Source organism: Streptomyces sp. NPDC048192, from assembly GCF_043202415.1.
GTDB lineage: Bacteria > Actinomycetota > Actinomycetes > Streptomycetales > Streptomycetaceae > Streptomyces.
This window is the reverse complement of the sequence record NZ_JBIDAL010000006.1, coordinates 254,677-478,651: the sequence shown is the minus strand read 5'-3', so window position 1 is coordinate 478,651 and position 223,975 is coordinate 254,677. Positions and strand designations below refer to the sequence as shown.

The 223,975-nt window shown below is 71.7% G+C and carries 213 protein-coding genes and 3 pseudogenes (1 of these 216 cut by a window edge); 129 read left to right on the top strand and 87 right to left on the bottom strand.

All coding sequences use genetic code 11. The features are described from left to right. A protein-coding gene (locus tag ACGFZN_RS15585; protein WP_393858948.1) for a LysR substrate-binding domain-containing protein crosses the window boundary here: on the top strand, positions 1-731 show its 3' portion. It extends 232 nt beyond the left edge of the window; 731 of the gene's 963 nt are visible here — the last part of the coding sequence; its start codon lies off the left edge, out of view; its stop codon occupies positions 729-731. A gap of 9 nt (positions 732-740) precedes the next feature. Here ACGFZN_RS15585 and ACGFZN_RS15580 read toward each other — a convergent pair whose 3' ends face one another. Together ACGFZN_RS15580 and ACGFZN_RS15575 are read right to left on the bottom strand one after the other, a co-directional pair. Continuing rightward, positions 741-1,511 carry an alpha/beta hydrolase gene (locus ACGFZN_RS15580; RefSeq protein ID WP_393858947.1) on the bottom strand — a complete coding sequence of 257 codons (771 nt, stop codon included), beginning with the start codon at positions 1,509-1,511 and terminating at the stop codon, positions 741-743. Between the two features lie 172 nt (positions 1,512-1,683). Next, on the bottom strand, positions 1,684-1,869 hold the full coding sequence (locus ACGFZN_RS15575) for a transposase (RefSeq protein WP_393858946.1): 186 nt from the start codon (positions 1,867-1,869) through the stop codon (positions 1,684-1,686). On the opposite strand from ACGFZN_RS15575, the pseudogene ACGFZN_RS15570 reads away from it, so the two are divergent. From ACGFZN_RS15570 to ACGFZN_RS15560, 3 genes and pseudogenes are all read left to right on the top strand, one after another. Next, positions 1,813-2,296, top strand: a pseudogene (locus tag ACGFZN_RS15570) (RNA-guided endonuclease TnpB family protein); the annotation flags it as partial. The gene ACGFZN_RS15575 and the pseudogene ACGFZN_RS15570 sit on opposite strands and share 57 nt — an antisense overlap. 26 nt (positions 2,297-2,322) lie before the next feature. Beyond that, positions 2,323-3,486, top strand: a complete 1,164-nt coding sequence (locus ACGFZN_RS15565) for an adenosine deaminase (RefSeq protein ID WP_393858945.1) — start codon at positions 2,323-2,325, stop codon at positions 3,484-3,486. A gap of 156 nt (positions 3,487-3,642) precedes the next feature. Continuing rightward, positions 3,643-4,011 carry an ATP-binding protein gene (locus ACGFZN_RS15560; protein WP_393858944.1) on the top strand — a complete coding sequence of 123 codons (369 nt, stop codon included), beginning with the start codon at positions 3,643-3,645 and terminating at the stop codon, positions 4,009-4,011. A 93-nt stretch (positions 4,012-4,104) separates the two neighbouring features. Here the strand turns inward: ACGFZN_RS15560 and ACGFZN_RS15555 are convergent, their stop codons facing one another. The 5 genes from ACGFZN_RS15555 to afsQ1 form a co-directional block, all read right to left on the bottom strand. Continuing rightward, entirely contained in the window at positions 4,105-4,305 is a 201-nt protein-coding gene (locus tag ACGFZN_RS15555) for a PspC domain-containing protein (protein ID WP_393858943.1), read from the bottom strand. Between the two features lie 122 nt (positions 4,306-4,427). Further along, positions 4,428-4,994 (bottom strand): VanZ family protein, encoded by a 567-nt coding sequence (locus ACGFZN_RS15550; protein ID WP_393858942.1) that lies wholly within the window; start codon positions 4,992-4,994, stop codon positions 4,428-4,430. A 76-nt stretch (positions 4,995-5,070) separates the two neighbouring features. Further along, positions 5,071-5,688 carry a hypothetical protein gene (locus ACGFZN_RS15545; RefSeq protein ID WP_393858941.1) on the bottom strand — a complete coding sequence of 206 codons (618 nt, stop codon included), beginning with the start codon at positions 5,686-5,688 and terminating at the stop codon, positions 5,071-5,073. After that, positions 5,685-7,277 (bottom strand): ATP-binding protein, encoded by a 1,593-nt coding sequence (locus ACGFZN_RS15540; protein WP_393858940.1) that lies wholly within the window; start codon positions 7,275-7,277, stop codon positions 5,685-5,687. The genes ACGFZN_RS15545 and ACGFZN_RS15540 overlap by 4 nt, the downstream gene beginning before the upstream one ends. Further along, positions 7,274-7,951 carry a two-component system response regulator AfsQ1 gene (afsQ1, locus tag ACGFZN_RS15535; protein ID WP_106980762.1) on the bottom strand — a complete coding sequence of 226 codons (678 nt, stop codon included), beginning with the start codon at positions 7,949-7,951 and terminating at the stop codon, positions 7,274-7,276. Before afsQ1 ends, ACGFZN_RS15540 begins: the two co-directional genes overlap by 4 nt. Positions 7,952-8,192: 241 nt before the next feature. Here afsQ1 and ACGFZN_RS15530 point away from each other — a divergent pair, with 241 nt between their 5' ends. Continuing rightward, positions 8,193-8,981: a SigE family RNA polymerase sigma factor gene (locus tag ACGFZN_RS15530; RefSeq protein WP_393858939.1), complete on the top strand. Its 789-nt coding sequence runs from the start codon at positions 8,193-8,195 to the stop codon at positions 8,979-8,981. Between the two features lie 144 nt (positions 8,982-9,125). Here the strand turns inward: ACGFZN_RS15530 and ACGFZN_RS15525 are convergent, their stop codons facing one another. Then, entirely contained in the window at positions 9,126-9,761 is a 636-nt protein-coding gene (locus ACGFZN_RS15525) for a uridine kinase (RefSeq protein WP_393858938.1), read from the bottom strand. Positions 9,762-9,889: 128 nt separating this feature from the next. Here ACGFZN_RS15525 and ACGFZN_RS15520 point away from each other — a divergent pair, with 128 nt between their 5' ends. Continuing rightward, entirely contained in the window at positions 9,890-10,291 is a 402-nt protein-coding gene (locus ACGFZN_RS15520; RefSeq protein ID WP_393858937.1) for a hypothetical protein, read from the top strand. Positions 10,292-10,390: 99 nt separating this feature from the next. On the opposite strand, the gene ACGFZN_RS15515 is transcribed toward ACGFZN_RS15520, so the two are convergent. The 3 genes from ACGFZN_RS15515 to deoC are packed head-to-tail and all read right to left on the bottom strand — an operon-like array spanning position 10,391 to position 13,669. Beyond that, the gene (locus tag ACGFZN_RS15515) at positions 10,391-11,275 is read right to left on the bottom strand and encodes an aldehyde dehydrogenase family protein (protein ID WP_393858936.1); all 885 of its coding nucleotides are present in this window, start codon (positions 11,273-11,275) and stop codon (positions 10,391-10,393) included. Then, on the bottom strand, positions 11,268-12,704 hold the full coding sequence (locus tag ACGFZN_RS15510) for an aldehyde dehydrogenase family protein (RefSeq protein ID WP_393858935.1): 1,437 nt from the start codon (positions 12,702-12,704) through the stop codon (positions 11,268-11,270). Before ACGFZN_RS15510 ends, ACGFZN_RS15515 begins: the two co-directional genes overlap by 8 nt. 5 nt (positions 12,705-12,709) lie before the next feature. Continuing rightward, on the bottom strand, positions 12,710-13,669 hold the full coding sequence (deoC, locus tag ACGFZN_RS15505) for a deoxyribose-phosphate aldolase (protein ID WP_393859009.1): 960 nt from the start codon (positions 13,667-13,669) through the stop codon (positions 12,710-12,712). A gap of 202 nt (positions 13,670-13,871) precedes the next feature. On the opposite strand from deoC, the gene ACGFZN_RS15500 reads away from it, so the two are divergent. Further along, positions 13,872-14,585 carry a PH domain-containing protein gene (locus tag ACGFZN_RS15500; RefSeq protein WP_393858934.1) on the top strand — a complete coding sequence of 238 codons (714 nt, stop codon included), beginning with the start codon at positions 13,872-13,874 and terminating at the stop codon, positions 14,583-14,585. Between the two features lie 184 nt (positions 14,586-14,769). Here the strand turns inward: ACGFZN_RS15500 and ACGFZN_RS15495 are convergent, their stop codons facing one another. From ACGFZN_RS15495 to ACGFZN_RS15485, 3 genes are all read right to left on the bottom strand, one after another. Then, complete coding sequence (locus tag ACGFZN_RS15495) at positions 14,770-16,401, bottom strand: phospho-sugar mutase (RefSeq protein WP_393858933.1); 1,632 nt, start codon at positions 16,399-16,401, stop codon at positions 14,770-14,772. Positions 16,402-17,273: 872 nt separating this feature from the next. After that, a complete protein-coding gene (locus tag ACGFZN_RS15490; protein WP_393858932.1) occupies positions 17,274-18,098 on the bottom strand; it encodes a purine-nucleoside phosphorylase in 825 nt (274 codons plus the stop codon). A gap of 100 nt (positions 18,099-18,198) precedes the next feature. Continuing rightward, entirely contained in the window at positions 18,199-18,636 is a 438-nt protein-coding gene (locus tag ACGFZN_RS15485; RefSeq protein ID WP_393858931.1) for a gamma-glutamylcyclotransferase, read from the bottom strand. A 96-nt stretch (positions 18,637-18,732) separates the two neighbouring features. Between ACGFZN_RS15485 and ACGFZN_RS15480 the strand changes: the two genes are divergently transcribed. Both ACGFZN_RS15480 and ACGFZN_RS15475 read left to right on the top strand, forming a co-directional pair. Beyond that, a complete protein-coding gene (locus ACGFZN_RS15480; RefSeq protein WP_393858930.1) occupies positions 18,733-20,181 on the top strand; it encodes an NAD(P)H-quinone dehydrogenase in 1,449 nt (482 codons plus the stop codon). A 166-nt stretch (positions 20,182-20,347) separates the two neighbouring features. After that, positions 20,348-21,274, top strand: coding sequence for a DeoR/GlpR family DNA-binding transcription regulator (locus tag ACGFZN_RS15475; protein ID WP_393858929.1), 927 nt, complete (start codon positions 20,348-20,350; stop codon positions 21,272-21,274). 101 nt (positions 21,275-21,375) lie between these two features. Here ACGFZN_RS15475 and ACGFZN_RS15470 read toward each other — a convergent pair whose 3' ends face one another. Then, a complete protein-coding gene (locus ACGFZN_RS15470) occupies positions 21,376-23,148 on the bottom strand; it encodes an acetyl/propionyl/methylcrotonyl-CoA carboxylase subunit alpha (protein WP_393858928.1) in 1,773 nt (590 codons plus the stop codon). Between the two features lie 392 nt (positions 23,149-23,540). Between ACGFZN_RS15470 and ACGFZN_RS15465 the strand changes: the two genes are divergently transcribed. After that, positions 23,541-24,101 carry a hypothetical protein gene (locus ACGFZN_RS15465; protein WP_393858927.1) on the top strand — a complete coding sequence of 187 codons (561 nt, stop codon included), beginning with the start codon at positions 23,541-23,543 and terminating at the stop codon, positions 24,099-24,101. Here the strand turns inward: ACGFZN_RS15465 and ACGFZN_RS15460 are convergent. From ACGFZN_RS15460 to ACGFZN_RS15445, 4 genes are all read right to left on the bottom strand, one after another. Continuing rightward, positions 24,073-24,690, bottom strand: a complete 618-nt coding sequence (locus ACGFZN_RS15460) for a Maf family protein (RefSeq protein ID WP_393858926.1) — start codon at positions 24,688-24,690, stop codon at positions 24,073-24,075. The genes ACGFZN_RS15465 and ACGFZN_RS15460 overlap by 29 nt on opposite strands. Before the next feature lie 92 nt (positions 24,691-24,782). Further along, on the bottom strand, positions 24,783-24,911 hold the full coding sequence (gene mmpB, locus ACGFZN_RS15455; RefSeq protein ID WP_393858925.1) for a morphogenic membrane protein MmpB: 129 nt from the start codon (positions 24,909-24,911) through the stop codon (positions 24,783-24,785). A gap of 80 nt (positions 24,912-24,991) precedes the next feature. After that, the gene (locus ACGFZN_RS15450; protein ID WP_393858924.1) at positions 24,992-25,201 is read right to left on the bottom strand and encodes an acyl-CoA carboxylase epsilon subunit; all 210 of its coding nucleotides are present in this window, start codon (positions 25,199-25,201) and stop codon (positions 24,992-24,994) included. A 9-nt stretch (positions 25,202-25,210) separates the two neighbouring features. Further along, positions 25,211-26,794 carry an acyl-CoA carboxylase subunit beta gene (locus ACGFZN_RS15445; protein WP_330338145.1) on the bottom strand — a complete coding sequence of 528 codons (1,584 nt, stop codon included), beginning with the start codon at positions 26,792-26,794 and terminating at the stop codon, positions 25,211-25,213. A gap of 111 nt (positions 26,795-26,905) precedes the next feature. Between ACGFZN_RS15445 and ACGFZN_RS15440 the strand changes: the two genes are divergently transcribed. Both ACGFZN_RS15440 and ACGFZN_RS15435 read left to right on the top strand, forming a co-directional pair. Then, the gene (locus ACGFZN_RS15440; RefSeq protein ID WP_393858923.1) at positions 26,906-27,766 is read left to right on the top strand and encodes a biotin--[acetyl-CoA-carboxylase] ligase; all 861 of its coding nucleotides are present in this window, start codon (positions 26,906-26,908) and stop codon (positions 27,764-27,766) included. Between the two features lie 784 nt (positions 27,767-28,550). Next, complete coding sequence (locus ACGFZN_RS15435; protein ID WP_393858922.1) at positions 28,551-29,657, top strand: adenylate/guanylate cyclase domain-containing protein; 1,107 nt, start codon at positions 28,551-28,553, stop codon at positions 29,655-29,657. Here the strand turns inward: ACGFZN_RS15435 and ACGFZN_RS15430 are convergent. Next, positions 29,654-30,211 (bottom strand): hypothetical protein, encoded by a 558-nt coding sequence (locus ACGFZN_RS15430; protein ID WP_393858921.1) that lies wholly within the window; start codon positions 30,209-30,211, stop codon positions 29,654-29,656. The genes ACGFZN_RS15435 and ACGFZN_RS15430 overlap by 4 nt on opposite strands. Positions 30,212-30,391: 180 nt before the next feature. Between ACGFZN_RS15430 and ACGFZN_RS15425 the strand changes: the two genes are divergently transcribed. The 3 genes from ACGFZN_RS15425 (at position 30,392) to hutH (ending at position 34,046) form a co-directional block, all read left to right on the top strand. After that, complete coding sequence (locus ACGFZN_RS15425) at positions 30,392-31,186, top strand: enoyl-CoA hydratase/isomerase family protein (RefSeq protein WP_393858920.1); 795 nt, start codon at positions 30,392-30,394, stop codon at positions 31,184-31,186. A gap of 87 nt (positions 31,187-31,273) precedes the next feature. Next, positions 31,274-32,419, top strand: coding sequence for a diguanylate cyclase domain-containing protein (locus ACGFZN_RS15420; protein WP_393858919.1), 1,146 nt, complete (start codon positions 31,274-31,276; stop codon positions 32,417-32,419). 88 nt (positions 32,420-32,507) lie between these two features. Next, positions 32,508-34,046 carry a histidine ammonia-lyase gene (hutH, locus tag ACGFZN_RS15415; protein ID WP_393859008.1) on the top strand — a complete coding sequence of 513 codons (1,539 nt, stop codon included), beginning with the start codon at positions 32,508-32,510 and terminating at the stop codon, positions 34,044-34,046. Between the two features lie 57 nt (positions 34,047-34,103). On the opposite strand, the gene ACGFZN_RS15410 is transcribed toward hutH, so the two are convergent. Then, positions 34,104-34,880, bottom strand: a complete 777-nt coding sequence (locus tag ACGFZN_RS15410) for a hypothetical protein (RefSeq protein WP_393858918.1) — start codon at positions 34,878-34,880, stop codon at positions 34,104-34,106. Between the two features lie 42 nt (positions 34,881-34,922). Further along, the gene (locus ACGFZN_RS15405) at positions 34,923-35,228 is read right to left on the bottom strand and encodes a hypothetical protein (protein ID WP_393858917.1); all 306 of its coding nucleotides are present in this window, start codon (positions 35,226-35,228) and stop codon (positions 34,923-34,925) included. Positions 35,229-35,337: 109 nt separating this feature from the next. On the opposite strand from ACGFZN_RS15405, the gene ACGFZN_RS15400 reads away from it, so the two are divergent. From ACGFZN_RS15400 to ACGFZN_RS15380, 5 genes are all read left to right on the top strand, one after another. Further along, the gene (locus ACGFZN_RS15400) at positions 35,338-35,682 is read left to right on the top strand and encodes a hypothetical protein (RefSeq protein ID WP_393858916.1); all 345 of its coding nucleotides are present in this window, start codon (positions 35,338-35,340) and stop codon (positions 35,680-35,682) included. A 220-nt stretch (positions 35,683-35,902) separates the two neighbouring features. After that, a complete protein-coding gene (locus ACGFZN_RS15395) occupies positions 35,903-37,150 on the top strand; it encodes an Ig-like domain-containing protein (protein WP_393858915.1) in 1,248 nt (415 codons plus the stop codon). A 157-nt stretch (positions 37,151-37,307) separates the two neighbouring features. Then, positions 37,308-38,759 carry an ABC transporter permease gene (locus ACGFZN_RS15390; protein WP_393858914.1) on the top strand — a complete coding sequence of 484 codons (1,452 nt, stop codon included), beginning with the start codon at positions 37,308-37,310 and terminating at the stop codon, positions 38,757-38,759. Positions 38,760-38,805: 46 nt separating this feature from the next. Next, entirely contained in the window at positions 38,806-39,489 is a 684-nt protein-coding gene (locus ACGFZN_RS15385) for an ABC transporter ATP-binding protein (protein ID WP_393858913.1), read from the top strand. Positions 39,490-39,732: 243 nt separating this feature from the next. Continuing rightward, a complete protein-coding gene (locus tag ACGFZN_RS15380) occupies positions 39,733-43,023 on the top strand; it encodes a S8 family serine peptidase (RefSeq protein WP_393859007.1) in 3,291 nt (1,096 codons plus the stop codon). A 64-nt stretch (positions 43,024-43,087) separates the two neighbouring features. On the opposite strand, the gene ACGFZN_RS15375 is transcribed toward ACGFZN_RS15380, so the two are convergent. Beyond that, a complete protein-coding gene (locus ACGFZN_RS15375) occupies positions 43,088-43,999 on the bottom strand; it encodes a helix-turn-helix domain-containing protein (RefSeq protein WP_393858912.1) in 912 nt (303 codons plus the stop codon). Positions 44,000-44,170: 171 nt separating this feature from the next. Between ACGFZN_RS15375 and ACGFZN_RS15370 the strand changes: the two genes are divergently transcribed. Beyond that, positions 44,171-45,211, top strand: a complete 1,041-nt coding sequence (locus ACGFZN_RS15370) for an NAD(P)-dependent alcohol dehydrogenase (RefSeq protein WP_393858911.1) — start codon at positions 44,171-44,173, stop codon at positions 45,209-45,211. A gap of 69 nt (positions 45,212-45,280) precedes the next feature. Here ACGFZN_RS15370 and ACGFZN_RS15365 read toward each other — a convergent pair whose 3' ends face one another. Beyond that, a complete protein-coding gene (locus ACGFZN_RS15365) occupies positions 45,281-45,997 on the bottom strand; it encodes a Type 1 glutamine amidotransferase-like domain-containing protein (RefSeq protein ID WP_393858910.1) in 717 nt (238 codons plus the stop codon). A 109-nt stretch (positions 45,998-46,106) separates the two neighbouring features. Next, positions 46,107-47,225, bottom strand: a complete 1,119-nt coding sequence (locus ACGFZN_RS15360) for a hypothetical protein (RefSeq protein WP_393858909.1) — start codon at positions 47,223-47,225, stop codon at positions 46,107-46,109. Between the two features lie 143 nt (positions 47,226-47,368). On the opposite strand from ACGFZN_RS15360, the gene ACGFZN_RS15355 reads away from it, so the two are divergent. Then, entirely contained in the window at positions 47,369-48,523 is a 1,155-nt protein-coding gene (locus ACGFZN_RS15355; protein ID WP_393858908.1) for a cystathionine gamma-synthase, read from the top strand. A 65-nt stretch (positions 48,524-48,588) separates the two neighbouring features. Here the strand turns inward: ACGFZN_RS15355 and ACGFZN_RS15350 are convergent, their stop codons facing one another. The 3 genes from ACGFZN_RS15350 to ACGFZN_RS15340 all read right to left on the bottom strand — a co-directional run bounded on the left by ACGFZN_RS15350 (position 48,589) and on the right by ACGFZN_RS15340 (position 50,089). Beyond that, positions 48,589-48,837 carry a hypothetical protein gene (locus tag ACGFZN_RS15350; RefSeq protein ID WP_393858907.1) on the bottom strand — a complete coding sequence of 83 codons (249 nt, stop codon included), beginning with the start codon at positions 48,835-48,837 and terminating at the stop codon, positions 48,589-48,591. Positions 48,838-48,880: 43 nt separating this feature from the next. Further along, positions 48,881-49,384: a sigma factor-like helix-turn-helix DNA-binding protein gene (locus tag ACGFZN_RS15345; RefSeq protein ID WP_393858906.1), complete on the bottom strand. Its 504-nt coding sequence runs from the start codon at positions 49,382-49,384 to the stop codon at positions 48,881-48,883. A gap of 180 nt (positions 49,385-49,564) precedes the next feature. Beyond that, positions 49,565-50,089 (bottom strand): MarR family winged helix-turn-helix transcriptional regulator, encoded by a 525-nt coding sequence (locus tag ACGFZN_RS15340; RefSeq protein ID WP_393858905.1) that lies wholly within the window; start codon positions 50,087-50,089, stop codon positions 49,565-49,567. 144 nt (positions 50,090-50,233) lie between these two features. On the opposite strand from ACGFZN_RS15340, the gene ilvA reads away from it, so the two are divergent. Next, positions 50,234-51,463 carry a threonine ammonia-lyase gene (gene ilvA, locus ACGFZN_RS15335; RefSeq protein ID WP_393858904.1) on the top strand — a complete coding sequence of 410 codons (1,230 nt, stop codon included), beginning with the start codon at positions 50,234-50,236 and terminating at the stop codon, positions 51,461-51,463. Between the two features lie 115 nt (positions 51,464-51,578). Here the strand turns inward: ilvA and greA are convergent, their stop codons facing one another. Together greA and ACGFZN_RS15325 are read right to left on the bottom strand one after the other, a co-directional pair. Continuing rightward, positions 51,579-52,079 (bottom strand): transcription elongation factor GreA, encoded by a 501-nt coding sequence (gene greA, locus ACGFZN_RS15330; protein ID WP_393858903.1) that lies wholly within the window; start codon positions 52,077-52,079, stop codon positions 51,579-51,581. A 191-nt stretch (positions 52,080-52,270) separates the two neighbouring features. After that, the gene (locus tag ACGFZN_RS15325) at positions 52,271-52,669 is read right to left on the bottom strand and encodes a DUF4307 domain-containing protein (RefSeq protein ID WP_393858902.1); all 399 of its coding nucleotides are present in this window, start codon (positions 52,667-52,669) and stop codon (positions 52,271-52,273) included. A gap of 136 nt (positions 52,670-52,805) precedes the next feature. Here ACGFZN_RS15325 and mca point away from each other — a divergent pair, with 136 nt between their 5' ends. From mca to ACGFZN_RS15285, 8 genes are all read left to right on the top strand, one after another. Further along, positions 52,806-53,666 (top strand): mycothiol conjugate amidase Mca, encoded by an 861-nt coding sequence (mca, locus tag ACGFZN_RS15320; protein ID WP_393859006.1) that lies wholly within the window; start codon positions 52,806-52,808, stop codon positions 53,664-53,666. After that, positions 53,659-53,910 (top strand): hypothetical protein, encoded by a 252-nt coding sequence (locus ACGFZN_RS15315; protein ID WP_393858901.1) that lies wholly within the window; start codon positions 53,659-53,661, stop codon positions 53,908-53,910. Before mca ends, ACGFZN_RS15315 begins: the two co-directional genes overlap by 8 nt. A 746-nt stretch (positions 53,911-54,656) precedes the next feature. Then, on the top strand, positions 54,657-55,109 hold the full coding sequence (locus ACGFZN_RS15310) for a nucleoside deaminase (protein ID WP_393859005.1): 453 nt from the start codon (positions 54,657-54,659) through the stop codon (positions 55,107-55,109). A gap of 155 nt (positions 55,110-55,264) precedes the next feature. After that, positions 55,265-57,301: a thioredoxin domain-containing protein gene (locus ACGFZN_RS15305; RefSeq protein WP_393858900.1), complete on the top strand. Its 2,037-nt coding sequence runs from the start codon at positions 55,265-55,267 to the stop codon at positions 57,299-57,301. Between the two features lie 217 nt (positions 57,302-57,518). Further along, the gene (locus tag ACGFZN_RS15300; RefSeq protein WP_393858899.1) at positions 57,519-58,787 is read left to right on the top strand and encodes a glycosyltransferase; all 1,269 of its coding nucleotides are present in this window, start codon (positions 57,519-57,521) and stop codon (positions 58,785-58,787) included. Then, the gene (locus tag ACGFZN_RS15295; protein WP_393858898.1) at positions 58,784-60,430 is read left to right on the top strand and encodes an ArnT family glycosyltransferase; all 1,647 of its coding nucleotides are present in this window, start codon (positions 58,784-58,786) and stop codon (positions 60,428-60,430) included. Before ACGFZN_RS15300 ends, ACGFZN_RS15295 begins: the two co-directional genes overlap by 4 nt. Continuing rightward, positions 60,427-61,632 carry a glycosyltransferase gene (locus tag ACGFZN_RS15290; RefSeq protein WP_393858897.1) on the top strand — a complete coding sequence of 402 codons (1,206 nt, stop codon included), beginning with the start codon at positions 60,427-60,429 and terminating at the stop codon, positions 61,630-61,632. Before ACGFZN_RS15295 ends, ACGFZN_RS15290 begins: the two co-directional genes overlap by 4 nt. Then, positions 61,629-64,028, top strand: coding sequence for a galactose oxidase-like domain-containing protein (locus ACGFZN_RS15285; RefSeq protein ID WP_393858896.1), 2,400 nt, complete (start codon positions 61,629-61,631; stop codon positions 64,026-64,028). The genes ACGFZN_RS15290 and ACGFZN_RS15285 overlap by 4 nt, the downstream gene beginning before the upstream one ends. Here the strand turns inward: ACGFZN_RS15285 and ACGFZN_RS15280 are convergent. From ACGFZN_RS15280 to ACGFZN_RS15270, 3 genes are all read right to left on the bottom strand, one after another. Next, a complete protein-coding gene (locus tag ACGFZN_RS15280) occupies positions 64,025-64,747 on the bottom strand; it encodes a Mut7-C RNAse domain-containing protein (protein WP_393858895.1) in 723 nt (240 codons plus the stop codon). The genes ACGFZN_RS15285 and ACGFZN_RS15280 overlap by 4 nt on opposite strands. Positions 64,748-64,793: 46 nt before the next feature. Then, on the bottom strand, positions 64,794-65,435 hold the full coding sequence (locus tag ACGFZN_RS15275; RefSeq protein ID WP_393858894.1) for a TetR/AcrR family transcriptional regulator: 642 nt from the start codon (positions 65,433-65,435) through the stop codon (positions 64,794-64,796). 229 nt (positions 65,436-65,664) lie between these two features. Beyond that, positions 65,665-66,378: a hemolysin III family protein gene (locus ACGFZN_RS15270; RefSeq protein WP_393858893.1), complete on the bottom strand. Its 714-nt coding sequence runs from the start codon at positions 66,376-66,378 to the stop codon at positions 65,665-65,667. Positions 66,379-66,686: 308 nt separating this feature from the next. On the opposite strand from ACGFZN_RS15270, the gene ACGFZN_RS15265 reads away from it, so the two are divergent. Both ACGFZN_RS15265 and ACGFZN_RS15260 read left to right on the top strand, forming a co-directional pair. Continuing rightward, positions 66,687-68,507 (top strand): phosphoenolpyruvate carboxykinase (GTP), encoded by a 1,821-nt coding sequence (locus ACGFZN_RS15265; protein ID WP_393858892.1) that lies wholly within the window; start codon positions 66,687-66,689, stop codon positions 68,505-68,507. 357 nt (positions 68,508-68,864) lie between these two features. Beyond that, positions 68,865-69,041 carry a hypothetical protein gene (locus ACGFZN_RS15260; RefSeq protein WP_393858891.1) on the top strand — a complete coding sequence of 59 codons (177 nt, stop codon included), beginning with the start codon at positions 68,865-68,867 and terminating at the stop codon, positions 69,039-69,041. 109 nt (positions 69,042-69,150) lie between these two features. On the opposite strand, the gene ACGFZN_RS15255 is transcribed toward ACGFZN_RS15260, so the two are convergent. Further along, positions 69,151-69,594 (bottom strand): hypothetical protein, encoded by a 444-nt coding sequence (locus tag ACGFZN_RS15255; protein WP_393858890.1) that lies wholly within the window; start codon positions 69,592-69,594, stop codon positions 69,151-69,153. Between the two features lie 99 nt (positions 69,595-69,693). After that, positions 69,694-70,905 carry a pyridoxal phosphate-dependent aminotransferase gene (locus ACGFZN_RS15250; RefSeq protein WP_393858889.1) on the bottom strand — a complete coding sequence of 404 codons (1,212 nt, stop codon included), beginning with the start codon at positions 70,903-70,905 and terminating at the stop codon, positions 69,694-69,696. A 236-nt stretch (positions 70,906-71,141) separates the two neighbouring features. On the opposite strand from ACGFZN_RS15250, the gene ACGFZN_RS15245 reads away from it, so the two are divergent. Both ACGFZN_RS15245 and ACGFZN_RS15240 read left to right on the top strand, forming a co-directional pair. Further along, on the top strand, positions 71,142-71,912 hold the full coding sequence (locus tag ACGFZN_RS15245) for a hypothetical protein (protein ID WP_393858888.1): 771 nt from the start codon (positions 71,142-71,144) through the stop codon (positions 71,910-71,912). A 459-nt stretch (positions 71,913-72,371) separates the two neighbouring features. Then, positions 72,372-73,205, top strand: a complete 834-nt coding sequence (locus ACGFZN_RS15240; protein WP_393858887.1) for a trypsin-like serine peptidase — start codon at positions 72,372-72,374, stop codon at positions 73,203-73,205. Here the strand turns inward: ACGFZN_RS15240 and ACGFZN_RS15235 are convergent. Together ACGFZN_RS15235 and ACGFZN_RS15230 are read right to left on the bottom strand one after the other, a co-directional pair. Beyond that, the gene (locus ACGFZN_RS15235) at positions 73,202-74,815 is read right to left on the bottom strand and encodes an amidohydrolase family protein (protein ID WP_393858886.1); all 1,614 of its coding nucleotides are present in this window, start codon (positions 74,813-74,815) and stop codon (positions 73,202-73,204) included. The two genes, ACGFZN_RS15240 and ACGFZN_RS15235, sit on opposite strands and share 4 nt — an antisense overlap. 18 nt (positions 74,816-74,833) lie before the next feature. Beyond that, positions 74,834-76,102, bottom strand: coding sequence for an amino acid deaminase (locus tag ACGFZN_RS15230; protein ID WP_393858885.1), 1,269 nt, complete (start codon positions 76,100-76,102; stop codon positions 74,834-74,836). 123 nt (positions 76,103-76,225) lie between these two features. On the opposite strand from ACGFZN_RS15230, the gene ACGFZN_RS15225 reads away from it, so the two are divergent. From ACGFZN_RS15225 to ACGFZN_RS15210, 4 genes are read left to right on the top strand one after another with little or no spacing between them, the layout of a single operon-like run. Beyond that, entirely contained in the window at positions 76,226-77,302 is a 1,077-nt protein-coding gene (locus ACGFZN_RS15225) for a sugar kinase (protein ID WP_393859004.1), read from the top strand. Continuing rightward, a complete protein-coding gene (locus ACGFZN_RS15220) occupies positions 77,299-78,060 on the top strand; it encodes an IclR family transcriptional regulator (RefSeq protein WP_393858884.1) in 762 nt (253 codons plus the stop codon). The genes ACGFZN_RS15225 and ACGFZN_RS15220 overlap by 4 nt, the downstream gene beginning before the upstream one ends. Further along, positions 78,057-78,473: a RidA family protein gene (locus ACGFZN_RS15215; protein WP_393858883.1), complete on the top strand. Its 417-nt coding sequence runs from the start codon at positions 78,057-78,059 to the stop codon at positions 78,471-78,473. The genes ACGFZN_RS15220 and ACGFZN_RS15215 overlap by 4 nt, the downstream gene beginning before the upstream one ends. A gap of 50 nt (positions 78,474-78,523) precedes the next feature. Further along, positions 78,524-79,123 carry a hypothetical protein gene (locus ACGFZN_RS15210; RefSeq protein ID WP_393858882.1) on the top strand — a complete coding sequence of 200 codons (600 nt, stop codon included), beginning with the start codon at positions 78,524-78,526 and terminating at the stop codon, positions 79,121-79,123. Positions 79,124-79,183: 60 nt separating this feature from the next. Here ACGFZN_RS15210 and ACGFZN_RS15205 read toward each other — a convergent pair whose 3' ends face one another. Further along, a complete protein-coding gene (locus ACGFZN_RS15205) occupies positions 79,184-80,902 on the bottom strand; it encodes a chitinase (protein ID WP_393858881.1) in 1,719 nt (572 codons plus the stop codon). A gap of 360 nt (positions 80,903-81,262) precedes the next feature. On the opposite strand from ACGFZN_RS15205, the gene ACGFZN_RS15200 reads away from it, so the two are divergent. From ACGFZN_RS15200 to mycP, 19 genes are all read left to right on the top strand, one after another. Further along, positions 81,263-82,093, top strand: a complete 831-nt coding sequence (locus tag ACGFZN_RS15200; protein ID WP_393859003.1) for a hypothetical protein — start codon at positions 81,263-81,265, stop codon at positions 82,091-82,093. A 57-nt stretch (positions 82,094-82,150) separates the two neighbouring features. Continuing rightward, on the top strand, positions 82,151-82,858 hold the full coding sequence (gene cpaB, locus ACGFZN_RS15195) for a Flp pilus assembly protein CpaB (RefSeq protein ID WP_330338085.1): 708 nt from the start codon (positions 82,151-82,153) through the stop codon (positions 82,856-82,858). Positions 82,859-82,870: 12 nt separating this feature from the next. Further along, the gene (locus ACGFZN_RS15190; RefSeq protein ID WP_393858880.1) at positions 82,871-84,103 is read left to right on the top strand and encodes a CpaE family protein; all 1,233 of its coding nucleotides are present in this window, start codon (positions 82,871-82,873) and stop codon (positions 84,101-84,103) included. Between the two features lie 7 nt (positions 84,104-84,110). Then, positions 84,111-84,488, top strand: a complete 378-nt coding sequence (locus tag ACGFZN_RS15185) for a TadE/TadG family type IV pilus assembly protein (protein ID WP_393858879.1) — start codon at positions 84,111-84,113, stop codon at positions 84,486-84,488. A 1-nt stretch (position 84,489) separates the two neighbouring features. Then, a complete protein-coding gene (locus ACGFZN_RS15180) occupies positions 84,490-84,831 on the top strand; it encodes a TadE/TadG family type IV pilus assembly protein (protein ID WP_393858878.1) in 342 nt (113 codons plus the stop codon). Positions 84,832-84,847: 16 nt separating this feature from the next. Then, a complete protein-coding gene (locus tag ACGFZN_RS15175; protein ID WP_393858877.1) occupies positions 84,848-86,185 on the top strand; it encodes a CpaF family protein in 1,338 nt (445 codons plus the stop codon). 5 nt (positions 86,186-86,190) lie between these two features. Further along, the gene (locus ACGFZN_RS15170) at positions 86,191-87,135 is read left to right on the top strand and encodes a type II secretion system F family protein (RefSeq protein ID WP_393858876.1); all 945 of its coding nucleotides are present in this window, start codon (positions 86,191-86,193) and stop codon (positions 87,133-87,135) included. Positions 87,136-87,151: 16 nt separating this feature from the next. Continuing rightward, a complete protein-coding gene (locus ACGFZN_RS15165) occupies positions 87,152-88,039 on the top strand; it encodes a DUF5936 domain-containing protein (protein ID WP_393859002.1) in 888 nt (295 codons plus the stop codon). A gap of 370 nt (positions 88,040-88,409) precedes the next feature. Continuing rightward, positions 88,410-89,714 carry a sensor histidine kinase gene (locus ACGFZN_RS15160; RefSeq protein WP_393858875.1) on the top strand — a complete coding sequence of 435 codons (1,305 nt, stop codon included), beginning with the start codon at positions 88,410-88,412 and terminating at the stop codon, positions 89,712-89,714. A gap of 14 nt (positions 89,715-89,728) precedes the next feature. After that, complete coding sequence (locus ACGFZN_RS15155) at positions 89,729-90,481, top strand: response regulator (RefSeq protein ID WP_393858874.1); 753 nt, start codon at positions 89,729-89,731, stop codon at positions 90,479-90,481. A gap of 125 nt (positions 90,482-90,606) precedes the next feature. Beyond that, on the top strand, positions 90,607-90,798 hold the full coding sequence (locus ACGFZN_RS15150; protein WP_393859001.1) for a Flp family type IVb pilin: 192 nt from the start codon (positions 90,607-90,609) through the stop codon (positions 90,796-90,798). Continuing rightward, complete coding sequence (locus tag ACGFZN_RS15145) at positions 90,795-91,379, top strand: pilus assembly protein TadG-related protein (protein ID WP_393859000.1); 585 nt, start codon at positions 90,795-90,797, stop codon at positions 91,377-91,379. The genes ACGFZN_RS15150 and ACGFZN_RS15145 overlap by 4 nt, the downstream gene beginning before the upstream one ends. 34 nt (positions 91,380-91,413) lie before the next feature. Next, a complete protein-coding gene (locus ACGFZN_RS15140) occupies positions 91,414-91,995 on the top strand; it encodes a hypothetical protein (protein ID WP_393858873.1) in 582 nt (193 codons plus the stop codon). Positions 91,996-92,002: 7 nt separating this feature from the next. After that, a complete protein-coding gene (locus ACGFZN_RS15135) occupies positions 92,003-92,617 on the top strand; it encodes an OmpA family protein (RefSeq protein ID WP_393858872.1) in 615 nt (204 codons plus the stop codon). Positions 92,618-93,527: 910 nt separating this feature from the next. Then, the gene (locus tag ACGFZN_RS15130; protein WP_393858871.1) at positions 93,528-93,866 is read left to right on the top strand and encodes a hypothetical protein; all 339 of its coding nucleotides are present in this window, start codon (positions 93,528-93,530) and stop codon (positions 93,864-93,866) included. 5 nt (positions 93,867-93,871) lie between these two features. Further along, complete coding sequence (locus ACGFZN_RS15125) at positions 93,872-95,758, top strand: alpha/beta hydrolase (RefSeq protein WP_393858870.1); 1,887 nt, start codon at positions 93,872-93,874, stop codon at positions 95,756-95,758. After that, positions 95,755-96,342 (top strand): hypothetical protein, encoded by a 588-nt coding sequence (locus ACGFZN_RS15120; RefSeq protein WP_393858869.1) that lies wholly within the window; start codon positions 95,755-95,757, stop codon positions 96,340-96,342. The genes ACGFZN_RS15125 and ACGFZN_RS15120 overlap by 4 nt, the downstream gene beginning before the upstream one ends. 239 nt (positions 96,343-96,581) lie before the next feature. Then, positions 96,582-97,136, top strand: a complete 555-nt coding sequence (locus ACGFZN_RS15115; RefSeq protein WP_393858868.1) for a hypothetical protein — start codon at positions 96,582-96,584, stop codon at positions 97,134-97,136. A 1,787-nt stretch (positions 97,137-98,923) separates the two neighbouring features. Continuing rightward, positions 98,924-100,120: a type VII secretion-associated serine protease mycosin gene (gene mycP, locus ACGFZN_RS15110; protein WP_393858867.1), complete on the top strand. Its 1,197-nt coding sequence runs from the start codon at positions 98,924-98,926 to the stop codon at positions 100,118-100,120. Positions 100,121-100,196: 76 nt separating this feature from the next. Here mycP and ACGFZN_RS15105 read toward each other — a convergent pair whose 3' ends face one another. Beyond that, positions 100,197-100,562, bottom strand: a complete 366-nt coding sequence (locus ACGFZN_RS15105; protein ID WP_393858866.1) for a DUF192 domain-containing protein — start codon at positions 100,560-100,562, stop codon at positions 100,197-100,199. 128 nt (positions 100,563-100,690) lie between these two features. Here ACGFZN_RS15105 and ACGFZN_RS15100 point away from each other — a divergent pair, with 128 nt between their 5' ends. Together ACGFZN_RS15100 and ACGFZN_RS15095 are read left to right on the top strand one after the other, a co-directional pair. Beyond that, on the top strand, positions 100,691-101,563 hold the full coding sequence (locus ACGFZN_RS15100; protein ID WP_393858865.1) for an LLM class flavin-dependent oxidoreductase: 873 nt from the start codon (positions 100,691-100,693) through the stop codon (positions 101,561-101,563). Between the two features lie 65 nt (positions 101,564-101,628). After that, the gene (locus tag ACGFZN_RS15095; RefSeq protein ID WP_393858999.1) at positions 101,629-102,144 is read left to right on the top strand and encodes a GNAT family N-acetyltransferase; all 516 of its coding nucleotides are present in this window, start codon (positions 101,629-101,631) and stop codon (positions 102,142-102,144) included. A gap of 148 nt (positions 102,145-102,292) precedes the next feature. Here the strand turns inward: ACGFZN_RS15095 and ACGFZN_RS15090 are convergent, their stop codons facing one another. Continuing rightward, positions 102,293-102,802, bottom strand: coding sequence for a DinB family protein (locus ACGFZN_RS15090; protein ID WP_393858864.1), 510 nt, complete (start codon positions 102,800-102,802; stop codon positions 102,293-102,295). 52 nt (positions 102,803-102,854) lie between these two features. Here ACGFZN_RS15090 and ACGFZN_RS15085 point away from each other — a divergent pair, with 52 nt between their 5' ends. The 5 genes from ACGFZN_RS15085 (at position 102,855) to ACGFZN_RS15065 (ending at position 109,723) form a co-directional block, all read left to right on the top strand. Next, positions 102,855-103,640: a class I SAM-dependent methyltransferase gene (locus tag ACGFZN_RS15085; RefSeq protein ID WP_393858863.1), complete on the top strand. Its 786-nt coding sequence runs from the start codon at positions 102,855-102,857 to the stop codon at positions 103,638-103,640. 1,030 nt (positions 103,641-104,670) lie between these two features. Further along, positions 104,671-105,444 carry an isoprenyl transferase gene (locus tag ACGFZN_RS15080; RefSeq protein ID WP_393858862.1) on the top strand — a complete coding sequence of 258 codons (774 nt, stop codon included), beginning with the start codon at positions 104,671-104,673 and terminating at the stop codon, positions 105,442-105,444. Between the two features lie 355 nt (positions 105,445-105,799). Further along, positions 105,800-107,125, top strand: coding sequence for a PhoH family protein (locus tag ACGFZN_RS15075; RefSeq protein ID WP_351799110.1), 1,326 nt, complete (start codon positions 105,800-105,802; stop codon positions 107,123-107,125). Positions 107,126-107,523: 398 nt separating this feature from the next. After that, positions 107,524-108,219, top strand: coding sequence for a transglycosylase SLT domain-containing protein (locus ACGFZN_RS15070; RefSeq protein WP_393858861.1), 696 nt, complete (start codon positions 107,524-107,526; stop codon positions 108,217-108,219). A gap of 166 nt (positions 108,220-108,385) precedes the next feature. Next, positions 108,386-109,723 carry an AI-2E family transporter gene (locus ACGFZN_RS15065; RefSeq protein ID WP_393858860.1) on the top strand — a complete coding sequence of 446 codons (1,338 nt, stop codon included), beginning with the start codon at positions 108,386-108,388 and terminating at the stop codon, positions 109,721-109,723. Positions 109,724-110,093: 370 nt separating this feature from the next. Here ACGFZN_RS15065 and ACGFZN_RS15060 read toward each other — a convergent pair whose 3' ends face one another. After that, complete coding sequence (locus ACGFZN_RS15060; RefSeq protein ID WP_393858859.1) at positions 110,094-110,636, bottom strand: alkyl hydroperoxide reductase; 543 nt, start codon at positions 110,634-110,636, stop codon at positions 110,094-110,096. A gap of 3 nt (positions 110,637-110,639) precedes the next feature. Beyond that, entirely contained in the window at positions 110,640-111,194 is a 555-nt protein-coding gene (locus ACGFZN_RS15055) for a peroxiredoxin (RefSeq protein ID WP_393858858.1), read from the bottom strand. Positions 111,195-111,333: 139 nt separating this feature from the next. Here ACGFZN_RS15055 and ACGFZN_RS15050 point away from each other — a divergent pair, with 139 nt between their 5' ends. Continuing rightward, positions 111,334-112,278 carry a LysR substrate-binding domain-containing protein gene (locus ACGFZN_RS15050; protein WP_393858998.1) on the top strand — a complete coding sequence of 315 codons (945 nt, stop codon included), beginning with the start codon at positions 111,334-111,336 and terminating at the stop codon, positions 112,276-112,278. 9 nt (positions 112,279-112,287) lie between these two features. Here ACGFZN_RS15050 and ACGFZN_RS15045 read toward each other — a convergent pair whose 3' ends face one another. Genes ACGFZN_RS15045 through ACGFZN_RS15035 form a run of 3 tightly spaced genes read right to left on the bottom strand, consistent with a single transcriptional unit; the run spans position 112,288 to position 115,837 of the window. Then, the gene (locus ACGFZN_RS15045; RefSeq protein ID WP_393858857.1) at positions 112,288-114,630 is read right to left on the bottom strand and encodes an FtsX-like permease family protein; all 2,343 of its coding nucleotides are present in this window, start codon (positions 114,628-114,630) and stop codon (positions 112,288-112,290) included. Continuing rightward, positions 114,627-115,316, bottom strand: coding sequence for an ABC transporter ATP-binding protein (locus ACGFZN_RS15040; RefSeq protein WP_330338046.1), 690 nt, complete (start codon positions 115,314-115,316; stop codon positions 114,627-114,629). Before ACGFZN_RS15040 ends, ACGFZN_RS15045 begins: the two co-directional genes overlap by 4 nt. After that, positions 115,313-115,837 (bottom strand): PadR family transcriptional regulator, encoded by a 525-nt coding sequence (locus tag ACGFZN_RS15035; protein WP_393858856.1) that lies wholly within the window; start codon positions 115,835-115,837, stop codon positions 115,313-115,315. Before ACGFZN_RS15035 ends, ACGFZN_RS15040 begins: the two co-directional genes overlap by 4 nt. A 302-nt stretch (positions 115,838-116,139) precedes the next feature. On the opposite strand from ACGFZN_RS15035, the gene ACGFZN_RS15030 reads away from it, so the two are divergent. After that, entirely contained in the window at positions 116,140-118,443 is a 2,304-nt protein-coding gene (locus tag ACGFZN_RS15030) for a transglycosylase domain-containing protein (RefSeq protein WP_393858855.1), read from the top strand. A gap of 107 nt (positions 118,444-118,550) precedes the next feature. On the opposite strand, the gene ACGFZN_RS15025 is transcribed toward ACGFZN_RS15030, so the two are convergent. From ACGFZN_RS15025 to ACGFZN_RS15015, 3 genes are all read right to left on the bottom strand, one after another. Next, positions 118,551-120,641 carry a SpoIIE family protein phosphatase gene (locus ACGFZN_RS15025; RefSeq protein ID WP_393858854.1) on the bottom strand — a complete coding sequence of 697 codons (2,091 nt, stop codon included), beginning with the start codon at positions 120,639-120,641 and terminating at the stop codon, positions 118,551-118,553. Between the two features lie 344 nt (positions 120,642-120,985). Beyond that, complete coding sequence (locus ACGFZN_RS15020) at positions 120,986-121,693, bottom strand: DUF402 domain-containing protein (RefSeq protein ID WP_393858853.1); 708 nt, start codon at positions 121,691-121,693, stop codon at positions 120,986-120,988. Positions 121,694-121,777: 84 nt separating this feature from the next. Continuing rightward, a complete protein-coding gene (locus tag ACGFZN_RS15015) occupies positions 121,778-123,163 on the bottom strand; it encodes a class II fumarate hydratase (RefSeq protein WP_393858852.1) in 1,386 nt (461 codons plus the stop codon). Positions 123,164-123,241: 78 nt separating this feature from the next. Between ACGFZN_RS15015 and ACGFZN_RS15010 the strand changes: the two genes are divergently transcribed. Together ACGFZN_RS15010 and ACGFZN_RS15005 are read left to right on the top strand one after the other, a co-directional pair. Continuing rightward, positions 123,242-124,042 carry a Scr1 family TA system antitoxin-like transcriptional regulator gene (locus ACGFZN_RS15010; RefSeq protein WP_393858997.1) on the top strand — a complete coding sequence of 267 codons (801 nt, stop codon included), beginning with the start codon at positions 123,242-123,244 and terminating at the stop codon, positions 124,040-124,042. Continuing rightward, positions 124,035-124,274 (top strand): DUF397 domain-containing protein, encoded by a 240-nt coding sequence (locus tag ACGFZN_RS15005; protein ID WP_393858851.1) that lies wholly within the window; start codon positions 124,035-124,037, stop codon positions 124,272-124,274. Before ACGFZN_RS15010 ends, ACGFZN_RS15005 begins: the two co-directional genes overlap by 8 nt. Here the strand turns inward: ACGFZN_RS15005 and ACGFZN_RS15000 are convergent. Then, positions 124,237-125,904, bottom strand: a complete 1,668-nt coding sequence (locus tag ACGFZN_RS15000; protein ID WP_393858850.1) for a fumarate hydratase — start codon at positions 125,902-125,904, stop codon at positions 124,237-124,239. The genes ACGFZN_RS15005 and ACGFZN_RS15000 overlap by 38 nt on opposite strands. 180 nt (positions 125,905-126,084) lie before the next feature. Between ACGFZN_RS15000 and ACGFZN_RS14995 the strand changes: the two genes are divergently transcribed. Both ACGFZN_RS14995 and ACGFZN_RS14990 read left to right on the top strand, forming a co-directional pair. After that, a complete protein-coding gene (locus ACGFZN_RS14995; RefSeq protein WP_393858849.1) occupies positions 126,085-126,801 on the top strand; it encodes a DUF1707 domain-containing protein in 717 nt (238 codons plus the stop codon). A 173-nt stretch (positions 126,802-126,974) separates the two neighbouring features. After that, positions 126,975-127,352, top strand: coding sequence for a WhiB family transcriptional regulator (locus tag ACGFZN_RS14990; protein ID WP_330338032.1), 378 nt, complete (start codon positions 126,975-126,977; stop codon positions 127,350-127,352). Positions 127,353-127,422: 70 nt separating this feature from the next. On the opposite strand, the gene glpX is transcribed toward ACGFZN_RS14990, so the two are convergent. Continuing rightward, positions 127,423-128,457 carry a class II fructose-bisphosphatase gene (glpX, locus tag ACGFZN_RS14985; protein WP_393858848.1) on the bottom strand — a complete coding sequence of 345 codons (1,035 nt, stop codon included), beginning with the start codon at positions 128,455-128,457 and terminating at the stop codon, positions 127,423-127,425. Between the two features lie 127 nt (positions 128,458-128,584). Between glpX and ACGFZN_RS14980 the strand changes: the two genes are divergently transcribed. Next, positions 128,585-129,112 carry a DUF4245 domain-containing protein gene (locus tag ACGFZN_RS14980; protein ID WP_393858847.1) on the top strand — a complete coding sequence of 176 codons (528 nt, stop codon included), beginning with the start codon at positions 128,585-128,587 and terminating at the stop codon, positions 129,110-129,112. A 65-nt stretch (positions 129,113-129,177) separates the two neighbouring features. Here the strand turns inward: ACGFZN_RS14980 and ACGFZN_RS14975 are convergent, their stop codons facing one another. The 3 genes from ACGFZN_RS14975 to xseA form a co-directional block, all read right to left on the bottom strand. Next, complete coding sequence (locus tag ACGFZN_RS14975) at positions 129,178-129,768, bottom strand: malonic semialdehyde reductase (protein ID WP_393858846.1); 591 nt, start codon at positions 129,766-129,768, stop codon at positions 129,178-129,180. A 173-nt stretch (positions 129,769-129,941) separates the two neighbouring features. Beyond that, the gene (locus ACGFZN_RS14970) at positions 129,942-130,172 is read right to left on the bottom strand and encodes an exodeoxyribonuclease VII small subunit (protein WP_393858845.1); all 231 of its coding nucleotides are present in this window, start codon (positions 130,170-130,172) and stop codon (positions 129,942-129,944) included. Next, a complete protein-coding gene (xseA, locus tag ACGFZN_RS14965; RefSeq protein ID WP_393858844.1) occupies positions 130,169-131,377 on the bottom strand; it encodes an exodeoxyribonuclease VII large subunit in 1,209 nt (402 codons plus the stop codon). Before xseA ends, ACGFZN_RS14970 begins: the two co-directional genes overlap by 4 nt. Before the next feature lie 94 nt (positions 131,378-131,471). On the opposite strand from xseA, the gene ACGFZN_RS14960 reads away from it, so the two are divergent. Together ACGFZN_RS14960 and ppgK are read left to right on the top strand one after the other, a co-directional pair. Next, positions 131,472-132,488: a 4-hydroxy-3-methylbut-2-enyl diphosphate reductase gene (locus tag ACGFZN_RS14960; RefSeq protein ID WP_393858843.1), complete on the top strand. Its 1,017-nt coding sequence runs from the start codon at positions 131,472-131,474 to the stop codon at positions 132,486-132,488. Positions 132,489-132,517: 29 nt separating this feature from the next. Beyond that, positions 132,518-133,264 carry a polyphosphate--glucose phosphotransferase gene (gene ppgK, locus ACGFZN_RS14955; RefSeq protein ID WP_393858842.1) on the top strand — a complete coding sequence of 249 codons (747 nt, stop codon included), beginning with the start codon at positions 132,518-132,520 and terminating at the stop codon, positions 133,262-133,264. A 38-nt stretch (positions 133,265-133,302) separates the two neighbouring features. Here the strand turns inward: ppgK and ACGFZN_RS14950 are convergent, their stop codons facing one another. Then, positions 133,303-133,848, bottom strand: a complete 546-nt coding sequence (locus ACGFZN_RS14950) for a DUF6542 domain-containing protein (protein ID WP_393858841.1) — start codon at positions 133,846-133,848, stop codon at positions 133,303-133,305. Between the two features lie 188 nt (positions 133,849-134,036). On the opposite strand from ACGFZN_RS14950, the gene ychF reads away from it, so the two are divergent. Further along, complete coding sequence (gene ychF / locus ACGFZN_RS14945; protein WP_393858840.1) at positions 134,037-135,125, top strand: redox-regulated ATPase YchF; 1,089 nt, start codon at positions 134,037-134,039, stop codon at positions 135,123-135,125. A 265-nt stretch (positions 135,126-135,390) separates the two neighbouring features. Here the strand turns inward: ychF and ACGFZN_RS14940 are convergent, their stop codons facing one another. Beyond that, a complete protein-coding gene (locus ACGFZN_RS14940; RefSeq protein ID WP_393858839.1) occupies positions 135,391-135,783 on the bottom strand; it encodes a twitching motility protein PilT in 393 nt (130 codons plus the stop codon). Beyond that, the gene (locus tag ACGFZN_RS14935; RefSeq protein WP_385117384.1) at positions 135,780-136,046 is read right to left on the bottom strand and encodes a hypothetical protein; all 267 of its coding nucleotides are present in this window, start codon (positions 136,044-136,046) and stop codon (positions 135,780-135,782) included. The genes ACGFZN_RS14940 and ACGFZN_RS14935 overlap by 4 nt, the downstream gene beginning before the upstream one ends. Positions 136,047-136,640: 594 nt before the next feature. On the opposite strand from ACGFZN_RS14935, the gene ACGFZN_RS14930 reads away from it, so the two are divergent. Continuing rightward, positions 136,641-137,390, top strand: a complete 750-nt coding sequence (locus ACGFZN_RS14930; protein WP_393858838.1) for a site-specific integrase — start codon at positions 136,641-136,643, stop codon at positions 137,388-137,390. Continuing rightward, on the top strand, positions 137,365-137,544 hold the full coding sequence (locus tag ACGFZN_RS14925) for a hypothetical protein (protein ID WP_393858837.1): 180 nt from the start codon (positions 137,365-137,367) through the stop codon (positions 137,542-137,544). The genes ACGFZN_RS14930 and ACGFZN_RS14925 overlap by 26 nt, the downstream gene beginning before the upstream one ends. Positions 137,545-137,738: 194 nt before the next feature. On the opposite strand, the pseudogene ACGFZN_RS14920 reads toward ACGFZN_RS14925, so the two are convergent. After that, positions 137,739-138,316, bottom strand: a pseudogene (locus tag ACGFZN_RS14920) (Uma2 family endonuclease). A gap of 115 nt (positions 138,317-138,431) precedes the next feature. On the opposite strand from ACGFZN_RS14920, the gene ACGFZN_RS14915 reads away from it, so the two are divergent. The 4 genes from ACGFZN_RS14915 (at position 138,432) to ACGFZN_RS14900 (ending at position 140,819) form a co-directional block, all read left to right on the top strand. Continuing rightward, positions 138,432-139,481, top strand: a complete 1,050-nt coding sequence (locus ACGFZN_RS14915) for a YihY/virulence factor BrkB family protein (RefSeq protein ID WP_393858836.1) — start codon at positions 138,432-138,434, stop codon at positions 139,479-139,481. Between the two features lie 167 nt (positions 139,482-139,648). Beyond that, complete coding sequence (locus tag ACGFZN_RS14910; protein WP_393858996.1) at positions 139,649-140,077, top strand: phage holin family protein; 429 nt, start codon at positions 139,649-139,651, stop codon at positions 140,075-140,077. Then, positions 140,074-140,547: a DUF3618 domain-containing protein gene (locus tag ACGFZN_RS14905; RefSeq protein WP_393858835.1), complete on the top strand. Its 474-nt coding sequence runs from the start codon at positions 140,074-140,076 to the stop codon at positions 140,545-140,547. The genes ACGFZN_RS14910 and ACGFZN_RS14905 overlap by 4 nt, the downstream gene beginning before the upstream one ends. A gap of 5 nt (positions 140,548-140,552) precedes the next feature. Further along, positions 140,553-140,819 (top strand): DUF4235 domain-containing protein, encoded by a 267-nt coding sequence (locus ACGFZN_RS14900; RefSeq protein WP_393858834.1) that lies wholly within the window; start codon positions 140,553-140,555, stop codon positions 140,817-140,819. A gap of 42 nt (positions 140,820-140,861) precedes the next feature. On the opposite strand, the gene ACGFZN_RS14895 is transcribed toward ACGFZN_RS14900, so the two are convergent. Beyond that, the gene (locus ACGFZN_RS14895) at positions 140,862-141,842 is read right to left on the bottom strand and encodes an SMP-30/gluconolactonase/LRE family protein (RefSeq protein WP_393858833.1); all 981 of its coding nucleotides are present in this window, start codon (positions 141,840-141,842) and stop codon (positions 140,862-140,864) included. A gap of 143 nt (positions 141,843-141,985) precedes the next feature. Here ACGFZN_RS14895 and ACGFZN_RS14890 point away from each other — a divergent pair, with 143 nt between their 5' ends. After that, a complete protein-coding gene (locus ACGFZN_RS14890) occupies positions 141,986-142,426 on the top strand; it encodes a MarR family winged helix-turn-helix transcriptional regulator (RefSeq protein ID WP_393858995.1) in 441 nt (146 codons plus the stop codon). Here the strand turns inward: ACGFZN_RS14890 and ACGFZN_RS14885 are convergent. Continuing rightward, positions 142,389-143,618: a serpin family protein gene (locus tag ACGFZN_RS14885; protein WP_393858832.1), complete on the bottom strand. Its 1,230-nt coding sequence runs from the start codon at positions 143,616-143,618 to the stop codon at positions 142,389-142,391. The genes ACGFZN_RS14890 and ACGFZN_RS14885 overlap by 38 nt on opposite strands. Before the next feature lie 119 nt (positions 143,619-143,737). Between ACGFZN_RS14885 and ACGFZN_RS14880 the strand changes: the two genes are divergently transcribed. The 6 genes from ACGFZN_RS14880 (at position 143,738) to ACGFZN_RS14855 (ending at position 150,380) form a co-directional block, all read left to right on the top strand. Beyond that, on the top strand, positions 143,738-144,958 hold the full coding sequence (locus ACGFZN_RS14880) for a DUF4190 domain-containing protein (RefSeq protein WP_393858831.1): 1,221 nt from the start codon (positions 143,738-143,740) through the stop codon (positions 144,956-144,958). 207 nt (positions 144,959-145,165) lie between these two features. Then, entirely contained in the window at positions 145,166-145,918 is a 753-nt protein-coding gene (locus ACGFZN_RS14875) for a GntR family transcriptional regulator (RefSeq protein ID WP_393858830.1), read from the top strand. A gap of 374 nt (positions 145,919-146,292) precedes the next feature. Beyond that, on the top strand, positions 146,293-146,484 hold the full coding sequence (locus ACGFZN_RS14870; protein ID WP_393858829.1) for an SPOR domain-containing protein: 192 nt from the start codon (positions 146,293-146,295) through the stop codon (positions 146,482-146,484). 30 nt (positions 146,485-146,514) lie between these two features. Continuing rightward, entirely contained in the window at positions 146,515-146,946 is a 432-nt protein-coding gene (locus ACGFZN_RS14865; RefSeq protein WP_393858828.1) for a (deoxy)nucleoside triphosphate pyrophosphohydrolase, read from the top strand. 141 nt (positions 146,947-147,087) lie between these two features. After that, the gene (locus ACGFZN_RS14860) at positions 147,088-147,522 is read left to right on the top strand and encodes an ATP-binding protein (RefSeq protein WP_393858827.1); all 435 of its coding nucleotides are present in this window, start codon (positions 147,088-147,090) and stop codon (positions 147,520-147,522) included. 272 nt (positions 147,523-147,794) lie between these two features. Next, positions 147,795-150,380 (top strand): SpoIIE family protein phosphatase, encoded by a 2,586-nt coding sequence (locus ACGFZN_RS14855; protein ID WP_393858826.1) that lies wholly within the window; start codon positions 147,795-147,797, stop codon positions 150,378-150,380. A gap of 10 nt (positions 150,381-150,390) precedes the next feature. Here ACGFZN_RS14855 and ACGFZN_RS14850 read toward each other — a convergent pair whose 3' ends face one another. Further along, entirely contained in the window at positions 150,391-151,965 is a 1,575-nt protein-coding gene (locus ACGFZN_RS14850; protein ID WP_393858825.1) for a hypothetical protein, read from the bottom strand. A 63-nt stretch (positions 151,966-152,028) separates the two neighbouring features. Between ACGFZN_RS14850 and ACGFZN_RS14845 the strand changes: the two genes are divergently transcribed. Beyond that, the gene (locus tag ACGFZN_RS14845; protein WP_393858824.1) at positions 152,029-153,084 is read left to right on the top strand and encodes a hypothetical protein; all 1,056 of its coding nucleotides are present in this window, start codon (positions 152,029-152,031) and stop codon (positions 153,082-153,084) included. Between the two features lie 21 nt (positions 153,085-153,105). After that, positions 153,106-153,414, top strand: a complete 309-nt coding sequence (locus tag ACGFZN_RS14840; RefSeq protein ID WP_393858823.1) for a hypothetical protein — start codon at positions 153,106-153,108, stop codon at positions 153,412-153,414. Here the strand turns inward: ACGFZN_RS14840 and ACGFZN_RS14835 are convergent. Genes ACGFZN_RS14835 through ACGFZN_RS14820 form a run of 4 tightly spaced genes read right to left on the bottom strand, consistent with a single transcriptional unit; the run spans position 153,395 to position 157,284 of the window. Further along, entirely contained in the window at positions 153,395-154,165 is a 771-nt protein-coding gene (locus tag ACGFZN_RS14835) for a succinate dehydrogenase/fumarate reductase iron-sulfur subunit (RefSeq protein ID WP_393858822.1), read from the bottom strand. The two genes, ACGFZN_RS14840 and ACGFZN_RS14835, sit on opposite strands and share 20 nt — an antisense overlap. Then, complete coding sequence (locus ACGFZN_RS14830) at positions 154,162-156,132, bottom strand: fumarate reductase/succinate dehydrogenase flavoprotein subunit (RefSeq protein ID WP_393858994.1); 1,971 nt, start codon at positions 156,130-156,132, stop codon at positions 154,162-154,164. Before ACGFZN_RS14830 ends, ACGFZN_RS14835 begins: the two co-directional genes overlap by 4 nt. 18 nt (positions 156,133-156,150) lie before the next feature. Further along, the gene (locus ACGFZN_RS14825; protein ID WP_393858821.1) at positions 156,151-156,972 is read right to left on the bottom strand and encodes a hypothetical protein; all 822 of its coding nucleotides are present in this window, start codon (positions 156,970-156,972) and stop codon (positions 156,151-156,153) included. A 21-nt stretch (positions 156,973-156,993) separates the two neighbouring features. Beyond that, positions 156,994-157,284 carry a hypothetical protein gene (locus ACGFZN_RS14820; RefSeq protein WP_393858820.1) on the bottom strand — a complete coding sequence of 97 codons (291 nt, stop codon included), beginning with the start codon at positions 157,282-157,284 and terminating at the stop codon, positions 156,994-156,996. 314 nt (positions 157,285-157,598) lie between these two features. On the opposite strand from ACGFZN_RS14820, the gene ACGFZN_RS14815 reads away from it, so the two are divergent. From ACGFZN_RS14815 to ACGFZN_RS14785, 7 genes are all read left to right on the top strand, one after another. Next, positions 157,599-159,728, top strand: coding sequence for an ABC transporter family substrate-binding protein (locus tag ACGFZN_RS14815; protein WP_393858819.1), 2,130 nt, complete (start codon positions 157,599-157,601; stop codon positions 159,726-159,728). A gap of 153 nt (positions 159,729-159,881) precedes the next feature. Then, positions 159,882-161,798, top strand: a complete 1,917-nt coding sequence (typA, locus tag ACGFZN_RS14810) for a translational GTPase TypA (protein WP_393858818.1) — start codon at positions 159,882-159,884, stop codon at positions 161,796-161,798. Positions 161,799-162,341: 543 nt separating this feature from the next. Then, positions 162,342-163,376 carry an ABC transporter permease gene (locus tag ACGFZN_RS14805; RefSeq protein WP_393858817.1) on the top strand — a complete coding sequence of 345 codons (1,035 nt, stop codon included), beginning with the start codon at positions 162,342-162,344 and terminating at the stop codon, positions 163,374-163,376. Positions 163,377-163,432: 56 nt separating this feature from the next. Continuing rightward, the gene (locus tag ACGFZN_RS14800) at positions 163,433-165,241 is read left to right on the top strand and encodes an ABC transporter substrate-binding protein (protein WP_393858816.1); all 1,809 of its coding nucleotides are present in this window, start codon (positions 163,433-163,435) and stop codon (positions 165,239-165,241) included. Between the two features lie 87 nt (positions 165,242-165,328). Further along, positions 165,329-166,309, top strand: coding sequence for an ABC transporter permease (locus ACGFZN_RS14795; protein WP_393858815.1), 981 nt, complete (start codon positions 165,329-165,331; stop codon positions 166,307-166,309). Between the two features lie 10 nt (positions 166,310-166,319). Next, entirely contained in the window at positions 166,320-167,384 is a 1,065-nt protein-coding gene (locus ACGFZN_RS14790; protein WP_393858814.1) for an ABC transporter ATP-binding protein, read from the top strand. 24 nt (positions 167,385-167,408) lie between these two features. Beyond that, positions 167,409-168,536 carry an ABC transporter ATP-binding protein gene (locus ACGFZN_RS14785; RefSeq protein ID WP_393858993.1) on the top strand — a complete coding sequence of 376 codons (1,128 nt, stop codon included), beginning with the start codon at positions 167,409-167,411 and terminating at the stop codon, positions 168,534-168,536. A gap of 283 nt (positions 168,537-168,819) precedes the next feature. Here the strand turns inward: ACGFZN_RS14785 and ACGFZN_RS14780 are convergent, their stop codons facing one another. The 6 genes from ACGFZN_RS14780 to ACGFZN_RS14755 form a co-directional block, all read right to left on the bottom strand. Beyond that, entirely contained in the window at positions 168,820-169,560 is a 741-nt protein-coding gene (locus ACGFZN_RS14780; protein ID WP_393858813.1) for a class I SAM-dependent methyltransferase, read from the bottom strand. 224 nt (positions 169,561-169,784) lie between these two features. Beyond that, a complete protein-coding gene (locus ACGFZN_RS14775) occupies positions 169,785-170,843 on the bottom strand; it encodes an ABC transporter ATP-binding protein (protein WP_393858812.1) in 1,059 nt (352 codons plus the stop codon). Between the two features lie 19 nt (positions 170,844-170,862). Beyond that, the gene (locus ACGFZN_RS14770) at positions 170,863-171,888 is read right to left on the bottom strand and encodes an ABC transporter ATP-binding protein (protein ID WP_393858811.1); all 1,026 of its coding nucleotides are present in this window, start codon (positions 171,886-171,888) and stop codon (positions 170,863-170,865) included. Positions 171,889-171,899: 11 nt separating this feature from the next. Then, entirely contained in the window at positions 171,900-172,883 is a 984-nt protein-coding gene (locus ACGFZN_RS14765; RefSeq protein ID WP_330337991.1) for an ABC transporter permease, read from the bottom strand. Between the two features lie 95 nt (positions 172,884-172,978). Next, entirely contained in the window at positions 172,979-174,766 is a 1,788-nt protein-coding gene (locus ACGFZN_RS14760) for an ABC transporter substrate-binding protein (protein WP_393858810.1), read from the bottom strand. 80 nt (positions 174,767-174,846) lie between these two features. Then, complete coding sequence (locus ACGFZN_RS14755) at positions 174,847-175,878, bottom strand: ABC transporter permease (RefSeq protein ID WP_393858809.1); 1,032 nt, start codon at positions 175,876-175,878, stop codon at positions 174,847-174,849. A gap of 466 nt (positions 175,879-176,344) precedes the next feature. On the opposite strand from ACGFZN_RS14755, the gene ACGFZN_RS14750 reads away from it, so the two are divergent. From ACGFZN_RS14750 to ACGFZN_RS14730, 5 genes are read left to right on the top strand one after another with little or no spacing between them, the layout of a single operon-like run. Further along, a complete protein-coding gene (locus ACGFZN_RS14750; protein WP_393858808.1) occupies positions 176,345-177,964 on the top strand; it encodes an ABC transporter substrate-binding protein in 1,620 nt (539 codons plus the stop codon). A gap of 6 nt (positions 177,965-177,970) precedes the next feature. Next, positions 177,971-178,891, top strand: coding sequence for an ABC transporter permease (locus tag ACGFZN_RS14745; RefSeq protein ID WP_393858807.1), 921 nt, complete (start codon positions 177,971-177,973; stop codon positions 178,889-178,891). Further along, entirely contained in the window at positions 178,884-179,864 is a 981-nt protein-coding gene (locus ACGFZN_RS14740) for an ABC transporter permease (protein WP_393858806.1), read from the top strand. The genes ACGFZN_RS14745 and ACGFZN_RS14740 overlap by 8 nt, the downstream gene beginning before the upstream one ends. A 35-nt stretch (positions 179,865-179,899) precedes the next feature. Next, positions 179,900-180,892 carry an ABC transporter ATP-binding protein gene (locus tag ACGFZN_RS14735; RefSeq protein WP_393858992.1) on the top strand — a complete coding sequence of 331 codons (993 nt, stop codon included), beginning with the start codon at positions 179,900-179,902 and terminating at the stop codon, positions 180,890-180,892. Continuing rightward, a complete protein-coding gene (locus ACGFZN_RS14730) occupies positions 180,867-181,937 on the top strand; it encodes an ABC transporter ATP-binding protein (protein ID WP_393858805.1) in 1,071 nt (356 codons plus the stop codon). The genes ACGFZN_RS14735 and ACGFZN_RS14730 overlap by 26 nt, the downstream gene beginning before the upstream one ends. 110 nt (positions 181,938-182,047) lie before the next feature. Here ACGFZN_RS14730 and ACGFZN_RS14725 read toward each other — a convergent pair whose 3' ends face one another. Continuing rightward, a complete protein-coding gene (locus ACGFZN_RS14725) occupies positions 182,048-184,192 on the bottom strand; it encodes a prolyl oligopeptidase family serine peptidase (RefSeq protein ID WP_393858804.1) in 2,145 nt (714 codons plus the stop codon). Between the two features lie 164 nt (positions 184,193-184,356). Here ACGFZN_RS14725 and ACGFZN_RS14720 point away from each other — a divergent pair, with 164 nt between their 5' ends. From ACGFZN_RS14720 to ACGFZN_RS14685, 8 genes are all read left to right on the top strand, one after another. After that, a complete protein-coding gene (locus tag ACGFZN_RS14720) occupies positions 184,357-184,551 on the top strand; it encodes a hypothetical protein (protein ID WP_116147688.1) in 195 nt (64 codons plus the stop codon). A gap of 80 nt (positions 184,552-184,631) precedes the next feature. Then, positions 184,632-185,489: an N-acetyl-1-D-myo-inositol-2-amino-2-deoxy-alpha-D-glucopyranoside deacetylase gene (mshB, locus tag ACGFZN_RS14715; protein WP_393858803.1), complete on the top strand. Its 858-nt coding sequence runs from the start codon at positions 184,632-184,634 to the stop codon at positions 185,487-185,489. Then, complete coding sequence (locus tag ACGFZN_RS14710) at positions 185,486-185,902, top strand: DUF6113 family protein (RefSeq protein ID WP_393858802.1); 417 nt, start codon at positions 185,486-185,488, stop codon at positions 185,900-185,902. Before mshB ends, ACGFZN_RS14710 begins: the two co-directional genes overlap by 4 nt. Positions 185,903-186,062: 160 nt before the next feature. Continuing rightward, entirely contained in the window at positions 186,063-188,453 is a 2,391-nt protein-coding gene (locus ACGFZN_RS14705; RefSeq protein ID WP_393858801.1) for a hypothetical protein, read from the top strand. A gap of 141 nt (positions 188,454-188,594) precedes the next feature. Next, on the top strand, positions 188,595-189,524 hold the full coding sequence (locus ACGFZN_RS14700) for an ABC transporter ATP-binding protein (protein WP_393858800.1): 930 nt from the start codon (positions 188,595-188,597) through the stop codon (positions 189,522-189,524). Next, a complete protein-coding gene (locus ACGFZN_RS14695; RefSeq protein ID WP_393858799.1) occupies positions 189,521-190,261 on the top strand; it encodes an ABC transporter permease in 741 nt (246 codons plus the stop codon). Before ACGFZN_RS14700 ends, ACGFZN_RS14695 begins: the two co-directional genes overlap by 4 nt. A 5-nt stretch (positions 190,262-190,266) precedes the next feature. Next, a complete protein-coding gene (locus ACGFZN_RS14690; protein WP_393858991.1) occupies positions 190,267-191,442 on the top strand; it encodes a sensor histidine kinase in 1,176 nt (391 codons plus the stop codon). Between the two features lie 10 nt (positions 191,443-191,452). Further along, on the top strand, positions 191,453-192,067 hold the full coding sequence (locus ACGFZN_RS14685) for a response regulator (protein ID WP_393858798.1): 615 nt from the start codon (positions 191,453-191,455) through the stop codon (positions 192,065-192,067). 4 nt (positions 192,068-192,071) lie between these two features. Here the strand turns inward: ACGFZN_RS14685 and ACGFZN_RS14680 are convergent, their stop codons facing one another. Both ACGFZN_RS14680 and ACGFZN_RS14675 read right to left on the bottom strand, forming a co-directional pair. After that, positions 192,072-192,938, bottom strand: a complete 867-nt coding sequence (locus tag ACGFZN_RS14680) for a tetratricopeptide repeat protein (RefSeq protein WP_393858797.1) — start codon at positions 192,936-192,938, stop codon at positions 192,072-192,074. 646 nt (positions 192,939-193,584) lie between these two features. After that, positions 193,585-194,670, bottom strand: coding sequence for a GNAT family N-acetyltransferase (locus ACGFZN_RS14675; protein ID WP_393858796.1), 1,086 nt, complete (start codon positions 194,668-194,670; stop codon positions 193,585-193,587). A gap of 140 nt (positions 194,671-194,810) precedes the next feature. On the opposite strand from ACGFZN_RS14675, the gene fdxA reads away from it, so the two are divergent. Both fdxA and ACGFZN_RS14665 read left to right on the top strand, forming a co-directional pair. Then, positions 194,811-195,131 carry a ferredoxin gene (gene fdxA, locus ACGFZN_RS14670; protein WP_014674796.1) on the top strand — a complete coding sequence of 107 codons (321 nt, stop codon included), beginning with the start codon at positions 194,811-194,813 and terminating at the stop codon, positions 195,129-195,131. Between the two features lie 132 nt (positions 195,132-195,263). Continuing rightward, positions 195,264-196,361 carry a bifunctional succinyldiaminopimelate transaminase/glutamate-prephenate aminotransferase gene (locus tag ACGFZN_RS14665; protein ID WP_393858795.1) on the top strand — a complete coding sequence of 366 codons (1,098 nt, stop codon included), beginning with the start codon at positions 195,264-195,266 and terminating at the stop codon, positions 196,359-196,361. Between the two features lie 70 nt (positions 196,362-196,431). Here ACGFZN_RS14665 and ACGFZN_RS14660 read toward each other — a convergent pair whose 3' ends face one another. Both ACGFZN_RS14660 and ACGFZN_RS14655 read right to left on the bottom strand, forming a co-directional pair. Further along, a complete protein-coding gene (locus ACGFZN_RS14660) occupies positions 196,432-196,848 on the bottom strand; it encodes an ATP-binding protein (protein ID WP_393858794.1) in 417 nt (138 codons plus the stop codon). Positions 196,849-197,135: 287 nt separating this feature from the next. Further along, positions 197,136-198,122, bottom strand: a complete 987-nt coding sequence (locus ACGFZN_RS14655) for a heavy metal transporter (RefSeq protein ID WP_393858793.1) — start codon at positions 198,120-198,122, stop codon at positions 197,136-197,138. A gap of 97 nt (positions 198,123-198,219) precedes the next feature. On the opposite strand from ACGFZN_RS14655, the gene dapE reads away from it, so the two are divergent. Together dapE and ACGFZN_RS14645 are read left to right on the top strand one after the other, a co-directional pair. Continuing rightward, positions 198,220-199,299 carry a succinyl-diaminopimelate desuccinylase gene (gene dapE, locus ACGFZN_RS14650; protein ID WP_393858792.1) on the top strand — a complete coding sequence of 360 codons (1,080 nt, stop codon included), beginning with the start codon at positions 198,220-198,222 and terminating at the stop codon, positions 199,297-199,299. Positions 199,300-199,404: 105 nt separating this feature from the next. Continuing rightward, positions 199,405-200,163, top strand: a complete 759-nt coding sequence (locus ACGFZN_RS14645; RefSeq protein WP_393858791.1) for a TIGR00730 family Rossman fold protein — start codon at positions 199,405-199,407, stop codon at positions 200,161-200,163. 59 nt (positions 200,164-200,222) lie between these two features. Here the strand turns inward: ACGFZN_RS14645 and folP are convergent, their stop codons facing one another. Then, positions 200,223-201,083: a dihydropteroate synthase gene (folP, locus tag ACGFZN_RS14640; RefSeq protein ID WP_393858790.1), complete on the bottom strand. Its 861-nt coding sequence runs from the start codon at positions 201,081-201,083 to the stop codon at positions 200,223-200,225. Between the two features lie 136 nt (positions 201,084-201,219). Between folP and ACGFZN_RS14635 the strand changes: the two genes are divergently transcribed. The 3 genes from ACGFZN_RS14635 to ACGFZN_RS14625 are packed head-to-tail and all read left to right on the top strand — an operon-like array spanning position 201,220 to position 202,824. After that, the gene (locus ACGFZN_RS14635; RefSeq protein WP_393858789.1) at positions 201,220-201,573 is read left to right on the top strand and encodes a DivIVA domain-containing protein; all 354 of its coding nucleotides are present in this window, start codon (positions 201,220-201,222) and stop codon (positions 201,571-201,573) included. Beyond that, entirely contained in the window at positions 201,570-202,160 is a 591-nt protein-coding gene (locus ACGFZN_RS14630) for a DNA-3-methyladenine glycosylase I (protein ID WP_393858788.1), read from the top strand. Before ACGFZN_RS14635 ends, ACGFZN_RS14630 begins: the two co-directional genes overlap by 4 nt. Next, complete coding sequence (locus ACGFZN_RS14625; protein ID WP_393858787.1) at positions 202,153-202,824, top strand: GNAT family N-acetyltransferase; 672 nt, start codon at positions 202,153-202,155, stop codon at positions 202,822-202,824. Before ACGFZN_RS14630 ends, ACGFZN_RS14625 begins: the two co-directional genes overlap by 8 nt. A gap of 238 nt (positions 202,825-203,062) precedes the next feature. On the opposite strand, the gene ACGFZN_RS14620 is transcribed toward ACGFZN_RS14625, so the two are convergent. Beyond that, a complete protein-coding gene (locus ACGFZN_RS14620; protein ID WP_393858786.1) occupies positions 203,063-203,866 on the bottom strand; it encodes an enoyl-CoA hydratase/isomerase family protein in 804 nt (267 codons plus the stop codon). A gap of 372 nt (positions 203,867-204,238) precedes the next feature. Between ACGFZN_RS14620 and ACGFZN_RS14615 the strand changes: the two genes are divergently transcribed. Beyond that, positions 204,239-204,406 (top strand): DUF3117 domain-containing protein, encoded by a 168-nt coding sequence (locus ACGFZN_RS14615; RefSeq protein WP_018544333.1) that lies wholly within the window; start codon positions 204,239-204,241, stop codon positions 204,404-204,406. 87 nt (positions 204,407-204,493) lie between these two features. Here the strand turns inward: ACGFZN_RS14615 and ACGFZN_RS14610 are convergent, their stop codons facing one another. Then, a complete protein-coding gene (locus ACGFZN_RS14610; RefSeq protein ID WP_393858990.1) occupies positions 204,494-205,189 on the bottom strand; it encodes an O-methyltransferase in 696 nt (231 codons plus the stop codon). A gap of 239 nt (positions 205,190-205,428) precedes the next feature. On the opposite strand from ACGFZN_RS14610, the gene sigE reads away from it, so the two are divergent. The 5 genes from sigE (at position 205,429) to ACGFZN_RS14585 (ending at position 210,547) form a co-directional block, all read left to right on the top strand. Next, the gene (gene sigE / locus ACGFZN_RS14605) at positions 205,429-206,139 is read left to right on the top strand and encodes an RNA polymerase sigma factor SigE (RefSeq protein ID WP_393858785.1); all 711 of its coding nucleotides are present in this window, start codon (positions 205,429-205,431) and stop codon (positions 206,137-206,139) included. Beyond that, positions 206,136-207,161, top strand: a complete 1,026-nt coding sequence (locus tag ACGFZN_RS14600) for a zf-HC2 domain-containing protein (RefSeq protein WP_393858784.1) — start codon at positions 206,136-206,138, stop codon at positions 207,159-207,161. Before sigE ends, ACGFZN_RS14600 begins: the two co-directional genes overlap by 4 nt. Positions 207,162-207,291: 130 nt before the next feature. After that, positions 207,292-209,100, top strand: a complete 1,809-nt coding sequence (locus ACGFZN_RS14595; RefSeq protein WP_393858783.1) for a S1C family serine protease — start codon at positions 207,292-207,294, stop codon at positions 209,098-209,100. An 84-nt stretch (positions 209,101-209,184) separates the two neighbouring features. Next, a complete protein-coding gene (locus tag ACGFZN_RS14590) occupies positions 209,185-209,634 on the top strand; it encodes a sec-independent translocase (RefSeq protein ID WP_393858782.1) in 450 nt (149 codons plus the stop codon). A 247-nt stretch (positions 209,635-209,881) separates the two neighbouring features. Continuing rightward, entirely contained in the window at positions 209,882-210,547 is a 666-nt protein-coding gene (locus ACGFZN_RS14585) for a hypothetical protein (protein ID WP_393858781.1), read from the top strand. A gap of 79 nt (positions 210,548-210,626) precedes the next feature. On the opposite strand, the gene ACGFZN_RS14580 is transcribed toward ACGFZN_RS14585, so the two are convergent. The 3 genes from ACGFZN_RS14580 to ACGFZN_RS14570 are packed head-to-tail and all read right to left on the bottom strand — an operon-like array spanning position 210,627 to position 213,703. Next, positions 210,627-211,760, bottom strand: coding sequence for an Mrp/NBP35 family ATP-binding protein (locus tag ACGFZN_RS14580; protein WP_330337958.1), 1,134 nt, complete (start codon positions 211,758-211,760; stop codon positions 210,627-210,629). A gap of 43 nt (positions 211,761-211,803) precedes the next feature. Continuing rightward, on the bottom strand, positions 211,804-212,418 hold the full coding sequence (locus ACGFZN_RS14575; RefSeq protein WP_393858780.1) for a DUF1003 domain-containing protein: 615 nt from the start codon (positions 212,416-212,418) through the stop codon (positions 211,804-211,806). Then, entirely contained in the window at positions 212,402-213,703 is a 1,302-nt protein-coding gene (locus ACGFZN_RS14570) for a magnesium transporter MgtE N-terminal domain-containing protein (protein WP_393858779.1), read from the bottom strand. The genes ACGFZN_RS14575 and ACGFZN_RS14570 overlap by 17 nt, the downstream gene beginning before the upstream one ends. 238 nt (positions 213,704-213,941) lie before the next feature. On the opposite strand from ACGFZN_RS14570, the gene ACGFZN_RS14565 reads away from it, so the two are divergent. Continuing rightward, positions 213,942-214,685, top strand: coding sequence for a hypothetical protein (locus tag ACGFZN_RS14565; RefSeq protein WP_393858778.1), 744 nt, complete (start codon positions 213,942-213,944; stop codon positions 214,683-214,685). A 32-nt stretch (positions 214,686-214,717) separates the two neighbouring features. Here ACGFZN_RS14565 and ACGFZN_RS14560 read toward each other — a convergent pair whose 3' ends face one another. Together ACGFZN_RS14560 and ACGFZN_RS14555 are read right to left on the bottom strand one after the other, a co-directional pair. Then, positions 214,718-215,233: a hypothetical protein gene (locus tag ACGFZN_RS14560; RefSeq protein ID WP_393858777.1), complete on the bottom strand. Its 516-nt coding sequence runs from the start codon at positions 215,231-215,233 to the stop codon at positions 214,718-214,720. 24 nt (positions 215,234-215,257) lie between these two features. Next, positions 215,258-216,382: a magnesium and cobalt transport protein CorA gene (locus ACGFZN_RS14555; protein ID WP_393858776.1), complete on the bottom strand. Its 1,125-nt coding sequence runs from the start codon at positions 216,380-216,382 to the stop codon at positions 215,258-215,260. A gap of 484 nt (positions 216,383-216,866) precedes the next feature. Between ACGFZN_RS14555 and ACGFZN_RS14550 the strand changes: the two genes are divergently transcribed. Continuing rightward, positions 216,867-217,451, top strand: coding sequence for a suppressor of fused domain protein (locus ACGFZN_RS14550; protein WP_393858775.1), 585 nt, complete (start codon positions 216,867-216,869; stop codon positions 217,449-217,451). 41 nt (positions 217,452-217,492) lie between these two features. On the opposite strand, the gene ACGFZN_RS14545 is transcribed toward ACGFZN_RS14550, so the two are convergent. Then, positions 217,493-218,692 (bottom strand): MFS transporter, encoded by a 1,200-nt coding sequence (locus ACGFZN_RS14545; protein ID WP_393858774.1) that lies wholly within the window; start codon positions 218,690-218,692, stop codon positions 217,493-217,495. A gap of 146 nt (positions 218,693-218,838) precedes the next feature. On the opposite strand from ACGFZN_RS14545, the gene ACGFZN_RS14540 reads away from it, so the two are divergent. From ACGFZN_RS14540 to ACGFZN_RS14530, 3 genes are all read left to right on the top strand, one after another. Continuing rightward, positions 218,839-219,480, top strand: coding sequence for a DUF6758 family protein (locus ACGFZN_RS14540; protein ID WP_361975900.1), 642 nt, complete (start codon positions 218,839-218,841; stop codon positions 219,478-219,480). 189 nt (positions 219,481-219,669) lie between these two features. Continuing rightward, positions 219,670-220,527: a PHP domain-containing protein gene (locus ACGFZN_RS14535; RefSeq protein ID WP_393858773.1), complete on the top strand. Its 858-nt coding sequence runs from the start codon at positions 219,670-219,672 to the stop codon at positions 220,525-220,527. A 62-nt stretch (positions 220,528-220,589) separates the two neighbouring features. Beyond that, positions 220,590-221,195 (top strand): MarC family protein, encoded by a 606-nt coding sequence (locus ACGFZN_RS14530; protein WP_393858772.1) that lies wholly within the window; start codon positions 220,590-220,592, stop codon positions 221,193-221,195. A gap of 46 nt (positions 221,196-221,241) precedes the next feature. On the opposite strand, the gene ACGFZN_RS14525 is transcribed toward ACGFZN_RS14530, so the two are convergent. Then, a complete protein-coding gene (locus ACGFZN_RS14525) occupies positions 221,242-221,394 on the bottom strand; it encodes a hypothetical protein (RefSeq protein ID WP_330337947.1) in 153 nt (50 codons plus the stop codon). Between the two features lie 234 nt (positions 221,395-221,628). Here ACGFZN_RS14525 and ACGFZN_RS14520 point away from each other — a divergent pair, with 234 nt between their 5' ends. Further along, positions 221,629-222,534, top strand: a complete 906-nt coding sequence (locus ACGFZN_RS14520; protein ID WP_393858989.1) for an NYN domain-containing protein — start codon at positions 221,629-221,631, stop codon at positions 222,532-222,534. 40 nt (positions 222,535-222,574) lie between these two features. On the opposite strand, the gene ACGFZN_RS14515 is transcribed toward ACGFZN_RS14520, so the two are convergent. Next, positions 222,575-223,489: an alpha/beta fold hydrolase gene (locus ACGFZN_RS14515; protein WP_393858771.1), complete on the bottom strand. Its 915-nt coding sequence runs from the start codon at positions 223,487-223,489 to the stop codon at positions 222,575-222,577. 163 nt (positions 223,490-223,652) lie between these two features. Then, a pseudogene (locus ACGFZN_RS14510) lies at positions 223,653-223,975 on the bottom strand (ATP-dependent helicase); the annotation flags it as partial.

Genomic DNA, 223,975 nt, shown 5'->3' with positions numbered 1-223,975 from the left:
GCACGGTCTCCCTGACGCCGGCCGGCCGCACCTTCCTCGCCTCCGCCGAACGAGCCCTCGCCGAGATCGAGCGGGCCGCCGAGGAGGTGCGCGCCGACGCCGACCCGGCCACCGGCAAGGTCGCCTTCGGCTTCCTGCACACCATGGGCGCCGAGACGGTCCCCGGCCTGCTGCACGCCTTCCGCGAGGACCACCCGCGCGTCCGCTTCAGCCTGGTCCAGAACTACGGCGAGGCGATGCTGGAGCGGCTGCGGGCGGGGGAGCTGGACCTCTGCCTGACCTCCCCGGTCCCGGACGCCCCGGACCTGGTCGCCCGCCGCCTGGACGAGCAGAAACTCCGCCTCGTCGTGCCCGCCGACCACCGCCTGGCCGCCCGTCGCCGCGTCCGCCTGGCCGAGGCGGCCGAGGAGACCTTCGTCACCCTGGAACCCGGCTACGGTCTGCGCCGCATCTTCGACTCCCTGTGCCGCGAGGCCGGCTTCCGCCCCCGGGTCGCCTTCGAGGGAGAGGAGGCGGAAACCCTGCGGGGCCTGGTCGCGGCCGGCCTGGGAGTCGCCCTCCTGCCCCCGCCGACGGTCCCGCGGCCGGGGGTCGTGGAACTCACCGTGACAGCCCCCAGGGCGGTCCGCGAGATCGGCGTCGCCTGGCTCGCCGACCGCCCGGACACCCCGCCGGTGGCGGCCTTCAAGAAGTTCCTGCTCTCGAGAAGGGGCAACCTGCTGCCGGCGTGAGACGGGCCGCTACGAGCCCTGCCGCTTCAACGACTTCCCGAACCCCGAGGCGAGCGGCATCCGCAGGCCGATCGGCGGCGGAGCCGCGAGCGCATCCTCGACAGGGCGGGAGAAGGAGTGACCGAACAACGCGCCCATCATGAAATCCACGGCCAGCCAGGCCACTTCGTCCCGGTACCCGTGCAACCGATGTCCGTCGGAATGCACTTCGAACCGGCACACCTCCCGGTTCACCTTCTTCGCCCGCGCCGCGAACCGGAACGACAGCTCGGGATCGGTCCGCTCGTCATTCGTGCCGTGCACGATCAGCACCCGACGCCCCACCAGCTGCTTCACCGGCTCGGCGGGCGCGGCCATGTCGTCCTCCGGCAGCCACGGAGCGAGCGCCACCACGGAGTTGACCGCCTCGTGCCCCCCGGCCCGCAGCGCGGCCCGCCCGCCCATGTCCACCCCGACCAGGCACACGGGCACGTCCCCGTAGCGCCGGACGACCTCGTCGGCGGCCCACTCGGCGTCGGCGGCCAGCTGCGCCTCGCTGCCGTTCCAGCCCCGGCACCGGTAGTGGACGGTGTGGACAGCCAGCCCCTCCTCCCGTCCGGCGCGGGCGAGTCGCCGGCCCAGCGAGCGCAACGCGATCGTCGCCCGGACGGGGGACGGTCTGCGGGCGGAGACCTCCTCCCCGCCGGGGAGCAGCAGCACCGCTCCGCTCACCGCCGTCGGCACCGGTCCGACCGCCTTTCCCAGCCCGGCCGTTCGGACCGGCGTCGCTTGCTGTCCCATGGCAGAACAGTGTCAGAAGCGGCGGTGTCCGAAACCCGTACGCGCGGTCACCGTTGCGTATCGACGGAAAACCGTCCCCGGAGCTGTCACGTTCACCCGTCTCTCTACGCGCGTAGGCGTTACCGGGTCCCGTGCAGAAAGCCCCGGCGTTCACGCCGGGAATGAATGCATCTCAAGACTGCTCTGACGTGCACTTTACGCTGTTGACCAGCTTGGGGGCAGCGACCTTCGGCGGGTGGTGCACCAGAGGGCGGACGTGGTTGCGTGCGCCGTTGAACGCCTTCAGCCCCGCTTCGAAGTCCTCGCAGACCTTGCGCGTGATCTCAAGGTGTCCACACAGATCATCCGCGACAACCAAGCGGTGTACGTGGAAGATCTTGCGGTGTCCGGTCTCGGCCGTACCCGGCTCGCCAAGTCGGTGCACGACGCGGGATGGTCCGCGTTCGTCGGCATGCTGGAGTACAGGGCGGCTCGGCACGGCCGCACCTTCGCCGAGGTGGACCGGGTCTTTCCGTCCTCCCAGGTCTGCTCGGCCTGCGGATTCCGGGACGGCCCCAAGCCCCTGCACGTCCGCGAGTGGACGTGCAGCGAGTGCGGCACCAGGCACGACCGCGACCACAACGCAGCCCGTAACGTCCTCTTCGGAGGACGCCGTATCGTCGCCGCCGGACGGGCGGAGACGCCAAACGCCTGTGGAGCGCCGGTAACACGTGCCCGCACAGCGCGGTGAAGCAGGAAGCCCGCGGAAGGGTCAGCCGACCCAGGCCGGAATCCCTGGACTTTAGGGCGGGGAGTACGTCAAAGTGCGGAAATGACGAGCCAGACTGCACCAAGTGGAGCCGTGCCGACGCCGGACCAGATCCGCCGGGCGCCCAAGGTTCTGCTGCACGATCACCTCGACGGCGGGCTCCGCCCGGGCACTGTCGTCGACCTCGCCCAGGAGACCGGCTACTCCGGCCTGCCGGAGACCGACCCCGGCAAGCTGGGCATCTGGTTCCGCGAGGCCGCCGACTCCGGCTCGCTGGAACGGTATCTGGAGACCTTCCGGCACACCGTCGGTGTGATGCAGACCCGGGACGCGCTCGTCCGGGTCGCCCGCGAGTGCGCCGAGGACCTCGCCGAGGACGGGGTCGTCTACGCCGAGGTGCGCTACGCCCCCGAGCAGCACCTCGAGGAGGGGCTCGGCCTCGAAGAGGTCGTCGAGGCCGTCAACGAGGGGTTCCGGCAGGGCGAGCGGCTGGCCCGCCGGAACGGGCACCGGATCCGCGTGGGCGCCCTGCTGACCGCGATGCGGCACGCGGCCCGCTCCCTGGAGATCGCCGAACTCGCCAACCGCTACCGTGACTCGGGCGTCGTCGGCTTCGACATCGCCGGCGCCGAGGCCGGCCATCCGCCCACCCGGCACCTGGACGCCTTCGAGTACCTCAAGCGGGAGAACAACCACTTCACCATCCACGCCGGCGAGGCCTTCGGGCTGCCGTCCATCTGGCAGGCGCTGCAGTGGTGCGGCGCCGACCGGCTGGGGCACGGGGTGCGGATCATCGACGACATCGAGGTCCACGAGGACGGTTCCGTCTCACTCGGGCGGCTCGCGTCGTACGTCCGCGACAAGCGGATCCCGCTGGAGCTGTGCCCCAGCTCCAACCTGCAGACGGGGGCGGCGCCCTCCTACGCCGAGCACCCCATCGGGCTGCTGCGCCGGCTGCACTTCCGGGCCACGGTGAACACCGACAACCGGCTGATGTCGCACACGACCATGAGCCAGGAATTCGAGCACCTCGTCGAAGCGTTCGGTTACACGCTCGACGACATGCAGTGGTTCTCCGTCAATGCGATGAAATCAGCGTTCATTCCTTTCGATGAACGACTCGCGATGATCAATGACGTCATCAAGCCCGGATATGCAGAACTGAAATCCGAATGGCTGTTCCAGCAGACGGCCTCGACCAGCGATTCTGCCGGTCCGAAAGACTAGCGACACCTCGGATCCCGGCACGGAATGCGGACGCGCTTTCACAAGGCGTCCGCATTTCGGTGTTTGCGGGGTGCGGGTCGGCGTGTTTACGGTCGTGGACCGCTCGGATCGTTTGTGATCTCCGTCTCCGCATTCAAGTTCAAGGACGCATTCACCATGAAGCAGTCTGCTGCCAAGACCCTCGGTGTCGCCGCGCTCGGTGCCGCCTTCGCCGCCGTCGGCGCGGGCGCGGCCAACGCGGCCCCGGCCGCCCCGGACGCCGGCCAGGCCTCACAGGCCCTGGGCTCCGTCGCCCGGACGCTGCCCGCCGAGAACGTCTCCCGGGCGGTGCCGGGCGCCACCCAGGCCCTCGCCCAGGGGCAGGGTGCCCTGGCCTCCGGGCTGGCCACCGCGCAGCCGGCCGTCGCGAACGTGCTCGCCCAGGGCCCGACCGCGCCGGTCGCCGGGCTGCTCGGCGGACTGCCGCTGCACCACACCGGCCTGCCCACCCACGGCGTGGGGGTGAATGGGCTCCCGCTCGGCTGACACCTGCGGCCGCGGCCGCATGGCCCAACGACGCGCCGCTGGGGCGCCCCGAGAGCAGTCCGGGGCGCCCCAGCGGCGTTCACGCGCGCACCCTCACCAGGCGGTGCGCGCCTTGTCCTCGGACGGCAGCAGGATCCACAGCGCTATGTAGACCAGGAACTGCGGGCCCGGCAGCAGGCAGGACAGCAGGAAGATCACCCGCATCGTCGTCGCGGAGGTGCCGAAGCGCAGTGCCAGCGCGGCACAGACGCCGCCGATCATGCGGCCGTGGGTGGGGCGGGCAAGGGCGGGCATGGCGACTCCTCCGTGGTGGCCGGCTCGCTCGGGAGCCGGGGCCGGGACGCCCCGGTGGCGCCCCTCGACTGTCTTCCGAACTGTCCTCCACGGTAGGCGGACGAAGCGGGCGAAGCGTCGCTCTAGGGGGCGATCCCGACCCTGGGAATCGTCGGGGTACGACCCTGAGGCAGCTCCTCCGGCACGGTGACGGACGCCTCCGCCACACCGCCCGGCCGCACCTCCCGGCGGCGCAGCCGGGCGCGGAGGGCCGGTACGACGGCCAGGTGGGCCAGGGCGACGCCCGCGGTGTTCAGCAGCAGCGAGTCGACGTCCACCACCCTGCCGGGCACACCGGTCTGGAGCAGGGCGATGCCGGTGGAGACCAGGGCGCCCGAAGCGGTCGTACGGACCAGGGAGCCGAGCGGGGAGACGTCGAGCCTGCCGTGGGTCATCGGCAGCAGCACACCCAGCGGGGCCAGCAGCGCCAGGCCCTCGCCGAGGGGTCTGACGGCCCCCGGCCAGCCCAGGGCCAGGTCGGCCCGGATGCCTGCGAGGGGGTGCACGTTGGGGGGCGCCACCCAGGGGACGTCCAGCGGCCGCAGCATCAGCCAGGCGACGAGGGCGAGATGGGCGACGAGGAGAACACCCCCCGTCACCCGGACACGGATCGCGGCGCTGCCGCCGCCGATGGAGCCTTGACGCTGCACGAACCCCTAGACGCACCACGGGACACCATCGGTTCCGCGCGGGGGCCGTCCGGCGTGCGCGGCCGTGCCCGGGCCGCTACCCGCCCTCGACCTCGCTGGACGGCGGGACCGTGTTGCCCGGACGGTCGCGGAGGTCGTCCGTGCAGGCGTAGCGGCGCAGGGCGCCGGTGCCGGGGCCGCCCAGGACGACCGAGCCGTCGCCCTCCGTGGCGGCCGAGTCGGACAGCGTGCACACCAGCTGGGCCAGGGCGTAGGAGGTGAGCCGGGACGGGGCCGTGCTCAGGTGCAGGGCGTCCTCGGGCTCCCCGGGGGCGGGGCCGCGCACCGTCACACCGCCCGGCACGTACGTCGTGTAGCCCGCCGAGCGCTCGGCGGCGGACGGGGACGCGGCGAGCTGGTCCAGCAGGCCCTGGGCCACGAGCACCTGGCGGCGCGCGTCCGGGGTGCCCTCCGGGACGCGGACCGTCCGGTCGACGGCCACCAGCGACGCCCCGCACAGCAGGAAGACCTGCACGGGCACGCCCTGCGCGGACTGGGTGGCCAGGTCGGGCCCGGCCAGCGAGCACGGCACCCGGGACGGCGCCGCTCCGAAGTCGGTGGGCACCTGGGTGGCGCGGATGCCGCAGCCGGTGAGCAGCAGGCCCAGGAGGGGCAGCGCCAGCAGGCGTCGTGCGGCCGGGCGTCGTACGGTCATGACCCCTCCTTTCCGGGACCGCGGTCGCTGCCGGACGTGTCGTTCTTCGCCGTCTCGTCGGCCTCTTCGGTCAGCCGGGAGGCGTCCCGTGGCAGCCGCAGGGTGAACACCGCGCCGCCGTCGGGCGAGTTGGCGGCGGTGATCTGGCCGCCGTGGATGTGGGCGTTCTCCATGGCGATGGACAGGCCCAGGCCGCTGCCCTCGGAGCGCGGCCGGGAGGCGCTCGCCTTGTAGAACCGGTCGAAGACGTGCGGCAGGACGTCCTCGGGGATGCCGGGCCCGTGGTCGCGGACCTGGATCACGATCTCCTCGTCGGCCACCCGCACCGACACCCGCACCGGCGACCCGCCGTGCTTGAGGGCGTTGCCGATCAGGTTGGCGAGGATGACGTCCAGGCGGCGCGGGTCGAGCCGGGCGTGGATGCCGCGCTCGGCGTCCAGTTCGACCGCGTCCAGCCAGGCCCGGGCGTCGATGCAGGCGGTGATCTGGTCGGCGATGTCGACGTCGTCCAGGACGAGCCGGGCGGTGCCCGCGTCGAAGCGGGTGACCTCCATCAGGTTCTCGACCAGGTCGTTCAGCCGCCGGGTCTCGCTGACCACCAGCCGCACCGCGGGCTCGATCATCGGGTCCATGCTCCCGGTCTCCGCCTCCAGCTCCTCCTCCAGCACCTCCGTCACGGCGGTGATGGCGGTCAGCGGAGTGCGCAGCTCATGGCTCATGTCGGCGACGAACCGGCGCGAGGCCTCGTCCCGGGCGGCCATCTCCGCCACCCGCTTCTCCAGCGCCTCGGCCGCGTTGTTGAACGTCCGGGACAGATCGGCCAGTTCGTCGGTCCCCGACACCCGCAGCCGCGTGTCCAGTCTGCCCTCGCCGAGCCGGCGCGCGGCCACTCCCAGCCGGTGCACCGGCTTCAGCACGGTCGTGGCGGCGGCCTGCGCGAGCAGCGCGGCGCCGATCAGCGCGAGTCCGGTGGCGATGCCCAGCGACCAGGCCAGCGAGTTGAGGTCCTTCGCCTCCGGCTCCAGCGACTTCGCCATGTAACCGGTCGGGCCGCCGCCGATCACGCGCGTGCCGGCCACCAGATACGGCGTGCCGTGCTGCACCACGCGCTGCCAGTACAGGTGGTACGGCTCCTTGTTGCCGTCGGTGACCTTCTGCTGCTTGTTCACGGCGGCGCGCAGCGACCTGGGCACGTCCTCCAGCGAGAAGCCGTTGATCCCGCCCGAGTTGCCGTACACCGGTCTGCCGTCGGCGTCCTGGCCGACGAGGAGCACGCTGAAGTGCTGGCTGCCGGCGGCCATCTGGCCCGCCGCACGCTGGAGTTCGTCCTGCGTGGGGTGCGCGGGCAGGGCGCCCGCGCGGTTCTGCATCTCCTGCCGGAAGTCGTGCAGCACCGCGTCCTGGGCGCGGGTGAGCACCGCCTCCCGGTTCAGCCAGTAGGCGATGCCGGACGCCGACACGGCGGCCGTGAGGGCCACCAGCGCGAAGACGACGACCAGCCGCAGCCGCAGACTGGTGAACCTCAGCCGCGAAAGACTTCCCCTGCGCCGCGCGGACCAGCCGCGCAGCCCCCCTTGCGTGTCGGTCACTGAGGCGCGTCCAGGCGGTAGCCGACACCACGGACGGTACGGATCAGGGTCGGGGACGACGGCACGTCCTCGACCTTGGCGCGCAGCCGCTGCACACAGGCGTCCACCAGGCGCGAGTCACCGAGGTAGTCGTGCTCCCACACCAGCCGCAGCAGCTGCTGCCGGGACAGCGCCTGACCGGGCCGCCGGCTCAGCTCCAGCAGCAGCCTGAGCTCGGTCGGGGTCAGCTGGAGATCCTCGCCGTTCTTCGTCACGGTCATCGCCGAGCGGTCGATGACGAGGTTGCCGAACGTCGCCGAGTCGCTGGACTCGCGCTCCCCGCGCCGCAGCACGGCCCGGATCCGGGCGTCCAGCACCCGGCCCTGCACCGGCTTGACCACGTAGTCGTCGGCGCCGGACTCCAGCCCGACCACCACGTCGATGTCGTCACTGCGCGCGGTCAGCAGGATGATCGGCAGCTGGTCGGTGCGCCGGATGCGCCGGCACACCTCGAAACCGTCGATGCCGGGCAGCATCACGTCCAGCACGATCAGGTCGGGCCGCTGCTCGCGCAGCAGCTTCAGACCGTCCTCTCCGCTGGCAGCGGTCGCCACCCGGTGTCCCTGGCGCGTCAGGGAGAGCTCCAGGGCCGTGCGGATGGCGTCGTCGTCCTCGATCAGCAACAGGGAAGGCACGGGCTCATTCTGGCCCATGGACGGGCCGTCGTACGACCCGCGGGCACCGGGCCCTGCCTGCCACCACCCTCTGTGCACCGCCTGTGACGAGGCCGGGCCGGAGCCCTGTGACAGGTCTGTGACAGTCGGCGGACACGGCGATGAAGTCGCCCCGGCAGTCTTTTGGGCACGGGCCGGACGGGGGAGCCACAGCCGGCCCGGCAGGACCGAATCACCGGAAGTACACGACGGGGAGCGCGAGATGAACACGCTGCACAGCATCAGCACCAGCGCAGTGGTCACGCGTCTGCACGACGTGAACGCGCACCGGGGATCCGTTTCGGAGAAGTCCGGTGCAGATGGGGGTACCTCCCGCGCGAGCGTGTTCGAGCGTGGGGGAGGACGGGGGTGCGCTCGCGGCACCGGGCGTCAGCACGCCGGGTTCATGACGGTGGTTGACGCGCACACGGGGGAGGCACACGGGGGAAGCGCGTACAGGGAGGACTCGGGGGAGCAGCGCCGTTCCCTGACGGAGGCGGAGTTCACCGCCTACGTCCAGGAGCGCCGCGCCTCCCTGTACGCCACCGCGTACCACCTGACCGGGGACCGCTTCGAGGCCGAGGACCTGCTGCAGAGCGCGCTGTTCTCGACGTACAAGGCGTGGGAGCGGATCAGCGACAAGGCGGCGGTCGGGGGCTATCTCCGCCGCACCATGACGAACCTGCACATCAGCGCGTGGCGCCGCCGCAAGCTGAACGAGTACCCGACCGAGGAACTGCCGGAGACGGCCTCCGACACGGACGCGATGCGCGGCACCGAGCTGCGCGCGGTCCTGTGGCAGGCGCTGGCCCGGCTGCCCGAGCTCCAGCGCACCATGCTGGTCCTGCGCTACTACGAGGGCCGTACGGACCCGGAGATCGCGGACATCCTCGGCATCAGCGTCGGCACGGTGAAGTCCAGCATCTGGCGGTCGCTCCGCCGGCTGCGCGAGGACGAGGTCCTCAGCTTCGGCCGTGACGAGGAGAACGCCTTCGGCGAACTGGTCGCCTGAAGGCCAGGGGTCACCGGGGGGTGACCCGAGGGGGGACGGGGGAATCGGGGGATACGGGGGGAACACGGGGGAGCAAGGAGCGGGACTGGAAGGTCGGGGGGGATCGTCCAGTCCCGTTTCTGTCTGTGCGCTGTGCGCTTCCCTTCACGCCGCCGTCTGCTGACGCGCCTGCCGTCCCGCCGCCGCTGCCGCGAGCCGTCCCAGTGCCTCGTCGCGGTCGCACGGATGGGCGCCCAGCGACACCTGACGGGCGACGATGGACCGCTCCGCGCGCATCAGGCGCCAGCCCCGGCGCAGCAGGAACGGCACCGACTTGCGGCCCTCCTTCAGATCCCGCAGGAACCGCCGGCGGAAGGTGACGACCGGCCCGCGGGTCAGGCACAGCGCGTCCGCCAGCACGCCCCGCTCCCGGCAGCGCTCGACGATCTCCGCGGCGAAGATGCCCTCCGCGATGAACACCGGGGTACGGCCGATGTGCAGCGTCTTCTCGCCGGTACGGGCGCTCAGCGCGATGTCGTACACCGGCACCGGCGTCGAGCCGGTCGCGCACAGCCGGGCGATGGCCTCCAGCGCGACGTCCGCGTCCCACGACTCCGGGTGGTCCCAGTCGATGTCCGGACTCCCCTGCACCAGGGGCAGAGTCGGGTCGCCGGCCTCCTTGTAGAAGTCGTCCAGGCGCAGGACGGGAAGCCCGGAACGGGCGGCGACGAGGGACTTGCCCGAGCCCGAGGGGCCGCACAGCAGCACGACACGGGCGGGAAACGGGGGATGAAGGCTCACGGAACACCAGTTTGTCGTATGGCGAGCCGCCTGCCGACCCCGCGGGTCGGCTTTTGAGCGTGACTCCCGCCTCAACTACCCTACGTGCCGACAGCATTACCCTGCGCACCAGAAGGCGGCACCCGTCGATGGCCCGACACACCTCTTCCCAGCACCCCGTCGCACAGCGCGCCCTGATCACCCTGGCGACCGCAGGAGCGGCCCTGGGGGCAGGCGCCGCGACGGCCCACGCGGACACCGCCCCGGCCCTGGACGTGCCGTCGCGTCCGACCTCGCTCGGCAGGATGGACCCCCAGGCGGGTCTGGCCGCCGCCACCGGCACCGTCCGCTATGTCACGGGCCCGGTGGCGGGCCTCAAGCCCAACCCGCTGGCGGGCACGGGCGTCGACCCGCTGAACAACGGGGTGGGCACCCAGCTGGCCGACTTCAAGCCGGTGGGCTCCCAGATGCTGACGGCTCCGGTGGCGGAGGCGGAGTCACTGGGGGCGGTGCCGGTGCTGGGGCAGGCGCTGGGTGCGGTGGGGCGCTGAGGCGCCCCGGAAGGGGCGAGGAAGCGGGCGCGGGGACTGCGCGATCGGCCACGGACGACCCGTGGCCGGCCAAGCGCCGCAGTTCCCCGCCCGACCCCGTCAGTAGGAAGAACCGCCGGCGCCCAGCGACCCCGTCGGGTGCCACACGGTCTTCGTCTCCAGGAACGCCGTCATGCGGTCGATGCCGGGCGTCTCGAAGTAATCCACAGCCTGTGGACGCAGCACGCGCTTGAGGTTGTCGGCCGCGGCGATCTCCAGCTCCTTGGCCAGCGCCTCGTCCGCGCCCGCGAGGTCGATCGCGTTGACGTCCTGGTGCGCGGCCAGCGGGGCCGCGATCTCCGCGGTGCGGCCGGACAGGACGTTGACCACGCCGCCGGGGACGTCGGAGGTGGCCAGCACCTCGGCCAGGGACAGGGCCGGCAGCGGCGCCTTCTCGCTCGCCACCACGACCGCGGTGTTGCCCGTGGCGATCACCGGGGCGACGACGGACACCAGCCCGAGCAACGACGACTCCTGCGGGGCCAGCACGGCGACCACACCCGTCGGCTCGGGGGAGGAGAGGTTGAAGAAGGGGCCCGCGACCGGGTTGGCGCCGCCGATCACCTGGGCGATCTTGTCGGTCCAGCCCGCGTACCAGACCCAGCGGTCGACGGCCGCGTCCACGACCCCGGCGGCCTTCGACTTCGACAGCCCCTCGGCGTCGGCCACCTCGCGGACGAACTGGTCCCTGCGGCCCTCCAGCATCTCCGCGACGCGGTACAGGACCTGGCCGCGGTTGTACGCCGTCGCCCCGGACCAGCCGCCGAACGCCTTGCGCGCCGCCACGACCGCGTCCCGCGCGTCCTTGCGGCTCGACTGCGGTGCGTTGGCCAGCCAGTTGCCCTTGGAGTCGGTCACCTCGTACACCCGGCCGCTCTCGGATCGCGGGAACTTCCCGCCGACGTACAGCTTGTAGGTCTTGAGGACAGAAAGCCGATCAGACATCGAGGTACGCCTCCAGGCCGTGGCGGCCGCCCTCGCGGCCGAAGCCCGACTCCTTGTAACCGCCGAACGGCGAGGTCGGGTCGAACTTGTTGAACGTGTTGGACCAGACGACACCCGCGCGCAGCTTGTTCGCGACGGCAAGGATCCGGGAGCCCTTCTCGGTCCAGATGCCCGCCGACAGGCCGTACTGGGTGTTGTTCGCCTTGGCGACCGCCTCCTCCGGAGTGCGGAAGGTGAGGACCGACAGCACCGGGCCGAAGATCTCGTCGCGGGCGATGGTGTGCGCCTGGGTGACGTTCGTGAAGAGTGTCGGGGCGAACCAGTAGCCGGACGTGGGCAGTTCGCACGCCGGGGACCAGCGCTCGGCGCCCTCCGCCTCGCCCTGCTCGCAGAGCGCGGTGATCCGGGCCAGCTGCTCGGCGGAGTTGATCGCGCCGATGTCGGTGTTCTTGTCCAGCGGGTCGCCGAGGCGGAGCGTGGACAGGCGGCGCTTCAGGGAGTCCAGCAGCTCGTCCTGGATCGACTCCTGGACGAGGAGGCGGGAGCCCGCGCAGCAGACCTGGCCCTGGTTGAAGAAGATGCCGGTGACGATGCCCTCGACGGCCTGGTCGATGGGGGCGTCGTCGAAGACGATGTTGGCGCCCTTGCCGCCCAGTTCCAGGGTGAGCTTCTTGCGGGTGCCCGCGACGGTCCGCGCGATCTCCTTGCCCACGGCGGTGGAGCCGGTGAAGGCCACCTTGTTCACATCCGGGTGCGCGACGAGCGCGGCGCCGGTGTCGCCGTAGCCGGGAAGGATGTTGACGACGCCCTTGGGGAGTCCGGCCTGACGGCAGATGTCCGCGAAGAACAGGGCCGACAGCGGGGTGGTCTCCGCGGGCTTCAGCACGACCGTGTTGCCGGTGGCGAGCGCCGGGGCGATCTTCCAGGCCAGCATCAGCAGGGGGAAGTTCCACGGGATGACCTGGCCGGCCACGCCCAGCGGCTGCGGATTCGCGCCGAAGCCCGCGTGGCCGAGCTTGTCGGCCCAGCCGGCGTAGTAGAAGAAGTGGGCGGCGACCAGCGGGAGGTCGGCGTCGCGGGTCTCCCGGATCGGCTTGCCGTTGTCCAGCGTCTCCAGGACGGCCAGTTCGCGGCTGCGCTCCTGGATGATCCGGGCGATGCGGAACAGGTACTTGGCGCGCTCGGAACCGGGCAGCGCCGACCACGTCTCGAAGGCCTTGCGGGCGGCCCTGACGGCGCGGTCGACGTCCTCGGCGCCGGCCTGGGCGACCTCGGAGAGGACCTCCTCCGTCGACGGGCTGACGGTCTTGAAGACCTTGCCGTCGGCCGCCTCGACGAACTCGCCGTCGATGAACAGGCCGTAGGAAGGGGCGATGTCGACGACCGAGCGGGACTCGGGCGCCGGTGCGTACTCGAACACGGAAGCCATGGTGATCAGTCCACCGTCACGTAGTCGGGGCCGGAGTAGCGGCCGGTGGCCAGCTTCTGGCGCTGCATCAGCAGGTCGTTCAGCAGCGAGGAGGCGCCGAAGCGGAACCAGTGGTTGTCCAGCCAGTCCTCGCCCGCGGTCTCGTTCACCAGGACCAGGAACTTGATGGCGTCCTTGCTGGTCCGGATGCCGCCGGCGGGCTTCACGCCCACCTGCACCCCGGTCTGGGCGCGGAAGTCGCGCACCGCCTCCAGCATCAGCAGCGTGTTGGCGGGGGTGGCGTTGACCGCGACCTTGCCGGTGGAGGTCTTGATGAAGTCGGCGCCCGCCAGCATGCCGAGCCAGGAGGCGCGGCGGATGTTGTCGTACGTCGACAGCTCGCCGGTCTCGAAGATGACCTTCAGCCGGGCGCTCGTGCCACAGGCCTCCTTCACGGCGACGATCTCGTCGTACACCTTCAGGTACCTGCCGGCGAGGAACGCGCCCCGGTCGATGACCATGTCGATCTCGTCGGCGCCGGCGGCGACGGCGTCGCGCACGTCGGCCAGCTTCACGTCGAGGGCGGCGCGGCCGGCCGGGAAGGCGGTGGCGACCGAGGCGACCTTCACGCCGGAGCCGGCGACGGCCTCCTTGGCGACGGCCACCATGTCGGGGTAGACGCACACCGCGGCCGTGGCGGGGGTGGTGCGGTCCGTCGGGTCGGGGTGGACGGCCTTGGCGCCGAGCGCCCGGACCTTGCCCGGGGTGTCCGCGCCTTCCAGCGTCGTCAGGTCGACCATCGAGATGGCGAGGTCGATGGCGTACGCCTTCGCGGTGGTCTTGATGGAACGGGTGCCGAGGGACGCGGCGCGCGCCTCCAGGCCGACCGCGTCGACGCCGGGCAGCCCGTGCAGGAAGCGGCGCAGCGTGCTGTCGGACGCGGTGACGTCCGAGAGTGCGTGAGCTGTGGGTGCGGTAGTGGGCATGGTCACCAGACGAGCATATCTACGCGCGTAGCGGATGTATAGCCCCCGAAGCCCCCGACCGGGGGATCCGGACGCATCTCACGTCCGTGCCACCGGAAGCGGAACGGGCCTCCGGCCTCCCGCCCGCGCGCGCAGATCACGGATGAGCGCCGGTTGCGGGGCAGGTGGCGGCGCGGCCGCCGGTGTCGTGCAGACTTGGCCCATGACCACCCCCGACCACCAGTCACCCGCGTCACAGCCGCCGGCGTCCGGAACCAAGGACCGGGTCTACCGCTCGCCCCTGGCGCTGATCGGCGGCGTACTGCTGCTGCTCGTCATCGGCTGGCTCGGCTTCGACGCGCTGTTCCAGGGACACGGCCGTACGCCGTGGCTGGCGCTGGCCGCGCTGATCCTGATCGTGCCGCTGGTGATCGCCTTCACGCTCCGCCCGGCGGTCTTCGCGGGCGAGGACCGCCTCAGGGTGCGCAACCCGTTCCGGGTGATCAGCCTGCCCTGGGGCGAGGTCGCCTCGCTGCGCTCCGGTTTCTCCAACGAGGTCCTGGCGAAGTCCGGCGCCAAGTACCAGCTGTGGTCGATTCCGGTGTCGCTGCGGGCCCGCAAGAAGGCGGAGATGCGCAAGGCCCGGGCGGCGGCGGAGGCGGCGCGGGGCGCGGACCCGGCGCGGCGCGGCTTCGGCGGCCTGCGGGGCGCGGGCGGGATCGGCGGCATGGGTTCCTTCGGCGGCGCGGCCACGGCGGCGTCCGGCCCGACCCGTGCCGAGGGCGACCAGGTCATGGACGAACTCCGCGAACTGCTGGAGCGCCGGGGCGACACGGAACCTGCCCAGGGCGAGGTCACCGTGCGCTGGGCCTACGAGGTGATCGCCCCCGCGGCGGCGGGCGCGGTCCTGCTGGCCGTCCTCCTCGCCCTCGGGTAAGCGCGGGCCGGGCCGGGGCTTCCGCCGCCGCGCGGGCCGCTCGGCTCGCGGAAGCAGGACACCACACCGGAGGCGGACGGCTCCGACGGCTGCTGTCCGGTGCACGGGGAGGCTGCCCTCCGGTGCACGGGAAAAGGGGCGCCCCCGAAGGAGCGCCCCCCAGCCGTGTCCGGATCCCCGGGTCTCAGATGCCGGCCGCCGCCGACAGGTCCCGCTTGAGCGCGCCGAGGAGTTCCGTGGCGTGGGCGCGGGCGGACGGCAGGGCGGAGTGGTCCGGGACCGGGACCACGACCTCCAGGTAGCACTTCAGCTTCGGCTCGGTGCCGCTCGGGCGGACGATCACCCGGGCGCCCTCGAGGGCGTACCGCAGCCCGTCCGTCGGCGGAAGCCGGTCCGTGCCCTGTGAGAGGTCCTCCGCGCGGACGACGGTCAGGCCCGCCAGCCGGGCCGGCGGCTGCTCGCGCAGGCGGCGCATCGCACCGGCGATGACCGAGAGGTCCTGGACGCGGACCGAGAGCTGGTCGGTGGCGTGCAGCCCGTGCTCCACGGCGAGGTCGTCCAGCAGGTCGAGAAGGGTACGGCCCTCCTCCTTCAGCTGCGACGCCAGCTCGGTGACGAGCAGGGCCGCGGTGATGCCGTCCTTGTCGCGCACGCCCTCGGGGTCCACGCAGTAGCCGAGGGCCTCCTCGTAGCCGTAGCGCAGGCCGTCCACGCGGGCGATCCACTTGAAGCCGGTCAGGGTCTCCTCGTAGGGCAGGCCGGCCTTCTCGGCGATACGGCCCAGCAGCGAGGAGGAGACGATCGACTCGGCGAACACCCCGGTCGCACCGCGCCGCACCAGGTGGGCGGCGAGCAGCGCGCCGACCTCGTCACCGCGCAGCATCCGCCAGTCCTCGCCGTCCCTGACGGCCACGGCGCAGCGGTCGGCGTCGGGGTCGTTGGCGATGACCAGGTCCGGGCCGGTGGCGCGGGCCCGGGCGAACGCCAGGTCCATCGCGCCCGGCTCCTCCGGGTTCGGGAAGGCGACCGTCGGGAAGTCCGGGTCCGGCTCGGCCTGCTCGGCGACCAGGACCGGCTCGGGGAAGCCGGCCCGGGCGAAGGCGGCGAGCAGGACGTCCTTGCCGACGCCGTGCATCGCCGTGTAGACCGTGCGGGCGGTACGGGGGGAGCCGGGGGCCAGGACCGCGTCCGTACGCGCCAGATACGCATCCAGCACCGAGTCGTCCAGGGTCTCCCAGCCGGCCTCGGGGCGGGGTACGTCGTGCAGGCTCGCGATCGCGTCGATCTCGGCGGCGATCTCCGCGTCGGCGGGCGGCACGATCTGGGAGCCGTCGCCGAGGTAGACCTTGTAGCCGTTGTCCCGGGGCGGGTTGTGGCTGGCGGTGACCTCCACGCCGGCGACCGCGCCGAGGTGCCGGATCGCGAAGGCCAGCACGGGGGTGGGCAGCGGGCGGGGGAGTACGGCGGCGCGCAGGCCGGCGCCGGTCATCACGGCGGCGGTGTCGCGGGCGAAGTCGGCGGACTTGTGGCGGGCGTCGTAGCCGATGACGACGAGGCCGCCCGCCTGGCCGTTCTTCTTCAGATAGGCGGCGAGGCCGGCGGCGGCCCTGATGACGACGCTGCGGTTCATGCGCATCGGACCGGCGCCCAGCTCCCCGCGGAGGCCCGCGGTGCCGAACTGGAGCGTGCCGGAGAACCGGGCCGACAGTTCCTCGACGTCGCCGGCGTCGATCAGCTCGGCCAGTTCGTCGCGCGTCTCCTGGTCGGGGTCCTCGGCGAGCCATGCCTTGGCCCGGGCGATGAGATCGTCGTGCACCTTGGGATCAACCTCTCCGTGTCTGCCTGGTCCGGCCGGGGGCTCCGCCCCCGACCCCCCGTTTTCCCTCTCCCCCACGCTCGACTTCGCTCACGCGGGGAACCCCCATCCCGACTCGTTCGGCTGGAAGCCCGGCGAAGGACTCTCGCCACCGTCGGCCCAGCACTCGCGCCCAGCCTTCCTGCCGGGCACCCGCGTCCGGCGTCTTGGCCGGCCTCCGCGTCGCGTCCGGCGTCCGGGCCCAGCAATCGCGCCCGGCAGCCCGGTCGGCCTTCGCGTCGCGTCCGGCCTTCGGGCCGGGCACCCGCGTCCGGCGTCTTGGCCGGCGCGTCGAGCCTGCCGTCCCGCCCTTCGCGCCGCTCCGGCGTCCGGCCCAGCCTCGCGCCCGGCATCCCGGTCCGCCTTCGCACCGCGTCCGCCCTCCCGGCCCAGCACCCGTTCCCGACATCGCGGTCGGTCCTAGCGCCGCGCCCGGCATCCCAGCCTTCGTGCCGCGCCGGGCGCCCGGCCCAGCACCCGCGTCCGGAATCCTGGTCGGCAGCCGCGGCCCGGCACCCCGGTCGGCTTTTGCACCGCGCCCGGCGTCCGGGCCCAGCACTCGCGTCCGGAATCCTGGTCGGCAGCCGCGGCCCGGCACCCCGGTCGGCTTTTGCACCGCGCCCGGCATCCGGGCCCAACCCCGCGTCCGGCATCCCGGTCGGTCCTAGCGCCGCGCCCGGCATCCCAGCCTTCGTGCCGCGCCCGGCATCCGGGCCCAACCCCGCGTCCGGCACCCCGGCCCGCCGCACCCGGCCCAGCACCCGGACCCGGCCTCCCGGCCGGCGCCCGCGCCCGGCACTCCGGCCCCCCCGGTGTCCCGGACGCCGCGTCGCCTACAGCTTCTCCAGCACCTGTGCCAGCAGCTGGCCCATTCGGGCTGCCGAGTCGCGGCCGGCCTGGAGGACCTCCTCGTGGTTGAGGGGCTCGCCGGTCATGCCCGCGGCCAGGTTGGTGACCAGGGAGATGCCGAGGACCTCGGCGCCCGCCTCGCGCGCGGCGATGGCCTCCAGGACCGTGGACATGCCGACCAGGTCCGCGCCGATGACGCGGGCCATGCGGATCTCGGCCGGGGTCTCGTAGTGCGGGCCGGGGAACTGTGCGTAGACGCCCTCCTCCAGGGTGGGGTCGATCTCCTTGCACAGGGTGCGCAGGCGCGGGGAGTACAGGTCGGTGAGGTCGACGAAGTTCGCGCCGACGATCGGCGAGGTGGCCGTCAGGTTGATGTGGTCGCTGATCAGCACCGGCTGGCCGGGGCGCATGCCCTCGCGCAGGCCGCCGCACCCGTTGGTGAGGACCACGGTCTTGCAGCCGGCGGCCACGGCGGTGCGCACGCCGTGGGCGACGGCGGCCACGCCGCGGCCCTCGTAGTAGTGCGTGCGGCCCAGGAAGACCAGTGCGCGCTTGTCACCGAAGGAGTACGAGCGGACCTTGCCGCCGTGTCCCTCCACGGCCGGCGGCGGGAAGCCCGGCAGCTCGGTGACCTGGAACTCGGCGTCGGGGGCGCCCAGGGCGTCGACGGCCGGCGCCCAGCCGGAGCCCATCACGAGGGCGACGTCGTGGGTCTCGGCGCCGGTGAGGGCGCGCAGGCGCGCGGCGGCGGCGTCGGCGGCGGCGTACGGGTCGCCCTGGATGTCGTCCGGAAGAAGAGATGCGTTCACGTGCACGAGGGTAGCCGCTCTTCGCCTACGCGCGTAGATGACAGACGTCACGGGATTGCATCCGTTGCCTTGTCGTTTCCGACGAACCGGCCCGCGCGCTTCAGCAGGGACGCTTCCGCAGCTCCATCACATAGTCGTGCGGCGCCCCCGCCGATTCCGCCGCGTCGGCGATCTCGCCGAGGTAGCGGGCCGACGGCAGGCCGCCCTCGTAGGCGTTGAGGACATAGGTCCAGGCCGCCTCCTCGCCGTCGAGGGTGTGCACGCGCACGCGTACGCGCCGGTAGAGGTCGAGGCCCACGCCCTCCCACCGGTCGAGGGACTCCTCGTCCAGGGGTGCGATGTCGTACAGGCCGACGAAGACCTGCGCGAGCGGGTCCTCCACGATCGTCGCCAGCGCGCCCTCCCAGCCCAGCTGCTCGCCGCCGAACGTCAGCCGCCAGCCGTTCAGCCAGCCCGTGGCGCGCAGCGGCGAGTGCGGTGCGCGCTGGGACATCAGGCGCGCGTCGAGGTTGCCGGCGTACGCGGCATAGAGCGACATGGGGAGAGGGTACGGCAGGGAAAGTCCCCGTCCCTCGCGCCCCGTACGACACTCGTGTGCGCCCCCGGGCAGTAGCACCTTGAAGGGTGCGGGACAATGGAGTACGTGACTCGGATCGTGATCATCGGTGGCGGACCCGGCGGATACGAAGCGGCCCTGGTGGCCGCCCAGCTCGGTGCGGAGGTGACCGTCGTCGACTGCGACGGTCTGGGCGGAGCGTCGGTGCTGACCGACTGCGTGCCGTCGAAGACCCTTATCGCTACGGCCGAGGTCATGACGACCTTCGACTCCTCGTACGAGGAGCTGGGGATCATCGTCGCCGACGACACCCCGCCGCTGGAGCAGGCGGCCCGGGTGGTCGGGGTGGACCTCGGGAAGGTCAACCGGCGCGTGAAGCGGCTCGCGCTCGCCCAGTCGCACGACATCACCGCCTCCGTCACCCGCGCCGGCGCCCGGGTCATGCGCGGCCGCGGCCGGCTCGAGGGCATGCAGGCCCTCGACGGGTCCCGGAAGGTCGTCGTCACCGCCGCCGACGGCACCGAGGAGACCCTCACCGCCGACGCCGTCCTCATCGCCACCGGCGGTCACCCGCGCGAACTGCCCGACGCCAGGCCCGACGGCGAGCGCATCCTGAACTGGACGCAGGTCTACGACCTCACCGAGCTGCCGGAAGAGCTGATCGTGGTCGGGTCGGGCGTCACCGGCGCCGAGTTCGCCGGCGCCTACCAGGCCCTCGGCTCCAAGGTCACGCTCGTGTCGTCCCGGGACCGCGTGCTGCCCGGTGAGGACCCGGACGCCGCCGCCGTGCTGGAGGACGTCTTCCGGCGCCGCGGCATGAACGTCATGGCCCGCTCCCGCGCGCAGTCCGCCAAGCGCGTCGGCGACCGGGTGGAGGTCACGCTGGCCGACGGCCGGGTCATCAGCGGCACCCACTGCCTGATGGCCGTCGGCGCCATCCCCAACAGCGCGGGCCTCGGCCTGGAGGAGGCCGGGGTCAAGGTGCGCGACTCCGGGCACATCTGGACCGACAAGGTGTCCCGTACGACCGCTCCCGGCGTGTACGCGGCCGGTGACGTGACCGGGGTCTTCGCGCTCGCGTCCGTCGCCGCCATGCAGGGACGTATCGCCATGTACCACTTCCTCGGCGACGCGGTGGCCCCGCTGAACCTGAAGACCGTCTCCTCGAACGTCTTCACCGACCCCGAGATCGCCACCGTCGGCTACACGCAGGCCGACGTGGACGCGGGCAAGATCGACGCCAGGGTCGTCAAGCTGCCCCTGCTGCGCAACCCGCGCGCGAAGATGCAGGGCATCCGGGACGGCTTCGTGAAGATCTTCTGCCGTCCGGGCACGGGCATCGTCGTCGGCGGCGTCGTCGTCGCGCCGCGCGCCTCGGAACTGATCCACCCCATCTCGATCGCCGTCGACAACAATCTGACGGTCGAACAGATCGCGAACGCCTTCACGGTGTACCCCTCCCTTTCGGGGTCGATCGCGGAGGTGGCCCGGCAGTTGCACACCCGGAAGGCCGGCGCGGAGGCCTGACGGCCGGATCCGGCTTCCCGCTGGTCACGGGGAGTCGCCGCGTGTGCGTGCGGCATAGTCGGGGAGGATAGGTCCTATACCACTTCCCGCCCTGCCATGCGAACAACTTCTGTTATTCGGCGCAAACTGCTGAAACCAGACGGTCGCTGGGGTTACTGTCAGTTTCGTGTTCGCTGCTGAACGTCGCCAACTGATCCTCGAAATGGTGCGAGCGAACGGTGCCGTGTCGCTCCGTGAACTCGCCCGCGTCGTCCAGACCTCCGAAGTGACCGTACGGCGGGACGTGCGGGCACTGGAGGCAGAAGGACTCCTCGACCGCCGGCACGGCGGTGCGGTACTGCCCGGTGGGTTCACGCGGGAGTCGGGCTTTCCGCAGAAGTCGCATCTCGCGACCGCCGAGAAGACGGCCATCGCCGACCTCGCGGCGGGCCTCGTCGAAGAGGGCGAGGCCATCGTGGTCGGCGCGGGTACCACCACGCAGGAGCTGGCCCGCCGGCTCGCGCGGGTGCCCGGCCTCACGGTCGTCACCAACTCGCTCCTCGTCGCCCAGGCGTTGGCCCATGCCAACCGGGTGGAGGTCGTGATGACCGGCGGCACCCTGCGCGGCTCCAACTACGCCCTGGTCGGCTCCGGCGCCGAGCAGTCCCTGCAAGGGCTGCGGGTGTCGAAGGCCTTCCTGTCCGGGAGCGGTCTGACCGCCGAGCGCGGGCTCTCCACGTCCAACATGCTCTCGGCGTCCGTCGACCGGGCCCTCGTCCAGGCCGCCGCGGAGGTCGTGGTCCTCGCCGACCACACCAAGCTCGGCACCGACACGATGTTCCAGACCGTGCCGACCGACCTCATCACCCGCCTGGTCACCGACGAGCCGCCCGGCCACGACGACCGCGCCGCCACCGAGTTGCAGGCGCTCGCCGACCAGGGCGTGCAGATCGCCGTGGCCGGGACGGGGAACTCTTCGGGGGGTGAGCAGGCCCCGGCGCGACGAGCTCCGCTGCCGGGGCCGCGGAGGGGGGTCGCGCTTCGCTCCGGTGCGGGGTTCTCCGAGCCCACGGGGGCCGAGCGGGGCCGGGTTGCCGATCTGCGGCGGCGCTGAGGGCGCCGAGCCCCCGAGCCGGCGCGTCCGCCGCTTCCAAAGCCGAACGCCCGGTGGACCGAAGTGCTTCGGTCCACCGGGCGTTTCCGTGAAAGCCGGCGTCAGTCCTTGATCTCGCAGATGGCGGCGCCGGAGGTGACGGATGCGCCGATCTCCGCGGTGAGGCCCTTGATGGTGCCGGCCTTGTGCGCGTTCAGCGGCTGTTCCATCTTCATGGCCTCCAGGACGACGACGAGGTCACCTTCCTTGACCTCCTGGCCCTCCTCGACCGCGACCTTGACGATCGTGCCCTGCATGGGCGAGGCGAGGGTGTCGCCGGAGGCTACGGGGCCGGACTTCTTGGCCGCGCGGCGCTTGGGCTTGGCGCCGGCGGCGAGGCCGGTGCGGGCCAGGGACATGCCGAGCGAGGCCGGCAGGGAGACCTCCAGGCGCTTGCCGCCGACCTCGACGACGACCGTCTCGCGGCTGGTGTCCTCCTCCGACTCGACGTCGGCCGGGGCGGCGAAGGGCTTGATCTCGTTGACGAACTCGGTCTCGATCCAGCGGGTGTGGACCGTGAACGCCTCGGTCGAGCCGGTCAGCTCGGGGGCGAACGCCGGATCCCTGACCACCGCGCGGTGGAAGGGGATCGCGGTGGCCATGCCCTCGACCTGGAACTCGTCCAGGGCGCGCGCGGCCCGCTGAAGCGCCTCCTTGCGGGTACGGCCGGTCACGATCAGCTTGGCCAGCAGGGAGTCCCAGGCCGGGCCGATCACGCTGCCGGCCTCCACACCCGCGTCCAGGCGGACACCGGGGCCCGAGGGTGCGTCGAAGCGGGTCACCGTGCCGGGCGCCGGGAGGAAGTTGCGGCCCGGGTCCTCGCCGTTGATGCGGAACTCGAAGGAGTGACCGCGCAGCGGCGGGTCGTCGTAGCCGAGCTCCTCGCCGTCGGCGATGCGGAACATCTCGCGCACCAGGTCGATGCCGGAGACCTCCTCGGTCACCGGGTGCTCGACCTGCAGCCGGGTGTTGACCTCCAGGAAGGAGATCGTGCCGTCCTGGCCGACCAGGAACTCACACGTGCCCGCGCCCTCGTAGTGGGCCTCCTTCAGGATGGCCTTGGAGGCCCGGTACAGCTCGGCGAGCTGCGCCTCGGACAGGAACGGCGCCGGGGCCTCCTCGACCAGCTTCTGGTGGCGGCGCTGCAGCGAGCAGTCACGGGTGGAGACGACGACCACGTTGCCGTGCTTGTCGGCCAGGCACTGGGTCTCCACGTGCCGGGGGCGGTCCAGGTAGCGCTCGACGAAGCATTCGCCCCGGCCGAAGGCGGCGACCGCCTCGCGGACGGCGGAGTCGTACAGCTCCGGGACCTCTTCCAGCGTCCGGGCGACCTTCAGGCCGCGGCCGCCGCCGCCGAAGGCGGCCTTGATGGCGATCGGCAGGCCGTGCTGCTTCGCGAAGGCCACGACCTCCTCGGCGCCGGAGACGGGGTCCGGGGTGCCGGCCACCAGCGGGGCGCCGGCGCGCTGCGCGATGTGCCGGGCGGCGACCTTGTCACCGAGGTCGCGGATGGCCTGCGGCGGCGGGCCGATCCAGATCAGTCCGGCGTCCAGCACCGCCTGGGCGAAGTCGGCGTTCTCCGACAGGAAGCCGTAGCCCGGATGGACCGCGTCCGCGCCGGACTCGCGCGCCGCGTTCAGGATCTTGTCGATGACGAGATAGCTGGTGGCCGGGGTGTCACCGCCCAGGGCGAACGCCTCATCCGCGGCGCGGACATGCAGAGCGTCCCGGTCCGGGTCGGCGTAGACGGCCACGCTCGCGATCCCGGCGTCCCGGCAGGCCCGGGCCACGCGGACAGCGATTTCGCCACGGTTGGCGATGAGCACCTTGCGCACGATTGAGGCTCCCTCCTTGAAACAAGCCGAGTTTAGGGACTGCCGACACGGCACTTCGACCCGTCCCCAATGGTGAGCTTGCCCACACGGAGCGTGATGCGAGGCTCGCTCGACCCGCGAAAACCCTTGTCGCACCGGTCGTACGCAGGGGTCCTCCGGGAAACCCTAGCCCGGTCATGTGGTCAAGGTCTCTGTGAGAGCGTGCTGCGGCCCACTCAGTTTCTTTGTCGAGTCCCTACGAATGGCCCAATGATTCTTTGCTGCCACGCGAACCCTTGTCCCGCGGTTTACCCGTTAGTAGCGTTCGCGATGACTTGAACGTACCTGGGGTAACACGCAACTGGCTCGAGAGTGGGTGGGGACCGGTGGTGCGCAGACCGGTGGCATGGGTCGTGGCGATCGTCCTTCTGGCGGAGGCGGTCTTCATCGCGGCGCTGAACTGGTTCCTCGGCATGGTCGTCGACCGCCAGGAGATGTCCCTGGCGGGCCTGGACTCGCACGTGATGGCGACGTCCTCGAAGATCGGCGGGATCGTCTTCGGCCTCTACTTCGCGCTGTGCGCGCTGGTGGCCGCCCTGGTCGCGATCCGCGACCGCGCCCCCGCGGGCTTCGGGCGCGTGCTGCTGATCAGCGTGGCGGTCGTGCACGGCCTCCTGGGCGCCTTCGCCTGGGGCCTGGTCGGCTGGACGGCGTTCCTGTTCATGGTGGTGGTGCTCGGCCTCGTCGTCCTGCTGCTGATGACGTACGACCGCGAGGCCGGGCCGCAGCAGACCGCGCCGGGCGGTGCGGCGGACCCGGGCGGCGACCCGGAGGCCGAGACCGAGCCGGCCCCGGCCCCGGCGGCCGTACCGGCGCCCCGTGCGGAGGAGCCGCAGGACGGGGACGGTGGGGACGACGAGCCGCAGGACTCCGTGCCCGCCCAGGTCACTCGGCCGGTGACCACAACTCCGTGATCCCGACGCCCAGTTCCGCCAGCAGCCTGCGCACCAGGGGCAGGCTGATGCCGATCACGTTGCCGTGGTCGCCCTCGATGCCCTCGATGAACGGCGCCGAACGGCCGTCCAGGGTGAAGGCGCCCGCGACGTAGAGGGGCTCGCCGGAGGCGACGTACGCGGCGATCTCCTCGTCGCTGGGGTCGCCGAAGCGGACCACGGTGGAGGCGGTCGCGGACACGTACCGCTTGGCCTGCGTGTCCCAGACGCAGTGCCCCGTCTGGAGGGTGCCGGCGCGCCCGCGCATCGCCTTCCAGCGGGCGGTCGCCTCCTCGGCGTCGGCGGGCTTGCCGAGGGCCTGTCCGTCCAGCTCCAGCACCGAGTCGCAGCCGATCACCAGGGCGCCCTGCACCTCGGGCCTGGCCGCCACGACCGAGGCCTTCGCCTCGGCCAGGGCGAGCGCCAGCTCCGCCGGGGTGGGGGCGCTGACGGCATCCTCGTCGACCCCGCTGACGATCACCTCGGGGTCGAGGCCGGCCTGTCTGAGCAGGCCCAGCCGGGCGGGGGACTGCGATGCGAGCACGAGTCGCCTGCGGCGCGTAGCGGTCATGCGGCCAGGTTAGCGGCGGAGCGCCGGCCGGCTCATCTCGCCTGCCGTGCCCTCGTCTCGCCTGCCGCGCCGTCACCTCGTGTGCCGCGTCGTCAGCGCAGGCCGATCACGAGCATCGCCAGGACCATCGCCAGGGCCACCAGGAAGCCGAGCCGCCGGAGCATGTGCTCCGTCTCGCGCAGTTCTTCCGGCGGCTCGTCCTCCGGGTCTGACCACAGCATTCGTCCAGCCTGCGGCCTGCTGCCGGGCGGGCGCCTGAGTACGGGTACTCAATTGGCGCCCGGCCGGCTCCCCGCACGCCTCAGCTCGGCCAGTAGGTGCGGGTCCAGGACGCCGGCCCCGGCCGGGGCACGCGGGCCGCCGCGATCCGCGACGGGTCCGACCAGGCGTCCCGCGGGCCGGTCGCGCCGGGCGGCTGGGCCGCTGCCGCCGCGGCGCGGGCGCGGACCACCGCCAGGGCGGCGGCCAGCTCCTCCGGGGTCGGGTTGCCCCGTACGACTTTGATCGTCACAGCGGCTCCTTACAGGGGGATGTTGCCGTGCTTCTTCGGAGGCAGGGATTCCCGCTTGGTGCGCAGCTGACGCAGGCCGCGGACGATGTGGGAGCGGGTGTCGGACGGCATGATCACCGCGTCGACGTAGCCGCGCTCGGCCGCGACGTAGGGGTTGAGGAGGGTGTCCTCGTACTCCTGGATCAGCCGGGCCCGGGTGCCCTCGACGTCCTCCGCCTCGGCGATGGTGCGGCGGTGCAGGATGTTGACGGCGCCCTGGGCGCCCATCACCGCGATCTGGGCGGTCGGCCAGGCGAGGTTGAGGTCGGCGCCCAGGTGCTTGGAGCCCATGACGTCGTACGCGCCGCCGAAGGCCTTGCGGGTGATGACCGTGATGAGCGGGACGGTGGCCTCCGCGTAGGCGTAGATCAGCTTGGCGCCGCGGCGGATGATGCCGGTGTGCTCCTGGTCGACGCCCGGCAGGAACCCGGGGACGTCGACGAAGGTCAGCACCGGCACGTTGAAGGCGTCGCACGTGCGCACGAACCGGGCCGCCTTCTCGGAGGCGTCGATGTCCAGGCAGCCGGCGAACTGCATCGGCTGGTTGGCGACGACGCCGACCGGGTGGCCCTCGACCCGGCCGAACCCGGTGAGGATGTTCGGCGCGAACAGGGCCTGCGTCTCGAAGAACTCGCCGTCGTCCAGGACGTGTTCGATCACCGTGTGCATGTCGTACGGCTGGTTCGCGCTGTCCGGCACGACGGTGTCCAGCTCGCGGTCCTCGTCGGTGACGGCGAGGTCCGCCTCCTCCGGGAAGACCGGGGGCTCGGAGAGGTTGTTGGACGGCAGGTACGACAGCAGCTGCTTGACGTACTCGATGGCGTCCTTCTCGTCGCCGGCCATGTGGTGGGCCACGCCGGAGGCGGTGTTGTGGGTGCGGGCGCCGCCCAGCTCCTCGAAGCCGACGTCCTCGCCGGTGACGGTCTTGATGACGTCGGGGCCGGTGATGAACATGTGGCTGGTCTGGTCGACCATGACGGTGAAGTCGGTGATGGCCGGGGAGTAGACCGCGCCGCCCGCGCACGGGCCGACGACCAGGCTGATCTGCGGGATCACGCCCGAGGCGTGCGTGTTGCGGCGGAAGATCTCGCCGTACGCGCCGAGGGACGCCACGCCCTCCTGGATGCGGGCGCCGCCGGAGTCGTTGATGCCGATGACCGGGCAGCCGGTCTTCAGCGCGAAGTCCATCACCTTGACGATCTTCTGGCCGTAGACCTCGCCGAGGGCGCCGCCGAAGACGGTGAAGTCCTGGGAGAACACGGCGACCGGGCGGCCGTCGACCGTGCCGTAGCCCGTGACCACGCCGTCGCCGTACGGGCGGTTCTTCTCCAGGCCGAAGTTGGTGGAGCGGTGCCGGGCGAACTCGTCCAGCTCGACGAAGGACCCCTCGTCGAGGAGGAGTTCGATGCGCTCACGGGCCGTCAGCTTGCCCTTGGCGTGCTGCTTCTCGACGGCGCGTTCCGAGCCGGCGTGCGTCGCTTCCTGGATACGGCGCTGGAGGTCCGCGAGCTTGCCCGCGGTGGTGTGGATGTCGATCTCTTCCGGCTCGGACATCGGGATCGCGGCTCCCTGCCTGCTCAAAAGGGGGGACGGTTACTCATCCGTAGAGTAGTGCTGGGGCGGTGGGTCGGCAGTGCGGCGTTTCCCACACCTAGGGTGACTTGCATGACGCCGCAGAATGCATCCGATGACAGCCGTTGGTCCGACCTGGACCGTCCGCCCCTGAACGCCGCGGCACTGCGGCGGGCGCTGGTGCGGGAGGGCAGCCTGTACACCGAGGTCGACGTGGTGCAGCGCACCGGCTCCACCAACTCCGACCTGGTCGCCCGGGCCGCCGCCGGGAAGGCCGGCGAGGGCGCCGTACTGGTGGCCGAGGAGCAGACGGCGGGGAAGGGGCGGCTGGACCGGCGGTGGACGGCGCCGCCGCGTTCGGGTCTGTTCTTCTCCGTGCTCCTGCGGCCCGTCGAGGTGCCGGTGGCGCGGTGGGGGTGGCTGCCGCTGCTCACCGGGGTCGCCGTGGCGACCGGGCTGTCGCGGGCCGCGGGTGTGGACACGGCCCTGAAGTGGCCCAACGACCTGCTGGTCACCGTCGGCGGAGAGGAGCGCAAGGCCGGGGGCATCCTCGCGGAGCGGGCCGGGGAGGGCGGTGTCGTCATGGGGGTCGGCATCAACGTCACGCTGCGCGCCGATGAGCTGCCGGTGCCGCAGGCCGGGTCGCTGGCGCTGGCCGGGGCGGTGGGCACGGACCGGGATCCGCTGCTGCGGGCGGTGCTGCGGTCGCTGGAGGACTGGTACGGGCGGTGGCGGTCGGCCGGCGGGGATCCGTCGGTCAGCGGGCTCCAGGAGACGTACGCGGCGGGGTGCGCGACGCTGGGGCGGACCGTGCGGGCCGAGCTGCCGGGGGAGCGGTCGGTGGTGGGGGAGGCGGTGGCGGTCGACGGGGACGGGCGGCTCGTCATCGCCACGCAGGCCGGTGTGCAGGAGCCGGTGGGGGCGGGGGACATCGTCCATCTGCGGCCGGCTTAGGGGTACGGCCGGGGGGCGACGGTGTGGTGCGGCCGAGTGGTCATGCCTGAGGTCGGGGTTGGGGGCGGGCGAGTGCGGGGCCTGCGGTCCGGGGCGGGTATGGGCGAGTGGGGCGGCCTGCGGTCCGGGGCGGGGGCGGTGAGTGGAGGCGTGCGGTCCGGGTCGGGTGCGGGCGAGTGGGGGCGTGCGGTCCGGGTCGGGTGCGGGCGAGTGGGGCGCGGCCTGCGGTCCGGGGCGGGGGCGGGTGAGTGGGGGGATGCCTGCGGTCGGGGGTTGGGGGCGGGGGAGTGCGGGGCCTGCGGTCCGGGGCGGGTGTGGGCGAGTGAGGCGGCCTGCGGTCCGGGGCGGGGGCGGTGAGTGGAGGCGTGCGGTCCGGGGCGGGGGCGGGTGAGTGGGGGGATGCCTGCGGTCGGGGGTTGGGTGCAGGTGAGTGGGGGGATGCCTGCGGCGCCTGTGCGGCTTCGGTGGGGGCGGGCGTAGCGCCCAGGGTCGGTTTTGGGTCGGGGCCGCGCCGGGGGGTGTCCGTCCTCGGTCGGGCGGTTGCGGGGGTCGGCGGGTGGGCGGTGTTTGACGCCCGCCGGTGCGGGCGGACCCCCCGTTCCGTCCCCTTCCCGCCGTGGGCGGCTGCCGCGCCCGGAGGGGCGCGGGGAACTGCCCCGCCGTGGCGGCTGCCGCGGGCCCGGAGTGATCATCGGCCCAACCCGACGGAGTGAGCTGGCGCACACCTGCCGTAGAGTTGAGGCCGGTCGGAACGTGACCGCGGCAGATCGGAAGGGCAGCAGGCGTGACCGTCGACGACACGGGCTCCGGCGAGGGCGCGGACGCCGCCGACTCCGGCGAGGACCCGCTGGCCCTGCGCCTCGAGCAGCTCATTCTGGGCGCCGAGCGCCGCTACACGCCGTTTCAGGCGGCCCGCAGCGCCGGTGTGTCCATGGAGCTGGCCTCGCGCTTCTGGCGGGCGATGGGGTTCGCGGACATCGGACAGGCCAAGGCGCTGACCGAGGCCGATGTGCTCGCCCTGCGCCGGCTCGCCGGTCTGGTCGAGGCGGGGCTGCTCAGCGAGGCCATGGCGGTGCAGGTCGCGCGGTCCACGGGGCAGACCACCGCCCGGTTGGCCGAGTGGCAGATGGATTCCTTCCTGGAGGGGCTGACCGAGCCGCCCGAGCCCGGGATGACCCGCACCGAGGTGACGTATCCGATCGTGGAGCTGCTCCTGCCCGAGCTGGAGGAGTTCCTCGTCTATGTGTGGCGGCGGCAGCTCGCCGCCTCGGCCGGGCGGGTCGTGCAGTCGGCCGACGACGACGAGATGGTGGACCGGCGGCTCGCCGTCGGCTTCGCCGACCTCGTGGGGTTCACCCGGTTGACGCGGCGCATGGAGGAGGAGGAGCTCGGGGAGCTGGTCGAGGCCTTCGAGACCACGGCCGCCGACCTGGTGGCCGCGCGTGGCGGCCGGCTGATCAAGACCCTCGGCGACGAGGTGCTGTACGCCGCCGATGACGCGGGTACCGCCGCGGACATCGCGCTGCGGCTCGTCGAGACGCTGGCGAACGACGAGACGATGCCGGAGCTGCGGGTCGGCATGGCCTTCGGCACGGTCACCACCCGGATGGGCGATGTGTTCGGTACGACGGTGAACCTGGCCTCCCGGCTGACCTCCATAGCGCCGCGCGACGCCGTGCTGGTGGACAGCGCCTTCGCCGAGGAGCTGATCCGCACCGGTGAGGCGCCCGCCTCGGAGGCGGAGGCGGCCGAGGCCGCGGCGGCCGCCGAGAAGGAGGGCGAGGAGCCGCCGACGTACCGGTTCGCGCTCCAGCCGATGTGGCAGCGGCCGGTGCGCGGGCTGGGCGTGGTCGAGCCCTGGCTGCTCGCCCGTCGCGACGGTCAGCCCTAGCCTCCCAGGTTCACGCAGAGGCCCAGGACCGGGACGCACACGCCGCCGGGGCCTTGTGGTGGCGCGCTATGGCTCGGTGCGGGGGTGGTCGGTGCCGGGTGTGTGGTGGGTGTGGGGGCCGGACGCGGGGCGGATGTCGTGGGCTGCGGTGTCGTTTCTCGCGGCGGGGTACGGCGTGTGGGCGCGCCGGTCGGTGCCGTACCGGCTCCGGGGGCTGTGGTGGGCGCGGTCGGGTGGGGGGTCGTGGCCGGCGATCCGGTGGCGAGTGGCGTGGGGCCGCTGCCGCCCATGACGGAGGTTGCCGAGGGCAGCGCGGTGGGGGCGGCGGAGAGCGTGGCGGTGGTGTTCGCCGCGTGGTCCGTGGCGCGGGGTTCCGCCTCCGCCGTGCCGGGGGCGCCGACGCCCGACTCCGGGGCGACCCGCACCAGGCTGAGCACCCCGGCCGCGAGGGCGAGACCGCCGGCGGCGAGGAGGATCTTGCGGGGGCGCGGCTTGCGGTGGCGTCCGTGGCGTGGGACGGGCTCGCCGGGCGCCTCGTCCGGTATCGGTGTCATGGTTTCCCTCCCCGCAGTGGCGGACGCACGCTATGCGGTGCTGTGGGTGATGTGGGGCGAGACGGCCGTGATGTCACTCGAACGGGTGTAGCCCCCTGGACTTTCCCGGGATCGGGTACGGCTGCGATGATCGGGCCGGAAGTGGGTTAACCCGCGTTAACACGTGAGCCGGAGGGTGCCATGAGCGAGGAGCGGTTCGGGGAGTTCGTGCTGGTGCGGCGGCACGGGTATGTCGCGGAGCTGATGATGGACCGGCCCAAGGCCATGAACGCGGTCTCGACGGAGATGGCCCGCTCCCTGGCGGGCGCGTGCGCGGCGCTGGCCGCCGACCGGGACGCGCGCGTGGTGGTGCTGACCTCGTCCCATGAGCGGGCGTTCTGCGTCGGGGCGGACCTGAAGGAGCGGAACTCCTTCACCGACGCGGACCTGCGGCGGCAGCGGCCGGTGACGCGCGGGGCGTACACCGGGGTGCTGGAGCTGCCGATGCCGACGATCGCGGCGGTGCACGGCTTCGCGCTGGGCGGGGGGTTCGAGCTGGCCCTGTCCTGCGACCTGATCGTGGCCGACCGCACGGCGGTGGTGGGCTTGCCGGAGGTGTCCGTGGGCGTGATCCCCGGCGGTGGCGGCACGCAGCTGCTGCCGCGCCGGGTCGGGGCGGCGCGCGCGGCCGAGCTGATCTTCTCCGCCCGGCGGGTGGAGGCGGCCGAGGCGGCCGAACTCGGGCTTGTGGACCGGCTGGTGGAACAGGGCCGGGACCGCGAGGAGGCGCTGGAGCTGGCCGCGCGCATCGCCGGCAACTCCCCGGTCGGCCTGCGTGCCGCCAAGCGGGCGCTGCGGCTGGGGCACGGGCTGGATCTGCGGGCCGGCCTGGAGGTCGAGGACGCGGCCTGGCGGACCGTGGCCTTCTCCGGTGACCGGGCGGAGGGCGTGGCGGCGTTCAACGAGAAGCGCACGCCGCAGTGGCCGGGGGAGTGACCGGCACCGGACCCGTGGCCGGACCGTCATCCACCTGATCGCCCCATCGATGTCCCGAATACCCCAAATCCTCCCTAACCTGGAGTAATGGCTGAGGACAAGCGGCTGGCCGCAGTCGTGGCGCTGGCCCAGGGGATGGCGGCGGCGCGCACCCCGCGCGACTCGTGGCAGGCCGCCGCGCGGGGCGCGTGCCGCGCGCTGGACGGCAGCTTCGCCGCGCTGTCGGTGTGGGAGCGGGAGCTGGGCCGGCTGCGGGTCCTCGTGAACGTGGGGGACCGGCGCCCGGACGAGGAGGAGTTCCCCGAGTCCGAGGCCTACCCGGTGCACCAGTTCCCGGAGATCACCGAGTTCCTGCACGAGCGGTGGGCCGGAGGGCGCGGGCCGAACGCGTGGGTGGAGACGGCCGAGGGCACCGCCGCCGGCACCCCGGGGTACTTCCACCAGCGGGTCGCCGCCCTGCGCCGCCGGGGCCGGGGATGCTGTGTGGTCGCGCCGGTCGTGCTGCACGGCCGGGCCTGGGGGGAGTTGTACGTCGCCCGTGCCGTCGAGGATCCCGTCTTCGACCGCGGCGACGCCGACTTCGCCACCGTGCTGGCCGCCGTCGTCGCCGCCGGGCTCGCGCAGACCGAGCGGCTGGAGGAGGCCCGCCGGCTGGCGTACACCGACGCGCTCACCGGACTCGCCAACCGCCGCGCCGTGGACGTCCGTCTGGGGGAGGCCGTGGAGCGGCACCGCAGGGAGGGCGTGGTCGTGAGCCTGGTGGTGTGCGATCTCAACGGGCTGAAGCGGGTCAACGACACGTTCGGGCACGCCGTCGGCGACCGGTTGCTGGAGCGCTTCGGCTCGGTGCTGTCGCTGTGCGGGGCGATGGTGCCGGGCGCGCTGGTGGCGCGGCTCGGCGGGGACGAGTTCTGTCTCCTGGCCGTCGGGCAGCCCGCCGACGACGTGGTCAAGGCGGCCGACGAACTGTGCCGCAGGGCCGGGGAGTTGGAGCTGGGGGAGGGCGTGGCGTGCGGGGTCGCCTCCACCGAGGATCCGATCGGGGAGGTGCAGGACGCCCGGCGGCTGTTCCGGCTCGCCGACGCCGCCCAGTACCGGGCCAAGGCGCTGGGCGCGGACCGGCCGGTGGTCGCGGGCCGGGAGGGGCCGGGGGATCCGGTCCTGCGGCTGGCCGACGAGCCGCCGCACCCGCCGGCCGCCGAGCGGCGCCGGTTCCGCGGGCGGCGGCCGTGAGGCGAAGGCCACATCCCGAGGTAAGGGTCAACCCCGCTCCCCACTAGTGACATCGCGGCATTCAATGCGTACGCTCCTGAATATGGATATGCACACTGTGGTGGTGGGGACGTCGGGTGTCACGGCGTCCGACGTGCTCGCCGTGGCGCGCGGCGGTGCCCGTGTCGAGCTGTCGGCGGAGGCGGTGGCGGCCCTCGCCGCCGCCCGCGAGATCGTGGACGCGCTGGCGGCCAAGCCGGACCCGGTCTACGGCGTCTCCACCGGCTTCGGCGCCCTGGCGACCCGGCACATCAGCCAGGAACTGCGCGCCCAGCTGCAGCGCAACATCGTCCGCTCGCACGCCGCCGGCATGGGACCGCGGGTGGAGCGGGAAGTCGTACGGGCCCTGATGTTCCTGCGCCTGAAGACCGTCTGCTCCGGGCACACCGGCGTCCGGCCCGAGGTCGCGCAGACCATGGCCGACGTGCTGAACGCCGGGATCACCCCGGTCGTCCACGAGTACGGCTCCCTCGGCTGCTCCGGCGACCTGGCCCCGCTGTCCCACTGCGCCCTGACCCTCATGGGGGAGGGCGACGCGGAGGGCCCCGACGGTGTCGTACGGCCCGCCGGCGAGCTGCTCGCCGAGCACGGGATACAGCCGGTCGAGCTGCGCGAGAAGGAGGGCCTGGCCCTCCTCAACGGCACCGACGGCATGCTCGGCATGCTGATCATGGCCCTCGCCGACCTCGACACCCTCTACAAGTCCGCCGACGTCACCGCCGCCCTCAGCCTGGAGGCGCTGCTCGGCACCGACAAGGTGCTCGCGCCCGAGCTGCACGCGATCCGGCCGCATCCGGGACAGGGCGCCTCGGCCGCCAACATGCTGGCCGTGCTGAAGGGTTCGGGCCTGACCGGGCATCACCAGGACGACGCCCCGCGCGTCCAGGACGCCTACTCCGTGCGCTGCGCCCCGCAGGTCGCCGGCGCCGGCCGCGACACCATGGCCCACGCCCGCCTGGTCGCCGAGCGCGAACTGGCCTCCGCCGTCGACAACCCGGTGGTGCTGCCCGACGGCCGCGTGGAGTCCAACGGCAACTTCCACGGCGCGCCCGTGGCCTACGTCCTCGACTTCCTCGCCGTCGCCGCCGCGGACCTCGGCTCCATCGCCGAGCGCCGCACCGACCGGCTGCTGGACAAGAACCGCAGCCACGGCCTGCCGCCGTTCCTCGCCGACGACGCCGGCGTCGACTCCGGGCTGATGATCGCCCAGTACACGCAGGCCGCGCTGGTCAGCGAGATGAAGCGGCTGGCCGTACCGGCGTCGGCGGACTCCATCCCGTCCTCCGCCATGCAGGAGGACCACGTGTCCATGGGCTGGTCGGCCGCGCGCAAGCTGCGCACGGCCGTGGACAACCTCACCCGGATCATCGCCATCGAGCTGTACGCGGCCACCCGCGCCATCGAGCTGCGCGAGGGCCTCACCCCGGCGCCCGCCTCCCGGGCCGTCATCGAGGCCGTGCGCGCCGCCGGTGTGCAGGGTCCCGGCCCCGACCGGTTCCTGGCGCCCGACCTCGCCGCCGCCGACGCGTTCGTGCGCGGCGGGCACCTCGTCGCCGCGGTGGAGGCGGTCACCGGCCCGCTGCGGTGACGTCCCGGCACGACGACAGGGGCCCCGCCGTGCGCGGGGCCCCTGTCCGCTGCCGTGTCACTTCAGCTTGGCCTGCTGCGCTTTGACGACCTCCGGCGAGACCGCGTACGCCTTCTTGGCCATCATCGCGCCCAGGTTCGAGGTGAAGTACACCGCCAGGGTGTTCCCGCGCCGGTCGACCTCGGCGTGGACGGGGGCCGCGCCGTCGTCGTCCGCGTCCATGGTCGCGGTGAACGCCACCGCGCCGTCCCCGGTGCCCGCCGGCTTCTCCTCGGCGACCTCGGTGAACCGCACCGTCGTCCCCGCCTGCTTGCCGGGGAAGCCGTCCGCGCAGGACTTCACGGCGGCGGAGAGGGACGCGAGGGCCTTCTCGGCGCCGTCGCCCTCGTACGAGGCCAGGGTGACCGTGGTCAGGTCCCGGTCCAGCGACTTGTGCATCGCCTCCTCGAACGCGTCCTCGTCGAGGTCGTCCAGAGAGGTCGGCTTGGCCGCCGGGGTCTTCTTCTTGTCCTGCGTCGCCAGCCGGTCGGTGCGGGCCGCCGCGTCGGCCGGCGGCAGGCCGCTCATCACGCGGGCCAGGGGCCGGCACGCGGCGCTGTCCGTCGCGATCGGCTTGGCGCGGGCGGCCGGCACCGGCCCCACCGCGTATCCGGGGACCTCTCCGTCGGCGATGATCAGCTTCTTCAACTCGGCGGCGCCGAGCGCCTTCGCGGCCGTACCGGAGCCTTTCGCGTCCCCGCCGGACTCCCCGCCCGAACAGCCCGTCACAAGGGCGAACGACAGCGCGCCCAGCACCGCGGCGGCGCACCGCCGTACGCCCGATGATCTCTTCATGAACGCACTATGTGCGGACCGTCAAAGGAACGTCAAGGGAAATTAAAAGCCCATGCGTTCGCGGCGCACCGAATAGACCACGAAACCGGCGCCCAGACCGAGGAAGAGGGTGCCGCCGACGACGTACGGCGTGGTGTCGGGGCCTCCGGTGTCGGCGAGTTCGGGACCGTCCTCGTCGGCTGCCGCCGTCACGGCCCTGGCCTGCTGCGTCAGATGCGTGGCGGAGCTTTCCGCGGTCGCTCTCGCCGAGGTGTCCTGTGACGCGTTCGCGGACGGGACGAACCACAGGGCGCACAGCAGGGTGCCCGCGGCGGTGGCGGTCAGCAGCGGACGGCGAGCGGATGACACGGAATATCGATCCCCTTGTGACGCTGGCGAATTGGCCGTGGGCAGCGATGTTAGTGAAAGACGCGGGTCACAGGAAAGTCACGGGAGGTTTCGGCCGTACGCTCCCGCCATGAACGCTGAAGAGACATCACGGTTTGTACGGCTTCGGGTGGAGCTGGTCCTCGAGGTGCAGGACGAGGACCAGCTGAGCAAGGCCGCGCTGCGCCGGCTCGCCGCCGATGCGCAGCTGCCGCCGGCCGAGCGGACCCAGGCCGAGGGAGCTGTGACGGAAGACACCGCGGAGGCCCTGGCGTATCTCGTCGATCCGTTCGACCTGGTCAGCGAGGTGCCTGGGGTGGAGCTGCAGCAGGCATCCTGGTCGAGCGAGCGGGTCGACTACGACCCGGACTCGCCCGAGTGGGAACTGGACGAGGATGATGAGGAGGACGGCGAGGAAGAGGACGGCATCGGCTGAGCGTTCCGGGGGCACCCAACACCCCGGACGGCAACCGCCGTCCGGGGTTTCGTCGTCTCAGGGGACGCACGGACCGGCTTCCGCACCACCCGCAGCCCTGGACGTGGTGTGCCCCACAGATCCAGTGCAGGGGGAACGGGGCGGCACGGACGTAGCGTTGAACGTTCTTACGGGGACACTCGGGGTTTTCGGCGAATCGGCAACGATGGAGAAGCGTGTGATGACGGACAGTAAGCGGCGCAGGGGCCTGATGGCCGCGTCCGCTCTGCTCGGCGGTGTTCTGGCCCTCACCGGCTGTTCCGGCGGCGGCGACGCCAAGGCGTCCGACAACGGAAAGGGCTCGCAGGCCGAGGCCGACGCGGCGGCGGCGAAGAAGTCCTCCGAGGCGCAGATCACGGTCTCGCCGAAGGACGGCTCGGACAACGCGTCGATCAACAACTCCGGCGTCGTCACGGTCAGCAAGGGCACCCTCACCGGCGTCACCCTCACCACCCAGGACGGCAAGGCCGTCGCCGGGCAGCTCTCCGCCGACAAGAAGAGCTGGAAGCCCAGCGTCCAGCTGGAGCGCTCGACCACCTACAAGGTCGCCGCCGAGGCGAAGGACTCGCAGGGCCGCATAGCCCACGAGAACGCGACCTTCACCACGGTCGCCCCGGCCCACAGCTTCATAGGCACCTTCACCCCGGACAACGGCGCCACGGTCGGCGTGGGCATGCCCGTCTCGATCAACTTCGACAAGGCGATCACCAACAAGGCTGCCGTCCAGAAGGGCGTCACGGTCACCTCCAGCAGCGGCCAGGAGGTCGCCTGCCACTGGTTCAACGCCAACCGCATGGACTGCCGCCCGGAGCAGTACTGGAAGGAAGGCTCCACCGTCACCCTCAAGCTGGCGCTCGACGGCGTCGAGGGCGCGCCCGGCATCCACGGCGTCCAGCAGAAGACGGTCACCTTCCACATCGGCCGCAACCAGGTCTCCTACGTCGACGCGAAGACCAAGCAGATGAAGGTCACGCAGGACGGCAAGGTCGTCAAGACCATCCCGATCTCCGCGGGCGCCCCCGACCACACCACGTACGAGGGCCAGATGGTGATCTCCGAGAAGTTCACCCAGACCCGGATGAACGGCGCGACGGTCGGCTTCAAGGACTCCGACGGCAAGGGCGAGTACGACATCAAGGACGTGCCGCACGCCATGCGCCTGACCACCTCCGGCACCTTCATCCACGGCAACTACTGGGGTGCGCCGTCCGTCTTCGGCAACGTCAACACCAGCCACGGCTGCGTCGGCCTGCAGGACGTCAAGGGCGCCGGCGACCCGAACACCCCGGCCGCCTGGTTCTACAACCACTCCCTGATCGGTGACGTGGTGGTCGTCCAGAACACCGGCGACAAGACGGTCGCCCCGGACAACGGCCTCAACGGCTGGAACATGAGCTGGGCCCAGTGGAAGGCCGGTTCGGCCGTCTGACAGCCCGTCCACAGCTTCGCCGGTGCCGCCCCCTCGTGGGCGGCACCGGTGTTTCCGGGGACCGCCGGGCCCTTCGCGGGCGCGCCCGTAAGCCTTCTCATGCATCTCTTATTCCGGCCTTAGGGTGTCGTCAGGGTCCGTCCCTAGCTTGCAGGCCATGTTCTTCACCTACCTGAGGCGCGAACTGCGCCGCCGCAGAAAGGCGGCCCTCGTCGTCGCCTCCGGCCTCGCGCTGGGCATCGCGCTGGTCATCGTGGTCAACTCCGTGTCCAGCGGCATGGGGAAGGCCCAGGACAAGGTCCTGCAGTCGCTGTACGGCCTGGGTACGGACATGACGGTCACCAAGGCGGCCACGCCGACCGCCGCCGGCTCCCAGCAGCCCCGCTTCCAGTTCGGGGCGCGCGACAGCGACGACAAGTCCACCCAGAGCAGCGACCGGGTGCGGGTGCAGGGCTTCACCACCCTCGCCTCCTCCACGGTCACCGAGGTCGCCGGGCAGAAGGGCGTGTCGTCGGCCGTCGGCGGGCTCAGCCTCAACGTGTTCCGGGTCAGCGGCCAGTTCACCCGCGGCCAGTTCCAGCAGAGCGGCGGCGCCGGAGGGTTCCAGCGGGGCGGCGCCACCGGCGCGCCGCAGGGCGAGGTCAAGGGCGGCGGCGCCGACTTCGGCCTCAACCAGTACACGGTGTTCGGCACCGACGTCACCCGCACCGGGATCGGCCCGCTGACCTCCTCGAAGATCACCAGCGGCCGCACCTTCAAGACCTCGGAGACGGACGCCAAGGTGGCCGTGGCCGACTCGGCGTACGCCAAGGAGAAGAAGTACAAGGTCGGCTCCACCGTCACCATCAAGGGCACCAAGTTCACGGTGATCGGCATCGCCACCGCCAGCAGCGGCGACTCGGCGGCCAACCTGTACATCCCGCTGAAGCAGGCGCAGACCCTCGCCGACGAGAAGAACAAGATCACCACGATCTACGTCAAGGCGACCGACTCGCAGCAGATCGACAGCGTCAAGAGCGCCATCCAGAAGAACGTCTCCGGTACGACGGTCACCACCTCCGCCGACCTCGCCAAGACGGTGTCCGGCTCGCTGTCCACCGCCTCCTCCCTCGCCACCAAGGTCGGCAAGTGGCTCTCCATCGCGGTGCTGGTCGCCGCGTTCCTCGTCGCCGGGCTGCTCACCTCCTCCGCGGTCTCCCGGCGTGTGCGCGAGTTCGGCACGCTGAAGGCGCTGGGCTGGAAGTCGGGCCGGGTGACCCGGCAGGTGGTCGGCGAGGCCGTGGTCAACGGCCTGGTCGGCGGCGTCCTGGGCATCGCCCTGGGTCTCGCGGGCGCGTACGCGGTGACGGCGGTCAGCCCCACGCTCCAGGCCCAACTGGGCAGCACCGGCGGGGGCTTCGGCGGCGGTCCCGGCGGAGGCGGGGGCTTCGGGGGGCCCGGCCGCGCGGCGGCGAAGTCCCTCGAGGTCGCTCTCACGGCTCCGGTCAGCGTGACGACGATCGTCCTTGCGGTGGGACTCGCGGTGGCCGGCGGCCTCGTCGCGGGCGCCTTCGGCGGCTGGCGCGCCTCACGCCTGCGCCCGGCGGACGCACTGCGCCGCGTCGAGTAGCCCGCGCCGGCGTACCCCCCCGAACCCCACCCACCCAGGAGCCACCATGTACGAACTCAGAAACGTCACCAAGCGCTACACCAGGGGCAAGGAGACCGTCCACGCCCTCGACGGCGTGGACCTGGCCATCGGCGACGGGGACCGGCTCGTCATCCAGGGTCCCACCGGCGGCGGGAAGTCCACCCTCCTGCAGATGCTCGGCGGTCTGGACCGGCCCACCTCCGGCGAGGTCGTGCTGGACGGCACCGACCTGGCCAAGCTCAGCGAGGCCCGGCTGACCAGGGTCCGCAGCGAGAACATCGGCTTCGTCTTCCAGTCCTTCAACCTCATCCCCACCCTCACCGCCCAGGAGAACGTGGAGACGGCCCTCGTCCCCCTCGGCATCAAGGCGAAGGAACGCCGCGACCTCGCCGCGGAGGCCCTGCACTCCGTCGGCCTCGGCGAACGCCTGCACCATCTGCCCGGCGAGATGTCCGGAGGCCAGCAGCAGCGCGTCGCCATCGCCCGGGCCGTCGTGAAGAAGCCCAAGGTGCTGCTCGCCGACGAACCGACCGGCAACCTCGACGAGGGCATGCGGGACGAGATCATGGACGTGCTCGAACGCCTGTGGAAGGAGCACGGGTTGACCTTCATCATGGTCACCCACGACTCCGCGATCGCGCGGAAGGCCCCGCGCCTGGCCACCATCCGCAAGGGGAAGATCACGGTGAAGGAGAACGCCGCGACCTGACGCCGCACAACACCGCTCGCGCACCGGGCACTTGGCGGTTGTGTAACGGTGGCCCGCAGGCGGCGTAACAGTTTCCCGTCACTCTTTCTTACCGTCCTCTCATCTGTTGAGGCGTCTGATCACCCCCCGGCATACTGCGTGATCCCGGGGGGTTGTCGTATATGCGTACGAGTCCACCCCCGGCCGGGTGAACGGGGAATTCACCCGGTACCTCATCTCCAGGGGGAGAACTTGCGCAGACAAGTGAAAAGGGCTGCCGCGGCCACCGTGGCCACGGCCGCAGCCGTCGCCCTCGCAGCGGGTATGACCAGCCCGGCGTCGGCGAAGCCCGCGGAGCGCACCGCCGCCTCCGCGCTCACCGTGAAGACCCACGTCACCCTCATCACCGGCGACCGCGTCGCGCTCGACGCCAAGGGCCGGGTCGTCGGCCTGCAGCGGGCCAAGGGCCGCGAGCACATACCCTTCCAGGTCCGCCGGGCCGAGGGTCACACGCTGGTCGTCCCGCTCGACGCGGCCCACCTGGTCGCCTCCGGCACGCTGGACCAGCGCCTGTTCGACGTCACCGAGCTGAACAAGGCCGCCACCCGCCGGGCCCAGAAGGACGGCCTGAAGGTCATCGTCGGCTACCGCGGCTCCGCCGCGTCCGCCAAGGCCGGCGTGCGCGATGCGAGCCGTCTGCGGCGCAGCCTGAGCGTCCTCGACGCCGACGCCGTGCAGACGCCGGTCAGCAACACCGCCGCGCTCTGGCACGCCGTCACCGACGGCGGCCGGGCCGCCTCCGGCATCGCGCACGTCTGGCTCGACGGCGTCCGCAAGGCCTCCCTCGACAAGTCCGTCCCGCAGATCGGCGCGCCGGTCGCGTGGAAGGCCGGCTACACCGGCAAGGGCGTGAAGGTCGCGGTCCTGGACACCGGCGTGGACACCAGCCACCCGGACCTCAAGGACCAGGTGGTCGCCTCCAGGAACTTCACCTCGGCCGCCGACGCCACCGACCACTTCGGGCACGGCACCCACGTCGCCTCCATCGTGGCGGGCACCGGCGCCAAGTCGGGCGGCAGGTACAAGGGTGTGGCCCCGGACGCCAGAATCATCAACGGCAAGGTGCTGGACGACACCGGCTCCGGCGACGACTCCGGCATCCTCGCCGGCATGGAGTGGGCCGCCTCCCAGGGCGCCTCCGTCGTCAACCTGAGCCTCGGCGGCTACGACAGCCCGGGCATCGACCCGCTCGAGGCCGAGGTCAACAAGCTCTCCACGACCAAGAACATCCTGTTCGCGATCGCCGCGGGCAACGACGGCCCCCAGTCGATCGGTTCACCGGGCAGCGCGGACGCCGCGCTCACCGTCGGCGCCGTCGACAAGAAGGACAAGCTCGCCGACTTCTCCTCCACCGGCCCGCGCATCGGCGACGGTGCCATCAAGCCCGACGTCACCGCGCCCGGGGTGGACATCACCGCCGCCGCGGCCAAGGGCAGCGTCATCGACCAGGAGGTCGGCGAGAAGCCCGAGGGCTACCTGACCATCTCCGGCACCTCGATGGCCACCCCGCACGTCGCCGGCGCCGCCGCGATCCTGAAGCAGGAGCACCCCGACTGGGGCTACGCCGAGCTGAAGGGCGCGCTCACCGGCTCCGCCAAGGGCGGCAACTACACGCCGTACCAGCAGGGTGCGGGCCGTATCGCGGTGGACAAGGCCTACCGGCAGACCGTGATCGCCGACCCGGTGTCGGTGAACTTCGGTGTGCAGCAGTGGCCGCACACCGACGACAAGCCGGTCACCAGGAAGGTGACGTACCGCAACCTCGGCGACAAGGACGTCACGCTCACCCTGAGCAGCACCGGCCTCGACCCCAAGGGACACGCGGCGCCGGCCGGCTTCTTCACGCTCGGCGCGACCGAACTGACCGTCCCGGCGCACGGCAAGGCCTCCGTCGCCCTCACCGCGGACACCAGGCTGGGCGGCACCCTCGACGGCGCCTACTCCGCGTACGTGACCGCCACCGGCGCCGGCCAGACGGTCCGCACGGGCGCCGCGGTGCAGCGCGAGGTGGAGTCGTACGACGTCACGCTGAAGGTCATCGGCCGGGGCGGCAAGCCCGCGAAGTACTACACCGCCGAACTCGCCGGCCTGTCCGGCCTCGGCAGCGGCACGGACGTGAGCCCGTACGACCCGTCCGGCACGGTGAAGGCACGCCTGCCCAAGGGCACCTACCTCCTCAACGCGGCCGTCTCCGTGGACAAGGAGGGCGTCAAGGGCACCGACTGGATCGCCCAGCCGTCGCTGACCGTCACCAAGAAGCAGACGGTCACGATCGACGCGCGCAAGGCGAAGCCGGTCGACATCACCGTCCCGGCCGCGGGCGCGACATCGAAGTTCGCCTGCCCCGGCTACCAGGTCACCAGCGGCGACAACACGTACACCTACAGCTGGTTCCTCGACTCGTACAAGAACTTCCGCACCGCCCACCTCGGTCCGAAGCTGCCCGCCGGCCGGCTGTTCCAGCAGTGGGACGCCCACTGGACCAAGGGCGCGGGCGAGGAGTACGACGTCACCTCCGGCGGCCCGGTCCGGCAGCTCGCCACCGGGTACACCAAGCACTACAAGGCGAGCGAGCTGGCCACCGTCAAGGCCCGCCTCGGCGCCTCCGCCGGCGGCAGGACCGGCTCCATCAGCGCCGTCGGCTGGCTTCCCGACAGCGTGGGCGCCTCCTCCATCGACATCGCGCAGAAGCTGCCCGGCACCCGCACCCTGCACCTGTCCACGGCCGGCGGGGTCCTGTGGGATCTGGACTTCACCCAGTACGGCGGCAAGGACCAGGACGGATTCCCCCTCGCCGACGCCGGATACACGCTCGGCGAGTCCTCCTTCAAGGCCGGCCACAGCTACACCAGAACGGTGAACACCGCCGTCTTCGGCCCGCACGTCGGCAAGGACCTCGGCCTGTTCCGCGACGGCAACGACATCTACGGCTCGCTGCCGCTGTTCGCCGACTCCGGCAGGCACCCCGGCTCCTCGGCGTTCACCTCGGTGCGCACGACCCTGTACCGCGACGGCACCAAGGTCGGCTCCAACGAGGACCCGCTGTTCGGCGAGGCGACCTTCAAGGTCCCGGCCGGGGACGCCGCCTACCGGCTGACCACCTCGGTCACCCGCTCGGCGAAGGTCGCCCGGGCGTCCTCGCGGATCGACGCCGCCTGGACCTTCCGCTCCAAGAAGGTCTCCGGCGCCGTCCAGCTCCCCGCCTCCGCCCTGCACTACGGCGCCACGACCGGCCTGGACAGCACCGTCCCGGCCGGGCGCACGGTCACCTTCCCGGTCACCGTCGAGGGCGCGGCGGCCGGCGGCAACCTCAAGTCCCTTGCGGTGTACGTCTCCTACGACGGCAAGACCTTCGAGAAGGTCGACGTCCGCGGCGGGAAGATCACGGTGAAGAACCCGGCGAAGGGCAAGTCCGTCTCCTTCCGCTCCGAGATCACCGACAAGAAGGGCAACACGTCGAAGATCACGATCTACGACGCGTACTTCGGCAAGTGAGCCGCAGCGCCCGCATGAAGTGAGGGGCGCCCGGAGCCTGTGCTCCGGGCGCCCCTCACGGCCTTCAGGACGACGGCACCGCGCGGACCGCGTCCGTGCCCCAGCTGGCCAGCAGCCGCAGGGAGTCGGCCGACGGCGAGCCCGGCTCGGCGTGATACGTGACCAGGGACTGCTCCGAGTCGTCCGTCAGCCGGAACGACTCGAAGTTCAGGGCGAGGTCGCCCACCAGCGGGTGGTGCAGGCGCTTGACGCCGTGGTTCTTCTCCTTGACGTCGTGCGTCGCCCACAGCCGGCGGAACTCCTCGCTCTTGACCGAGAGTTCACCCACCAGCGCCGACAGCTTCGGGTCGTCCGGATGGCAGCCCGCGTCCATGCGCAGGGCGCAGACGATGTCGATCGCCTTCTGCTCCCACTCGACGAACAGCTCGCGGTACTCCGGCCGCAGAAACGTCAGCCGCGCCCAGTTCCGCTCCGCCGCCGGCAGCTGAGCCCAGTCGCCGAAGAGCGCCGCCGCCATCCGGTTCCAGGCGAGGATCTCCGCCCGGCGCCCCACGACGTACGCCGGCACGCCGTCCATGGTGTCCAGCAGCTGCCGCAGTGCGACGCGGACCTGCTGCTGCCGTGCCGCGGGCTTCTTCTTGTGCGACTTCGGCTTGGCCAGATGCGTCAGATGCGCGTGCTCGGCGTCCGACAGCCTCAGCGCCCGCGCGATCGCGTCCAGCACCTCCGCCGAGACGTTCCGCCCGTTGCCCTGCTCCAGGCGCGTGTAGTAGGCCACCGACACGCCGGCCAGCTGCGCCAGCTCCTCGCGCCGCAGCCCCGGCACCCGGCGGCGCCGGCCGAACGCCGGCAGGCCCACGTCCTCCGGCTTCAGCCGGGCCCGCCGGCTGCGCAGGAACTCGCTCAGCTCGGCCCGCCGGTCCAGTGCGTGCCCTGCGGTGGCCGTGGCTTCCTGCGCCGAGTCCCTTCGTTCCATACGTCCAGTATTCCTGGTGGTACGCACACGAGCCTGACCCCGCCAGTGGTAGGCACGGCGGTCGTACGCAACAGCGTGGTCTGGGTGAGCCTCGCGGTCTGGGGCAGGCTGGACCGCGTACCCGGCCGGAAGGCGGCCGGGCACGGACCACCTGCTAGGAGAACCCTCGGCATGACCACTGTTGCTGCGTACGCCGCCCCCGCCGCGAAGGCTCCGCTGGAGCGGACGACCATCGAGCGACGCGCGGTCGGCGAGTTCGACGTCCTGATCGACATCAAGTTCGCCGGCATCTGCCACTCCGACATCCACCAGGCCCGCGAGGGCTGGGGTGAGGCGATCTTCCCGATGGTTCCGGGCCACGAGATCGCGGGTGTCGTCTCCGAGGTCGGCCCCGGTGTGACGAAGTTCGCCGTCGGCGACCGCGTCGGTGTCGGCTGCATGGTCGACTCCTGCCGCGAGTGCGAGAACTGCCGGCGCGGCCTGGAGCAGTTCTGCGTCAAGGGCATGGTCGGCACGTACAACGCCGTCGGCAGGGACGGCAAGCCCACCTACGGCGGCTACTCCGAGAAGATCGTCGTCGACGAGAACTACGTCGTGCGCATCCCGGACGGCCTGTCCCTGGACGTGGCGGCCCCGCTGCTGTGCGCCGGCATCACCACCTACTCGCCGCTCAGGCACTGGAACGCCGGCCCCGGCAAGAAGGTCGCCGTCGTCGGCCTCGGCGGCCTCGGCCACATGGCCGTCAAGATCGCCCACGCGATGGGCGCCGAGGTCACCGTCCTGTCGCAGTCCCTGCGCAAGAAGGACGACGGCCTGAAGCTGGGCGCCGACCACTACCACGCCACCAGCGACCCGAAGACCTTCGAGGAGCTGGCCGGCACCTTCGACCTGATCGTCTCCACCGTCTCGGCGCCGATGGACTTCGGCGCGCTGCTGTCGCTGCTGAAGGTGGACGGCGCGCTGGTGAACGTGGGCGCCCCCGAGGAGCCGATCTCCCTCAACCTGTTCTCGGTGATCGGCGGCCGCAAGACCCTCGCCGGCTCGATGATCGGCGGCATCGCCGAGACCCAGGAGATGCTCGACTTCTGCGCCGAGCACAACCTGGGCGCCGAGATCGAGCTGATCGGCGCCGACCAGATCAACGAGGCGTACGAGCGGGTGCTCGCGAGCGACGTCCGCTACCGCTTCGTGATCGACACGGCGACGATCTGACACAGGGCCGGTGCGGCGGCGGGCCGGAGCGCGGCGCGGCGGCCGGGCGGTGCGGTCCGCCACCGGGTCCTACTCGACGGGGAACGACTCCCCGGCGCGGCGGGAGCGCACCAGCACGGCTCCGCCGCCGCCCGGCCGCACCACGTGGGCGCGGCCCGGTCCCGTCACCCGGGCCCGGCCGTCCGCCACCTCCAGCAGGGTGTTCTCGTCCACGGCGACCCCGTACGGCGCCGCACCCCGCGCGACCACCGCGATCAGCCGGGGGAGCGTCCCCCACTGGGCGGCGTGGACGTCCACCGCGAACGGCACCAGACCGAGCCCCGCCCGCGCCTCGACCTCCGCCAGGTCCTCCCCGGTCTCCTCCGGGCACACCGGCACCCCGTCCACCAGCCAGCCGCCGACCACGGCGCGCCGCGCGGCCACCGCCGCACCGGCGGAGAAACCGGCGTACGGCATCCCGCGCTCGGCGAGCAGCTCCGGCAGCCGCCGCAGGCAGCCGACGAGCGCCTCCTGGTACGCGGGCGTCAGCCCGCCGCACACCAGCAGCCCGTCGATTCCGTCCAGCGCGGCCTCCGGCTCGAACCGGCCGCCGAGCGGCACGAGCAACGGCACCGGCGTGTCCGCCCCCGCCTTCCGCAGCGCCTCGGCATACCGCTCGAACTGCGCGGCGCCGTCCCCCTCGTCGACGATCAGGCACCCGATCCGCCGGTCCCCTCCGGCCGCGCGGACGAACGGCTCGTACACCTCCGCCGTGTCCCACCCGCCGCCGATCAGGAACGTGCTCATCCGGTTTCCTCCCCCTCGCCGTCCGGCTCTGTCGCCGCGAACGGCGAATGTACGGGACAGGGGCCGCCACCGTCGCCGGAATTACCCCGCGCCGCCTCCCGGCAGGCGATCAGCCCGGCAGGCCGGCCGGGCTGCCTCCGCCCGCCTCGTAACCGGCCACCGCGAGCGCGCGGTAGAGGGCGAACTCTGCGGCCGGGTCGGCGGACAGCGCCCAGGGCAGCGCGCCGACGTGGCCGTCGACGTGTATGAGCTGGTCCATGGCCTCGTGCCAGCGCTCGGCGCGGACCAGGAAGAAGATCAGCAGATGGCGGACGTGCGCGAGCATCGGGTCGTCGGGCCGGGCCGAGTGCACCGCGTGCAGGGCGCCGTGCATGGCCTTCGTGACGACCTCGCTCTGGTAGAAGCTCGCCACCAGATTCACCTCGGGGAGGTGCTCGAAGACGGCGAACAGCGGCAGCGCGGCGAGCAGCGAGCCCTCCGGGGCGCGGGCCGCGGCGGCCTCGGCGAAGGCGTACGCCTGCTCGCGCGAGCCGTGCCACTTCTCGCAGCAGTAGTGCAGGGCCGCCAGATGCGCGCCCATGTGCTGCGGGGCACGGTCGAGGATCTTCAGCCACAGCTGGTCGAACTCGGCCTGGGAGTAGGCCAGTCCGCGGGCGATGGACAGCTCGGCGATGTACGGCACCGGGTCGCCGGGGGCGAGCAGCGCGGCCTGCGCGCAGACGTCCCGGGCCTCCTCCATGATGATCCGGAACTCGTCCGTGCCCGGCGTCGCCGTCCGCCAGGCCTGCTGCACCAGGAACTCCGCGTAGACGGCGGCGCAGCCCGGGTCCTTGGGCTGCTCGGCCCGCCACACCCGCAGCCACTGGCCGCCCGGCGTCTCGTGCACCCCGCCGGGCCGCTGCTGCAGCTCCAGCGCGGCCGCGCCCGCGAAGGCCTGCACCCGCTGCCAGCGCAGCTCGCCCGCCGTCTCGGTGCCGGCCAGCAGCTGGGCGGCGGCACGGTAGTCCTGCGTGCGCTGCACCAGCTCCAGGACGTCCAGCAGGTCCGGATCCGGGCCGGGCACCCGCACGTCCAGCTCCTCCTGGCGCACGAAGCCGTACGCCGCCGGGTCGGCGGCGTCCGGGTGGCCCGGGGGAACCTGCTGGATCACCCCGCGCCTGCGCCGCACGACCGAGAGCAGCACGAAGCCCAGCATGAGCAGCGCCATCAGCAGCCAGAGAATCGCCATGCCCCCAAGCGAACCAGACGCCGCCGACACTTGGCCAACCCCGCCTCCGAGCTGTGGAAAACTCCGGACGCGATCATGACAGGGAGGGAACGGGCGGCGCCGCGGGCGTCAGCATCCGGCCAGGCGCACTACGCTCGGTGCACATGAGCGACAGGCACATCAGTCAGCACTTCGAGACCCTCGCGATCCACGCGGGCAACACCGCGGATCCCCTCACCGGCGCGGTCGTCCCGCCGATCTACCAGGTCTCGACCTACAAGCAGGACGGCGTCGGCGGGCTGCGCGGCGGCTACGAGTACAGCCGCAGCGCCAACCCCACCCGCACCGCCCTCGAGGAGAACCTCGCCGCGCTGGAGGGCGGCCGCCGCGGCCTCGCGTTCGCGTCCGGACTGGCGGCCGAGGACTGCCTGCTGCGCACGCTGCTCAGCCCCGGCGACCACGTCGTCATCCCCAACGACGCCTACGGCGGCACCTTCCGGCTCTTCGCCAAGGTCGTCTCCCGCTGGGGTGTGGAGTGGTCGGTCGCCGACAGCAGCGACCCGGCCGCCGTACGGGCCGCGATCACCCCGAAGACCAAGGCCGTCTGGGTGGAGACCCCCTCCAACCCGCTGCTCGGCATCACCGACATCGCCGCCGTCGCCTCCGTCGCGCACGACGCGGGCGCCCGGCTCGTCGTCGACAACACCTTCGCCACGCCCTACCTCCAGCAGCCGCTGTCGCTCGGCGCGGACGTCGTCGTCCACTCCCTGACCAAGTACATGGGCGGTCACTCCGACGTGGTCGGCGGCGCGCTGATCGTCTCCGACCAGGGCCTCGGCGAGGAACTCGCCTACCACCAGAACGCGATGGGCGCCGTCGCCGGCCCGTTCGACTCCTGGCTGGTGCTGCGCGGCACCAAGACCCTCGCGGTGCGCATGGACCGGCACAGCGAGAACGCCGCCAGGGTCGCCGAGATGCTCACCCGGCACCCGCGCGTGACCGGTGTCCTCTACCCGGGCCTGCCGGAGCACCCCGGCCACGAGGTCGCCGCGAAGCAGATGAAGGCGTTCGGCGGCATGGTCTCCTTCCGCGTCGAGGGCGGCGAGCAGGCAGCGGTCGAGGTGTGCAACCGCGCCCAGGTGTTCACCCTCGGCGAGTCGCTCGGCGGCGTCGAGTCCCTGATCGAGCACCCCGGCCGGATGACCCACGCCTCCGCGGCCGGCTCCGCCCTGGAGGTCCCCGGCGACCTGGTGCGCCTGTCCGTGGGCATCGAGAACGTCGACGACCTGCTCGCCGACCTCCAGCAGGCCCTGGCCTGACCATCCCGCGGGTCCGTCCTCCCGCCGGCCCCCGCCGGCCCGCCGGTCACCGGCACCTCGGTGCTTCACCAGCCGGTGATCGGCGGAGTCGTCTGGGAGGGCGGTGCCGTCCACGGGTGCACCCGGGCGGCCCACACGCTGAACGCGACGGCCGCGGCCCAGGCCAGCAGCCACAGCACCCGGCGGACGAGCTGCCTGCGCCGCAGCAGGCGCTCGCCGCGGCGCACGGCCTCCGTGTACAGGTCCGGCGGCACCGGCGCCGGGGCCTTCTCCATGATCTGCCGCGCGGCGGCCTCCCGTTGCGGCCGGTTCACCGTGGCCTCCCCGTGCGCTCGGCGCGCCGTCCGCTCACGACGGTCATGACGGCGCCACCTCCCGGCCCGCCGTGCGCGGCCTGTGCGGGCCCGGCGGGTGCAGCAGGACCGCCGTCGCGCGGTCGCAGATGGTGTGCACGCGCTCCGCGGGCAGGCCGAGCAGGGCCGCCGCCTGTTCCTCGGCGACGCCTTCGTACAGGCGCAGTACCAGGATCAGCCGTTCCTGCGGGGTGAGCCCGGCGAGCGGGCTGCCCGGGTCCGGGCGGCCGCGGCCGAACGCGCCGTACCGGTGCCAGGTCGTGCGCGCGAAGCGGGTGGCGAGGTACTGGCGGGCGCAGTCGTACGGATCCTCGCCGTGCAGCCGGTCCCAGCGGGCGTAGGTGTGGGCGAGCGCGAGCGCCAGCAGGCGCCGGGCACGCGGGTTGGCGTCCGGGGGCTCGGCGGTCATCAGCGTGGCGGCATGCAGCAGACGTCCGGCCGCGCCCGCGACGAACGCCTCGAACTCCCGGGCCCGGCGGGCAGCCCGGGACACCTGCCGATCATGCACCGCGCCTCCCCCTCGAGGGACCCCGTCCGCTACGGGAAAGGGTGAACCGCGTACGACACAGGGCCCGGTCTCATATGAGGCCAGCGGCGGCCCGGGGTCAAGACGTGCGACCCGTCCCGCGCCGACGACCCGTCCTGTCCCGACGAGCGGTGCCCCGGGCCCCGGGGCGGCCGCCGGGGCTCAGGACGCCGGGGGCTGTTCCGCCGGCGCGGCGCCCTGCACCGACATCCGCGCGGACAGCGCGCGGTTGAAGCGGGTCAGCAGCGTGCAGAAGTGCTCGCGCTCCTCCGGCGCCCAGTCCTGCGTCAGCTCGGCCATCAGCTGGCGCCGCGAGGAGCGCACCTCCTCCAGACGGGCCGCCCCGCGCGGGGAGAGCTGGAGGACCACCGCGCGCCCGTCCTCGGGGTGCGAGGTCCGCTTGACGAGACCGGTGTCGACCAGCGGAGCCACCTGCCGGGTGACCGTGGAGGAGTCGATGCCCATGCTCGCCGCGAGCGCCTTGACCCCCATCGGGCCTTCCCGGTCGAGGCGGTTGAGCAGCAGATACGCGGCGCGGTCCATGGAGTTGCGCACCTGCCCGACCCCGCCGAGCCGCGTCTGTTCGGCACGGCGGGCGAACACCGCCACCTCGTGCTGGAGGGTGTCGAGAAGACCGGTGTCACCGACGGTCGTCATGTCCATCGACATTTCAGGTGTTGTGGGCATGGCCGGAGGCTCGCTTCATGAAGGGCTGCTGGTTGGGGGACAGGGTACGCGGCTCTGCGGCGGGCCGTACCGGCGCTGCACAAAGCCGGTCTCGGAGCTTGGTCACACCAGCCGCCCGCGAGTCCGGACTGCGATGCTGGAGTCATGAGCTACCGCACGGCTGACTCCTTGCGTTCCGTCACCCTCGACGACGTGCGAGGGGCGCAGAAAATGCTCTCGGGCGTGGCCCGCACCACCGCCATGGAAGGCAGCCGGCACCTGTCCCAGCTGGTCGGCGCGCCGGTGCAGCTGAAGTGCGAGAACCTCCAGCGGACCGGCTCGTTCAAGCTGCGCGGCGCCTATGTGCGCATCGCCGGGCTGCTGCCGGAGCAGCGGGCGGCCGGGGTGGTGGCGGCCAGCGCCGGGAACCACGCGCAGGGCGTGGCGCTGGCCTCCTCGCTGCTCGGCGTGCACTCCACGGTGTTCATGCCGAAGGGCGCCCCCCTGCCCAAGATCAGCGCCACGCGCGACTACGGCGCCGAGGTGCGCCTGCACGGCCAGGTGGTCGACGAGACGCTGGCGGCCGCCGAGGAGTACGCGGCCGAGACCGGCGCGGTCTTCATCCACCCCTTCGACCACCCGGACATCATCGCCGGTCAGGGCACGGTCGGCCTGGAGATCCTGGAGCAGTGCCCGCAGGTGCGCACGATCGTCGTGGGCATCGGCGGCGGCGGGCTCGCGGCCGGGATCGCGGTGGCGGTGAAGGCGATCCGCCCGGACGTCACCGTCGTGGGCGTCCAGGCGGAGGGCGCGGCGGCCTACCCGCCCTCGCTGGCCGCCGGGCACCCGGTGTCGGTGCGGAACCCGGCGACGATGGCCGACGGCATCAAGGTGGGGCGGCCCGGCGCGGTGCCGTTCGGGATCATCAGGGACCTGGTCGACGAGGTGCGCACGGTCAGCGAGGACCAGTTGTCGGCGGCGCTGCTGCTGTGCCTGGAGCGGGCCAAGCTGGTCGTGGAGCCGGCCGGGGCGAGCCCGGTCGCGGCGCTGCTGGCCGCGCCTGGCGCCTTCGAGGGCCCGGTCGTCGCGGTGCTCTCCGGCGGGAACGTCGACCCGGTGCTGATGCAGCGGGTGCTGCGGCACGGCATGGCCGCGCAGGGCCGCTACCTGGCCGTCCGGCTGCGGCTGACGGACCGCCCGGGCGCGCTCGCCACGCTCCTCGGGGTGCTGTCGGCGGTGGACGCCAATGTCCTCGACGTCAGCCACGTACGCACCGATCCGCGGCTCGGGCTCACGGAGGCGGAGGTGGAGCTGCACCTGGAGACGAAGGGCCCGGTGCACTGCGCCGAGGTCGGCCAGGCCCTGCGGGACGCCGGTTACACGGTCATGGACTGAGAAGACCCCGGCCCGGCCGGCAGCACCCTCGCCGACGGCCCCGGACACGGCGAAGCCCCCGGTGTCCGGCACAGGCCGGGGGACACCGGGGGCCCGAGGTCATTACGGGCGGGGGTCAGCCCGAGTACGGCTCGGCCTTCAGGATCCTCACCGAGGCCTTCTTGCCGTTCGGCAGTTCGTACTCCGCGTCCTCGCCGACCTTGTGGCCGATGACGCCGGCGCCCAGCGGGGACTGCGGCGAGTACGTCTCGATGTCGGCGCTCGCGTACTCGCGGGAGGCGAGCAGGAACGTCAGCGTGTCGTCCTCGTCACCGTCGAAGGCGATCGTGACGACCATGCCGGGCGCGACGGTGCCGTCCGCGGAGGCGGGAGCCTCGCCCACCTTGGCGTTCTCGAGAAGCTGGGTCAGCTGCCGCACGCGCAGCTCCTGCTTGCCCTGCTCCTCCTTGGCCGCGTGGTACCCGCCGTTCTCGCGCAGGTCGCCCTCCTCGCGCGCGGCCGCGATCTTGGCGGCGATCTCCGTGCGCGCAGGACCAGTAAGGTACTCAAGCTCGTCCTTGAGCTTGTTGTACGCCTCCTGGGTCAGCCAGGTGACGTTCTCGCTGGTCTGGGTCACAGGGTGCTCCTCGTCGGTACTGGGAATACAAAGCATCGCCCTACCCAGAAGAATGTTCCCTCTCGGGTGGGCGAAACCACGAGCCTAACAATTCAAGGCCGGGAGGGGGAGGACATAAGCCATCACATTCGCATCAACGCAGGTCAGCGTCTATGTATTCCGGGTGAGGCCGGGGAGTGTCCGGTCCCGGGTCAGCCGGTGTGGCAGCCGAGCAGTTCGGCCGTGGTGCCCTTCGCCGTCGTACGCAGCGTGACGACCTTGTCGATGCGGGTGGCGGGCCCCGTGAACCGGAAGTCGGCCCGGCCCACCTCGGAGCCGTCCGCCGCCTGGGAGCGCAGGGTGCAGTAGCCCGAGGCGCCGGAGTCCTTGTGGACCTCCAGATGCACCTTGACCGCGTCGTTCGTGGCGTCGAAGGCGATCACCTGGGCGCTGATCTTGCTCTCCACGACGTAGTGGTAGGCGAAGTAGGCGACCAGTGCGAGCAGGGCGGCGGCGAACACGGCGCCGGCGATCCTGAGCTTGTGGTCGGCGCGCTCGTCCGACGAACGGCCGTAGCGGCCCTCGGGCAGCCGCGTGCTCGCCGTACTCATGATCGTCCTCTCCGCAGGGACCGGTCCCGGAATTATTCGCCCCCCGGTTCCGTCACTATAGAAGCCGCCGATCGCGCCGGGACCACGGGGCGCCGACATGACCGAGGATTGAGTCTTGACTGACCAGCTGCGACTGATGGCCGTTCACGCGCACCCCGACGACGAGTCGAGCAAGGGCGCGGCCACCATGGCGAAGTACGTGTCCGAGGGGGTGGACGTGCTGGTGGTGACGTGCACCGGCGGAGAGCGCGGATCCATCCTCAACCCCAAGCTGCAGGGCGACGCGTACATCGAGGAGCACATCCACGAGGTGCGCAAGAAGGAAATGGACGAGGCCCGGGAGATCCTCGGGGTCAAGCAGGAGTGGCTGGGCTTCGTCGACTCCGGCCTGCCGGAGGGCGACCCGCTGCCGCCGCTGCCCGAGGGCTGCTTCGCCCTGGAGGACGTCGACAAGGCGGCCGGCGAGCTGGTGCGCCGGATCCGCGCCTTCCGTCCGCAGGTGATCACCACCTATGACGAGAACGGCGGCTACCCGCACCCCGACCACATCATGACCCACAAGATCTCCATGGTGGCGTTCGAGGGCGCGGCGGACACCGAGAAGTACCCGGAGGCCGAGTACGGCCCCGCCTACCAGCCGCTGAAGCTGTACTACAACCAGGGCTTCAACCGCCCCCGCACCGAGGCCCTGCACCACGCGATGCTGGAGCGCGGCCTGGAGTCGCCGTACGGGGAGTGGCTCAAGCGCTGGAGCGAGATGGAGCGCACCGAGCGCACGCTGACCACGCACATCCCGTGCGCGGACTTCTTCGAGATCCGCGACAAGGCGCTGATCGCGCACGCCACGCAGATCGACCCCGACGGCGGCTGGTTCCGGGTGCCGATGGAGCTGCAGAAGGAGGTCTGGCCGACGGAGGAGTACGAGCTGGCGAAGTCGCTCGTCGACACTTCCCTCCCCGAGGACGACCTCTTCGCGGGCATCCGGGACAATGCCTGACATGAGCGCAAGCGTGAGCCTGGCAGTGACGCACCTCGTCCCCCTCGCCGACCTCGACCAGAACAAGGTCACCCCCGGTGTCCTCGGCTTCATCGTCTTCGCGGTGATGGCCCTGGCCGTGTGGGGCCTGATGAAGTCGATGAGCAAGCACATGAACAGGGTCGACTTCAAGGAGCCCCCGGAGTCCGGGGCCGAGCAGGACGACAAGTCCGGCACGGCCGACTCCGCAGCCCGGCGGGGCTGACCAGACTCAGCACGCCGCCGGCACCGCCACCCCCATCACCTCCCGGGCGCGGCGGTCCGGCGCCATGCGCGTACACCCGCCCGGCCGACCGCCTTCCAGGCTGGCCCCGCGCTCCAGCAGCAGCGCGCACGCGGGGACGCACCCGGCCGCCTTCGTCCCCGCAGGAGCGCCCGGCGAGGGCCGTCGCCGCCCCCACGCTCTGCGGGTACCCGGGCTCTCTGCGAGTGCCCGGACCGTGCGGCCGCCGGGCTCAGCCGTTGTCCGGGGGGCCCGCCTCCGCCGCTTCGTGCCCGTCGCCCCGCCCGCCGGCCACCCGCACGCCCCTGCCGGCGCGCCCTCCGCCGGCGCGCACAGCAGCGCCTCGGCCGGCGGGGCGCCCTGGCCCGCCGTCGTCATGTCGACCAGGCGTCCGGCACCGCCATCCCGCAGGGAGCCCGAGACGTCCGTGCATCGTCCCCTCATGGGCCGGGCATATCCTCCACACCCCCTCTTGTAGATGTCTACAAAGACCCGGTACCGGCCCGGCCGATGTCTCATGGCTTCCACCCCTGGCTGACTGCGCACCGGTGGCGGTGTACTCCTCCCACGGGCTGAATGAAGCAATCGGGAGAGCCGACCCGAACCCACGTTCCGGTGGCACCGGAGCACCTCTGCGGCCCCTCGGTACATCCCCGCCCTCTCCGAAAGAAGTGATCGTGACAGCGCAGACCCAAGAAGACAGCATCCAGGACCTCGAGCGTGTCTGGATGGACGAGGCGATCCGGCTGGCCACGACCAGCGTGGCGAACGGCGGCGGTCCGTTCGGCGCCCTGGTCGTCAAGGACGGCGAGATCGTCGCCCTCGGGAACAACCAGGTGACCGCGACCCTGGACCCGACGGCGCACGCCGAGGTGAGCGCGATGCGCGCCGCCTGCCGGAAGCTGGACGCCTTCTCGCTGGAGGGCTGCACGCTGTTCACCTCGTGCGAGCCGTGTCCGATGTGTCTCTCCTCCGCGCTGTGGGCGCGGGTCGACCGGATCGTCTACTGCGCCGACCGGCACGACGCCGCGGTCGCCGGTTTCGACGACCGCAAGTTCTACGACCTGTTCGAGAAGAAGCCCCAGTCGATGTGGCCGACCCGGGTCGAGCAGCTGGACCTGCCGCACCGGACGGCCCCGTTCGACGCGTGGCTGGCCAAGCCCGACCGCATCGACTACTGAGCCCGGCTCACCCGCGTGCCGTCGTCCGGCCCGGGTACGGCCGGCCACCCGCACCGGGGCGGCCGGCCGTACCCGGGCCGGAGGCGCGCCGCCCCCACCCGCCCCCATCGTGCGCCGGACCACCCCCGGCCTCCCGCATGCGGGAGGATGGAGGCATGCCGAATCGACTGGCCCGTGAGACGTCCCCCTATCTCCTCCAGCACGCGGACAACCCGGTGGACTGGTGGCCCTGGTCGGCCGGGGCCTTCGAGGAGGCGCGCAGGACGGGCCGGCCCGTCCTGCTGAGCGTCGGCTACTCCAGCTGTCACTGGTGCCACGTCATGGCCCACGAGTCCTTCGAGGACCGGGCCACCGCCGACTACCTCAACGAGCACTTCGTCAGCGTCAAGGTCGACCGCGAGGAACGCCCCGACGTGGACGCCGTCTACATGGAGGCCGTACAGGCCGCCACCGGGCACGGCGGCTGGCCCATGACCGTCTTCCTCACCCCCGACGCCGAGCCGTTCTACTTCGGCACCTACTTCCCGCCCGCGCCCCGCCACGGCATGCCCTCCTTCCGGCAGGTCCTGGAGGGCGTAAGGCAGGCCTGGGACACCCGCCGCGACGAGGTGGCCGAGGTCGCCGGGAAGATCGTGCGCGACCTCGCCCAGCGGGAGATCGTCCGGCACGGCGACCGCGCCCCCGGCGAGCAGGAGCTCGCCCAGGCGCTGCTGGGCCTGACCCGCGAGTACGACCCGCAGCGCGGCGGCTTCGGCGGCGCGCCCAAGTTCCCGCCGTCCATGGTGCTGGAGTTCCTGCTGCGGCACCACGCCCGCAACGGCTCCGAGGGCGCGCTGCAGATGGCCCAGGACACCTGCGAGCGCATGGCCCGCGGCGGCATCTACGACCAGCTCGGCGGCGGCTTCGCCCGCTACTCCGTGGACCGGGACTGGGTCGTGCCGCACTTCGAGAAGATGCTGTACGACAACGCCCTCCTGTGCCGCGTGTACGCCCACCTGTGGCGGGCCACCGGCTCCGGACTCGCCCGGCGCGTCGCCCTGGAGACCGCCGACTTCCTCGTGCGCGAACTGCGCACCCCCGAGGGCGGGTTCGCCTCCGCGCTCGACGCCGACAGCGACGACGGGAGCGGCCGGCACGTCGAGGGCGCCTACTACGTGTGGACGCCCGAGCGGCTGCGCGCCGTCCTCGGCGAGGCGGACGGCGACCTCGCCGCCCAGTACTTCGGCGTGACCGACGAGGGCACCTTCGAACACGGCCAGTCCGTCCTCCAGCTCCCGCAGAGCGAGGGCGTGTTCGACGCCGGCAGGATCGACTCCATCCGCGACCGGCTGCTCGCCGAGCGCGCCCGCCGCCCCGCGCCCGGCCGGGACGACAAGGTCGTCGCCGCCTGGAACGGCCTCGCGGTCGCCGCGCTCGCCGAGACCGGCGCCTACTTCGGCCGGCCCGACCTCGTCGAGGCCGCCGTCGCCGCCGCCGACCTGCTCGTGCGCGTGCACCTGGACGAGCACGGCCGGCTCGCCCGCACCAGCAAGGACGGCCGGGTCGGCCCCAACGCCGGGGTGCTGGAGGACTACGCGGACGTCGCGGAGGGCTTCCTCGCCCTCGCCTCCGTGACCGGGGAGGGCGTCTGGCTGGACTTCGCCGGGCTGCTCCTCGACCACGTCGTCACCCGCTTCGCCGACCCGGAGACCGGCGCCCTCTACGACACGGCCGCCGACGCCGAGCGGCTCATCCGCCGCCCGCAGGACCCCACCGACAACGCCACCCCGTCCGGCTGGACGGCGGCGGCGGGCGCCCTGCTGGGCTATGCCGCGCACACCGGTTCCGAGGCGCACCGCGGCGCCGCCGAGCGGGCGCTCGGCGTGGTGCGGACGCTCGGGCCGCGCGTGCCCCGGTTCATCGGCTGGGGCCTCGCCGTCGCCGAAGCACTCCTGGACGGGCCCAGGGAGATCGCCGTCGTCGGACCCGGCCTCGCCGACGAGCGGACGGCCGCCCTGCACCGTACGGCACTGCTGGGCACCGCCCCCGGCGCCGTCGTCGCCGCCGGCACCGCGGAGAGTGACGAGTTCCCGCTGCTCGCCGGCCGGCCGCTCGTGTCCGGTGAACCGGCGGCGTACGTCTGCCGCAACTTCACCTGTGACGCGCCGACCACCGACCCGGAACGGCTGCGCGCGGCGCTGAACGCGCACTGAGCAGCGCGGACGGCCGGCCGGCGGGACGTCCGAACTGTTCGAAACTGGGCAGGTGTTCGGATACATCCCGCTACCGGCGGCACCGTTCCGAAACACGCTATTTATCGGAACAGCTCCCGCGCTTCACAGATCCCCCCTAGTCTCTCCACAGCGAGTCGACGGGTGATCACTCACCGTCGCCCGTACAGGGGGTTATCGGGGATCTGGGGGGATCTTTTTGCTCACGTCTGTCTTCATCGCTGCCGTCTCACTGGCCCTGTTCTGGATGGCGGCGTTCACCCTGTGGTGGCAGATGCACGCCTGGCGCACGCCCGAGGTGCTGGCCTCCACGAGGTTCGGCAGGCCGGACGGCGGGGAACACCTGTCGTTCTCGCTGCTGCTGCCGGCCCGGCACGAGCAGGCGGTGCTGGACCACACCATCCAGCGGCTGCTGGAATCCACGCACACCGACTTCGAGATCATCGTGATCGTCGGGCACGACGATCCCGAGACCACGCAGGTGGCCGAGCGGGCCGCCGCACGGGACGCACGCGTACGCGTCGTCGTCGACACCCACGAGAAGAAGAACAAGCCCAAGGCCATGAACACGGCGCTGCCGCACTGCCGCGGCGACGTCGTCGGGGTCTTCGACGCCGAGGACCAGGTCCACCCCGAGCTGCTCGCCCACGTCGACCACGCCTTCCGGACCACCGGCGCGGACGTGGTGCAGGGCGGCGTGCAGCTCATCAACTTCCACTCCAGCTGGTACAGCCTGCGCAACTGCCTGGAGTACTTCTTCTGGTTCCGTTCCCGGCTGCACCTGCACGCGCAGAAGGGGTTCATCCCGCTCGGCGGCAACACCGTCTTCGTGCGGACCGGCGTCCTCAGGGAAGCGGGCGGCTGGGACCCGGACTGCCTCGCGGAGGACTGCGACCTGGGCGTCCGGCTCTCCAGCGCGGGCAAGAAGGTCGTCGTCGCCTACGACTCCGACATGGTCACCCGCGAGGAGACCCCCGGCACCCTGATGTCGCTGCTGAAGCAGCGCACCCGCTGGAACCAGGGCTTCCTCCAGGTGTACCGGAAGAAGGACTGGCGGCGGCTGCCGGGACTCGGGCAGCGGCTGCTGGCCCGGTACACCCTGATGACGCCGTTCATGCAGGCGTTCTCCGGTGTGATCATCCCGCTGAACGCGGCCGTCGCGCTCTTCCTCGACGTGCCGGTCGGCGTCGCCTTCCTCACCTTCCTGCCGCTGGTCACCGCCGCCGTCACCTTCGTCTTCGAGGTGGTCGGACTGCACGACTTCGGCAAGCAGTACGGCCTGAGGGTCCGCCTCGTCCACTACGTGAAGCTCGTCGTGGGCGGCCCCTTCTACCAGGTCCTCCTGGCCGGCGCCGCGATCCGGGCCGTGTGGCGCGAGCAACGCGGCCGCAACGACTGGGAGTTGACCACGCACGTCGGCGCGCACCTCACCGCGGCCGAGCCCATCCGAGAGGACGTCCCTGCGTGACCTCCACACTTCCCGCGGTGACCGGAGCGAAGGTCCCCGCGCAGCGCCCGCCTGCGCCCGAAACGGACCCGGCCGGCCGCACACAGCCGCCGGCACGACTGCGCTCCTCCCGCCCCGACCTGCTGCTCTGCGGCGCCCTGCTCTCGGTGATCCTCGTCGTCCAGGGCTGGAACATCGCCGCCTACCCGGCCCTCAGCGACGACGAGGGCACCTACCTCGCCCAGGCCTGGGCCGTCCAGCAGGGCCGGGGCCTCGCCCACTACACCTACTGGTACGACCACCCGCCGCTCGGCTGGATCCAGATAGCCCTGCTCGGCCGGCTGCCCGCGGCGGTCAACCCCGGCTTCATGACCGTCGGCACCATGCGGATCACGATGCTCCTGATCACGGGGGTCAGCGCGGTCCTCGTCTACGCCCTCGGCCGCCGCCTCGCGCTGCCCCGCTGGGCCGCCGCACTCGGCATGGCCCTCTTCGGGCTGTCCCCGCTCGCGGTCGTGCTCAGCCGGGAGATCTTCCTCGACAACATCGCCGTGATGTGGCTGCTGCTGGCGTTCTGCCTGGCCGCCTCGCCCAGCCGCCACCTCTGGCACCACTTCGGCGCCGGTGTCGCAGCCGCCACCGGCGTGCTCACCAAGGAGACGTTGCTCGTCGCCCTGCCCGCCCTGTTCGTCACCATGTGGCGGCACAGCCACCGCGACACCCGCAAGTTCGCGCTCACCGGAGCCGTCACCGCCTGCGCCCTGATCGGCCTCTCCTATCCACTGTTCGCCCTGCTCAAGGGCGAGTTGCTGCCCGGCCCCGGACACGTCTCCCTGTGGGACGGCATCACCTACCAGATGTCCCGGCCCGGCTCCGGATTCATCCTGCACCCGGGCTCCGGCTCCTACGGCGTCCTGCACGCGTGGCTGTACTACGACCGCGTCCTGCCCCTCGGCGGCCTCGCCGCGGCCCTGCTCCTGCTGCTCGCCCGGCGCTGGTCGGTCACCGCCCGCGCCCTCGCCGGGCCCGCGCTGACCGTCGCGCTCCTCACCGCCGTCGCCCTGCGCCCGAACGGCTATCTGCCCGCCATGTACGTCATCGGCGCGCTGCCCTTCCTCGCCCTGGTCCTGGCCGCCGCTGCCGCCTCCGTGGCGCACGCGGTGATGACCAGGCGGCGTACCGAGAACGAGAAGCGGTACCTCACCGGCGGCCGGTACGCGCTCGCCGCCGTCCTCGCCCTCGCCGCCGGCGCCTACGTCGTACCGCACTGGTACGACGGCGACCGCACCGCCGTCACCGCCGACGCAAACAGGCCCTACCGGCAGGCCGCCCACTGGCTCGGCACGAAGGTCACCGACCCGGGGGACACCCGTGTCCTCGTCGACGACGCCCTCTGGCTGGACCTCGTGCACGCCGGGTACCGGCCCGGACTCGGCGCCATCTGGTTCTACAAGGCCGACCTCGACCCGGCCGTCACCAAGACCCTGCCGCACGGCTGGAAGGACGTCGACTACGTCGTCGCCTCGCCGACCGTCCGCCGGGACGCCAAGGACCTGCCCACCGTCCGGGCCGCGATCGCGCACTCCGCGCCGGTCGCCACCTTCGGCGCCGGACCCGACCGCATCGAGATCCGGCGCATCCAGGCCGCGGGAGGCGCGCGATGAGCGAACACACCGCACCGGCACAGGGCCTCGACTCCGTCCAGGTCCCCGAACCCGGCGCCGTCACCCTCGTCGTACCGACCTTCAACGAGTCCGCGAACATCCGGCAGCTGCTGCACCGGATCACCGAGTCGGTGCCCGCGCGGCTGCCCTGCGAGGTCCTCTTCGTGGACGACTCCACCGACGACACCCCCGAGGTGATCCGCGCCGCCGCCCAGGACTGCCCGTTCCCGGTGGCCGTGCTGCACCGCGAGGAGCCCGCCGGCGGGCTCGGCGGGGCGGTCGTCGAGGGGCTGAAGGCGGCGGCCTCGGAGTGGATCGTCGTCATGGACGGCGACTGCCAGCATCCGCCCTCCCTGGTACCGGAGCTGGTGGCCACCGGCGAGCGGACGAACGCCGCACTGGTCGTCGCCTCCCGGTACATCGAGGGCGGCAGCCGGGCCGGACTCGCCGGCGGCTACCGGGTGGCCGTGTCCCGCGGCGCCACCTGGCTCGCCAAGGCCCTCTTCCCGCGCCGGCTGCGCGGCATCAGCGACCCGATGAGCGGCTTCTTCGCGATCCGGCGCAGCGCGGTCACCGCGGAGGTCCTGCGGCCCCTCGGCTACAAGATCCTGCTGGAGCTGGCCGTCCGCGGCCGCCCGCGCCGCGTCGCCGAGGTGCCGTTCGTCTTCGAGGACCGGTTCGCCGGCGAGTCCAAGTCCACCGCGCGCGAGGGCCTGCGCTTCCTGCGCCACCTGGCGGGCCTGCGCACCGCGTCCCCGGCCGCCCGCATGGCCGGCTTCGGGCTGATCGGCGCGAGCGGCTTCGTCCCGAACCTCGTCGGGCTGTGGGCGCTCACCGCCGTCGGCCTGCTCCCCCATGCTCGAATGAGCTCGCACGGGGGCACCCCCATCCTGGCCGCCGAGATCGTCGCCAACCAGCTCGGGGTCGCCTGGAACTTCCTGCTCATCGAGCACCTGCTGTTCCGCGACCGGCGCGCGCACCGCCGCTGGTGGGACCGGCTCGGCCGGTTCGCGCTGCTCGCCAACGCCGACCTCGTGCTGCGCATCCCGCTGATCGCCGTCCTCGTCGGCCGGTTCGGCATGGGCGCCCTGCCGGCCACCGCGCTCGCCCTGGTCCTGACGTTCGTCCTGCGCTTCGTGGGCACCGAGGCGCTGGTCTACCTCCCCCGCCGCCGGGGGAGCCGAGCAAGGAGAGCCGTGTGAGAGACAAGCACCGCAGACGGACCGCGCTGGCCGGGGTGGGCGCCCTGACCGCCGGACTGCTGCTGACCGCGCCCCAGCCCGCCGAGGCGGCCAACCTCATCAAGAACCCCGGCTTCGAGACCGCCGGCGGCGACGGCATGCCGTACTGCTGGGAGAAGTCGGGCTGGGGCGACAACGACTTCACCTTCCAGACCACCTCGGACGCGCACTCCGGGGCCGCGGCCATGAAGGTCACGCTGACCCGCCGCGTCGACGGCGACCGCAAGGCGATGATCACGGAGTCGGCGGACTGCGCGCCGGGGGTGAGTGCGGGCAAGCAGTACGACCTGGGGCTCTGGTACAAGACCACCACCCCGGACGCCAACATCACCCTGTTCCGGCACGACACCACCGCCGGCTGGCAGTACTGGACCGACCTCAAGACGCTCGACATGGCGCCGGCCTGGACGCAGGCCACCGTCCGCACGCCCGAGGTCCCGGCCGGCACCGACCGCATCACCTGGGGCGTCTCCGTCTACGGCACCGGCTCGGCGACCACCGACGACTACACCATGGACCAGGTCCCCGACCCGCTCCCGCCGGCCCGGTGCACCGGCACCGCCGACCAGTGCGCCAACGGCAGCTGGTCGGTCCTGCCCACCCAGAACCCCGTCCGCTCCATGCACTCCGTCGTCCTGAACAACGGCAAGGTGCTGCTGATCGCGGGTTCCGGCAACAGCGAGGAGAACTTCGCCGCGGGCACGTTCACCAGCGCCGTGTACGACCCGGCGAACGGCACCTACAAGGTCGTCCCGACGCCGAAGGACATGTTCTGCGCCGGCCACGTCCAGCTCCAGGACGGCCGGGTGCTGGTGCTGAGCGGCAACAAGGCGTACCCGGTCCCGGGCGGGCACGGCTACGAGGGGTTCAAGGACTCGTACATCTTCGACCCGAAGACCGAGACCTACAGCAGGACCAACGACCTCAACGACGGCCACTGGTACCCGTCGGCGACCGAACTGGGCAACGGCGACGTCATCACCTTCGGCGGGCTCCGGGAGGACTCCACGGGCTCGGTGACGGCCGAGCGGTTCAGCGACGCGCAACAGCAGTGGCTGCCGCTGTCGCAGGTCAACCAGACCTGGTCGTACTGGGGCCTGTACCCGGCGATGATCCTCATGCAGGACGGCCGCCTCTTCTACACGGGCAGCCACGTCTTCGGCAACAACATCCCCGGTGCCGGCTCGGCGGTCTACGACTACGACGCCAACACGATCACCCAGATCCCGGGACTGCAGAACAAGGACGAGCGTGACCAGTCGGCGAGCGTGCTGCTGCCTCCCGCGCAGGACCAGCGGGTCCTCACCATCGGCGGCGGCAACATCGACTCCAACCCGGACGCGAACCGCCTCACCGACCTGATCGACCTCAAGCAGCCCAACCCGTCGTACGTCGCCGGGCCGCCGCTGCCGCAGGGCACGGTCGACCTCGGGGGCGGGCCGCGGCCGGAGACCGGCAACCAGGGCAAGATGTACGTCTCCGCGGTGCTGCTGCCCGACGGCAAGGTGCTGGAGACCGGCGGCGCCCTGCACAACCGGGCCGACCCCGTGTACGAGTCCTCGCTCTACGACCCGGGCGCCGGCACCTTCGACCCGGTGGCCGCCGACCCCGAGTCCCGCGGCTACCACTCCTCGGCGTTCCTGCTGCCCGACGGCCGCGTGATGGCGACGGGCGACAACCCCGGCAACGGCAGCTGGAACCACAACGTGTCGATCTACACCCCGCCGTACCTCTACCAGGGCACCCGCCCGACGATCACCTCCGTGATCGACCAGGAGTGGAAGTACGGCGACACCCAGCGGATCACCGTCGACCGCCCGATCGCCAGGGCGGAGCTGATCCGCCCGGCCGCGGTCACCCACTCCTCCGACCCGAACCAGCGGTTCGTGGACCTGCCCCTGTCGGTGGACGGCAACAACGTCGACCTGAACGTCACCAACAACCCGAACCTCGCCCCGCCCGGCTGGTACATGCTCTTCGCGGTCGACGCGAACGGCGTGCCCTCGGTCGCCAAGTGGGTGCACCTGACCGGTCCGTCGGCCCTGGCCGCCGCCTCCCCGCACATCCACGCCTTCGCCGACTCCCTGTCCGGCAAGGTCTCGGGGCCCGGCAGGAAGCGCACCGCCCAGCAGGTCAGCCCCACCCTCTCCGGCTGCGACCGGCACTACGGCTCGGTCAACGTGTGCGTGCCGACGGCGTTCCCGCCCGAGGTGGGGAAGACGGCGGCCGCGCGGTGCTCCTGGCTCCGGAAGAACGACTACGGCCGCCTGAGGGTGAACGGCGCGGACGACCCGCTGGGGCTGGACCGGGACCGGAACCGGATCGCCTGTGACAAGGGGGATGTGACCGGGCGCTAACCCCGCGCCGCCAGGGCGCGCTCCACGATGGCCTCCAGCTGCTCGTGGTGCGCGCCCTTCCAGTACGCGCGGCCGCAGGCGGTGCACTGGGCGAAGACGTCGTAGGTGCGCCGGGTGCCGTGCTCGAGCTGGTCGGCGACCTCGTCCTTCGTGGCCTGTTTCAGCAGGCCGTTGCAGGCGGTGCAGCGGGTCCACGGGCGCAGCTCGGGCGCGAAGCGGTCGAGCACGTCGTGCAGTTGGTCCTCGGGGCGGGTGCTGTAGACGAAGGCGCCCGCGAAGAGTTCGCGGCGGCGCAGCAGGCCCCGGTCGCGGCTGAGCATCACCCGCTTCTCTGCTGCCGAGCGGGTGGCCAGCGCCGCGTCGCCGATGTCGGTCGACTCGTACGCCGTGTCCACGCCGAGCAGGCGCAGCCGGCGGGCGAGCGTGCCGAGGTGGACGTCGAGGAGGAAGCGGAGCGGGGCACCGGGGACCGGCTGCGGGCGCCGGACGGGCCGTACGCTCACCGTCTCGCCGGCCCGCGGGACGTGCGACACCGGCACCTCGCGTCCGTCCACCACCAGCGCGCCGACCTCGGTCAGCGGGACGCCGAGGGACTCGACGACATGGCCGAGCGTCGAGACGCCGTCCGTGGCCAGGGGCGTGGCGCCGGCGCGGCGGGCGGCCGGCACGAACAGGTGCAGCGCGGGCGCGACGTCGACGCGGATCTCGGGGCCGTTCATCCCGTCAGCATCGCACGCCGGACCACCATGGCCTCAGCGGTTTTCGCTAGCGGTTCTCCGTGGGCAGGCCGCGCTCCAGGACGTCCAGGGCCCGGTTCACATGGTCGCGCAGGTCGCCCTGGAAGCCGTTCTCCGCCCAGTACATGGAGGCCTCCATCAGACCGCCGATGAGGGCCATGGCGTAGACGCGCACCTCCAGGCTCCGCGGGTCCAGGCCGGTGCGCTCGCCGAGGACCTCGCGCAGCAGGGTGCCGGTCTGCGACATGCTCTCGAACATCCGGGAGCGGACGGCGGGGACCTGGACCCCGAGGTGCGTCCGCATCCGGATCACCTCGGGCTCCTCCGCGAGGCTCGCGTCGAGGGCGACGTGCATCACGTGCCGCAGCGAGTCGGTCAGCGGCTCGTCGGCGGGGCGGGCGCGCAGCTCCTCGACCATCAGCGGGTCGTACCCGTCCGTGAGGACGATGTCCTCCTTGGTGGGGAAGTAGCGGAAGACGGTCGACGGCGACACCTCGGCCCGCTCGGCGATCTGCTCGATGGTCGTGGCGTCGTAGCCCTGCTCCCGGATCAGGCCGTACGTCGCGGCGCGGATCGCCTCCCGCGTCTTGATCTTCTTGCGTTCCCGCAGCCCCAGCTGGGGCCGGCCGGCGGGGGAGAGGGGGGAGCGTGCTGCCGTCATGGTGGTCATTGTCGGGCATCCTCCGGCACCGGGACCACGTCGGTTCCGCTGCCCCGCGCGCTCCTGCCCGGTGTCCCTTTGGGGGGAAGGCCGCCGCGAGCAGCCCGCCGCCTCTCCTGGGACCAGCCCTGAGATGAGAGTAACTCTCGAAAGTTAGCGACTGTCAACGTGCTGGACCTCGGGCATACGAAAACGGCCACGGCTGGTGGGCCGTGGCCGGAAGGTGAGGGTTGCGGCTTTACGTGTGCTGGTACGCCACCAGCGAGATCCCGACGTAGTGCACCACGAAGGCGGCCAGGGTGAAGGAGTGGAAGACCTCGTGGAAGCCGAACCAGCGCGGTGACGGGTTCGGGCGCTTGATGCCGTAGACGACGCCGCCCGCGCTGTAGAGCAGGCCGCCGGTGACCACCAGGACCAGGACGGCGATGCCGCCGGTGCGCAGGAAGTCGGGCAGGAAGAAGACGGCCGCCCAGCCCATCGCGATGTAGCAGGGCGTGTACAGCCAGCGAGGGGCGCCGACCCAGAAGACGCGGAAGACGATGCCGGCGGCCGCAGCGGCCCAGATGCCCCACAGCAGCCACTGGCCCTTGGCGCCCGGCAGGAGCAGCAGGGTCAGCGGGGTGTAGGTGCCGGCGATGATCAGGAAGATGTTGGCGTGATCGAGGCGGCGCAGCACACCGTCCATCCGTGGGCTCCAGTTGCCCCGGTGGTACAGGGCGCTGACGCCGAACAGCAGGCAGGCCGTGAGGACGTAGATCCCGCAGGCTATGCGGCCTCTGGTGGAGTCGGCGAGCGCGGTGAGCACGAGGCCCGCGATGAGCACGGCCGGGAACATGCCGAGATGCAGCCAGCCGCGCAGCCTGGGCTTGACCGGGTGCGGCAGGGAGAGCGCCACGGGGCCGCGGCCGTCGGCCGGCGTCTCCGTGGGCGCGTCGGAGGCGGACGCAGTCATGCGGGGCATGGTACCTACGCCTCCGTAAGTCGGGTGTCAGTGCGGGACTTGGTCGATCGAACGCAAAAAGACCTTCAGGTGACACAAACCTGGACGTAAAGGGAACGCAAACGGCCCTGGAAACCGTGGCCTTCCTCACTTCGCTCACCTGTGACCTCCCCTGGACATATGGGCGCTCCGGGCGGATGATCAAATGAGTGCGGTCGGCACCGGATGAGCACCCCCGTGAAGCGTCCGGGTCGCAGCCCCCACGGGGCGCAAGGACAAAATCCCTCACAAGGGCATAAATCCCTCACTTAGGAGCAACCGTGGCGCGCGACAACTCGGCTTCCACCGTTCCCACCAACCACCAGGAACTGATCTCCTGGGTCGACGAGATCGCCGAACTGACGCAGCCGGACAGGGTCGTCTGGTGCGACGGGTCGGAGGCGGAGTACGACCGACTCTGCGAAGAGCTCGTCGCCAAGGGCACCTTCAAGAAGCTCGACCCGATCAAGCGCCCCAACTCCTACTACGCGGCCTCCGACCCGACGGACGTCGCCCGCGTCGAGGACCGCACCTTCATCTGCTCCGAGAAGGAGGAGGACGCCGGCCCGACGAACAACTGGAAGGCCCCCGCCGAGATGCGGGAGATCTTCACCGGCGAGAAAGGCCTGTTCCGGGGCTCCATGCGGGGCCGCACCATGTACGTCGTCCCGTTCTGCATGGGCCCGCTCGGCTCCCCGCTGTCCGCGATCGGCGTGGAGATCACCGACTCCGCGTACGTCGCCGTGTCCATGCGCACCATGACGCGCATGGGCCAGGCCGTCCTGGACGAACTCGGCGACGGCGGCTTCTTCGTCAAGGCCGTCCACTCCCTCGGCGCCCCGCTCCAGGAGGGCCAGGAGGACGTTCCGTGGCCGTGCAACTCCACCAAGTACATCTCGCACTTCCCCGAGGACCGCGAGATCTGGTCGTACGGCTCCGGCTACGGCGGCAACGCCCTGCTCGGCAAGAAGTGCTACGCGCTGCGTATCGCCTCCGTCATGGCGCGTGACGAGGGCTGGCTCGCCGAGCACATGCTGATCCTCAAGCTCACCCCGCCGCAGGGCGAGTCCAAGTACGTCGCCGCCGCCTTCCCTAGCGCCTGCGGCAAGACCAACCTCGCCATGCTGGAGCCCACGATCTCCGGCTGGACCGTGGAGACCATCGGCGACGACATCGCCTGGATGCGCTTCGGCGAGGACGGCCGCCTGTACGCCATCAACCCCGAGGCCGGCTTCTTCGGCGTCGCGCCCGGCACCGGCGAGCACACCAACGCCAACGCAATGAAGACCCTGTGGGGCAACGCGGTCTTCACCAACGTCGCGCTCACCGACGACGGCGACGTGTGGTGGGAGGGCATGACCGAGGAGCCCCCGGCCCACCTCACGGACTGGAAGGGCAACGACTGGACGCCCGCGTCCGGGACCCCGGCCGCCCACCCCAACGCCCGCTTCACCGTGCCGGCCTCGCAGTGCCCGATCATCGCGCCGGAGTGGGAGGACCCCAAGGGCGTGCCGATCTCCGCGATCCTCTTCGGCGGCCGCCGCGCCAGCGCCGTACCGCTCGTGACCGAGTCCTTCGACTGGAACCACGGCGTCTTCCTCGGCGCCAACGTGGCCTCCGAGAAGACCGCCGCCGCCGAGGGCAAGGTCGGCGAGCTGCGCCGCGACCCGTTCGCCATGCTGCCGTTCTGCGGCTACAACATGGGCGACTACATGGCCCACTGGGTCGACGTGGCCAAGGACAAGGACCAGTCCAAGCTGCCGAAGATCTACTACGTCAACTGGTTCCGGAAGAACGACGAGGGCGCGTTCGTCTGGCCCGGCTTCGGCGAGAACTCCCGTGTCCTGAAGTGGATCGTGGAGCGCCTGGAGGGCAGGGCCGAGGGCGTCGAGACCCCGATCGGCGTGCTGCCGGCCAAGGGCGCGCTGGACACCAAGGGCCTCGAACTCTCCGACTCCGACCTGGACTTCCTGCTCAGCGTCGACAAGGAGGTCTGGCGCGAGGAGGCCGCCCTGATCCCCGAGCACCTCAACACCTTCGGCGACCACACCCCGAAGGAGCTGTGGGACCAGTACCACGCGCTGGTGGAGCGCCTGGGCTAGTCCCGCCGAAGACCCCACGGCCGGCCGCCGTGCCCTGACCAGCGATCGTCACGGCCGGCCGTGGACACACCCACCGGGGCCCCGCACAACGGCGTGCGGGGCCCCGGTCGTCTGGCGTGTCCCACCCGCGCGGGTGGATTCCCGCGGCCGGTCGGCCGAAGCCCGGTGGTGGCGCCCGACCCGTGTGCGGGCGGCCGGGAGGCTGTGGCCCCTGAAGACCGGGCCCGGCGGAGCCTGACACTGCCGGCTCCGCCGGGCCCGCCCAAGCATGCGGCCGGCGCATTCGGTGACCGCCCGGCGGATCAGCCGGCACCGCGGGGGTACCCGGCCTTCACCAGGTGAAGGAGGGATGGCGGCATGGCAGGCGGCGATGACTTCTACTCCCAGGACCGTCCGGAGAATCCGCAGATGGCGGAGGACCGCCCGAGAGGCGGCGGCCCGGAGAGCCGGCCGGGGACCGGGCACCGGCACACATGGGTGTGGTGGCTGGTGCTGGCGGTGGTGATCCTGATCCTCTTCTTCATCTTCATCTGAGATCCGAGGACCGGGGTCGGGACCAGGCGGAGCAGGGGGTTTCGTGGCGCCCGGTCCGCGCGTCGCTGGGGTGCACGCGGACCGGGGCCGATCAGGGGACCCCGGGGGGTCAGGCGGTGCTGCTCAGTTCCTTGCGCTCCGCCGGTGCGTCGCGCTCCGGCCGGGCCAGTGCTCCGGCGTGCGCGTCCATCCGCTCGGCCGCGAGGATCGCCGCCGCCGTGTCCGCGCGCGAGGCGGCGACCACCAGTGCGCGGCCGGCGAGCGCGTGCGCGCGCCGGTGCAGTGCCGTGGGGTCGCCGGCGGCGGACGGCGCCGACCGCAGCGGGCCGTGTCCGCCGCGGAGCCGGCCGATCTGTTCGGCGAGCCGCTCGGCGGCGGCGTCCAGGTCGGACGACGGCGCCAGTGCGCGCAGCTCGTCGGTCACGGTCAGCAGCGCGGCCAAGTGCCCGGCGAGCTGGATGTCCAGCTCCTCCTCGCGCGACCGGTGGGGGAATTCGGAGGCGGAGCCGGCCCTCGTGCTGTGGACCGACTTGGTGCGGATCGGCTCGTACATGGGGGATGGCCTCCTGTGCTCTGACAGGAAGCCATCCTAGCTTGGATTTCGTCTAAAGTTGAGCCGGGTCACGGAAAGCAGTCCCCGGGACCCTCTCCGCTACGGCTGGCCGTAGCCGTCCAGGAAGTTGCCGATCCTGGTGATCGCGTCCCGGAGGTCGCCGACGGTCGGCAGGGTCACCACCCGGAAGTGGTCCGGCTCGGGCCAGTTGAAGCCCGTCCCCTGGACGACCATGATCTTCTCCCGGCGCAGCAGGTCCAGGACCATCTGCCGGTCGTCCTTGATCTTGAAGACCTGCGGGTCGAGGCGGGGGAAGAGGTACAGCGCGCCCCTGGGGCGGACGCAGCTCACGCCCGGGATCTGCGTCAGCAGCTCGTACGCGGTGTCCAGCTGCTCCTTCAGCCGTCCGCCCGGCAGCACCAGGTCCTTGATCGACTGGCGTCCGCTGAGCGCGGCGACCACTCCGTGCTGCCCCGGCATGTTGGCGCACAGGCGCATGTTCGCCAGGATCGTCAGGCCCTCGATGTAGGAGTCGGCGTGCGCGCGCGGGCCGGAGATCGACATCCAGCCGACCCGGTACCCGGCCACCCGGTACGCCTTCGACATGCCGTTGAAGGTGAGGGTCAGCAGATCGGGGGCGATCTTCGCGGTCGGGGTGTGCGTGGCGCCGTCGTAGAGGATCTTGTCGTAGATCTCGTCCGAGCAGACCAGCAGGTTGTGGCGGCGGGCGATGTCGGTCAGGCCCTTGAGCACCGCCTCGTCGTACACCGCGCCCGTGGGGTTGTTCGGGTTGATGATGACGATGGCCTTGGTGCGGTCGGTGACCTTGCGCTCGACGTCCGCCAGGTCCGGCATCCAGTCCGACTGTTCGTCGCAGCGGTAGTGCACGGCCGTGCCGCCGGAGAGGGAGACGGCGGCCGTCCACAGCGGGTAGTCCGGGGCCGGTACGAGGACCTCGTCGCCGTCGTCCAGCAGGCCCTGCATCGCCATCACGATCAGCTCGGAGACGCCGTTGCCGATGAAGACGTGCTCGACGTCCGTCTCGATGCCGAGGGTCTGGTTGTGCATGACGACCGCGCGGCGGGCCGCCAGCAGGCCCTTGGCGTCGCCGTAGCCGTGCGCGGACGACACGTTCCGGAGGATGTCCTCCAGGATCTCCGGGGGGCACTCGAAGCCGAAGGCGGCCGGGTTGCCGGTGTTGAGCTTGAGGATGCGGTGACCCGCCGCCTCAAGCCGCATGGCCTCCTCGAGAACCGGGCCCCGGATCTCGTAACAGACGTTGGCGAGCTTGGTCGACTGGATCACCTGCATGCCGCGAGCTTACGGCCCGGTAACGGCTCATGGCTCGTGTTTTCCGACACGTGAGACACGGCGAATTGCCCGGATATCGCCGACGGCTGTCTCAGGAGCCACTTGCGTCCCTAAAATGCGGTGCCGCTCCGCCGCGCCGGCCCTGGGCCGTACGGCGGGGTCGCCCGGGGGCCGGGCCTGGTGGCGGGGTGTGCACAGCGAGGCGGAGTGGGGCGGGGATGCACGAGGAGACGGGCATGGACGGCGGACACGCAGCGGGCTACGCGCCCCGCACTCCGCCGAACGGGTACCCCACGGACACACCGGGCCCGGTTCCGCCGAACGTGTACGACGCCGAGCCGACCCAGGTCCTGCCCGGTGCGGGGCACGCCTCGGTGGGCTCCGGTTCGCCGAACGTGTACCTACCTCAGGCCTCCGCCGCTCCGACGTACGACGAGTACGCCGACCCCGCCGCCGCCCACGGCTGGAGCAGCGCCTACGAGGAGACCAGCGAGCTGCCCCGGCTGACCGAGCCGGTTCCGCCGGGCGAGGGGCGGGCCGCGCGGCGGCGTGCCGAGCGGGGCACGGGCGGCCGGCGCCGGGTGGCGGCCGTGGCCGGGGCGCTGGGTGTGGCGGGCGCGGTCGCGGTGATCGCCGTCATGGCGGGCGGCTCGGACTCCCCGGCGCCGGACGGCTCCGGCCCGGCCCGGGGCGGACGCGTGACCGTCGGCGACTCCGGCACTCCGAGCGGCAGCACGGACGCCGGTTCACCGGCCGCCGCCGCCCCGACCTCGGCGGCCGGCGTCCCCGTGGGGCCGTCGTCCTCGGCGTCCGCGTCCTCCTCGTCGTCCCCGTCGTCCCCGTCCTCGTCCGCTCGCGGGTCCCAGTCGCCGGCGTCCGGCGGCCCGACCGTCACGACCTCGCCCCCGGATCCGGCGACGTCCAGCGCGCCCGCGCCCACCCCGACGGCCTCCTTGACCGCTTTCCCCGGCCGGGGTCACGGCCGCGGCGGCAAGCACGGGCAGTGACGACGGGCGGGGTGGCGGCGCGTCCGGGCCGACGAGGCCCGACTCGGCCGCCGGGTGAGAGGCCGACCCGCCGCGCAGGCCACCGGACGGAATGCCGCGCCCGGCCACCGGGCGGACCGCCGCGCCCGCACGCGAACTCCTCGTGTCCGTACGCGCCGTCCCCGTGCCGCGGGCGAACTCCTCGCGCCCGCACGTGAACCCGCCGTGCCCGCACGCGGCCGCCCGTCCATGCACGTGACCCCGAGCTGCCGGCCAGGACGGCCCGACGGCGGTCGAGAGCCCTCCCCGCCCCGCCAAAGCCGGTGCCGCGCACAGCAGTTGCCGCACAGAGGGAAACCCCTACGACCCGCCCCGCCTCCTTGTCCCGACCCCTCTCCCGTGCTGACAATGCGCATGACAAACGACGAGCGGGCGGCCGGAAGATCTCCGGTCGCCCACGTCGTCAGAGGGGACCCCCACATGAACAAGCCTCTCCTTGCCGCGCTGTCCTCGCTGGCCCTGGCCGGGCTGGGCGCCGCCCCCGCGGTCGCCGCCCCGCACGCGGCCAAGCCGGCGGCGGTGACCGTCTCCTACGCCGGTACCGTCGCGCTCAGCAACTGCTCCGGCTCGGTCATCCGCTTCCCCGCTTCCGCCGACACCGACCCGGCGCTGGTGCTCACCAACGGCCACTGCCTGGAGACCGGCTTCCCCGAGCCCGGCGAGGTCATCACCGGCCAGTCCTCCAGCCGTGGCTTCGGCCTGCTCAACGCCTCCGGCAGCAGGGTCGCCACCCTGCGCGCCAACCAGGTCGTCTACTCGACCATGACGGACACGGACGTCACCATCTACCGGCTGACCACGACCTACGCGCAGATCAAGAGCGCGTACGGGATCAGCCCGCTCACCGTGAACGACACCCACCCGGTCGCCGGCACCGCCATCAAGGTCGTGTCCGGGTACTGGAAGCGGACCTACAGCTGCAGCATCGACGGGTTCGTGTACCGGCTGGAGGAGGGCGACTGGACCTGGAAGGACTCCGTCCGCTACACCTCCGCCTGCAACACCATCGGCGGCACCTCGGGCTCGCCGGTCATCGACACCGGCACCGGCAAGGTCGTCGCCGTCAACAACACGGGCAACGAGGACGGCGAGCGCTGCACCGAGAACAACCCGTGCGAGGTGGACGAGAGCGGCAACGTCACCGTCCGCCAGGGCATCAACTACGCCGAGGAGACCTACCAGATCCCGGCCTGCTTCACCACCGGCAACAAGCTGAACCTCAGCGCCGCCGGCTGCACCCTGCCCAAGCCCTAACCGACGTCGGTACGGCGGACGGACCGGCCCGCGAGCACGTCCGTCCGCTTGCCGTCCTCGATGGTGAACCGGCCGTCGACGAGGACGTACGGGATCCCGGTGGGCAGCCGGCGCGGTTCGGCGAAGGTCGCGCCGGGCGCCACCGTCTCCGGGTCGAACAGCACCAGGTCGGCCCGGTACCCCTCGCGCACCAGGCCCCGGTCCGGCAGCCGCAGCCGGGCCGCGGGCCGGGAGGTGAGGTGGGCGACGCACTCCTCCAGGGACAGGAACCCCAACTCCCGTACGTAGTGGCCGAGATAGCGCGGGAAGGTGCCGTAGGCGCGCGGGTGCGGCTTGGCGCCCCGGAGGATGCCGTCGGAGCCGCCGGTGTGGGTGCGGTGCCGCATGATCGCGCGGACGTTGTCCTCGTGGCCGACGTGCTGGAGCACCGTCGTACCGAGCCGGTCCTCCACCAGCAGCCGGCGGGCGGTCTCCCAGGGCTCCTCGCCGCGCAGCCCGGCCGCCTCCCGGACGGTACGGCCCACCAGGCCGCCCAGCGCCGGATCGGTGACCCCGGAGATCTCGACCGTCTCCCATCGCACCGGCACGCCGTGGCAGCCGTCCGAGCCGGTGACCTCCAGCTCGTGCCGGATCCGCGCGGCCGTCACCGGATCGCCGAGCCGGGCCAGGATCTCCTCGGGGCCGCCCGCGCTCGCCCAGCTCGGCAGCAGCGCGGCCAGGGTGGTGCAGCCGGGGGTGTAGGGGTAGGTGTCCAGGGTGATGTCCGCGCCCGCGTCGAGGGCCTGGTCCAGCAGGGCCAGCAGTTCGGGCGCCCGGCCCTCGTTCACGCCGAAGTTCAGCGTCGCGTGGGTCAGGTGCAGCGGGCAGCCGGCCTCCCGGGCGACGGCGATCGTCTCGGCGTACGCATCGAGGGCGCCGGCGCCGTAGGAGCGGTGGTGCGGGCAGTAGTAGCCGCCGTACGCCGCCACCACCCGGCACAGCTCGGTCAGTTCGGCGTCCGGGGCGTACATGCCCGGCGGGTACGTCAGCCCCGCCGACAGCCCGACCGCGCCCTGCTCCATCCCCTCCGCGACCAGGCGCCGCATCCGGTCCAGCTCCCCGGCGGTGGCCGGGCGGTCCTCCCAGCCGACGACGAGCGCGCGGACCGTGCCGTGGGGGACCAGGTAGGCCGCGTTGACGGCGATCCCGCGGTCGAGCCGGTCCAGGTACCCGCCGACCGACCGCCAGTCGATCTCGACGTCGTCGCCGTAGCCGTTCCACCCGGTGATCACCCGGCGGACCTCCTCCAGCGTGCGGTCGTCCACCGGCGCGTACGACAGCCCGTCCTGGCCGACGACCTCCAGCGTGACGCCCTGCGCGGCCTTCGCGCTGTGGTCGGGGTCGCGCAGCAGGGCGAGGTCGGAGTGGGCGTGCATGTCGATGAAGCCGGGGGACAGGACCAGGCCCTCCGCGTCCAGCTCCCGCATGGCGCGCGGTCGCTGGCAGCCGGCCGCCGCGGCCTCCTTGACGATGGAGACGATCCGGCCGCCGTCGACCACCACATCGGCCCGGTACGACGGCTCGCCGCTGCCGTCGACGACGTCGGCGTCCCGGATGACGAGTTGCTCCACGGCCGGTACCCCCGGGCTCTAGAAGAAGGTGCGGATGTAGTCGGTGACCGTGCCGTCCGCCTCGGTCACCGGGATCAGCTGCCACTTGTCGAACGACGTGCACGGGTGCGACAGGCCGAGGCCCACCCAGTCGCCGACCTCGAGGTCCGCGCCGGGGTCCGTGCGCAGCCAGGCGTGCTGGTCGGACAGGCCGGTCACGGTGATGCCGTCCGCCGGGCGCTCCGCACCCGACCGGCGCACCACCCGGGCGGTGGGCAGGTCAAGGTCGTGGGCCGCGTCGCGCTTGCCCGCGTTGGCGAAGGCCTGCTCGGGGCTGGGCCGGGAGACGACCTGCGCCCACAGCCGGAACGCGGGCTCCAGCGCGCCCTCCTCCGGGACCCGGTTGAAGGGGGTGATCCGGCGGTAGTGCCCGTCGTCGTGCGAGACGTACGCCCCCGAGCGCAGCAGCTTCAGCACCGGGCGGGACAGGGCGGGGATCTGCGCGAACACCTCGGCCACCGCGTCGAACCAGGCGCTGCCGCCCGCGCTCACCACGATCTCCTCCGCGTCCTTCAGGTGTCCGGCCTCGTCGAGGGCGACGGCGAGCCCGACCAGCCGCCGCAGGTACGACCGCACCCGCTCCGGATCGGCCTTCGGGACCTCGCCCTCGTACCCCGCGACGCCGGTGAGCCGCAGCGTCCGCGTCCCGGCCACCGCGTCGGCGACGGCCAGCGCCTCCGCCTGCGTGCGCACACCGGTCCGCGCGCCCTCGCCGGCGCCCAGCTCCACGACGACGTCCACGGGCCGGGCGGCGCCGCGCAGCGCCGAGTCCATCAGCTCGACGCCGCGCACGGAGTCGACGTAGGCGACGAGCCGGAAGCCGGGATCGGCGGCCAGCTCGGCGGCGATCCAGCGGAGCGCGGCGGCGTCCACGAGTTCGTTGGCGAGGAACACCCGCCGGATGCCGAACGCCCGGGCGACCCGCACCTGGTGGGGCACCGCCAGGGTGATGCCCCAGGCGCCGTGCTCGATCTGGCGGTGGAAGAGCTGCGGGGCCATGGAGGTCTTGCCGTGCGGGGCGAAGGCGAGTCCGTGCCGGGCGATGTACGTCTCCATGAGCTTCAGGTTGTGCGCCAGGCGCTCGGCGGAGAGGGTCAGGACGGGGGTCGGGAAGCCGTCGGTGAAGAGGTTGCGGCGCTGGGCGGCCAGCTCGCCGACGGTCAGGCCCTCGGCGTCCGGCGGGAGGCCCTTGAAGCGGTGGTCGACGCGTTCCCCGGCCAGCCGGGCGAGCGCTTCGCTGCTGCTCATGGAGCCCCTCTCCTGCCGTTGCATCCTCTGCAACGGTCATTGCACACCGTGTGCCTGGTGTCTAGCATCTCGCCCGGACCGGGTCAACGGACGCCTGGCCCGGACAAGCGGACAGGAGCCATCATCAACGACACTGCCGGCCCCCGGAACAGCGCGGCCCCGGACGTCGTGGACGTGGTCGCGCTCGGCGAGTCCATGGTCGCCTTCCTGCCCGGCCGGCCGGGCCGCCTCGCGGACGTGCCCTCCTTCGAGCGCGCGATCGGCGGCGCGGAGTCCAACGTGGCCTGCGCGCTGGCCGCCGCCGGGCACACCACGCGCTGGGTGAGCCGCGTGGGCGCGGACGGGTTCGGCACCCACGTGGTCGAGCGGATCGCCGGGTACGGCGTCGACGTCACGTGCGTGACCCGGGACCCCGACCGCCCGACCGGCGTCTACTTCCGCACGGCCGGCGACCGCGGCACGGGCGCGCACGAGGTGGCGTACTACCGCGCGGGCTCGGCGGCCTCGGCGATGTCCCCGGGCACCGTGGACCTGGCGGCGGTGCGGGCGTGCCGGGTGCTGCACCTGTCGGGGATCACGGCGGCACTGTCGGAGGACTGCCTGCGGCTGCTGCGCGAACTGACGGCACCGGGGCCGTCCCGCCCGCTGGTCTCCTTCGACGTCAACTACCGGCCCGCGCTGTGGCCCGACGCCGACGGGCCGCGCGTCCTGCTGGAGCTGGCACGCCGCGCGGACATCGTCTTCGTCGGCGACGACGAGGCGCGGGCCGCCTGGGGACTGCACGGAGGTGCGGCCCTCCTCGAGGCGCTGCCCGAACCGGCGGTCGTCGTGGTCAAGTACGGCCCGGGCGGCGCGACGGCGTTCGACAGGACCACCGACGGCATGGAGGACGCCGACGGCACGGCGACGACCGTGCGGGCCCCGAAGGTGGACGTCGTCGCCCACGTCGGCGCCGGAGACGCCTTCGCCGCCGGGTTCCTCTCCGGCACCCTGCGCGGACTTCCCGTGCGGGACCGCCTGCGCCACGGCCATCTCTTCGCCGCCGCGGCCCTCGCCGCCCCCGGCGACCTGGCCGCACCCCCGGCACGGGACCACGCCGACCGCCTGGCCGCCCTGGACGACGCCGCATGGGGGAGACTTCGACTCGGCCCCGGCTGGACGCGGGCCGTACGGGCCGCACAGGAGGCGAGCACCCCATGAGCCAGACCGTCGACCGCGCCCTGAGCATCCTGCCGCTCCTCGCCGAGGGACCGGCCGACCTGGGCCGGGTCGCCGAACGCCTCGGCGTGCACAAGTCCACGGCCCTGCGCCTGCTGCGCACCCTGCACGAACACGGCCTGGTCTACCGCCAGTCCGACCAGCGCTACCGGCTCGGCGCCCGCCTGTTCGCCCTCGCGCAGGAGGCGCTGGAGAACCTCGACGTCCGCGAGATCGCGCACCCCCACCTCGTCCGGCTGGGCGAGGCCTGCGGGCACACCGTGCACCTCGCGGTGTACGAGGAGGGCGAGGTCCTCTACATCGACAAGGTGGACAGCCGCTACCCGGTCCGCATGTACTCGCGGATCGGCAGGCCCGTCGCCATCACGGTCGCCGCCGTCGCCAAGCTCCTCCTTGCCGACCTGCCCGAAGCCGAGCGCCGCGCCCTCGCGGAGAGGCTCGAGTACCCCCCGTACACGCCCCGTTCCACACCCGACGCCGCCGCGTTCCTGCGGGAGCTGGAGACGGTGCGCGAACAGGGCTGGGCCGCCGACCTCGGCGGCCACGAGGAGTCCATCAACTGCGTCGCCGCCCCCATCCGCGGCGCCGACGGCAGGGTGGTCGCCGCGATGTCGGTGTCCGCGCCGAACGTGGTCGTCACCGCCGAGGAACTCCTCACCCTGCTCCCGCAGGTCCGCCGTACCGCGGACGCGATCAGCGGCGAGTACTCCGGACGCACGCCAGTGAAGGACACCGCATGACCGACAAGATCGCGCTCACCCCGAAGACCCACACCACCCCGCCGGCGAAGTTCTCCCACGGGGTGCGCAAGGGCAACATCCTCCAGGTCGCGGGCCAGGTCGGCTTCCTGCCCGCCGAGGAGGGCAGGCCCCCGACGCCGGCCGGTCCCACCCTGCGTGAGCAGACCCTGCAGACCCTCGCCAACGTCAAGGCGATCCTGGAGGAGGGCGGCGCGAGCTGGGACGACGTGATGATGATCCGGGTCTACCTCACCGACGTGGACCACTTCGCCGAGATGAACGAGATCTACAACGCGTACTTCGAGCAGCAGGGCCTCACCCAGCCGCCCGCCGCCCGTACGACGGTGTACGTCGGCCTGCCCGCGGGCCTGCTGATCGAGATCGACGCACTCGCGGTGCTGGACGGACGGTAGTTGCCAGGGGTGACTGGTTCCGGCACAGGGAAGTCGTCCATACTGCCGCCGTGGACCAGCGCACAGGAGCGAGCAGCAAGCCGTCGGAAGCACAGCCGTTGAAGGCCGAGCCCGTGACGGGCGCCGGTTTCGACCCGGCGTTCATCCCCGGGATCACGGTTCCGGCGCAGGGCGGGCCGGGCGAGCCGGCGGACGCGGACGAGACGCCGGCCCGGGCGGAGGGCGCGGCGGCGCCCGAGGAGCCCGCGCCGTCCGGGGAGCCCGCGGACAGCGCCCAGGCCACGGACGCCGACGGGGCCACGGACGCCGACGGCCCGGACGAGGGGCCGGACGGCGGTCCGGTCTTCGAGGCCTCCGACCGGCGCGCGAAGATCGTGGCCGACCGCAGCGGCGTACGCCTGCGCCTGGACCAGGAGGCCTGCGAGTTCCGCTGGGACGAGATCGCCGCGGTCGAGACCGAGTCCCCGCGCTTCGGCAGGCGTTTCACGATCACCGTCCACACCCCGGACCGGCGCTGGTACCCGATCGAGATCGAGGCGGCGTCGCGGTCCCGTTTCAAGGAGTGGGACGAGCAGCTGGACGCGGTGCTCGACGCCTACTTCGAGGACGCACCCGCCGAGGACGACGCCCCCGGCGGCGACTCCGCCTGATGCCGCGGCGACGCCCGGGCCCCGTCCGGGCCCGGGCGTCGTCATCCGCGGTGCCTCACCTCACGGCAGGGCGTGCACATGGGCGCCGACGGCGTTGGACCACGCGTTGCCCGCCGACGCGTCCCAGTTCGTCGACCAGGTCATCGCGCCGCGCAGGTCCGGGTAGGTCCGGGACGGCTTGAAGGAGCCGCAGTTGGTGCCGGCCGTCAGGCAGTCCAGGGCGTTGTTCACCACGGTCGGCGAGACGTAGCCGCTGCCCGCCGCGCTCGTCGACGCGGGCAGGCCGAGGCCCACCTGCGAGGGGGCGAGGCCGCCCTGGAGCTGGATGCAGGCGAGGGCGGTGAGGAAGTCCACCGAGCCCTGGCTGTAGACCTTGCCGTCGCAGCCGAGCATCGAACCGCTGTTGTAGTACTGCATGTTGACGACCGTGAGGATGTCCTTGATGTTCAGGGCCGTCTGGAAGTAGGAGTTCGACGTCGACTGCATGTCGATCGTCTGCGGGGCCATCGTGATGATCAGGGACGAGCCCGCCTTCGACGACAGGGAGCGCAGGGCCTGTGTCATGTAGGTCGCGTTGAGGCCGTTCTCCAGGTCGATGTCGACACCGTCGAACCCGTACGTCTGCATCAGCGAGTACACCGAGTTCGCGAAGTTGGCCGCCGACGCCGAGTCGCTGACGGACACCGTGCCGTTCTGGCCGCCGATCGAGATGACGACCTTCTTGCCGGCCGCCTGCTTGGCCTTGACGTCCGCCTTGAACTGGTCGACGGTGTAGCCGCCCAGCCCGGCGGAGTCCAGGTTGAAGGTCACGGCGCCCGGCGTCGAGGTGGCGTCGGCGAAGGCCACGGCGATGATGTCGTACGCGGAGGGCACGTCGGACAGCTTCTGCACTTTCGCGCCGTTGTCGAAGTTCTGCCAGTAGCCGGTCACGGCGTGCCTGGGCAGGGCGCCGCCGCCCCCGCCGCTGCTGCCGCCGGATGCCGTCGTGGCCGTCACCGCCGCCGACTTCGCCGACTCGCCCGCCGCGTTGGTCGCGGTCACCTGGAAGGAGTACGACGTCGACGCGGACAGGCCCGTCACCGTGGCGGACGTTCCCGTCACCGCGGTCACCTTGGCGCCGTCACGGTAGACGTTGTAGCCCGTCGCCCCGGACACCCCGGTCCAGGACAGCGACACCGACGAGGACGTCGTGCCGGAGACGGACAGGCCGGCCGGCGCGGCCGGGACGGTCGGGGCCGGGTCGCCGCCTCCGCCGCCGTCGGGGCCGTAGACCGAGACGTCGTCGGCGTAGTAGGCGGCCTGGCCGTACCAGCCGTGCGTGTAGACGGTGACGGACGAGGTGGACGCGCCGGTGGTGAACGTCGTCGACAGCTGCTTCCAGGACGTCGTGTCCGGCGTCCAGGTCGACACGTCGGTGGTGCCCGTGCCCGTCACGCCCAGGTAGGAGTAGCCGCCCTGCACCCACGCGCTCAGCGTGTACGTCGAGTTGGGCTTGACCGCGACCGTCTGGGTGCACTGGGCGTTGTCCTGGCCGGCTGGGGTCGCCTTGAGCGCGGAGGAACCGGAGTGCACCGGGGAGGAGACGGTCGTGCCGCTGCCGGCCGTGCACGTCCAGCCGGTGAGGCCCGACTCGAAGCCCGCGTTCCGCACGTTGTTGACGTCCGCCGCGAAGGCCGGTGCCGCGGCGAGCCCGGCGACGGAGAGGGCCAGGGCCGTGGCGGCGGACCAGAGGGTGATTCGCCGTGCGCGGGGTCTGGGTATGCCTGGTGCAAGGTCCACTGGGGCCTCCGGTGGGGGAAGTGGGGTGGGGCGGGCGTGCCTTGGGAGGTGAGGGGGGAGATGCGGTGGCCACCGTCGGGCTCCAAGTTGGTCCAGACCAATCGGGGTGTCAAGAGGTCCAGACCAAAACCGTTTCCGTATCGCCGCTCAAGCTGTCCGGATTTGGCGGGAGTTGTGACCAGAGAGTTCCACGCGGGCTTCACAAACGCTGTTCTCCGGTCATACGGCCGTGGTTACAGTGCTCACGTAGTCACGCAGTGAAGTCGTCCCGGCGCACAGGAGTGACCTTCCGGTGGGCCGGCGGATGGGAAGAGCGGGGAGCTGCGCGTGCCCACTGCCATTGCCGTCACCAGTGCCGACATGGCGCTGCCGGCGCAGGACGAACGGACCGTGCCCGCCGTCGTGCTGGACGGCCTCGACCGGCGCCCGCTGGAGCACGCCCTCCTCGAACTGCACACCCTCACCGAGCAGTACGGCTACCTGATCGTCCTCTGCTCGGCCGCCACCCCCGAACCCGTCGTACGCCGGCTGCACACCCTGCGCTCACTGCTGGAGAGCGACCGCATCGCCGTCTTCCGGCCCGCACTGCCGCCGCTCGCCGTCGCCGTGCTCGCCCGGCAGCTGCGCCAGCTCGCCTCCTGCGACCTCAGCCCCGGCGTGCTCGCCTCCGCCGGCCGGCTCCTCACCCACTACCTGCACGCCGGGGCCGTCCTCGCCTCCGTCGCCAGACTGGACCGGGTCCCGGTCGGCCTCAAGGCGCACGCCAAGTCCTGGGTGCCCGGCAGCCAGTTCGCCGTGCTCGCCCACCCGGAGCCGCAACTCGTGCGCATCGCCCCCGGCGCCACCCTCAAGGGACCGGAGTTCGGCACCTGGATGCTCGTCGCCAAGGGCCAGCAGGCGCACGGCGACTGGGTCACCGGGCTCGCCGGGCAGTGGAGCGTGCACGCGCTGCGTGAGGTCCCGCTGCCCGCCGAGTCCCCGGCGTGGTGGGGCACCGGCCGCATGACCGAGTTCTGCAGCCACCTCGCCGATCTGTCGGTGCTCTACCAACTCGTCACGTCGGTACGGCAGACCGCCTGCCACTGGTGCGGCCTGGACGTCATCGGCGACCGCTGCGTCTTCTGCTCCGCCACCCCGCCCGGGTACGAACCCGCCCCGCCCCGCGCCCTGGAACAGCGCACGCCCGCCTGACCGCCCCGTACGTTCCCAGCCCGCTCGACCGATTCCCCCAATGAGGTTGCACGGTTCATGAACTCCCGTCAGCGCCGCGGCGTGATACTGCTGATCCTGTCGGTCCTGTGCGCTCTCGGCGCGTTCGCCGGCGTGCTCTCCGTCGTCCACGACGTCGACTCCAAGGTCGGGCCCGAGGTCGGCGCCTACCGGGTGAAGTCCGACGTGAAGCCGTACACCGCCCTGGACGCGGGCCAGTTCGAGAAGATCAGGATGCCCAGGCGGTGGCTGTCCGGCAACGCCGTCACCGACCTGCGCCAGATCCAGGGCAAGATCGCGGTCACCACCCTGCGCAAGGGTTCCCTGCTCCAGACCGACATGATCGTCGACCAGCCCGCCCTCCAGCCCGGCCAGCAGGAGGTCGCCATCATGATCGACGCGGCCACCGGAGTCGCCGGGAAGATCACCCCCGGCTCGCACGTCAACGTGTACGCCACCTTCGCCGGAAAGAAGGAGGGCGACCCGGACCAGTCGAAGATCATCGTCACCGACGCCCGGGTCCTCGACGTCGGCCAGATCACCGCCCTCGACCCCGACCAGAACAAGAACCAGCAGCAGCCCAGCGAGGCCGTCCCCATCACCTTCGCGCTGTCCACCCTCGACGCCCAGCGCATCACCTACGCCGAGTCCTTCGCCCAGCGCGTCCGGCTCGCCCTGGTCGCGCCCGGCAGCGAGACCAGCGTCCCCGACAAGGACCGCACCTACGAACTCGCGACGGACAAGTGAGAGGCGGCCCGCATGCCCACCAGGATCCTCCCGGCCGGCACGGACCCGGACGCCGTCCGCTCCCTGACCACCCTGCTCAGCCAGCTCCCCGACGCCGAACCCCAGCCACCGGTCACCGACTCCACCCAGCTCGTGGACACCCTCGCCCGGCTCGCCGCCGAGTCCGTCGACGAACTCCCGGAAGTCGTCGTCGTCCACGAGCGCATCGGCCCGGTCCCCGCCCTGGACCTGATCCGCGAGACCGCCCTGCGTTTCCCGGCCGTCGGCGTCATCCTCGTCACCACCGACACGAGCCCCGGCCTGTTCTCCGCCGCCATGGACTCCGGCGCCCGGGGCCTGGTCGCGCTCCCGCTGTCGTACGAGGAACTCGCCAGCCGCGTCCAGGCCGTCGCCCAGTGGTCGACCGGGGTACGGCGCCACCTCGGGCACGGCGCCGAGCTGTTCACCGGCGCGGGCGGCACGGTCGTCACGGTCAGCGGCGCCAAGGGCGGCGTCGGCGCCACCCTGGCCGCCGTCCAGCTGGCCCTCGCCGCCCAGGCCTCCGGCCGCCCGACGGCCCTCGCCGACCTCGACCTGCAGACCGGGGACGTCGCCTCCTACCTGGACATCCAGTTCCGGCGGTCCGTGGCCGACCTCGCCGCCATCACCGACATCTCGCCCCGCGTCCTCGCCGACGCCGTCTTCCGCCACGACACCGGGCTCGCCGTGCTCCTCGCCCCCGCCGAGGGCGAACGCGGGGAGGAGGTCACCGACCGCGCCGCCCGCCAGATCGTCAGCGCCCTGCGCTCCCGCTACGAGGTGGTCGTCGTGGACTGCGGCGCCCAGCTCGGCGGCGCCGGGGCCGCGGTGGTGGAGATGGCCGACACCGCGCTGCTGGTCACCACGCCGGACGTCATCTCCGTACGCGCCGCCAAGCGGACCGTGCGGATGTGGGACCGGCTGCAGATCCGCAAGGCCGAGGAGACCACCGTCGTCGTCAACCGGCACACCCGCACCACGGAGATCCAGCCGCCCCTGGTGCAGCGCATCACCGGCACCGCCCTGGCACGCACCGCGATTCCGGCCAACTTCAAGGAACTTCAAGCCGTCGTGGACGCAGGGCGGGTCCACGAACTGGACAGCAGGAGCACGGTCAAGCAGGCCCTGTGGGCGCTCGCCGGAGAACTGGGGCTGGTCAGGGCGGCCGAGGGGGCGCACCGGGGAAGCGGGCGCGGCCCGGGCGGATTCCGGCGGCGGAAGGAGTGAGCGCGCCATGAGGAGGCCGGACGGGGACCGGGGACAGGTCAGCGTCGAGTTCCTGGGGATGACACCGCTGATCATCCTGACGCTGGTGCTGCTGTGGCAGGCCGTGCTCGTGGGGTACACCTTCACGCTCGCCGGGAACGCCGCGGACGAGGCCGTGCGGGCGGGCACCGCGGTGCCGCCGGGCGCACGGCCGGCGGCCTGCTCGGCGGCCGGGCTCAAGCACCTGTCGGCGGCGTGGCGGGGGAGCGCGGCGGTGTCCTGCGGCGGCAGCGGGTACGTCACGGCCGACGTCAGGCTGCACGTCCCCGTCCTCTTCCCCGGGCTGATCGACTTCCCCGCCACCGTGACCGGCCACGCCGGTGCCGTCGAGGAGGCGAAGCACTGAGATGCCGTACCGCCGTGCCCGCGACCGGGGCCAGGTCGCCATCGAATACCTGGGATTCATCCCCGTGCTGCTGATCGTCGGCCTCGCCGGCATCCAGATCGGGGCCGTCGCCTACGCCGCCGAACAGGCCGGCACGGCGGCCCGGGCCGGGGCGCGGGCCGCCTCCCTGCGCCAGGACCCCCAGCAGGCCTGCGCCGAGGCCGTCAGCGGCGCCCTCACCGTGACCTGCTCCTCCGGCGCCGGAGGCGACACCGTCACCGTCATCGCACGGGTCCGCATCCCCAAGGTCCTCTGGGACTTCGGCGACGCCACCAAGACCGCGACCATGCCGCTCGACCACTGACCGAGGAGGTGCCGGCATGAGCCTGCGCGCACGCATCACCACCCCCGAGGAGCACGGCAGCCGGGGCGAGGACGGGCACCTCGTCGCCTCCTACCGGGCCAAGCTGCTCCAGGAGATCGACCTCGCCGAGATGAGCGCGCTCGCCGCCGCCGAGCGCAGGGCCCGGCTGGAGCGGGTGCTGGGCCACATCATCAGCCGCGAGGGCCCGGTGCTGTCCACCGTGGAGCGCGCGCAGCTGATCCGCCGCGTGGTGGACGAGGCACTCGGCCTCGGCATCCTGGAACCCCTCCTGGAAGACGCCTCGATCACCGAGATCATGGTCAACGGCCCTGACGCGATCTTCGTGGAACGCGGCGGCCGCGTCGAGCAGCTGCCGCTGCGGTTCGTCTCCGCCGACCAGCTGATGCAGACCATCGAGCGGATCGTGTCCACCGTCAACCGCCGGGTGGACGAGTCCAACCCCATGGTGGACGCCCGGCTGCCCTCCGGCGAGCGCGTCAACGTCATCATCCCGCCGCTGTCGCTGACCGGCCCCATCCTCACCATCCGCCGCTTCCCGCGCTCCTTCACCCTCCAGGAGCTGGTCTCCTTCGGCTCGCTCGACGAGCACATGGTGTACCTGCTGGCGGGACTGGTGCAGGCCAAGTTCAACATCATCGTCTCCGGCGCGACGGGCACCGGGAAGACCACCCTGCTCAACGCCCTGTCCGGGCTGATCCCGTCCCACGAGCGCATCATCACCATCGAGGACTCCGCCGAACTCCAGCTCCAGCAGGCGCACGTGGTCCGCCTGGAGTCACGGCCCCCGAACGTCGAGGGCAACGGCCAGGTCACCATCCGCGACCTCGTCCGCAACTCCCTGCGCATGCGCCCCGACCGGATCGTCGTCGGCGAGGTCCGCGGCGGCGAGTCCCTCGACATGCTCCAGGCCATGTCCACCGGCCACGACGGCTCGCTGGCCACCGTCCACGCCAACAGCGCCGAGGACGCCCTCACCCGGCTGCAGACCCTCGCCTCCATGTCCGACGTCGAGGTCCCCTTCGTCGCCCTGCACGACCAGATCAACAGCGCCGTCGACGTCATCGTCCAGCTCACCCGGTTCGCCGACGGCGCCCGCCGCATCACCGAGATCGCCCTGCTCGACAGCCACGGCGGAGAGCCGTACCGGATCGCGACCGTGGCCCGCTTCGACGCCCAGCCCATGACCCCCGACGGCCGCGTGTACGGCGGCTTCCGGTACTTCCCGCTGCCCCGCCGCACCGCCGACCGCCTCTACATGGCGAGCCAGCCCGTCCCGCAGGCCTTCGGAGTCGCCCACTCCTCCGACGAACTCGCCACCCGAGAAGCCAGGTAGGCCCCATGGAACTCCACACCCTCGTCCAGCTCACCACCGGTGTGACGCTGCTGACCTGCGCCCTGGCGGTGGCCGGAGTGCACGCCTACGCCTCGGGCCGGGCCCGGCGCGCCGCCCTCGTGGACCGGCTCACCCACACCGGACCCGCCCCCGCCACCGGCCGCAGACGCCGCTTCCGCGACCTGGACCGGCGGCTGCGCCGCACCCGCCTCGGCCGCCGGCTCGAACTGCGCCTCGCCGCGACCGGACTGGACGTCACCCCCGGCGAGTTCTTCGTCGCCATGCTCACGGCCGTCGCCGCGCTCTGGCTGATCGGCCAGGCCACCCTGGCCCCCTTCTTCGGCCCGCTCGCCGGCCTCCTCGGCATCTGGGCCGCCGTGCAGTTCCTCAACTGGCAGCGCCAGAAACGCATCGAACGCTTCATCGGCCAACTCCCCGAACTCGCCCGCATCCTGGCCAACGCCACCCAGGCCGGCCTCGCCCTGCGCACCGCGATCGGCATGGCGGCCGAGGAACTGGAGGCGCCCGCGGGCGAGGAACTGGCCAAGGTCGCCGACCAGCTGGCCCTCGGCCAGTCCCTGGACGACGCCCTGGGCGAACTCGCCGACCGCCTCCCCTCCCGCGAACTGGTCGTCCTGGTCACCACCCTGGTGCTGTCCAACCGCGCGGGCGGCCAGGTCGTCTCCGCCCTGCGCAACCTCACCGAGACCCTGGAGGAACGCAAGGAGACCCGGCGCGAGATCCGCACCCAGCTCAGCCAGGTCACCATGACGTCGTACGCCGTCCCCGTCCTCGGCGTCGGCGCGCTGTTCCTGATGAACGGCGTGAAGGACGGCGCGCTCGCCCGCATGACCGGCTCACCGGTCGGCCAGGCCTGCGTGCTGATCGCCTTCGCGATGTACGCCGTCGGCTTCGTCCTCATCCGGCGCCTGAGCCGGATCGACGTGTGAGGAGGGCGGCCCGGTGATCGCATTCCTGCTCGCCCTGCTGACGGGCCTCGGCGTCTGGGGCGCCTTCGCGGGCGTCCGCATGTACCGCGCGGACGCCAAACTCCCCGGCGACCTGGCCGTGGCCCTGGAGGTCGGCGCCACCCGCACCGGCGCGGTCGGCTCGGTCGTCGACCGCATGGGCATGCGCTACGCCCCCGCCGTGCTGCGCCTGATGGGCCCGCGCCTGGTCGCCAAGTACCGCCGCAAGATCGACCTCGCGGGCAACCCCGGCGGCCTGACCATCGACCGCTACGCGGCCCGCCGCGCGGTGTACGGCGCACTGGGCGCGGTCGGCTGCCTGGTGTTCCTCCTGCGGGGCCAGTGGTTCGTCGCCGTGCTGCTGCTGCTCTTCGGCGCCTTCTGGACGGAGGTCGGCATCTGGTCGGCGATCCGGGTCCGCAAGGACGTCATCGAGCGCACCCTGCCGGACTTCCTCGACGTGCTCGCGGTGGTGGTGAGCGCCGGCCTCGGCTTCCGCCAGGCCCTGGACCGCGTGGCCACCCGCTACGAGGGACCCTGGGCGGACGAACTGCGCATCACCCTGCGCCAGATGGACCTCGGCATGAGCCGCCGCCAGGCCTTCGCGGAACTGAGGCGCCGGAACGACTCCGAACAGGTCGCGATGTTCGTCACGGCACTGCAGCAGGGCGAGGAACTCGGCGCCCCCATCGTCGACACCCTCGTCTCCCTGGCCAAGGACATGCGCCGCACCGACGCCCAGAACGCCCGCCGCAAGGCCGCCCGCGCGGTCCCCAAGGCCACGCTGATGATCACCACGTTCATGGTCCCGGCCACCATGCTGCTGCTGGGCGCGGGCCTGATCCTCGGCTCCGGCGTCGACTTCGGCTCACTCACGGGGAAGTGAGGCCCACGTGACGGCGGCGGACCTGACACGACACGGCGAAGGAACGCCGTCCGGCGGGGCGGGCCGTTTGCGCGCGGTCGTCACCGGGGTTGTGGGACGGGGGAGGGGGACTGCGGGGGTGGATCATCGGGCCGCCGAGCCCGTGAAGGAACTCCGGAGTGTTGGTGCCGTGGGCCGGGTGCGTGCGGCGGTCGCCGGGGTTGTGGGGCGTCGGAGGGGGACTGCGGGGGCGGATCCTCGGGCCGTTGGTGCGGCGGGCCGTTTGCGCGGGGCCGTCGCCGGGGTTGTGGGGCGCGGGAGGGGGACTGCGGGGGCGGATGCTCGGGGAGCTGGTGCGGCCGGCCGGGTGCGTGCGGCGGTCGCCGGAGTCATGAGTCGCCCGAGGACGACCGCCGGGGCGGATCCCCGCGCCGCCGAACCCTCCGAGAAACTCCAGGTCCGCGCCCTGCAGGCCATGTGCCGGCAGGTCTTCGGGTTCCGCCTCGCCATGATCGCCCTGGCCGCCCCCGCCGCACTGCTGCACGCGGCGCCGGGCCTGGGCGTCCGCCTGGTCGGCGCGGCGGTGGTCGTCACCTTCATGGTGTCCTACGTCCTCTTCCGCGACTGGGAACGCTTCGGCCCCCTCCTGCTGCGCCACCCCACCCTCCTGGCGGCCGACACCCTCTTCGCCTCCTTCCTCCTGATCTCCGCCGGCCCGGACACCACCCTCGCCTACGTCAGCGTCTGCACCCCGCTCCTCGCCGGCCTCCTCTACAGCTGGCGCGGCGCGGCCTGCTTCGCCTCCCTCCAGGCCCTGATCCTCCTGCTGGTCCACGCCACGCTGAAGGCCGACCGCCACGCCCCGGTCGCCGAGGCGCTCCTGCTGCCCGGCCTGTGCGTGATCTCCGGCGCCATGGGCTCCACCCTGCGGGGCCTGATGCTCCGCTTCGGCGCCGCGACCCACGCCCTGACGACGGTCCAGGCTCGGCTCGCGGCGGCGGAGGCGGTGAGCGCGGAACGCGCACGGCTGGCGCGCGAGTTGCACGACTCCGTGGCCAAGACCCTGTACGGCGTGGCCCTCGCGGCGGACGGCCTGGCGGCCACGGCCTCCTCCGCCGCCCCCGACCCCGACCGCATCCGCCGTCAGGCGGAACTGGTCTCCCGCTCGGCACGCCGGGCCGCGGTGGAGTCCCGGGAACTCCTGGCGGACCTGCGACGCGAACCGGGCGACCACCCGGAGACGCCGTCCCTGTGGCGGCAACTCGCCGAGGAGCTGGACCGCTTCACGGCCCGCACCGGCCTCCGGGTGACCCTCCACCGGCCCACCGGACCGGACGCATCCCTCCCCGCGGTGCCGCCCGCCCTTGCCCGGCCCCTGCTCTCCATCGCCGCGGAGGCGCTGGAGAACGCCCACCGGCACGCGTCCCCGACCCGGGTCGAGGTACGAGCCGCACTCCACGGAGACCTCCTGCGCGTCACGATCCACGACGACGGCCGGGGCCTGCCGCCGGACACCACCCTCGAACGCCTCCGCGACGCCGGCCACTTCGGCCTGCTCGGCATGGTCGAGCGGGCCGCCCAGATCGGGGCCCGCATCCGCATCGGCCGCGGCGGCCACCCACGGGGCACGGAGGTCCGCGTGGAGCTCCCGCTGTCGGCCCTGAACCGCCCCGACCCCGCACTCCGGGAAGCCTGAGAGGAGGCCGGATCATGCAGCACACCCACCCCTGGCCGGCGTCACCGGCGCCGGCCGCACCGCCGTTGCGGCTGCTGGTGGCCGACGACAACCCGGTGGTCCGGGCGGGCCTGACGGCCCTGCTCTCCGGCCGCGAGGACACCACGGTGGTGGCGGAGGCGACGGACGGCCGCGAGGCGTACGAGGCGGCCCTGCGGCACCGCCCGGACGTCATCCTCCTCGACGTCCGCATGCCCGGCGTCGACGGAATCTCCGCATTGCCGCACCTGGTACGGCTGGCGCCGGTCACGATGCTCACGTACAGCCACGAGACGGAGACCGTACGGGAGGCGCTGCGGCTGGGAGCGGGGGGATACCTGGTGCACGGCGAGTTCACGACCGAACAACTGGTGCGCGCCGTACGGGATGTCCGGGAGGGGCGGCCGCATGTGACGCCCGGGGCGGCGAAGGCGTTGCTGACGGAGCTAAGGAGCAGTGCAACTGCACAGCCCGGCCATCAAGTTCCCGACTCTTTCGGCGAAATCCCCCCTCAACCCCTTTCGCAAGTGCAATCATCCATGGGAAAGTCGTTCCGTTCACGTTTCCGGCTGAGCACGAGGGAGGCGGAGATCATGGACCTCATCGCGTCCGGCATGACCAACCAGCAGATCGCCGCCGCCTGCTTCATCTCCGAGAAGACGGTCAAGAACCACATCAACCGCATCTTCGCCAAACTCCAGAGCACCAGCCGCTCCCAGGCGGCCGCGAAGTGGCTGGGGGTGGCGTGAGATGGGTGCGTGGGGGCGCGAGCGGCCGGGGGAATGGGTCCGGGGTTGGGTCCTGGGGCCCTCGGCCTTCGGCGGTGCCGGGCTCTACGTTTCGGGGAGCCGTAGGGAAGCCGGAGGAGAGCGCCATGAGCGACTGGATGCTGAAGTTGATGGTGGCCATGCAGCGTCGCACCGACGACAGGGGTCAGACCGCGGTGGAGTACCTCGGCATCATCGCGGTGGTGGTGGCGATTGTGCTGGCGATTACGGGCACGAGCATCGGTCAGACCATCTTCGATGCGATCAGGAACAAGATCTCCGAGGTCACCGGCGGCTGAACCCTCCACACCGCGACGCAGGGCAGGCCTTCCCCATCTACATCACGGTGGTGGCGGGCCTGCTCTTTCTCGCGTTGGCCTACCTCGCGGTCGGCCAGGCCTCAGTGAACCGGAGCGGTGCGCAGACGGCGGCCGACGCGGCGGCGCTCGCGGCGGCGCAGAACGAACGCGACCAACTCACGGCCCAGTGGGTGAAGGTGCTCGCCGACCCCACGAAGTGGCGGGACATCTTCGAGGGCCGCGTGACGTTCGACGACCCGTGCGGACGGGCCGGCCGACTCGCCGCGCAGAACGACGCCGTGCTCAGTGACTGCTTCGCGCCGGAGCTGCTGAAGTACCGCGTCGACGTGCAGACCGACAAGTCCGTCGGGCGGTCGGTCGTACCGGGCTCGGAGAACTACAGGTCGAAGGCCTCCGCCACGGCCGAGATCGAGCCCCTCTGCACCCCTCCCGACGCGGGTGGCGGCGGCGACACCCCGCTCCAACTCACCTGCAAGGACAAGGTCTGGCACCTGCAGCCGGACGACACGACGGGACTGCCGAAACCCGAAGATCTCTTCGACGTCCACTTGGCCGACTGACGAGCGAACGACTGATGACGAAGGAAGCGGAGCGATGAGCATGCGGTTCACTGCGAAGGCCCGCAGGGGGATGGTCGCACTGACCGTTGCGACTGGTCTGACTGTCGGCCTCGCCGGCTGCGGCGGAGGTTCCGGCGACGACGAGAAGCCACACAGTTCCGCGTCCGCCTCCCGGCCCGGCAACTCGGACCCGAGCACACAGGAGGGGCAATCCGACCAACCGGTGGCCGAACTGAAGGGTTCGAACGGCCTGCTTCTCCAGATCACCTCGGCACAACGTGACTCCGGTGGCTTCGTCACCGTGAACGGCACCCTGAAGAACGACGGGTCCGCTGATCTGCTCGTCCCATCCGCACTCAGCGGCAATGAAACCGAGATCACCAAGAACGGCCCGTCCCTCGGCGGAGCCACCCTCGTCGACTCCAAGGGTAAGAAGCGCTACTACGTACTGCGCGACACAGAAGGGCGCCCGCTCACCACAACCGGCCTCGGCACACTCAAGGGAGGCCAGTCGCTGCCGGTTTTCATGCAGTTCCCCTCTCCACCGGCAGGCACCACCGAGGTGACCCTCCAACTGCCGACCCTCTCCTCCGCCACCATCAAGATCTCCGGGTGAGGCCGAAGTGACCACGCCCCGCCTCGCTCTCACCCTCACCGCCGTCACCCTCCTCCTCACCGTCACCCCCGCCCGAGCCGACGACACCGACCCCAGCCAGCCCCCCGACACCGCACCTTCCGCCCCCGCCCCGGTGAAGATCGACCCCAAGGACCCCGACCTGAAGCTCCCCGAGGGCGCCACGCTGGCCGCGCCGAAGGTGCTGGACATCAAGTCGGTTGTGGAGGACCAGAGCGGGGACGAACGCCGGGAGGACACCAACGCCGACGTGACCTTCGCGCTCCAGGCGGAAGTCCTCTTCAGCAAGGACAGCGCCACGCTCGGCGAGGAGGCCAGGTCCCGCATCGCCACGATCGCCGAAGAGATCAAGAAGCAGAACGCGACGCAGGTCCGCGTCTTCGGCTTCACCGACAACCTCGGCTCCGCCGCCCACGGCGACGTCCTGTCCAGGCAGCGCGCCAACGCCGTACAGGCGGTCCTCGACCAGGACCTGAACGACCCGGACATCACCTTCGAGGTCCGCGGCTACGGCGAGCAGTACCCGATCGCCGACAACTCGACGGAGGAGGGCCGCCGGAAGAACCGCCGGGTGGAAGTGTCGTTCCCGCGTACGCAGGAGTGACACGAGCCAAAGCCGGAGGCGACCCGGCCTAGACGGCGCCGCTGAGATACACCTGGTCCCGCCGGCCGTCGATCGGATGCACGGCGATGTTCAGCCAGTCCCCGCCGCAGTCCGTGCACACCGGCCCTTCCAATGACGTCGGCCAGTGTCTCCGGTTCTTGTCGTCCTGGAACCCCCTCTGATACGCGGCCCGGAGGTCGGCAGCCCGCGCCGGAATCGTCACGTTCATGTACCGGGCAACCTGCGTCGGGGTCTTCCCCGGAACCCAGTACGGAATCCGCTTCCCACTTCCCGATCCGCGCACTGAAGAGTCCAGGTCAGAAGACGAACAACTCGCCAGAGCGCAGAGCAGCGCGGCGCACAGAACACCCAGGAGCACGGACCTGCCCGTGCGCGAGCCCAGGTCGTAGTGCTGCACCGTTCCACCGCCTCTCATGTCGCCCCCCTGGCCAGCCCCGTCCATGCGCAGCCGAGCCATGTAGATCACAGTTGTACCGGTCCCAGAGCCCGGTGACGTCCCCGCTCCGGCGGCAGCACATCCACGGGCAGTCGCTTTTTGGCCAAACGGTGCCGCGTGGCTCCCGCCATGCAGGAATCGTTCCTGCTCCGTCATCGTGCCCCTCGGTCGACGGACGGCGGTGCGATCTGACGGCGAATACCCAGACGGGAGCGGTGACTGATATGAAACGGTCGATCACAGATAGTAGCTAAGGTCCTCTTCGGTCAGCGCAGCAGTGCGGCAACGCGCTGAATGCCGACCGAGCAGCACAGCGGAGACGCGGGGAGGTACCGCGCATGGTGGGGGAAGGGCCGGCGCGTGGGATTTGACTGGGAGAGGGCCGTAGGTGTGCCGCCCCGCACCGACAAGACCGGGCCCACTGGTCTGCAAATGGCGGGCAGCAACGGTGGTATGAGCCGGGGAAACCCCGATCTGCGGATCAGCAGGACGCCGTGGACGAGCGCGGCGCGCGTGGCGGGAGAACTGCACACCGACACCGGCAACGGTCTGTCCGACCTCGGGGAGACCGGCATCGGCGCGGCGGGCGGAGCCGAGGGATTCGAGTGCCCGGCCGCGCTGAACGAGGTGTGCGCCACCTGGGAGGCTCGGCTCACCGCCGTACGGGACGAATGCGGCCGGCTGCACGAGACGCTGGCCGCGACCGGTAAGCACTTCGGCGAGGTCGACCTCCACGTCGCGGCCCGCGTCCGCGGTGTCCACGCCGGCAACTCCCCGGACTGGGCCCGGTGAGGCCCGTGTCCACATGGCAGCACCTTCGCGACCTGAAGCTGTCCCAGTACCGGGACGCCGCCGGCGGCTGGGGCAAGGTGAGCCACCGCGCGGACGCCGCCCGGCTCCGCACCGACCGGGAGATGACGATTCCGGTGCGGTCCACTCAGAAGGGCGAGACGGCAACCAAGGCAGCCGGCGAACTGGAGCGCCTGAGCCGTAACTACCAGTACATCCACAGCGAGTGCGGGCTGATCCGGACGACGCTGCAATCCCTCGCCGCGGACCTGGAAGGACCTCAGCGCAAGCTAAGGCAGGCCTTGGAAGACGCCGAGACGTTCAAGTTCACGGTAAACGGGGACGGTTCGGTGACGTACCCGCCACCCGTATCGAAGGACGGCACCCCCACACCGGTCCCTTCCGGCGCGCACATCCCAGGAAAACGGTCGGCAGAACCTCTCATGCCATGGGCACCGGGCGTGGGCGGTGGTACGGCGCGGGTGGGCGCGCCCGTCCCTTCTCTGCCGGGTGTCGGCGAAGGCGGCGGCAATCCGAACAAGGCCATGGCCGAGGACATCGCCGAACGCATCGCCGCCGCGGTGCGGGAGGCGGGCGAGATCGACGCCCGCTATGCGTCCGCGCTCCGCAAGCTCAAGGCACCGGCCGGGCTGGACGTCACCGACGACATGCTGATCGACGCGGCCGAGGACATGCGGGCCGTGCGGAAGGCCGTCGCCGGTCACCTCGACGCGAAGAAGATCCCGCGCGGAAAGTCCCCCGCCGAGAACAGGAAGTGGTGGGACAGCCTCACCGACGAGCAGCGCGACGAGTACGCGACCCTCTTTCCCGCCGAGATCGGCGCGCTCGACGGCCTGCCGTCCGAGGTGCGCGACACCTCCAACCGCATCGTGCTGGCTGAAACCCGGGCACAGCTCATGCAGGACTACGAGCGACTCGGCCCCGAGCCACCGCAGTACATCGACGGCGGCGACCCTGCCGCCGCCACCGTCAACCCGGCCTGGCAGCAGTGGCAGAGAGCCGGCGGCGCGCGGGTGCGGGACATGCTCAAGGGCATGAACGACATCCAGGCCCGGCTGGACGCGAGCGGCGTACCCGGTCCGAACGGCAAGCCCGGCCTGCCACAGGCGTACCTCCTGGGCTTCGACACCAAGGGCCTCGGACACGCGGTCATCGCCAACGGCAACCCGGACACGGCGGACAACACGGCCGTGTACGTGCCCGGGACGGGCGCGCGGCTGGCGAATGCCGGCGGTGACATCAAGCGGATGACGGACACCTGGCAGGAGGCCCACGCGCAGGCCCCCGACAAGACGACGTCCACCATCACCTGGATCGGCTACGACGCCCCGCAGAACATCCTCACCGATTCCCCCTCACCGAGCTACGCCCACGACTCGGCGCCCAAGCTCAACACCTTCCTGGAGGGATTGCAGACCGCCCGCAGCGGCTCCCACGTCTGCGCATCGGCGAGCCATACGACGGTTATCGCCCACAGCTACGGCACCACCGTCGTCGGTGCCGCCAGCAAGGAACACCACATCGCGGCCCACGACATCGTGGTCGCCGGCAGTCCGGGCATGCTCGTGGGCGACGCGAGCGATCTGGGCGTGAGCAGCAAACACGTCTGGTCCGAGGCGGCCCGCGACGACCCGGTGCCCTACATCGGCCGACAGTTCCTGGGCGGGGAGAAGTGGGGCGTGCAGCACTACCACGGGGTGCCCTACAACGCCGGCTACATCACGACCATTCCGTCCGACGAGGCGTTCGGAGGACACCGGATGGATGTGGACACGAGCGGGCACAGCGGTTACTGGGACGAGGGGTCGATGTCGTTGAAGAATCAGGCCCGGGTGGTCGTAGGTCAGTACGACCTAGTTAAGGAAGAAAAGTGAACCCGATCAGAAAGCTAGCCCAACGGCGCAGGTACTCCTTCGCCGTGATGGCCCTTGCTCTGCCCCTGCTCGTGGCGGGATGCTCCAAGGACGTGAACGACAACGATGCGGCCGGCGCCGAAAACGATCCCAAGCCGACGGTTCTGGCCGTGGAAAAGGCCAGGGCGCAGACCAATCATCTCTCCAGCTTGATCCTCGACATGATCGGAATCAAGGAAGGAAAAGTAACAGAAGGGGGTGCCGGTGTTTCCCTTTGCGGCAATGACCCCGATCACTTCTACCGTATGCGCCACCCGTGGTCGATCTACCAGGTGTCCGAAGGGAAACTGAAGCAGGGATTCGAGCGCTTGCGTAAGCATCTTCCCCAGCGCGGCTGGAAGATTGTTGATTACGGCCCGAATAGCAGCAAGGCCAAGGTCCTCGAGCTCACTGCCGACTCGAAGAACGAGCCTTACTCGGTGAACGCTGTGCTCGTGGTGTCCACTCCAACTCACTCTCACGAATCAAACCCCAGGATCGAGGTCACCGTCGTCTCCGCCTGCTTCCGTGCCCCCAAAGGCACAGACCTCGGCAAGGAGTTCTGACGCGACATACACGATGCTCATCTCACCCTGCTTCACCGTATGGCGCGACCACAGGCGAAGCAGGGCCTGGAAGCTGGGGCTCAGCGATACGTTCCGGCCAACTGCACTCCGCATGATTGCCCGGATTACATGAGGCCTCAAGATCACAGCTATCGTTCTGGAGTTGCTTCTGTTACGGACGGAGAGGTCATCGGCACTGTCGGCAATTGCCGAAGGGCTGACTGCACTAGGGGGGCGGAGTGACCGAGGGAACGGGGGATCCGCAGGCGACGGCCGCCGCGGTGGAAGCGGCCGCTACGGCGATGGCGGCGTCCGGTATCGGGCCGATCGCAGGTGTCGGTGCCGCCGTGGCCCAGCAACTGCGGGTCGAGGCCGAGACGCTGACGACCTTCAGGAACCGGGTGAACGACCTTTTGACCCGCCTGGAGAAGTCCAAGGCCGCCCCGCCCAGGATCGCGGACGGCACCATGCCGGCGGGACGGCTGGGCAACTTCGACGAAGCCCACGCACTTCACGGCGCCTACACCCAGGTGCACGCCCAGATGGAGAACCTGTCCAAGATGCTGGCGTTGCAGATCGAGGGGCTGATGGTCTCCGTCGACGCGTCGAAGACCAACTATCACAATCTCGACTCCGACGTTCGGGACCGCCTGGACCGCATCCGTGTCGAGGCCGACAAGCTGACTGCCGAGCAGGCTCCGCCCGGAGCAGCGGGACACCCTGGAGGCGGGGCTCACGGGGCTGGCAACAGGGCACACGGCGCAGGGCAGGACTCTCAGACAGGTGGCCTGTGAGGTCCGTGGTGATACGACAGTGCGACGAGACGGTCCCGGCTGGGAGGGCGGTGTGGTCCCATGTCTGACTTCGCGGGCCGCGTGTGGGAGGCGGTCAAGCAGGAGCGGTTCCTGGTCCAGGACCCCGAGCAGTTGTGGGCCATGGTCGAGTCGGCCGATGGACCGACGGTCAGCGGGCTCGGCTCGCTGCTGACGGAGGCCGCCAAGACGATCAAAGAGATCGGCGGTGATCTGCTCACCCACAGCATGGCGGTCCAGTGGGAAGGGGCGGGCGGCGAGGCGTTCCGGTCCTGGTGCTACCAAGCAGCGAAGACCACACTGAGCCTGAGCGATTACAGCGAGAGCGCGGGCAAATGGCTGGGGCACGCGGCGGACACGTTGCATGAGGTCAAGCCGCAGCTCGAGAAGTTGCGGAACCAGAGCTCAGGCGCGCGCTCGGTGCTCGACGCCCATGCGGCGAAGGCGAGGGATGTCGGCAATCACGACGGTGGCCCGTCGGACTCTGCGGTGACCAAGGCCAAGACCCAGTACGCCAACGCCCGCGCAGAGGCCGGCGGCCTGATGATGAAGCTTGCCCAGTCGTACACGGCGTCGACGGAGCAAATCAGCGCGTTGCAGGCACCGAAGTTCCCGGAGCTGCCCGAGCGATTCGTGCCGGATCGGTACAGCGGCCAAACTCACGTCTCCGCCCCAATCGCACAGGGAAGCGCAGGCCCGGGGACGGTTAGCCGAGCGAAGCCGCACACGTCCGAGAGCTCCGCAGGTTCCCGTTCCGGCGTGACCGGCTCGGTGCCTCAGACGTCCACAGCGCACCGTGTGAACAACCACGTCGATGTGCCTCATCACGTGCAGCCGAACACTCATATTGATATGCCGAACACGGTGATCGACAGCACAGGAACTCTTCCGCCCGCCCCGACGGCGCCTTCCGCTCATGCGGCACCGACTACCGGCCCGGGCGGCCCGGACGTAAGGACGCCGTCGCCGACAGGTGTGCTCCCACCCGCCTTCCGCGTTGGCACAACGCCGCCACCGAGTGTCCGGGTTGGCGGTGAGCGTCCCGTGTACCGAGGCAGGGGCTCGCTGGCCACACCTCCGAGGCCCGGCACCTCTGGGATCACGGGCACCCCGAGAAGCGGCCCTTTTGGTCCCGGGGTAAGCGGGAGCGAGCCCGCCCCGGAGAGCGGACCGCTCAGTCCTGCCCCCGCCCGGGGCGCCAACGCCATCACAGGCGGCCGCCCGGTCTCACCGTCGGCAGGCCGACCCGCTGGTGCGATTCCGCGCGGCAATGTCATCGGCGGCGCTCGAAACCAGCAGCCCCCATGGGGCCGTGGTACTGCGCCCGGAAGCGCCGCTGCCAGAACGACGTCACCCCGCGGCGGTAACTCGGCTGCGGACCGCGAGGGCGCACCGGGGAGGCGCATGCCTGCCACTTCCAACGGCATCCTAGGGGGGCAGCCCAGACCATCTCGCGACCGTGGACGGGCAAGGACCACCTCCCAAGGCGTACGGTCCGCAAGTGAAGCAGCCCAGGAGCCGCGGCCGCGCGGTGGTGGACGACCGAGCGGTGCTTCCACCTCCGCCGCGAAGCGTGACGACCGCTCCGCCCGCGGCAGGCGCGCTGGCAGCAGCGAGGCGAACCAGGCGGAGGGCGGGGAGCACCAGGCAGAGGAGATGATGAACCGACCGCTCCCGCCGCCCCTCCCCGAAGGGCCCGATGGAGACCTAGGACGAGAAGGATGACCATGCGTAGCCGCAGCGAGCGGGCCAGATGGCGCAGTCGGGCCGTGTCCGCAGCCGCGGGGGTCTTGCTGGTGAGCGTTGCCGTGACTCCCGCGCACGCGGATAGCGTCCGCCAGCGGCAGTGGTACCTCGATGCCATGCACGCCGATGAGATGTGGAAGACGAGTACCGGCAAGGGCATCACGGTCGCGGTGATCGACACTGGTGTACAGGCTGATTTACCGGACCTGCGTGGTCAGGTCGTGCCCGGCAGGGACTTCTCGAAGCGCGCCGGTGACGAACGCACGGACTACGACGGGCACGGAACCAGCATGGCCGTGCTCATCGCCGGCACGGGCGCCAAGGGTGCCACTGCGGGCTCCTACGGCCTGGCCCCCGGGGCGAAGATCATGCCGATCCGCACTCCGGGCTTCATCGAACGCAACCGCGCTGACGGTAACCAGGACGATGTTCCCACTGCCACGGCGAAGGCCATCCGGTTCGCAGCCGATTCCCCCGCCCAGATCATCAGTATTTCCGGAGGCAGCGCGACGAACTCCCGGGAGCTGACGGACGCTGTCGCCTACGCGCTGTCCAAAGGCAAGTTGATCTTCGCAGCTGTGGGCAATGACGGCGACGCCCGCAACGAAGTCAATTACCCAGGTGCCACTCCCGGCGTAGTGGGCGTGGGAGCGATCGACAAGAGCGCCAAGGCAACTAAGGAGTCCGAGCACGGCCCCCAGGTCGACCTGGTCGCGCCGGGTGAGGACATCATCTCCGCCTGCCTCGGTGGCACGGAACTGTGCAATTCACACGGCACCAGCGACGCCACCGCCCTCGCCTCCGCCTCCGCAGCCCTCATCTGGTCCAAGCACCCCGACTGGACCAACAACCAGGTCCTGCGCGTCATGCTCAACACAGCGAGCAAGCCGACAAGCGGCAAAGAGCGCACGGACTACATCGGCTACGGCGCCGTCCGTCCCCGCATCGCCCTGACCAATCCAGGCGACCCCGGCCCGGCCGACGTCTACCCGCTGCCCGACTTCAAGCAAGCGGGGTTCAAGGCACCCAACGGGTCGGCCACGACATCCGCCAAGGGCGGCAGCAGCACGTCGGTAACGGTATCCGCAGCCAAGAGCGGCGGTTCGTCCTTGCCATGGATTCTCGGAGGCACCGGAGTTGTCGTGGTCGCGGGTGGTGCCGTCGCCGCTGGCGCGGTACGCAGACGCCGACGTGCAGCGACGCCGGCCCGGCGCACATAGCAGCGCCGCCGGGGTCGGGACAGAAGCCGTGGTACGGAGACGGCAACTACGGGGGAAGGCCCTGACACGACCTCAATCACGCCTCGACGGTGACCCGGGCCCCCACTCTCAGTCCCCATCCCTCCATGACCCCCGCCCCCGCCTCCAGCACGTGCCGGGACCGCAGGCGGGGCAGGCCCAGGCGGTTCGGGTGCATCGTGTGGACGGCGATGACGGTGAGGGTGCGGTCGAGGTAGGCGACGTCGATGGGGATGCGCATGCGGAAGGTGTGCACTGCGCCGGCGGGGGACAGGAGCATGGCGCCCTCGATCGAGTCGCGGCCCAACAGGCCCTTCGTGCGGGCCCGGTAGGAGGTCGCGATCTCCAGGGGGACGGAGACCGCGGCCCCGCCCCCGTTGCCGTGTACGACCAGCCGGCCCCGCCCGTCCCGCCACCGTGCCATCGCAGGCCACCTCCGCTGCGACTGTACCCGTGGGCGTGCGGGGGACGCCGGTTGCCGACCACCAGAAGAGGACTGTGAAGGGTCGTAAAGGAGTTGTTCCGCCTGTCCCCTCCCACTAGGAAGAACCCATGACTGGACTCGGTGTCGTCTTTCGTCCCCAGCTTCCGCCCGAGCGGCTGAAGGCGGTGGCTCGTGTGGCGGACGAAGCGGGGCTCGACGAGCTGTGGTTGTGGGAGGACTGCTTCCGGGAGGGCGGGATCTCGACCGCCGCCGCCGCGCTGGCCTGGACCGAGCGGGTGCGGGTCGGGGTCGGGCTGTTGCCGGTGCCGCTCAGGAACGTGGCGCTCACCGCGATGGAGGCCGCCTCCCTGCACCGCATGTTCCCAGGGCGCGCGACCGTCGTCGTCGGGCACGGGGTGCAGGACTGGATGGGCCAGGTCGGCGCCCGCCCCGCCTCGCCGCTGACGCTCCTCGGCGAGCATCTCGACGCCCTGCGTGCCCTGTTGGCCGGCGAACGGCTCACCGTGCGGGGGCGGTACGTGTCCCTGGACGACGTCGGGCTGGACTGGGCACCGCAGCGGCCGGTGCCGGTCCTCGCCGGTGCCACCGGGCCGCGTACGCTCCGGCTCTGCGGCGCCAAGGCGGACGGCACGGTCCTCACCGCGGCCAGCTCCCCGGACGACGTGCGGCGGGCCCGGCGGCTCATCGAGGAGGGGCAGAAGCAGGCGGGGCGCGCCGAGCATCACCAGGTCGTCGTCTATCTGCTCGTCGCCACGGGGGACGCCGCCGAGGCCCGGCTGCGGAACGAACTCGCCGCCGAGGGTCTGGAGTCGGCCACGGACGTCGGGGTGGCCGGTGACGCGGACGCCGTGGCCGCGGCCGTACGACGGCTCGCCGGGACCGGCGCCGACACGGTGGTGCTTCAGCCGACGGGGGACGAGCCCGACCCGGAGGGGTTCGTGCGGTTCGCCGCCGAAGAGGTCCGCCCCTTGCTGAGCTGAGCTGAGCTGAGTCAGGCCGGGTGTTGTCAGTGGCGGCTGTCACACTCCCTCACATGACCGAACCCATGGCCGACCACAAGAGCGAGTCCTTGACCGGCGCGCGTGACGAGCATGGTGAAGTGTGCCTGCGTGGCGTCACGGACGACGACCTGTACGTCTTCCTCGCCTACGAGCACGATCCGGAAGCCGTCCGGCGGTCGAGATTCACTCCCCGGCCGCGGGACGCCTTCCTCAGGCACTGGCGCGCCCGCGTCCTCGGCGACCCGGACTGCCTCGTGCGGACCGTCGCCGTGGACGGGCGGGCCGCCGGGCACGTCGTGTCCTGGACGGCGGACGACGAGCGCCGGTACGTCGGGTACTGGCTCGGGCGGCCGTACTGGGGGCGCGGCGTCGGCACCCGTGCGCTCGGCATGTTCGTGCAACTGGAGCGCGTGCGCCCGCTGTACGCCGACCCCTTCCAGGGGAACACGGCCTCGGTCCGGCTGCTGGAGAGCCACGGCTTCAAGCGCGCCGGCACCGTACGGCACGGGACCGACGAGCACGTCCTGCTCGTACTCGGCGGGCCGGGGGCCTCCCCGTGAGCGGGACCCCCGGCCCCTGGCGCCTCCGCTTCGAGCCGGCCTGGGAAGCCCTGCGCGCCGGCACCGACCTGGTGCATGCCGAGATCAACGCCCTGGCCCAGCTCCCGGCCGGCCGCTGTGCGCAGCGCGCAGGCCGCGTACGAGGCGGTCAGCCCGAGTCTGTAGCGGGCGGATGGTCGCCGGTCGCCCCGTCGGTCAGTTCGCGCAGGATGTCCATGTGGCCGGCGTGCCGGGCGGTCTCCTCGATCATGTGGACCAGGGTCCAGCGGAGGCTGACGGTGATGTCGCGCCAGGACGGGCTGCCCTGGGCGTCCAGGGGCAGCCGGCTGATGACGGTGTCGGCGGCGGCGCGGGCGCGGCCGTAGAGGGCGACGACCCGCTCGGTCGTGTCCTCGGGGGTGACCCGCATGTCGTCGTGCGGGGCGAACCACAGCGGCTCGGGCTCGCCGCCGAAGGTCTCCACGAACCAGCCGTACTCGACGGAGGCCAGGTGCTTCACCAGCCCGAGCAGGCTGGTGCCGCTCGGGGTCATCGGCCGGCGCAGCTGCTCGTCGTCGAGGCCGTCCAGCTTCCAGAGCACGGCGTCGCGGTGCCGGTCCAGGCTCGTGTGGAGTGTCTGTTTCTCTCCCGCGAGGTGCGTCGGCGTGGGTGTCGTCATGGGGGCGGAAAATAGCAGGCCCCGCGGACGGCGACCTGGGACCATGACGGCCATGGCGGAGAAGCGTTCGTTCGAGGAACTCGTGGCCGAGGGCGCGGCCGTGCCGACCGAGGGGTGGGACTTCTCCTGGTTCGGGGGGCGGGCCAGTGAGGAGCGGCCCTCGTGGGGGTACGCCGTCTCGGCGGGGGAGCGGGTGGCCGGCGCCGAGGCCGTGCTGGACATCCAGACCGGCGGCGGCGAGGTGCTCGACTTCGTCCTGGGCACCGCGGCCCCGGCCCGGCCGGTGCTGGCCGCCGCCACGGAGGGCTGGCCGCCGAACGTGGCCAAGGCGACCGCGCTGCTGCGGCCGCGCGGGGTCGTGGTGGTCGCCGCCCCGGACGACGCGCCGCTGCCGTTCGCCGACGGGACGTTCGACCTGGTGCTCAGCCGCCATCCGGTGCGGCCGTACTGGGACGAGATCGCCCGGGTGCTGCGGCCGGGCGGCGCCTACTTCGCCCAGCACGTCGGGCCGGCCAGCGTCTTCGAGCTGGTGGAGTTCTTCCTCGGGCCGCTGCCCGAGGACGTACGCTCCAGCCGGGACCCCGAGCGCGAGCGGGCCGGGGCCGAAGCGGCCGGACTGGAGGTGGCCGGGCTGCGCGCGGAGCGGCTGCGGATGGAGTTCCACGACATCGCCGCCGTCGTCCACTTCCTGCGCAAGGTGGTGTGGATGGTCCCGGGCTTCACGGTGGAGGCGTACGAGCCCCGGCTGCGCGCGCTGCACGAGCGGATCGAGAAGGACGGCCCGTTCGTGGCGCACAGCACCCGGCACCTCTTCGACCTCCGCAAGCCTCGCCGCTGACGGCTCCGCGAGCCTCGCCGCTGACGGTTCCGCGAGCCGCCCCGCCGAGGGACCTCTGCTGGGCCGTCCGCCGCGCGGGCGGTGTCCACATCGTTATCCGGTGCGGTTCACAGCGGTCCCATCCGTCACATAAGTTCAGACCAAGGTAATTCGCGTCGGCAAACCCGCGCGGTCGGTACCGCGCAGTGGAGGGGGCTGCGCGGTGCCGTGAAGCCGAACGAGCTTGCGCCGGTCCCGCAGCGGAGCCGTCAAGTCACCGTTCGCTGAACGGTTAGCCCATCAGGGGGATGCCGGGACGACTCGCCGACACGCCCGCAAGACGGTACAAAACTTTCGGATTCCTCTGAATCGGGCCGAATCCGACCGATTCTGCCTGGGAATCCGCTGTGATTCGGCCGTGAGGCGCCCCTGAATCCCGCCTTCCGTGCCCACCGGGGCGTTGCCGGGTGACTCCGGAGCGTAGTTGTCCGCCGCCGATGCACCCACCATCCCTCACGAAGGGTTATGGTGGAAGCCCCCCCTCGGGCCGGTCCGTATCCCCCCCACGGACCGGCCCGTTTTCGTTCCGGCCCTCGCCCCACTGATGGCCCCGGCCACCGTCCCGGTCATGGCCACGGCCTTCGTTGCGGCCACCGTCCCGCCCACTCGCTGGGCCATATCCATAGGGCGGGGGCCGTATGGCAGTGTGGTCCGGCGGGAACTGACGGGAACCTCCGGGCGCCGGCCCGGCGTCCCAGCCGAAGGGACCACGTCTCAGCCGAAGGGGCCACGTCTCAGTGACAGGGACCGCCTCTCCACCCGGAGGGACCATGTCCCAGCGAAAGGGACCAGCTCTCCACCCGGAGGGAGCACATCCCAGTCAAAGGGCGCACGCATCCCGGCCAAAGAGGCCACGTCCCAGCCGAAAACGCCAAGTCCCCCACCCCAGGCCCCAAACCCCGGGCCGGAGCCGAGCCCGCGGCGGGGGTAGGCTCAACGGCTCCGGCACCCACCGCACCCCCATCCCGCCGTCAGACCCCCGGAGGGCCCCGTGAACCTGCGCGACAACCTGCGCAGCCTGCTCGTCAGGCTCTACGCACGCCGGGTGGAGGGCCACCTGGACCACGCTCAGGTGCCCAAGCACATCGGCGTCATCATGGACGGCAACCGCCGCTGGGCGAAGGCGTCCGGTTCCACCACCGTCCACGGCCACCGGGCCGGCGCGGACAAGATCGAGGAGTTCCTCGGCTGGTGCACCGAGACCGACGTCGAGGTCGTCACCCTGTGGCTGCTGTCCACGGACAACTTCGACCGGCCGCAGGAGGAGCTCGTCCCGCTGCTCGGCATCATCGAGGACGTCGTGCGCACCCTCGCCGCGGACGGCCGCTGGCGGGTGCACCACGTCGGCACGATGGATCTGCTGCCGGCCGGGATGCAGCGCACGCTGAAGGAGGCCGAGGAGGCCACCGCCCACATCGACGGCATACTCGTCAATGTCGCGATCGGCTACGGCGGACGGCAGGAGATCGCCGACGCGGTGCGCTCCATGCTGCTCGACGCCCACGACAAGGGCGTCACCCTGGAGGACCTCGCCGAGTCCGTCGACATCGACATGATCGGCCGTCATCTCTACACCGGCGACCAGCCCGACCCCGACCTGGTCATCCGCACAAGCGGGGAGCAGCGGCTGTCCGGTTTCATGCTGTGGCAGACCGCGCACTCCGAGTACTACTTCTGCGAGGTCTTCTGGCCCGCCTTCCGCAAGGTCGACTTCCTGCGCGCCCTGCGCGACTACGCCGCACGTCACCGCCGGTACGGCGGCTGAACCGCACCCACCACGCCACACCGCCCCGCCGGCCACCGCGCCGGCGGGGCTTTCGCATACCCGGTTTCGCGCGGACGTAACGAGGAGTTCACCGGCACGCCGGTGGCCGCTTTTGCATGGCGGTGCATGTTCGAGGGCATAAGCCAGTCAGGTCGACACCCGAACCACGGGTGTCGGATCTCAGCGGGCGGCACGGGGCCGTCCGCCCGGGAGGCCCTTTGCACCAGCCCGATCGTGCGGTCACGGCACGGACGAAGAGGCAGGGGGCCGGTTCGCGGCCCGCGCAGGGCGGCCGTCGACCGGTCCAGCTCGTTCTCGTCGCTCCCCGACCTCATCCGAGGGGGTACGTCCTTCCGTGGTGACCAGCACAAAGCGCCACAAGCCAGACCGGCGCACCTACGTTCTCGACACCAGCGTCCTGCTGGCCGACCCGAACGCCCTGACCCGCTTCGACGAGCACGAGGTCGTGCTCCCCATCGTGGTGGTCACGGAACTGGAGGCCAAGCGGCACCATCCCGAACTCGGCTACTTCGCCCGCCAGGCCCTGCGCCTGCTGGACGACTACCGGGTGAAGAACGGTCGCCTCGACGCCCCCATCCCGATCGGGGAGCTGGGCGGGACCGTCCGTGTCGAGCTCAACCACTCGGACCCCAGCGTGCTGCCCACCGGCTACCGCCTGGGGGACAACGACTCCCGCATCCTCGCGGTCGCCCGCAACCTGCAGGCCGAGGGATACGACGTCACGGTCGTCTCGAAGGACCTGCCCCTGCGGATCAAGGCGTCCTCCGTCGGACTCCTCGCGGAGGAGTACCGGGCCGAACTCGCCATCACGGAGAACTCCGGCTGGACCGGAATGTCCGAACTGACGCTCTCCGGCGAGCAGGTGGACATCCTCTTCGAGGAAGGGCACCTGTACGTCCCCGAGGCCGCCGAACTGCCCGTGCACACCGGTCTGACCATCCACTCCGAGCGCGGCAAGGCGCTCGGCCGCATCACGGCGGAGGGCAACGTCCGCCTGGTGCGCGGCGACCGGGAGGCGTTCGGCATCAAGGGCCGCAGCGCCGAGCAGCGCATCGCGCTCGACCTGCTGCTCGACCCGGACGTCGGGATCGTCTCGATGGGCGGCCGGGCCGGCACCGGCAAGTCGGCGTTGGCGCTGTGCGCCGGCCTGGAGGCGGTCCTGGAGCGCCGCCAGCACCAGAAGGTGATGGTGTTCCGCCCGCTGTACGCGGTCGGCGGGCAGGAGTTGGGCTATCTGCCGGGCACCGAGGCGGAGAAGATGAGCCCGTGGGCGCAGGCCGTCTTCGACACGCTCTCCGCGGTCACCAGCCGCGAGGTCATCGAGGAGGTCACCGCGCGCGGGATGCTGGAGGTCCTGCCGCTCACCCACATCCGGGGCCGCTCGCTGCACGACGCCTTCGTGATCGTGGACGAGGCGCAGTCGCTGGAACGGAACGTCCTGCTGACCGTTCTGTCCCGGATCGGCGCCAATTCGCGGGTGGTTCTGACCCATGACGTGGCACAGCGGGACAATCTGCGCGTCGGCCGCTACGACGGCGTCGTCGCCGTGGTGGAGAAGCTGAAGGGACACCCGCTCTTCGCGCACGTCACGCTGACCCGGTCCGAGAGGTCCCAGATCGCGGCGCTTGTGACCGAAATGCTGGAGGACGGCCACATCTGACCCTCCTCGCACGGCAATTGGCGCCGCCCGGCAAAGGCCCAGAGCCTAGCCGGGCGGCGCCTCGGTGTGTGGAGCTTTCCGGAAATCCCCTGGGCCAAACGGGATGTGAGCTTTCACACGCAACACAGAATTGCCTCCCGGCGTCCGGTTACGGCAGAGTCTCAGTCCTGTCAGGCCCCGCATACGACACACCTGTACCCCCAGCGGTACGGCACCGCATAAGCACCAACTCCATAGAGTTCGTCGTATGCCGCCCGCGCACCACGCGGCCGCTCCCCGCAGGGGGAGTTGCCCACCGGGCCCGTGCCTCCCGTGACCCCGCAGTTGGGAGGCCAGTGTCAGGGGCACGATTGCGTCCGCCAGGGTCACCGAAGCGGGCGATGCTGGAAGGAAACCGTGTGAGCCGGATTTCGGTCCGGGGATTCGCAGTGGCCTCGGCCACCGCGGTCACCGCCGTCGGAAGCGTCGTCGGAGTTGCCTCGGGCAGCGTCGCGCAGAACAACGACGCCGAGCCGACGGCCGCCGACACCACGCTCCTCGCGGACATACCCGCGGGTCAGCAGGCCCAGGTGCAGTCCGCGTCACTGACGCAGCAGGCCGACGCCCAGGCCATCGCCGCGGACGCGAACGCCAAGAAGGACGCCGAGGAAGCGGCCCGCAAGGCTGCCGCCGAGACCGCCATCGCCAAGAAGGCGGCGGCCGAGCAGGCGGCCAAGGAGGCCAAGGAGCGCGCCGAGGCCAAGAAGGCGGCCAGCCGCGACAGCGCCCGCGACTCCTCCAGCTTCCCGGTCCAGAGCAGCTACACCGTGGCGCAGATCCAGGCGATGGCGCGTCAGATGGTGGCGGCGGACCAGTTCCAGTGCTTCAGCAACATCGTGAACAACGAGTCCAGCTGGAACTACCAGGCGGTCAACGCCTCCTCCGGTGCCTACGGCCTCTTCCAGGCCCTGCCCGCCGGTAAGTACGCCTCCGCCGGCGCCGACTGGCGCACCAACCCCGCGACCCAGATCAAGTGGGGCCTCAACTACATGAACAGCCGGTACGGCAGCCCTTGCCAGGCCTGGTCGTTCTGGTCGGCCAACCACTGGTACTAGACCGCCACGGGTACCGCACCGCACGGTCCTCTCCGGTCGCACTCAACTTCGCGCAGCCCCTCCCCGTCCTCAGGGGAGGGGCTTTCGCACTGTACGGTCGTACCGGATGCCTCCAGGGGGAGGAGTGGTGGCCAGCACGCGGGGACGCGGGGGAAAAGGACGGATCATGTCGCGAGTGCCAGGGTGGCTCGGCAAGCTCGGAGCCGGTCTCACCGAGATCAGCGAGCGCCTGAACGAGCGGCGCGCGGAGGTGGAGCGCGAGCACGCCCCCGACCCGGACCTTCCGGACGCCCCGCGGCCTGCGCCCCGCTCGGCCGCCCCGGACGCCGCCGAGGCCGTCGTCGTACCGGCCGTCCGTCGGCCCGCGCCACCGGCCGGACCCCGCCCCGACCCCGTCGAGGCCGTGCCCTGGGGGGTGCGGGTCGCGGCCGAGGCCGGGTGGCGGCTGCTGGTCCTCGCCGGCACCCTCTGGGTCCTGATGCGGATCATCAGCGCGGTCCAGCTGGTGGTGTTCGCCTTCGTCATCGCCCTGCTCGTCACCGCGCTGCTGCAGCCGACGGTCGCCCGGCTCACCCGCCGCGGGGTGCCGCGCGGCCCGGCCACCGCGCTCACCGCGATCAGCGGGTTCGTGGTCATAGGGCTGATGGGCTGGTTCGTGACCTGGCAGGTCATGGAGAACATCGACACGCTCTCCAACCAGATCCAGTCCGGCATCGACGACCTGCGCGACTGGCTGCTGAAGAGCCCCTTCCACGTCACCGACAAGCAGATCAACCAGATCGCGAAGAACCTGCGCGAGGCGATCGGCGCCAACGCCGACCAGATAACCTCCGCGGGACTGGAGGGCGTTCAGGTCATCATCGAGGCCCTCACCGGCATCCTGCTGGTGTTCTTCTCGACGCTGTTCCTGCTCTACGACGGCAGGCGCATCTGGGAGTGGTTCCTGAAACTGGTGCCCGCCGCGGCCCGCCCCGGCGTGGCCGGCGCCGGCCCGCGCGCCTGGAGCACGCTGACCGCCTACGTCCGCGGCACGGTCCTGGTCGCCCTGATCGACGCCATCTTCATCGGCATCGGCATCTACTTCCTCGATGTGCCGATGGCCGTCCCGCTGGCCGTGTTCATCTTCCTGTTCTCCTTCATCCCGCTCGTCGGCGCGGTCGCCTCCGGCGCGCTCGCGGTGATGGTGGCGCTGGTGACCCAGGGCGTCTTCACGGCCGTCATGACCCTGGTCGTCGTCCTCGCGGTCCAGCAGATCGAGGGCCATGTGCTGCAGCCGTTCATCCTGGGCCGCGCCGTCCGCGTCCACCCGCTGGCGGTCGTCCTCACGGTCGCGGCCGGCGGCATGGTGGCCGGCATCGGCGGCGCGGTGGTCGCCGTACCGCTGGTGGCGGTGACGAACACGGTCGTGGGGTATCTGCGGGTGTACTCCGAGGAGGTGGCCGCGAGCAGGAGCGAGCCGTCAGCCGTGGAGGACGACCAGCAAGACGAGCAACAGGACGGCTGAGGCGGCACCGGCACGAGCGTCGGCGGGACGACGGCGAGCCGTGGCCGGATGGCCGGCAGCTTGTAGACGACGAGCAGCACGGTCAGGGAGACGGCGAACGCGAGCGGCAGCGCCGTCGGATTCCATCCGGTGAAGCAGAATCCCTCGGTCGTCCGGCAGAGCCGGTCGCTGTGGTGCTCGGCCCAGGAGAGGTAGGCACCGGCGCCGACGGCCGGCACCGCTCCCGTGACGGCCGCGCCCAGCACCCGCGGAAGGACGGGCCGTGGCTCCGTGCGGGGCAGGGACGGGGCTCGGGCCTTCGCTGTCGACGGCTGGACGTGCGACGGCCCCCGCCCGGGTTCGGGCAGGGGCCGTGATGCGGTGGGCGCGGTTACTCGGCCGACTCGGCCAGCACCGCCTCCGCGTCGAGGGTGACGCCGACCGCCTGGATCACCGAGGCGATCTTGAACGCCTCCTGGATGACCTCGCGTTCGACGCCGGCCTTGCGCAGCACCTGCTCGTGCGAGTCCAGGCACATCCCGCAGCCGTTGATCGCGGAGACCGCGAACGACCACAGCTCGAAGTCGACCTTCTCCACGCCCGGGTTGCCGATGACGTTCATCCGCAGACCCGCGCGCAGGTTGCCGTACTCATGGTCCGACAGCAGGTGGCGCGTCCGGTAGAAGACGTTGTTCATCGCCATGACGGCGGCGGCCGACTTGGCGGCCTGGTACGCCTCCGGCGACAGGTTCGCCTTCGCCTCCGGCTCCAGCTCACGCAGCACGATCGGGGACCGGGAGGCGATGGCGGTCGCCAGCACCGTGCCCCAGAGCGCCTGCGCGGGCAGGTCGGAGTTGCCGATGACCGAGCCCAGGTTGAGCTTCAGGTCCTTGGCGTAGTCGGGTACGCGGGACTTCAGCGAGTCGAGCGACATGGGTCACTCACCAGCCAGCAGCGCGACCGGGTCCAGGGTCTCGTCGCCCTTGCTCCAGTTGCAGGGGCACAGCTCGTCGGTCTGCAGGGCGTCCAGGACCCGCAGGACCTCCTTGGGGTTACGGCCCACGGAACCGGCGGTGACCATGGTGAACTGGATCTCGCGGTTCGGGTCGACGATGAAGACGGCGCGCTGCGCGAAGCCGTCCTCGCCCTCGATGCCCAGGTCGCGCATCAGCTCGTGCTTGGAGTCCGCCATCATCGGGAACGGCAGGTCGGTCAGGTCCGGGTGGTCCTTGCGCCAGGCGTGGTGGACGAACTCGGAGTCGCCGGAGAAGCCGAGGATCTGGGCGTCGCGGTCGGCGAACTCGTCGTTCAGCTTCCCGAACGCGGCGATCTCGGTCGGGCAGACGAAGGTGAAGTCCTTCGGCCACGCGAACACCACCAGCCACTTGCCCTCGTAGGACTTGTGGTGGATCTGCTCGAACTCCTTGCCCTTCTCCAGCGAGACGCAGGCGGTCAGTTCGAACTCGGGGAACTTGTCACCGACAGTGAGCACACGCTCTCCTTGCAGCGAGGAAGGACCCCTCGTGAGGGTCCATCCCATGGGTTGGACTTCGCCGATGGTGGCACAGGGTGCATTGATTCGTGAAATAGCTACAATCGGTCGAGTTGATCGGAGGTAGCTATCAGTGACCGTGGGTAATGGCAAGCGGAGGCAGCCGAGCCTCGCGCAACTGCGTGCCTTCGCCGCCGTGGCCGAGCATCTGCACTTCCGGGACGCGGCGGCCGCCATCGGGATGAGCCAGCCCGCCCTGTCCGGGGCGGTCTCGGCGCTGGAGGAGATCCTCGGGGTGACCCTCCTCGAGCGTACGACGCGCAAGGTGCTGCTCTCGCCCGCCGGCGAGCGGCTCGCCGTACGGGCGAAGGCGGTGCTGGACGCGGTCGGGGCGCTGCTGGAGGAGGCCGAGGCGGTCCGGGCGCCGTTCACGGGCGTCCTGCGCCTCGGGGTGATCCCCACGGTCGCGCCGTACCTGCTGCCGACCGTGCTGCGGCTGGTCCACGACCGCTATCCGCACCTCGATCTGCAGGTGCACGAGGAACAGACCGCCAGCCTGGTCGACGGCCTGAACTCCGGCCGTCTCGACCTGCTGCTGCTCGCGGTGCCGCTCGGCGTGCCCGGAGTCGTCGAACTGCCCCTGTTCGACGAGGACTTCGTGCTGGTCACCCCGCTCGGCCACCGGCTCGGCGGCCGTGAGGGCATCCCCCGCGAGGCGTTGAAGGAGCTGAACCTGCTCCTCCTCGACGAGGGCCACTGCCTGCGCGACCAGGCCCTCGACATCTGCCGGGAGGCGGGCCGCGAGGACGCGCCGGTCACCACCACGGCCGCCGGGCTGTCCACGCTGGTCCAGCTGGTCGCGGGCGGGCTCGGCTGCACGCTGCTGCCGCGTACGTCCCTGAAGCTGGAGACGACGCGCAGCAGCCAGCTGCTCACCGGGTACTTCGCCGAGCCGGCCCCGAGCCGCCGCGTCGCCTTCGCCATGCGCGCGGGCGCGGCACGCTCCGCGGAGTACGAGGAGCTGGCCGCCGCGCTGCGCGGGGCGCTGGCCGCGTTGCCGGTCAGGGTGCTTCAAGCGCCCTGACCGGGACGGTCATTCGGTGCGCAGCCCCTCCGGCCGCATCATCCGCACCAGCGGCGGCAGGCTGAGCAGGGTCACCGCGAGGACCACCGCCGCCCCGGCCCCTGTCATCGACAGCAGGCTGGGCCAGTCCACGCCGACCGACGCGCCCGCCATCTTCAGCAGCACCGTGCCCAGCGTGAGCCCCACGGCGGCGGCGAGCAGCAGGCCGAGGGCGATCGGGACGGTCGTCTGCCACAGCACCGACAGGCTCAGGGTGCGCCGCCGGGTGCCGAAGGCGACCAGCGAGGACAGCAGCTTGCGCCGCTCGCGCAGCTGCTCCAGCTGGGAGACGAGCAGGCTCAGCCCGATCAGCACCAGCACGCAGACGGCGCCGACGGACGTACCGGTGCGGATGGAGGTGAACTTCTGCGACCGCTCGGTGGACGCCCACACCATCGCGTCCGCCAGCGGGTCGATGCGGGCCGCGGTGTTGCGGACGTACTCGTGCACGTCCGGCACCGTCTCGTCGACCTTGAGGTACACCGACCCGGTCAGCACGCCGGCCATGCGCCCGGACAGCGCGGCCGGGGTCATCAGCACCTCGCTGTCCGCGATGCCGTTCGGCCCCTTGACCGCGCGGGCCTGCTTCAGTGCGTGCGGCACGGTCCACCGGATGTCGGGTCCGCGGCCCGCCTGGTCGCTCGTGTCGAGGTGCAGGCTGCGGCCCGGCCGGACGAGCGCGTCGACGTCGGAGTCCCGTTCACCGCCCTTCGCCACGAAGGCGTCCCCGTCGCGGCAGGACGGCAGCTCGGCCACCGTGCGCAGCGCGGCGCAGCTGCCGACGGTGAGGTCGACGCTGTGGGCCGGGCCCTTGTCGGGGCTCCAGCGCGCGTCGCCCAGTTCGGTGCTGCCGAGCGCGACGGCCCGGCGGACGCCCTTGGTCGAGGCGAAGGCCTGCGTGGCCGGCGCGAAGGGGATGCCCCGCGAGAGGTTGACCTGCATCTGCCACTGGTCGGGGTCCTGGTGGGTCTGCTTGGTGTAGTCGCCCTGGATGCCCGCGAACAGCATCTGCAGCGCGATCGCCCCGGCCACCGCGACCGCGATGCCGTTGACCATGCGCGCCGCCGAGCCGGTGCTCAACTGAAGCCGCCTTACGGCCAGTTGCCAGGCCACCGGGCCGCGTCCGAGCCGGGCCACGACGGCCTCGACCGCCCACGGCAGCAGCGCGGTGACGCCGATGAGCAGCAGCAGGACGCCGGCGATCACCAGGTACTCGTTGAAGGCGCCGTTGTCGCGGCCCTGTCCGATCATGGGCGCGAGGCAGGCGACGCCGCCCAGCGGCAGCAGCAGCCGCCACCACAGCCGGCGGCGGGCGGGCCGGGCCGTACGGACCACGCCCAGCGGCTCGATCACCACCCCGCGCAGCGCGAACAGCGTCACCAGCACCGCCGCCGCCGGAACGGCGAGGGCGACCAGCGCGGCCAGTGCGGGCGAGGGGTCGAGGTAGTCGGGGAACACGCTGATGTCCATGATCTCGACGGAGCCCGCGAGCTGCCGGCCGAGCAGGAAGAAGCCGGTGCCGAAGACCAGCCCGACGAGCGATCCGGCGAGCGCCTCGCCGGCCGCGATCCGCCGGGTCATCCCGCTGTCGGAACCCACCAGCCGCAGCGCGGCAAGCCTGCGGTCGCGCCGCTCGCCGCCGAACCGCACGGCCGCGGCGATGAACACGGCGACCGGCGTCAGCAGCACCACGAAGACGACCAGCACCAGCAGGATCAGCACCGGGTCGAACCCGTCCCGCTGGGCCGCCGGCTGCGGCCCGAAGTGGGTGATGCGGGCCGTCCGCCAGCCGTCGAGGCGCGGGGCGAGGTCCTTGGCGCCGGCGTAGTAGGCGAGTTCCTGGGAGCCGACGAGTCCGGGCTCGGTGATGGTCCCGGCGATCCGGTACGGCAGCCGCTCGCGCAGCAGCCTGCCGTCCGCCGAGGCGAGCAGGCGCTTCAGCGCGGGGGAGACGACCATCTCGCCCGGCGCGGGGTACGCGCTGAGGCCCGGCGGGAGCGGGGCGCGCGGGCCCTCGGGCTCCACCAGCCGGCCGCGCACGTCGCTGCCGCGGAAGGTGCTGTCGGCGTCGGAGATCACCAGGGTGTTCGCGCCCTTGGGCTGGTAGGCGCCGTAGGTGTAGTCCCGGCGGTCCTGGTTGCGCTGGTCGCGGACCGCGAGCGCGGTCGGGATCGCGGTCGTCAGCAGCAGCAGCGCCACGCCGAGGCCGACGCCGACCGCCGTCAGCAGCACCCGGATCCAGCCCTCGCGCCCGCCGGTGAAGGCGAACCGGACGCCCATCGCGAGGTCCCTGGACCACTGGCGGGCCTTCATATGGCGCGCTCCATGTCCCGGGACCTGCCGTCGCGTACGACGATCTCGCGGTCCGAGTACGCGGCCACCCGGGCTTCGTGCGTGACCAGCACGACGGCCGCGTTGGTGGAGCGGGCCGCGTCGGTCAGCAGTTCCATCACGCGCTCGCCGTTGAGGGAGTCGAGCGCGCCGGTCGGCTCGTCGGCGAAGATCACGCGGGGTCCGGTGACCAGCGCCCGCGCCACCGCGACGCGCTGCCCCTGGCCGCCGGAGACCTCGCCGGGCCGCTTGTCCTTCAGGTCGTCGACCTCCAGGCGCTCCATCCAGCCCAGCGCCGCCTTCTCGGCCGCCCTGCGGGACGTGCCGTTCAGCCGCAGCGGCAGGGCCACGTTCTCGGCGCAGGTCAGCTCCGGCACCAGCTGGCCGAACTGGAAGACGAACCCGAACTCCGAGCGCCTGAGCGCACTGCGCTGGGCGTCGCTCATCCCGGTCAGCTCACGGCCGTCGTAGGTGATGGACCCGGAGTCGGGCGGCACGATGCCGGCGAGGCAGTGCAGCAGCGTCGACTTGCCGGAGCCGGAGGGGCCCATCACGGCGACGACCTCGCCGGGGTGGATGGAGAACTCGGCGCCGTCGAGGGCGACGGTGGGGCCGTAGGCCTTGTGCAGGTCCTCGGCGGCGAGCAGGGAGCCGGCGGGAGCGGTCACCGGGCCACCTCCGCGCGGAGCTTGTCCAGGCGGGCCGCCGTCAGCTCCAGCCAGCGCAGGTCGGCCTCCAGATGGAACAGGGCGTGGTCGCAGATCAGCTGGTCCGCGAGGTCGCCCTTGCGCTTGCGGTCGGTCAGGATCCGCATGCTGCGCAGGTGCTCGGCGCGCTGGGCGTCGAGGATGGTCGAGGCGTCGCGGTGGGTCAGCAGCGCGAGGACGACCTTGGTGTAGAGGGTCGACTGGAGGTATTCCTCGGGCTTCTCCGGGGTCGCGAGCCAGCGTTCGACATCGGTGATGCCGGCGTCGGTGATGGCGTACCGCTTGCGCTCGGGGCCGCCGCCGGCCTCGATGCCGTCGACTTCGACGAGGCCGTGCTTCAGCAGCCGGGACATCGTCGAGTAGACCTGGCCGTAGTGCAGCGGCCGGTCGTGACCGAACTTCTCGTCGAAGGCCCGCTTCAGGTCGTAGCCGTGGCGCGGGCCGGCCTCCAGGAGTCCCAGAAGGGTGTGACCGATGGACATGCACTGCACTCTACACACGGTGTATACGCCGAATGTATACGCGGAGTGTGGAGATCATGGCCCGCTGTACGGCCGCGCAGGTGGCGGCCGATTGTCACGGTTGTGGAACAGGCGGCGGGAGGCGGGCTTTTCCGGGTCGTTGCCGTCGCCGGGGCAACCTCCCGGCCTTCAGATCCGTCGGTTCCCTTGGAGCAGGTGCTGATTCTCACGTCCGTAAAAGAACGGATCGGACGTCCTTTGTCATATAGGCGGGTGTTAGCTTTCGGAGCTGACCCCGAGACGGAAGCGGAGCGAAGGGACCCATGGGACGAGCGGAAGAGAGACGAGCGCGACAGCGCGGTGGCCACCGCGCGGCGCCCAAGCGCCGCCGTTCCGGGCCCAGCGCGGACGCCAGGCGGCCCCTGATACGCCGGATCTTCACCTGGAAGAAGGTCCTCGGCACGTTCCTCGGCCTGTGCCTGCTCGGCATCGGCGGCTTCATCGTGCTGTACATGATGGTGGACATCCCCGCGGGCAACGCCGCCGCCAAGCAGCAGAGCAACATCTACAAGTACAGCGACGGCTCGATCATGGCGCGGGTCGGCAAGACCAACCGCGAGAGCGTGGACCTGGCCAAGGTGCCCAAGGACGTCCAGCACACCTTCGTCGCCGCCGAGAACAAGACCTTCTACACCGACTCCGGCATCGACCTCAGAGGCCTGGCCCGCGGTCTGTACAACACGGCGATGGGCCGTGGCGCCCAGGGCGGCTCCACCATCACCCAGCAGTACGTCAAGAACTACTACCTCAACCAGAACCAGACCGTCAGCCGCAAGCTCAAGGAGATGGTCATCTCCTTGAAGGTCGACCAGAAGCTGAGCAAGGACCAGATCCTCGCCGGCTACATCAACACCAGCTACTACGGCCGCGGCGCCTACGGCATCCAGGCCGCCGCCCAGGCCTACTACCGCACCGACGCCGACAACCTGACGGTCGAGCAGGGCGCCTACCTCGCCGCGCTGCTCCAGGCGCCGAGCCAGTACGACTGGGCCGTCGCCACCGACACCGGCAAGCGGCTGGTGAAGGCCCGCTGGAACTACGTCCTGGACAACATGGTCAAGCAGCACTGGCTGGACCCGGCCAAGCGGCAGGCCATGAAGTTCCCGACGCCCGAGCAGCCCAAGGGGACGCCGGGCCTGGAAGGCCAGAAGGGCTACCTCGTCGACCTCGCCAACCAGCAGCTCGAACAGCAGCTGATGCAGCAGGAGAACATCAGCCGCTCCCAGGCGGAGGCCGAGGTGGTCGACCGCGGCTGGACCATCACGCTGAACATCGACAAGAAGCGGCAGTCCAGCCTGGAGCAGGCCGTCAAGTCCCAGCTGACCGGCAAGCTGAACGCCAAGAAGCGCAAGGTCGACGCCAACGTGCAGGCCGGCGCGGTGTCGGTGGACCCCAAGACCGGCAAGATCCTCGCCCTTTACGGCGGTGAGGGCCTCTACAAGCACTGGACCAACAACGCCACCCGCCGGGACTACCAGCCCGCCTCCACCTTCAAGCCCGTCATCCTCGCCGCCGCGCTCGAGAACAACGCGACCACGCAGGACGGCAAGCCCATCACCGCCAACACGCTCTACGACGGCACCAGCGGCCGGCAGGTCGTGGACCACGGCACCAAGGTCGGCTTCGGCCCGCCGAACGAGGACGACCGCGACTACGGGCCGATCACCGTCCAGCAGGCCATGAACAACTCCGTGAACTCGGTCTTCGCCCAGATGGGCGTGGACGTGGGCATGCAGAAGGTCATGAGCACGGCCAAGCAGCTCGGCATGGACACCACCGGCATGCAGGCGGTGCCCGCGCAGACCCTCGGCTCCATGGGCGCGAGCCCCCTGGAGATGGCCGGGATCTACGCCACGCTCGACAACCACGGCACCAAGGTCACGCCGAGCATCCTGAAGTCCGCCGAGAACAGCGGCCGCACGGCCCAGATCGCGGACCCGGTGGGCGGCCAGGTGATCAGCCGCACCGCCGCCGACACCGTGACCTCCGTGCTGACCGGCGTGGTCGACGACGGTACGGCCAGGGAGAACGTGGCCGACAACCCGCTGCGCGACGGCCAGCAGGTCGCCGGCAAGACCGGCACCTCCGACGAGGACAAGTCCGCCTGGTTCACCGGCTACACCCCCGACCTGGTCACCTCCGTCGGCCTGTTCGGCGAGGACGCGAAGAGCCAGGCGCACGTCTCCCTGACGGGCGCGGGCGGCCTGGTCGCGTCCACCGGCGGCCCCGGCCGTGTCAACGGCGGTGGCTACCCGGCGCAGATCTGGGCCGCCTACACCTTCGGGGTGACGCACAAGGCCGAGTTCGACCTGGACACCACCCAGGGCGCCGCCGTCCAGCCGTCGGACACCCCGACCGTCAGCCGGACGCCGACGCAGACGCCGTCGCACACGGCGACCAGCAAGCCGCCGACCAGCTCCGCGCCGCCGTCGAGGACGCCGACGCAGACGCCGACCCAGACGCCCACGCAGACGCCGACGCAGACCCCCACGCAGACGCCGACGACGACACCGACCATCACCGACAACCCGCTCGATCCCGGTGGCGGCCAGAACTTCGGCCAGTAGGCCGGCCGGGTCTCAGCAGAGTCAGCAGACCGGCCGGACCGGTCACCGTACGCGCGAAGGGCGCCCGGGAACTCCCCGGGCGCCCTTCGCGCACGCGCACGGCCGGCTCAGCCGCGGTTCAGCTCGAACCACACCACCTTGCCGGTGCTCAGCCGGGTCGCGCCCCAGCGCCGGGCCAGCCGGTTCACCAGGTACAGGCCGCGCCCGCCCTCGTCCGTCGCCCGCGCCTGGCGCAGCCGCGGCAGCTGCGGCACGTCGTCGCCGACCTCGCAGCGCAGCACGTCGGTGCGCAGCAGCCGCAGCGTCACCGGCCGCGACGCGTACCGCACGGCGTTGGTCACGACCTCGCTGACCAGCAGCTCCACCGAATCCGTCAGCTCCTCCAGGTCCCAGCGGGCCAGCGCCCGCCGGGCCAGCCGGCGGGCCTGGCCGGGGGCCGTCTCCTCCGGGTCCAGCTGCCAGTAGGCGACATCGCTCGGCGCGATCCCGTCGAAGCGCGCCGCGAGCAGCGCGATGTCGTCGTCCCGGTCGCCCGGCCCGAGCATGTCCAGCACCTCGTCGCACAGGGCTTCCAGCGGCGGCGGATGGTCCGGCCCGGTCAGCTGCGCGGTCGCGGCGAGCTTCTCCCGCAACTGCTCTATGCCGGTCCACACGTCCCGCAACCGGGACTCCACCAGCCCGTCGGTGTACAGCAGCAGGGTCGCCCCGGCCGGCGCGTCCAGCTCGACCGCCTCGAAGTCCACCCCGCCCACGCCGATCGGCGCGCCCGGCGGCACCCGCAGCACCTCGGCCCGCCCGCCCAGGTGCAGCAGCACGGGCGGCGGATGACCGGCGTTGGCGATGGTGATGCGGTGCGTCACCGGGTCGTAGACGGCGTACAGACAGGTCGCCATGCGGTCGGTGCCGAGCCGCTGCGCCTGCTCGTCCAGGTGGTGCAGCACCTCCTGCGGCGGCAGATCGAGACCGGCCAGCGTCTGCGCGGTCGTCCGCAGCTGGCCCATGATCGCCGCCGACGTCATGGAGTGGCCCATCACGTCACCGACGACCAGCGCGACCCGGCTGCCGGGCAGCGGGATCGCGTCGTACCAGTCGCCGCCCACCCGCGCGGTCTCGGCCGCCGGCAGGTACCGGGACGCCAGCCGCACGCCGGTCGGCCGGGGCAGGGTCTCGGGCAGCATGGTGCGCTGCAGCTCGTCGGCGATGTACGCCTCCCGGCCGTACAGCACCGCCTTGTCGATGCCGAGCGCGCTGTGCGTGGCCAGCTGCGCCGCCACCAGCAGATCGTCCGCCTCGAACGCGAGCCGCTCCGGACGGCGCAGGAACAGCGCCGCGCCGATCACCCGGCGCCGGCCGCGCAGCGGCGCGAGGATCGCGTGCTGCCCGGACGGTACGACCGCCTCGCCGCCGTCGCCGAGCAGCTCGGGCAGCGCGGCACGGGCCGCGGGCGCGTCGGCGAACACCGGACGCACCCCGCGCAGCACCTCGTTCAGCGCGCCGCCGGGGCGCACCTCGCACAGCTCGGTCGTCAGCGCGGACAGCTCGGAGAGCGGGCTCGGCTCCGGCTCCGGGTCGAAGGCGGGCGGCAGCAGCACCCCGTCGGTGTCCCGCTCCTCCGGGATCCGGTCGGTACGGCGCAGCCGCAGCACCACCGGACCGGTGGGCCGCTCGTCGCCGACCGGCAGCGGGTCGCGCAGATACACCAGGATCGCGTCCGAGAACGTCGGCACGGTCGCCCGGCACAGGCCCATCACGATCTCGTCCAGATCGAGGCCGCGCGCGATCCGCCGGGTCGCCGCGCCCACGAATCTCAGCCGGTCCCCGTCACGCCGCATCGGCATCGGGCGGCCCGGCGGCAGACCGCGTCCGGTACGGCGGTCCCCGTCGCCCGGCCCCCGCTCCTGCTCGGCGCCGGGCTGCGGCGGGATGACCTCCGGCGCGGGCCGCGGCCGGTGGGCGTCGGTCTCGGTGGTGGCGGGCTGGGAGTGCTCGGGGCCGTTGACTGGGGGCTCCTTCCCCTTGCCGTCCTTTCCGTGGCCACAGCCGGTGGCCGTGCCCGGACCGGAGGGCGCCGCCTCCGCCCGGGTCTGTACCGGTAAGGCCGGGGCGGCTGCCGGTGTCGGGGTACGCAGCAGCGCCCCGCGGCCCTCCGCGGGGTCGGCGCCCTGGGCGCGCTCGAAGGAGGTGGGCTGCTCCGTCACGCGTGTCGCATCCATCCGTACGGCACTGCGCGCCGGGCGCGCAGTTGCTCCCGCAGAAGTCCCGATACCCGCAATACGTGCCCCAGGAACGGAATTCCCGCGTGCTCAGAGGTGGTTCCTGTGCCGCCACCGGTCGCGGTGGTCACGCCGTCGTACCCCTCGCTCACGTCCTGCCGCCCCTCGGTGACGATCGGTCAAGCCTGGCCCATGCCCCGGTAGTTGCTGTTGTGCGCCCACCCGTCTCCCGGCCACCACCCCTCAACGACGGCGCTGCGCGCCGACCTTGTCCAACATGGTTGCGGAGGACGATCCTACGTTTCGTGCCCGGGGGCGCATCAAGGGTCTCATGAGGACACATGCGCGGGCGTACGGTCCCAGTCCTCGGGGAGAGAAGGTACCGCCCAGGACGGATCCGGGCGCCAGTGCTGCCAGCCCTCCGAGAACGGCGCCCCCCAGGACTCGATCACCTCGACCGCGTCCCGCCCGGCCGCCCGGACCCGTTCGGCGGTGGCCGCGTCCATCAGCCCGTCCCGCTGCGCCTGCGCGAACTCGTCCTCGTCGCGCCAGTGCCAGGTGCGGTCCGGGTGCACCGAGATGTCCAGGAAGTAGTCCTCGGAGTCCACGCCGCCCGCCCAGCGGACCAGCGGCCGCTCCAGATTGACGTACCAGTTCTTGAACCGCCAGCCCGGCTCCCAGAACAGCCACACCGACCAGGGCCGGCCGGGCTGCGCCAGCTTCAGCACCCCGGTGCCGAACCAGCGGTCCCGCTGCACCGAGCGCGGCTTGGTGTAACGCGACCCCAGCGGCTCCAGGTGCACCGGCGTGCCGTCGGCGAGGACCGGCTTCACGCACTCGGTGCCGGGGGCCATCCACACGGCGAGCAGGTCGTCGTCGTCGCGCACGACGGTCACGGGCCGGGCGATGTGGAAGTGCTCGCCGGCGTTCTGCCGGTAGCGCCACAGGATCTGCGTGCCCGGAGTCCAGGCCGCCGCAGCTCCCGGCTTCGTCGCGCCGGCTCCGTCCATGTGCGTCATCGCTCCGTCGTCCGCCATGAACAGATATTAGGTGCCGTAGGCATCCGACGCTGCGGTACGCGTCACCCTCGCGTGCCGGTGGCCGGAAAGGTTCGCCGCTGGTCACGGGTGCGTCATCCGCAGGACATCCAGCGCCTCGTCGAGCTGCTCCACCGTCAGATCGCCCCGCTCGACGTACCCGCTCTCCAGCACGACCTGACGGATCGTCTTGCGTTCCGCCAGCGACTTCTTGGCGACCTTGGCGGCCTCCTCGTAGCCGATGAACTTGTTCAGCGGGGTGACCACGGACGGCGACGACTCGGCGTACTCGCGGGTCCGCTCCCGGTCGGCGGTGATGCCGTCCACCGTCCGGTCGGCCAGCAGCCGCGAGACGTTCGCCAGCAGCCGGATCGACTCCAGCACGTTCTTGGCGATGACCGGGAGCATCACGTTCAGCTCGAAGTTCCCGGCCGCGCCGGCGGTGGCGATGGTGGCGTCGTTGCCGGTGACCTGCGCGGCCACCATCAGCACGGCCTCCGGGATCACCGGGTTCACCTTGCCGGGCATGATGGACGATCCGGGCTGGAGGTCGGGGAGGCGGATCTCGGCGAGCCCGGTCCGCGGTCCCGACGCCATCCACCGCAGATCGTTCGCGATCTTCGTCAGCCCGACGGCGATGGTCCTGAGCTGCCCGCTGGTCTCCACGATGCCGTCCCGGGCGCCCTGCGCCTCGAAGTGGTCCCGGGCCTCGGTGAGCGGCAGCCCCGTGACGCGGGCGACCTCCTCGATGACGGCCGCGGAGAAACCGGGCGGGGTGTTGATGCCGGTGCCGACCGCGGTTCCGCCCAGGGGGAGTTCGGCGAGGCGGGGCAGGGACGCCTTCAGCCGCTCGACGCCGTAGCGGATCTGCGCCGCGTACCCGCCGAACTCCTGGCCCAGCGTCACGGGGGTGGCGTCCATCAGGTGGGTCCGCCCGGACTTCACGACGTCGGTGAACTCCTCCGACTTGCGGGAGAGGGCGGCGGCGAGGTGCTCCAGGGCGGGGATCAGGTCGTGGGTGACGGCGGCGGTGGCGGCGATGTGGATCGAGGAGGGGAAGACGTCGTTGGACGACTGCGAGGCGTTGACGTGGTCGTTGGGATGCACGTCGCGGCCCAGCCGCTCACTCGCCAGCGTGGCGATCACCTCGTTGGCGTTCATGTTGGACGACGTCCCCGACCCGGTCTGGAACACGTCCACGGGGAAGTGCTCGTCCCACCGCCCCTCGGCGACCTCGGCCGCTGCCTCCTGGATCGCCTCGGCCGTCTCCTTGTCGACCACACCGAGCTGCGCGTTCACCTTCGCGGCGGCCCCCTTGATCCGGGCCAGCGCTTCGATGTGCGCCCGTTCGAGGCGCCGGCCCGAGATGGGGAAGTTCTCTACGGCGCGCTGGGTCTGCGCACGCCACTTGGCGGTGGCGGGGACGCGGACTTCGCCCATGGAGTCGTGCTCGATGCGGTAGTCGCTCATACCCCTTACAGCGATCGGGCGCCCTCGATTGTTCCCGTTCGTTACGCTGAGTGAGTGACCGGTTGCGAGGGGGTGCCTGTGGGGACGGCGTACGGCGACTGGCTCCGGCAGCAGCGGGAGGCGTCCGGACTGACGCAACAGCAGCTGGCGGAGGCGGCGATCATGTCGCGGACGCACATCGCGCACATCGAGGCGGGGAGGAGGGTGCCGTCGGAGGAGGACGCGCGGAGGCTGGACAGGGTGCTCGACACGAAGGGGGCTCTGATCAACTTCCGGCCGGGGAGCGGCGGGAGGGTGATCGCACCCCTCTTCGAGGCGGCGCACGCATTGGAGCAACAGGCCTCCGAGATCCGGGAGTTCGCGCTGTCGTTCGTGCCCGGTTTCCTCCAGACCGAGGCCTACGCCGATGCCGTACTACGGGACGCTTCGTATCCGCCGATGGGCAAGGAGATGCGTGCCAGGGCTGTCGCCTCGCGGCTCGACCGGGCGCGGATCCTTGATGATCCCTGCACGCCCGTGGTCTGGGTGCTGCTCGACGAGGTGGTGCTACGACGCCCGATCGGCGGACCGGAGGTGATGGCGGAGCAGATCGCCCACCTGGTACGCCTGGTGGAGGAGGAGCGCATCCGGGTTCATGTGGTGCCGCTCGGGACAGGCTGCTATCCGCTGCTCGTGGGCCAGGCCAAGCTGATGTGGTTCGAGGACCAGCCCCCGGCCGTCTACGTCGAGGCGTTCCTCACCGGCACGGTGCACGACGAACCGGCCCTGGTCCAGCGCATGCAGGCGACCTACCATCTCGTGCTGGGAGAGGCCCTGCCGCAAAAGGAGTCACTGGCTCTGATGCGGTCGACCGCGGAGGAACACAGTCACCATGACTGACCAGCGCGCCATATCCGACGCTTCCACACTCAAGGGCTGGCGCAAGTCCTCCTACAGCGGCGGCAACGCAACCGACTGCCTGGAGGTGCTCGACCACCATCCCCAGGGCCTCCCCGTGCGGGACTCCAAGGCCCCGCACGGTCCGGCCGTCGTCTTCGGCCGGTCGGCCTGGTCGTCGTTCGTGACCTGGGTCGTTACGCCAGCCCCGGCCCCCGCACCGGAATCGACGTGAACGTCGGCTGAGGGGCGGGGTCCTGGAAGAAGTCGTTGCCCTTGTCGTCCACGACGATGAACGCCGGGAAGTCCTCGACCTCGATCTTCCAGACGGCCTCCATGCCCAGCTCCTCGTACTCCAGGACCTCGACCTTCTTGATGCAGTCCTGGGCGAGACGCGCGGCCGGGCCGCCGATGGAGCCGAGGTAGAAGCCGCCGTGCCGGGCGCACGCGTCGGTGACCTGCTTGCTGCGGTTGCCCTTCGCCAGCATCACCTTGGAGCCGCCCGCCGCCTGGAACTGCTCCACGTAGGAGTCCATGCGGCCGGCCGTCGTCGGGCCGAAGGAACCGGAGGCGTAGCCCTCGGGGGTCTTGGCCGGGCCGGCGTAGTACACCGGGTGGTCCTTCAGGTACTGCGGCATCTCCTCGCCCGCGTCCAGCCGCTCCTTGATCTTGGCGTGGGCGATGTCGCGGGCGACGACCAGCGGGCCGGTCAGCGACAGGCGGGTCTTGACCGGGTACTTGGTCAGCTCGGCGAGGATCGTGTCCATCGGCTGGTTCAGGTCGATCTTCACGACCTCGCCCTCGTCGAGGTGCTCGTCCGTCGTGTCCGGCAGGAAGCGCGCCGGGTCGGTCTCCAGCTGCTCCAGGAAGACGCCCTCGGGGGTGATCTTCGCGAGCGCCTGGCGGTCGGCCGAGCAGGAGACGGCGATGGCGACCGGGCAGGACGCGCCGTGCCGGGGCAGGCGGACCACGCGCACGTCGTGGCAGAAGTACTTGCCGCCGAACTGCGCGCCGATGCCGATCTTCTGGGTCAGCTCGAAGACCTTCTCCTCCAGCTCCTTGTCCCGGAAGCCGTGACCGAGCGGCGAGCCCTCGGTCGGCATGTTGTCCAGGTAGTGCGCGGAGGCGTACTTCGCGGTCTTGAGGGCGTACTCGGCGGAGGTGCCGCCGACGACGATCGCCAGGTGGTACGGCGGGCAGGCGGCCGTACCCAGCGAGCGGATCTTCTCCTCCAGGAACTTCATCATGGAGGCCTCGTTCAGGACCGCCTTCGTCTCCTGGTACAGGAAGCTCTTGTTGGCGCTGCCGCCGCCCTTGGCCATGAACAGGAACTTGTAGGCGCCGCCGTCGGTGGCGTACAGCTCGATCTGGGCCGGGAGGTTGGAGCCGGTGTTCTTCTCCTCCCACATGGTGAGCGGAGCCATCTGCGAGTAGCGCAGGTTCAGCCTGGTGTAGGCGTCGTAGATGCCGTGGGAGAGGTGCTTCTCGTCCTCACCTTCGGTGAGGACGTGCTGGCCGCGCTTGCCCATGACGATCGCCGTGCCGGTGTCCTGGCACATGGGCAGCACGCCGGCCGCCGCGATGTTGGCGTTCTTCAGCAGGTCCAGGGCGACGAACTTGTCGTTGGCGCTGGCCTCGGGGTCGTCGATGATGCGGCGCAGCTGCGCGAGGTGGGCCGGGCGCAGATAGTGCTGGATGTCGTGGATGGCCTCCTCGGCCAGCTTGCGCAGCGCCTCCGGCTCCACCTTGAGGAACGTCCGCCCGTCCGGGCCCTCGACGGTGGAGACGCCCTCGGACGTCACCAGCCGGTAGGGGGTGGTGTCCTCTCCCTGGGGGAGCAGATCGGTGTACGCGAACTCAGGCATCTCAGCCCATTCCTCACTCTGACGGACGGCCGCCCGCCGACGCTGGCGGGCGTCACCAGCCTAGAACCTGCCACCGACACGGAATCTGTGAGGTAAGGCTCAGTCGGGCGGGGTCATCCGGTTCTCCCGGTTTTCCACAGCCCCTAGTCGCGATCTATCGCGTTTCTGTACTCTGTCGGCGTGGACCTTCAGAAGCAGACCGAAGCACCTGTCTCCGAGCTGCGTGCCTCGGACGCCGACCGTGACCGCATCGCCGGGATCCTCCGCGAGGCCCTGGCCGAGGGGCGGCTGACGGCCGACGAGCACGCCGAGCGCGTCGAGGGCGTCCTCGCCGCCAAGACGGTGGGCGAGCTGGACGTCTTCATCCGGGACCTGCCCGCCGCCCACCAGCGCCCCGCGCCCGCCTACACGCCCGTGCCGCCCCGCCCCGCCCCGGGTGCCATACCGCACGAGGCGGACGCCAACGTGGTCGCCGTCTTCAGCAGCGCCGTGCGCCGGGGCCGCTGGCGCGCCGGCCGCCGGATCCACGCGTACTCGGTCTTCGGCAGTGTCGAGATCGACCTCAGCGAGGCGATCTTCGAGTACCAGCAGGTCGTGATCAAGGCCGTCTCCGTCTTCGGCGACGTCCAGATCCGCGTCCCGGAGAACGTGTCGCTGCGCGGCACCGGAGGCGGCGTCCTCGGCAACTTCGAGGTGGACACCCTGGACTCGGTCGACTCCCAGGCCCCGGTGGTCTACGTCGACGGCTGGGCCGTGCTCGGCAACGTGGAGGCGCGGCCCAGGCGCGGCAAGCGCGTGGCGGACATCCTGGACCGGGTGCACGACAAGGTCGAGCGGAAGCTGGAGCGCGTCCAGGACAAGGTCGACAGGAAGCTGCGCAAACACCTGGGGCATTGACGCTCGCGAATCCACAGGTGAACGGAGGGCTCCGCTCCCGCCGTGCCGCCCCGGTGGGGCGTGAACGAGCCGCCGCGCGCCCCCGAGTGTCAACGCTGTGCATAGGCGCGCGCACAGCGGGTAGGGCTTGCTGCATCGTCTCTCGCTCGCGAAGCCGTCGTCAGGAGTAGACCGTGCTGCAACCGCCGCATTCGTCCCTGCAGGTAGCTGCCGTTCCGGCCCAGCGGGTGCCAGCGCGAGACCGGGACCAAGACGCTCCCTGGCACACCGAGGCCGTGTGCCGGCGCGACGAGGCGGGCCTGTTCTTCGCCCCGTCCAAGGAGCCGACCGCCGCCCGGCTCTCCCGCGAGGAGGCGGCCAAGCGCGTCTGCGCCCGCTGCCCGGTGATGGTCGAGTGCCGCGAGCACGCCCTCCTCCAGCCCGAGCCGTACGGCGTCTGGGGCGGCCTCACCGCGGCGGAGCGGCGCGTGGTCCTGGCCCGGCGCCGCCGCCGGGAGATGGAGCTGAAGAAGGCGGCACGGGCCACGGCGGCCAACCGCATAGCGGGCTGACAAGCCGACGACGGGGCGTCCCCTCCGCACAGGGGGCGCCCCGTCGCCTCCGGACTCCGGCCGCCCGGCGCTACTTGGCCCGGTCGAAGTCGATCGCGCTGTAGGCCCGCAGCTTGCTCAGCCGGTGCTCGGAGTAGATCCGGCGCACCGTCCCCGACTTCGACCGCATCACGATCGACTCGGTCAGCGCGGTCTCCGAGCGGTACTGCACACCGCGCAGCAGCTCGCCGTCGGTGATCCCGGTGGCGACGAAGAACACGTTCTCGCCCGAGACCAGGTCGTCCGTGGTGAGCACCCGGTCCAGGTCGTGCCCGGCGTCGATCGCCCGCTGCCGCTCCTCGTCGTCCTTGGGCCACAGCTTGCCCTGGATGGTCCCGCCCAGGCACTTCACGGCGCAGGCCGAGATGATGCCCTCGGGCGTACCGCCGATGCCGAGCAGCAGGTCGACCCCGGTCCCCTCGCGCAGCGCGTAGACCGAGCCCGCCACATCGCCGTCGGAGATCAGCTTGATGCGCGCGCCGGCCTCCCGGACCTCCCTGATCAGGTTCTCGTGCCGCGGCCGGTCGAGGATGACGACGGTGACGTCCTCCGGCGTGGCCTTCTTCGCCTTGGCGATCCGCTTGATGTTGACGGACACGGGCGCGTCGATGTCGACGAAGTCGGCCGCCTCGGGGCCGGTGACCAGCTTGTCCATGTAGAACACCGCGGACGGGTCGAACATGGCGCCCCGCTCGGCGGCGGCGAGCACGGCGATCGCGTTCGGCATGCCCTTGGCCGTCAGGGTGGTGCCGTCGATCGGGTCGACCGCGATGTCGACCTCGGGACCGGTGCCGTCGCCCACGTGCTCCCCGTTGAAGAGCATCGGGGCCTCGTCCTTCTCGCCCTCGCCGATGACGACGACGCCGTTCATCGACACGGTGGAGACGAGCGTCCGCATGGCGCGCACCGCGGCGCCGTCGGCGCCGTTCTTGTCGCCGCGCCCCACCCAGCGGCCGGCGGCCATGGCGGCGGCTTCGGTCACCCGGACGAGCTCGAGGGCGAGGTTGCGGTCGGGAGCCTCGGAGGGAACGTCCAGCTCGGACGGCAGGTGATGATTTTCGGTCATCGGAGCGCACCTTTCTGATACGACGACGGCCGGATGAGGGTGTTGGTCCCGACTCTATCGTTAGGCAGACAAAATGAGCAGGGGACCCCACGGATGAGCGCTTGGGGTACCTGCGACCATAGGGGGCGTGGCAGGTTCGAACGGCAAGCAGAAGACGGCCCGGGACATGATCCTCTCCCTGGCCCTGATCGGCATCGCGGCGGCGGTCGTCTACTTCCTCACCATCCCGCACGACGATCACGCTCCCGACCTCAAGCGGGTCGACTACCGGGTCGAGCTGCTCACGGCCCGCCGTGCGGCGAGCTACCCCGTGGCGGCACCCGAGGGCCTGCCGAGTACCTGGAAAGCGACCTCCGTACGCTTCCAGGGCGAGGACGGCGACAGCTGGCACCTCGGCTTCCAGACCCCGGACAGCCAGTACGTGCAGATCGAGCAGTCCACGCAGAAGCCGGCCGCCTTCATCGACGACGCCACCCAGGGCGCGTCGGCGACCAGGCAGACCGAGACGATCGGCGGCCGCACCTGGACCCGCTACACCGGCGGCCGCTACGACGCCCTCGTACTGAACGGCACACCCGGCTCCACGACGGTGGTGGCCGGCACGGCGTCCTTCACGGAGCTGACGAAGATGGCGGCGGCGCTGAAGATGCAGTGAGCCGCGCGGCACACGCGCGAGAGGCCCCCGGCGGTGCCGGGGGCCTCTTCGTGTCGCGGATCCGCTCAGACGGTCGTGACGACGTCCTCGTACGCCAGGCGCGGCGAGCGCGGGAACCAGGCGTCCGGGCCGGGCTTGCCGATGTTGACCACCATCAGCGGGGTGTGGTCGTCGTCCAGGAACTCCTTGCGGACGCCCTCGTAGTCGAAGCCGGTCATCGGGCCGGCGGCGAGGCCGGCGGCGCGGACGCCGACGATGAAGTAGGCGGCCTGCAGGGCGGCGTTCAGCGCGGCGGCGCCCTCACGGACCGGACGCTCGCTGAAGAAGACGTCCTTGGCCTGCGGGAAGTGCGGGAAGAGGGAGGGCAGCTCCTCGTGGAACTCGTTGTCCGCGGAGAGGATCGCGACCAGCGGGGCGGCGGCCGTCTTCGGCTGGTTGCCCTCGGCCATCAGCTTCACCAGCCGCTCACGGGCCTCGGGGGAGCGGACCAGGGTGATGCGCAGCGGGCTCTGGTTGAAGGCGGTGGGGCCGTACTTGACCAGGTCGTAGATCGCCTGCACCTGCTCCTCGGTCACCGGCTCGTCGGTGAAGGTGTTCGCGGTACGGGCCTCACGGAACAGCAGGTCCTGGGCGGCGGGGTCAAGAACGAGAGACATGCGTGAACTTCCTAGGTGGCGTCCTGATCCGTACCGGACCGCGGTCCGGATCGGCTGACAGGACGACACTACGACAGTTAAGTTCAACTTTCAACGAAGCTTGGCCCGCAGTGGCTCGCCTCACAGCCCGAACAGGCGACGCGCCGAAGAGCCGGTCGCCGGAGACCCGGCCCCTACTCCGCGTCCTCCTCCCCGTCCCCCTCCCCCTCGGCCAGCGCCGCGTCCAGCCGGGCCCGTGCCCCCTCCAGCCAGCGCCGGCACACCCGGGCCAGTTCCTCGCCGCGCTCCCACAGGGCCAGGGACTCCTCCAGCGTCGTACCGCCCGCCTCCAGGCGCCGTACGACCTCGATCAGCTCGTCCCGCGCCTGCTCGTACGAGAGCGCCTCGTCCACCTTGCTCGTCATTCGCCCACCTTCACCGTGAATTCACCCTCGGCGACGCGCGCCCGCAGGGCCTCGCCGTCCGACACCTCGTCCGGGCCGCGCACCACGTGCCCGTCGGCCTTCTGCAGCACCGCGTAGCCCCGCCGGAGCGTCGCGGCGGGGGAGAGCGCCACCACGCGCGCGTGCGTGTGCGCCAACTCCGAGTCCGCGCGATCCAGAAGATGGCCGAGGGTCCGCCGGCTCCGCTCCACCAGGGACGCCACATGGTCGGCGCGCTCGTCGATCATCCGGTGCGGATCCTCCATCGACGGGCGGGCCAGCGCGTGCGCCAGCCCCCGCTCCTCCCGCTCGACGAACGCCTTCACACAGCGCCGGGCCCGGTCCCGCAGCATCCGCACCCGCTCGAACTCCTCGCCCACGTCCGGCACGACCTTCTTGGCCGCGTCGGTCGGGGTGGAGGCGCGCAGGTCGGCCACATGGTCCAGCAGCGGGTTGTCCGGCTCGTGCCCGATCGCCGACACGACCGGCGTACGGCACGCGGCCACCGCCCGGACCAGCTGCTCGTCGGAGAACGGCAGCAGGTCCTCCACGCTGCCGCCGCCCCGCGCGACGATGATCACGTCGACGTCCTCGATCTCGTCCAGCTCCTTCACCGCCTGCACGACCTGCGGCACGGCGTGCACCCCCTGCACCGCGACGTTGCGCACCTCGAAGCGGACGGCGGGCCAGCGGTGCCGGGCGTTCTCCAGCACGTCCCGCTCCGCGGCGGAGGCGCGACCGCAGACCAGCCCGATCAGCTGCGGCAGGAACGGCAGCGGCTTCTTCCGCTCCGGCGCGAACAGCCCCTCCGCCGCGAGCGCCTTCTTCAGCTGCTCCAGCCGGGCCAGCAGCTCACCGACGCCGACCGGCCTGATCTCGGCGGCGCGCAGCGACAGCTGCCCCCTCGGGGCATACCACTCCGGCTTCGCCAGGACGACGACCCGGGCGCCCTCTCCCACCACGTCGGCGACCGCGTCGAACACCTGCCGGTAGCAGGTCACGCTCACCGAGATGTCGTACGACGGGTCCCGCAGCGTCAGGAAGACGACCCCGGCGCCGGGCCGCCGCGACAGCTGCGTGATCTGCCCCTCGACCCACACCGCCCCGAGCCGGTCGATCCACCCCCCGATCAGCCGGGAGACCTCACCGACGGGGAGCGGGGCTTCAGGGGTGGTCTTTGCAGCCATGCGCCCGAGGGTAACGGGGCGTACCGACAAGGGGGTGCGCCGCCGGGCACGCGCGCGTGGCCGGGTGGCCGGGCGCCGCCGGACGCACCCTACGATGGGACGCATGACCGCTTCGTCTGGCCGCCGTGTCCTGCTCGCCGCCCCCCGTGGCTACTGCGCCGGTGTGGACCGCGCCGTGATCGCCGTCGAGAAGGCCCTCGAACAGTACGGGGCCCCGATCTACGTCCGGCACGAGATCGTCCACAACAAGTACGTCGTGCAGACCCTGGAGAAGAAGGGCGCCATCTTCGTCGAGCGGACGGAGGAGGTGCCGCCCGGCAACATCGTCATGTTCTCGGCGCACGGCGTCGCCCCGGTCGTGCACGAGGAGGCCGAGCGCGGCCGGCTCGCCACCATCGACGCCACCTGCCCGCTGGTCACCAAGGTCCACAAGGAAGCCGTCCGCTACGCCAAGGAGGACTACGACATCCTCCTGATCGGCCACGAGGGCCACGAGGAGGTCATCGGCACCTCCGGCGAGGCCCCCGAGCACATCCAGCTCGTCGACGGCCCCGGCGACGTCGACAAGGTCGAGGTCCGCGACCCCTCGAAGGTCGTCTGGCTGTCCCAGACCACCCTGTCCGTGGACGAGACCATGGAGACCGTCGACGCCCTGAAGACCAAGTTCCCGGGCCTGGTCTCCCCGCCCAGCGACGACATCTGCTACGCCACCCAGAACCGCCAGCTCGCCGTGAAGCAGATGGGCGCCGAGGCCGAACTCGTCATCGTCGTCGGCTCGCGCAACTCCTCCAACTCCAAGCGCCTGGTCGAGGTCGCCAAGCTGGCCGGTGCCCGCGAGGCGTACCTGGTGGACTTCGCCGACGAGATCGACGAGGCCTGGCTGGAGGGCGTGAACACCGTCGGCGTCACCTCCGGCGCCTCCGTCCCCGAGGTCCTGGTCGAGCAGGTGCTCCAGTGGCTGGCCGAGCGCGGCTACGGCGACGTGGAGATCGTCAAGGCGGCCGAGGAGTCCATCACCTTCTCCCTGCCCAAGGAACTCCGCCGGGACCTGCGCGAGGAGGCCGCCGCCCTGGTCGCCGAGCGCGGCGGGAGCGGCGCCACCGGGGCGTGACCGTCAGTGGCCCGTCGTAACGTGGTGCCATGCAGATCTTCGGCGTGGACATCGGCGGGTCCGGCATCAAGGGCGCTCCCGTGGACCTGGAGAAGGGCGATCTGGCCCAGGAGCGCTGCAAGGTGCTCACCCCGCACCCGGCGACGCCCGACGGCGTGGCCGACGGGGTCAGGCAGGTCGTGGACCACTTCGGCTGGACCGGCCCCGTCGGCGTGACCTTCCCCGGCGTGGTCACCGGCGGCGCCACGGTCCGTACGGCGGCCAACGTCGACAAGAGCTGGATCGACACGGACGCGCGCGCCCTGTTCGGCGCCAGGCTGGGCGGGCTGCCGGTGACGGTCGTCAACGACGCGGACGCGGCCGGCGTCGCCGAGATGCAGTTCGGCGCCGGCCGGGACCGCAGGGGCACGGTCATCCTGCTCACCTTCGGCACCGGCATCGGCAGCGCCGTCTTCGTGGACGGCGTCCTCGTTCCGAACACGGAGCTGGGCCACCTGGAGCTGAAGGGCCACGAGGCGGAGAAGAAGGCCTCCAGCAAGGCCAAGGACGACCACGGCCTGAGCTGGGAGCAGTGGTCCCGCCGCGTCCAGAGGTACCTGGCCCATCTGGAGATGCTGTTCTCGCCGGAGCTGTTCATCATCGGCGGCGGGGTCAGCCGCAAGTCCGACAGGTTCCTGCACCTCATCGACGGCGTCAGAGCCGAGATCGTCCCCGCCCAGCTGCAGAACAACGCGGGGATCGTGGGCGCGGCGATGAGAGCGGCCCAGCAGGCGTAGCGGGCTCCGGCCCCGGCACCGCGGGTTCGGGTTCGGGTTCAGGTACGGCGCCGCCGCCGTACCCACCGCACCCGCCGGACGAGCACGATCACGGAGGCGGCCAGCGTCCCGCCGTACAGCCAGCCGGCCTGCGTGGCGAGCCCGGTGAACAGCCCCATCAGCCGGCCGAGCAGCCCCCCGCCCCCCGTGGACACGGGGACCAGCCCCACGGCGAACCCGAGGGGCACGACCACCGGCGCGGTCAGCACCTCCGCGTCCCGCACCCACAGCGCGGTCAGGACGCTCACCGGCACGAACAGCACGCCGTACAGGCTCAGGGCCCCGTGGAACAGCAGCGCGTCCAGAAAGCCGAGCAGGAGCATCCCGAGGATGCAGAACAGTCCGCTGCCGAGCCCGGTGAGCCGGGGGTTCGGCAGCCGCGGCCCGGCCGGCCCGGACCCCGGCGCCCGCGGCTGCCGTCCCTGCCCCGCCGCCCCGCCCTCGCCGCCCGGCCGGCGCCGGGCCTGCGGCGGCAGCGGTGCGCGCTGCTGCGGCGTTCCGCGTCGCGGTCCGTCGTTCGGGGGTCGCGTTCTGTGTTGCTCCACTCGACCAACTTAGGTCTGTTTATGTGCCGAATAGGCCATCAGACACGCCGAGGGGGCAGAGGTTGGCCAGGCGTTCGAAGCTCCCGTGAGCCGCCCGGCGCGGACGCCGTAAACTGGTGGATCGGCCAGTGTCGGTCTGAAGGCCCCTGGCGCCCCTCCTGGCCCACTCACCCACGGGAAGTCGCAACGTGTCGCTCACGATCGGAATCGTCGGCCTGCCCAATGTCGGCAAGTCGACCCTGTTCAACGCCCTGACCAAGAACGACGTGCTGGCGGCCAACTACCCGTTCGCCACGATCGAGCCGAACGTCGGCGTGGTCGGCGTCCCCGACGGCCGTCTGGCCAAGCTGGCGTCGATCTTCTCCTCCGAGCGCATCCTCCCCGCCACGGTCGACTTCGTCGACATCGCCGGCATCGTGCGCGGCGCCTCCGAGGGCGAGGGCCTGGGCAACAAGTTCCTCGCCAACATCCGCGAGTCCGACGCGATCTGCCAGGTGATCCGCGCCTTCAAGGACGAGAACGTCGTGCACGTCGACGGCAAGGTCTCGCCGAAGGACGACATCGAGACGATCAACACCGAGCTGATCCTCGCCGATCTCCAGACCATCGAGAAGGTCCTCCCGCGCCTCCAGAAGGAGTCGCGCATCAAGAAGGACGTCGCCCCGAAGGTCAAGGCGGTCGAGGAGGCCAAGGAGATCCTGGAGAAGGGCGACACGCTCTTCGCCCACGGCATCGTCCAGGGCAGCGAGCGCGCCGAGCTCCTCCACGACCTGCACCTGCTGACCACCAAGCCCTTCCTCTACGTCTTCAACGTCGACGAGGACGAACTGGTCGACGAGGACTTCAAGAACGAGCAGCGCGCCCTGGTCGCCCCCGCCGAGGCCATCTTCCTCAACGCCAAGCTGGAGGCCGACCTCGCCGAGCTGGACGAGGAGGAGGCCCTGGAACTCCTCCAGTCCGTCGGCCAGGACGAGCCCGGCCTCGCCACCCTCGCCCGCGTCGGCTTCGACACCCTCGGCCTGCAGACGTACCTCACGGCCGGCCCCAAGGAGTCCCGCGCCTGGACGATCAAGAAGGGCGCCACGGCCCCCGAGGCGGCCGGCGTCATCCACACCGACTTCCAGAAGGGCTTCATCAAGGCGGAGGTCATCTCCTTCGACGATCTCGTCGCCGCCGGCTCGGTCGCCGAGGCCCGCGCCAAGGGCAAGGCCCGCATGGAGGGCAAGGACTATGTGATGCAGGACGGGGATGTGGTGGAGTTCCGCTTCAATGTTTAATTGAAAGTCAAGCCACTTTCTGAGGTTTTGGAAAGTGCAGGTCGGAAGGGGTTCGCCTTTAAGGCGGACCCCTTTTTGATCCGCTTGCGAGGTCTCGCGCTGGCTGGGTCATCACTCCGTCAAGATGCTGTTGCCCAGCGCGTGAGCCCGCTGTCGGGAGGTCCTGACGCTGGCCGTCCACCCCTATACGATCAGGTAGTCACACCTGTCTCCATCCCTGCGATATCTGGGCACGCAGAGGCTGGTCGTCAGAGATCATTGGTGGTCAGACGGTGCGGATGACGGGGGCGGGTTTTATGTCCTGGGCGTCGATGAGGGCGCGGATGTCGTCTGGGTCAGAGGTCCAGATGATGGCGCCGAGGCTGGCTGCCATGGTCACGACGGTGGCGTCGACGATGTCGGAGGTGCCCGCCTTGCCGCAGAGGATGCCTGCGGGTTTGGCGGTTTCGAGGCCGACGGGTACGACGTGGCACCCGGCGAGGAACTTGCCGAGTCTCACCTGGCGGCGGGAGTCCCGCCATGCCTGGCTGACGACGACGGACGGGACGTGGATGTCCCGGCCGTCTTCGAGGGCCAGGCTGTGGCGGGCCCACATGCGTCGGTCGTCGTTGTCGATGGCGATGAGGACCCCGGCGTCGTACAGGTAGGGGATGTTCACGCGGCCGAGGCTCCCGAACTGCTGAGGTATTCGGCGTCGGCGGCGGCCAGGTCCGCGCGGGCGGCGGCGAGTTCTTCCGGGGTGAAGGCGCCGTGTTCGGCCTGCCACTCCTGGATGACGGCCCGGCCGGCCCGCAGGCGCAGCTCGCGTTCGGCTGCTCCGGCGACGAGGCGGGAGAGTGGGATGCCTTCTTCCTCGGCGGCTCCGGCCAGGGCTTCGACCAGGGCTTCGTCGAGAGTGATAGTCACCTTCTTGGTAGCCATACATCCACCATAGCGCGGTATGGCCTTCGGTGCTGGCGCACGGATCACGGGGTGGGAGCGCGGAGGGCGTGAGCGCATCCGGTGAGGAGGTCCTCGCGGACTCGACGGCCCGCGGGGCTGCGGGTGAGGCTGGTGTCACATTCGCCGGAAAGAGGGGATTGGTGATGGATGTCTTGCTCGGCTGTGAGGTGGCGGTGCACGGTTTGAGCACGGGCCGGGCGAAGGACCACGGGGGCTGGGTGGCGAGCGTTTTTCAGAGGTGCAAGAGGGATATCCGGGACCGGAACTTTCCCTGTGATCGTCCGCGGTGTCGCCATAGGTGGACGGTGCGGTACCGGGAACCGGGCGGCAGGCGCGGTCGGCAGCGGGGAGAGGTCGTTTCCTCGTCGGGTGGGCTCGGACGGCGTGGACGCTTTCGCCGACAAGGTCGAGAACGACAAGAAAGCCGGCATTCGCATCTGTCCTGCGCGAGGGCTTGTGCCGTTGCGGGTTTGGACTCAGGAGTGGCTGGAGCGACGGGTCATCGGTGAGTAGACGCACCGCAACTACGAAGGGTTCATCCGTAACCATCTCGTGCCGCGCCTGGGGCGGAAGATGCTGGCCGGGCTGGCGCGGTGCGACTTCGAGGAGTTCGCCAAGGACGTGCACACCTCCGGTGCAGGGCTGGCGGTCTCCACGGTCAATGACCGGATGGTGATGGTGGTCGCCATGCTGGAGGCGGCCGTCGTTGACAAACGGATCCCGGCCAATCCCGCGCGCGGCGTCCGGATATCCCGGGCGGCCCCCTGCGCAGTGGACGAGGACGAGATTCCCACGCTGGGTGAGGTCGATCTGATCGCGGAGCACATCGCCCCGCAGTACCGGCTCGCGGTCTACCTTCAGTCGGGTACCGGCCAGCGCCCCAGCGAGGCCCTGGCCTTCTCCACCGAGTGCCGACGCTCTGGATTCCTCAGGATCCGCTGGCAGGTCAGCGCCAAGGCCCGCCGCCATGACTGCCACACGGTCTTCGTACCGCTCAAGCACCGGACGGAGGGTGAGTGCCGGGACGTCCCGGTAGCCCCGTTCGTCGAGCAGGAGATCGACGACCACCTGTCGCGGTGGGAGCCGGTGCCCGTGACCTTCACTGGGATGCGGGGCAGGCGACGTCGGCTGGAGGTCTTCTTCGCCCCGCGCCAGCGCGGCAAGAGCGTGATGCCCACCGCCTCCACCTACGGCTACCACTTCAAGAAGGCGTGCGTGTCGGCCGGCCTGGTCGATTGGGGACGGCAAGCCCAAACACACGCCCGGCAGTCTGCGGCACTTCTTCGCTTCGACCGCGTTGGCGAACGGCGTACCGATCCGTGAGGTCTCGCGCTGGCTCGGCCACAAGTCGATCAAGACCACCGTGGACATCTACGGTCATCTTGTCCCCGAGGCGTGGGGTCGTTGCCGAGACGTCATGCAGAGCGCCATGCGTCCTGCGGTCGAGGACTCGCAGGGGTCTGTCCCCGCGGCTTGACGTGCTGGATGTGCTGGACGAGTCCCGACGGTGCTGGATGGGTGCTGGATACGATCACTCGAAGGAAGGTTTCTTCAGGTGGGAGCGCTGCGTTGAGCGTTCCGGTTCAACGTGTGAGCGCTTGAGGCCAGAAGGGGTCGGACCCGCCGGAGTCCGGCCCCTTCCGTGTTCCCGTGCCGGCTTGGTGCTGACTCCTAGCTGCTTCGCGGCGGGGTGAGCCGGTCGAGGTCCAGACTGATCTCGAAAGGCACAGGCCGCTTCAGAGTGCCCCGGAAGATGCCGGCGGGCGCGTAGACGCCGGTCGGTTCGTCGAGTTCGTAGACGTGGACGACCGGGGCGCCGTCCTCGTCCTCGATGCACCAGTAGTGCGGGATGCCGGCCTCCGCGTACTTGCGGAGCTTGACCGTTCGGTCCCGGTGCGCGGACTCGGGTGAGACGACCTCGATGACGAGTCGCACCTCATCGGGGGTGAACCAGGTGCGGTCGCCGTCGTAGGCGGCCGTCGTCAAGAGCAGATCGGGCTCGGGCCGGTTTCGCTCGTCGAGCTTTATGGTCATCTCGCGACCGACCCGGACATCGCCGGGCGCCTGCTCCATGAGGGCGACGGCATGGTGACGAGGTGGCCGTGCCACCATCGCCGGGGCGACATCATGAAGACGAGGGCTCCGTCGATCAGCTCGGTGTGGCGGGGTGCCTCGGGGAGACGGTCCAGGTCCTCCGCGAACCAGCCTTCCTCGCGCGGCGGGCGCATCCAGTCGGGCAGTGCCGTCATGGCTCAACCGTAGCCACTCGGCGGGGCCCGGGCCACGAGATCACGGAACCGAGGCGGTGCCCGCAGGGGCGATGCGGACCGTTGCGCCGAGGGCGCGGTGGGTACTCGGCGGGGCATGGTGAGGTTGCATCTTCCAGGGCGTAAGGATCACCGTGACGGTGACGAGGCGCCGGGCCCCGAGGAAGTGGGGCCGGGGCCCGAGGTGGAGGGGGCGGCGCCGGACGCGCCGACGGAGCTGCCGATGCGGTCGTGGGGCGCGGTGCTCAGAGGAAGCCTGAGGGAGTTCAAGGACGACGAGCTCACGGACCGTGCGGCGGCGCTGACGTACTACGGGATCCTGTCGCTGTTCCCGGCCATGCTGGTCCTGGTGTCGATCCTGGGGCTCACCGGCAGGTCGACCACGGACAAAGTGCTCGGCAACGTCCGGAAGCTCGCGCCGGGATCGGCCAGGGACGTCATCACCGGAATCGTGAAGCAGGTCCAGGGCAGCGCGGGCATCGGCTCGGTGCTGGCGGTCGTGGGCCTGGTGCTGGCGGTGTGGTCGGCGTCCGGTTATGTCGCGGCGTTCATCCGCGCCGCGAACGCCGTGTACGACATGCCCGAGGGCCGGCCGGTGTGGAAGATCCTTCCGGTACGGGTCGGGCTGACCGTCGTCCTGCTGGTCCTCGCCGTCATCAGCGCGCTGATCGTCGTCTTCAGCGGCGGTCTGGCCCGCCAGGCCGGCTCCGCCCTCGGCATCGGGAGCACCGCGCTGACGGCGTGGTCGATCGCCAAGTGGCCGGTGCTGGTGGCCCTGGTCGTCCTCATGATCGCGCTGCTGTACTGGGCGAGTCCGAACGCCAAGGTCAAAGGCTTCCGGTGGATCACGCCGGGCAGTCTCCTGGCCCTGGTGATCTGGATGATCGCCTCCGCCGCCTTCGCCTTCTACGTCGCCAACTTCGGCTCCTACAACAAGACCTACGGCACCATGGCCGGCGTCATCGTCTTCCTCGTGTGGCTGTGGATCACCAACCTGGCGATCCTGCTGGGGCTGGAGTTCGACGCGGAGACCGTGCGGCAGCGGGCGATCGCCGGGGGACTGTCGCCGTACGAGGAGCCGTACACCCAGCCCCGTGACACCCGGACATGGGACGAGCGGGACCGGCGGCGGCTGGAGGACGGCTGACCGGCCCCGGAAGGAGCGCCGGACAGCGGCCGGCCCGGTGAACCGGCTGTCCTGGACCGGCCCTTTCGGGGTACTCGCGTCCACGCACGAGGCCGGAGCGGCCCGACGCCGCCCGGCCGGACCCATCGGAAGACAAGACGGGACGGGAGGTGATCGTCGTGTCGCGAGTGCAGCCACCCCCTGCCGGAACCGGCCGGGACGCGGACCGCGCCGGGACGGAGCCGGTGAGCGAGCTGGTGCAGCGGGCGTCGCAGCAGCTGACGGAGCTGGTGCGCGGCGAGCTGCGGCTGGCACAGGCGGAGATGAAGGAGAAGGGCAAGCGGTACGGCAAGGGCGGCGGCCTCTTCGGAGGCGCCGGAGTCGTCGGCTTCCTGACCTTGCAGGCCCTGGTGGCCACCGCGATCGCGGCGCTCGCGGTGCCGCTGCCCGTGTGGGCCGCCGCGCTGATCGTGACCGCGGTGCTGGGCGTGATCGCCGCGGTGATGGCCCTGTCGGGGAAGAAGCAGGTCAGCCAGGCGGCCCCGCCGACGCCCGAGAAGACGATCGAGAACGTGAAGTCCGACCTGGCCGAGATCAAGGAGAGTGCCCACCGATGACCCAGCCTCCGCACGACGAGCGGACCGCTTCCAGCCCCGAGGAACTGCGCGAGCAGGTCGAGCACACCCGCGAGGAACTCGGGCGGACGGTCCACGCGCTGACCGTCAGGACCGACGTCAAGGCCCGCGCCCAGGAGAAGGCCGCCGAGGTCAGGCAGCAGGCCGCCGTCAAGGCCGGTGAACTGAAGGCGAAGGCCGCCGGCGTCGCGCACCAGGTGCAGGACAAGGTGCAGGGCACCGTGCAGGACAAGGTGCCCGAACCGGTCAGGGACAGGGCGGCCGAGGCCGCCGGGCAGGCACGGGCCACGGCGGCCCGGGCCGGTCGGGTCTGGGAGGAGAAGGCGCCGGAACCGGTACGGCGCAAGGCCGCCGGGGCGGCGCGCACGGCACGGGACAACCGCGCCTGGCTGCCGGCGGCCCTCGCCGTGGCCGCCGTCGTCTGGCTGGCGTGCCGCCGCCGGAAGGGATGAGGCCGGTGAAGGTCTCGAAGATCGCCTACAAGCCGGTCGGCCTCGCCCTGGGAGCCGTCAGCGGCATGCTCGCCGGTGCGGTGTTCAAGCAGGCGTGGAAGGCGCTCGGTCACGACGAGGACGCCCCTGACGCCACCGACGAGGACCGCACCTGGCGCGAGGTGCTGCTCGCCGCCACCCTGCAGGGCGCGATCTTCGCCGGGGTCAAGGCCGCCGTCGACCGCGTCGGCGCCACCGCGACCCGCGGCCTGACCGGCTCCTGGCCCGGCTGACGGCCGGCACCTCAGCAGCGCCGGCCGGCCCCGCAGCCCGGCTCACATCCCGGTCACCCGTGCCACCGTGAACGGCGGAGCCGGCGTTCCCGGTCCCATCGGGCCGCCCTTGTCGAACTGGGAGCGGACGACGAGGAGGCCGTGCGGGGTGTGGGCCAGGGTCGTGGGGATCTGGAGCGCGGGGTCGGTCAGGGTGCGGGTGAGGCGGGCCTCGGTGCCGTCGGGGTTCAGGCGCCAACGGGTCAGGGCGTCGGTCCTGTTGTGGGCGGCCCACAGGGTGCGGTGCGCCAGCTCCAGGCCGTCGCCGTTCACCAGGTCGCCGCCGTGCAGGGCGACTTGGCGCACGGATCCGTCGGTCACGTCGACCCGGTACAGGCCCCCGCCGGTCATGTCGACGACGAACAGCAGCCGTCCGGCCGGGTCGGCGACGATCCCGTTGAGGGTGTAGGCGGACGGCGCGTGCGGCGGTACCGCCCCGCTCAGGTCGAAGCGGGGGACCAGCGGCGCACGGCCGCCGCGGGCCACCTCGGCCGGGGTGATCCGGTAGATCACCGGCCGCACGCTGTCGGTGGCGTAGGCCGTGCCGTCCGCGGTGACCACGAGGTCGTTGAGGAAGCGCTGGTCGCTCGCCGGCACCTCGAAGCGGGCCAGCAGGGAGCGGTCGCGCAGGTCGCAGACGTCGATACCGGTGGTGTGGTCGATGACCCACAGGCGCCCCGCCCGGTCGGCCTTCAGCCCGTTGGCCGTCGTACGGCCGTCCGCACCGGCTGGCAGGAAGACCTCGGCGGCGCGGCTGCCGGCGGCGGCCCGGTAGATCGCGCCGGTCGTGAAGGAGCCGACGTACGCGTCGCCCGTGCGCGGATCGAGGGCGATGCCCTCGGGATAGGCCCGGTCGTCGGGGAGGGTGAAGGCGGTCGAGATCCGGGGCCGGGCGGTGGCCGCGGCCGCCGCGGGTGCGGCGAGGGCCACGGCGGTGGCCGCGGCGCCGGTCAGGAAGGTACGGCGGTGGATCGAACGGGACACGACAGGTGCCTCTCGATTCGGCTGCTCACTCATGGACGTGCACCAAGCTAGATTAGAGTTCTAATCCTTGCCAGTGGATTAATCGAAGACAGGACTCATAGATGCCAGGGTCACCGAGGCATTAACCTGGCCCGGTGACCTCCATGCCCGCGTCCGAGCGCCTCGGCTCCCACCTCAAGCGGGCCGAGCAGGCCCTCAACGCCACCAAGACAGCGGTCCTCAAGCCCGCGGGCCTGACCGTCGCCCAGTACGCCGCGCTGCTCCACCTCTCCGACAACCCGGGCATCTCCGCGGCCGCCCTGGCCCGGCTGTGCGGAGTCACCCCGCCCACCATGAACACCGTCCTGAAGAACCTCCAGGACCGCGATCTGATCACCCGCAGCCCGCACGAGTGGCACAGGAACGTCCTGGAGACGCGGCTCACGGACGAGGGGCGCGCCGTCCTGGCCGAGGCCGACACGGCCGCCGTACGGGTCGAACGGGCCCTCGCCGCGGAGTTCACCGACGCCGAGCGCGACGCCCTGGCCGGGCTGCTGGCCCGCTGCGTCAGAATCCTGGAGGAACAGCGCCCGGGAAGCTCGTGACGGGCTCCGGCGCCGGATCCGTCACCCAGCCGGCCACCAGCACCAGCCGCGACTCCCGGTCGACGGCGAGGAAGCCGAAGGGACGGTCGAAGACGGCGCGCACGACCGTGGTCTCGTAGCGGTACCGCGGCGGGGCACTGCCGTACGTCTGCGCGGCCCCCGTCACCGCCGCCGCCCGGAAGCCCAGCGCGCCGAACTGCGCCACCGCCGACTGGCGGGCCTGGCCCACGGACAGCGGCTCGCCGGCGATCCCGGGGAAGTGGCCGCGGCCGGCGTCCATGGCCGCCGACAGGCCGAACAGCCCTGCCAGGGCCAGCAGATCGTGGTCGGCGCGCACCTCGAACGCCACCGTCCGCACGTCCAGCGTCAGCGGCTGCGGGGCGACCGCGGGTTCCCGCTCGACGTGCAGGCCCGGCCCCACGTGCCCGTACGGCAGCGAGCCGCCCCCGGTGACCGGCAGCGTCCGCTCGACGATCCCCACGCCGGCCGCGAGCACCTGGCCGGGCGTCATGTGCTCCTCGCCGAGCACCAGATGGACGTCGACGCCGTCGTCGCCGGGCACCGTCAGGGCCGTGACGAAACCGTCCGGCGTCTCCGCCACGCCCACCCGGTCGGGGCGCGGGCCGCGCCGGTGCAGCCCGCGCAGCGCACGGCCCTGCCAGGGACCGCCGTCCGGCCTGAGCGGCAGCTCGGTGAACGGCTGCCGCCAGCTCGTGCGCAGCGCGAGGGCGCAGGCCAGCACCATCCGCGTGTCCCGGGCCGGCGTCACCGGCATGCGCTCGACCAGCCCGCCGGTCCGCTCGGCCGCCCAGGCGTCCAGCCGCTCCTGCGCGGTGACGGGGTCGTCCCCGAACACGCCGTACGTCCCGGCCGGCAGCCCGGCCCGCCACTCCTCGCGCAGGGCGACCCCCTGGTGCGTCCACAGTCCGAGCGCCGCGTCCAGACCCGGCACCGACGCGAGCGCCGCCAGCAACTCCCGTGCGCCGGCGGCCACCTGACCGGCGGGCACCCCCACGGCCTCGGCCAGCTCCGCCCGCGCCGGGTCCGCCGCGCCGTCGCCCAGGAAGGCCAGCAGGGGCCAGACCCCGGCCGCCGAGAAGACGGTGCCGCCCGGCGCGGCCGACGCCCATCGCCTCGTGAGCCCGTTCACCGCCCCGACGACCGTCTCGCCCACCCGGTCCCCGGTCAGCATGCCCACCCTCATTCCGCCCCCGTTCGTGCCCCGCTTACCATGCGCCCAGTCGTACGACAGCCCGGCCACCGGCCGTTCACCCGGTCCGTGCCGCCGCCCTCGTCAGGAGCACGCTACCGGTGTCCATACCCCCGCCTCCCGGCCCCCACCAGCCACAAGGGCCGTATCAGCCGTCCCCGCCGTACCCGCAGGGGCCGTTCGCCCCGCCGCCGTACGGCGCGGGACAGGGCGGGCCGTCGTACGGCGGGCAGCCCGGCGGGCCGTGGGGTGCGCCGCCGTACCAGCCGTGGGCGCAGGGCTACACCCCCTTCAACCGGCCGGCGCCCGTCAACGGGCTCGCGATCGCCTCCCTGGTGCTCGGCGTCCTGTGCTGCCTGCCGGGGGTGGGGCTGGTGCTCGGGCTGGTCGCGCTGCGGCAGATCCGCCGGCGCGGCGAGCGCGGCACCGGGCTGGCCGTCGGCGGCGCGGTGCTGTCCGGCATCGGACTGCTGCTGTGGGTGCTGTTCTTCGTCAGCGGCGGCGCGTCGGAGTTCTGGCAGGGGTTCAAGGAGGGCGCACGCGACCGCTCGAGCATCTCGCTGGTCAAGGGCGAGTGCTTCAACGCGCCCGGAGGCGCGCTCGACGGCGAGACGGACGGCGTCGACAAGGTGCCCTGCGCCCGCGCGCACGACGGCGAGGTGTTCGCGTCCTTCCGGCTCGCCGGCCGGGGTTACCCCGGCGAGGAGAAGGTCGCCGGCCTGGCCGACGAGCGCTGCTGGAGCCTGCGGGACGGCTACGCGATGGACGGCTGGGCGGTGCCCGGCGACGTCGACGTGTACTACCTGACCCCGAGCGGGGGCAGCTGGGCCGCCGGGGACCGCGAGGTCACCTGCGCGTTCGGCAGCACCGAGGAGGGCGGCCGGCTGACCGGCTCGCTGCGCAACGACGAGACGGTCCTCGACGCCGACCAGGTGGCCTACCTGAAGGCGGCGCACGTCCTCAACGCCGCGCTGGAGACCGCCCCCGGCACCGAGGACGGGGGCGACGAGCTGCCCGGCCGCAAGCAGTGGGCGGGCCGGGTCGCGGCGGCCCTCGGCGAACAGGCCCGGATGCTGCGGGCGCACCACTGGCCGGCCCGTGCCCGGCGGCAGGTCGCCGACCTGGCCGCCGACCTCGACACGGCGCGGGCCCAGTGGGCGAAGGCGGCGCGGGCCGAGGACGCGGACGCGTTCCAGGACCGGTACGCCACCGCCCTCGGCCTGATCGATCCGGGCCGCGGGGTCGCCGTGCGCAGGGCCCTGGGCCTGGCGACGGTCCCGCCCGGCGGTGACGACGGAGCCGGCACGAGCGTCCAGGTGTGAACGCGCCCTCCGGAGCGCATCGATAGGTGCGGGGGCGGGTTCGCGGCTCGGCGGAAGCGGGCCTGCGGCCCCGTGCCGTCACTACGTGCCATCGCCCCCTGTCATCCCCCGTGTCATCACATCGAGTGATTCTCTGGCCTTTGCTTGCACGGTACAACCCACGGTTGCCAGTCTGTTGCTGTCTGTACAACCTGATGGGAGCGGCCAGTGACTTTCGGTGAGCAGCCGGCGTACCTGCGTGTCGCGGGTGATCTCCGCAAGAAGATCGTCGACGGTTTGCTGCCGCCCCACACCCGCCTGCCCTCACAGGCCCGCATCCGCGAGGAGTACGGCGTCTCGGACACGGTCGCGCTGGAGGCCCGCAAGGTGCTGATGGCCGAGGGCCTGGTCGAGGGCCGTTCCGGCTCCGGGACGTACGTCCGGGAGCGGCCGGTGCCCCGCCGGATCTCCCGCTCCGGCTACCGCCCGTCCGGCGGCGCCACGCCCTTCCGGCAGGAGCAGGCCGACGCCTCGGCGCGCGGCACCTGGGAGTCCAGCAGCGAGCAGACCGAGGCCGGCGCCGCCATCGCCGAGCGGCTCGGCATCAAGGCGGGCGACCGGGTCATGCGCACCAAGTACCTGTTCCGGGAGGCCGGGGAGCCGATGATGCTCTCCACCTCGTGGGAGCCGCTCGCCGTCACCGGCCGCACCCCGGTGATGCTCCCGGAAGAGGGGCCGCTCGGCGGCATGGGCGTGGTCGAGCGTATGCGGGCCATCGACGTCATCGTGGACAACGTCACCGAGGAGGTCGGCGCCCGCCCCGGCCTCGCCGAGGAACTGCACCTCCTCGGCGGCGTCCCCGGCCATGTCGTCCTGGTCGTCCACCGCACGTACTACGCCTCCGGCCGCCCGGTGGAGACGGCGGACGTGGTGATCCCCGCGGACCGGTACCAGGTGGCCTACCACCTGCCGGTCAGATGAGCGCCTGCCCCGCCCCGCCCGTCCCCTGCGCGCCCCCTGAGTGAGGTAGCGCACACCCTTGTACGCCTCACGGGTGAGCGCAGCGGTCCCGCACCCCCGGCCGGACGGGAACGGCCGCTGGGATTCGGCCGTTTTCCCAGGTGACCAGGGGTCACAAAGGATGCGCCCGCGCATCGTCGCCGCGGCGCTCACGACGGCGCGTTCACTTCTGTGCGCCCCCTGCGTTCTGGCTGGTTGCATATTTGTGAAAAGGCGTGTTCGCTGCGTAAAGGTTGGGCGTACGCTCGGGCATATGCGTATTGCGGTTTCCTTAGGCCGGGCTCGAGGAAGCGGGTGGGGCGGTGCGAGAGGGAGCGACTCGGGTGGTGGGGACCATGGGTGAGGGGACGGTCTCCCTGCCCTGGATCGTGATACGGCAGGACGACAGCGGCAATCGCTACCGCGTCGGCCGGTACGCGACGCGCGCCGAGGCCCAGAAGATCGCCGACAGCCTCGACGACCGGGGGCACAAGCAGATCTACTGGGTCGAGCGCATCGGCCAGAACGGGGACGGCGTCCGCAACTGACCCCGTGCGCCCTCCCGTAGGCTCCGCCCCATGACCTCCGAGACACCCGGCACACCGACGACGGACCGGACCGTGGTGGTGGGAGCCGCCCTGCTCGACGGCGGCCGGCTGCTCGCCGCGCGCCGCAGCGCCCCCGCCGATCTGGCCGGACGCTGGGAACTGCCCGGCGGCAAGGTCGAACCGGGCGAGCGGCCCGAGCGCGCCCTCGTGCGCGAACTGCGCGAGGAACTCGGCGTCGACGCCGAACCGGTCGAGCGCGTGCCCGGCGAATGGCCGCTGCGCGCGCCGTACGTCCTGCGGGTGTGGACCGCCCGCCTGCGCCCCGGCTCACCCGCGCCGAAACCCCTCCAGGATCACGACGAACTGCGCTGGCTGACCCCGGACCGGCTCTGGGAGGTCGACTGGCTCGACCAGGACGTCCCGGCGGTCGAGGCGGTGGCCGGCCGGTGGGACGCAGGGTGAAGACCGTCATCTCGTGGAGTTCCCGAGCGCCCGCTGCCCCCTCGGAGCGCTGCCTACGCCGTTCGTGCCACTGTGCGCCCGCCCGTACGGTACTGCCCCCGGGATATCGGGTATGTGCCCATTAACCCCACGAAACCGGACATGGGTGGGGGCTCGCTGGCCTGGGAAGTGATCGGCGTGATCGACACCGATGGCGACTGCGCCGAGTGGACGTTTCCCGCGGAACCGGGCGCCGTGCGCACCGCCCGGGCCGCGGTCCGCGGCAAGTTGCACGGCTGGGACCTCGACTGCCTCGCCGACCTCGCCGCGTTGCTGGTCAGCGAGCTGGTCACCAACTCGCTGCGGCACGCCACCGGTCCCATCGGCGTCCGCCTCGTACGGCCCGTGCGCAGCGGCGACGCACTGCGGGTGGAGGTCTCCGACCCGCTGCCCGATCCGCCGCGCGAGCGGGTCGCCCACGACGGGGACGAGAGCGGGCGCGGTCTGCAACTGGTCGCCGGCTCCTCGCTCCGCTGGGGCACCCGGCCCGGCGCGAGCGGAAAGACCGTCTGGTTCGAACTGGCGGTGCCGGGGTGAGCCGGAAGCACCAGGGGAGCACGGGGGTGTACGGCCGGCGGCGGGCGGACCGGCGTGCGCTCCGCGCACGCGGCCGGGTCCGGAGTGCGTGATTCATCGGCCTCTTCCTTGGTTAGAAGAGTGGAAGTGTTGTCACGGAGCGGTCCGAAAAACATCTGGACCGAGCTGTGATCGTGAACACCGTGTCGTGCGGCGCCGTAGTGCTGGATACTGCGGGCAGCCGCCTTTCGGTGTCCGGTGCCGGACGCGGTGAGCTGGAGGGGACGGTTCGCGTGAGCGAGATACCAGCGAGGGCCACGGAGTCCGAGGACCCGTCGGACGGCGCGACGCACCCGGCCGCCGAGGCGGCCGTGCCCGGCGACGCCATGTGGCAGAGCAGTCCGCCCGGTTCGATGTACGACTACATCAGGGTCGCGTCCTTCTCCATCGGCCCCGGCGGGCTCGTCGACCAGTGGAGCCTGCGCGCCGAGCAGCTCTTCGGCATCCCGGCCGCACGCGCCGTCGGCATGGACCCGATAGAGGCCTTCATCGACCCCGACCTGCGCGAGCGCGGCCAGCGCAAGATGGCCGAAATCCTCGACGGGCGGGAGTGGACCGGGGTCGTGCCCTTCCGGATGCCGGACAAGGCGGACGGCACACGCGGGGAGGAGGGCCTGGCGGAGGTCTACGTCATGCCCACCCGGACCGCCGAGGGCGAGAAGGCCGCCGTGTGCATCGTCGTGGACGTCCGCACGCTGCGCCGGATAGAGACCGATCTCGCCGCCTCACAGGCCATTTTCGGCCAGTCGCCGTTCGGATTCCTGCTGATCGACCCCGATCTGAGGGTCCGCCGGGCCAACGAGCGGTTCGCCTCCATCTTCGGCGGGACCCCGGACGACCACCGGGGCAAGGGAGTTCACGACTATCTGCCGCGCGGCGAGGCCGAGCGCGTCGCCGCCACCCTGCGCCGGGTGCTGGAGACCGGCCAGTCCATCACCGACATGCACGTCACGGGGTACGTGCCCGGCTCCGAGGAACGCCGGCACTGGTCCGTCAACCTCTACCGGGTACACAGCGGCAGCGGCCGGCCCATCGGCATCGCCTGGCTCGGCACCGACATCACCGCCCGCCGGGCCGCCGCCCGCGAGGCCGCCAACGCCCGCCGCAACCTCGCCCTGCTCAACGAGGCCGGCGCCCGCATAGGGAACTCCCTCGACCTGGAGACCACGGCCCGCGAACTCCTCGACGTCGTCGTCCCCGGCTTCTGCGACCTCGCCACCGTCGACCTCTACCAGGGCCTGCTCACCGGCGACGAGACCCCGCCCGGCCTCGCCGACGGCAGCGCCGAACTGCGCCGGGTCGCCTTCGCCAGCGCCGTGTCGGACGCGCCGTTCAGCGGCTCCGGGGAACCCGTCGCGGTCGGCGCCGTCCACCACTTCCCCTTCAACTCGCCCTGCGCGGACGCCCTGCGCACCGCCCGGCCCCAGGCCGTGCCGCCCGAGGACGGCGGGCTGGTGCAGTCCACGCTGGCCGTGCCGATGGTCGCCCACGACACCGTCGTCGGGCTCGCCCAGTTCTCCCGCACCAAGGGCAGCGAGCCCTTCGGCGACCGGGACCGGGACCTGGCGGTGGAACTGGCCGCGCGCGCCGCGGTCTGCATCGACAACGCCCGCCTGTACCGCCGGGAGCACGAACGGGCGCTGATCCTGCAGCGCTCCCTGCTGCCGCCGGGCGACCCCGAGGCCTCCGGACTCGACATCGCCTGCCGCTATCTGCCGGGCAACGCGGCCACGGAGGTGGGCGGCGACTGGTTCGACGTCATCGAACTGCCCGGCCACCGCACGGCGTTGGTCGTGGGCGACGTCATGGGGCGCGGCCTGCGCGCCGCCGTCGCGATGGGCGAACTGCGCACCGCCGTACGGACGCTGGCGCTGCTGGACCTCGAACCCGCCGAGGTGCTCTCCGCGCTGGACGAGATCGCGCGGGGGCTGGGCACGCCCGGCGGGGTGCAGCAGGCGACGCGCACCGCCCGGCAGCCCAGGGACGCCGACCTCTCCGAGGTCTACCTCGCGACCTGCGTGTACGCCGTCTACGACTCCGTGACCAGACGCTGTACGTTCGCCAACGCCGGCCATCTGCCGCCGGTGCTGGTCGAGCCCGGGGAACCGGCCCTGATGCTGGACGTGCCGCCCGGCATGCCGCTCGGGGTGGGCGGCGAGCCCTTCGAGGAGGTCGAGGTCGAGCTGCCGGAGGGCGCGCTGCTGGCCCTCTACACCGACGGCCTGGTCGAGTCCCGCGACCATCCGCTGGACGAGGGCCTGCAGGCGTTCGTCGGCGCGCTCACGGACCCGACCCGTCCGCTGGAGGACGTCTGCGACCACGTCCTGAGCACCCTCGACACCCACCACGGCGAGGACGACATCGCGCTGCTGATGGCCCGGGTGCAGGGGCTGCCCGCCGAGTCCGTCGGGGACTGGACGCTGCCGCGCGAGCCGCGCAGCGTGGGCCGGGCGCGCGAGTACGCCCGTGGGCAGTTGCTGAGCTGGGATCTGGAGCCGCTGGTCGACACCACGGAGCTGCTGGTCAGCGAGCTGGTGACCAACGCGCTGCGGTACGGCGAGGGGGAGATACGGCTCCGGCTGCTGCTGGACCGGACGCTGGTGTGCGAGGTGTGGGACAGCGGTCTGGTGCAGCCGCGCCGGCGGCGGGCCCGGGACACCGACGAAGGGGGCCGGGGGCTGCAGCTGGTGGGGCTGCTCAGTGCGGCATGGGGGTCCCGGCGGACCCCGCGCGGCAAGACGGTGTGGTTCGAGCTGCCGCTGCCCGGCGCGGAGGCGGGACTCACCGACCCGGCGGAGGCCCTGCTCAGCCTGTTCTGACCGGCGCGGCTCACGCCGGTGGCCGCAGCCGGTGGCGGCCCCTCGTCTCCGGCCCGCCGAAACTCGCCGGCGGTCCGCCGTCCGGGTCCTCGGCCAGCAGGATCCCGCCCACGATCGCGGCGGCCAGGCCGGGCGAGTCGCCGTCGGCGCTCGTGCGCGGGTTGCCGTGCGCCCGTACGTCGCGTTCGGCCAGGTCGCGGGCCTCGCGGGCCAGCGCGTCCGCCCGGCCGGCGCGGCCCGCGCCGAGTTCCCGCACCGCCTCCGCCAGGCGGACCCGGGCCTCCGGGCCGACCACGCCCCGGTGCACCGTGACGAAGTCCTCCGCACCGGCGACACCGACGCGCGCCACCAGCAGCGCGGCCGCGGCCGGGGCGCCGGTGCGGCCCGTGCCCAGCCGTTCCACCGCCCGCGCGATCCGGCGCAGGGCGTCCAGCGGGTCGTACGGGCCCGCCGTCAGCTCGCGGCGCACCGACGCCAGCACGGCGTCCGCGTGGGCCAGCCGGGCGTGCAGCTCACCGCTGGTCAGCGACCCTTGTACGGCCCCTTTCCGGGCCACCGCGATCTCCGCCTCCGCACCGGTCAGCGCGGCCGGCACCAGCTCCGCCGCCTCCCGCAGCCGTGCCGCGAGCCGTTCCACCCCCGTCACCAGCACGTCGGCCTGCGCCACCGCGCCCTCGGCGGCCCGCAGCTGCCCGGCGGCCTGCCGGCCCTCGCCCGTGTCGGCCGCCCGGCGGGCCTCGCCCAGCCGCGTGGTGGCGAACACCAGCCGGTCCTTGGCCTGTTCCAGATACCCGGTGACGGGCTCGGCCGCCGCCGGCGTGCAGCGGTCGCGCAGGCCGCCGAGGGCGTCCCCGGCGGTCACCGTCCGCCCGGCCAGCTCCCGGAACCGTCCCTCGGCCGTCTCCAGCGCCCCGGCCAGCCCCGGTCCCCGAAGCTCCCGCAGCCCGTCCAGCGCGGGGACGGCCGCGTCCAGCAGGCGTCCCGCCTCCGCGCACCGGCCGACCACGCCGGCCACCGCCTGCCGCCGGGCCTCGGCGTCCTCGGGCGTCCCCTGCTCGTAGCGCCGCCAGATCGCGCACGCCGCCGCCAGCTCGGTCTCGGCGGCCCGCAGGGCGCGCACCGGGGGCTCGGTGTCCGGCTCCGCGAACCGCGCCTGGACGAAGGAGAGTTCCTCCCGGCTGGTGCGGACCCAGTCGTCGGCCAGGACCAGCGCGGCGCGGGCCTGCCGCTCGAACTCGGCGGGGGAGGGCGCGGGCGGGGCGGGGGAGACGGTGCGGGGGGTCGTCCGGGTGCGGGCACGGCGGGTGCGGCGCAGATACCCGTATCCGGCCAGGGACACGGCGGCGACCGCCGCGATCAAGGGCAGCGTGTAGTCGGCGGTGGACGTCCCGCCGTCCCGCTGCGCGGCGGCGCCCGCGGCGGTCCCGGCGGGCGCCACGGGAACCGGATCCCGCGCACCGGCCGTCATCACCGGCAACACCAGCCACCCCACCCCGGCCACGACCCCCAGCACGGCGTGCGCCACCCGCACCCGTATGTGCGCCTTGGCGCGCCGGGGCCGGCCCCGGATCAGGGAGGACGTCACATTTCGGAGCGTATGGGCAGGCAGGCGGCTCCGCGAGCGGGGCGGACACGGGCGGGGGACGGGATGAGCACAGAGCCGGAAGCGGACACCGCGAGCGGTGCGCGCCGCAGACGCACCTGGCTGCGCGCACTGCGGCGCACCGCCCTCGCCCTCGTCCTCCTCCTGCTCCTTCCCACCCTCGCCGCGGAGACCGCCCTGCGCGTCGACTACAGCGGCACCCCCGGCCGCGGCACGCACACCCGCGGCCGCGACGCCCTCTGGCTCGGGCACGCCTGGATCGACGGCCGCAAGACCGACGCCGACGTCACCGCCCTCGCCCGCCGTCTGCGGCACACCGGCATCCGCGACCTGTACGTCCACGCGGGCCCCCTGGAACACGACGGGACCCTTCCCGAGTCGGCCTACCCGAGGGCGCGTTGGCTCATCGGGGCCCTGCACCGCGAGGCGCCGGGCATCCGCGTGCAGGCCTGGCTCGGCGACGAGGTGGCCCCCGAGAAGCCGTACGCCATGCACCTGGAGCGCCCGGCGACCCGCGCGGCCGTCGTCGAGTCCACCCGGCGGATCCTGGCCGCCGGCTTCCAGGGCGCCCACTTCGACCTGGAGCCCCTGCACTCCGGCGACCGGAACTACCTCGCCCTCCTGGACGCCCTGCACCGCGTCACCGGCGCCCGCCACGCCGTGCTCTCCGTCGCCGCCCACCAGATCGATCCGCTGCCGGCGTTCCACTCCGTCTGGGGCGCCGTCACCGGACACCCCAAGTGGTGGTCGCAGCGGTACTTCGGCCAGGTCGCGCGCCGGGTCGACCAGATCGCGGTGATGTCGTACGACACCATGCAGCCGTCGCAGAGCCTGTACGGCGGCTATGTCGCCCAGCAGACCGCGCTGGCCCTGGAGGTCACCCCGGACTCCACCGACCTGCTCATGGGCCTGCCCTTCTACCACGAGAACCGCATCGGCCACCGGGCCGCCGCCGAGACCGTCCCGGCCGCCGTGCGCGGCGTCCGGCTCGGTCTGTCCCGCACCGACGCCGGCCGGGCCCGGTTCGGTGTGGCCCTCTACGTCGACTTCGCCGCCACCGAGGCGGACTGGCGGGCGTACGAGGAGGGCTGGGTCCGCTGAGACGGCCGTAGCATGACCGGCATGCACATCTTCCTGGTGGTGGCGGCCGTGCTCGCCGTGGCGTTCATGGTGGTGCTCGGCGTCCTGGCCGTCACCGGGGTGTGGCTGCCGCCGGTGGCCCGCCGCCGGGTGCTGCGGCAACGGCTGTGGGGGTACGGGGCGCTGGCGAACGCGGCCGGGCTGGGCCTGTTCATGTTCCTCGGGCCCCTCGCCGACGCGGGCCTGGGGTTCCTGCCTGCCCTCGGCTGGTGCCTGTGGGCAGGAGGAATGGCGGTCCAGCTCCTCGCCCAGCGCCCCGGCCGGCCCGCTCCTACGAAGACCGCCTCCTGATCTTCGAGCCCAGCCACACCAGCGGGTCGTACTTGCGGTCCACCGCGCGCTCCTTCAGCGGGATCAGGGCGTTGTCGGTGATCTTGATGCCCTCGGGGCAGACCTCGGTGCAGCACTTGGTGATGTTGCAGTAGCCGAGTCCGTGCTCGTCCTGGGCGGTGCGCTTGCGGTCCAGGCCGGTCTCGGCGGCCGCGTCCAGCGGGTGCATGTCGAGTTCGGCGATGCGCATCAGATAGCGCGGGCCCGCGAACGCCGTCTTGTTCTCCTCGTGGTCGCGGACGACATGGCAGGTGTTCTGGCACAGGTAGCACTCGATGCACTTGCGGAACTCCTGCGAGCGGTCCACGTCCTCCTGCATCATCCGGTACTCGCCGGGACCGAGGCCGGGCGGCGGCACGAACGCCGGGACCTCCCTGGCCTTCCGGTAGTTGAAGCCGACGTCGGTGACCAGGTCGCGGACCACCGGGAAGGCGCGCAGCGGGGTGACCGTGATCGTCTCGGCCCGGTCGAAGACCGACATGCGGGTCATGCACATCAGCCGCGGCCGGCCGTTGATCTCCGCCGAGCACGAACCGCACTTGCCGGCCTTGCAGTTCCAGCGCACGGCCAGGTCCGGCGCCTGGGTGGCCTGCAGGCGGTGGATGATGTCCAGGACCACCTCGCCGTCGTTGACCTCGACGGTGAAGTCCTCCAGGCCGCCGCCCTCGGCGTCGCCCCGCCACACCTTGAAGCGGGCCTCGTAGCTGCTCACTCGTACAGCTCCTCTTCGGCGAGGTACTTGACCAGCTCCTCCTTCTCGAAGAGGGCGAGCAGGTCCGGGCGGATGGGGTCGGTGGTCTCACGGGTGAGGCGGATCTGACCGCGCGCGGGATCGGCCGCCGCCAGCCCGCCGGTCGGGTCGGCGAGGGTGCACAGCAGGTTCACGTTGCGCCAGGCGCGGTCCATCCCGGGGTGGTCCTCGCGGGTGTGGCCGCCGCGCGACTCGGTGCGTTCCAGGGCGGCGCGGGCCACGCACTCGCTGACCAGCAGCATGTTCCTGAGGTCCAGGGCCAGGTGCCAGCCGGGGTTGAACTGGCGGTGGCCCTCCACCCCGGCCCGGCGGGCCCGCACCCGCAGCTCGGCGAGCCTGTGCAGGGCCTGCTCCATCTCGCTCTCGCGGCGGATGATGCCGACCAGGTCGTTCATGGTCTGCTGGAGTTCCTGGTGCAGGGCGTACGGGTTCTCCGGCGGCCCCGTCTCGCCCTCGGTCTCGGCGGAGAAGGGGCGCAGGGCCTCCGCCGCCGCCGTGTTGACCTGGGCCTCCTCCACCGGCGGGCGCTGGTACGCCAGCCCCTGCGCGTACTCGGCCGCGTGCCGGCCCGCGCGGCGCCCGAAGACCAGCAGGTCGGACAGGGAGTTGCCGCCGAGCCGGTTGGAGCCGTGCATCCCGCCGGCCACCTCACCGGCCGCGAACAGCCCCGGCACCCCGCGGGCCGCCGCGGTGTCGGAGTCGACCGCGATGCCGCCCATCACGTAGTGACAGGTCGGCCCGACCTCCATCGACTCCGCGGTGATGTCGACGTCCGCCAGCTCCTTGAACTGGTGGTACATCGACGGCAGCCGGCGCCGGATCACCTCGGCCGGCATCCGGGTCGACACGTCCAGGAAGACCCCGCCGTGCGGCGAGCCCCGGCCCGCCTTCACCTCGGCGTTGATGGCGCGCGCCACCTCGTCGCGGGGGAGCAGCTCCGGCGGGCGCCGGTTGTGGTCCGGGTCCTCGTACCACCGGTCGGCCTCCTCCTCCGACTCGGCGTACTTCTCCTTGAAGACGTCCGGGATGTAGTCGAACATGAACCGCTTGCCCTCGGAGTTCCTGAGGACACCGCCGTCGCCGCGCACCGACTCGGTGACCAGGATGCCCTTCACCGACGGCGGCCAGACCATGCCGGTCGGATGGAACTGCACGAACTCCATGTTCAGCAGCGGCGCGCCGGCGAGCAGGGCGAGGGCGTGCCCGTCTCCCGTGTACTCCCAGGAGTTCGACGTCACCTTGAAGGACTTGCCGATGCCGCCGGTGGCGACGACCACGGCCGGGGCCTCCAGGACGAAGAAACGGCCGGTCTCGCGCTCGTAGGCGAAGACCCCGGAGACCCTCCCCCAGCCTTCGGCCGGGGGGACCCCCATCTCGCTTCGCTCGCCGTCCTTGAGGATCCGGGTGACCGTGCACTCCTGGAAGACCTTCAGCCGGGACTCGTAGTCGCCGGTCTCCTTGAAGTCCTCCTGCTGCAGGGCGACGATCTTCTGCTGGAGGGTGCGGATCAGCTCCAGGCCCGTGCGGTCGCCGACATGGGCGAGGCGCGGGTACTCGTGGCCGCCGAAGTTGCGCTGCGAGATACGGCCGTCCTTCGTGCGGTCGAACAGCGCGCCCCAGGTCTCCAGCTCCCACACCCGGTCCGGGGCCTCCTTGGCGTGCAGCTCGGCCATCCGCCACTGGTTGAGGAACTTGCCGCCGCGCATGGTGTCGCGGAAGTGCACCTGCCAGTTGTCGTGCTCGTTGGCGTTGGCCATGGCCGCGGCGATGCCGCCCTCGGCCATCACGGTGTGCGCCTTGCCGAACAGGGACTTGCAGATCACCGCCGTGCGGGCGCCCCGCTCGCGCGCCTCGATCGCGGCCCGCAGCCCGGCGCCGCCGGCACCGACCACGACGACGTCCCACTCCTGCCGGTCCACCACGGACATCAGACGGTTCACCTGTTCCTAGAAGAAGCGCGGGTCGGCGAAGACCCCGGACGCGAGGAGATAGACGTAGAAGTCGGCGAGCGCCACGCTGAGCAGCGAGGCCCAGGCCAGCTGCATGTGGCGGGCGTTGAGCCTGCCCACGAACTGCCACGCCCTGTAGCGCACGGGGTGCCTGGAGAAGTGCTTGAGCTTGCCGCCGACGATGTGCCGGCAGGAGTGGCAGGAGATGGTGTAGGCCCAGATCAGGGCGATGTTGACCAGGAAGACCAGGGTGCCGAGGCCCATGTGGCCCCAGCGCTCGTGCGGGTCGCGGAAGGACAGCACGGTGTCGTACGTCAGCACGCACGCGACCAGGATCGCCGCGTAGAAGAAGTACCGGTGGACGTTCTGCAGGATCAGCGGGAAGCGGGTCTCCCCGGTGTACTTCCTGTGCGGCTCGGCCACCGCGCAGGCCGGCGGGGACGCCCAGAAGCTGCGGTAGTACGCCTTGCGGTAGTAGTAGCAGGTGAGGCGGAAGCCCAGCGGGAAGATCAGGATGATGATCGCCGGGGAGATCGCCCACCAGCCGCCGAAGAGATCGGCGTTCGGGCCCGCGGGCATGCTCTTGCAGTTCTGCGCCAGACAGGGCGAGTAGAACGGCGAGACGTACGGCGCCGAGTAGTAGTGGGCGTTCGCGAAGGCCCGCCAGGTCGAGTAGACGACGAAGGCCAGCAGACCGGCCGCGGTGACGGCGGGCGCCAGCCACCAGCGGTCGGTCCGCAGGTGCGGGGCGGTGATCGCGGCGCGCGCACCGGTCCGTACGCCGCCGCTGTTCTGTTGGGGTTCCGTACCAGTGGCCAAGGCAGGCTCCGGTCTTCGGGATCAGGGGGCGTGGCGGTCGCGGGCGCCCAGACCCTCGTCGTCCGTGTCCGTCCACAGGCTCAGGTCGTAGGGCGTGTCGGAGATGGTGACGAGGTCGGGGCGGCGGGGCGCGTCCGGCGCGGCGGCCGCCTCGCGCAGCAGTGCCACGCTCTCCCGCAGATGGTCGGCGTCCAGCCGGACCCGGCGCATCTCCAGGCCGCCGCTGCCGAGCTGGTGCTCCAGGCGCCCCAGCGACCGGTACAGGTCGTCGAGAGAGCGCTGGACCGAGGTGATGTCGTCGTGCACGGACATGGTTGCCCTCACTTCCGCGGGTCCGGCGGGCCCTGAGCGGCGACGTTCATGCGCCTTGGAGTGTTGCGCGTCACACCTGCCCATGTGAAGGCGTGTGCAGCGATTGGCGGAGGCGTGCGGTTGCATCACCGGTGGCGTTGCGCCACACGGGTGAGGCTGCCGCCCGTCGTCGCCGTGTCTCCCGCGCCGGCCGGATCCTTTCCTCTTCAGTGGGCCGCATAGATCTGATCAGCTCCATATACCGCCAAAGGTGATCAGCTCCATATTCCGACAAATGTGAGCATAAAGCCCGCGGCTTCCCGGAGGTAGCAGAGATGTCCCACGACGGAGTCGGACCGCGCGCCGTCAGGCGATCGGTCGCCTTCCTGACCGCGGGCGCGCTCGCGGTGCCGTTCCTCGCCGGGTGCGGCTCCGACGAGAAGGTCAGCAAGCCCCTGGCCGGGCAGGACATCGCTCCGGCGGCCCGCGACCTGGTCGCCGACGGCGGGACTCTGAAGTGGGCCGTCGACGCCGTTCCCGCGACGCTGAACACCTTCCAGGCGGACGCCGACGCCGGCACCACCCGGGTCGCCCAGGCCGTCCTGCCCTCGATGTTCCGCCTGGACCCGAACGGCCGGCCGGTGCCCGACCCCGCCTACCTGGAGTCGGCCAAGGTCATCGAGACCGAGCCGCGCCAGGTCGTGCTGTACAAGCTGAACCAGCAGGCCGTCTGGAGCGACGGCCGGGAGATCGGCGCCGCCGACTTCGTCGCCCAGTGGCGCGCCCTGTCCGGCAGGAACAGCGCGTTCTGGACGGCCCGCAACGCCGGGTACGACCGCATCGAGAAGATCGAACGCGGCGCCAACGACCTCCAGGTCCGGGTCACCTTCTCGCGCCCCTACGCCGACTGGAAGTCGCTGTTCTCCCCGCTGTACCCGAAGCAGGTCATGGGCAGCCCGAGCGCCTTCAACGACGGCGCCCGCCGCAAGCTGCAGATCACCGCCGGGCCCTTCACGGTGGAGAACGTCGACACCGCCAAGAAGGACGTCGTCCTCACCCGCAACCCGCGCTGGTGGGGCAAGCGCGCCAAGCTGGCCCACATCGTGCTGCACGCCGTACCCCGCGACCAGCGGGCCGCCGCGCTCGCCGACGGCAGCGTCGACATCGCCGACGTCGAACCCGGCGACGCCAGGCGGATCGGCCTCGCCGCCCACGGCGCCCCGAACCCGGTGCAGGGCTCCGGCAAGACCTCCGTGAAGAAGCTGCGCTCCTGGGCGCTGGCGCACGGCCTCGACGAGGAGGCCGAGGCCGGCCGGAAGAAGCTGCGCAAGGACATCGCCCGGTATCTGGACGAACAGCAGGCGCTGCACGACGTCGAGGTCCGCAGGTCGCTGGAGCCCGCCTACACCCAGCTCGCCCTGAACGGCTCCCAGGGCCCCCTCGCCGACGAACGCGTCCGCAGGGCCGTCGCCCGCGCCCTGGACCGCAAGGAGCTGGCCAGCCTGGTGCTCACCCCGCTCGGGCTGCCCGCCGTCCCGGTCGGCAGCCACCTCGCCCTGTCCGGGCAGCCCGCCTACGCCGACAACAGCGGCGCGCTCGGCGGCCAGGACACCAAGGAGGCCCAGGCGCTGCTCACGGACGCCGGCTGGGTGCCGGGCGGCCCCGTCAAGCAGACGGACACGGCACAGGAGCAGCAGAAGAAGAAGGGCCAGAGCGCCGCAGGGCCCGAGCGCGACAAGAACAGCGGTGACACCGACGAGGGGGACGGAAAGAACCGCGGGCGCGGGGACGAGGGCGACCGGCATCTGGCGCAGGAGGGCCGGCACGGCGGCGCCCAGGGAGCGTACGCCCCCCAGGGCACGGCCGCGCCCGCCGCCGTAGCCAAGCCGCTCGCCAAGGACGGCAAGCCGCTGCTGCTGCGCTTCGTGCTCCCCACGGGCCCCGGCTCCGAGACGCTGAACGCGGTCGCGGCGAAGATCTCCGCCATGCTGGAGCGGATCGGCATCCGCACGACGATCACCAAGGTGCCGGACGCGAGCTTCTTCAAGGACCACGTCGCCTCCGGCGACTACGACCTGGCGCTGTACTCCTGGCCGTCCTCGGCGTTCCCCGCGACGGACGACCGCCCGGTGTACGCCAAGCCGGCGCCGGCGGCCGACGGCTCGGTGAACGTCGAGCAGAACTACACCCGGGTCGGCACCGACCAGGTCGACCAGCTCTTCGACGAGGCCGCGGCCACGCTGGACGAGGACGAGGAGGTGTCGCTGATCCGCAAGGCGGACTCCCGGATCTGGGCGGCGGCCGGCTCCATCCCGCTCTACCAGCGGCCGCAGCTGGTGGCGGTGCGGAAGAACCTGGTCAACGCCGGGGCCTTCGGATTCCAGACCCCGGTCTACGAGGACATGGGCTATCTGAAGAAGGGCGCGAAGCAGGGCGCGAAGACCACGGCCAGCCCCGCCGGATGACCTTCGCGGGGCCGTGGTCGTCCGGCCCGGCGGAGCCGACCGTCGCGCGGCCACGTACCATGGGGTGAGGCCGTGGCGTGTCAAGCCCGGCAGGGCCCGCGTAACGCACACGTACGCGCAGGCTTTCCTCACACCCCGGGAGTTCGCCGCACTATGGCTGTGTCCATGACACGTCACGACATCCGCAACGTCGCCATCGTCGCCCACGTCGACCACGGCAAGACCACCATCGTCGACGGCATGCTGAAGCAGGCCGGCGCGTTCGCCGCCCACCAGCTCGACCAGGTCGACGACCGGGTCATGGACTCGAACGACCTGGAGCGTGAGAAGGGCATCACGATCCTCGCCAAGAACACGGCGGTCAAGTACCACCCGAAGGACGGCGGGGACCCGGTCACCATCAACATCATCGACACCCCCGGCCACGCCGACTTCGGCGGCGAGGTCGAGCGCGGTCTGTCGATGGTCGACGGCGTCGTGCTGCTGGTGGACGCCTCCGAGGGCCCGCTGCCCCAGACCCGCTTCGTGCTGCGCAAGGCGCTGCAGGCCCGGCTGCCCGTCATCCTGTGCATCAACAAGACGGACCGCCCGGACGCCCGGATCGACGAGGTCGTCAACGAGACCTACGACCTCTTCCTGGACCTGGACGCGGACGAGGACCAGATCGAGTTCCCGATCGTCTACGCCTGCGGCCGCGACGGCGTCGCCTCGCTGACCAAGCCGGACAACGGCACGGTCCCCGCCGACTCCGACAGCCTGGAGCCGTTCTTCTCCACGATCCTGGAGCACATCCCCGCGCCGACGTACGAGGAGGACGCGCCGCTCCAGGCCCACGTCACCAACCTCGACGCCGACAACTTCCTCGGCCGTATCGCGCTGCTCCGCGTCGAGCAGGGCGAGCTGCGCAAGGGCCAGACGGTGGCCTGGATCAAGCGCGACGGCTCCGTGCAGAACGTGCGGATCTCCGAGCTGATGATGACCGAGGCGCTCACCCGCAAGCCGGCGGAGAAGGCCGGCCCCGGTGACATCTGCGCCGTCGCCGGCATCCCGGACATCATGATCGGCGAGACCCTGGCCGACCCGGAGAACCCGATTCCGCTGCCGCTGATCACGGTGGACGAGCCGGCGATCTCCATGGTGATCGGCACCAACACCTCGCCGCTGGTCGGCCGGGGCGCCACCGGCAAGGGCGCCGACAACAAGGCGGCCGTCAAGGACCGCAAGGTCACCGCCCGCCAGGTCAAGGACCGCCTGGACCGCGAGCTGATCGGCAACGTCTCGCTCCGCGTCCTGGACACCGAGCGCCCGGACGCCTGGGAGGTGCAGGGCCGCGGTGAGCTGGCGCTCGCCATCCTGGTGGAGACCATGCGCCGGGAGGGCTACGAGCTGACGGTCGGCAAGCCGCAGGTCGTCACCAAGGAGGTCGACGGCAAGGTCTACGAGCCGGTCGAGCGCATGACGATCGACGTGCCCGAGGAGCACATGGGCGCGGTCACGCAGCTCATGGGCGTCCGCAAGGGCCGCATGGACAACATGTCCAACCACGGCTCCGGCTGGGTGCGCATGGAGTTCGTGGTGCCCTCGCGCGGTCTGATCGGCTTCCGCACCGAGTTCCTGACGCAGACCCGCGGCACCGGCATCGCGCACTCCATCCACGAGGGCCACGAGCCCTGGTTCGGCCCGCTGCAGACCCGTAACAACGGCTCGCTGGTCGCCGACCGCTCCGGCGCCGTCACCGCGTTCGCGATGACGAACCTTCAGGAGCGCGGCGTGCTCTTCGTGGAGCCGGGCACCGAGGTGTACGAGGGCATGATCGTCGGCGAGAACTCCCGCTCCGACGACATGGACGTCAACATCACCAAGGAGAAGAAGCTCACCAACATGCGGTCCTCCACGGCCGATGTGACCGAGTCGATCGTGCCGCCGCGCAAGCTCTCCCTGGAGCAGTCGCTGGAGTTCTGCCGCGACGACGAGTGCGTCGAGGTGACCCCGGAGGCCGTTCGCATCCGCAAGGTCGTGCTCGACCAGCGCGAGCGGGCCCGCGCCGCGAGCCGCGCCAAGCACAGCTGATCAGCCGGCTGCCGAGCCCGGGTGTCCCCAGGATGGGGGCGCCCGGGCTTTTTGCAACCCGTTTTCGTGGTGCGTATGTCCGACATGCGGAGATCGCTGACCGATAGCCATGTAACAAGTCCGTTTCGCGCCTTCTTCGCTCGAACAGTTTGTCCAGATTTTGGAAGGTCTAGCAGTCAGCTGTGACTGAATTGAGATCTACGGGCAGTGGTCGGTGGTGGACCCATGGCAGATAGTTAGCCGCGTAGCGCTCGGGTCAATGGGTCTCGCGCTGTGGGGACAGCGCACGACTCACGAGCACCAGGGGGTGTCTGACCCTCCGTCAGGGGTGTCGGAGGGAAGACGGAAACCCTCTCCGTTCGGTGAACACGTGAAGTCATGAGGAGGAACCCCCATGCGCGGCGTCACACACACCAGGTGGGTCGGTCCGTCCATTCCAGCGGTGTGACTCGGCTGTAGAACTACGCGCGTCCCCCTGCGGTTTCGCGCGTACTCGGCATACCCGGGCACCACTCACACCCATACCTGTGAAACGGACGAACCGTGACAAGTCCTATCGACATTGAGGGCGGCGGGACTTCGGTCGTCGTCGACGGCGAACCAGGGCCGGAGGCGAAGGGCGAACCCGTCAAGCTCGAGGGCCGGTCTCCCGGCCAGCTGATGTGGCTGCGCTTCAAGCGCGACCGCACGGGCGTGATCTCGGCCTACGTCGTGGGCTTCTTCTTCCTGATCGCACTGCTCGCCCCGCTGATCGCCAAGCTGTACGGGAAGAACCCCTACACGGTGTACGCGGACGAACGCCCGGAACTCTTCGACAGCGCGGGCGTTCCGGTGCAGCCCAACGGCGGTATCAGCAGCGATTTCTGGTTCGGCCTCGAACCCGGCAACGGCTACGACGTCTTCACCAAGCTGATCTACGGCATCCGCACCTCGCTGATGATCTCGGTAGCGGTCACCATCGCGGTCGTGGTGACCGGCATCCTGCTCGGTGTCGCCGCCGGCTATCTCGGCGGCAAGGCCGACTACTTCATCGGCCGCGTCATCGACTTCCTGCTCGCCTTCCCGGCGCAGCTGTTCTTCATCGCCAGCATGCCGGTCGTGGTGTCGCTGTTCGTCAGTCCCCGCGACGAGACACCCACCTACGTCCGCGTGGTGGCCCTGATCCTCGTCCAGTGGTTCCTGGGCTGGATGGGCCTCGCCCGGATCCTGCGCGGCACCGCACTCGCCCTGCGGGAGCGGGAGTTCATCGAGGCGGCCAAGGTCAGCGGGGCCTCGCCGTGGCGGATCATCCGCAAGGAGATCCTGCCGAACATCGTCACCCCGCTGCTGGTGCAGGCGACGTACATGCTGCCCAACTTCGTGACGGCCGAGGCCGGTCTGTCCTACCTGGGCGTCGGCATCGTCGAACCGACGCCGGACTGGGGGCAGATGTTCTCCAAGGCGTCCACCGAACTGGTGATGCAGAACGACATCACCTACATGTTCTTCCCCGGCGTATCGATGATCATCTTCGTCGTCGCGTTCAACCTGCTCGGGGACTCGGTCAGGGACGCCTTCGATCCCAAGACCGCGCGCTGACCGCAGTACGTCAACCGCACGGAACGTCAGTTTCAAGGATGGGTGGGAATTTCGTGATGAGTAGGGGCGGACGCCACGTCTACAGCGCGCTCTCCGTGCTCGCCGCCGGAGCCCTCGTGCTCACCGGTTGCAGCAAGGGCGGCAGCGACAGCGGCACCAACGACAAGAAGGACCAGCAGGACGCCAAGCGGCAGCAGGCGTCGATCAAGTTCGGCGGGGCCGCGGACTCCACCGGCCCCGCGGCCCCCGTGCCCGGCGCCAAGCCCGGCGGCACCATGGAGGTGCTGCAGCGTGACTCCTACGCGCACCTCGACCCGGCCCAGATCTACGTCTCCGACGAGGGCTCCCTCGCGACGCTGATCCACAGAGGCCTCACGGGCTACAAGACCACGAGCAACGACGGCCACCAGCACGAGGTGGTCGGCGACCTCGCCACCGACTCCGGCACCACCACCGACGGCGGCAAGACCTGGAAGTACACGCTGAAGGACGGCATCAAGTTCCAGGACGGCAGCCCGATCACCTCCAAGGACATCCGCTGGAGCGTCGAGCGGCTCTTCGCGCCGTTCATCAACCAGGGCCCGACCTACCTGCAGCAGTGGCTCGCCGACACGCCCGGCGCCACCTACCGCAAGCTCCTGCCGGACGGCCCGTACAAGGGCAAGCACCTGCCCGACTCCGTCCTGTCGACCCCGGACGACAAGACCATCGTCTTCCACTTCAAGAAGCCGCACCCCGACCTGCCCTACGCGCTGGCCATGGCCGGCTACGCGGTCGTCTCCCAGAAGGGCGACACCAAGGAGCGGTACGACAAGAACCCGGTGGTGACCGGCCCGTACAAGATCCAGTCGTTCAAGTCCGGCAAGTCGATGGTGCTGGTCAAGAACCCGAACTGGGACCCGAAGACGGACCCGATCCGCCACCAGTACGTGGACCAGTTCAACATCACGTTCAACCAGCAGTTCGAGACGTCCACCAAGTCCCTGCTCGCCGACAGCGGCGCCGACCAGACCGGCGTCAGCTTCAACAACCAGGTCGACGCGGGCAACCTCTCCCAGGTGCTGCGCGACCCGAAGATGAAGTCGCGCACGGTCGCCGGCTACCAGCCGTACGTCGGCCAGATGAACATCAACATGAGCCACCCGGCCATGAAGGACAAGACGGTCCGCGAGGCCATCGCCTACGCGCTGCCGGTCACCCCGTTCGTGCGCGCCTACGGCGGCACCGACGCCATGGAGGTCGCGGGCGGCCTGCTCTCCCCGACCGTCTCCGGCTACAACGCCTCCTTCGACCCGTGGGGCAAGAAGAAGAACCCCGGCGGTGACCCGGCCAAGGCCAAGGCGCTGCTGAAGAAGGCCGGCAAGCTCAACATGAAGCTGACCTTCGGCTACATCAACACGCCCGAGGGCCAGCAGTACTCCACGGCCATGGCGGCGGGCCTGAAGAAGGCCGGCTTCAACGTCCAGCGCCAGGAGATCCCGGCCGAGACCTACTACGACCAGGTCTCCAAGCTGAACAACAACTACGACATCTTCCACACCGCGTGGGGCGCCGACTGGCCGTCCGCCTCGACCGTGCTCCCGCCGCTGTACGACGGCCGCGTGATCGCCGACGGCGCGCAGAACTACTCGCAGGTCAACGACCCGAAGATCAACAGCGAGATCGACCGGATCAACACGATCACCGACCCGGTCAAGGCCGCGGCCGCGTGGGAGAAGCTCGACGAGTACATCGTGAAGGACGTCGTCAACGTCGTCCCCACCGCGTACTACAAGCAGGTCCAGATCGCCGGCTCCAAGGTCGGCGGCCTCGTCTACGACGACGTGATCGGCGGCATCGACCCGCGTCGCCTCTACATCAAGTAACCGTCCCCCGCCGGTACCCGGCGCGCCCCCACGGCGGGGGCGCGCCGGGTACCGCCCAGGCCGCCGACGTCTGAGAGCTGCCCCGACATGCTGCGCTTCCTCGTCCGCCGGATCATCGGTGCCATCGTCATCCTGTTCCTGCTGAGCATCGTCACGTTCGTGCTGTTCTTCGGGGTGCCCCGGGACCCCGCGCTGATGATGTGCGGCAAGACCTGCAACCCGGACGCCATCGCGAACATCCACCATGTGCTCGGCCTGGACAAGCCCATCACCGAGCAGTACTGGATCTTCCTGCACAACCTCGTCATGGGCAGCAGCCAGTTCGCCCAGGGCCCGTGCCCCGCCCCCTGCTTCGGGTACTCGTACCACACCAACGAGGCGGTCTGGGGCACCCTGATGGACCGCCTGCCCACCACCGTCTCGCTCACCCTGGGCGCGTGCGTCTGCTTCCTGCTCGTCGGGCTCGGCACCGGGCTGCTCGCCGCCTGGCGGCGCGGCACGCTGATCGACAAGACGGCCACCGCCGGCGCCATGGTGGTCAGCTCGCTGCAGATCTACTTCCTCGGCCCGCTGGCCCTGGCGATCCTCGTCTACCAGACCCACTGGTTCGACAAGCCCGCCTACAACGAGTTCACCCAGGACCCCGTCACCTGGTTCACCGGCCTGATCATCCCCTGGGTGGTCCTCTCCACGATCTTCGCCGCGCAGTACACCCGTATGGCGCGGTCCTCGATGATCGAACAGCTCCAGGAGGAACACGTCCGCACCGCCCGGGCCAAGGGCATGTCCCGCGCCTACGTCTTCTTCCGCTACGCCTGGCGCGGCTCGCTGATCCCGATCGTCACCATCTTCGGCATCGACCTCGGCTCGCTGTTCGGCGGCGCCATCATCACCGAGTACACCTTCTCCCTGCCCGGCCTCGGCAACCTCGCCGTCCAGTCCGTCTTCTTCAGCGACCTGCCGCTGCTGCTCGGTGTGATGCTCTTCTCCGCCAGCATGATCCTGCTGTTCAACATCATCGTCGACGCCGCGTACGCCTTCATCGACCCGCGCGTGCGGCTGTCCTAGGAGCACTGTCGTGACCACTCTGACCAAGGAGGCCGGCGCTCCTGTTCCGGCCGGCGCAGCTCCCCTGCTCTCGGTGCGGGACCTGCACGTCAGCTTCAAGACCGAGGACGGCGTCGTACGGGCCGTGGACGGGCTCTCCTTCGACCTGGAGCGCGGCAGGACGCTCGGCATCGTGGGCGAGTCCGGCTCGGGCAAGTCGGTGACCAACCTGACCATCCTGGGCCTGCACAATCCCATGTTCACCACGGTCGAGGGGGAGATCCTCCTGGACGGCCAGGAGCTGACCACGGCGCGCGAGTCCGAACTGGAGAAGCTGCGCGGCAACAAGGTCGCCATGATCTTCCAGGACCCGCTCACCGCGCTCTCCCCGTACTACACGGTGGGCCGGCAGATCGCCGAGCCGTTCATGAAGCACACCGGCGCCTCGAAGAAGGCGGCCTGGGACCGGGCCGTGGAGATGCTCGGCAAGGTCGGCATCCCCAACCCCAGGGAGCGGGCGAAGGACTACCCGCACCAGTTCTCCGGCGGCATGCGCCAGCGCGCGATGATCGCCATGGCGCTGGTCTGCGACCCCGACCTGCTGATCGCCGACGAGCCCACCACCGCCCTCGACGTGACGGTCCAGGCGCAGATCCTCGATCTGCTCAAGGACCTGCAGCAGGAGTTCGGATCCGGCATCGTCTTCATCACCCACGACCTGGGGGTGATCGCCGACATGGCCGACGACATCATGGTGATGTACGCGGGCGGCGCGGTGGAGCGCGGCACGGTCGACGAGGTGCTCAGGTCCCCGCGCCACCCCTACACCTGGGGCCTGCTGAACTCGATGCCGCGCCTCGACTCCGACCTCGGCGCCCCGCTCGCCCCGATCCCCGGCACCCCGCCGTCGCTGCTGACCCCGCCGTCCGGCTGCCGCTTCCACCCCCGCTGCGGCTATCCCGAGCGGGTCGAGGGCGAGGGCCGCTGTGTGCGCGAGCGTCCGCTGCTGGCGCCGGACCGGGCCTCCGCGTGCCATCTCACGGAGGAGCAGAAGCGGACCATCTTCATCGAAGAGATCAAGCCCCGGCTGGGCTAGGAGGACACGGTCATGGCAGAGGAGATGACAGGGGAGAGCGTCCTCACGGCCCCGCGCGAGCAGAGCGGAGGCACGGGCGGCGAGCCGCTGTTGCAGGTCTCGGGGCTGAAGAAGCACTTCCCGGTCAAGGGCGGCTTCCCGATCCGGCGGACGATCGGCGCGGTGCAGGCCGTCGACGGCGTCGACATCACCGTGCACGCCGGGGAGAGCTTCGGCCTGGTCGGCGAGTCGGGCTGCGGCAAGTCGACCACCGGCCGGCTGATCACCCGCCTGCTGGAGCCGACCGGCGGCAGCATCACCTACCGCGGGCAGGACATCAGCCATGCCACGCGCAAGGACCTCGCCCCGATTCGCTCCGAGATCCAGATGATCTTCCAGGACCCGTACTCGTCGCTGAACCCGCGGCAGACGGTCGGCAAGATCATCTCCGGTCCGATGGAGATCAACGGCATCAATCCGCCCGGCGGCCGCGAGAACCGGGTGCGCGAGCTGCTGGAGATCGTCGGCCTCAACCCCGAGCACTTCAACCGCTTTCCGCACGAGTTCTCCGGCGGCCAGCGCCAGCGCATCGGCGTGGCGCGGGCGTTGGCGCTGGAGCCGAAGCTGATCGTGGCGGACGAGCCGGTCTCGGCGCTGGACGTCTCGATCCAGGCGCAGGTGGTGAACCTGCTGCAGAAGGTGCAGCGGGAACTGGGCATCGCGTTCGTCTTCATCGCCCACGACCTGGCCGTCGTCCGGCACTTCTCGCAGCGCGTGGCGGTCATGTACCTCGGCAAGATCATCGAGGTGGGCGACCGCGACTCCATCTACAACCGGCCGCGCCACCCGTACACCCACGCCCTGCTGTCCGCGGTCCCCGAGGTGCACCTGTCGGAGGAGGACACGGGCGGCCGCGAGCGGATCCGCCTGGCCGGCGACGTCCCGTCCCCCATCTCCCCGCCGTCCGGCTGCCGCTTCCGCACCCGCTGCTGGAAGGCGCAGGACAAGTGCGCCACGGAGGAACCGCCGCTGGTCCGGCTCTCCGGCAACCACGAGGGCCACCTGACGGCGTGCCACTTCCCGGAGGAGCCGACGACCGAGGCCCGGGAGGAGGACATCGTCCTGGACCCGGCACTCGCGGCGCTGGAGGAGGACACGGACCAGACGGGTTGACGACGGCTGCCCGGAGTGCCGGGACGGCTGCCCGCCGGTACGGCTGCCCGGGCATCCGGGAGCCGCCGGCGAGCTGGGCGGGGGCCGTGCGGGAGGCGGCTGGGGATGGCCTGGTGCGAAGGAAGGCAGGGGTGCGCTCTTCGGTTGCCGCCGGTGTCCTCGGCGGGACTGGGCGGGGAGGCCGCGCGGGAGGCGGCTGGGGATGGCCTGGGGTGGTCGGGGCGCGAAAGAAGGCTGGAGCGCGCCCTTCGCCGCCGCCGATGTCCCCGGGGGGTACCGCGGGCTAGGCGGGCCGGGCCACGGTGATGATCTCGGGGCTGGTGGGGGTGACGGGACCCCGCCCCCAGTCGCCGTACTGCTCGGCGACCGTCAGCCCCGCGTCGGCGAGACGGTCCGCCAGGGACTGACGGTCCAGGAACCGCAGGACGCTGTGGCACACCCGCGGTGCCGGCCAGCCGTCGCAGTCGTAGGTCTCCGTGAACCGCACCCGGTCCCCGCCGAGCCCGCCGTCCTGGACCTCGTGCCACACCCGCACCGGCGACCCGTCCCCGGCGGTGACCTCGTAGACCCGCTCCGGCACCCACCGCTCCCAGGCCCGGGCGTCCGGGTTCCGGGTCTCGAACACGAACCGCCCGCCGTCCTCGAGGGCCGCCCGCGCCCCGCGCAGACAGCTGCGGATCTCCTCGTCGCCGACCAGCTCCTGGAAGGCGTGCCCGGTCATGACGACCAGGTCGAACTCCCCGTCCCACAACCGGGTCCGCATGTCCCCGAGCACCCACTCGACGTCCGGCGCGGCGCGCCGCGCCTGTACGAGCATGGCGGGGGCCGGATCGAGCCCCATCAGCCGGCCCCGGTGCCCCTCGGCCCGCGCCCGCCGCAGCAACTGCCCGGTGCCGCAGCCGATGTCGAGCACCGAGCGGGCCTCGCGCACCAGTCCGAGGTAGAAGTCGTCACCCGGCCCCCAGGGATTGAGGCGGTCGTAGAGCGCGGCAAGCGTCAGATCGGTGAACGCGTGATCTACCACCGCGGCAGTCTGACACAGAGTGTTGAACGACGCGTCGGTTTCCGCCGCAGTTCTTGAGGGACTCTCAACTCTTGTGCCGGACCCGGGCCTTGGCTGGACATGCCGAAGGCCCACGCCTTGGGGAGGCATGGGCCTTCGTTCCCTGGAGCGGACGTTCAGGGCTCGGGTCAATGGGCCGGTGAAAGTCCGTTCCGTCGAGGGGCGGCTGACGGAAAAGGGGTGTGTCAGGCCGCTGCCTCGGGGTCCTTGGAGAGGGTCTCCCCGGAACGCCGGGGCGCCGGGACCGTCTCCTGCGTCTCAGGGTAGTGGCATGCCGTGAGGTGGCCGGGCTTGTTGCCCTCCACCTGCACCAGCGGCGGCGCCTCCGACGCGCACTTCTCCGTCGCCTTCCAGCAGCGGGTGCGGAAGCGGCAGCCGGAGGGCGGGTTGATGGGGGAGGGGACGTCGCCGACGAGGCGGATGCGCTCGCGCGGCTCGGCGTCCACCGTCGCCTCCGGTACGGCGGACAGCAGGGCCCGGGTGTACGGGTGGCGCGGGTTGCCGTACAGGTCGTCGCGGTCGGCGATCTCCACGATCTTGCCGAGGTACATGACCGCCACGCGCTGCGAGAAGTGCCGGACGATCGCGAGGTCGTGGGCGATGAAGACGAACGCGATGCCCAGTTCCCGCTGCACCTTCTGCAGCAGGTTCACCACCTGCGCCTGGATCGAGACGTCCAGCGCGGAGACCGGCTCGTCCGCCACGATCAGCTTCGGCTCCAAGGCCAACGCGCGCGCCACGCCGATGCGCTGGCGCTGGCCGCCGGAGAACTCGTGCGGGAAGCGGTTGAAGTGCTCGGGGTTGAGGCCGACGATCTCCAGCAGCTCGCGGACGCGGTTCTCGCGGCCGCCGGGCGGGTTGATGCCGTTGATCTCCATCGGACCGGAGATGATCTTGCCGACCGTCTGCCGCGGGTTCAGCGAGGCGTAGGGGTCCTGGAAGATCATCTGGATCTCGGAGCGGATCGGCGCCAGATCCTTGCGGCCCGCGTGCGTGATGTCCTGCCCGCGGTAGGTGATCCGGCCGCCGGTCGGCTCCAGCAGGCGGGTGATCAGCCGGCCGGTGGTCGACTTGCCGCAGCCGGACTCGCCGACCAGGCCCAGGCTCTCGCCCTCGGACACCTGGAAGTCCAGCCCGTCGACGGCCTGCACCGCGCCGACCGTACGGCGGATCGGGAAGCCGCCCTTGATCGGGAAGTGCTTGGTCAGCCCGGAGACGTCCAGGAGGGGGTTCGTGTTGCTCATGATGGTGAAGTCCCGTCCGTCAGTTGTGCCGGGTCGCGGCGAAGTCGGCGAAGAGTTCCCGCTTCTGGTCCGCCGTCAGGTGGCAGGCGGAGCCCCGGCCGTCGAGCACCGTCAGCAGCGGGCGCTCGGTCGAGCACAGACCGCCGGCGACCTTCTCGGCGAACGCGCAGCGGGGGTGGAAGCGGCAGCCGGAGGGCGGGTTGAGCAGCGAGGGCGGGGAACCGGGGATCGGCGTGAGCGGCACGTCCACCGGGCCGTCCAGGCTGGGCATCGAGTTGAGCAGGCCCACGCTGTAGGGGTGGTCCGGGGTGCGGAGCACCTCCTCCTTGGTGCCGCGCTCCACGCACCGGCCGCCGTACATCACCAGCACGTCGTCCGCGATGTCCGCGATGACGCCGAGGTCGTGCGTGATGAAGATGATCGCCGTGCCGAACTCCTGCTGGAGGTCCTTGAGCAGGTCCATGATCTGGGCCTGGACCGTCACGTCGAGGGCCGTGGTCGGCTCGTCGGCGATCAGCAGCTCGGGGTCGCAGACCAGCGCCATGGCGATCATCGCGCGCTGGCGCATACCGCCGGAGAACTGGTGCGGGTAGTCGTCCACGCGGGTCTCGGGCTGGGGGATGCCGACCCGGCGCAGCATCTCGATGGCACGGTCCCGGGCTTCCTTCTTGGAGCAGCCGGTGTGCTTGCGGTAGGTCTCGGCGATCTGGACGCCCACCTTGTGGTACGGCGAGAGCGAGGCCAGCGCGTCCTGGAAGATCATGGACATCTTGTTGCCGCGCAGCTTCTCCAGGGTGCGCTCGGAGGCGCTGAGAAGCTCCTGCCCGTCGAGCAGGATCTCGCCCTCCAGGGCGGTGCGCTCACGGTTGTGCAGGCCGAGGATCGCGAGGTTGGTCACCGACTTGCCGGAGCCCGACTCGCCGACGATGCCGAGGGTCTTGCCCTTCTCCAGGTCGAAGGAGAGCCCGTCGACGGCCTTGACGACGCCGTCCTCGGTGGAGAAGTGCACGCGCAGGTCGCGGACGGAGAGGAAGGGGGTGCTCATCTTGTCTCTCCTTAGGCGAGGCGGACGCGGGGGTCGATGAGGGCGTACACGGCGTCGACGACGATGTTGAACACGACGATCGCGCCGGCCGCCACCAGGGTGACACCGAGCAGCATCGGCAGGTCCATGTCCTTCACGGCCTTCACCGAGACGGCGCCGATGCCGTGCAGACCGAAGGTCTGCTCGGTGATGACCGCGCCGCCGAGCAGCGAGCCGAGGTCCAGGCCGAGGATCGTCACGATCGGGCCCATCGCGCCGCGCCAGGCGAAGCGGAAGAACACCGTGCGCTGGGACAGGCCCTTGGCCCGCGCGGTGCGCACGTAGTCCTCGCTCAGCGTCTCGACGAGCTGCGAGCGGGTCATACGGGTGTAGTTGGCGGTGAAGATGATCGCCAGCACGAACCACGGCAGCAGGAACCCGGTGAACCACGACACGGGGTCGTCGGTGAAGCCGGAGTTGTCGTTCGGGCGGGCGAAGATGTGCCACTCGTCGGACAGGTAGAACATCGCGACGATGCCGACGATGTAGATCTGCAGCGAGGAGCCGATCAGCGAGGCCGAGGAGGCGATCTTGTCCAGCGCCTTGCCCTGCTTGACGGCGGCGATCATGCCGGTGCCGACACCGAAGACGAAGAAGACGACCGTGCTGCCCAGGGCCAGCGAGAGGGTGGTCGGGAAGCGGTCCATGATGATGCCCGTGACCGGCTGGCGGTTGATGAACGAGTAGCCGAGGCAGGGCGCGTTGCAGTGCCCGTACGAGGCGTAGTCGCGGCCCACGAAGACGCCCTCGAGCCAGTGCCAGTACTGCACCGGCAGCGGATCGTCGATCCCCAGGTTGTGCTTGACCAGCGCCAGAGTCTGTGGCGTGCAGACCTTGCCGCAGGCGACCCGGGCGGGGTCACGCGGAGCGACGTAGAAGAGGAAGAAGGTGATGGCACTGATGATCAGCAGGATCACCGCTGCGCCGAGTGTCCGGCGGACAAGAAAGCGGAACATGGCGATGGGATTCCCTGGGCGACGCCGTGGTGGGGGCGGAGGGGGACGGGCGGGGCGCCGGTGTGCGGCGCCCCGCCCCTGGACTGGCTGGGGCGTCAGGCCTTCACGTACAGCTTGTACATGACGAACGCGGAGAACAGCGGGTCGAACAGCGCGCCGCCGACCTTCGAGCCGTGCAGGTAGAACCGGCGCTGGAAGGTTTCGGGGATGATCGGCGCCAGCTCGGTCATGATCTTCTTGTCCAGCGCCTCCCAGGCCTGGCCGGCCTTCGTCGGGTCGGCGATGACGGCGTTCTTCTTGATCGCGTCGTTGACCCAGCCGACGTTCAGCTGCGAGACGTTGTTGGAGCCGTTGCCGATCGTGCCGCCGTCGAACAGCGGCTGCATGACCGTGTAACCGGTCGGCCAGTCCGGGGACCAGCCGAACCACATCACGTCGAACTGGTTGTTGATCTGCTGGACCTGGTCGTAGTAGCTGGTGGAGTCCACCGGCTTGACGACCGGGTCGAAGCCCGCCGCCTTCAGGGCGTTGACGATGACGACCTTGGTCTTCTCGTAGGCGTCGTTGCCACCCTTGGGGTAGGTGTAGACGATCTTCTGGCCGAGCTTGCCGGCCTCCTTCAGCAGCGCCTTGGCCTTCTCCGGGTCGCCCTGCGGCTTCTTCAGCTTGCCGTAGACGTCCTGGTGCTCGTAGCCGAGGATGTCCGGGCTGATGATGGAGGTCGCGTAGTCACCGGCGGCCTGACCGCCGTAGATACGGCGGATCTGCTCCAGCGGCCAGGCGTAGTTGAGCGCCTGGCGCACCTTCGGGTCCGTGATGCGCTTGCAGTTGATGGCGTAGTAGTACAGACCGCTCAGCAGGCCGTTGATGGTGCGCTGCTTGAGCTGCGCGTCGTTGAGGACCTTCTGCAGGCGCTCGGCGGGGACACCGCTGTACGCCATGACCGCGTACTGGTCGTCGCCGCTCTCGGCGATCAGACGGTCGGTGGCCGGCAGGGCCTCGTAGCCGAACTGGAAGGTGAAGCTGTCCGGGTAGGCGTTGCGGATCGAGTCCGTCGCCGGGTCCCAGTGCGGGTTGCGCACCAGCTTCAGGGACTTGTCGACCGAGTGCTGGGCGATCTTGTACGGACCGGCGGAGACCGGGTCCTTGTCGTACTTCTCCTTGGTGTCGTGGCTCACCGGCACGGCGCCGTAGGAGTGCATCGCCAGCGTGAAGTTGAGGTCCGGGCGGGCCTCCTTCAGCTTCAGCGTGATGGTCTTCTTCGCCTTGTCGGTGACGATGGAGTCCAGGTGCTTGCCGCTGAACGGACCCTTGTACTTCGACCGGAAGTCGCTGGTGCCGACGAGGGCGCTCTGCACGTACATCGCGCCCTCGGTGGTGAAGCTGGCGAAGCCGCGCTCGATGCCGTGGCGGACGTCCTCGACGGTCAGCTCGCTGCCGTCCTCCCACTTCAGACCGTCCTTCAGGGTGAAGGTCCAGGTCTTGCCGCCGTCCGACATGGTGCCGGCGTCGGTGGCGAGGTCGCCGACCAGCTTCATGGAGCCGTCGGAGGAGATCTTGTAGCCGGTCAGGGCGCGGACGTAGAGGTTCGCGATGGTGGAGTTCCACGCGAAGTAGATCCGCTGCGGGTCCAGGTGGGAGAAGTCGTCCGGGCCCAGGCCGATGATGTTGCCGCCCTTCTTCGCGCCCGGTATCTCGGGAGCGGGGCCGGTCGAGTCCTCCTTGGTGCCGACCGTGACGTGACCGGTGTACTTGGTGGCGCCTGCGTGGGAGCCGGTGCCGCTGTTCCCGCCACCTCCGCCACTGCTGCACGCGGAGAGGACCATGGAGCCGCCGGCCGCGACCGACGTGGCGATGACGAAGTTTCTGCGGGAAAGGGACATTGTTTCCTGCTTTGGTCGAGGACGGATACGAACTGCTCCGGCGGGCCCCGTCGCCCGGGCCGGAAGGGGGAGAGGGAGATTCAGCGCCCGGCCTTGGGGTCCAGCGCGTCGCGCACCGAGTCGCCGAGAAGGTTGAAGGCGATCACGAAGATCACCATCGTCAGGCCCGGGAAGAGCAGGTACGTGATGTCGTCCTGGTAGGTCTTGGACGCGTTCTGGACCATCACGCCCCAGTCGGGGGTGGGGTCCGACAGGCCGACGCCGAGGAAGGCGAGACCGGCCTCGACCGTCACGTACATGGGAAGCGCCAGGGTCGCCTGGATGAGGATCGGCGTCCACAGGTTGGGCAGCAGTTCCTTGAAGATGATCCGCGCCGGCGAGGCGCCGGTGACCTTCGCGGCCTCCACGAACTCCCGCTCGCGCAGGGCGAGTACCTCACCGCGCAGCAGTCGCGCGATGGGCGCCCAGCCGAACGCCGTCATGACGGTGATCAGGGAGACGACGGTGAGCCAGGTCGGGGTGGCCTCGTCCGGCGCGACCAGGATCGTGAGCATCACCGGGAAGAAGCCGATGAAGAACAGGGTCTGCGGGAAGGCCAGCAGGATGTCGATGATCCGGCCGACGATGTAGTCGGTCTTGCCGCCCAGGTATCCGGCGGTGATGCCGATGAGCACGCCGAAGAAGGCCACGAGCACGGTGGTCGCCGTCGCGATCAGCAGCGAGTTGCGGATGGCGTACAGCAGGAACGTGAAGACGTCCCGGCCGAGCTGGGGGTCGATGCCGAACCAGAAGTTGCCGTCGATGCCGCCGTTGGGCTTGACCGGGAATCCGAAGTCGTTGAGCAGGCTCGGGTCGTTCTGGCCGTACGTCGTGTACGGATCCTTCCCGTACACCTTGGCGATCAGCGGCGCGGCGATGCCGATGACGAAGAAGAAGATCACCACGAAGGCGGATATGACGCCCGTCCGGTCCCGCTTGAAGCGGGTCCAGGCCAGCCGTCCCGGAGAGCGGCTCTCGGTGCCCTTCGGGGTGCCGGGCGTGGCCGATGGGGCGCTGTCTTCTTTGGTCACCTCGAGTGGGGCGGCCGGGGAAGGGGATGCGGGGGTGGTCATGATGCTCCGTGCCTTGTGGGTCAAGGCTCCGCAGGGCGCTCCCCTACGGGCTACGCCGGACTTTTTCAACGCAATTCATGCAGGGTCAATAAATTCTGGTCCGCCTTGGTTGCGTCTTTGCCTTCTTTACTCGCACTTGATCATTCCGTAGCTACGCGGGTAGCGTGCCGTGATCGATTCGTGCTTCACATCGGGCTTTTAGGGCTAATCGGTCAACGGGTTCGTTATGCGGACGCCAGGGTGTCGAAATGCGTACATCACCCCGTCTGAATCCAACGTTTCGGCATCGTTGTCCGAAGATCTATTGCGCGCTTGGTCAAGATCCATCGTGCGCCCCCTCGTGACCGTCCGTGCCCGGACGAACGCATCCCTCCAACGGCCCCTCAGCTCGCCAGTCCGCGTGCGGTATGTGACGTATGGACAGATAGTGACCGGTATCGGGTCAGTGATCGCGGAGGAGGCAGCCATGGGAGGAGTCGCCCGCGCCCGATGGGCCGCCTGCGCCCTCGCCGCCGGGCTGCTCGCCGCCGGATGCGGGGACAGCGCGGGCTTCGGCGGCGCCGGGGTGCTGACCTCCTCCTGGGGCGACCCGCAGAACCCGCTGGAGCCCGCGAACACCAACGAGGTGCAGGGCGGCAAGGTCCTCGACATGATCTTCCGGGGGCTGAAGAAGTACGACCCGAGGACCGGCAAGGCCCAGAACTGGCTCGCGCGGTCCATCGACACCACGGACTCGCGGAACTTCACGATCCGGGTGAAGGACGGCTGGACCTTCTCCAACGGCGAGAAGGTGACCGCCCGCTCCTTCGTGGACGCCTGGAACTACGGCGCGAGCCTGCGGAACAACCAGAAGGACGCCTACTTCTTCGCCTACATCGACGGCTACGACAAGGTCCACCCCGACACCGGCGCCCAGAGCGCCGGCACCCTGTCCGGGCTGAAGGTCACCGGCCCGCTGACCTTCACCGTCCGCCTCAACCAGAAGTTCTCCAGCTTCCCCGACACCCTCGGCTACGCCGCCTTCGCCCCGCTGCCCCGCGCCTTCTTCACCGACCACGCCGGCTGGCTGAGGAAGCCGGTCGGCAACGGGCCGTACCGGATCGAGTCGTACGCCAGGGGCTCGGCGATGAACCTCAGGAGGTGGGACGGCTACCCCGGCCCCGACAAGGCGCGGAACCTCGGCGTGACCCTGCTGGTCTACACCGACAGCAACACCGCCTACACCGACGTGCTGGCCGGCAACCTCGACCTGGTCGACGACGTGCCCTCCACCCAGCTCAAGAACGTCCGGACCGACCTGAACGGCCGCTACATCAACACCCCGGCCGGCATCCTGCAGACCCTCGCCTTCCCCTACTACGACCCCAGGTGGAACACCAGCGGCGCGCGCAAGGTCCGCACCGGCCTGTCCATGGCGATCAACCGCCGGCAGATCACCGAGACCATCTTCCGCGGCACCCGCACCCCGGCCACCGACTGGACCTCCCCGGTCCTCGGCACGGCCGGCGGCTACAAGCCCGGACTGTGCGGCCACGCCTGCGACTACGACCCGGTCCAGGCCAAGAAGCTCATCCAGCAGGGCGGCGGTATCCCCGGCGGCCGGCTGAAGATCACCTACAACGCGGACACCGGCTCCCACAAGCAGTGGGTGGACGCGGTGTGCAACTCCATCAACAACGCCCTCGGCGACGACACGGCCTGCGTCGGCAACCCGGTCGGCACCTTCGCCGACTTCCGCAACCAGATCGGGCAGCACAAGATGACCGGCCCCTTCCGGGCCGGCTGGCAGATGGACTACCCGTTGATCCAGAACTTCCTGCAGCCGCTGTACTACACGGGCGCCTCCTCCAACGACGGAAAGTGGTCGGACAAGCGGTTCGACCGGCTCGTCGACCGGGCCAACGCCGAGACCGGCCAGGCCGCGGCCGTCCGCCTCTTCCAGCAGGCCGAGGAGGTCGTCCGCGACAACATGGCGGCCATCCCGCTCTGGTACCAGAACGGCAGCGCCGGCTACACCTCCCGGCTCTCGAACGTCGCGCTCAACCCGTTCAGCGTGCCGGTCTACAACGAGATCACGGTCGGCTGAGCGGTCATGGGACGCTATGTCGCGCGACGGCTGCTGCAGATGATCCCTGTGTTCATCGGGTCCACGCTGCTCATCTTCCTCATGGTCAACGTGATGGGCGACCCCGTCGCCGGCCTGTGCGGCGAGCGGGCCTGCGACCCGGCGACCGCCGCCCAGCTCAAGCGGGAGTTCGGCCTGGACAAGCCGCTGTGGCAGCAGTACGCGACCTACATGGGCAACCTCTTCACCGGCGACTTCGGCACCGCCTTCAACGGCCAGAAGGTCACCGAGCTGATGGGCACGGCCTTCCCCGTCACCGTCCGGCTGACGATCGTCGCCATCCTCTTCGAGATCCTCATCGGGGTGTCGCTCGGCGTGCTGACCGGCATGCGGCGCGGCCGGCCCGTCGACACCGGGGTGCTGCTGGCCACCCTGGTGGTGATCTCCGTGCCCACCTTCGTCACCGGCCTGCTGCTGCAGCTGCTCCTCGGGATCAAGTGGCAGTGGATCAGCCCGTCCGTCCGCTACGGGAGCTACGACGAGCTGATCGTGCCCGGCCTCGTCCTCGCCTCCGTCTCCCTCGCCTACGTCACCCGGCTGACCCGCACCTCCATCGCCGAGAACAGGCGGGCCGACTACGTCCGCACCGCGATCGCCAAGGGCCTGCCCCGGCGCCGGGTCGTCGTCCGGCACCTGCTGCGCAACTCGCTGATCCCCGTGGTCACCTTCATCGGCGCGGACGTCGGCGCGCTGATGGGCGGCGCGATCGTCACCGAGCGGATCTTCAACATCCACGGCGTCGGCTTCCAGCTCTACCAGGGCATCCTGCGCCAGAACACCCAGACGGTCGTCGGGTTCGTGACCGTCCTCGTGCTGGTCTTCCTCATCGCCAACCTCCTCGTCGACCTCCTGTACGCCGTACTCGACCCGAGGATCCGCTATGCCTGAGCAGCCGTACGAGCCCGAGGGCGCGATCGCCGGGACCGGCATGGGGGGTGCGATGGACCTCGGCGCCAGCGAGGCCACCACGCTGGAGCGGGCGCCGGGCGGGCCGGCGGGCACGGGACCCGCGGGCCGGCCCCGGTCCCTGTGGTCCGACGCCTGGCGGGACCTGCGCCGCAACCCGGTCTTCCTGGTCTCCGCCGTGGTGATCTGCTTCCTCGTCCTCATCTCCCTGTGGCCCTCGGTGATCGCCTCCGGCAGCCCCCTGAAGTGCGACCTCGCCCGGGCCCAGGACGGTGCGGGGCCGGGCGCGCCCTTCGGGTACGACGGCCAGGGCTGCAACGTCTACACGCGCACGGTGTACGGCGCCCGCACCTCCGTCACGGTGGGCGTGCTGGCGACGCTCGGGGTGGCCGTCCTCGGCTCGGTGCTGGGCGCGCTGGCCGGCTACTTCGGCGGCGTCTGGGACTCGGTCCTGTCCCGGATCACCGACATCTTCTTCGCCATCCCGGTCGTCCTCGGCGGCCTGGTCCTGCTCTCGGTGGTCACCAGCAACACGGTCTGGCCGGTCATCGGGTTCATGGTGCTGCTCGGCTGGCCGCAGATCGGCCGGATCGCGCGCGGCGCGGTCATCACCGCCAAGCAGAACGACTACGTCCAGGCCGCCCGCGCCCTCGGCGCGTCCGACTCCCGCATCCTGCTGCGCCACATCGCGCCGAACGCCGTGGCGCCGGTGATCGTGGTGGCGACCATCGCGCTGGGCACGTACATCGCCCTGGAGGCGACGCTGTCGTACCTCGGCGTGGGCCTCAAACCGCCCAGCGTCTCCTGGGGCATCGACATCTCCGCCGCCTCCCCCTACGTCCGCAACGCCCCGCACGCCCTCCTGTGGCCCTCGGGCGCCCTGGCCGTCACCGTCCTGGCCTTCATCATGCTCGGCGACGCGGTCCGCGACGCCCTCGATCCGAAGCTGAGGTGAGGGACGTGGTGATGGAGGCTGCGCAGAAGCGGGGTGTGCTGCTCGAAGTGCGGGATCTGCATGTGGAGTTCCGGACCCGGGACGGGGTCGCGCGGGCCGTCAACGGGGTGAGTTACGAGGTGGACGCGGGGGAGACCCTGGCCGTGCTCGGGGAGTCGGGGTCGGGCAAGTCCGTCACCGCGCAGGCCGTGATGGGGATCCTCGACATGCCGCCGGGGCGGATCACCGGCGGGCGGATCCTCTTCCAGGGGCGGGATCTGCTGGGGATGAAGGAGGAGGAGCGGCGCAGGATCCGGGGCGCCGGGATGGCGATGATCTTCCAGGACGCCCTGTCGGCCCTCAACCCCGTGCTGTCCGTGGGCGACCAGCTGGGCGAGATGTTCGTCGTGCACCGCGGGATGTCCCGGAGGGACGCGCGGGCCAGGGCGGTGGAGCTGATGGAGCGGGTGCGCATCCCGGCGGCCGCCCAGCGGGTGCGGGACTACCCCCACCAGTTCTCCGGCGGCATGCGCCAGCGCATCATGATCGCCATGGCGCTGGCCCTGGAACCGGCGCTGATCATCGCCGACGAACCGACGACGGCCCTGGACGTCACCGTGCAGGCCCAGGTCATGGACCTGCTCGCGGAGTTGCGGCGCGAGTACCGCATGGGGCTCATCCTCATCACCCACGACCTGGGCGTCGTCGCGGACGTCGCCGACCGGATCGCGGTGATGTACGCCGGGCGGATCGTGGAGTCCGCGCCCGTCCACGACATCTACAAGGCGCCGGCCCACCCCTACACCCGCGGTCTGCTGGACTCCATCCCGCGCCTGGACCAGAAGGGCCGTCAGCTGTACGCCATCCGGGGCCTGCCGCCGAACCTGATGGACATCCCGCCGGGCTGTTCCTTCCACCCGCGCTGCCCGCTGGCGAGGGACGTCTGCCGCACCGACGAACCGCCGCTGTACCAGGTCTCCGAGACCCGCGGCAGCGCCTGCCACTTCTGGAGGGAGTGCCTCGATGGCCGCGACGACCTCGGCGGCTGAGCCGATCCTCGACGTGTCCGGGCTCGTCAAGCACTACCCGCTGACCCGGGGCGTGCTGTTCCGCAAGCAGATCGGCGCGGTGAAGGCCGTGGACGGCGTCGACTTCACCCTCGGCAAGGGCGAGACCCTCGGAATCGTGGGCGAGTCGGGCTGCGGCAAGTCGACGGTCGCGAGGCTGCTGTGCAGCCTGGAGCGGCCGACGGCGGGCACCATCCGGTTCAAGGGGGAGGACATCACCCGGCTGTCCGGCCGCGCGCTGAAAGCCGTCCGCCGGAACATCCAGATGGTCTTCCAGGACCCCTACACCTCCCTCAACCCCCGGATGACGGTCGGCGACATCATCGGGGAGCCGTACGACATCCACCCCGAGGTCGCGCCGAAGGGCGACCGCCGCCGCCGGGTCCAGGAACTGCTGGACGTGGTCGGCCTCAACCCGGAGTACGTCAACCGCTACCCGCACCAGTTCTCCGGCGGCCAGCGCCAGCGCATCGGCATCGCCCGCGGGCTGGCGCTGCGCCCGGAGGTGATCGTCGCCGACGAGCCGGTGTCCGCGCTCGACGTGTCGGTGCAGGCACAGGTCGTCAACCTGCTGGCCCGGCTGCAGTCGGAGTTCGACCTCTCCTACGTCTTCATCGCGCACGACCTGTCCGTGGTCCGGCACATCTCCGACCGGGTCGGCGTCATGTACCTCGGCCGGATCGTGGAGACGGGCCGGGACGCCGAGATCTACGACCATCCCACGCACCCCTACACCCAGGCGCTGCTCTCGGCGGTCCCGGTACCGGACCCCGAGGCGCGGGAGCGCCGTGAGCGGATCATTCTCAGCGGCGACGTGCCGTCGCCGACGGACATCCCCTCCGGCTGCCGCTTCCGCACCCGCTGCTGGAAGGCGCAGGAGCGCTGCGCCCGGGAGGTCCCGGCGCTCGCGGTGCCGGCCGCGTTCCGGGGCACGTCCGGCCCGGCGGCCCACGCCTCCGCCTGTCACTTCGCGGAGGAGAGGCAGGTGGTGCCGGCGGAGGGCACCTACGGCAACGGGCCGGGGTGACATGGTGCACCCCGGCCCGTTCACGGCACCCGCACGGCCGTACGCTGATCAGTCTCCCGCGTCCGTATATCGGTACCGCTTCCGTGAAGTTGCCCGCGCGTTAACGCGGTTCACGGCCGGTCGCCCGGTTGCGGCAGCGAGCGCCGCAGGAAGTCCAGCTGCAGCTTGAGCAGGTTCTCGGCGACGGTCTCCTGCGGGGTCATGTGCGTCACCCCGGACAGCGGCAGCACCTCGTGCGGGCGGCCCGCGGCGAGCAGGGCGGAGGACAGCCGCAGGGAGTGGGCGACGACCACGTTGTCGTCCGCCAGTCCGTGGATGATCATCATCGGGCGGTGCGGCTCGGCCGGGTCGACCAGGCCCGCGTCGTCGATCACCGAGTTGCGGCGGTAGACCTCCGGCTGCTCGCCCGGGTCGCCGAGGTAGCGCTCCTGGTAGTGGGTGTCGTACAGGCGCAGGTCGGTGACCGGGGCGCCGACGACCGCCGCGTGGAAGACGTCGGGGCGGCGCAGCACCGCCAGCGCCGCGAGATAGCCGCCGAAGGACCACCCGCGGATCGCCACCCGCTCCAGGTCCAGCGGGAACCGGTCGGCGAGCGCGTGCAGCGCGTCGGCCTGGTCCTCCACCACGGTGGCCGCCACCTCGTCCCGGATCGACTTCTCCCAGGCCGGCGAGCGCCCCGGAGTGCCCCGGCCGTCGGCCACGATCACCGCGAAACCCTGGTCGGCGAACCACTGGGAGGTCAGGTGGGGGTTGTGCGCGGCGACCACCCGCTGGCCGTGCGGTCCGCCGTAGGGGTCCATGAGGACGGGCAGGGGAGTGTCACCGTGGTAGTCCTGTGGCATAAGCACGGCGCACGGGATTCGGCGTGCGCCCCCCAGGGTCAGCGTCACGCGGGGGGACAAACCAGGATCTTCGGCGTACGACCGGACAGTCGCCGCCGGTTTTCCGTCACGCAGCACCTGGACACGGGCACCCGGAGTGTCGAGCGACGCGGACACCAGCACGGACACGTTCCCGGCGCGCACGGCCGTGTGCACACCGGGCTCCTGCGACACGCGCTCCACGCCGAGTTCGTTGACGCGGTACACGTGGATCTCGCCGACCTCGGGGGCCTCCGCCTCCTCGCCCGCCGAGGCGGAAACCAGCACGTCGTCGGCGCCCACGTCCAGCACCGCCCGGATGTGCAACTGACCGCTGGTCAGGGGCCGTTCACCGACCGTCAGCACCCGTGCGCCGCCCTCGTCCGCGATCCGGACGAGGTTCCCGTCGGGGCTCCAGCAGGGCACTCCGGCGAACAGTTCAAGCCAAGTTGGATCTTCGTCCGCGTGCACCATGCGCGTCGCCCCGGTCTCCGGGTCCACGGCGAGGAACAGCTGGCTGCGCTGGTCCCGCGCCTGCACAAGCAGCAGCGGTGCACCCGCCGCTGACCAGTGCACTCGCGCCAGATACGGGTAGCGCGAGCGGTCCCACGCCACCTCCGTGCGCTGCCCGTCCAGGCCCAGCACGAACAGCCGTACGTCCGCGTTCGCGGTGCCCGCCGCCGGGTAGGCGATGTCGCGTGGCTCACGCTCCGGGTGGGCCGGGTCGGCGATCCACCACCGCCGCACCGGCGTGTCGTCCACCCGCGCCACGAGCAGCCGTTGCCCGTCCGGCGCCCACCAGAAGCCCCGTGAACGCCCCATCTCCTCGGCCGCGATGAACTCCGCGAGCCCGTAGGAGACCCGGCCCGGACCCTCCGTGGGCTCCGGCTCGGCGAGCGCCCGGTCGCCCTCTCCCTCGGCGCCCACCACCCGCAGCGCGCCCTGCGCGACGTACGCGATGTGCCGGCCGTCGGGGGCGGGCCGGGGGTCGATCACCGGTCCCGGGACCCGGAGTTCGCGCGTGGTGCCGGCCCGCAGCTCGGCCGTGAACAGCCGCCCTGACAAGGCGAAAGACGCCAGCTCCACGGCCGTGTCGGTGGCGTATCCGACGATGCCGGCGCCCCCTTCGCGGCTGCGCTCCCGGCGCGCCCGCTCTTCGGGGGAGAGCTCTTCGCCGGCGCCGCCGAGGAGGGCGCCGGGATCCGCCGCGAGGCGCTCTTCGCCGTCCGGAAGATCCATGACCCACAGGGAGTTGGCCCGGTCGGTGCCGGAGCCGGAACGCAGGAACGCGACACGCGCGCCGTCGGGTGCCACCGTGAACGAGCGCGGCGCGCCGAGGGTGAACCGCTGGGTCCGGGCGTATCGACGGGGGAAGGAGTCGGACTCGGTCGTCATACCCCGACCATATTGGCCATGCGCCCCCTTGTGCGGCCGTGCGCCGAGCGATGCGCGAGTACGGATAGTTATGATCACTACCGCTGTGTGGGTATCAACCTGCTGGCGTCTGCATGGATTTGCTCAACTGATCTGGATCTCGCGATCTTTGGAGGTGGGCCGCCGTGGCACTCTCGATTTCGGCGGTGGTGCTGCTGGCGATCATCGTCTTCCTGCTCATCAAGAAGTCGGGACTGAAGGGCGGTCACGCCGTCGTCTGCATCCTGCTCGGCTTCTACCTCGCCTCCTCCACCGTCGCCCCGACGATCAGCCAGCTGACCACGAACGTCGCCAGCATGATCAGCAGCATCAAGTTCTGACATCTCCCGGCATCGCCCCCGCGGCCGCCGTGGGGTGCCGGCTCCAGGCGCGTCGGCCGCCGGGATCGTAGGGTGGCCCCATGACGGAACTGCCTGCCCGGCGGCTGCTGCTCGTGCACGCGCACCCGGACGACGAGTCGATCAACAACGGCGCGACCATGGCCCGGTACGCGGCCGAAGGCGCCCATGTGACGCTGGTCACCTGCACCCTCGGGGAGCGGGGCGAGGTCATCCCGCCGCGGCTGCGGCACCTGTCCGGCCCGGCGCTCGGCGCGCACCGGCGCGTCGAGCTGGCCGCCGCCGTGCGCGCGCTCGGCGTGACGGACGCCCGGCTGCTCGGCGGCGCGGGGCGGTACGGCGACTCCGGGATGATGGGCATCGCCGACAACGACGACCCCGGGTGCTTCTGGCAGGCCGACGTGGACGAGGCCGCCGGGCATCTGGTGGAGGTGATCCTCGAGGTGCGGCCCCAGGTCCTGGTGACGTACGACGACAACGGTGGCTACGGCCACCCGGACCACATCCAGGCCCACCGCGTCGCCATGCGCGCCGTCGACCTCGCGGCCGAGCGCGGCCACCGCATCGCCAAGGTGTACTGGAACCGCGTCCCGCGCTCCGTCGCCGACGCCGCCTTCGCCCGCCTCCAGGACGAGCTGCCCGCCCTGCCGTTCGACAAGAGCGGCAGCGTCGCCGACGTGCCCGGCGTGGTCGACGACGCACGGGTCACCACCGCCGTCGACGGCGCCGCCTTCGCCGCCGCGAAGGCCGCCGCGATGCGCGCCCACGCCACCCAGATCGAGGTGGCCGAGCCGTACTTCGCGCTCTCCAACGAGCTGGCCCAGCCGCTGTTCACCACCGAGTACTACGAACTGGTGCGCGGCACCGCCGAGCCCGGCGAAGCCGACCTGTTCGCCGGCGTCGAGGAGGCGGCGGCGTGAGCACCGAAGGACCCGGCTCGCTGCTCGCCCAGCCGCTCGGCCGGCCCTCTCCCGGCCGGATCGCCGCCTACCTGGGCCTCCTCGTGCTCGGCGCCGTCGTGGGCCTGGCCGGCGCCCTCGTGCAGGCCGCCTGGTTCCCCGGTGGGCTGCTGCTCGCCCTCGCGGGCGCGGCCGGGCTGTTCCTCGGCGGCGCGTACGCCACCGGCGGCCGGGGCGGGGCGGTGGCACCCGTGGTGGGCTGGATCGTCACCGTCATCCTGCTCACCACCGCGCGCCCGGAAGGCGACTTCCTGTTCGGTGCGGGACTCGGCTCCTATCTCTTCCTGCTCGGCGGCATGGCGCTCGCTGTGATCTGCGCCACCGTCGGCGCCGGGCGGCAACCCCGGAGCGGTCCCGTCCGACTTGGCAAGTGACGTACCACTTCGCCATGGGACGCGCGTGCGAGTCCGGTGTGGGTTTCCTCAGTGGTCATGGGATAAGCGGCAGAGGCGGCCAGTATGGTGGTGCGCGCCGCCGAGCCGCCCGAGCTGGTTGAGGTCGAACGGGCGGCGAAGCCAACTGGGAGAACCTGCCTTGAGTCGTGAAACTGACACTCCGTCCACCGGGCCCAACGGGCGCGGCGGAGCCGCGTACCCCTCCGGCACGCCGCCGTACGGGACCCCCATGGCTTCCGGCGACGGTACGGACGCGAGCCGTCCGGGCACGCGGCCGGAGGAGAAGAAGACCGAGACCACGCTGACGACCCGGATCCGGATCAACATCCCCGGGTCCCGGCCCATCCCGCCGGTCGTGGTGCGCAAGCCCGTCGCGGAGAGCGACGTCGCCGGGGACGAGGCGCCCGCCGCCGACACCCGGTCGGCGGCCGACCGCACGGCGGCCCCCGCAGCCGAGGCCCCGGCCGAACCCGGGGGCCAGGGCGAGGAGAAGACCAGCGACTGGTTCGCGCCCCGCAAGTCGGCCGCCGCCAAGGGCGGTCCGGGTGGCGGCGGCACGAACGGGGCCGGAATGTCCGCTGGTTCCGGTTCGCCCGGCAGTGCGCCGGCCACCCGTCCGGGTGGAGCGGAAGCACCGGGTACGACCGGTACCACCGGCGCACGCCCCGGTGGCAGCCGGCCCGGCAGCGGGCGCCCCGGCGGTGTGGTCGGCTCCATGAGCGTGCCGGGCGCCCGCCCCGGCGCCTCGAACGGCAAGGGCCTGCCCGGCGCCACCGGCGGCCCCGTCGCCCCGGGACACGGCGGCGGCACCGGCTCCTTCGACGTGACCGAGGCCCTGAACGCGGGCCCGCTCGGCGGCGGCTCCCGCTCCGGCGGCCCCGGCGGCGAGCCCCGCCGCGACGACCTGCCGTACTTCGCGGAGAACGCCGAGCAGGACGGCTTCGGCGGCTCCGGCGCGAGCGGCTCCGACGGCTACGGCGGCGGCGCGAGCCGGAACGGTTTCCCCGGCACCGGCCCGAGCGACCACGACGGCCTCGGCGCCCCGGCGGGCAGCGGCCCGGCCGGCGGAGCCGGCGGCCTCGGCGGCTTCAACGGCCCGCACGGCCACGGCGGCCACGGCGGCCCGCAGGGCCCGGCCGGCCCCACCAGCGGCCCGGTCACGGGCGACGGCCCCCTCGCCCCCTCGGGCGGCGAAGCGTTCGACCGCGGCCCGCTCGGCGGCGGCTACGACGCGCCCGGCGACCAGGGCTCCGAGCCGCAGCGCAGCGCCCTCGCCGACCTCGCCGACCTCGAAGGCCCGGCACGGCCCGGCGGTCCCGGTGCGCACGGCGCCGGTCCCGGCGGGCTCGGCCCGGGCGGCGGGCTCAGCGACGACACCGCGATCCTCACCCCGCAGAAGCCGGCCCCCGAACCGGGCACGCCCGCCTACCGCCCGGCCGACAACATCTCCGGGCACACCGTCACCAGCGGCATCCCGGTCGTCCCCGGCGCCGCCCCGTACGGCGGCCCCTCGTCCGGCGGCCCGGCCACGCCGCCCGCGTCCCAGCCCGCCGGCGCTCCCAAGGCGCAGGCCAAGCCGAAGAAGAAGGGCCGCAGCAAGCTGGTGCTGCTGGGCGTCGGCGTGGTCGTCGTCGCGGGCGGCGCCTACTGCGCCGGACTGCTGATGAACCGCACCGACGTGCCCAAGGGCACCACGGTCCTCGGCCTGGACATCGGCGGCGGCACCCGCGACGACGCCGTCAAGAAGCTCGACGACGCCTTCGGCGGCCGGGTCGACAAGCCCCTCAAGCTCGACGTCGGCGGCCGGACGGTCAGCATCACCCCCGAGAACGCCGGGCTCCAGTTCGACTTCCAGGACACCGTGAGCAAGGCCGCGACCAGCGACTACAACCCGGTGCACGTCATCGGGTCGCTCTTCGGGCAGAAGCGGGTGATCGAGCCGTCGATGCCGGTGGACGAGGAGAAGCTCCAGGCAGCCCTGCAGCAGGCCGGCGGCGGCTCCGGCTCGGTCGTCGAGGGCGGCATCGACTTCAAGCCCGGCCGGGCGGTCGCCGTCTACGGCAAGGCGGGCAAGGCCATCGACGCCGGCCGGTCGGCCCAGGCCATCGAACAGGCCTACCGCACCCTGGTCGAGACGGACTCCGCGACCCCGGTCACCGTCCCGACGACCACCAGGCAGCCGACGGTGTCGAACGCGGCGGTCGACCAGGAGATGAAGGAGTTCGCGGAGCCGGCGATGTCGGCCAAGGTGACCGTGTCGGCGGGCGCCGGGCACGTGGTGCTGATGAGCCCGGAGAAATCCCTCTGGAAGTTCCTCAGGGTGGTGCCCACCGCGGACGGCAAGCTGATCGACAAACCCGACCTGAACGCCCTGAAGCAGCTCTACGGCGGCGCCTTCGACGGCGTGCTCATCACCCGCGCCAACGGCAAGAAGACGGCGGTCACCCCGCAGGACGTCTACGTCGCCCTGCGCCAGGCCCTGATCAGCAAGACCAACCGGGTGGCGGTCATCCAGACCAACCCGAGTTAGTCCAGCGGTACAAGGGGGCGCCCGACGGCACCGGGCGCCCCCTTCGCCGTACCGTCACCCGGCCCGTATGACATCTGTCATCCGGCACTCGGGACCCCCGACACTGCCCCGGTACCCGCCCCCGCCGCGAGCATGGACGCCATGACGACAACTGCGGCACCGGCCACCATCACCCCGGTGGTCGGCTTCGACCAGGTGACCAAGACGTACGGGAGCGTCCGGGCCGTCGACGGGCTCTCGCTCCGGTTGTACCCGGGCGAGACCGTCGCCCTGCTCGGCCCGAACGGGGCCGGCAAGTCCACCACGCTCGACCTGCTCCTCGGTCTGAAGCACCCCGACAGCGGCACGGTGCGCCTGTTCGGCGGCGCCCCCCGTGACGCGATCGTCGCCGGGCGGGTCGGCGCCATGCTGCAGAGCGGCGGGCTGATGGACGAGGTCACCGTCGAGGAACTGGTGAAGCTGTCCTGCGCGCTGCACCCGAAGCCGTACAAGGCGGCGGACGTGATGGCCCGCGCGGGCATCGCGCAGATCGCCGACCGCAAGGTCAACAAGCTCTCCGGCGGCCAGTCCCAGCGCGTCCGGTTCGCGCTCGCCACCGCCGGCGACAGCGACCTGATCATCCTGGACGAGCCGACCACCGGCATGGACGTCTCCGCCCGCCAGGCCTTCTGGGCCACCATGCGCGAGCAGGCCGACCAGGGCCGTACCGTCCTGTTCGCCACCCACTACCTCGAAGAGGCCGACGCGATCGCGGACCGGGTGCTGGTGCTGCACCGCGGGCGGCTCCTCGCCGACGGCACCGCCGCCGAGATCAAGGCCAAGGCGGGCGCCCGGCGGGTCTCCTTCGACCTGGAGGGCGAGATCGACGAGGCCGCCCTGCGCGCCCTGCCGTTCCTGACGTCGATCGACGTGTCGGGCCAGACCGTGCGCATCCAGTCGTCCGACGCCGACGCCACCGTGCACGCCCTGTACGGCCTCGGCGTCTACCCCCGCAACCTCGAAGTCGCCGGGCTCGGTCTGGAGCAGGCCTTCGTCGCCATCACGGAGGCCGAGGAGGCCAAGCAGTCGTGAACGCCCTGATCAAGCTGGAACTGGCCCGCGCCTTCCGGAACAAGAAGTTCCTGTTCTTCTCGGTGCTCTACCCCTCGATCCTCTTCCTGATCTTCTCCAGCAGCTCCGGCTCCACCTCCAAGGTCGACGGCACCGGCCTGACCGTCGCCACCTACCTGATGGTCTCCATGGCCTCCTTCGGCGCGCTGACCGCCGTCCTGATGGGCAACAGCGAGCGCATCGCCAAGGAGCGCGAGAGCGGCTGGGTACGGCAGCTGCGGCTGACCTCGCTGCCGGGGCGCGGCTACGTCCTCGCCAAGACCGCCAGCGCCGCCGTGGTGAGCCTGCCGTCGATCGTGGTGGTGTTCCTGGCCGCCGCCGTGCTCAAGCACGTTCACCTGGACGCCTGGCAGTGGGCCGCCCTCACCGGGGTCATCTGGGCCGGCAGCCTGGTCTTCGCCGCGCTCGGCGTCGCCATCGGCTACCTCGCCTCCGGTGACGCGGTCCGTCCGATCACGATGATCGTCTACTTCGGTCTGTCGATCCTCGGCGGCCTGTGGATGCCCTCCACCACCTTCCCCAAGGTGCTCCAGGACATCGCGAAATGGCTGCCCACGCACGCGTACGCTGCACTGGGGCGGTCGATCGAGCAGAGCCAGGCCCCGCGCGCCACGGACATCGCCGTCCTCGCCGTCTACTTCGTCCTGTTCGCGGGCGGCGCCGCCTGGCTGTACCGGAAGGACACGCTGAAGGCGTGAGCACGATGACGGAAGACCAGCGGGCCCCCGAGCGGCGGCCGGAGCACCAGGTGCGGATCGGCCAGGGGCCGCGCAACCGGCGCGAGCTGGTGGTCAAGACACTGTGGATCGGGGTCTGGCTGGTCTTCCTCAGCTCCCCGGTCAGGGATCTCGCCTCCGGCCGGCACACCACGGCCGCCACGGTCGCGGGCGGACTCGGCCTCGCCGCCTTCGTCACCGCCTACCTCACGCTGGTCTTCCGGAACATCGGCCGGCCCTTCACCCCCCGTGTCGTCGTCTCCCTGCTCGCGGTCCTCGCCGTCCTCGCGCCCCTGCTGACGTACGGCCTCGGCGGCGCGTGGGCCGGCCTGTTCGTCTACCTGTCGGTCGCCTGCGGGGCGACCCTGCCGGTCCGCGCCGCGTTCTGGGCGATCCCGGCGGCGACCGTGATCATGTACCTGTCCGGACTGCGCTGGGACGTGAAGCCGGACGAGAGCATGCTCCTCGTCCCGCTGATCGGGTTCGCGATGGTCGGGGTCGGCCAGCTCATCCGCACGACCGTCGAGCTGCAGAAGGCGCGGGCCACCGTCGCCCACCTCGCCGCCAACGAGGAGCGGCTGCGGCTCGCCCGGGACCTGCACGACCTGCTCGGCCACTCGCTGTCCCTGATCACGCTGAAGAGCGAGCTGGCCGGCCGGATGCTGCCCGGCGATCCCGACAAGGCGGCCCGGCAGGTCGCCGACATCGAGCAGGTCAGCCGGCAGGCGCTGGTCGACGTGCGGGAGGCCGTCACCGGCTACCGGCGGCCCCGGCTCGCCGCCGAACTCGCCGGCGCCCAGGTCGCCCTGACCGCCGCCGGCGTCGTCGCCGAGGTCCCCGCCGAGCCCGACCTCACCGGCGTCCCCGAGCAGTCCGAGTCGGCGCTCGCCTGGGCGCTGCGCGAGGCGGTCACCAACGTGGTCCGGCACAGCGGCGCCGAGAAGTGCCTCGTCCAGCTGGTCCGGCGGCAGACCCTGGACGGCGCGATGCTCGAACTCTCCGTCGAGGACGACGGATCCGGCGGCGCCGGCGGCGTTCCCGGCAACGGTCTGACCGGGCTGATGGAGCGGCTGGAGAAGGCCGGCGGCACCCTGGAGGCGGGCCGGATCAAGCGCGGTTTCCGGCTCGTCGCCCGCGTCCCGGCGGCCCCCGCGGAGACGTAGGATCCGGGGCATGACGAGCCCGATCAAGGTCCTGCTGGCCGAGGACCAGTCGATGGTCCGCGAGGCCCTGGCCGCGCTGCTCGGCCTGGAGGACGACATCCAGGTCGTCGCCCAGGTCGCGCGCGGCGACCAGGTGCTCGCGGCCGTCGGCGCGCACGGCGTGGACGTGGCGCTGCTCGACATCGAGATGCCCGGTTGCACCGGCATCGAGGCGGCCGCACAGGTCCACCGGGAGTTCCCGCGGGTCAAGCTGGTCGTCCTCACCACCTTCGGCCGCCCCGGCTATCTGCGCAGCGCCATGGAGGCGGGCGCCGACGCCTTCCTCGTCAAGGACGCCCCGGCCGCGCAGCTCGCCGAGGCGATCCGCAAGGTGCTGGCCGGTGAGCGGGTCATCGACCCCACGCTCGCCGCCGCCGCGCTCGCCGAGGGCGCCAATCCGCTCACCGAGCGCGAACGCGAGGTGCTCCGCGCGGCCGCCGACGGCTCGACCAACGCCGAGCTGGCCACGACCCTGCACCTGTCCCAGGGCACGGTCCGCAACTACCTCTCCACGGCCATCCAGAAGCTGGCGGTGCGCAACCGGGCGGAGGCGGTGCGCACGGCACGGGAGAAGGGCTGGCTGTGACGGCTCAGTTGAGCATCGCCCGCGCGGTGTGCGCCTGCTGCCGCACCTTCTGCGCGGACGACTCGTCCACCACCTCGATCAGGTCGGCGTAGTACTCCAGTTCCTCGGCACCCGAGGCGAACTCGCCGCGCTGCACGAGGAGTTGACCCCTCTCGTAGCGCAGCCGCGCCGGGTGGGCGGGCACCAGCAGCGCCAGTTCCACGGCCCACAGGGCGACGTCGGAGCGCTCGGGGCGGGCAGCGGCCCAGGCCCGGATGTTGTTCAGGATCCGATGGACGATCTCCAGCGGTGCCGCGGGCCGCAGCATCGAGGCGTCCAGCGGCGCCCCGGTGGCCCCCACCACCAGCGTCTCCGCGTCGCTCCCGGTCAGCACCCGGCCCCCGTCGAACGGATCGGCCAGCACCTGCTCCTCGGGCGGTCCGAAGCCCACCACGAAGTGGCCCGGCAGCGCCACCCCGTACACCGGGGCGCCCGCCCGCCGCGCGACCTCCAGCCACACCACCGACAGCAGGATCGGCAGCCCGCGCCGCCGGCGCAGCACCTCGTGCAGCAGGGAGGACTCCAGGCGCTGGTAGTCGCCGGGCGTGCCGTGGAAGTCGTGGCGCGCGCCGAGCAGCCGCCGTACCGCCTCCGCCCAGGCGGCCGGTCCGCCCGGCCGGTACGGCAGCTCGCCCGCGAGCCGGTCCAGCTCCAGCTGCGCGGCGTCGATCCCGGCCTCGTCCAGCGAGCGGTCCGCCCCGGCGCCGATCAGCAGGCACAGCGCCGCCAGGTCCGGCCGCTCGGACCGGGCCTCGTCGGCGAACCTCCGGCACAACTCGGCCGCCCGCTCCGGCGGAGGCGGATACGGCGGCGGCAGATACGGGGGACGCATGCCAGGCTCATGCCCTTTCGAGACGGTTTCTACGACCGTTCCGGCCCGACGGCTCGTGCGGCCGGACACCGGTGACCGAGAGCGCGGTGTGCGCCAGCTCGTGCGGCCGGGGGAGAGGACCGGTGTGCAGGGGCCGGCGGACGCGCCGAGTCCCGGCCGGGCGCCCGGAGGGTCCCGGTGCTCGGCCGACCCTTGCCGCCCGGTCCACCGGATCCATGCCGGCACCGAGCCCGGCACCGGGCTGCGCCGCCCCGCCCGCTTTCACCGGCCGACCGTCCGAGGGTTCGGTCGGCTCGCGGTCCTCGGTCTGCGCGTCCGCCGGGCCCGGCACCCGCCCGCGCCACCATCCGCCGTTCCGCCCGCTTTCACCGACTGCCGTCCGTGGGCTCGGCCGGGTCCCGGACCTCGGTGCGCGCGTCCGCCGGGGCCCGGCGGCTCGTGCGGACGGACGCTGGTCCGCATGCCCGGCCGTTGCGTTCGGGGGAGAGGACCCGTGTGCAGGGGCCGGCGGACGCGCCCGAGTCCCGGGCCGGGTGCCCGGCGGTGCCGGTGCTCGCCCCGCCCTTGCCGCCCGGCCCCCGGATCCATGCCGGCGCCGGGCCCGGCACCCGCCCGCGCCACACCGCCCCCGCCACTCCGCCCGCTTTCACCGACTGCCGTCCGTGGGCTCGGCCGGGTCCCGGGCCTCGGTGTGCGCGTTCGCCGGGGTCGGTCCGGCGGGCTCGGAGGGGGCCCGGTAGTGGTGGTAGGCGTGGTGCGGGGTGAAGCCGAGTGCGGCGTAGAGGGTGCGGGCGGCCTCGTTGTCCGTCTCCACCTGGAGCCAGGCCGCCGAGGCGCCCTCGTCCAGGGCCCGGCGGGCCAGCGCGGCCATCACCTCCGTGGCGAGGCCCTCCCGGCGCCGGCCGGGGTCCACCTCGACCGCCGCGAAACCGGCCCAGCGCCCGTCCACGACGCACCGCCCGATCGCCGCCGGCGGCTCGCCGGCGGCGCCGGGCACCGTCGCGAACCACACCGACGGACCAGCGCCCAGCACCCGGAGGGCCACCTCGCTCACCCCCTTGCGCCGGTACCGGGCGAGCCACGCCTCGTCCACCTTCCGGGACAGCACCACACCGGCGCCCTCGGCCCGGTCCGCGACCGGCGCGAGCGCACCGGTCCACAGCTCGGCGGTCACCTCCCGCACCCAGCCGCGCCGCTCCAGCTCCGCGCACAGCAGTTCCTGCGTGCCCTCGGCGCCGGTGGCCGTCTGGACGTAGGCGGGCAGGCCGCGCTCGCCGTACCAGCGCCGTACGGCCGCGAGGGCCGCGTCGAGGGGGAGGCCCGGGGCGCCCAGCGGCAGCACGCTGTTGGCGCGCCGCGTGAAACCCTGCTGCCCGACCTCGACCGCCGCGCGCAGCACCCACCCGCCGAACAGCTCCGTCTCCAGCGGCTGCCAGCCGCGCGAGGCGACCCCCGCCAGTTCCTCGTACGACGCGGCGGGCCCGCGGCGGCGCGCCGGAGCGGCCGGCACGACCTTGCCCGCGACCAGGGCAGACTCGGCGATCCGGACACTCCGCCCATCCCGCCGTGTGATCATGAGCACGCCCTGATCCCATGATGTGAGAACACCCACCGTGTCGGTGAACTTCTCTTGCGCCGCACCAGGTTCGCTCAAGCGCCGTACCGAGACACGTTTCCCCACGTCAGCAGGGGTGATTCGGACTTCAAGGCGTCCTGTCGCCGAGATTTCCACTGGTCAGTTCACCCCTCCTGTTCGGATCATGCTCCGGAACGGAGATACTAGGGGCGGGCATCGACGACGCCGCGCTCCCGCGCGCCAGGCGGCGGAGCCTGAGGAGGCCCGCCAGCGCCCTATCGAGGAGGAACGACAGCGTGACCTACGTCATCGCGCAGCCTTGTGTCGACGTCAAGGACAAGGCGTGCATCGAGGAGTGCCCGGTCGACTGCATCTACGAGGGCCAGCGGTCCTTGTACATCCACCCGGACGAATGCGTCGACTGTGGTGCCTGTGAGCCGGTCTGCCCGGTCGAGGCGATCTTCTACGAGGACGACGTCCCGGAGGAGTGGAAGGACTACTACAAGGCGAACGTCGAGTTCTTCGACGAGCTCGGCTCTCCCGGCGGCGCCAGCAAGCTGGGGCTGATCGAGCGCGACCACCCCTTCGTCGCCGCGCTGCCGCCGCAGGGCGAGTGACCGTCTGAGCGCCAAGCGGCCGCCTGCCACGCAGCGCCGCGCCGCCTCGGTCCCGTACGGCCCGATCACCCCGATCAGCGCCGCACGGGACCGAGGCGTTTGCCGCACCGTACGAAAGTGAGCCTGATTCCCGTGTCCGCAGTCTCCGACCGGCTCCCCACCTTCCCCTGGGACAAGCTGGAGCCGTACAAGAAGACGGCCGCCGCGCACCCCGACGGGATCGTCGACCTCTCCGTGGGCACCCCGGTCGACCCGGTGCCGGAACTGATCCAGAAGGCCCTGGTCGACGCGGCCGACTCCCCGGGCTACCCGACCGTCTGGGGCACCCCCGCACTGCGCGACGCGATCACCGGCTGGCTGGAGCGCCGCCTGGGCGCCCGCGGCCTCACCCACCGGCACGTCCTGCCGGTCGTCGGCTCCAAGGAGCTGGTCGCCTGGCTGCCCACCCAGCTGGGCCTCGGCCCCGGCGACAGGGTGGCCTACCCGCGCCTCGCCTACCCCACCTACGAGGTCGGCGCCCGCCTCGCCCGCGCCGGCTACGAGGCGTACGACGACCCGCGCGACCTCGACCCCGCGGGCCTGAAGCTGCTGTGGCTGAACTCCCCGTCCAACCCGACGGGCAAGGTCATCCCCCAGCGGGAGCTGACGGACATCGTCGCCTGGGCCCGCGCCCACGGCGTCCTGCTGTTCTCCGACGAGTGCTACCTGGAGCTGGGCTGGGAGGCCGACCCGGTCTCCGTCCTGCACCCGGACGTCAACGGCGGCTCCTACGACGGCATCGTCGCCGTCCACTCCCTGTCCAAGCGCTCCAACCTGGCCGGCTACCGCGCCGCCTTCATCGCCGGCGACCCGGCCGTGCTGGGCCCGCTGCTGGAGATCCGCAAGCACGGCGGCATGATGACCAGCGCTCCGACGCAGGCGGCCGTGGTGGCCGCCCTCGGCGACGACACCCACGTCCACGAGCAGCGCGAGCGCTACGCCGCCCGCCGCGAGGCCCTCCGTGCCGCCCTGCTCGGCCACGGCTTCCGCATCGAACACAGCGAGGCCAGCCTCTACCTGTGGGCCACCCGCGACGAGTCCTGCTGGCAGACGGTCGCCCACCTGGCCGATCTCGGCATCCTCGTGGCGCCGGGCGACTTCTACGGCGCGGCGGGCGAGAACTTCGTCCGCGTGGCCCTGACGGCGACGGACGAACGCGTTCAGGCGGCGGTGTCCCGCCTCGCGGCATAACCGACAAGGCGACGGGGTCCAGGGAAACGCCCTGGACCCCGTCGCCTTCGTGCCCGGTGGCGGCGGACCGTCAGCCGCCCAGCGGCAGCCCCTGCACCGGCAGCTTCGGCAGTCCGCCCTTGGTGACGTTGCCCGCGGCGCCCCCGACGACCTCCCCGGCCACCCCGGCGGTGTCGCCCGCGGCCTTCTGCGCCACCGGCGCCGTCTTCTTCAGGGCCCCGCCGGCGCTCTTGCCCGCGGCCGGCACCGTCTGCTCGACCGCCTTGCCGCCCGCGTGGCCCGCGAGCGAGGTGACGTTCTGCGCGGCACTGTCGACGGTGCTGCCCGCCTGCGCGGTGTCCAGGGCGCTCAGGCCACCGAGGTTCGGGAGCGCCGCCGGCTGGTTCGTGGCCGCACCGGCGGAGCCGGCCGCACCGACCCCGGCTGCCGCTCCCGCTGCGACGAGCAGCGCGGCACGGGCGATCCGGCGGGTCAGGGGGAGGGACATGATGCTCCATTCGACGGGAGAGAACGATGTCTGCGTCCGGGCCCGCTTCCGGGACCGGACGCCGTGACTACCGCTCGAAGTCCCCGAAGGTTGCGGACGCCCCAGGTAAAGAATGGATAACGCATCGCATTATCGGGTGTGGATAAAAACGGGCAAAGAACGTCTCACGGAAATGCCGCAGAATCCTTACGGCCCTTGATTTCCCGGGCTTTCCCGAGCCGCCGCGCACGCCACCCGTACGGCGGTCGACAGCGGCGCCGCGCAACCCGTCCGAGTGACCGCTCGTACTACTGTCCGGTCACGATCCGGACGACGTCCGCGGACTGCGCCGCACCGCCGGCCCCGTCGGCGGCCACCGGCTTCCACCCGCCCCCGCCGCTCTGCGCGGTCCACTCCCGGCCCGCGTACGACACCCGCTGGATGTGCAGCGCCGAGGAGTTGGCCACCGCCCACTGCGCCAGCTGCCAGCCCCGCCGGCCGCGCCCGGTCGCGTCCGCCTCGGCGTCCTGCGGCACCGGCACGGTCACGGTCCGGCCCTGCGCCGTCGCGGTCACGCTCGGCGCCGGGGACGGCGACGGCACCGGCGTGCCGCCCACCTGCGCCCCGGTCTCCTGCAGCGCGTCCCGCCCGAAGTCCCGTACCAGCGCGGCCCGTACCGCGTCCGGGCCGGTCGCCGAGGCGGTGGCGGCCGGGCGCCCGTCGCAGGTCAGCGTGGCCGCCGCACGCCCGGTCAGCGCCGCCGCGAGCAGCTCGGCGTCCGGCTCGTGCTTGGCGTAGGCCTCCGGAAAGCCGCTGCGCTGCACCTCCTGGGCCGCCTCGGTCAGCGGCAGGTCGGTGTAGTGCGGCACCTTGGCCAGGTGCGCGTAGAAGATGCCCGCCGCGTACGTCGGGTCCATGATCTGCCGCTCGGTGCCCCAGCCCTGCGAGGGCCGCTGCTGGAACAGGCCGAGCGAGTCCCGGTCGCCGTGCGCTATGTTGCGCAGCCCCGACTCCTGCAGCGCGGTCGCCAGCGCGATGGTGACGGCCCGCTCGGGCATGTTGCGCCCGGTGCCGACGGCCGCGATCGTCGCCGCGTTCTCCGCCTGCTCCGGCGTGAACTCGAACGACTTCTCGTCACCGTCGGCCGAGACCACCTTGCAGCCGCGCGCTCCGCCGCCTCCGGTGACGTACTGCACCACGAGGTACGCGGCGACCGAGCACAGGACCAACAGGGCCGCGACGTAACGCAGGAGACGGCCGCGGCGCTTGGGACGGGTGGGGGACGGCTCTGACACGCGTATCAAGGTACTGGAGCCCCGACGGACCCTCACCGCGGGTTCTCGGACAGCGCTTGCCGCCGGCCCCCGCGACCGGCGCGCTAGGGTCGGGGCCATGGCCGACACCTCGCTTGACCTCACGCTCGACGCCGCCGCGCTCACCGCCCAACTAGTGGACTTCCCCTCGGAGAGCGGCACCGAGAAGCCGCTCGCGGACGCGATCGAGCACGCCCTGCGCGCCCTGCCGCACCTGACGGTCGACCGCTACGGCAACAACGTGGTCGCCCGTACGGACCTGGGCCGCGCCGAGCGGGTCATCCTGGCCGGCCACATCGACACCGTCCCCATCGCGGACAACGTGCCCTCGCGCCTGGACGACGACGGCGTGCTGTGGGGCTGCGGCACCTGCGACATGAAGTCGGGCGTCGCGGTGCAGCTGCGCATCGCGGCCACGGTCCCCGCCCCCAACCGGGACATCACCTTCATCTTCTACGACAACGAAGAGGTCGCCGCCGACCTGAACGGCCTCAGGCACGTGGCCCTGGCCCACCCCGAGTGGCTCCAGGGCGACTTCGCGGTCCTGCTGGAGCCCTCCGACGGCGAGGTGGAGGGCGGCTGCCAGGGCACGCTGCGGGTGCTGCTGAGGACGAAGGGCGAGCGCGCCCACTCCGCGCGCGGCTGGATGGGCTCCAACGCCATCCACGCCGCCGCCCCCGTCCTGGCCCGCCTGGCCGCGTACGAGCCGCGCCACCCGGTGATCGACGGCCTGGAGTACCGCGAGGGCCTGAACGCGGTCGGCATCTCCGGCGGCGTGGCGGGCAACGTCATCCCCGACGAGTGCGTGGTGACCGTCAACTTCCGCTACGCCCCCGACCGCACCGAGGAGGAGGCGATCGCGCACGTCCGCGAGGTGTTCGCGGACTGCGGGGTGGAGGAGTTCGTGGTCGACGACCACAGCGGCGGCGCCCTGCCCGGCCTGTCCCACCCGGCCGCCGCGGCCTTCATCGAGGCGGTGGGCGGCACCCCGCGGCCCAAGTACGGCTGGACGGACGTCTCCCGCTTCTCCGCGCTCGGCGTCCCCGCCGTCAACTACGGCCCCGGCAACCCCCATCTGGCCCACAAGCGGGACGAGCGGGTGGAGACGGCGAAGATCCTCGCGGGCGAGGAGCGCCTGCGCAACTGGCTCACCGCCTGAAGGCGCCCGCACGGCGCATCGTGTGCCGGACATGCGCAGGTCCCCCCTCCGTAACCGGCGTGGATCTACGCTGAGGTGGAACCACCCGCAACGGAGGGAGCGCACATGCCTACCGGCAACCCCGAGGGGAAGAAGATTCCGCCGGACGAGCAGCGGCTCGGACCGGTCCTCCGACGGCGTGGACAGGTGACACCCAGCACGACCGACCAGCGCCTGCTGGACGAGCGCGCCCCCACCGACTGGGTCCACACCGACCCCTGGCGGGTGCTGCGCATCCAGTCGGAGTTCATCGAGGGCTTCGGCACGCTGGCCGAACTCCCGCCCGCCATCAGCGTGTTCGGCTCGGCTCGTACGCCGGTGGACTCGCCGGAGTACGACGCGGGAGTGCGGCTCGGCCGGGGCCTGGTGGAGGCGGGCTGGGCCGTGATCACCGGCGGCGGCCCCGGGGCCATGGAGGCGGCCAACAAGGGCGCGTGCGAGGCGGGCGGCGTCTCGGTGGGCCTGGGCATCGAACTGCCCTTCGAGCAGGGTCTGAACCCGTACGTCGACATCGGCCTGAACTTCCGGTACTTCTTCGTCCGCAAGATGATGTTCGTGAAGTACGCGCAGGGTTTCGTGGTCCTGCCCGGCGGCCTGGGCACCCTCGACGAACTCTTCGAGGCCCTGACCCTGGTCCAGACCCAGAAGGTGACCCGCTTCCCGATCGTCCTGTTCGGCAGCGAGTACTGGGGCGGCCTGGTGGACTGGCTGAAGAACACGCTGGTGGCCCAGGGCAAGGCGGCGGAGAAGGACCTGCTGCTCTTCCATCTGACGGACGACGTGGCGGAAGCGGTGGCCCTGGTGTCGAAGGAGGCGGGCCGCTAGGACGGGCTGCCGGGACGGGCCGCCGGCGCGGGGCGCCAGCGGGCCCGCTCCCCGGCGGCCTAGGCGAGACCCCGCCGGGCGACCGCGGGGGCACGGTGGCCCGCGATGGACGCCACCATGTCCAGCACCTGCCGGGTCTCGGCCACCTCGTGCACCCGGTACACCTGCGCCCCGAGCCACGCCGACACCGCCGTCGTCGCCAGCGTGCCGATCAGCCGTTCCTTCACCGGCCGGTCCAGCGTCTCGCCGACGAAGTCCTTGTTGGACAGGGACACCAGCACCGGCCACCCCGTGGCGGCCATCTCGTCCAGCCGGCGCGTCGCCTCCAGGCTGTGCCGGGTGTTCTTCCCGAAGTCGTGCCCGGGGTCGATCAGCACCGACTCCCGCGGCACCCCGAGCGCGACCGCCCGCTCGGCCAGACCCAGGGTGACGTCGAGGATGTCGGCCATCACGTCGTCGTACGTCACCCGGTGCGGGCGCGTACGCGGCTGCACGCCACCCGCGTGCGTGCACACCAGCCCGACCCGGTACCGCGCGGCCACCTCCGCGAGCCCGGGGTCGACGCCGCCCCACGCGTCGTTCAGCAGATCGGCGCCCGCCTCGCACACCGCCTCGCCGACCTCGGCCCGCCAGGTGTCCACGCTGATGACCACATCGGGGAAGCGGCGCCGCACCTCCGCCACGAAGCCGACCGTGCGCCGCGCCTCCTCCTCGGCGGTGACCTCCTCGCCGGGCCCGGCCTTCACCCCGCCGATGTCGACGATCGCGGCGCCCTCGGCCACGGCCTGCTCCACGCGCGCGAGGGCCGGCTCGTCGCGGAACGTGGCCCCCTGGTCGTAGAAGGAGTCCGGAGTCCGGTTCACGATCGCCATGATCACCGGCTCGTGGGGCCCGAATTCCCGCTTGCCCAGCCTGAGCATCCGCTGTGACCTCTCCTAGTACGTCCCGCTGTACGGCCGCCTGTGACCCTAACTGTCAGACTCGCATGGCACGATCGGAGCCTGACAGATTCAGCGTCCGGAACAACGACCGGCACGGACCGTGGGGACCCTGGCGATGGTGATGTTCTTGTTCCTGGTGGTCGCACTGGCCGTCGTGGTCGCCGCGGTGACCCTCGCCGTGGTGGGCGGCGGCGGGAGCGGCCCGCTGCCCGAGGCGGCGCCCGAGCGGCTGCGCGACCCGCTGCCCCCGGACCGCCCGGTGGACCGCGCGGACGTGGAGAGCCTGCGCTTCCCCGTCGCCCCGCGCGGCTACCGCATGGCGGACGTCGACGACGCCCTCGGCCGGCTCGCCGCCGAACTCGCCGAGCGGGACGCCCGCATCGCCGACCTGGAGTCGGCGCTGGCCGGCGCCAGAGCGGCGGCCCACGCCCGCCCGGACAAGCGCGACCACCCGGAGGACCAGCGATGAGCGACGGCGCCGCCCTCGCCGGACCCGACGGCGCCCTGCGCTGCCCGTGGGCCCTGTCCACCGAGGACTACGTGGCGTACCACGACGAGGAGTGGGGCCGCCCGGTCCACGGCGACGACGCCCTCTTCGAGCGGATCAGCCTGGAGGCCTTCCAGTCGGGCCTGTCCTGGATCACGATCCTGCGCCGCCGCGAGGGCTTCCGTGCCGCGTTCGCCGGCTTCCGCATCGAGAAGGTCGCCGCCTTCACGGACGAGGACCGGGAGCGGCTCCTCGCCGACGAGGGCATCATCCGCAACCGCGCCAAGATCGACGCCACGCTCGCCAACGCGCGCGTGCTCGCCGGCTGGGCCGAGGGCGAGCTGGACGAGCTGATCTGGTCCCACGCCCCGGACCGGGCCGGCCGCCCGGCCCCGAAGACCCTCGCCGACGTCCCGGCCGTCACCCCGGAGTCCACCGCCCTGTCCAAGGCGCTGAAGAAACGCGGCCTCAGATTCGTCGGCCCGACCACCGCGTACGCCCTCATGCAGGCGTGCGGCCTCGTCGACGACCATCTGGAGGCCTGCGTGGCCAGAGGCGCCGGTGCCTGACCCCCGGTCCGCGGGCGGGTCCGGACCCCGGACCCTGGCCGGCATCCTGGACGCCGCGGCCCGCGGCAGCTTCCCGGCGCCGGACGGCGGTGTCACCGTCGTGCCGCAGCCGAGCCACCGCGACGCGGGGGTGATCGCGTTCACCGCGCACTCCGTGGTGTTCACCGACGAGGACCCGGACTGGGTGCGCGGCGCGCTCGCGTCCCTCGACTGCGACCGGCTGGCGGCGGCGATGAACCCCCGCTTCCTCGCCGCGTTCCTCGCCCGCACGGGCCGCGCCATGGACTGCGTCGACCTGCTCACCGTGGCCGGCTCCCTGCCCGGCGGACCCCCGCTGGAGCTGCGCGAGCTCGCCGACCCGGACCATCCGCGGGTTCGCCGGGCCCGCGAGCACCGGGACGACGTCCGCGTCTGGGCGGCCGACGGGGGAGTGGTCGTCCTCGGCCGGGGCGTCGCCGGGCGCTGGGAGACGGCCGTCGAGGTCGACGAGGACGTACGGCACCGGGGGCTGGGCCGGGCCCTGGCCACGGCCGCCCGGCATCTGATCCCGGCGGGCCAGTGGCTCTGGGCGCAGCAGTCCCCGGGCAACGCCCGCAGCGTGCGCGCCTTCCAGGCGGCCGGCTACCGCCCGGTGGGCGCAGAGGCCCTGCTCACCGCGCCCTAGGCCCTGTCGTCGAACTCCCTCCCCCAGCCTCCGGCCGAGGGGACCTCAGCCCCGCGACGCCATGCACACACTTTCGCCGCTGCGGGCCCGGCCCAAGCACATCCGGTACGAGGACCAGGGCCCGGCACTCTCCCAGCCTTCGGCCGGGGGCCCAGAGCACGCGCACGCACCTGACGCCGCGAGGCCCGCCCTCCGGGCGGACGACGGGAGTTCGACGACAGGGCCCGGGCCCCGCGTGTCACCGGCCGAGGTACTTCGGCTTCTCCTTGTTCACGAAGGCCTGCACCGCGATCGCGTGGTCCTCGGACTGCCCGGCCCGGGTCTGCAGCTCGTCCTCCTTCTCCAGGGTCTCGGCGAGGGAGTGCGTGAGGCCGTAGGCCACCGCCTCCTTGATCGCCGCGTACGCCACCGTCGGGCCCTCGGCCAGCGCCCGCGCCGTCTTCTCGGCCTCGGCGCGCACCTCGGCGGCGGGCACCACCCGGTTGGCGATGCCCAGCTCCAGCGCGTCCTGGGCGCTGATGCTGCGCGGGAAGAGCAGCAGGTCGGCGGCGCGGCTCGGGCCGATCACCCGGGGCAGCGTCCAGGAGATCCCGGAGTCGGCGGTCAGGGCGACGCCGGCGAAGGAGGTGTTGAAGGCGGCCGTGTCGGCGACCACCCGGTAGTCCGCGGCGAGCGCGAAACCGAAGCCGGCCCCGGCCGCCACCCCGTTCACCGCGGCGACCACCGGCTTGGGCGCCCCGGCGAGGGCGCGGACGATCGGGTTGTAATGCTCCTTGACCGTGCTCATCGTCTGCCCGGACCCGGTCTCCCGGTCCGCCGCGAGCAGCCCGATGTGCTCCTTGAGGTCCTGGCCCACACAGAACGCCCGGTCCCCGGCCGCGGTCAGCAGGATCGCCCGTACGGCCGAGTCGCCGGCCGCGGATTCCGCCGCCTCCCGGAGGGCGGCCTTGGTGGCGATGTTCAGCGCGTTCATCGCCTCGGGGCGGTTCAGCGTGATCGTCGCGAGCCCGTCGCTCACCTCGTAGAGCACGGTGTCGGCCATGGGACATCCCCTCCGGTTCGCCGGTGACGTACCGCGCGGTACGTCCGTGTACGAAGGACAGCATGGCGGAGATCGCCGTCCGTGCGCCGGACCCCGCGTGTGACCTGCGTCAAAGAAAACCGGAGCCGAGCCGGCGGGTGGATGTCCGGTGCGGGGGCGCAGTATCGCAGCCACATCGCCGAATTGAGTGGTTTTGCTCGCGCGCGTTGCCCAAGCGATGCCGACTGATGTTGGTCATCGGGTCCTGCGATGCGGGATAATGGCTGGGAAGCAATGTGTTCGATGCCGGTGTCGCGTGTCCGTTTCGGAACCGCGGGTGCCTTCCGAGGGCTCCCGGCAGACGATGAGCTGGTTTCAGGAAGGGGAACGAGCATGGCGGCCATGAAGCCGCGGACGGGCGATGGCCCGCTCGAGGTGACCAAGGAGGGGCGGGGCATCGTCATGCGCGTTCCGCTCGAAGGCGGCGGTCGACTCGTCGTCGAGCTGACCCCTGACGAGGCCGAGGCGCTCGGCGACGCCCTCAAGAAGGTCGTCGTCTGACGTCCCAGCGATCCTGTCCTTCCGGCTGCCCCGGCATCGTGAGCGATGCCGGGGCAGCCGTGCTTCCGCTCCTTTGCGGCCGCCCGCTCACCGCTTGACGGCGCACAGCAGCCCGTCGCCCACCGGCAGCAGCGACGGCAGCAGCTCCTGGCTCTCGCGCACCGCGCGCAGCAGCTCCCGCAGCCGCAGCACCTCCGTCGGCTGCGGTCCCGAGTCCACCGTACGGCCGCCGGCGAAGACCCCCTCGAAGACCACGAGGCCGCCCGGCCGGAGCAGGCGCAACGATTCAGCTAGGTAGTCCAGGTACTCCAGCCGGTCGCCGTCGCAGAAGACGAGGTCGTAGCCGGCGTCCGCGAGCCGGGGCAGCACGTCCAGGGCCCGGCCCGGGATGAAGCGGGCCCGGTTGCTGGCGAAACCGCAGGCGCGGAAGGCCTGCCGGGCGAACTGCTGGTGGTCCGGCTCCGTGTCGACCGTGGTGAGCACGCCGTCCGGGCGCATGCCGTGCAGCAGATGGATCCCGGACACCCCGCAGCCCGTGCCGATCTCCGCGACCGCCTTCGCGTCCACGGAGGCGGCCAGCAGTCGCAGCGCGGCGCCCGTGCCGGGCGACACCGAGCGCAGCCCGGCCTCGCGGGCCCGGTCGCGGGCCCACCGCAGCGCGTCGTCCTCGGCGACAAAGGCGTCGGCGAACGCCCAGCTCGTCTGCCGGTTGCCGGTAATGACCCTCTCCTGTCCCGTGGTTGCCTGGGCGTGACTGTATCCGTTGGCGTCGGGAACCCGCAGATGGGACCGGTCGTTTAGAGGGGTGTGGGGAGCGGCACGGGACGCGAGGGGGCTGAGCGGGGGTGGACGGGACGGATCAGGACACCGGGCGACTGTTGACGCAGCCGCATCAGCGCGTATCAAATTCTCGTAAAACCGCTTATCCGGAGCTAACGGGCGAGGTGGCTATGGTAGGGGCTCCACTGGACACCACCAGAGCCGACAGGGGAGGTGCGGCTGCGCCCGGAGACCGGGGCGGAGTGCTGCGGCGCTTCCTCGGGTCGGCGGGCAGGCCGAGATCCGTGACCGACACCGCTGCCGACCACCACGCCGCTTTCGCCGCAGGCGAGGCCCAGACCGCGACCTTCTCCACCGACGCGGACGGGCAGGCGTGGACTCCGCCCACGTGGGAGGAGATCGTCAGCACGCACAGCGGCCGGGTGTACCGACTCGCCTACCGGCTGACGGGCAACCAGCACGACGCCGAGGACCTCACCCAGGAGGTCTTCGTCCGCGTCTTCCGCTCCCTGTCGACGTACTCGCCGGGCACCTTCGAGGGCTGGCTGCACCGCATCACCACCAACCTCTTCCTGGACATGGTCCGGCGCAAGCAGCGCATCCGCTTCGACGCCCTCGGCGAGGACGCGGCCGAGCGCCTGGCCAGCCGCGAGCCCACCCCGCACCAGGTCTTCAGCGACGCCCACTTCGACGCCGACGTGCAGCAGGCCCTGGACACCCTGGCCCCCGAGTTCCGCGCCGCCGTCGTGCTGTGCGACATCGAGGGACTGTCGTACGAGGAGATCGCCGCGACCCTCGGCGTGAAGCTCGGCACCGTCCGCTCCCGCATCCACCGTGGCCGATCCCAGCTCCGCAAGGCCCTTGCCCACCGTTCCCCGGAGGCCCGTGCGGCCGAGCGGCGCTCCTTCCTGGCCCGTGTCCCCGCTCTGGGGGGAGGGGGCGCGACGGCGTGAGTGGTTCCCGGCCCAAACCTGCTCAGGCGCACCTCGCGGAGCAGCACCTCGGAGACCGGCTCTCCGCCCTGGTGGACGGAGAGCTCGGTCATGAGACGCGTGAGCGGGTCCTCGCGCACCTGGCGACCTGCGCCCGGTGCAAGGCGGAGGCGGACGCCCAGCGCCGATTGAAGAACGTGTTCGCGGAGGCTGCCCCGCCGCCTCCCTCGGCGAGCCTGCTGGCCCGCCTGCAGGGCCTGCCCGAAGGAGATGACCCGGACGGCGACGGCATGTCGCCGCCAGGAGGACTCTTCGGCGGCTCCGGTGACGGCGAGGGCACCGGGGGAGCCTCCGGCACCCTCGGGGTCTTCGGCGTGAGGCGCGGCGAGCGCTTCGCGTTCGGCTACGTCCCCGCGCGGCCGCACGGCGCCGGACGGCTCCCCGCGCTGCCCGCCGCCGAGGAGCGCGGCTTCCGCATCCACCCCGTCGGCCGCCCGGACGAAGGCCGCTCCGCCTCGCGCGGTCTGCGGTTCGCGGTCGCCGCCGCCGGCGCGGTGTCGCTGGCCGCGGTGGCCCTCGGCGGTGTGACCACGGCCATCCCCGGCGACACCGGCGTAGACGCCCGCGGCGGCTCGGGCACCGGCAGCAATGTGGTCCCGGCCCGCTCGGCGGGCACCGGCGCGGGCTCGGGCACGACCGCGCCCGAGACCCAGCAGCGCCGCCGGGCGCTGGGACCGCTGCTCGCCCAGGGCGGCGCCCAGCGCGGCCCGTCGACGCCCGCCGCCCCCGCCTCCATGTCCGCGCCGCTGGTCCCCGGCCTGCCCACACCCGACGGCGGCCGGGCGGAGACCGACGGACTGCGCAGCCTGAACGCGCCGATGATGGCCGGTGCGGCCGCCGTCTCCCCGCTGATACGTCCGCTCGACAACACCGTGGTCTACCCGCTCACCGCCTGGTCCACGGTCCCCGGCGCGACCGCCTCTCTCCTGCCGCCCGTCTCCGTTCCCGACACCACCGCCCCCACGCCGGGTCACACCCCCTGACCGGCCCCTACGCCGCGCCCCGCGAACCTGGTTGAATCCTGTGCGTTCCCGCGGCGACGCCCCCCGGGAACGCAGTCGACGTTCCGCGCGCGCCGCCCCGGCGGAGGCCGCGTCCAGCCGTGGGGAGACCATGACCGAGGCCAGCCACACCCCTTCGGGCCACACCCCGAACACCCCGCCGCCGGCCTCGGCGGACCCGGAGAAGGGCGAGGACTCCACGCCGGTGGAGCTCGCATCGGCCGAAGCGGAGCCCGCGCAGGCCGCCGAAGCGCAGCAGGCCGGGATGGGCGTGGCCGGCTCGGGAGACGCCGGACTGGCCGCAGCCGGTGATGGGGACTTCGAACTGCCCAAGCCGGTGCCGGAGGCGACGGACAGGACAGGGGCGGACGGAGTCGCCAGGGCCGGCGTGTCGTCCCCGCCCGGGGAGGACGCCTGGGCGGCCCAGGCCGGGCGCCCCAAGCCGTTGCACGACCCCGACCCCTACAGCACCCCGCCGTACGGCGAGCCGGGCCCCTGGGCGCCCGCACCGCCCGTACCGCACCCGGCGGCCCCGGCGGGCCTGAGCGCGCCCATTCCCGCCCCCACGACCCCCCTGGGCACCGCACCCACGGCCCCTGTCGCTCCCACCCCCGCCGCCGACGCCCTGACCACCCCCACCCTCACCCCCACCCCGGCCCCCACCCCCCTCGAGCCCCAGCCCGCCCCCCGCCCCCCAGCGGCCCCGGAACCGCGTTACGACCCCTGGGCCGCCGCCTCGTCCCGTGAGCGGCGCTTGCAGGGGCCCCTTCAGCAAACCGGAGCCGGGGTGCCGACGGAGCAGCAGCGCAGGCGGCGGGGGAGGCGTTTACTCGTGGGCTGGAGCCTGATGATCGCCGTGGTGTCCGGAGGGATCGGTGGGGTCGCCGGAGCCTGGGTCGAGCGGGCGCGGCCGGAAGACGGGGTGCGGCTGCAGCCGGGGCGCGTGCCCGCGGGGCGGGCGCCGGACAGCGTGGCCGGGATAGCCGCGCGGGCGCTGCCCAGCGTCGTCACCCTGCACGTCAGCGGTACCGACCAGGCGGACACCGGCACCGGCTTCGTACTCGACACCCAGGGCCACATCCTCACCAACAACCACGTCGTCGCGCCCGCTGGATCCACGGGCGGCGACGTCTCGGTGACGTTCACCAGCGGGGACACCGTCAAGGCGAAGATCGTCGGACGCGACAGCGGGTACGACCTCGCCGTCGTCCAGGTGCACGGTGTGCACGGGCTCGCCCCGCTGCCCCTGGGCAACTCCGACGACGTCCGGGTCGGCGACCCCGTCGTGGCCATCGGCTCCCCCTACGACCTCGCCGGCACCGTCACCTCCGGCATCATCAGCGCCAAGGAACGGCCCATCACGGCCGGCGGGGAGAAGGGCGACGGCAGCGACGTGTCGTACGTGGACGCGCTGCAGACCGACGCCCCCATCAACCCGGGCAACTCCGGCGGTCCCCTCCTCGACTCCCGGGCCCGGGTGATCGGCATCAACTCGGCCATCCGGTCCGCCGACGGCAGCACCGACCCGCAGAACGGCCAGGCCGGCTCCATCGGGCTCGGCTTCGCCATCCCCGTCAACCAGGCCAGGCGCGTCGCCGAGGAACTGATCGAGGACGGCCATGCCACCCACCCCGTGATCGGGGTCACGCTCGACATGGCGTACACCGGCGACGGCGCCCGCATCGACAGCCGGAGCGCGGACGGCGGCCCCGCCGTGCGCGCGGGCGGCCCCGGCGACCGGGCCGGGCTCGCGGCGGGCGACGTCATCACCGAGGTCGACGGGCAGCGGGTGCACACGGCCGAGGAGCTGATCGTGAAGATCCGCGCCCACCGGCCCGGCGACCGGCTACGGCTGACGGTCCGGCGCGACGGCACGGACCGGGAGATCCGGCTCCGACTGGGCGCGGCGGAGCAGAACTGACGCACGTCTCATTGCGGGACGGTACCGGTCGGACAGGAACGCCGGGTACCGTTGAGCGACCGAGGACATCGCAAGGAGCGTCAGGTGTTCAATGACATAGGGCCAATGGAGCTGCTGACGATCGTCGTCATCGCTGTGCTCGTGTTCGGTCCGGACAAGCTCCCGAAGGTCATCCAGGACGTGATGCGCACGATCCGGAAGATCCGCGAGTTCTCGGAGAGCGCCAAGCAGGACATCCGCCAGGAACTGGGCCCGGAGTTCAAGGACTTCGACTTCGAGGACCTCAACCCCAAGACGTTCATCCGCAAGCACCTGGACGGCGACGAGCTGGGGCTGAAGGAGATCCGCAACGGCTTCGACCTGAAGAAGGAGATGGCCGAGGTCACGGACGCGGTGAAGAGCTTCGACACCGATGCCCCGGCATCGTCCTCCTCCTCGCCCTCTTCCTCGGCCGCGCCGCGCGTCGACATGGCGAAGAAGCCCGAGGAGCCGGCGCAGGACGACCGCCCGCCGTTCGACGCGGACGCCACCTAGCGGGCCCTCGCGCGCCGGCCGCCGACACGCGCGCGCGGGCGTACGCCGCGCACGTGACGCGTTTCATAACAGGTACCCGTCGCACACGGCCTGAACAGGCCGTTCGCGCGACCCACGCATCCAGCGCCTGCCCTGCGCCTCTCACCGGTGTGGATATGCTGCCGAGTTGTTGTGCGGACCGGACGAGTACGCCCGAAGGGGGGCGGGCCACCGCTGGTCCGACGAGAGCGAGGAGGCGTCCGGGCAGATGGAGACGACGAGTCGGGTGGGCGCACAGGCGCCGGTCGCGGAGGGCGCGCAGCAGCTCCCCTCCGCCCGGCGCACGGTCGACGGTTATCTGCAGGCTCCCTTCCCGTGGTACGGCCTCGACGAGGCGTTCACCGGACCGCGCTGGCTGATGCAGGTCGGTACGGCGGCCGACGGCGCCGTCGAGCACGGTTCGATCGGGCACGGCGACGAGCCCTCCGTCCGGGGCGAGGCCGTCGCCGCCGGTGAGCCGCGGGAGAAGTTCGCGGTGGTCGTCACCGTCGCCGCGCAGCCGTCCCGCAGGAGCGCCGACGGCACGGGGCTGCTGGAGGCCACGTCGGTGTCCTCGGCGGCGTGGCTGGCCGGGGTGGGGCTGCTGTCGTTCACCTGGCCGGGGCAGATGGACCACAGCCTGCGGGACGACTGGCTGGAGCAGCAGACGGAGACGGCGTGGGCGCTGGCCGACGACCTCGAGGGGCCGGAGTGGAGCCGCCTCTCCCTGCCGGTGGACGGGGTGGCGTCCTCCTTCTATTACCGGGAGTCCGAGTTCGGCTGGGTGCTGGCCGGTTCCACCGGGGCGGGCGTGCACCTGGGGGCGTACGGGCGGGGGATGAGCGCGTACGGTCTGGGGTTCGCCGTGGTGAAGGACGTGGCCGCGTACGCGTGACGCCCGCCGGCGCATGCGCGAAGGGGCGCCGGTCCGTACCGGCGCCCCTTCGTCGTCGAGGTCTTCGTCTTCGGAGTCCTCAGAACTTGTTCTTCGGCGTGATCCCCAGCGACAGGCCCGACAGGCCCCGCTGACGGCCGCCCAGCTTCCCGGCGATCGCCTTCAGGGCGCTGCCCGCCGGGGAGTCCGGGTCGGTGAGGACGACGGGCTTGCCCTCGTCGCCGCCCTCGCGGAGGCGGACGTCGATCGGGATGCTGCCGAGGACCGGGACCGTCGTACCGGTGGTGCGGGTGAGGCCGTCGGCGACCAGCTGGCCGCCGCCCGTGCCGAAGACGTCGACCATCTCGCCGCAGTGCGGGCAGGGCAGGCCGGACATGTTCTCGACCACGCCGACGATCTTCTGGTGGGTCTGCACGGCGATGGAGCCGGCCCGCTCGGCGACCTCGGCCGCCGCCTGCTGCGGGGTCGTCACGACCAGGATCTCGGCGTTCGGGATCAGCTGGGCGACGGAGATCGCGATGTCGCCGGTGCCGGGCGGCAGGTCCAGCAGGAGGACGTCGAGGTCGCCCCAGTACACGTCCGCGAGGAACTGCTGCAGCGCGCGGTGCAGCATCGGGCCGCGCCAGACGACCGGGGCGTTGCCCGGGGTGAACATGCCGATGGAGATGACCTTCACGCCGTTCGCGGACGGCGGCATGATCATGTTCTCGACCTGGGTGGGACGGCCGTCGGCGCCGAGCATGCGCGGCACCGAGTGGCCGTAGATGTCGGCGTCCACGACACCGACCTTCAGGCCGTCGGCGGCCATCGCCGCCGCCAGGTTGACCGTCACCGAGGACTTGCCGACGCCGCCCTTGCCGGAGGCGACCGCGTAGACGCGGGTGAGGTTGCCGGGCTTGGCGAAGGGGACCTCGCGCTCGGCCTGGCCGCCGCGCAGGGCCGCGGCCAGCTCCCGGCGCTGCTCGTCGCTCATGACGTCCAGGGTGACGTCGACGCGGGTGACGCCCTCGACCCGGGAGACCGCCTGGGTGACGCGCTCGGTGATGGTCTCGCGCATGGGGCAGCCGGAGACCGTCAGGTACACGGTGACCGCGACCGCGCCGTCCTCCCCGATCTCCACCGATTTGACCATCCCCAGTTCGGTGATGGGGCGGTTGATCTCGGGGTCGTTCACCGTCGCCAGTGCCTCGCGCACCGCGTCTTCCGTAGCCATGAGAACGATGGTACGGCGCGCCGAGGGGCGTCCGGGATGCCCCTCAGCGGTCGTTTGTGTCACGTCCCGGGGACCGTTCCGACCGTTCTGCCGGGAATACGACATGGCCGGGATGCCCGTCGTGCCGTCGCCGCTCGTCCAGCTCCTTGACGAGGTCCTGCAGCTCGGAGCGGATCCAGTCGCGGGTCGCGACCTCGCCGAGGCCCAGGCGCAGCGCGGCGATCTCCCGGGTCAGGTACTCGGTGTCGGCGATGGACCGCTCGTTCTGCTTGCGGTCCTGCTCCAGGTTGACCCGGTCGCGGTCGTCCTGCCGGTTCTGCGCGAGCAGGATCAGCGGCGCCGCGTAGGAGGCCTGAAGGGACAGCACCAGTGTGAGGAAGATGAACGGGTACGGGTCGAACCGCAGATGGCTGGGCGCGGTGATGTTCCACGTCAGCCACACGAAGATGACGACCGTCATCCAGACGATGAAGCGCCCCGTGCCCAGGAAGCGGGCGATGCGCTCCGACAGCCGCCCGAAGGCCTCCGGGTCCCACTCCGGCAGCACCCGGCGGCGCGGCGGGCGCGGCTGGTCGAGCCGGGGCGCACGGGGCCGGGTGGCGGCCGTGGCGCCCACGGGGTGGCGTTCACGGGTCGCGGCGTCACGCTCGGGAGCCATGGCTGCCCACCCCCTCGTTGTTCTCGTCGTTCAGGTGGAACTCCGTCTCCCGCCAGTCCTCCGGGAGCATGTGGTCCAGCACGTCGTCCACGGTGACCGCGCCGAGCAGCGCCCCGGACTCGTCGACCACGGGCGCGGCGACCATGTCGTACGTGGCGAAGAACCCGGCGATCAGGCGCAGCGCCGCGCCCGGGGCCAGCGGCTGCAGGTCGGTGTCGACGATGGAGCTGACCAGGTTGTACGGCGGCTCGCGCAGCAGCCGCTGGAAGTGGACGGTGCCCAGGTACTTGCCGGTCGGCGTCTCGTCCGGCGGCCGGCACACGTACACCTGGGCGGCGAGCGCCGGGGACAGGTCGGGGTTGCGTACCCGGGCGAGGGCGTCGGCGACGGTGGCGTCCGGGCGCAGCACGACCGGCTCGGTGGTCATCAGACCGCCGGCCGTGTGCTCCTCGTACGACATCAGGCGGCGCATGTCGGCCGCGTCGGACGGCTGCATCAGGCTCAGCAGCCGCTCCTTGTCCTCCTCGGGCAGCTCGCCGAGCAGGTCGGCGGCGTCGTCGGGGTCCATGGCCTCCAGGACGTCCGCCGCGCGCTCCTCCTTGAGCTTGCCGAGGATCTCGATCTGGTCGTCCTCCGGCAGCTCCTCGAGCACGTCGGCCAGCCGGTCGTCGTCGAGCGCGGCGGCGACCTCGGCGCGCCGCTTGGGGGAGAGGTGGTGCAGCACGTTGGCGAGGTCGGCGGGGCGCAGCTGCTCGAAGGTGGCGAGCAGGCTCTCGGCGCCCTGGCCGTGCTCCTCCAGGGAGAAGCCGGTGACGGCCGACCACTCGGCGGTCAGCGTCTCGCCCCTGGCGCGCCGGAAGGCCCCGCCCTTCCTTCCCTTGCGGACGAAGACGCGGTCGACCTCCCAGTCGCGGCGGGCGGGAAGCTGCTGCACGGACACGTCGAGGACGGTGACCTCCTCGCCGGTCTCCACGAGCGTCACCCGCCGGTCCAGCAGTTCGCCGAAGACCAGCCGCTCGGTGGGCCGCTGCTCGAAGCGCCGGACGTTCATCACACCGGTGGTGATGACCTGTCCGGACTCGATGCCGGTGACCCGGGTCATGGGCAGGAAGATGCGGCGCCGGGTGGCCAGTTCGACGACCAGGCCGAGCAGCCGTGGGGGCCTGCGGCCCACGCGCAGCATCACGACGAGGTCGCGCACACGGCCCACCTGGTCGCCGTTCGGGTCGAAGACGGGGACCCCGGCGAGGTGCGAGACGAAGATCCGGGGGGCGCCGGCTGCCATGGCTGTGCTTCCTCTGCTGACGTGGCCTGGGAATCGCCCAGTGTTCGGGTGTTCCGCTCTCTTTGTGGATGGGTCGGTGAATTGCTCGGATTTGCCCGCTCGGGTGCGCTTCAGGCTAGCCCGTACCGGTCGGATACGCCCTGGTGGCGGGTCCGGACGGACTCGCTCCGCCGGGCGGCCGAGGCACCGGTACGCTGCGGTCCACCCCTCAGGAACCGTCAGAAAGGCGACCCCACCTGTGACTGCGACTCCCCAGGGCCGTACCCGCCGGGCCGCGCTGGTGGCGGTGATCTGCGCCGTCGCGGGCGCGGCGGCGCTCACCGGGTGCGGCGGCGAGGATCCGGACGCGGGGACGAACGGCGTGGGCAAGCTGCCCCCCGACAGCATCCAGGCGAAGACGCGGGCCGCGGCGTCGGCGGCGTCCGCGGTACGGCTGTCCGGCACGGTCGTCACCAGCGGCCGTACGTACACGCTGGACATGCGGCTCAAGGACGACGGCGGCACCGGGTCGGTGACGTCGAAGGGGGCCACCTTCAAGCTGCTGCGGGTGGGCAGGCAGCTGTATCTGAAGGCCGACGCGGACTTCTGGAACGAGGCCGGCGGCAAGGACGGCGGCGACGGCGCGGCGGCCTCGCTGGACGGCAAGTACGTCAAGGTGCCGCAGGGCGACCCCGCGTACAAGAAGTTCAGCGGCTTCACGGACAAGGACGTCCTCCTCGACGGACTGCTCACACTGCACGGTTCGCTGGCGACGGACGGGCACCACGAGGACGCGGGTACCCGCACCATCCGCATCACCGGCGACAAGGGCTCCGGCGGCAGCCTCGACGTCTCCCTGGAGGGCACCCCCTATCCGCTCCGCCTGGTCCGCGCGGGCGGTGCGGGCACCCTGAGCTTCTCCGACTGGGGTAAGGACTTCGCCGTGACCGAGCCTGCGAAGGGTGAGACCGTGGACTACGGCCGGCAGCTCCCGGCGTCCTAGCAGTGCCGCCGCGGGCTTCCGGGCGGCCGGTGTCAGCGACGCTTTCGGCGCTTCATCAGCAGCCTCGGCAGTCCCGCGGGCACCGGCTTCCGCGTGGTCGCCGGTGTCGCGACCGGCCGCTCGGCCAGGCTGCCGTCGGGCAACGGCGCCACCGGCCCGGCCGGAGCCAGGCGCAGCACCCGGCACTCGCGGGCCCAGCGGGCCGGCATCCGCTCGCCGTCGGGGGCGTTCAGGCGCTTGCCCTTCAGCTCGGCGACGGCCGCCTCCCACTCCGCGGAGCCGGAGGGCAGCTCGGAGACGGTCGCGGGGAACGTCACCAGCCGCCCGCCCTTGTCCTTGCTGCGCACGGTGACCTCGGCGGACCCTCCGTCGACCAGCGCCTCGAGCGGCTGCTCACCGGGTCCGTCGCCGACCAGGCACACCGCGCCGTCGTGCCACACGTGCCACAGCGCACGCGCGGCAGCGGCGCCCGCGCCTTTGACCCAGACGAGGCCGGACTTCTTCGAGGCCTCCTCGACGAGGGCCCGGTCGAGCAGCTCACGTGTCATGTGCCCAGCCTATCCAGCGCCCGGTCACAGCCAGCCGTTGCGCTTGAGCACCCGGTGGATGCCCACGCACATGGCGACCGTGACGCTCAGGACCAGCGGATAGCCGTACTTCCAGTGCAGCTCCGGCATGTGGTCGAAGTTCATGCCGTACACGCCGGTCACCATCGTCGGCACGGCGATGATCGCGGCCCAGGCGGTGATCTTGCGCATGTCCTCGTTCTGCGCGACGGACGCCTGCGCCAGGTTCGCCTGGAGGATGGAGTTGAGGAGTTCGTCGAAGCCCAGCACCTGCTCCTGGACCCGGGCGAGGTGGTCGGCGACGTCCCGGAAGTACTTCTGGATGTCCGGGTCGATCAGCCGCATCGGCCGCTCGCTCAGCAGCTGCATGGGCCGCAGCAGCGGCGCCACCGCGCGCTTGAACTCCAGCACCTCGCGCTTGAGCTGGTAGATCCGCGCCGAGTCCACACCGCGGGACACCCCGCCCTTGCGGCCCGGCGAGAAGACCTCGGTCTCCACCTCGTCGATGTCGTCCTGCACGGCGTCGGCGACCGCGATGTAGCCGTCCACGACATGGTCGGCGATGGCGTGCAGCACGGCCGAGGGGCCCTTGGCGAGCAGTTCCGGATCGTCCTGCAGCCGGTGCCGCAGCGCCCGCAGCGAGCCCTTGCCGCCGTGCCGGACGGTGATGAAGAAGTCCCGGCCGGTGAAGCACATGACCTCGCCGGTCTCGACGACCTCGCTGTTGGCGGTGAGCCGGTCGTGCTCGACGTAGTGGATGGTCTTGAAGACGGTGAAGAGCGAGTCGTCGTAGCGCTCCAGCTTGGGCCGCTGGTGCGCCTGCACCGCGTCCTCCACCGCCAGCGGGTGCAGCCCGAACTCGGTCGCGATACCGGCGAATTCGGCCTCGGTCGGCTCGTGCAGGCCGATCCACACGAAGCCGCCGTCGCGCCGCACCAGCCGCATCGCCTCCTGCGGGCTGAGCGGCCCCGTGCTCGTCACCCGCCGGCCGTCGCGGTAGACGGCGCAGTCCACGACGGCCGAGGACGTGGCGGGGTCACGGGTGGTGTCGTACGACGACGGGCCGGTCTCCTTGCGCAGCGAGACACGGGACGGACGGACCACGGCGCGCAGATCACGGATCATCGACATGGGCAGGCTCCTTCGCGACAGGCAGCGAAAGACCGCGGGCGACGGCTGGAACCACCCGGAATGGGGACGTCCTGACGCGGGATGTTTGGCACGTCCACAAAGCGGGGAGCACCGCACCGTCGCGGTGGCGACTTCGCTACTGATGCAGAACTGTGGCGATCCGACGGATCACACGATCAGTCGGACCGGGCAAAGCGATACGAAGCGCTCTTCCGAAGGGCGACACGCACGGGAAGGCAGCAGCAGCCAGCCAGAAACCAGCCAGTGACTACATCAGCGGGCGGAAGAGCGAGTGGTACTGCACGGTCGACTTCGATCCATGACAGCCCCACCTCCTCCGGCCGGTCCCTCGTAAGGGAGTCTCAGGTGCCGGGACTTGACGGCATGCTCGGCATGCTGTCCCGAACCACCGGCTCAGCGTAGCAGCCGCCCGAAGTGTCAAGGCGCCGCTTTGCCCGCTACTGACGAGTTCTATGCTCACCGCATGGTTGATGTTCTTCCCCTGGTCGAGGCACGGCTGACCAGCGCGCTGGGCGAGCCGGACGCGCGCGCCGCCGTCACCTTCCTCGGCACGGACCGCATCGAGGTGCTCCGGTTCCGGGAGGGGGACGTCCTCAGGTACGCCACCCTCGGCATGTCCGCGCACCCCATGACCGACCCCGCCGCGCTGCTCGCCGACCCGGTCAGGGGCCCCCGCGCCGAGCTGGTGCTCTCCGTCCGCGCGGGCGGCGCCGACACCGACAAGGTGCTGCGCCCGCTCGCCGTGCTGGCCGCGTCCCCGCAGGTCGAGGGGGTCATCGTGAACCCCGGCGCCTCCCTCGACGTGGGTGAGCCGCTGTGGCCCGGCGCCCCCTTCACCTCGGTCCTGGTGGGGGAGCCCGGCGGCCTGGTGGAGGACCTGGAGCTGGACGAACCGCTGGAGCCCGTGCGGTTCCTGCCGCTGCTGCCGATGACCCCGAACGAGGCCGCCTGGAAGCGGGTGCACGGCGCCCAGGCCCTCCAGGAGCGCTGGCTGGGCAGCGGGACGGACCTGCGCGATCCGGCCCGCCGGTCCGTCCCGCTCGACTGACCCCGCAGTGACCGATCTCACCAACGCGCGCGTGGAAGCGGTCAGTTGGCGAAGACGGTGACCGAGTCCTCGGTGGCGTGCGCCGTCGCGTGCGCGGCCGACTCGTGGGCGAGGGCCCGGCGCCGTACGACCACCACGAGCGCGCCCAGCAGCGCGGTGACCGCCGCCACCAGGAACGGCACGTGGATGTCGCTCCACTCCTGAAGCTTCGGCGCGAGGTAGGGAGCGGCGGCGGCCGCGAACCAGCGGACGAAGTTGTAGCCGGCGCTGGCCACCGGGCGCGGGGCGTCCGACACGCCGAGCGCCAGCTCGGTGTAGACCGTGTTGTTCACGCCGATGAAGGCGCCGGACAGCACCGTGCAGACGATCGCGGCGGTGTGGTCGCCGTAGCCGAGGACCAGGACGTCCGCGGCGAGCAGCACCAGCGAGCCGCCGAGCACCTTCAGCGAGCCGAACCGCTGCTGCATGCGCGGCGCCACGATCACGGAGAAGACCGCCAGCAGCACACCCCAGGCGAAGAACACCGCACCGGAGCGGTACGGGGTCATCTCCAGCACGAACGGCGTGAAGGCCAGCACCGTGAAGAACGTGTAGTTGTAGAAGAACGCCGAGACCGCCGCCGAGGCGAGACCGCCGTGGCCGAGCGCCCTGACCGGGTCCAGCACCGAGGTCCTGCGGGCCGGCTTGGGCTGCTCCTTCAGGAACGCCGTGATGCACAGGAAGCCGATCGCCATCAGCGTGGCCGTGCCGAAGAAGGGGTAGCGCCAGCTGAGGTTGCCGAGGACCGCGCCGAGCAGCGGGCCGCAGGCCATGCCGAGGCCGAGCGCGGACTCGTAGAGCAGGATCGCCGCCGCGCTGCCTCCGGCCGCCGCGCCGACGATCACCGCCAGGGCGGTGGAGACGAACAGCGCGTTGCCGAGTCCCCAGCCCGCCCGGAAGCCGACCAGCTGGCCGACGCTGCCCGAGGTGCCGGCCAGGCCCGCGAAGACGACCACGAAGGCGAGGCCGAGCAGCAGCGTCCTGCGGCCCCCGATGCGGCTGGAGACGAAGCCGGTCAGCAGCATCGCCACCGCGGTGATCAGGAAGTACGAGGTGAAGAGCAGGGACACCTGGCTGGGGGTGGCGTGCAGGCCCTGCGCGATGGACGGCAGGATCGGGTCGACCAGGCCGATGCCCATGAAGGCGACGACGGAGGCGCCGGCCGTGGCCCAGACCGCCTTGGGCTGCCGCAGGAGTTCCATGTTCTCTCCGCTCTCTCCAACAAGTTAGCTCCGCTAATAAGTGTAAACTACACTCATCTGGTCGTCCCGTGCTCGCGGAAGGCCGTTCCCGCCGGACGGGTGATCGTCCTTGACGTGGGCGGGCCGGGGTAGGACCGTGGAGCCCTATGAGGGGCGAACCCAGTTGCCCGAGGTGCGGTGGCCGGGTCAGGGCGCCCGGTCTCTTCGCCGATGCGTGGCAGTGCGATGTGCACGGTCCGGTGTATCCGCTGCAGCCCGTGATCCCGCCCAGTGTCGAGGCCCTCGCCGCGGTCGTGCACCGCACGCACGTTCCGCTGTGGATGCCCTGGCCGCTGCCCGTCGGCTGGCTCTTCACCGGCGTGGCCTACGCGGGCGACGACCGCAGCGGCGGCCGCGCCACCGCCGTCGCCTGCTCCGGACCCGGCCCGCTCGGCGGTCCCGGCGAACTCATCCTCGTCGCCGAGGAACTCGGCGTCGGCCTCGGCGCGCGGTACGCGGGAATCGACGGCCCCGATCCGGGGTCGTACATGAACGTCGAGAAGCCGCCCCAGGCCAAGGTGCTGGCCGCGGGCCGGCCGACCCCGCTCTGGCACGTCTACCGCACCCCCGACGACCGGGCCGTCTTCGCCGGCGAGGCGCTCGGCATGTGGCTGTGGGCGGTGATCTGGCCCGAGCAGGCCGGCCTGCTCATGTACGACGAGCTGGTGCTGACGGATCTGCGGGACGCGGGGGCGGAGCTGGATCTGGTGCCGTGCGGAGCGCTTTCGCCGCGCTTGCTTCGGCCGTGACGCCTACCGGGGTGCCGGGTTCCCGCCGTTGGGCGGGTGCGGGTCTCGTTGTGGTTGCTCGCGCCGTTCCCCGCGCCCCTTGAGGTCGGCCGCCGTAGGGGGCGCTGATCGGTTGCGGGTGTGACCGGCGGGCTTCAAAACACCGTTATCCTTAGGTGTCCCCTTCCGTCCGTCCTGCCTGGAGTCTGCGTGCGTATCGATCTGCACTGTCACTCCACGGCCTCCGACGGTACGGACACGCCTGCCGAGCTGGTGCGCAAGGCGGGGGCTGCCGGGCTGGACGTCGTCGCGCTGACCGATCACGACACCACCCGCGGGTACGCCGAGGCGATCGCCGCGCTGCCCGAGGGGCTGACGCTGGTCACCGGCGCCGAGCTGTCCTGCCGTGTCGACGGCGTCTCCATGCACCTGCTGGCCTACCTCTTCGACCCCGAGGAGCCCGCTCTGCTCGCCGAGCGCGAGCTGGTGCGCGACGACCGGGTGCCGCGGGCCAAGGGCATGATCGCCAAGCTGAACGCGCTGGGCGTGCCGGTCACCTGGGAGCAGGTCGAGCGGATCGCGGCCGGCGGTTCCGTGGGGCGCCCGCACGTCGCCACCGCGCTGGTCGAGCTGGGCGTCGTGCCGACGGTGAGCGAGGCGTTCACCGAGGAGTGGCTGGCGGACGGCGGCCGGGCCTACGTGGAGAAGCACGAGACCGACCCCTTCGAGGCGATCCGGCTGGTCAAGAACGCGGGCGGGGTCTGCGTGTTCGCGCATCCGGCCGCCGCCAAGCGCGGGCGCACGGTCCCCGAGGCGCGGATCGCCCAGCTGGCCGAGGCCGGCCTGGACGGCGTCGAGGTCGACCACATGGACCACGACGCCGACGCCCGCGACCGGCTGCGCGGCCTGGCGAAGGACCTGGACCTGCTGGTCACGGGCTCCTCCGACTACCACGGCAGCCGCAAGGACGTCGCGCTCGGCGCGTACACGACCGACCCCGAGGTGTACGGGGAGATCACCCGGCGGGCGACCGGGGCGTTCCCCGTCCCGGGCACCGGCGGAGCCTGAGGCCCTCGGCGGCCCTCCCGCGCCCGTAGTCCACCTGTTCAAGCAAGGCCAGTACTTCCCCCATGTTCGACCTCGCCGTCTTCGGCTCCCTGTTCCTGACCCTTTTTGTCATCATGGATCCCCCTGGGATCACCCCGATCTTCCTCGCCCTGACCGCCGGCCGTCCGGCCAAGGTGCAGAAGCGGATGGCCTTCCAGGCCGTGTGCGTCGCCGGCGGGGTCATCGCCACGTTCGGCGTCCTGGGGCACCAGATCCTGAACTACCTGCACGTCTCCGTGCCCGCGCTGATGATCGCGGGCGGTCTGCTGCTCCTGCTGATCGCGCTGGACCTGCTCACCGGCAAGACCGACGAGCCGAAGCAGACCAAGGACGTGAACGTGGCGCTCGTGCCGCTGGGCATGCCGCTGCTGGCCGGACCGGGCGCGATCGTGTCCGTGATCCTGGCCGTGCAGAAGGCGGACAGCGTGTCCACGCAGATATCGGTGTGGACGGCGATCCTCGCGATCCACGTCGTGCTGTGGCTGGTGATGCGTTACTCGCTGCTGATCATCCGGGTCATCAAGGACGGCGGTGTCGTCCTGGTGACGCGGCTCGCGGGCATGATGCTGTCCGCGATCGCCGTGCAGCAGATCATCAACGGGATCACTCAGGTGATCCGGGGGAGCTGAGCGCGTCGTCTCGGCTCCCCCGGAAAGCTTGAGTGCGTCTACCCCGTTACGAGGCCGGGGTCTCGGCCGGGCGGATCCACAGACGCTGCCCGATGGCGGCGGCCTGCTGAACGATCCGGTTGACGGAGGCGGCGTCCACGACGGTGCTGTCCACGGTGGTGCCGTCGACCTCGTCGAGTCGCATGATCTCGAAGCGCACAGGCTTCTCCCTTCGTCTGGTCATCCTCCTGCGGAGAACTACTTGGCGGACCGGACGTGTCCCCGGTCTCGTACAGAGTCAACGTGCTGCTTGTTACAAACATTCCCTACGCTAAATAAATTTTTCGAACGTCTAATGACTGACGGGTAAGCGGACCGAGGGGCGGCCGACCCGGAGGACCGGCCCGGAGGACCGACCGGGAGCAGTTGTGTTCACAGCGTGACCGCCGGGACAATGGAGGCGATGAACGACGACCTGGCCGCCCTGGCCACCCGCATCGACCGCACGAACGAGCTGCTGGAACGCATGCTCGCCGAGGTGGCGAAGACGCCCTCCACCCACGCGATCTTCGTCGACGCCGGGTATCTGTACGCGGCCGCGGGCCGGCTCGTCGCGGGCACCGAGGACCGCAGGGCCTTCGACCTCGACGCCGAGGGACTGATCGACGCGCTCATCGACCGGGCCCGCCAGGTCTTCGCCGACAGCCGCCTGCTGCGCGTCTACTGGTACGACGGCGCCCGCCGCCGCATCCACACCGCCGAGCAGCAGAGCATCGCCGAACTCCCCGACGTCAAGGTCCGCCTGGGCAACCTCAACGCCAACAACCAGCAGAAGGGCGTCGACTCGCTGATCCGCGGCGACCTCGAATCACTGGCCCGGCACCGCGCGATCAGCGACGCCGCCCTGCTCGGCGGCGACGAGGACCTGGTGTCGGCGGTCGAGGCCGCGCAGGGCTACGGCGCCCGGGTCCACCTGTGGGGCATCGAGGCGCCCGAGGGCCGCAACCAGGCCGAGCCGCTGCTCTGGGAGGTCGACAGCCAGCGCACCCTCGACCTCGAGTTCTTCAAGCCGTACGTCTCCCGCCGCACGGCCGCCGCCTACGACGCCGCCGGCGGCGCCCGCCCCACCCGCGACGAGGTGCGCTTCGTCGGCGCGCAGATCGCCGCGAAGTGGCTGGTCGCCCGGGGCCGCGAGACCCTGGTCGAACTGCTCCCCGGCCACCCCTATCTGCCCGGCTCGGTCGACCAGGACCTGCTGGTCGAGGCCGAGGGCCTGCTCCAGTACTCCCTGCGCGGCCAGGCCGACCTGCGCCGCGCGCTCCGGGACGGCTTCTGGGAGCATCTGCAGGCGCAGTTCTAGCGGTCGTCCAGCGGACACAGCAGCGGCAGTACCAGCGGCGTTACTTGCGCCGTTCGCCCGTCCCGCTCCCGCTCCTGCTCCGGCTTCCCGGGCCGTCCCAGAAGTCGGCGAGCGCCTGGGCCGTGGCGAGGGGCCGGTCGGTGTTGGGGGAGTGCTCGGCGCCCTCGATCACCGTCCGGCGTGCGCCGAGCCGCGCCGCCATGTCGTCCAGCAGGGGCAGCGGCCAGGTGTCGTCCCGCGCGCCGGACAGGACGTGCATCGGCAGGGGTACGGTGGCCAGTTCCGCCACCCGGTCCGGTTCCGTGCACAACTGGCGCCCGGTGGCGATCAGTTGGGCGGGCCTGGTGCCCAGCCAGCGGCGCCGCAGGTCGTCCCGGTCGTCCAGCCCGCTGTCGAGCGCCTGCGTCACGGTGTCCTCCGGCGTCTCCATCGCCTGGATCGCCTCCCACACCTCCGCCATGCCCATCACCGCGAGCGCGTCCCGCAGCAGCTTCACCCGCTGCTGCTGGGGCTCCGAGATCTGCGCGGGGCCGGAGGACATGAGGGTCAGCGAACGGAAGGGCGCGTGGTCGAGCAGTACGGCGGTCCGTGCGATCTGTCCGCCGAGCGAGTGCCCGAGAAGATGCACCGGCTCTCCGAGCGCCTCAGCCTGCGCGAGTACGTCCCGCGCCAACTCCTCCTGCGCGTACGCCGATTCGTCGGTCTCGGGGCCGTCCGACTCGTACTGGCCGCGCCCGTCGACGGCCACCGTCCGGTATCCGCGCCGGGCCAGCGGCACATGCAGCGGATTGAAGTCCTCCTTGCTCCCGGTGAACCCCGGCAGCAACAGCGCCACGCCACGCGGCTCGACCCCGTCGGCCACGGGAGCGTCCACGACGGCGAACTCCCCCCGCACGGTCCGCAGAAAGTACGCACGGGCACCCGGAGGCGGGACGAAGGTGGCGGGCCTGCTCATGGGGAGAGGCTATCGGGCGAGGCGCGGAGCCGCCGGGCGCGGGGAGGGGACTGGCGGCGGTACGCGGGCGGGACGGTACACGGGCGGAGCCGGAAACGCGAGGGCCCGGTCCAGGTGAGTGGACCGGGCCCTCGCGTGCGTCCGTCGGTGACGGTGTGCCGGATCAGCCTTCCGCGGCCTCGACGACCGCCGTCGCCTTGCGCGTGCGGCGGCGCGGCTTGGCCTCCGGCTCCTCGCTGGCCTGCGCCGGGATCTCCGCGGCGACGGCCTTGCGGGTCCGGCGCGCCTTCGGCGCGGCCACCTCGGCGTCCCCGTCCGCCTCGGCGACGGCAGCGGCCGTCTTCCGGGTGCGGCGCGGCTTGGCCTCGGCCTCGGCCGCTTCGGTGGAGGCGGCCGTCTTGCGCGTACGGCGCGGCTTGGCCTCGGCCTCCGCTTCAGCCGGGGCGGCCTCGGTGGCGGCGGCTGCCGTCTTCCGGGTCCGGCGCG

Excerpts from the sequence above, each read along its gene's own strand:
- ACGFZN_RS15580 (WP_393858947.1), bottom strand. The coding sequence starts at position 1,511 with ATGGGACAGCAAGCGACGCCGGTCCGAACGGCCGGGCTGGGAAAGGCG.
- ACGFZN_RS15565 (WP_393858945.1), top strand. The coding sequence starts at position 2,323 with ATGACGAGCCAGACTGCACCAAGTGGAGCCGTGCCGACGCCGGACCAG.
- ACGFZN_RS15560 (WP_393858944.1), top strand. The coding sequence starts at position 3,643 with ATGAAGCAGTCTGCTGCCAAGACCCTCGGTGTCGCCGCGCTCGGTGCC.
- ACGFZN_RS15555 (WP_393858943.1), bottom strand. The coding sequence starts at position 4,305 with ATGCCCGCCCTTGCCCGCCCCACCCACGGCCGCATGATCGGCGGCGTC.
- ACGFZN_RS15545 (WP_393858941.1), bottom strand. The coding sequence starts at position 5,688 with ATGACCGTACGACGCCCGGCCGCACGACGCCTGCTGGCGCTGCCCCTC.
- ACGFZN_RS15530 (WP_393858939.1), top strand. The coding sequence starts at position 8,193 with ATGAACACGCTGCACAGCATCAGCACCAGCGCAGTGGTCACGCGTCTG.
- ACGFZN_RS15520 (WP_393858937.1), top strand. The coding sequence starts at position 9,890 with ATGGCCCGACACACCTCTTCCCAGCACCCCGTCGCACAGCGCGCCCTG.
- ACGFZN_RS15515 (WP_393858936.1), bottom strand. The coding sequence starts at position 11,275 with ATGTCTGATCGGCTTTCTGTCCTCAAGACCTACAAGCTGTACGTCGGC.
- ACGFZN_RS15510 (WP_393858935.1), bottom strand. The coding sequence starts at position 12,704 with ATGGCTTCCGTGTTCGAGTACGCACCGGCGCCCGAGTCCCGCTCGGTC.
- deoC (WP_393859009.1), bottom strand. The coding sequence starts at position 13,669 with ATGCCCACTACCGCACCCACAGCTCACGCACTCTCGGACGTCACCGCG.
- ACGFZN_RS15500 (WP_393858934.1), top strand. The coding sequence starts at position 13,872 with ATGACCACCCCCGACCACCAGTCACCCGCGTCACAGCCGCCGGCGTCC.
- ACGFZN_RS15485 (WP_393858931.1), bottom strand. The coding sequence starts at position 18,636 with ATGTCGCTCTATGCCGCGTACGCCGGCAACCTCGACGCGCGCCTGATG.
- ACGFZN_RS15480 (WP_393858930.1), top strand. The coding sequence starts at position 18,733 with ATGGAGTACGTGACTCGGATCGTGATCATCGGTGGCGGACCCGGCGGA.
- ACGFZN_RS15460 (WP_393858926.1), bottom strand. The coding sequence starts at position 24,690 with ATGACCGCTACGCGCCGCAGGCGACTCGTGCTCGCATCGCAGTCCCCC.
- mmpB (WP_393858925.1), bottom strand. The coding sequence starts at position 24,911 with ATGCTGTGGTCAGACCCGGAGGACGAGCCGCCGGAAGAACTGCGCGAG.
- ACGFZN_RS15445 (WP_330338145.1), bottom strand. The coding sequence starts at position 26,794 with ATGTCCGAGCCGGAAGAGATCGACATCCACACCACCGCGGGCAAGCTC.
- ACGFZN_RS15440 (WP_393858923.1), top strand. The coding sequence starts at position 26,906 with ATGACGCCGCAGAATGCATCCGATGACAGCCGTTGGTCCGACCTGGAC.
- ACGFZN_RS15430 (WP_393858921.1), bottom strand. The coding sequence starts at position 30,211 with ATGACACCGATACCGGACGAGGCGCCCGGCGAGCCCGTCCCACGCCAC.
- ACGFZN_RS15425 (WP_393858920.1), top strand. The coding sequence starts at position 30,392 with ATGAGCGAGGAGCGGTTCGGGGAGTTCGTGCTGGTGCGGCGGCACGGG.
- ACGFZN_RS15420 (WP_393858919.1), top strand. The coding sequence starts at position 31,274 with ATGGCTGAGGACAAGCGGCTGGCCGCAGTCGTGGCGCTGGCCCAGGGG.
- hutH (WP_393859008.1), top strand. The coding sequence starts at position 32,508 with ATGCACACTGTGGTGGTGGGGACGTCGGGTGTCACGGCGTCCGACGTG.
- ACGFZN_RS15410 (WP_393858918.1), bottom strand. The coding sequence starts at position 34,880 with ATGAAGAGATCATCGGGCGTACGGCGGTGCGCCGCCGCGGTGCTGGGC.
- ACGFZN_RS15400 (WP_393858916.1), top strand. The coding sequence starts at position 35,338 with ATGAACGCTGAAGAGACATCACGGTTTGTACGGCTTCGGGTGGAGCTG.
- ACGFZN_RS15395 (WP_393858915.1), top strand. The coding sequence starts at position 35,903 with ATGACGGACAGTAAGCGGCGCAGGGGCCTGATGGCCGCGTCCGCTCTG.
- ACGFZN_RS15390 (WP_393858914.1), top strand. The coding sequence starts at position 37,308 with ATGTTCTTCACCTACCTGAGGCGCGAACTGCGCCGCCGCAGAAAGGCG.
- ACGFZN_RS15385 (WP_393858913.1), top strand. The coding sequence starts at position 38,806 with ATGTACGAACTCAGAAACGTCACCAAGCGCTACACCAGGGGCAAGGAG.
- ACGFZN_RS15375 (WP_393858912.1), bottom strand. The coding sequence starts at position 43,999 with ATGGAACGAAGGGACTCGGCGCAGGAAGCCACGGCCACCGCAGGGCAC.
- ACGFZN_RS15370 (WP_393858911.1), top strand. The coding sequence starts at position 44,171 with ATGACCACTGTTGCTGCGTACGCCGCCCCCGCCGCGAAGGCTCCGCTG.
- ACGFZN_RS15365 (WP_393858910.1), bottom strand. The coding sequence starts at position 45,997 with ATGAGCACGTTCCTGATCGGCGGCGGGTGGGACACGGCGGAGGTGTAC.
- ACGFZN_RS15360 (WP_393858909.1), bottom strand. The coding sequence starts at position 47,225 with ATGGCGATTCTCTGGCTGCTGATGGCGCTGCTCATGCTGGGCTTCGTG.
- ACGFZN_RS15355 (WP_393858908.1), top strand. The coding sequence starts at position 47,369 with ATGAGCGACAGGCACATCAGTCAGCACTTCGAGACCCTCGCGATCCAC.
- ACGFZN_RS15340 (WP_393858905.1), bottom strand. The coding sequence starts at position 50,089 with ATGCCCACAACACCTGAAATGTCGATGGACATGACGACCGTCGGTGAC.
- ilvA (WP_393858904.1), top strand. The coding sequence starts at position 50,234 with ATGAGCTACCGCACGGCTGACTCCTTGCGTTCCGTCACCCTCGACGAC.
- ACGFZN_RS15325 (WP_393858902.1), bottom strand. The coding sequence starts at position 52,669 with ATGAGTACGGCGAGCACGCGGCTGCCCGAGGGCCGCTACGGCCGTTCG.
- mca (WP_393859006.1), top strand. The coding sequence starts at position 52,806 with ATGGCCGTTCACGCGCACCCCGACGACGAGTCGAGCAAGGGCGCGGCC.
- ACGFZN_RS15315 (WP_393858901.1), top strand. The coding sequence starts at position 53,659 with ATGCCTGACATGAGCGCAAGCGTGAGCCTGGCAGTGACGCACCTCGTC.
- ACGFZN_RS15310 (WP_393859005.1), top strand. The coding sequence starts at position 54,657 with ATGGACGAGGCGATCCGGCTGGCCACGACCAGCGTGGCGAACGGCGGC.
- ACGFZN_RS15305 (WP_393858900.1), top strand. The coding sequence starts at position 55,265 with ATGCCGAATCGACTGGCCCGTGAGACGTCCCCCTATCTCCTCCAGCAC.
- ACGFZN_RS15290 (WP_393858897.1), top strand. The coding sequence starts at position 60,427 with ATGAGCGAACACACCGCACCGGCACAGGGCCTCGACTCCGTCCAGGTC.
- ACGFZN_RS15280 (WP_393858895.1), bottom strand. The coding sequence starts at position 64,747 with ATGAACGGCCCCGAGATCCGCGTCGACGTCGCGCCCGCGCTGCACCTG.
- ACGFZN_RS15275 (WP_393858894.1), bottom strand. The coding sequence starts at position 65,435 with ATGACCACCATGACGGCAGCACGCTCCCCCCTCTCCCCCGCCGGCCGG.
- ACGFZN_RS15270 (WP_393858893.1), bottom strand. The coding sequence starts at position 66,378 with ATGACTGCGTCCGCCTCCGACGCGCCCACGGAGACGCCGGCCGACGGC.
- ACGFZN_RS15260 (WP_393858891.1), top strand. The coding sequence starts at position 68,865 with ATGGCAGGCGGCGATGACTTCTACTCCCAGGACCGTCCGGAGAATCCG.
- ACGFZN_RS15255 (WP_393858890.1), bottom strand. The coding sequence starts at position 69,594 with ATGTACGAGCCGATCCGCACCAAGTCGGTCCACAGCACGAGGGCCGGC.
- ACGFZN_RS15250 (WP_393858889.1), bottom strand. The coding sequence starts at position 70,905 with ATGCAGGTGATCCAGTCGACCAAGCTCGCCAACGTCTGTTACGAGATC.
- ACGFZN_RS15245 (WP_393858888.1), top strand. The coding sequence starts at position 71,142 with ATGGACGGCGGACACGCAGCGGGCTACGCGCCCCGCACTCCGCCGAAC.
- ACGFZN_RS15240 (WP_393858887.1), top strand. The coding sequence starts at position 72,372 with ATGAACAAGCCTCTCCTTGCCGCGCTGTCCTCGCTGGCCCTGGCCGGG.
- ACGFZN_RS15230 (WP_393858885.1), bottom strand. The coding sequence starts at position 76,102 with ATGAGCAGCAGCGAAGCGCTCGCCCGGCTGGCCGGGGAACGCGTCGAC.
- ACGFZN_RS15220 (WP_393858884.1), top strand. The coding sequence starts at position 77,299 with ATGAGCCAGACCGTCGACCGCGCCCTGAGCATCCTGCCGCTCCTCGCC.
- ACGFZN_RS15215 (WP_393858883.1), top strand. The coding sequence starts at position 78,057 with ATGACCGACAAGATCGCGCTCACCCCGAAGACCCACACCACCCCGCCG.
- ACGFZN_RS15200 (WP_393859003.1), top strand. The coding sequence starts at position 81,263 with ATGGCGCTGCCGGCGCAGGACGAACGGACCGTGCCCGCCGTCGTGCTG.
- cpaB (WP_330338085.1), top strand. The coding sequence starts at position 82,151 with ATGAACTCCCGTCAGCGCCGCGGCGTGATACTGCTGATCCTGTCGGTC.
- ACGFZN_RS15190 (WP_393858880.1), top strand. The coding sequence starts at position 82,871 with ATGCCCACCAGGATCCTCCCGGCCGGCACGGACCCGGACGCCGTCCGC.
- ACGFZN_RS15185 (WP_393858879.1), top strand. The coding sequence starts at position 84,111 with ATGAGGAGGCCGGACGGGGACCGGGGACAGGTCAGCGTCGAGTTCCTG.
- ACGFZN_RS15180 (WP_393858878.1), top strand. The coding sequence starts at position 84,490 with ATGCCGTACCGCCGTGCCCGCGACCGGGGCCAGGTCGCCATCGAATAC.
- ACGFZN_RS15175 (WP_393858877.1), top strand. The coding sequence starts at position 84,848 with ATGAGCCTGCGCGCACGCATCACCACCCCCGAGGAGCACGGCAGCCGG.
- ACGFZN_RS15170 (WP_393858876.1), top strand. The coding sequence starts at position 86,191 with ATGGAACTCCACACCCTCGTCCAGCTCACCACCGGTGTGACGCTGCTG.
- ACGFZN_RS15160 (WP_393858875.1), top strand. The coding sequence starts at position 88,410 with ATGAGTCGCCCGAGGACGACCGCCGGGGCGGATCCCCGCGCCGCCGAA.
- ACGFZN_RS15155 (WP_393858874.1), top strand. The coding sequence starts at position 89,729 with ATGCAGCACACCCACCCCTGGCCGGCGTCACCGGCGCCGGCCGCACCG.
- ACGFZN_RS15150 (WP_393859001.1), top strand. The coding sequence starts at position 90,607 with ATGAGCGACTGGATGCTGAAGTTGATGGTGGCCATGCAGCGTCGCACC.
- ACGFZN_RS15140 (WP_393858873.1), top strand. The coding sequence starts at position 91,414 with ATGAGCATGCGGTTCACTGCGAAGGCCCGCAGGGGGATGGTCGCACTG.
- ACGFZN_RS15130 (WP_393858871.1), top strand. The coding sequence starts at position 93,528 with ATGAGCCGGGGAAACCCCGATCTGCGGATCAGCAGGACGCCGTGGACG.
- ACGFZN_RS15105 (WP_393858866.1), bottom strand. The coding sequence starts at position 100,562 with ATGGCACGGTGGCGGGACGGGCGGGGCCGGCTGGTCGTACACGGCAAC.
- ACGFZN_RS15100 (WP_393858865.1), top strand. The coding sequence starts at position 100,691 with ATGACTGGACTCGGTGTCGTCTTTCGTCCCCAGCTTCCGCCCGAGCGG.
- ACGFZN_RS15095 (WP_393858999.1), top strand. The coding sequence starts at position 101,629 with ATGGCCGACCACAAGAGCGAGTCCTTGACCGGCGCGCGTGACGAGCAT.
- ACGFZN_RS15090 (WP_393858864.1), bottom strand. The coding sequence starts at position 102,802 with ATGACGACACCCACGCCGACGCACCTCGCGGGAGAGAAACAGACACTC.
- ACGFZN_RS15085 (WP_393858863.1), top strand. The coding sequence starts at position 102,855 with ATGGCGGAGAAGCGTTCGTTCGAGGAACTCGTGGCCGAGGGCGCGGCC.
- ACGFZN_RS15065 (WP_393858860.1), top strand. The coding sequence starts at position 108,386 with ATGTCGCGAGTGCCAGGGTGGCTCGGCAAGCTCGGAGCCGGTCTCACC.
- ACGFZN_RS15060 (WP_393858859.1), bottom strand. The coding sequence starts at position 110,636 with ATGTCGCTCGACTCGCTGAAGTCCCGCGTACCCGACTACGCCAAGGAC.
- ACGFZN_RS15045 (WP_393858857.1), bottom strand. The coding sequence starts at position 114,630 with ATGAAGGCCCGCCAGTGGTCCAGGGACCTCGCGATGGGCGTCCGGTTC.
- ACGFZN_RS15035 (WP_393858856.1), bottom strand. The coding sequence starts at position 115,837 with ATGTCCATCGGTCACACCCTTCTGGGACTCCTGGAGGCCGGCCCGCGC.
- ACGFZN_RS15030 (WP_393858855.1), top strand. The coding sequence starts at position 116,140 with ATGGGACGAGCGGAAGAGAGACGAGCGCGACAGCGCGGTGGCCACCGC.
- ACGFZN_RS15020 (WP_393858853.1), bottom strand. The coding sequence starts at position 121,693 with ATGGCGGACGACGGAGCGATGACGCACATGGACGGAGCCGGCGCGACG.
- ACGFZN_RS15015 (WP_393858852.1), bottom strand. The coding sequence starts at position 123,163 with ATGAGCGACTACCGCATCGAGCACGACTCCATGGGCGAAGTCCGCGTC.
- ACGFZN_RS15005 (WP_393858851.1), top strand. The coding sequence starts at position 124,035 with ATGACTGACCAGCGCGCCATATCCGACGCTTCCACACTCAAGGGCTGG.
- ACGFZN_RS15000 (WP_393858850.1), bottom strand. The coding sequence starts at position 125,904 with ATGCCTGAGTTCGCGTACACCGATCTGCTCCCCCAGGGAGAGGACACC.
- glpX (WP_393858848.1), bottom strand. The coding sequence starts at position 128,457 with ATGACCGAAAATCATCACCTGCCGTCCGAGCTGGACGTTCCCTCCGAG.
- ACGFZN_RS14975 (WP_393858846.1), bottom strand. The coding sequence starts at position 129,768 with ATGTCTCTCGTTCTTGACCCCGCCGCCCAGGACCTGCTGTTCCGTGAG.
- ACGFZN_RS14970 (WP_393858845.1), bottom strand. The coding sequence starts at position 130,172 with ATGACGAGCAAGGTGGACGAGGCGCTCTCGTACGAGCAGGCGCGGGAC.
- xseA (WP_393858844.1), bottom strand. The coding sequence starts at position 131,377 with ATGGCTGCAAAGACCACCCCTGAAGCCCCGCTCCCCGTCGGTGAGGTC.
- ACGFZN_RS14960 (WP_393858843.1), top strand. The coding sequence starts at position 131,472 with ATGGGACGCATGACCGCTTCGTCTGGCCGCCGTGTCCTGCTCGCCGCC.
- ppgK (WP_393858842.1), top strand. The coding sequence starts at position 132,518 with ATGCAGATCTTCGGCGTGGACATCGGCGGGTCCGGCATCAAGGGCGCT.
- ACGFZN_RS14935 (WP_385117384.1), bottom strand. The coding sequence starts at position 136,046 with ATGGCTACCAAGAAGGTGACTATCACTCTCGACGAAGCCCTGGTCGAA.
- ACGFZN_RS14930 (WP_393858838.1), top strand. The coding sequence starts at position 136,641 with ATGCTGGCCGGGCTGGCGCGGTGCGACTTCGAGGAGTTCGCCAAGGAC.
- ACGFZN_RS14915 (WP_393858836.1), top strand. The coding sequence starts at position 138,432 with ATGGTGAGGTTGCATCTTCCAGGGCGTAAGGATCACCGTGACGGTGAC.
- ACGFZN_RS14905 (WP_393858835.1), top strand. The coding sequence starts at position 140,074 with ATGACCCAGCCTCCGCACGACGAGCGGACCGCTTCCAGCCCCGAGGAA.
- ACGFZN_RS14890 (WP_393858995.1), top strand. The coding sequence starts at position 141,986 with ATGCCCGCGTCCGAGCGCCTCGGCTCCCACCTCAAGCGGGCCGAGCAG.
- ACGFZN_RS14885 (WP_393858832.1), bottom strand. The coding sequence starts at position 143,618 with ATGCTGACCGGGGACCGGGTGGGCGAGACGGTCGTCGGGGCGGTGAAC.
- ACGFZN_RS14870 (WP_393858829.1), top strand. The coding sequence starts at position 146,293 with ATGGGTGAGGGGACGGTCTCCCTGCCCTGGATCGTGATACGGCAGGAC.
- ACGFZN_RS14865 (WP_393858828.1), top strand. The coding sequence starts at position 146,515 with ATGACCTCCGAGACACCCGGCACACCGACGACGGACCGGACCGTGGTG.
- ACGFZN_RS14860 (WP_393858827.1), top strand. The coding sequence starts at position 147,088 with ATGGGTGGGGGCTCGCTGGCCTGGGAAGTGATCGGCGTGATCGACACC.
- ACGFZN_RS14845 (WP_393858824.1), top strand. The coding sequence starts at position 152,029 with ATGAGCACAGAGCCGGAAGCGGACACCGCGAGCGGTGCGCGCCGCAGA.
- ACGFZN_RS14840 (WP_393858823.1), top strand. The coding sequence starts at position 153,106 with ATGCACATCTTCCTGGTGGTGGCGGCCGTGCTCGCCGTGGCGTTCATG.
- ACGFZN_RS14830 (WP_393858994.1), bottom strand. The coding sequence starts at position 156,132 with ATGTCCGTGGTGGACCGGCAGGAGTGGGACGTCGTCGTGGTCGGTGCC.
- ACGFZN_RS14820 (WP_393858820.1), bottom strand. The coding sequence starts at position 157,284 with ATGTCCGTGCACGACGACATCACCTCGGTCCAGCGCTCTCTCGACGAC.
- ACGFZN_RS14815 (WP_393858819.1), top strand. The coding sequence starts at position 157,599 with ATGTCCCACGACGGAGTCGGACCGCGCGCCGTCAGGCGATCGGTCGCC.
- typA (WP_393858818.1), top strand. The coding sequence starts at position 159,882 with ATGGCTGTGTCCATGACACGTCACGACATCCGCAACGTCGCCATCGTC.
- ACGFZN_RS14800 (WP_393858816.1), top strand. The coding sequence starts at position 163,433 with ATGAGTAGGGGCGGACGCCACGTCTACAGCGCGCTCTCCGTGCTCGCC.
- ACGFZN_RS14795 (WP_393858815.1), top strand. The coding sequence starts at position 165,329 with ATGCTGCGCTTCCTCGTCCGCCGGATCATCGGTGCCATCGTCATCCTG.
- ACGFZN_RS14785 (WP_393858993.1), top strand. The coding sequence starts at position 167,409 with ATGACAGGGGAGAGCGTCCTCACGGCCCCGCGCGAGCAGAGCGGAGGC.
- ACGFZN_RS14775 (WP_393858812.1), bottom strand. The coding sequence starts at position 170,843 with ATGAGCAACACGAACCCCCTCCTGGACGTCTCCGGGCTGACCAAGCAC.
- ACGFZN_RS14770 (WP_393858811.1), bottom strand. The coding sequence starts at position 171,888 with ATGAGCACCCCCTTCCTCTCCGTCCGCGACCTGCGCGTGCACTTCTCC.
- ACGFZN_RS14765 (WP_330337991.1), bottom strand. The coding sequence starts at position 172,883 with ATGTTCCGCTTTCTTGTCCGCCGGACACTCGGCGCAGCGGTGATCCTG.
- ACGFZN_RS14760 (WP_393858810.1), bottom strand. The coding sequence starts at position 174,766 with ATGTCCCTTTCCCGCAGAAACTTCGTCATCGCCACGTCGGTCGCGGCC.
- ACGFZN_RS14755 (WP_393858809.1), bottom strand. The coding sequence starts at position 175,878 with ATGACCACCCCCGCATCCCCTTCCCCGGCCGCCCCACTCGAGGTGACC.
- ACGFZN_RS14750 (WP_393858808.1), top strand. The coding sequence starts at position 176,345 with ATGGGAGGAGTCGCCCGCGCCCGATGGGCCGCCTGCGCCCTCGCCGCC.
- ACGFZN_RS14745 (WP_393858807.1), top strand. The coding sequence starts at position 177,971 with ATGGGACGCTATGTCGCGCGACGGCTGCTGCAGATGATCCCTGTGTTC.
- ACGFZN_RS14740 (WP_393858806.1), top strand. The coding sequence starts at position 178,884 with ATGCCTGAGCAGCCGTACGAGCCCGAGGGCGCGATCGCCGGGACCGGC.
- ACGFZN_RS14730 (WP_393858805.1), top strand. The coding sequence starts at position 180,867 with ATGGCCGCGACGACCTCGGCGGCTGAGCCGATCCTCGACGTGTCCGGG.
- ACGFZN_RS14725 (WP_393858804.1), bottom strand. The coding sequence starts at position 184,192 with ATGACGACCGAGTCCGACTCCTTCCCCCGTCGATACGCCCGGACCCAG.
- mshB (WP_393858803.1), top strand. The coding sequence starts at position 184,632 with ATGACGGAACTGCCTGCCCGGCGGCTGCTGCTCGTGCACGCGCACCCG.
- ACGFZN_RS14700 (WP_393858800.1), top strand. The coding sequence starts at position 188,595 with ATGACGACAACTGCGGCACCGGCCACCATCACCCCGGTGGTCGGCTTC.
- ACGFZN_RS14690 (WP_393858991.1), top strand. The coding sequence starts at position 190,267 with ATGACGGAAGACCAGCGGGCCCCCGAGCGGCGGCCGGAGCACCAGGTG.
- ACGFZN_RS14685 (WP_393858798.1), top strand. The coding sequence starts at position 191,453 with ATGACGAGCCCGATCAAGGTCCTGCTGGCCGAGGACCAGTCGATGGTC.
- ACGFZN_RS14680 (WP_393858797.1), bottom strand. The coding sequence starts at position 192,938 with ATGCGTCCCCCGTATCTGCCGCCGCCGTATCCGCCTCCGCCGGAGCGG.
- ACGFZN_RS14660 (WP_393858794.1), bottom strand. The coding sequence starts at position 196,848 with ATGTCCCTCCCCCTGACCCGCCGGATCGCCCGTGCCGCGCTGCTCGTC.
- dapE (WP_393858792.1), top strand. The coding sequence starts at position 198,220 with ATGGCCGACACCTCGCTTGACCTCACGCTCGACGCCGCCGCGCTCACC.
- ACGFZN_RS14645 (WP_393858791.1), top strand. The coding sequence starts at position 199,405 with ATGCCTACCGGCAACCCCGAGGGGAAGAAGATTCCGCCGGACGAGCAG.
- folP (WP_393858790.1), bottom strand. The coding sequence starts at position 201,083 with ATGCTCAGGCTGGGCAAGCGGGAATTCGGGCCCCACGAGCCGGTGATC.
- ACGFZN_RS14635 (WP_393858789.1), top strand. The coding sequence starts at position 201,220 with ATGGTGATGTTCTTGTTCCTGGTGGTCGCACTGGCCGTCGTGGTCGCC.
- ACGFZN_RS14630 (WP_393858788.1), top strand. The coding sequence starts at position 201,570 with ATGAGCGACGGCGCCGCCCTCGCCGGACCCGACGGCGCCCTGCGCTGC.
- ACGFZN_RS14620 (WP_393858786.1), bottom strand. The coding sequence starts at position 203,866 with ATGGCCGACACCGTGCTCTACGAGGTGAGCGACGGGCTCGCGACGATC.
- ACGFZN_RS14615 (WP_018544333.1), top strand. The coding sequence starts at position 204,239 with ATGGCGGCCATGAAGCCGCGGACGGGCGATGGCCCGCTCGAGGTGACC.
- ACGFZN_RS14595 (WP_393858783.1), top strand. The coding sequence starts at position 207,292 with ATGACCGAGGCCAGCCACACCCCTTCGGGCCACACCCCGAACACCCCG.
- ACGFZN_RS14585 (WP_393858781.1), top strand. The coding sequence starts at position 209,882 with ATGGAGACGACGAGTCGGGTGGGCGCACAGGCGCCGGTCGCGGAGGGC.
- ACGFZN_RS14580 (WP_330337958.1), bottom strand. The coding sequence starts at position 211,760 with ATGGCTACGGAAGACGCGGTGCGCGAGGCACTGGCGACGGTGAACGAC.
- ACGFZN_RS14575 (WP_393858780.1), bottom strand. The coding sequence starts at position 212,418 with ATGGCTCCCGAGCGTGACGCCGCGACCCGTGAACGCCACCCCGTGGGC.
- ACGFZN_RS14570 (WP_393858779.1), bottom strand. The coding sequence starts at position 213,703 with ATGGCAGCCGGCGCCCCCCGGATCTTCGTCTCGCACCTCGCCGGGGTC.
- ACGFZN_RS14560 (WP_393858777.1), bottom strand. The coding sequence starts at position 215,233 with ATGACACGTGAGCTGCTCGACCGGGCCCTCGTCGAGGAGGCCTCGAAG.
- ACGFZN_RS14555 (WP_393858776.1), bottom strand. The coding sequence starts at position 216,382 with ATGTCGATGATCCGTGATCTGCGCGCCGTGGTCCGTCCGTCCCGTGTC.
- ACGFZN_RS14550 (WP_393858775.1), top strand. The coding sequence starts at position 216,867 with ATGGTTGATGTTCTTCCCCTGGTCGAGGCACGGCTGACCAGCGCGCTG.
- ACGFZN_RS14545 (WP_393858774.1), bottom strand. The coding sequence starts at position 218,692 with ATGGAACTCCTGCGGCAGCCCAAGGCGGTCTGGGCCACGGCCGGCGCC.
- ACGFZN_RS14540 (WP_361975900.1), top strand. The coding sequence starts at position 218,839 with ATGAGGGGCGAACCCAGTTGCCCGAGGTGCGGTGGCCGGGTCAGGGCG.
- ACGFZN_RS14530 (WP_393858772.1), top strand. The coding sequence starts at position 220,590 with ATGTTCGACCTCGCCGTCTTCGGCTCCCTGTTCCTGACCCTTTTTGTC.
- ACGFZN_RS14520 (WP_393858989.1), top strand. The coding sequence starts at position 221,629 with ATGGAGGCGATGAACGACGACCTGGCCGCCCTGGCCACCCGCATCGAC.
- ACGFZN_RS14515 (WP_393858771.1), bottom strand. The coding sequence starts at position 223,489 with ATGAGCAGGCCCGCCACCTTCGTCCCGCCTCCGGGTGCCCGTGCGTAC.